143 protein-coding genes and 2 other RNA genes are annotated in these 168,156 nt (G+C 37.0%); 97 read left to right on the forward strand and 48 right to left on the reverse strand.

Annotated features, from left to right (window positions below; genetic code table 11):
- Positions 1 to 24 precede the first annotated feature (24 nt).
- From D0817_RS12620 to D0817_RS12655, 8 genes are all read left to right on the forward strand, one after another.
- Complete coding sequence (locus tag D0817_RS12620; protein WP_127338730.1) at positions 25 to 1,152, forward strand: N-acetylmuramoyl-L-alanine amidase family protein; 1,128 nt, start codon at positions 25 to 27, stop codon at positions 1,150 to 1,152.
- A gap of 51 nt (positions 1,153 to 1,203) precedes the next feature.
- Entirely contained in the window at positions 1,204 to 2,169 is a 966-nt protein-coding gene (locus D0817_RS12625; protein ID WP_127338731.1) for an MlaD family protein, read from the forward strand.
- 5 nt (positions 2,170 to 2,174) lie between these two features.
- Positions 2,175 to 3,512, forward strand: a complete 1,338-nt coding sequence (locus D0817_RS12630) for a 4Fe-4S dicluster domain-containing protein (RefSeq protein WP_127338732.1) — start codon at positions 2,175 to 2,177, stop codon at positions 3,510 to 3,512.
- A 133-nt stretch (positions 3,513 to 3,645) separates the two neighbouring features.
- Entirely contained in the window at positions 3,646 to 4,437 is a 792-nt protein-coding gene (locus D0817_RS12635) for a (Fe-S)-binding protein (protein WP_127338733.1), read from the forward strand.
- Position 4,438: 1 nt separating this feature from the next.
- Entirely contained in the window at positions 4,439 to 5,035 is a 597-nt protein-coding gene (locus D0817_RS12640; RefSeq protein ID WP_127338734.1) for a hypothetical protein, read from the forward strand.
- 66 nt (positions 5,036 to 5,101) lie between these two features.
- A complete protein-coding gene (locus D0817_RS12645) occupies positions 5,102 to 5,584 on the forward strand; it encodes an ABC transporter ATPase (RefSeq protein WP_127338735.1) in 483 nt (160 codons plus the stop codon).
- Between the two features lie 326 nt (positions 5,585 to 5,910).
- The gene (gene bshA / locus D0817_RS12650; protein WP_127338736.1) at positions 5,911 to 7,047 is read left to right on the forward strand and encodes an N-acetyl-alpha-D-glucosaminyl L-malate synthase BshA; all 1,137 of its coding nucleotides are present in this window, start codon (positions 5,911 to 5,913) and stop codon (positions 7,045 to 7,047) included.
- Positions 7,048 to 7,070: 23 nt separating this feature from the next.
- Positions 7,071 to 7,493 (forward strand): protease complex subunit PrcB family protein, encoded by a 423-nt coding sequence (locus D0817_RS12655; protein WP_127338737.1) that lies wholly within the window; start codon positions 7,071 to 7,073, stop codon positions 7,491 to 7,493.
- 81 nt (positions 7,494 to 7,574) lie between these two features.
- Here the strand turns inward: D0817_RS12655 and D0817_RS12660 are convergent, their stop codons facing one another.
- Together D0817_RS12660 and D0817_RS12665 are read right to left on the reverse strand one after the other, a co-directional pair.
- Positions 7,575 to 8,072: a hypothetical protein gene (locus D0817_RS12660; RefSeq protein WP_127338738.1), complete on the reverse strand. Its 498-nt coding sequence runs from the start codon at positions 8,070 to 8,072 to the stop codon at positions 7,575 to 7,577.
- A gap of 118 nt (positions 8,073 to 8,190) precedes the next feature.
- Positions 8,191 to 9,015 (reverse strand): UDP-2,3-diacylglucosamine diphosphatase, encoded by an 825-nt coding sequence (locus tag D0817_RS12665; protein ID WP_127338739.1) that lies wholly within the window; start codon positions 9,013 to 9,015, stop codon positions 8,191 to 8,193.
- A 188-nt stretch (positions 9,016 to 9,203) separates the two neighbouring features.
- On the opposite strand from D0817_RS12665, the gene aroC reads away from it, so the two are divergent.
- From aroC to D0817_RS12680, 3 genes are all read left to right on the forward strand, one after another.
- Positions 9,204 to 10,262 carry a chorismate synthase gene (gene aroC / locus D0817_RS12670; protein WP_127338740.1) on the forward strand — a complete coding sequence of 353 codons (1,059 nt, stop codon included), beginning with the start codon at positions 9,204 to 9,206 and terminating at the stop codon, positions 10,260 to 10,262.
- Positions 10,263 to 10,317: 55 nt separating this feature from the next.
- Positions 10,318 to 11,598, forward strand: coding sequence for a dicarboxylate/amino acid:cation symporter (locus D0817_RS12675; protein WP_127338741.1), 1,281 nt, complete (start codon positions 10,318 to 10,320; stop codon positions 11,596 to 11,598).
- 210 nt (positions 11,599 to 11,808) lie between these two features.
- The gene (locus tag D0817_RS12680; RefSeq protein ID WP_238160867.1) at positions 11,809 to 13,917 is read left to right on the forward strand and encodes a response regulator; all 2,109 of its coding nucleotides are present in this window, start codon (positions 11,809 to 11,811) and stop codon (positions 13,915 to 13,917) included.
- On the opposite strand, the gene D0817_RS12685 is transcribed toward D0817_RS12680, so the two are convergent.
- Both D0817_RS12685 and D0817_RS12690 read right to left on the reverse strand, forming a co-directional pair.
- Positions 13,914 to 15,164 (reverse strand): DEAD/DEAH box helicase, encoded by a 1,251-nt coding sequence (locus D0817_RS12685; RefSeq protein ID WP_127338743.1) that lies wholly within the window; start codon positions 15,162 to 15,164, stop codon positions 13,914 to 13,916. The two genes, D0817_RS12680 and D0817_RS12685, sit on opposite strands and share 4 nt — an antisense overlap.
- A 133-nt stretch (positions 15,165 to 15,297) precedes the next feature.
- Positions 15,298 to 16,335 (reverse strand): formimidoylglutamase, encoded by a 1,038-nt coding sequence (locus tag D0817_RS12690; RefSeq protein WP_127338744.1) that lies wholly within the window; start codon positions 16,333 to 16,335, stop codon positions 15,298 to 15,300.
- Positions 16,336 to 16,432: 97 nt separating this feature from the next.
- Between D0817_RS12690 and D0817_RS12695 the strand changes: the two genes are divergently transcribed.
- Positions 16,433 to 17,311 (forward strand): DUF8428 domain-containing protein, encoded by an 879-nt coding sequence (locus tag D0817_RS12695; protein ID WP_127338745.1) that lies wholly within the window; start codon positions 16,433 to 16,435, stop codon positions 17,309 to 17,311.
- A 52-nt stretch (positions 17,312 to 17,363) separates the two neighbouring features.
- Here D0817_RS12695 and hutI read toward each other — a convergent pair whose 3' ends face one another.
- Together hutI and D0817_RS12705 are read right to left on the reverse strand one after the other, a co-directional pair.
- Positions 17,364 to 18,602: an imidazolonepropionase gene (hutI, locus tag D0817_RS12700; protein ID WP_127338746.1), complete on the reverse strand. Its 1,239-nt coding sequence runs from the start codon at positions 18,600 to 18,602 to the stop codon at positions 17,364 to 17,366.
- 155 nt (positions 18,603 to 18,757) lie between these two features.
- Positions 18,758 to 19,807 (reverse strand): glutaminyl-peptide cyclotransferase, encoded by a 1,050-nt coding sequence (locus D0817_RS12705; RefSeq protein ID WP_127338747.1) that lies wholly within the window; start codon positions 19,805 to 19,807, stop codon positions 18,758 to 18,760.
- An 88-nt stretch (positions 19,808 to 19,895) separates the two neighbouring features.
- Here D0817_RS12705 and ffs point away from each other — a divergent pair.
- The 3 genes from ffs to D0817_RS12720 all read left to right on the forward strand — a co-directional run bounded on the left by ffs (position 19,896) and on the right by D0817_RS12720 (position 22,283).
- Positions 19,896 to 19,993, forward strand: an RNA gene (gene ffs, locus D0817_RS12710) — signal recognition particle sRNA small type.
- Between the two features lie 402 nt (positions 19,994 to 20,395).
- Positions 20,396 to 21,199 (forward strand): SDR family oxidoreductase, encoded by an 804-nt coding sequence (locus D0817_RS12715; RefSeq protein ID WP_127338748.1) that lies wholly within the window; start codon positions 20,396 to 20,398, stop codon positions 21,197 to 21,199.
- A 7-nt stretch (positions 21,200 to 21,206) separates the two neighbouring features.
- Positions 21,207 to 22,283 carry a hypothetical protein gene (locus tag D0817_RS12720; RefSeq protein ID WP_127338749.1) on the forward strand — a complete coding sequence of 359 codons (1,077 nt, stop codon included), beginning with the start codon at positions 21,207 to 21,209 and terminating at the stop codon, positions 22,281 to 22,283.
- A gap of 399 nt (positions 22,284 to 22,682) precedes the next feature.
- On the opposite strand, the gene D0817_RS12725 is transcribed toward D0817_RS12720, so the two are convergent.
- The 3 genes from D0817_RS12725 to D0817_RS12735 form a co-directional block, all read right to left on the reverse strand.
- A complete protein-coding gene (locus tag D0817_RS12725; RefSeq protein ID WP_127338750.1) occupies positions 22,683 to 23,384 on the reverse strand; it encodes a hypothetical protein in 702 nt (233 codons plus the stop codon).
- Between the two features lie 275 nt (positions 23,385 to 23,659).
- Positions 23,660 to 24,142 carry a hypothetical protein gene (locus tag D0817_RS12730; protein ID WP_127338751.1) on the reverse strand — a complete coding sequence of 161 codons (483 nt, stop codon included), beginning with the start codon at positions 24,140 to 24,142 and terminating at the stop codon, positions 23,660 to 23,662.
- A 22-nt stretch (positions 24,143 to 24,164) separates the two neighbouring features.
- Positions 24,165 to 25,430 (reverse strand): GAF domain-containing sensor histidine kinase, encoded by a 1,266-nt coding sequence (locus tag D0817_RS12735; protein ID WP_153188213.1) that lies wholly within the window; start codon positions 25,428 to 25,430, stop codon positions 24,165 to 24,167.
- A gap of 321 nt (positions 25,431 to 25,751) precedes the next feature.
- Between D0817_RS12735 and fsa the strand changes: the two genes are divergently transcribed.
- Positions 25,752 to 26,408 (forward strand): fructose-6-phosphate aldolase, encoded by a 657-nt coding sequence (gene fsa / locus D0817_RS12740; protein WP_127338753.1) that lies wholly within the window; start codon positions 25,752 to 25,754, stop codon positions 26,406 to 26,408.
- A gap of 83 nt (positions 26,409 to 26,491) precedes the next feature.
- Here fsa and D0817_RS12745 read toward each other — a convergent pair whose 3' ends face one another.
- The 3 genes from D0817_RS12745 to D0817_RS12755 form a co-directional block, all read right to left on the reverse strand.
- A complete protein-coding gene (locus tag D0817_RS12745) occupies positions 26,492 to 27,967 on the reverse strand; it encodes an MFS transporter (RefSeq protein WP_127338754.1) in 1,476 nt (491 codons plus the stop codon).
- Positions 27,968 to 28,144: 177 nt separating this feature from the next.
- Positions 28,145 to 28,846: a LytR/AlgR family response regulator transcription factor gene (locus D0817_RS12750; protein WP_127338755.1), complete on the reverse strand. Its 702-nt coding sequence runs from the start codon at positions 28,844 to 28,846 to the stop codon at positions 28,145 to 28,147.
- A complete protein-coding gene (locus D0817_RS12755) occupies positions 28,836 to 29,888 on the reverse strand; it encodes a sensor histidine kinase (protein ID WP_127338756.1) in 1,053 nt (350 codons plus the stop codon). Before D0817_RS12755 ends, D0817_RS12750 begins: the two co-directional genes overlap by 11 nt.
- Positions 29,889 to 30,158: 270 nt before the next feature.
- On the opposite strand from D0817_RS12755, the gene D0817_RS12760 reads away from it, so the two are divergent.
- The 8 genes from D0817_RS12760 to chiA all read left to right on the forward strand — a co-directional run bounded on the left by D0817_RS12760 (position 30,159) and on the right by chiA (position 50,492).
- Positions 30,159 to 33,347 carry a SusC/RagA family TonB-linked outer membrane protein gene (locus tag D0817_RS12760; RefSeq protein WP_161568432.1) on the forward strand — a complete coding sequence of 1,063 codons (3,189 nt, stop codon included), beginning with the start codon at positions 30,159 to 30,161 and terminating at the stop codon, positions 33,345 to 33,347.
- An 11-nt stretch (positions 33,348 to 33,358) separates the two neighbouring features.
- Complete coding sequence (locus tag D0817_RS12765) at positions 33,359 to 34,876, forward strand: SusD/RagB family nutrient-binding outer membrane lipoprotein (protein WP_127338758.1); 1,518 nt, start codon at positions 33,359 to 33,361, stop codon at positions 34,874 to 34,876.
- Between the two features lie 96 nt (positions 34,877 to 34,972).
- A complete protein-coding gene (locus D0817_RS12770) occupies positions 34,973 to 35,998 on the forward strand; it encodes a glycosyl hydrolase family 18 protein (RefSeq protein WP_127338759.1) in 1,026 nt (341 codons plus the stop codon).
- 332 nt (positions 35,999 to 36,330) lie between these two features.
- Positions 36,331 to 39,366, forward strand: a complete 3,036-nt coding sequence (locus D0817_RS12775; protein ID WP_127338760.1) for a SusC/RagA family TonB-linked outer membrane protein — start codon at positions 36,331 to 36,333, stop codon at positions 39,364 to 39,366.
- Positions 39,367 to 39,376: 10 nt separating this feature from the next.
- Positions 39,377 to 40,966, forward strand: a complete 1,590-nt coding sequence (locus tag D0817_RS12780; protein WP_127338761.1) for a RagB/SusD family nutrient uptake outer membrane protein — start codon at positions 39,377 to 39,379, stop codon at positions 40,964 to 40,966.
- 113 nt (positions 40,967 to 41,079) lie between these two features.
- The gene (gene nagB / locus D0817_RS12785) at positions 41,080 to 43,017 is read left to right on the forward strand and encodes a glucosamine-6-phosphate deaminase (RefSeq protein WP_127338762.1); all 1,938 of its coding nucleotides are present in this window, start codon (positions 41,080 to 41,082) and stop codon (positions 43,015 to 43,017) included.
- A 159-nt stretch (positions 43,018 to 43,176) separates the two neighbouring features.
- Positions 43,177 to 45,243 carry a beta-N-acetylhexosaminidase gene (locus tag D0817_RS12790; protein ID WP_127338763.1) on the forward strand — a complete coding sequence of 689 codons (2,067 nt, stop codon included), beginning with the start codon at positions 43,177 to 43,179 and terminating at the stop codon, positions 45,241 to 45,243.
- 509 nt (positions 45,244 to 45,752) lie between these two features.
- Entirely contained in the window at positions 45,753 to 50,492 is a 4,740-nt protein-coding gene (gene chiA, locus D0817_RS12795; protein WP_127338764.1) for a T9SS-translocated chitinase ChiA, read from the forward strand.
- Between the two features lie 200 nt (positions 50,493 to 50,692).
- Here chiA and D0817_RS12800 read toward each other — a convergent pair whose 3' ends face one another.
- Both D0817_RS12800 and D0817_RS12805 read right to left on the reverse strand, forming a co-directional pair.
- Positions 50,693 to 51,259 carry a hypothetical protein gene (locus tag D0817_RS12800; protein WP_127338765.1) on the reverse strand — a complete coding sequence of 189 codons (567 nt, stop codon included), beginning with the start codon at positions 51,257 to 51,259 and terminating at the stop codon, positions 50,693 to 50,695.
- A gap of 11 nt (positions 51,260 to 51,270) precedes the next feature.
- A complete protein-coding gene (locus tag D0817_RS12805; protein WP_127338766.1) occupies positions 51,271 to 51,837 on the reverse strand; it encodes a hypothetical protein in 567 nt (188 codons plus the stop codon).
- A gap of 147 nt (positions 51,838 to 51,984) precedes the next feature.
- Here D0817_RS12805 and D0817_RS12810 point away from each other — a divergent pair, with 147 nt between their 5' ends.
- The 4 genes from D0817_RS12810 (at position 51,985) to D0817_RS12825 (ending at position 56,271) form a co-directional block, all read left to right on the forward strand.
- Positions 51,985 to 52,344, forward strand: a complete 360-nt coding sequence (locus D0817_RS12810; RefSeq protein ID WP_127338767.1) for a helix-turn-helix domain-containing protein — start codon at positions 51,985 to 51,987, stop codon at positions 52,342 to 52,344.
- Positions 52,345 to 52,445: 101 nt separating this feature from the next.
- The gene (locus D0817_RS12815; RefSeq protein ID WP_127338768.1) at positions 52,446 to 53,144 is read left to right on the forward strand and encodes a DUF3592 domain-containing protein; all 699 of its coding nucleotides are present in this window, start codon (positions 52,446 to 52,448) and stop codon (positions 53,142 to 53,144) included.
- Between the two features lie 161 nt (positions 53,145 to 53,305).
- Complete coding sequence (locus tag D0817_RS12820) at positions 53,306 to 54,142, forward strand: TlpA family protein disulfide reductase (RefSeq protein ID WP_238160868.1); 837 nt, start codon at positions 53,306 to 53,308, stop codon at positions 54,140 to 54,142.
- A 509-nt stretch (positions 54,143 to 54,651) separates the two neighbouring features.
- Entirely contained in the window at positions 54,652 to 56,271 is a 1,620-nt protein-coding gene (locus D0817_RS12825; protein WP_127338769.1) for an ABC-F family ATP-binding cassette domain-containing protein, read from the forward strand.
- Between the two features lie 154 nt (positions 56,272 to 56,425).
- Here the strand turns inward: D0817_RS12825 and D0817_RS12830 are convergent, their stop codons facing one another.
- The 6 genes from D0817_RS12830 to D0817_RS12850 form a co-directional block, all read right to left on the reverse strand.
- Positions 56,426 to 57,670: an amidohydrolase family protein gene (locus tag D0817_RS12830; RefSeq protein WP_127338770.1), complete on the reverse strand. Its 1,245-nt coding sequence runs from the start codon at positions 57,668 to 57,670 to the stop codon at positions 56,426 to 56,428.
- Positions 57,671 to 57,791: 121 nt separating this feature from the next.
- The gene (locus D0817_RS12835) at positions 57,792 to 59,192 is read right to left on the reverse strand and encodes a RagB/SusD family nutrient uptake outer membrane protein (protein ID WP_127338771.1); all 1,401 of its coding nucleotides are present in this window, start codon (positions 59,190 to 59,192) and stop codon (positions 57,792 to 57,794) included.
- Positions 59,193 to 59,203: 11 nt separating this feature from the next.
- Positions 59,204 to 62,290, reverse strand: coding sequence for a SusC/RagA family TonB-linked outer membrane protein (locus tag D0817_RS12840; protein WP_238160869.1), 3,087 nt, complete (start codon positions 62,288 to 62,290; stop codon positions 59,204 to 59,206).
- A gap of 341 nt (positions 62,291 to 62,631) precedes the next feature.
- A complete protein-coding gene (locus D0817_RS26015) occupies positions 62,632 to 62,805 on the reverse strand; it encodes a hypothetical protein (RefSeq protein ID WP_164502527.1) in 174 nt (57 codons plus the stop codon).
- Positions 62,806 to 63,025: 220 nt separating this feature from the next.
- Positions 63,026 to 63,619 carry a dihydrofolate reductase family protein gene (locus tag D0817_RS12845; protein WP_127338772.1) on the reverse strand — a complete coding sequence of 198 codons (594 nt, stop codon included), beginning with the start codon at positions 63,617 to 63,619 and terminating at the stop codon, positions 63,026 to 63,028.
- 141 nt (positions 63,620 to 63,760) lie between these two features.
- Positions 63,761 to 64,882, reverse strand: coding sequence for a hypothetical protein (locus D0817_RS12850; protein WP_127338773.1), 1,122 nt, complete (start codon positions 64,880 to 64,882; stop codon positions 63,761 to 63,763).
- A gap of 301 nt (positions 64,883 to 65,183) precedes the next feature.
- Here D0817_RS12850 and pyrR point away from each other — a divergent pair, with 301 nt between their 5' ends.
- The 15 genes from pyrR to D0817_RS12925 all read left to right on the forward strand — a co-directional run bounded on the left by pyrR (position 65,184) and on the right by D0817_RS12925 (position 78,093).
- Positions 65,184 to 65,723: a bifunctional pyr operon transcriptional regulator/uracil phosphoribosyltransferase PyrR gene (gene pyrR / locus D0817_RS12855; protein ID WP_127338774.1), complete on the forward strand. Its 540-nt coding sequence runs from the start codon at positions 65,184 to 65,186 to the stop codon at positions 65,721 to 65,723.
- A 104-nt stretch (positions 65,724 to 65,827) separates the two neighbouring features.
- Positions 65,828 to 66,469, forward strand: coding sequence for a DUF6891 domain-containing protein (locus D0817_RS12860; protein ID WP_127338775.1), 642 nt, complete (start codon positions 65,828 to 65,830; stop codon positions 66,467 to 66,469).
- 83 nt (positions 66,470 to 66,552) lie between these two features.
- Entirely contained in the window at positions 66,553 to 67,479 is a 927-nt protein-coding gene (locus tag D0817_RS12865) for an aspartate carbamoyltransferase catalytic subunit (protein WP_127338776.1), read from the forward strand.
- Positions 67,480 to 67,718: 239 nt separating this feature from the next.
- A complete protein-coding gene (locus tag D0817_RS12870) occupies positions 67,719 to 68,051 on the forward strand; it encodes a ribonuclease Z (RefSeq protein WP_127338777.1) in 333 nt (110 codons plus the stop codon).
- Positions 68,052 to 68,151: 100 nt separating this feature from the next.
- Positions 68,152 to 69,060: a ribonuclease Z gene (locus tag D0817_RS12875; RefSeq protein WP_127338778.1), complete on the forward strand. Its 909-nt coding sequence runs from the start codon at positions 68,152 to 68,154 to the stop codon at positions 69,058 to 69,060.
- 159 nt (positions 69,061 to 69,219) lie between these two features.
- A complete protein-coding gene (pdxH, locus tag D0817_RS12880; protein WP_127338779.1) occupies positions 69,220 to 69,864 on the forward strand; it encodes a pyridoxamine 5'-phosphate oxidase in 645 nt (214 codons plus the stop codon).
- A 174-nt stretch (positions 69,865 to 70,038) separates the two neighbouring features.
- Positions 70,039 to 70,542 (forward strand): CAP domain-containing protein, encoded by a 504-nt coding sequence (locus tag D0817_RS12885; protein WP_127338780.1) that lies wholly within the window; start codon positions 70,039 to 70,041, stop codon positions 70,540 to 70,542.
- 410 nt (positions 70,543 to 70,952) lie between these two features.
- A complete protein-coding gene (locus D0817_RS12890) occupies positions 70,953 to 71,438 on the forward strand; it encodes a SixA phosphatase family protein (RefSeq protein WP_127338781.1) in 486 nt (161 codons plus the stop codon).
- 5 nt (positions 71,439 to 71,443) lie between these two features.
- Positions 71,444 to 73,528 carry a polyphosphate kinase 1 gene (gene ppk1, locus D0817_RS12895; protein WP_127338782.1) on the forward strand — a complete coding sequence of 695 codons (2,085 nt, stop codon included), beginning with the start codon at positions 71,444 to 71,446 and terminating at the stop codon, positions 73,526 to 73,528.
- Positions 73,529 to 73,555: 27 nt separating this feature from the next.
- A complete protein-coding gene (locus tag D0817_RS12900) occupies positions 73,556 to 74,446 on the forward strand; it encodes a Ppx/GppA phosphatase family protein (RefSeq protein ID WP_127338783.1) in 891 nt (296 codons plus the stop codon).
- Positions 74,447 to 74,593: 147 nt separating this feature from the next.
- The gene (locus D0817_RS12905; protein ID WP_127338784.1) at positions 74,594 to 75,169 is read left to right on the forward strand and encodes a TMEM175 family protein; all 576 of its coding nucleotides are present in this window, start codon (positions 74,594 to 74,596) and stop codon (positions 75,167 to 75,169) included.
- A 94-nt stretch (positions 75,170 to 75,263) separates the two neighbouring features.
- Positions 75,264 to 75,821: a hypothetical protein gene (locus tag D0817_RS12910; protein ID WP_127338785.1), complete on the forward strand. Its 558-nt coding sequence runs from the start codon at positions 75,264 to 75,266 to the stop codon at positions 75,819 to 75,821.
- Between the two features lie 35 nt (positions 75,822 to 75,856).
- Entirely contained in the window at positions 75,857 to 76,417 is a 561-nt protein-coding gene (locus D0817_RS12915) for a Crp/Fnr family transcriptional regulator (RefSeq protein ID WP_127338786.1), read from the forward strand.
- Between the two features lie 62 nt (positions 76,418 to 76,479).
- Entirely contained in the window at positions 76,480 to 77,508 is a 1,029-nt protein-coding gene (locus D0817_RS12920; protein ID WP_127338787.1) for an NAD-dependent epimerase/dehydratase family protein, read from the forward strand.
- Between the two features lie 6 nt (positions 77,509 to 77,514).
- Positions 77,515 to 78,093 carry an NAD(P)H-dependent oxidoreductase gene (locus D0817_RS12925; RefSeq protein WP_127338788.1) on the forward strand — a complete coding sequence of 193 codons (579 nt, stop codon included), beginning with the start codon at positions 77,515 to 77,517 and terminating at the stop codon, positions 78,091 to 78,093.
- 161 nt (positions 78,094 to 78,254) lie between these two features.
- On the opposite strand, the gene D0817_RS26235 is transcribed toward D0817_RS12925, so the two are convergent.
- Positions 78,255 to 78,842 carry a DUF8439 domain-containing protein gene (locus tag D0817_RS26235; RefSeq protein WP_238160870.1) on the reverse strand — a complete coding sequence of 196 codons (588 nt, stop codon included), beginning with the start codon at positions 78,840 to 78,842 and terminating at the stop codon, positions 78,255 to 78,257.
- Positions 78,843 to 78,937: 95 nt separating this feature from the next.
- Positions 78,938 to 80,023, reverse strand: coding sequence for a DNA polymerase III subunit gamma/tau (gene dnaX / locus D0817_RS12935; protein ID WP_127338789.1), 1,086 nt, complete (start codon positions 80,021 to 80,023; stop codon positions 78,938 to 78,940).
- A 392-nt stretch (positions 80,024 to 80,415) separates the two neighbouring features.
- Between dnaX and D0817_RS12940 the strand changes: the two genes are divergently transcribed.
- The 5 genes from D0817_RS12940 (at position 80,416) to D0817_RS12960 (ending at position 83,145) form a co-directional block, all read left to right on the forward strand.
- Positions 80,416 to 80,865, forward strand: coding sequence for a nuclear transport factor 2 family protein (locus D0817_RS12940; RefSeq protein WP_127338790.1), 450 nt, complete (start codon positions 80,416 to 80,418; stop codon positions 80,863 to 80,865).
- Positions 80,866 to 80,936: 71 nt separating this feature from the next.
- Positions 80,937 to 81,380 carry a GNAT family N-acetyltransferase gene (locus D0817_RS12945; RefSeq protein ID WP_127338791.1) on the forward strand — a complete coding sequence of 148 codons (444 nt, stop codon included), beginning with the start codon at positions 80,937 to 80,939 and terminating at the stop codon, positions 81,378 to 81,380.
- On the forward strand, positions 81,377 to 82,090 hold the full coding sequence (locus D0817_RS12950) for an endonuclease/exonuclease/phosphatase family protein (RefSeq protein WP_127338792.1): 714 nt from the start codon (positions 81,377 to 81,379) through the stop codon (positions 82,088 to 82,090). Before D0817_RS12945 ends, D0817_RS12950 begins: the two co-directional genes overlap by 4 nt.
- 196 nt (positions 82,091 to 82,286) lie before the next feature.
- Complete coding sequence (locus D0817_RS12955) at positions 82,287 to 82,766, forward strand: BON domain-containing protein (protein WP_127338793.1); 480 nt, start codon at positions 82,287 to 82,289, stop codon at positions 82,764 to 82,766.
- A gap of 7 nt (positions 82,767 to 82,773) precedes the next feature.
- Positions 82,774 to 83,145 (forward strand): LysM peptidoglycan-binding domain-containing protein, encoded by a 372-nt coding sequence (locus tag D0817_RS12960; protein ID WP_127338794.1) that lies wholly within the window; start codon positions 82,774 to 82,776, stop codon positions 83,143 to 83,145.
- Between the two features lie 240 nt (positions 83,146 to 83,385).
- Here the strand turns inward: D0817_RS12960 and D0817_RS12965 are convergent, their stop codons facing one another.
- Positions 83,386 to 83,679 carry an SH3 domain-containing protein gene (locus tag D0817_RS12965; protein ID WP_127338795.1) on the reverse strand — a complete coding sequence of 98 codons (294 nt, stop codon included), beginning with the start codon at positions 83,677 to 83,679 and terminating at the stop codon, positions 83,386 to 83,388.
- A gap of 124 nt (positions 83,680 to 83,803) precedes the next feature.
- On the opposite strand from D0817_RS12965, the gene rnpB reads away from it, so the two are divergent.
- The 3 genes from rnpB to D0817_RS12980 all read left to right on the forward strand — a co-directional run bounded on the left by rnpB (position 83,804) and on the right by D0817_RS12980 (position 86,468).
- Positions 83,804 to 84,121, forward strand: an RNA gene (rnpB, locus tag D0817_RS12970) — RNase P RNA component class A.
- Positions 84,122 to 84,152: 31 nt separating this feature from the next.
- A complete protein-coding gene (locus tag D0817_RS12975) occupies positions 84,153 to 85,403 on the forward strand; it encodes a cation:dicarboxylate symporter family transporter (protein ID WP_127338796.1) in 1,251 nt (416 codons plus the stop codon).
- Positions 85,404 to 85,535: 132 nt separating this feature from the next.
- Complete coding sequence (locus tag D0817_RS12980; RefSeq protein ID WP_127338797.1) at positions 85,536 to 86,468, forward strand: ketopantoate reductase family protein; 933 nt, start codon at positions 85,536 to 85,538, stop codon at positions 86,466 to 86,468.
- A 2-nt stretch (positions 86,469 to 86,470) separates the two neighbouring features.
- On the opposite strand, the gene D0817_RS12985 is transcribed toward D0817_RS12980, so the two are convergent.
- Positions 86,471 to 86,665 carry a hypothetical protein gene (locus D0817_RS12985; protein ID WP_127338798.1) on the reverse strand — a complete coding sequence of 65 codons (195 nt, stop codon included), beginning with the start codon at positions 86,663 to 86,665 and terminating at the stop codon, positions 86,471 to 86,473.
- A 174-nt stretch (positions 86,666 to 86,839) separates the two neighbouring features.
- On the opposite strand from D0817_RS12985, the gene D0817_RS12990 reads away from it, so the two are divergent.
- Together D0817_RS12990 and D0817_RS12995 are read left to right on the forward strand one after the other, a co-directional pair.
- Positions 86,840 to 87,388, forward strand: coding sequence for a hypothetical protein (locus D0817_RS12990; protein WP_127338799.1), 549 nt, complete (start codon positions 86,840 to 86,842; stop codon positions 87,386 to 87,388).
- 3 nt (positions 87,389 to 87,391) lie between these two features.
- Entirely contained in the window at positions 87,392 to 88,051 is a 660-nt protein-coding gene (locus D0817_RS12995; RefSeq protein ID WP_127338800.1) for a hypothetical protein, read from the forward strand.
- 4 nt (positions 88,052 to 88,055) lie between these two features.
- Here the strand turns inward: D0817_RS12995 and D0817_RS13000 are convergent, their stop codons facing one another.
- Positions 88,056 to 88,736, reverse strand: a complete 681-nt coding sequence (locus D0817_RS13000) for a response regulator transcription factor (protein ID WP_127338801.1) — start codon at positions 88,734 to 88,736, stop codon at positions 88,056 to 88,058.
- Positions 88,737 to 88,746: 10 nt separating this feature from the next.
- Positions 88,747 to 90,105, reverse strand: a complete 1,359-nt coding sequence (locus D0817_RS13005; protein ID WP_127338802.1) for a sensor histidine kinase — start codon at positions 90,103 to 90,105, stop codon at positions 88,747 to 88,749.
- A gap of 150 nt (positions 90,106 to 90,255) precedes the next feature.
- Here D0817_RS13005 and D0817_RS13010 point away from each other — a divergent pair, with 150 nt between their 5' ends.
- Positions 90,256 to 92,358, forward strand: a complete 2,103-nt coding sequence (locus D0817_RS13010; RefSeq protein ID WP_238160871.1) for an outer membrane beta-barrel family protein — start codon at positions 90,256 to 90,258, stop codon at positions 92,356 to 92,358.
- A 56-nt stretch (positions 92,359 to 92,414) separates the two neighbouring features.
- Here D0817_RS13010 and D0817_RS13015 read toward each other — a convergent pair whose 3' ends face one another.
- Together D0817_RS13015 and D0817_RS13020 are read right to left on the reverse strand one after the other, a co-directional pair.
- Entirely contained in the window at positions 92,415 to 93,020 is a 606-nt protein-coding gene (locus D0817_RS13015; protein ID WP_127338804.1) for an RsmD family RNA methyltransferase, read from the reverse strand.
- Entirely contained in the window at positions 93,017 to 93,838 is an 822-nt protein-coding gene (locus D0817_RS13020) for a DUF3822 family protein (RefSeq protein WP_127338805.1), read from the reverse strand. The genes D0817_RS13015 and D0817_RS13020 overlap by 4 nt, the downstream gene beginning before the upstream one ends.
- Before the next feature lie 253 nt (positions 93,839 to 94,091).
- Between D0817_RS13020 and D0817_RS13025 the strand changes: the two genes are divergently transcribed.
- From D0817_RS13025 to kdsB, 3 genes are all read left to right on the forward strand, one after another.
- On the forward strand, positions 94,092 to 95,516 hold the full coding sequence (locus D0817_RS13025) for an ATP-dependent DNA helicase (protein WP_127338806.1): 1,425 nt from the start codon (positions 94,092 to 94,094) through the stop codon (positions 95,514 to 95,516).
- Positions 95,517 to 95,643: 127 nt separating this feature from the next.
- On the forward strand, positions 95,644 to 96,474 hold the full coding sequence (gene ygiD, locus D0817_RS13030; RefSeq protein WP_127338807.1) for a 4,5-DOPA-extradiol-dioxygenase: 831 nt from the start codon (positions 95,644 to 95,646) through the stop codon (positions 96,472 to 96,474).
- Between the two features lie 112 nt (positions 96,475 to 96,586).
- A complete protein-coding gene (gene kdsB / locus D0817_RS13035) occupies positions 96,587 to 97,321 on the forward strand; it encodes a 3-deoxy-manno-octulosonate cytidylyltransferase (protein ID WP_127338808.1) in 735 nt (244 codons plus the stop codon).
- 267 nt (positions 97,322 to 97,588) lie between these two features.
- Here kdsB and D0817_RS13040 read toward each other — a convergent pair whose 3' ends face one another.
- The 5 genes from D0817_RS13040 to D0817_RS13060 form a co-directional block, all read right to left on the reverse strand.
- On the reverse strand, positions 97,589 to 100,003 hold the full coding sequence (locus D0817_RS13040) for an alpha-ketoacid dehydrogenase subunit alpha/beta (protein ID WP_127338809.1): 2,415 nt from the start codon (positions 100,001 to 100,003) through the stop codon (positions 97,589 to 97,591).
- A gap of 187 nt (positions 100,004 to 100,190) precedes the next feature.
- The gene (locus D0817_RS13045; RefSeq protein WP_238160872.1) at positions 100,191 to 102,971 is read right to left on the reverse strand and encodes an aminopeptidase; all 2,781 of its coding nucleotides are present in this window, start codon (positions 102,969 to 102,971) and stop codon (positions 100,191 to 100,193) included.
- Between the two features lie 270 nt (positions 102,972 to 103,241).
- Entirely contained in the window at positions 103,242 to 103,970 is a 729-nt protein-coding gene (locus D0817_RS13050; protein WP_127338810.1) for an LOG family protein, read from the reverse strand.
- A gap of 215 nt (positions 103,971 to 104,185) precedes the next feature.
- Positions 104,186 to 104,545, reverse strand: coding sequence for a cupin domain-containing protein (locus D0817_RS13055; RefSeq protein ID WP_127338811.1), 360 nt, complete (start codon positions 104,543 to 104,545; stop codon positions 104,186 to 104,188).
- A 283-nt stretch (positions 104,546 to 104,828) separates the two neighbouring features.
- Positions 104,829 to 105,173, reverse strand: coding sequence for a helix-turn-helix transcriptional regulator (locus D0817_RS13060; protein WP_127338812.1), 345 nt, complete (start codon positions 105,171 to 105,173; stop codon positions 104,829 to 104,831).
- A gap of 194 nt (positions 105,174 to 105,367) precedes the next feature.
- On the opposite strand from D0817_RS13060, the gene D0817_RS13065 reads away from it, so the two are divergent.
- The 3 genes from D0817_RS13065 to D0817_RS13075 all read left to right on the forward strand — a co-directional run bounded on the left by D0817_RS13065 (position 105,368) and on the right by D0817_RS13075 (position 107,039).
- Complete coding sequence (locus tag D0817_RS13065; protein WP_127338813.1) at positions 105,368 to 105,616, forward strand: hypothetical protein; 249 nt, start codon at positions 105,368 to 105,370, stop codon at positions 105,614 to 105,616.
- Between the two features lie 71 nt (positions 105,617 to 105,687).
- Positions 105,688 to 106,098 (forward strand): hypothetical protein, encoded by a 411-nt coding sequence (locus D0817_RS13070; RefSeq protein ID WP_127338814.1) that lies wholly within the window; start codon positions 105,688 to 105,690, stop codon positions 106,096 to 106,098.
- Between the two features lie 278 nt (positions 106,099 to 106,376).
- Positions 106,377 to 107,039 carry an ATP-binding cassette domain-containing protein gene (locus tag D0817_RS13075; RefSeq protein WP_127338815.1) on the forward strand — a complete coding sequence of 221 codons (663 nt, stop codon included), beginning with the start codon at positions 106,377 to 106,379 and terminating at the stop codon, positions 107,037 to 107,039.
- A 23-nt stretch (positions 107,040 to 107,062) separates the two neighbouring features.
- Here D0817_RS13075 and uvrA read toward each other — a convergent pair whose 3' ends face one another.
- From uvrA to D0817_RS13100, 5 genes are all read right to left on the reverse strand, one after another.
- The gene (gene uvrA / locus D0817_RS13080; protein ID WP_127338816.1) at positions 107,063 to 109,894 is read right to left on the reverse strand and encodes an excinuclease ABC subunit UvrA; all 2,832 of its coding nucleotides are present in this window, start codon (positions 109,892 to 109,894) and stop codon (positions 107,063 to 107,065) included.
- A 101-nt stretch (positions 109,895 to 109,995) separates the two neighbouring features.
- Positions 109,996 to 110,949 carry a Fic family protein gene (locus tag D0817_RS13085; protein WP_127338817.1) on the reverse strand — a complete coding sequence of 318 codons (954 nt, stop codon included), beginning with the start codon at positions 110,947 to 110,949 and terminating at the stop codon, positions 109,996 to 109,998.
- 62 nt (positions 110,950 to 111,011) lie between these two features.
- Complete coding sequence (locus D0817_RS13090) at positions 111,012 to 112,796, reverse strand: chloride channel protein (protein ID WP_127338818.1); 1,785 nt, start codon at positions 112,794 to 112,796, stop codon at positions 111,012 to 111,014.
- A 74-nt stretch (positions 112,797 to 112,870) separates the two neighbouring features.
- Positions 112,871 to 114,556 (reverse strand): gamma-glutamyltransferase, encoded by a 1,686-nt coding sequence (gene ggt / locus D0817_RS13095; protein WP_127338819.1) that lies wholly within the window; start codon positions 114,554 to 114,556, stop codon positions 112,871 to 112,873.
- Positions 114,553 to 115,137, reverse strand: coding sequence for an acyl carrier protein phosphodiesterase (locus D0817_RS13100; RefSeq protein WP_127338820.1), 585 nt, complete (start codon positions 115,135 to 115,137; stop codon positions 114,553 to 114,555). Before D0817_RS13100 ends, ggt begins: the two co-directional genes overlap by 4 nt.
- A 250-nt stretch (positions 115,138 to 115,387) precedes the next feature.
- Between D0817_RS13100 and glmM (D0817_RS13105) the strand changes: the two genes are divergently transcribed.
- Positions 115,388 to 116,776 (forward strand): phosphoglucosamine mutase, encoded by a 1,389-nt coding sequence (gene glmM / locus D0817_RS13105; RefSeq protein WP_127338821.1) that lies wholly within the window; start codon positions 115,388 to 115,390, stop codon positions 116,774 to 116,776.
- A gap of 79 nt (positions 116,777 to 116,855) precedes the next feature.
- Here glmM (D0817_RS13105) and D0817_RS13110 read toward each other — a convergent pair whose 3' ends face one another.
- The gene (locus tag D0817_RS13110; protein WP_127338822.1) at positions 116,856 to 118,340 is read right to left on the reverse strand and encodes a glycosyl hydrolase; all 1,485 of its coding nucleotides are present in this window, start codon (positions 118,338 to 118,340) and stop codon (positions 116,856 to 116,858) included.
- Positions 118,341 to 118,536: 196 nt separating this feature from the next.
- Positions 118,537 to 119,412, reverse strand: coding sequence for a lysophospholipid acyltransferase family protein (locus tag D0817_RS13115; RefSeq protein WP_127338823.1), 876 nt, complete (start codon positions 119,410 to 119,412; stop codon positions 118,537 to 118,539).
- Between the two features lie 111 nt (positions 119,413 to 119,523).
- Here D0817_RS13115 and D0817_RS13120 point away from each other — a divergent pair, with 111 nt between their 5' ends.
- The 4 genes from D0817_RS13120 (at position 119,524) to D0817_RS13135 (ending at position 124,048) form a co-directional block, all read left to right on the forward strand.
- Positions 119,524 to 120,162: a rhomboid family intramembrane serine protease gene (locus tag D0817_RS13120; RefSeq protein WP_127338824.1), complete on the forward strand. Its 639-nt coding sequence runs from the start codon at positions 119,524 to 119,526 to the stop codon at positions 120,160 to 120,162.
- Positions 120,163 to 120,214: 52 nt separating this feature from the next.
- On the forward strand, positions 120,215 to 120,904 hold the full coding sequence (locus D0817_RS13125; protein ID WP_127338825.1) for an SIMPL domain-containing protein: 690 nt from the start codon (positions 120,215 to 120,217) through the stop codon (positions 120,902 to 120,904).
- Positions 120,905 to 121,475: 571 nt separating this feature from the next.
- Positions 121,476 to 123,335: a T9SS type A sorting domain-containing protein gene (locus D0817_RS13130; RefSeq protein ID WP_127338826.1), complete on the forward strand. Its 1,860-nt coding sequence runs from the start codon at positions 121,476 to 121,478 to the stop codon at positions 123,333 to 123,335.
- A gap of 77 nt (positions 123,336 to 123,412) precedes the next feature.
- The gene (locus D0817_RS13135) at positions 123,413 to 124,048 is read left to right on the forward strand and encodes a carbohydrate-binding family 9-like protein (protein ID WP_127338827.1); all 636 of its coding nucleotides are present in this window, start codon (positions 123,413 to 123,415) and stop codon (positions 124,046 to 124,048) included.
- A gap of 240 nt (positions 124,049 to 124,288) precedes the next feature.
- Here D0817_RS13135 and D0817_RS13140 read toward each other — a convergent pair whose 3' ends face one another.
- Positions 124,289 to 125,329, reverse strand: coding sequence for a LacI family DNA-binding transcriptional regulator (locus D0817_RS13140; RefSeq protein ID WP_127338828.1), 1,041 nt, complete (start codon positions 125,327 to 125,329; stop codon positions 124,289 to 124,291).
- Between the two features lie 319 nt (positions 125,330 to 125,648).
- Between D0817_RS13140 and D0817_RS13145 the strand changes: the two genes are divergently transcribed.
- The 13 genes from D0817_RS13145 to D0817_RS13205 all read left to right on the forward strand — a co-directional run bounded on the left by D0817_RS13145 (position 125,649) and on the right by D0817_RS13205 (position 146,309).
- Complete coding sequence (locus D0817_RS13145; RefSeq protein ID WP_127338829.1) at positions 125,649 to 126,557, forward strand: sugar phosphate nucleotidyltransferase; 909 nt, start codon at positions 125,649 to 125,651, stop codon at positions 126,555 to 126,557.
- Between the two features lies 1 nt (position 126,558).
- Positions 126,559 to 127,662, forward strand: coding sequence for a phosphotransferase enzyme family protein (locus D0817_RS13150; RefSeq protein ID WP_127338830.1), 1,104 nt, complete (start codon positions 126,559 to 126,561; stop codon positions 127,660 to 127,662).
- Positions 127,663 to 127,667: 5 nt separating this feature from the next.
- On the forward strand, positions 127,668 to 128,594 hold the full coding sequence (locus tag D0817_RS13155) for an NAD-dependent epimerase/dehydratase family protein (RefSeq protein WP_127338831.1): 927 nt from the start codon (positions 127,668 to 127,670) through the stop codon (positions 128,592 to 128,594).
- 34 nt (positions 128,595 to 128,628) lie between these two features.
- A complete protein-coding gene (locus D0817_RS13160) occupies positions 128,629 to 130,002 on the forward strand; it encodes a sugar MFS transporter (RefSeq protein ID WP_167470943.1) in 1,374 nt (457 codons plus the stop codon).
- Positions 130,003 to 130,423: 421 nt separating this feature from the next.
- Positions 130,424 to 132,352, forward strand: a complete 1,929-nt coding sequence (gene nagB, locus D0817_RS13165; RefSeq protein ID WP_127338832.1) for a glucosamine-6-phosphate deaminase — start codon at positions 130,424 to 130,426, stop codon at positions 132,350 to 132,352.
- Between the two features lie 577 nt (positions 132,353 to 132,929).
- Entirely contained in the window at positions 132,930 to 134,312 is a 1,383-nt protein-coding gene (gene glmM, locus D0817_RS13170; protein WP_127338833.1) for a phosphoglucosamine mutase, read from the forward strand.
- Positions 134,313 to 134,969: 657 nt separating this feature from the next.
- On the forward strand, positions 134,970 to 138,218 hold the full coding sequence (locus D0817_RS13175; protein ID WP_127338834.1) for a SusC/RagA family TonB-linked outer membrane protein: 3,249 nt from the start codon (positions 134,970 to 134,972) through the stop codon (positions 138,216 to 138,218).
- Positions 138,219 to 138,228: 10 nt separating this feature from the next.
- Complete coding sequence (locus D0817_RS13180; RefSeq protein ID WP_127338835.1) at positions 138,229 to 139,704, forward strand: RagB/SusD family nutrient uptake outer membrane protein; 1,476 nt, start codon at positions 138,229 to 138,231, stop codon at positions 139,702 to 139,704.
- 58 nt (positions 139,705 to 139,762) lie between these two features.
- Entirely contained in the window at positions 139,763 to 141,130 is a 1,368-nt protein-coding gene (locus tag D0817_RS13185; protein WP_127338836.1) for a DUF4832 domain-containing protein, read from the forward strand.
- Between the two features lie 28 nt (positions 141,131 to 141,158).
- Positions 141,159 to 142,031 (forward strand): PKD domain-containing protein, encoded by an 873-nt coding sequence (locus D0817_RS13190; protein ID WP_127338837.1) that lies wholly within the window; start codon positions 141,159 to 141,161, stop codon positions 142,029 to 142,031.
- Positions 142,032 to 142,206: 175 nt separating this feature from the next.
- Positions 142,207 to 143,304: an acyltransferase family protein gene (locus D0817_RS13195; RefSeq protein WP_161568433.1), complete on the forward strand. Its 1,098-nt coding sequence runs from the start codon at positions 142,207 to 142,209 to the stop codon at positions 143,302 to 143,304.
- A 56-nt stretch (positions 143,305 to 143,360) separates the two neighbouring features.
- Entirely contained in the window at positions 143,361 to 144,737 is a 1,377-nt protein-coding gene (locus D0817_RS13200) for a Gfo/Idh/MocA family protein (RefSeq protein ID WP_127338839.1), read from the forward strand.
- Positions 144,738 to 144,956: 219 nt separating this feature from the next.
- Positions 144,957 to 146,309 (forward strand): TlpA family protein disulfide reductase, encoded by a 1,353-nt coding sequence (locus tag D0817_RS13205; RefSeq protein ID WP_161568434.1) that lies wholly within the window; start codon positions 144,957 to 144,959, stop codon positions 146,307 to 146,309.
- Positions 146,310 to 146,405: 96 nt separating this feature from the next.
- Here D0817_RS13205 and D0817_RS13210 read toward each other — a convergent pair whose 3' ends face one another.
- Entirely contained in the window at positions 146,406 to 147,083 is a 678-nt protein-coding gene (locus D0817_RS13210) for a YceI family protein (protein ID WP_127338841.1), read from the reverse strand.
- Between the two features lie 388 nt (positions 147,084 to 147,471).
- Between D0817_RS13210 and D0817_RS13215 the strand changes: the two genes are divergently transcribed.
- The 16 genes from D0817_RS13215 to D0817_RS13285 all read left to right on the forward strand — a co-directional run bounded on the left by D0817_RS13215 (position 147,472) and on the right by D0817_RS13285 (position 161,134).
- Positions 147,472 to 148,308 (forward strand): STAS domain-containing protein, encoded by an 837-nt coding sequence (locus D0817_RS13215; RefSeq protein ID WP_127338842.1) that lies wholly within the window; start codon positions 147,472 to 147,474, stop codon positions 148,306 to 148,308.
- Positions 148,309 to 148,324: 16 nt separating this feature from the next.
- Complete coding sequence (locus D0817_RS13220; protein WP_127338843.1) at positions 148,325 to 148,723, forward strand: STAS domain-containing protein; 399 nt, start codon at positions 148,325 to 148,327, stop codon at positions 148,721 to 148,723.
- Positions 148,704 to 149,120: an anti-sigma regulatory factor gene (locus tag D0817_RS13225; RefSeq protein ID WP_127338844.1), complete on the forward strand. Its 417-nt coding sequence runs from the start codon at positions 148,704 to 148,706 to the stop codon at positions 149,118 to 149,120. The genes D0817_RS13220 and D0817_RS13225 overlap by 20 nt, the downstream gene beginning before the upstream one ends.
- Complete coding sequence (locus D0817_RS13230; RefSeq protein WP_127338845.1) at positions 149,113 to 150,126, forward strand: ATP-binding protein; 1,014 nt, start codon at positions 149,113 to 149,115, stop codon at positions 150,124 to 150,126. Before D0817_RS13225 ends, D0817_RS13230 begins: the two co-directional genes overlap by 8 nt.
- A gap of 5 nt (positions 150,127 to 150,131) precedes the next feature.
- A complete protein-coding gene (locus D0817_RS13235; RefSeq protein WP_127338846.1) occupies positions 150,132 to 151,754 on the forward strand; it encodes a sensor histidine kinase in 1,623 nt (540 codons plus the stop codon).
- A 424-nt stretch (positions 151,755 to 152,178) separates the two neighbouring features.
- The gene (locus tag D0817_RS13240) at positions 152,179 to 152,952 is read left to right on the forward strand and encodes an alpha/beta fold hydrolase (protein WP_127338847.1); all 774 of its coding nucleotides are present in this window, start codon (positions 152,179 to 152,181) and stop codon (positions 152,950 to 152,952) included.
- Between the two features lie 74 nt (positions 152,953 to 153,026).
- On the forward strand, positions 153,027 to 153,809 hold the full coding sequence (locus tag D0817_RS13245; RefSeq protein WP_202866477.1) for an alpha/beta fold hydrolase: 783 nt from the start codon (positions 153,027 to 153,029) through the stop codon (positions 153,807 to 153,809).
- Between the two features lie 26 nt (positions 153,810 to 153,835).
- A complete protein-coding gene (locus tag D0817_RS13250) occupies positions 153,836 to 154,633 on the forward strand; it encodes an alpha/beta fold hydrolase (protein WP_127338849.1) in 798 nt (265 codons plus the stop codon).
- A gap of 128 nt (positions 154,634 to 154,761) precedes the next feature.
- On the forward strand, positions 154,762 to 155,628 hold the full coding sequence (locus tag D0817_RS13255) for an alpha/beta fold hydrolase (RefSeq protein ID WP_127338850.1): 867 nt from the start codon (positions 154,762 to 154,764) through the stop codon (positions 155,626 to 155,628).
- Between the two features lie 256 nt (positions 155,629 to 155,884).
- On the forward strand, positions 155,885 to 156,466 hold the full coding sequence (locus tag D0817_RS13260) for a Crp/Fnr family transcriptional regulator (RefSeq protein ID WP_127338851.1): 582 nt from the start codon (positions 155,885 to 155,887) through the stop codon (positions 156,464 to 156,466).
- A 40-nt stretch (positions 156,467 to 156,506) separates the two neighbouring features.
- Positions 156,507 to 158,021 (forward strand): S10 family peptidase, encoded by a 1,515-nt coding sequence (locus tag D0817_RS13265; protein WP_127338852.1) that lies wholly within the window; start codon positions 156,507 to 156,509, stop codon positions 158,019 to 158,021.
- A 209-nt stretch (positions 158,022 to 158,230) separates the two neighbouring features.
- Positions 158,231 to 159,046, forward strand: coding sequence for a helix-turn-helix transcriptional regulator (locus D0817_RS13270; protein ID WP_127338853.1), 816 nt, complete (start codon positions 158,231 to 158,233; stop codon positions 159,044 to 159,046).
- Positions 159,047 to 159,140: 94 nt separating this feature from the next.
- Positions 159,141 to 159,641: a YbhB/YbcL family Raf kinase inhibitor-like protein gene (locus D0817_RS13275; protein WP_127338854.1), complete on the forward strand. Its 501-nt coding sequence runs from the start codon at positions 159,141 to 159,143 to the stop codon at positions 159,639 to 159,641.
- 12 nt (positions 159,642 to 159,653) lie between these two features.
- A complete protein-coding gene (locus tag D0817_RS13280) occupies positions 159,654 to 160,178 on the forward strand; it encodes a DinB family protein (protein WP_127338855.1) in 525 nt (174 codons plus the stop codon).
- 189 nt (positions 160,179 to 160,367) lie between these two features.
- The gene (locus D0817_RS26020) at positions 160,368 to 160,532 is read left to right on the forward strand and encodes a hypothetical protein (protein WP_167470944.1); all 165 of its coding nucleotides are present in this window, start codon (positions 160,368 to 160,370) and stop codon (positions 160,530 to 160,532) included.
- A 98-nt stretch (positions 160,533 to 160,630) separates the two neighbouring features.
- A complete protein-coding gene (locus tag D0817_RS13285; RefSeq protein ID WP_127338856.1) occupies positions 160,631 to 161,134 on the forward strand; it encodes a PRC-barrel domain-containing protein in 504 nt (167 codons plus the stop codon).
- Positions 161,135 to 161,263: 129 nt separating this feature from the next.
- Here the strand turns inward: D0817_RS13285 and D0817_RS13290 are convergent, their stop codons facing one another.
- The 3 genes from D0817_RS13290 to D0817_RS13300 are packed head-to-tail and all read right to left on the reverse strand — an operon-like array spanning position 161,264 to position 163,492.
- Entirely contained in the window at positions 161,264 to 162,028 is a 765-nt protein-coding gene (locus D0817_RS13290) for a glucose 1-dehydrogenase (RefSeq protein WP_127338857.1), read from the reverse strand.
- 36 nt (positions 162,029 to 162,064) lie between these two features.
- Positions 162,065 to 162,823 carry an SDR family NAD(P)-dependent oxidoreductase gene (locus D0817_RS13295; protein WP_127338858.1) on the reverse strand — a complete coding sequence of 253 codons (759 nt, stop codon included), beginning with the start codon at positions 162,821 to 162,823 and terminating at the stop codon, positions 162,065 to 162,067.
- Positions 162,824 to 162,844: 21 nt separating this feature from the next.
- Positions 162,845 to 163,492 carry an NADPH-dependent F420 reductase gene (locus D0817_RS13300; RefSeq protein WP_127338859.1) on the reverse strand — a complete coding sequence of 216 codons (648 nt, stop codon included), beginning with the start codon at positions 163,490 to 163,492 and terminating at the stop codon, positions 162,845 to 162,847.
- Between the two features lie 71 nt (positions 163,493 to 163,563).
- Between D0817_RS13300 and D0817_RS13305 the strand changes: the two genes are divergently transcribed.
- From D0817_RS13305 to D0817_RS13315, 3 genes are all read left to right on the forward strand, one after another.
- Positions 163,564 to 163,905, forward strand: coding sequence for a winged helix-turn-helix transcriptional regulator (locus tag D0817_RS13305; RefSeq protein WP_127338860.1), 342 nt, complete (start codon positions 163,564 to 163,566; stop codon positions 163,903 to 163,905).
- Positions 163,906 to 164,008: 103 nt separating this feature from the next.
- Positions 164,009 to 164,623, forward strand: a complete 615-nt coding sequence (locus D0817_RS13310) for a Crp/Fnr family transcriptional regulator (RefSeq protein WP_127338861.1) — start codon at positions 164,009 to 164,011, stop codon at positions 164,621 to 164,623.
- Between the two features lie 223 nt (positions 164,624 to 164,846).
- Complete coding sequence (locus D0817_RS13315; RefSeq protein WP_127338862.1) at positions 164,847 to 165,335, forward strand: ester cyclase; 489 nt, start codon at positions 164,847 to 164,849, stop codon at positions 165,333 to 165,335.
- Between the two features lie 51 nt (positions 165,336 to 165,386).
- On the opposite strand, the gene D0817_RS13320 is transcribed toward D0817_RS13315, so the two are convergent.
- The 3 genes from D0817_RS13320 to D0817_RS13330 form a co-directional block, all read right to left on the reverse strand.
- On the reverse strand, positions 165,387 to 166,307 hold the full coding sequence (locus D0817_RS13320) for an AraC family transcriptional regulator (protein WP_127338863.1): 921 nt from the start codon (positions 166,305 to 166,307) through the stop codon (positions 165,387 to 165,389).
- A 30-nt stretch (positions 166,308 to 166,337) separates the two neighbouring features.
- Positions 166,338 to 167,033, reverse strand: coding sequence for a ferredoxin reductase domain-containing protein (locus D0817_RS13325; RefSeq protein ID WP_127338864.1), 696 nt, complete (start codon positions 167,031 to 167,033; stop codon positions 166,338 to 166,340).
- 66 nt (positions 167,034 to 167,099) lie between these two features.
- Positions 167,100 to 168,005 carry an NmrA family NAD(P)-binding protein gene (locus D0817_RS13330; protein ID WP_127338865.1) on the reverse strand — a complete coding sequence of 302 codons (906 nt, stop codon included), beginning with the start codon at positions 168,003 to 168,005 and terminating at the stop codon, positions 167,100 to 167,102.
- Positions 168,006 to 168,156: the final 151 nt, after the last annotated feature.

Raw genomic sequence — 168,156 nt, forward strand, 5'->3', positions numbered from 1 at the left:
TTATTAAAATTAACTTTTAGATTTATGAATATACTTAACAAAACTAGACTAATATTTAGTTTTTTTCTAATGATAACGACTTTTTGTTCTTACAGTCAATCGAATGTCTTTAAAGTGACACTAGATGCGGGACATGGTGATCACGATTTTGGGGCAGTTTACAGTGGGAGGATTGAAAAAAATATTGCACTGGCGATTGTGTTAAAAATTGGAAAGATCTTAGAACAAAGCCCCAACGTTGATGTTATTTATACTCGTAAGACAGACGTTTTTATTGATCTTGTTGAAAGAGCCAATATCGCTAATAGGGCCAATTCTAATATTTTTGTTTCCATTCACTGTAATGCAAACAAAAATACGGCGGCAGACGGAACCGAAACGTATGTGATGGGTTTGAGTAAAGTTGCCTCGAATCTGGAAGCGGCAAAGAAAGAGAACTCCGTTATTACTTTAGAAAAAGATTATAAGCGTAAATACGAAGGTTATGATCCAAATTCTCCCGAATCAATGATCGGAATGACGCTTATGCAAGAAGAATATATGGATAATAGTATTTCACTGGCCAGTAAAATTGAGGATAATTTTGACAGATTAGGTAAAAAACTGCGTCAGGGTGGTGTAAAACAGGCGCCTTTTATGGTACTTCATAAAGCCTATATGCCAAGAGTTTTAGTAGAAACCGGATTTGTTTCGAATCCAACAGAAGGAAATATTTTAAATTCTGAAGAAGGACAAAATGACATTGCCAAAGCCATCGCTGAAGCTATCATAAGCTATAAGCGGGAATACTTTGGTTCCGGAATACCTGAAATTGCAGACCAAAGGCCGGCAAAAGATACTTCAACACCGGCAAAACAAAAAGTAGTTGAAGCTCCTGCTGCAGTAAAAAATGCGCCTAAAGGAACATTCTTTAAAGTGCAGCTGATCGCCAGTATCAAAAAAACGCCTTTAGAACCAAAAAACTTCAAGGGACTTAAAAATGTGACCATGTTATTTGAAAACAATATATATAAGTATTTCTATCAGGAAACTTCAAGTTACGAAATGGCACAAAAATATCTGCAAGAAGCTAAAGGTAAAGGGTATGGGGCCGCTTTTTTAATTGCATATAAAGACGGAGAAAAAATCAGTATTCAGGACGCAATTAAATAATAGTCCACAAGTTCGAATATTTATATTAATTTTGTACAAACACTTAGAATTTTGAAAATAACAAGAGAAATTAAAACGGCTATTTTAGTCATCGCGTCAATTTTACTATTTATTTGGGGCTATAGTTTTTTAAAAGGCAAAGACCTTTTTACGAATTACAAAACATTATATGTTGAATATGATAATGTGGAGGAATTATCAGCATCAGCACCTGTTACCTTAAACGGACTTATAGTGGGTAAGGTAACTAAAATTACAATCAATGAAACAACAGGTAAATTATTAGTTGAACTTCAGCTAAAAACCGATTTTCCTATTTCTAAAACCAGTCACGCAGCTTTATATTCACCAAGTTTAATTGGCGGAAAACAAATTAAAATTGTTCCTAATTTTGCTGATAAGGAATTAGCAGAGGATGGACAGGCGCTTATTCCTGCTGTCGAGTTGGGTTTAACGGAGTCTTTAGGAGGCAAGATTGAACCAATTCAGCTTAAACTGGAAAAAATGCTGGTAAGTATTGATGTTCTGGTTTCAGGACTGAATAATGTGCTGGACAAAAAAGGACAGGAAGATATCAAAAAAACGTTGGCGGAATTAAGCCAGACTATGGAGCAATTCCACAGGGCTTCCGGAACGCTTAACACTATTCTGGATACGAACAAAGGTCAGATTAACGGAGTTGTAACCAACTTTAATAAAATGTCCAGTAACTTCAATAAAATATCAGATTCTTTAAACAAAGCTGATTTAGGAAAAACAGTTCGAAATTTAAACCAGACTTTAGCTAAAGTAGATGGCATAATGAGTAACTTAAATTCAGGAAAAGGTACGGCCGGTAAATTATTAAACGATGATGCATTGTATAATAACCTGGCGAAAACTTCGAAAGAATTAGAGCTATTACTACAGGATGTCCGCCTTTATCCGACACGCTATGTGAATGTTTCTCTTTTTGGAAAGAAAAACAAACCGTACGTGGCACCAGCTGAAGACGCTAATTCAAATAGTAAAAAATAATAAATATGAGTTATTTAGATAATATTTTATTCGCCATACTTTTGGTAGTTGGTTTCGGTTTTTTTGCAACGAGCGTAAAAAAAATCATCCGAAACATTAACCTGGGAGTAGATGTAAATCGAAAAGATAATTCTAAAGCACGCTGGAAAAACATGGCTATGATTGCTCTTGGGCAGTCTAAAATGGTGAGACGCCCTGTTGCCGGAATACTTCATATTTTTGTATATGTGGGTTTTATAATTATTAATATAGAATTACTCGAAATCATCATTGATGGTTTGTTTGGTACCCATAGAATTTTTGCTCCTTACTTAGGAGTGGTTTATGACGTTTTAATTGCTTCATTTGAAATTTTAGCCCTTTTGGTTTTAGTGGCTGTAGTTACGTTCTGGATCAGAAGAAATATCATCAGACTGAAACGTTTTATAAATCCCGACCTAAACGGTTTCCCTAAAAGTGATGCCAATTACATCCTGTATTTTGAGATGGTTCTGATGACGCTGTTTTTATTGATGAATGCCTCTGACCTGCATTTGCAAAATGTTCCGGGAGGATTTTCACATTTTCATAAAGCAGGAAGTTTTCCGGTAAGTCAGTTTATAGCGCCGCTTTTTAACGGAATGTCGAATGAATTGGTGATGCTGTTGTCTGAAGTATTCTGGTGGCTTCATATTACGGGTATTTTGGTTTTTATGAACTATCTGTATTTTTCAAAACATTTACATATTCTTTTAGCATTTCCAAATACTTACTTTGCGAACCTGCAACCGGAAGGGCAGTTTGACAATTTAGCATCCGTTACCAAAGAAGTGAAGTTAATGATGGATCCAAATGCAGATCCTTTTGCTGCGGCTCCTGTTGACGAAAATGCTGCTCCGGCTAAATTTGGAGCAAGTGATGTCCAGGATTTAAACTGGGTTCAGCTGTTGAATGCGTATACCTGTACAGAATGTGGTCGTTGTACGTCCGCATGCCCTGCGAATCAGACCGGTAAAAAATTGTCTCCGCGTAAAATTATGATGGATACAAGGGATCGTCTGCAGGAAGTAGGAAAAAATATAGATGCCAACAAAGGTGTTTTTGTTCCGGATAACAAAACATTGCTGAACGATTATATTACACCGGAAGAATTATGGGCTTGTACCTCATGTAACGCCTGTGTAGAAGAGTGTCCGGTGAATATCAGTCCATTGTCTATTATTATGGACATGCGCCGTTATTTGGTAATGGAGCAAAGTGCTGCCCCGATGTCATTAAATGCCATGATGACCAATATTGAGAATAACGGAGCACCTTGGCAATACAATCAGCAGGACAGGCTGAACTGGAAAAACGAGAATTAAAATTGTTTAACTGGTTATTTGTTTAACCGTTTAACCGATAAAAAATATTTTAGGTTTTTAGTGGGTAATCATAAAGAAAGAGTTTTTACCGATTAACCAAATTGACGATGAACCGATTTAACAAAAAAATAAGATGTCAGAAAGTTTAATAGTTCCAACAATGGCAGAAATGCTAGCCGAAGGAAAACAGCCGGAAGTTCTGTTTTGGGTAGGTTGTGCAGGAAGTTTTGATGATAGAGCAAAGAAAATTACAAAAGCGTTTGTGCGTATTTTAAACCGTACAAATGTTTCTTTTGCAGTACTTGGTACAGAAGAGAGTTGTACCGGAGATCCTGCAAAACGTGCCGGAAATGAGTTTTTGTTTCAAATGCAGGCCATGATGAATATTGAGGTCCTGAATGCTTATGAAGCCAAGAAAATAGTGACGGCTTGTCCGCATTGTTTTAACACCTTAAAAAATGAATATCCTGAATTGGGTGGGCACTATGAGGTCATTCATCACACAGAATTCCTGAAATCACTAATCGATGATGGAAGACTAACTGTTGAAGGCGGACAATTTAAAGGAAAGAAAATTACTTTTCACGATCCTTGTTATTTAGGAAGAGCCAATAAAGTATACGAAGCCCCAAGAGATTTAATTCAGAAATTAGACGTTGAATTAGTTGAAATGAAGCGTTCCAAATCAAATGGGTTATGTTGTGGAGCCGGTGGTGCACAAATGTTTAAAGATGCTGAACCGGGAAACAAGGAAGTAAACGTATTGCGTACCGAAGACGCGTTGGAAGTTCAGCCTGATATTATTGCAGCGGGTTGCCCGTTTTGTAATACAATGCTGACTGATGGAATTAAACATAAGGAAAAAGAAGGGCAGGTTAAAGTAATGGACATTGCAGAGTTAATTGCAAACGCGCAGGATTTATAATATGAAGAAAATATTTTTGTTAGTTGTTTTGTTTTGTAGTGTTGCAGCACATTCTCAGGATGTTTTAGAGACTATTGCAAAAGAAACGTGCAGCTGCTTAGAGGCAAAAAAAACAAAAGAGCCCAATTTATCTGATGCAGATTTTAAAACTGAAGTCGGGGTATGTATGATCAAAAGTTATTCCGATCATATGTCAGAATTTAAACCTTCAGAGAAAGTAAATTTTGATGATGAAGAAGGAATGGGCAAATTGGGAGAAGGTGTAGCTTTAAAAATGTTGCAATTTTGTCCTGACATAATTATGGAGTTCGGAAGAGCTGCTAAAGATGAAGATGTTAAGAAAGAAGATCCTTCTCTTTCCGGAGAAGTAACTGATATTAAATGGGACCAGTTTGTAACTTTACAACTAAAGGATCAAACAGGTAGAAATTATAATCTTCTTTTACTGGATTCTTTTGATACCGCTTCGTTGTTGACTAATAATGAAATAAAGAAAAAAGATAAACTTAAAGTAAGTTATACTGAAATAGAATTATTTGATGCGAAAGCTAAAGAATTTAGATATTTCAAGGTTCTGACTAAATTAGAAAGACAGTAATAGGTTTTAAATTAAACCTTAAGCTTTCAGAAATCTAAAATCCAATAATCTAAATCTAAAATTAATATGTATATCCCTTTTGAAAATTTACCTGGTGAATCCAGAATTTGGATTTATCAATCAAACAGAAAATTTTCTGATGAGGAATTTTCTGAAATAGAGTCCGACCTGAAAACTTTTGTGGAAGGCTGGGCCGCACACGGAACAAGTCTTGAGGCTTCCTATGAACTGAAATACAACCGATTTATAATTCTGGCTGTTAATCAGGAAGTACAGGCTGCTACGGGATGTTCTATCGATAGTTCTGTTGAATTTATTCAGGCATTAGAGAAAAAATATAATGTTGATCTGTTAGATAAAATGAACGTTACTTTTAAACTTGGTGAGCATATTGCACACAAGCCTTTAATCGATTTCAAGAAAATGGTGAAAGATAAATCAGTATCTGAAAATACCATTGTTTTCAATAACCTTGTAAACAACATCGAAGAGTACAACGAATCCTGGGAAGTTCCTGCTGCCGATAGCTGGCACAGTCGTTTTTTCTAAGAAATAATTATAATAAACAGAAAAGGCATGAAATCTAGATTTCGTGCTTTTTTTTTGTTTTAATTTGTTTCAGGTTTCATGTTTTGGAAAACTGAAACCTGACGGGTTTTTAAAACCCGTCAGGTTTTAACAAAATCCAAAATCCAAAATCCAAAATCCAAAATCCAAAATCCAAAATCCAAAATCCAAAATCCAAAATCCAAAATCCAAAATCCAAAATCCAAAAATCTAATAATCTGACAAAACCATTATTCACAAAAATCTAACAATTGAAAACTCCAATTAAACGCTATTTTTAAGTACTTTCGTAGTATTAAATTTAATACATGAAAATAGCAATAGTTTGTTATCCGACTTTTGGCGGTAGTGGGGTAGTAGCCACTGAGTTAGGTCTTGAATTAGCCAGACGCGGACACGAAATACACTTTATTACATACAGTCAGCCCGTTAGGCTGGCACTTCTGAATCCAAATGTACATTATCACGAAGTAAACGTTCCTGAATATCCTCTTTTTCACTATCAGCCTTATGAGCTGGCTTTGTCAAGCAAATTGGTTGATATGGTGAAATTATACAAGATTGAAGTGCTTCACGTTCATTATGCGATTCCACACGCTTATGCAGGTTATATGGCAAAGCAAATGCTGAAAAATGAAGGCATTAATCTGCCCATGATTACAACGCTTCACGGAACAGATATTACTTTAGTAGGGAATCATCCTTTCTATAAACCGGCTGTAACTTTCAGTATCAATAAATCAGATTATGTGACTTCGGTTTCGCAGAGCCTGAAAGACGATACTTTGAAATTATTCAAAATAAAGAATAAAATCAGGGTAATTCCGAATTTTATTGAACTTGATAAAATGGTAAAAGACCCGCTGGCAACTTGTCACCGTTATGTGATGGCAAAGGAAAATGAGCGCATTATCACTCACATCAGTAACTTCAGAAAGGTGAAGCGTATTCCGGATATCATCAAGATTTTTTATAATATCCAGAAAGAAATACCGGCAAAATTAATGATGGTTGGTGACGGTCCCGAAAAAGAAAAAGCAGAGATCCTATGTCAGGAATTAGGTATTCTTGATAAAGTGATTTTCTTTGGAAACAGTAATGAGATTGACAAAATCTTATGCATGACCGACTTGTTTTTACTTCCGTCGGAAACGGAGAGTTTTGGTCTGGCAGCTTTGGAAGCAATGTCCTGTGGTGTTCCGGTAATATCAAGTAATTCAGGTGGTTTGCCAGAGGTGAATTTCGATGGTTTTTCAGGTTATTTGAGTAATGTGGGAAATGTAGAGGAAATGGCTGCAAATGCGCTGAAAATCTTAAAAGAAGATGCCGTTTTAAATCAGTTTAAAGCTAATGCACTGGAAGTAGCCAGAAAATTCGATATCAAAAATATATTACCGAAATATGAAGCTTTGTACCAAAGAGCGATAGACGATTATAAAAATTAACATTCATCTTAAAATAAGCGTAAATGAAAAAAGTAATTTCAGTTTTAGCCGTTTTTGCACTGGTTTCGTGTGGAGTACAGAAAACATCGGACTCAAAAGCTCTTTATGAGATTTTAACGGAACAGTCTGACGGAGGTGGAAATATCAGGTTCTTTGAAATTCTGACCGAGCCAAATGAAATCAAAATGCTGGAAAATGATCCGCTTCTAAAAGATAAAATGAAACAGGATGATATCACCAATTCAAATTATGTGATCCTGAATATGGGTGAAAAGAATACCGGTGGTTATTCGATAGGAATTGAAAAAGTTGAAGAAACCGATAAAAACATCATCATTACGGTAAAAGAGGTTAATCCTGCTCCGGATTCGATGACTATGCAGGTGATTACTTATCCTTACACAGTAGTGAAAATCCGCTCCAAAAAGGAGATAATTATCAAATAGATTTCACTTACTTTTCATCATAAAAAAAACCTGTCGCTATAAACGACAGGTTTCTTTTTACAATTATTTTTTAGTTTTTATTTAGAATCTGAATTTAACTCCTAAACCAACGTCAAATCCAAAATTGTCATCATCATAGTATCCGGAACCAATTTCAGGTCTTGCATCTAGTGACAGGGTAATAGGCACCTCTTTAAATCTATATTCAATACCGATATCTCCTGCAGCAAAAACATAAGTTCCGCTATCATTGTATCGTTCATTGTTGAAACGGTAATCGTAATCCCAGGCAGCTATACCTCCACCGACACCAGCGTACCAGTTGAAACCACCATCGATATTCCATACCCATTGGTAAAGTGCAACACCTTTAATAGCGTCTACGTCATGGCTGTTTCTCCATCCTAAATCAAACTCTAACCTGTTTTTTTGATTTAATCCTAGTTGATATGATACTTCACCTCCAAATCCGTTATTGTCTCCAAAACGTATTCCTAAAGCATTTTTAGAAATTTCTTGTGATTGTGCCGTAAAAGCTAAACCTAATAGCATAATGGCAGATAAAATAATTTTTTTCATAATGTGGTATTAATTTTTTTCAAACTTACAATTACTGTAAAAACCAAAACGTATAAAATTATTTTAAATTGTTACATAATTCACATTTGGTGAATTTCTGCCACTACCGGAGGATCTGCTATTTGTTCTTCAGGATAGAAGTTATAAGATGATTGCTTAAGATATCTTCCATTTCGAAGAGGTTTTCTTCTTCCGTAAAATTCGACTGCGAATAAGAAAATAGTTTCCAGCGTTTTTTGTGATACTCTAAAGCTGTTAAGTTTTCCACCCAGTCCCCCGAGTTAAGATATAGGGTAGATCCGTACTTGTTTTCTTTTTGAATGATTTTTGGCTCGTGAATATGACCACAAATTACATAATCGTATTTTTTTTCTATCGCCAGATCAGTTGCAGTAGTTTCGAAATCAGAAATAAACTTTACCGCCTTTTTTACACTTGCTTTTATTCTTTTGGAGAAAGAGTAAGGTTCTCTTCCCAACTTGGATAAAAACCAGTTCATCAGACGGTTCAGGAGAATCAGATAATCATATCCTAAACCTCCCAGTTTGGCAATCCATTTTGAATGTTGTACGGAAGCATCAAAAACATCCCCGTGAAAAATCCAGGCCTTTTTATCATCAAGTTCCAGAATTAATTTATCGACTAAAGCAAAATTCCCCATGTTCATGTCGCTGAACTTTCTGAGAATTTCGTCATGGTTTCCGGTGATATAATACACTTTTGTTCCCTTGGAAGCCATTCCGATTATTTTCTGAATGACCCTTAAGTGATTTTTCGGGAAATAGGATTTTCTAAATTGCCAGGCGTCTATAATGTCACCATTTAAGACTAATGTTTTTGGTTTTATACTTGATAAATAGTTGTTTAGTTCTTTGGCGTGACTGCCATATGTCCCTAAATGGACATCTGAAATAATGACCAGTTCAACATTTCTTTTTTTCAATTTTTCCTGATTTGAAGTTTAGCAAATAAAAGAATCTTAATCGTATTATATTTTATGAAAAGGTTATCAAATCGGCCACAATTTTAATAAATTGTGATTTTTAGGCAATTTAATCTTTACTTAATATTACCAATTTTAAATTTTTTAATTTAATTCATAAAACTTACATTTGCTCAAAACAATTTACAATGGCAGGAAATAGCTACGGCACCTTATATAAAGTTACAACATTTGGAGAATCCCACGGTGAAGCTTTGGGCGGAATTATTGACGGTTGCCCATCCGGAATAGAACTTGATCTGGAAGCAATTGAAGTGGAAATGTCCCGCAGAAAACCAGGACAGTCCGCAATTGTAACCCAAAGAAAAGAACCGGACAGCGTTCAGTTTTTATCGGGAATATTTGAAGGTAAAACCACCGGAACACCAATTGGTTTTATTATCCCGAATACGAATCAGAAATCAGATGATTACTCCCATATAAAAGACAACTACAGACCAAGCCACGCTGATTATGTATACGATCAGAAATACGGTTTTCGCGATTACCGCGGAGGCGGAAGAAGTTCTGCGCGTGAAACTGCCAGCAGGGTAGTGGCAGGTGCTATTGCGAAACAAATGCTGCCTGAAATCAAGATTAATGCCTATGTTTCTTCTGTAGGGCCAATCCATTTAGATACACCCTATCAGGAACTGGATTTTTCTAAAACAGAAAGTAATCCGGTACGCTGTCCTGATGAAAAGTCGGCAGCAATAATGGAAGAATATATTCGTGATATCCGCAAACAGGGAGATACCGTTGGAGGAATCGTTTCCTGTGTGATTCAGAATGTTCCGGTAGGTCTTGGAGAGCCTGTCTTCGATAAATTGCATGCCGAGTTAGGAAAAGCGATGCTTTCTATCAATGCCGTAAAAGGTTTTGAATACGGCAGCGGTTTTGCAGGGTCTGAAATGAAAGGAAGTCAGCATAACGATTTGTACAATCCTGACGGAACGACCAAAACAAATCTCTCCGGAGGAATTCAGGGTGGCATAAGCAATGGTATGGATATCTATTTCAGGGTAGCCTTTAAACCTGTTGCAACGATCATGCAGACCCAGGATTCATTAGATAATAAAGGAAATATTACACCAATGACCGGAAAAGGACGTCATGATCCGTGTGTAGTACCTCGCGCAGTGCCAATTGTTGAAGCAATGGCAGCGATTGTTCTGGCTGATTTTTATTTAATCAACAAAACATATTAATAAATTGTAAGGCAGTGAGGGTCTTATATTTTAATTATAAACAAAAAACAAATTAATGCAAATTACAGAAACCAAAAAAAAATCATTTCTTTCAGGATTAACAGGGCAGATTTTAATTGCCATGGTTCTTGGGGCAATTTTAGGAATTATATTGCACAATTCGATTTCGCCTGAGGCTGCGCAATCTTTCAGCAATAAAATAAAAATGCTGGCCACCATTTTTATCAGACTGGTACAAATGATTATTTCTCCTTTAGTTTTTACTACGCTTGTCGTAGGAATTGCTAAGCTGGGAGATATAAAAGCGGTGGGAAGAATTGGAGGAAAAGCTTTAGGCTGGTTTTTTACAGCTTCTTTTATTTCATTGTTGATCGGATTATTCTATGTTAATCTTTTAGAGCCGGGAGTGGGTTTGAAATTAGCACATGTTGATATTGCTACAGCCTCAGAAGTAACGGCTAAAACAAAATCAATTTCTTTTGAAAACTTTGTGGAACATATTGTTCCTAAAAGTATTATTGAGGCTATGGCAACCAACGAAATTTTGCAGATTGTAATATTCTCCATCTTTTTCGGACTGGCCGCTGCATCCCTGGGAAGTACGGTAAAACCGGTTATCAATGCGCTGGATAAGACTTCTCATATTGTTTTAAAAATGGTAAATTATGTAATGAAATTTGCTCCGATCGGGGTTTTTGGTGCCATTGCAGGTGTATTTGCTATCCGGGACTTCCAGGAACTGGCGATTACATATTTTAAATTTTTCGGATCATTCCTGATTGGTATAAGCACTTTATGGGTTGTTTTGATCGTAGTAGGTTTTATTTTCCTGAAAGGAAGAATGACAGAATTGTTAAGACGTATTATTGGACCATTGGTGATTGCCTTCGGGACAACAAGCAGTGAAGCGGTTTTTCCTAAACTGACAGAGGAATTAGAAGATTTTGGTGTACAAAACAGAATTGTATCCTTTATGCTGCCACTGGGCTATTCGTTTAATCTTGACGGAAGTATGATGTACATGACTTTTGCCAGTATTTTTATTGCACAGGCATATGGTGTGCATCTGGATTTAGGGACACAAATGGTAATGCTTCTGGTTTTAATGCTTACCAGTAAAGGAATCGCCGGAGTACCCAGAGCCAGTCTGGTAGTAGTTGCGGCAACCTGTGGGATGTTTGATATTCCTGTTGAAGGAATTGCACTGATATTGCCAATTGATCATTTTTGTGATATGTTCAGGAGTGCGACCAATGTTTTAGGAAATGCTTTGGCAACATCTGTTGTGGGACAATGGGAAAATGATAAAGGAGCGGATATTGTTTTAGAAGAATAAAAAGATTTTTTTTTCCGAAAGAAAAATCTTTACAATTATAAAGGCCAGAAATAAAGAAAAGCTGTATTTTTATGTGAAATACAGCTTTTCTTTATTTTTAGATGTATATTTGATCAAATTAGCCGATTCATGCCCCCAATGCGGATTTTTTTATTTCTTTTCCTGTTTCTGAATTGTTTAGATAATTCAGTATACGCGCAATCTGAACATTTGTCAGAACATAAAATCAATAAACTTGTTTTGGAAGCACTTTCGAACTTCCGCGAGTCCAACTTCGAAAAATCATTAATTATTTCCAGAGTTGCCCTAAATCATGCCACTCATAATAAAAATAATTATTTAATTGCCCGTTCTTATAATATCATTGCTGCCAATTACAGCGAACTGGTGGAATTTGACAAAGCCGTTTTCTTCTATAAAAGAAGTTTGTTTTATGCCAACAAAGCAAACAATGACAGTATTAAGAATATGCTGTACAATAACTTAGGTAATATTTATTGTTTCGAAAAAAAACAGTACAGGGTAGGAATTGATTTTTATAAAAAATCAATCGAACTCAGTTCTAAGATAAAAGACTCCACCCAGATTTATTTTACGAATGTCAATATAGCATGGTCTTATTTTGATATTGGGCAGTTTACTAAAGGATATCCTTACCTGAAATTCATTAACGCCCATCAGGCAAAATTCCAGGATGATAATACGGTTGTAATTGCCAATATGCTCAATGGTATGTATTGCAGTTATAAAGGGGATAACCTTAAAGCGGATTACTATTTTAAAAAAGCAGTAAGGCTGGGGAAAACCTATATTGAAAAATCGGATCTGGCCTATGCGCATCTTGAGTATTCAAAATTTCTGAATAGAATTAAAAAGGATAATGAGGCTTACCTCAATTTAAAGGATTATAATAAAATTACGGAACAAATTTACAATGACGAAAAACTTAAGAAAGCCTCTATTGCAGGCTTTAACCTTGAGTTAGATGAATATAAAAGACAAATCGATAAAATTGAGGATGAAAAGGATTCACAGTATCAAAGTCTTAAAAAGTCCCGGATCATTGTTATTTTATTTGTAGTAATTTCATTTATACTTTTGTTATTAATAATCACTTTGATCGCCAACATCCGATTTAAAAAGAAACACAATTTAGAGCTGGTAAAAGCCAAAGAAATAGCAGAAGAAGCCTCATTGCTCAAAACCCAGTTTATTTCGACTATAAGCCATGAATTGCGTACTCCTTTGTACGGTGTGGTCGGAATTACGAATATGCTGCTTGAAGAACATAAGGAATTGTCCAGCAGCCAGCATCTGAGTTCTCTAAAATTTTCTGCAAGATATTTACTGTCGCTGGTAAATGATATTCTTCAAATTAATAAAATTGAAGAAAATAAAGTCGTATTGGAAAGTCTGACCTTCAATATTTCAGATGAAATTTCGATGATCAAAAATTCACTTTCTTTCCTGTCGCAGAAAAACAACAATAAAATTTCAATAGATATAGATCCTGAAATCCCCGAATATTTAATCGGTGACAAACTCAGGCTCGCGCAAATCCTGATGAACTTGGTCAGCAATGCGCTGAAATTCACCAAAGATGGCGAGGTTGAAATTATTATCGATCTTGTTAAAGTAGAAGGAAAACTACACTTTTTGGAATTTCAGATCCAGGATAACGGAGTTGGAATTGCAGCAGTAGATCAGACTAAAATTTTCGAAAAATTTGTTCAGGTCGGCAGGAAAGATGAAGATTATCAGGGTACGGGACTAGGCTTGAGTATTGTAAAAAGGTTATTAGGGCTTTTCAATACCACGATTAATCTGAAAAGTGATCTCGGGCAGGGAACGCTGTTTACGTTTACCATTCCTTTTGAGCACGATCCGGAAAAAACAAAACGAATCATTGATGAGATTCAGGTAGACCTGACCTCAAATGAAGTGTTTAAGATTTTGATTGTGGAGGATAATGTTATAAATCAGCTGGTGACCAAGAAAATAATTGAAAAAAACAATTACATCTGCAAAGTGGTTGATGATGGTTTTAGTGCTATAGAATTACTCGAGAATGAGTTTTTTGATCTTATTCTGATGGATATTAATATGCCGCTGATGAACGGATTTGAAACCACGAAAAGAATACGTCAGCTGGGTATAAAAACGCCAATTGTTGCCCTGACGGCTTTTGATAAAGATGAAATTACGGATGAAGCTATTTCATCAGGAATGAATGATATTATTATTAAGCCGTTTGAACCGGTTACACTGTTTAAAATAATCAATTACTTAATATGTGAAACAAAAAACGTTGGTTGTTAATACCAACGTTTTTTATTTTGCTTAGAAGCATTTGATTTTCTGGATTTATGGGCACCACCGCTTCGGTTTGAATTTTTAGGTTTTTCCTCCGTTGCGTCCGGAGCTCCGGAATGCCACTGATACGGATGATCGGTGATGATTTTTACATCTACTTTTATTAGCTTCTGAATATCTTTCCAGTACGGTTCCTCATCTTTACTGCAAAATGAAATCGCTATTCCGCCATTTCCTGCACGTCCCGTTCTTCCAATTCGGTGTACATAGGTCTCAGGGATATTAGGAAGATCAAAGTTGATTACAAAAGGCAGCTGGTCGATGTCAATTCCTCTCGCTGCAATATCTGTTGCCACAAGAACACCAACTTCTTTATTTTTGAACGCATCCAGCACACGCTGTCTTGCATTTTGGGATTTATCGCCGTGAATGGCTTCCGCGGGAATCTCTTTTTTGCGTAACGCTTTTACCACATTATCAGCACCGTGTTTGGTTCTTGAAAAAACCAGCACGTTAGATAAGTCTTCATTTTTTATTAAATGATACAGTAAATTTCTTTTTTCTGTCTTCTCTACGAAGTAAACACGCTGTTCTACATTTTCAGCAGTTGACGAAACAGGCGAAACTTCTACTTTTGCAGGATCCTGCAAAAACATTTCTGCCAGTTCGCGAATGGCAATAGGCATAGTAGCGGAGAACAATAAAGTCTGACGGTTTTTTGGCGTAAGCTTTACGATCTTCTTTACGTCGTTTATAAACCCCATGTCCAGCATCTGGTCTGCCTCATCCAAAACCAAAGTATGAAGATGATCCAGGTCGAGAAATCCCTGCTTTTGCAAATCAAGTAATCTTCCCGGAGTGGCCACCAGAATATCGATTCCCTGTTTTAAGGTATCCACCTGTGGATTTTGTGAAACCCCTCCAAAAATGGTTAATTGTGTCAGGTTGGTATATTTGGCATACGTCTCAAAACTTTGCCCAATCTGAACCGCCAGTTCACGTGTCGGAGTAACTATAAGGGCACGAATTACTTTGGCTTTTTTAGAAGAGCCAACAATTCGGTGCAACTGATGTATGATAGGAATAGCAAATGCAGCTGTTTTTCCCGTACCTGTCTGCGCACAGCCAATTAAATCCCTGCCCGCCAAAACAATCGGAATAGATTGTTCCTGAATAGGAGTAGGGTTTAGGTAGCCTTCTTCAAATACGGCTTTTTGTATACTTTTTGAAAGTGATAAATCTTCGAATAACATATCTTAGGTATTAATATTTTAGTTTTAAGTACTAAAATTCTGTGCAAAGATAGCTTTATTCAGTCAATCGTCTGTTTGAATCCGGTTTTATTTGGCAAATGGACTAATTTTCAGCAGCTGTAATTTCTCTGGACTAAATTTTTTCGTTGTTGGCTTTAATGAAATCTGTTATTAAATAGCCAATTAATTTCCCAATTAAATGATTGTTTGGCGATTGGTCCAAGTCCGGTGCTCCTTCACAAATATGCAGATAAGTAGCGTTTTTATGCTCTCCGAAAAAGGAAACAAACTGGCGCAATTCTTCTATCGAAAACCCGCTGATCGTCATCGCGCTGCTGGCGATATTAGGTATGGCATCCAGATCAATTTCAATTCCAAATGAATCTGATTTTATAAAATCTAATGCATAAATCATCTCTTTATAAAATTCTTTTTCTTTTCGAATGTTTACGCTGTCGTAGGTATTATAGCGAACGCGGTCTTCGATTTTTTTTATGATGTCCAGTACGCTTTTTGAAGTATAATTTTCGTGTAAACCAAAAATGAAATATTTTTTCAGGAAACCTTGTTCGTACGCGTACGAGAATCCGTTACCACTATGACGGCCTTCAAGGATTCTGAAGTCAGAGTGCGCATCAAAATTAATGGCGTTGACCGGTTTTCCTTTGGCAAGCGCAGAACCTTTTATATTTCCGTAGGCATTGTTATGGCCTCCTCCAATGATGATAGGTGTTTTTCCGGCTTTGACAATATTAAAGATGATATGCGAAACTTCTTTATCGATTTTTTCAACCAGCTGACTTAATTTCGAACGGTCATCAATATCATTAAAGTCAAGATTTTCTACTTCACGCATTTCTTCAGAAACATTGATCTGTCCGAGAACAATGATCTGACTTCCTTTTGCAAAGCGGTTGTGCTGAATGTTAGCAATGCTTTTTATGGCACTTTCCCAGGCTGATGCTGTACCGGGTCTTCCGTAATTAGCACGCACACCAATATCTTCCGGAATTCCCAAAAGAACATATTTAGCTTCACTTTCTTTCAGGAATTCGATTTTATCCACTCCTTTAGGAACGATAATCATCTTTTCTCCGAACTTTATTTCACCACTTCGGTGATTTGTGACTTTTGCTAAATCATTAATAGTAAAAGGAATTAATTTATCCATAAAAAAAAATTATTGTCCAAAAATAATATAATTGTATTAACTTACGTTATTAGCTTATATTAATTCTTAAATTTGTTATTAAAGAAAATTATTAAATATGGAAAACCCAAAGAACAACAACTCAAGTCTAAAAGCGGTAATCGCAGTTTTAGCAGTCCTACTTATTGGTAGCTTAGTGTATATTTTTAAATTATCATCTGATACAGATGGTGTTAAAACAGAACTTACCACAACTCTGACAGAGAAAGAATCTGTTATGAAAGATTTACAGGAATTAAAAGCAACTTATGATGCTGCCATTGCAGAAAATACTTCTATGTCTGATGAATTAATTCAGGAAAGAGATAAAGTAGTTGCTTTAATGGATGACTTAAATAAATCTAAAGGTGATGTTTCTAAATACAGAAATCAGGTACAGGGAATGCAGGCTAAAATGAAAACTTTAGTTGCTGAAAATGATGAATTGAAAAAACAAAATGGTGTTTTGACAGTTCAGAGAGACAGTACTATTGTGGTTTTAGGAGAATCTAAAAAATTCAACGAAGTTTTAGTAGGTCAAAACGAAGAATTGGCTAAAACAGTTGAAAAAGGTTCTAAATTATCTGTTTTGAATACAAAAACTGCTGCTTACAAATTAAGAAGTTCAGGAAAACAAGTTGAAACTGATAAAGCAAGCCGTGCAGACGTTCTGAAAATAAGTTTTACTATTGCCGAAAACCAAATTGCTAAATCCGGAGATAAAACGTACTATGTACAGGTTATCGATGCTAAAAACAATGTTTTAGGAGATAAGAAAACAGAAAGCTTTGGTGACAACACTTTAACGTACAGTTTTAAAACTACAGTACAGTACGAAAACAAAAGCGTAAATGTGGTGGAAGATTTACCAGGTAAAGATTTCGTTAAAGGAACTTATTTCATCAATGTTTTTGATAATGATGAGTTAGTTTCTAAAACTAGTTTCTCTTTAAGATAAGAAAGACAGTTATAAAAATAAGAAAAGAGGAGTTTTTAAGCTCCTCTTTTTTTTATGCTAAAATTTCTCCTTCGAGAAAAATACTTTCAATCAGGTTGCTTCCAAAAGCATATGGAATCTGATAGTACGATGAAACAGGTTTTGTCAGGATTAAGTTGGCTTTCTTTCCCTTTGTAATACTTCCATGCGTTTCCGAAAGTCCCATTGCATAAGCCCCGTTTATCGTGGCGGCATTTATGGCTTCTTCGGGGGTCATTTTCATTTTGATACAGGCCGTGGCTACCACAAAATTCATATTTCCGGATGGAGTAGAACCGGGGTTAAAGTCGGTTGCCAGAGCCAAAGGCAATCCCGCTTTTATGATTTCGCGCGCAGGCGTGTATGGAATACTCAAAAAGTAAGAACAGGATGGTAAAGCAACGGGCATCGTTTCCGTGCCCTTTAAAGCTTCGATGTCTTCCGGGTTCATAACTTCGAGATGATCGACAGAAAGGGCTTTAAATTTAATTCCCGCCTGTATTCCTCCAATAGAATTAAACTGGTTCACATGAATCTTCGGAATCAGTCCGTATTGTATTCCTGCTTCCATGATTTTTTCGGTTTCTTCTACAGAAAAATAACCTGTCTCACAAAAAACATCAATATAATCAGCGAGTTTATGCTTTGTAATTTCCGGAAGCATTTTGGTAATAATCTCATCAATATAACCTGCTTTGTTTTCTTTGTAGTGCAACGGAAAAGCGTGAGCACCCAAAAAAGTCGCTTTTATGGCAATGGGATAATTTTCTGCGAGTTTTTTTATCACGCGAAGCATCTTTAATTCGCCTTCGGTTGTTAAGCCGTAGCCCGATTTTATTTCAACGGCTCCGGTTCCTAAATGCATTACTTCTTCTAAGCGAAGTTTGGACTGCTCGTAAATTTCCTCTTCGGAAGCTGTATTTAATTTAAGGGCTGAATTTAGGATTCCGCCGCCACGGTTGGCAATTTCTTCGTAGGAAAGTCCGTTAATCCGGTCTACAAATTCCTGCTCGCGGTTCCCGGCGTATACGATATGGGTGTGACTGTCGCACCAGGCAGGTAAAACAATTCGCCCCGTAGCATCAATAACTTTATCGGCCTTAATTTCAGGAAGGTTTTTCATCTCGCCGAAATCAGCTATTAGATTGCCTTTTAAAATTAAAAAAGCATTTTTGATGGATGGAAGCACTGCCATTTCGGATCCTGAAACTTTAGAAATTGAAGTTTCCCGAACCTGCAGCAATTCTTTTATATTGGTTAGTAAAGTTATCATGATGTTGATTTAATATATATACAATGCTGTTTTTAAGTGATACAGAAGAAAAATAAAAACACAAATTTCACAAACTATCACTAATCATTCGTGAAATCTGTGAAATTTGTGTTTTACTATTTGGAATTTAAAAATTGAAAATTAATTTTTCCCTTTTATTCTGAAACGCTTATTTCAAACATTTTCTCCCAGTATTTTCCGGTAACAAAAATCGTTTTGGTTTGCGGATTGTAAGCAATTCCGTTTAGAACTTCAGCTTGCGGATGTTTGATGAATTTACGCAATTCAGACATGTTCAAAATGCCTTCCACCGCTCCGGAATTTGGGTTCACTACTGCAATAGCATCTTTTTGCCACACATTCACATAGAATTTCCCGTTGATATATTCTAATTCATTAATCGCTTTAATCTTTGAAGTTCCCGAATAAACGTTGATATAATCAATTAATTTCTGATTCGCCGGATCCATTTTCCAGATTTTCTCCGTTCCGTCAGAATGATAAATGTATTTTCCGTCATTCGTCATTCCCCAGCCTTCAAGATCTTTGTCGTATTTGAACTTTTTTTCAAGCTTGAAAGTCTTGGCATCATAGATAAAACCTGTTTTTTCTTCCCAGGACAACTGAAATATTTTTCCGTTGATAAAAGTAATTCCTTCTCCGAAATATTCACCAGGAAGATCAACCTGCGTAATCACTTTACCGGTTTTATAATCCACTTCCCTGAAATAAGAATCCCCTTTTTGCCCGGTGCTTTCAAATAGAACACCGTCATGAAATTCCAGACCTTCGGTGAAAGCTTTTGTATCGTGAGGATACGTATTTAAGATTTTATATTTCATTAATTTTGGTTCGATATCGGAAACCACTTCGATTCTCTTGGTTGCATCAGACCATTCAGAACCGTAATATGCGGTTGCTTTTAGGTATTGGTATCCTAATTTTTGATCTTTTAATTCAAATTTGAATTTCTCAGCACCTTTTGTGCTTCCCACTTTTTTATCGTTTACCAAATAAACAATACTGTCAATTTCTTTCGAATTTGGATTTAAAATAGCGATAGAAACGGATTCTTTTGAGGTAAAATGTGCCGGAAAAGCCGAATCATCGATTGTAAATAAAGAATTTTCACCTTTTTTTGCACCGTTGCATCCGATTAATGTGATTCCTAATAAAATGACAGCTAGGAAGTTATATTTTTTCATAGTTAAAAATTTGAATAAGCCAATATACGACGATATTTTTATAGCAACAAAGCTCTTGCAAAAATATAAAAAGATTGTATATTTGCACCGGCAAGTCCTACACGACCAGCTCCTGCAGACTCCCCCAGGATGGGAACATAGCAAGGGTACGTGGTTGAGCGGTGCGATGTAGGTCGCTTGCCATTTTTTATTTTATCGAATTTCTTTTTTAGAATTAATACAAAAGCGGTCTTCCTTATGGAGGATTTTTTTATTTTTGGGACTTTCTAAAGTTAAAAGTTATTTTTTAGGGGTTTTCAGGGATCAATCCCCAAAACCTTTAGAGAGAAAAAAATTACCGCAAAGAACGCTAAGTTTTTTACTTTTAGCTTTTGTAAAATGCAAGGTTCGCAAAGCTTTGTATTGATTTAGCTTTGCGAACTTTTTGCTTTCTAATAGATTAGTAGATAAAAATCGTTGCGTTCTTTGCGGTAAAAATAAATAGTACGTATATTTTTATGTTTTCCACAACATTTAGAATTTATCCTTATAAGTTTGCCTCAACGAACCAAATCATAACTCATAACTCATAATTCATAACTTTTCAAAATGAATAAAGTCGTTTTAATTACCGGAGGATCATCAGGGATCGGAAAATCTATTGGAGAATTTTTACATCAAAAAGGATTCACCGTTTACGGAACCAGCCGAAATCCCGAAAAAGTATTAAATTCTGTTTTTCCTCTTGTAGCTTTAGATGTTCGAAATGCAGATTCCATACAAACGGCTGTCGCAAAAATTATTGCGACGACCGGACGTTTAGATGTCGTGATCAATAATGCCGGAGTGGGTATTACCGGACCCCTGGAAGAAATTCCGATGGAAGAAATCAAGAATAATTTCGAAACGAACTTCTTTGGTCCGATTGAGGTTATGAAAGCCGTTTTGCCTCAAATGCGCGAACAAAAATCAGGTCTGATTATCAATATTACCTCTATTGCGGGCTATATGGGATTGCCCTACAGAAGCGTTTATTCGGCTTCGAAAGGGGCACTGGAACTCATTACCGAAGCCTTGCGTATGGAAGTTAAATCTTTCGGAATCGATATCACCAACGTGGCACCGGGTGATTTTGCGACTAATATTGCTGCGGGACGTTATCATGCCCCTGTAATTTCAGGTTCTGCCTACGAAAAAGTGTACGGAGACGTACTTTCTACCATGAACGAACACGTAGATGCCGGAAGTGACCCGAACGAAATGGCTGCAGCAATCTATAAAATCATGGAAGCTAAAAAGCCAAATGTACATTACAAAGTCGGTGTTTTTATGCAGAAATTTTCAATTGTATTAAAGCGTATTCTTCCGGATACTGTTTATGAAAAGATGTTGATGAATCATTATAAATTATAAAACTCAAATGAAGTATTTTTTATTCCTTATTACTATTGCTTTTTGTTCCTGTTCTCCAAAAATAAGAACTTCTGTTTCAGAGAAACATGAAAAACTGGATAGTAAGGCCAATGTTGTTGTCTTTACTACTAAAGCTGAATTACCTTCTAATTTTAGTACAATTGGAACTGTCAAAGTCGGAGATACCGGTTTTACTACCAATTGTGATTTTACTACTGTTCTCGAGGCAGCAAAAACAGAAGCAAGAAAAAATGGTGCTAATGCGTTCTTAATTACTGAACATTTGTATCCAAGTATATTTGGGAGTTCGTGTCATAGAATTAGTGCCGATTTATTGAGGATTGAAAACACTACCGATTACGGTACACCTAAAATCGTTAAACATTCTATTCAATCGGTAGATAGTTTAAAAGTAGTTGAAAGTGCAGCGATAAAGTATGGGCCGACATACTATCAGACCTCAAAATCAGGTTTTCTGTTGCTGGCAAATGTGGCGCAAAGTTTCAGAGTTGCTTCGTCGCCTGACGGATTAAATTCGGAGCAAAAAAAATATATGAAAAAATTAAAATCGGGACTTAGTTACGATATAAGTGCTTATTATCTTAAAGATGACAGGACGGGTTTCGGTTTGAAGTATAATGTTTATAAATCATCCGGAACAATCAGAAATCAGCAAATTACCCTGGAAGACGGCATAAATTATCAAGGGGATTTTAGTGATGATATAACAATTTCATTTATAGGACCTTCTTTTATACTTACAGAAGGTAAAAATGCAAGAGTTGGTGAGGCTAATTTAGAGCTTGCGATTGGATACATGGCGTATCGGAATAATTCTACCATTATTGCCAGTCCGTTAAAAATAACAGGTTCTAATTTGGGTATGATTGCCGGAATGGGATATCATTTTAGGATAACGCCACATTTTTTATTAGGTGCACAAGCTAATTTTGTTGGAGGTGTTTTGCGAAAACTAAAATATGAATACCCAAATGGCAGCACAGAAACGATTAAACTTGAGGATGAAGAACTTGAAAATCTGTGGAGAATTGATTTGGCCGTCGGCGCTAAATTTAGATTTTAAGCTGTTTTTACTAATATAGCTGAATACATTAATGTAGCAATTCTAAAAAGTGAAACCTCGCCTGCATGGCGAGGTTTCACTTTTTTATTTCCTGCTCTGCTAAGTGTTCTTAAATTACATAAATACGCTCCGCAAATGTCACTGATTTTGTGCTACTCCAAATATATTTAACAACCACAGACATCTCAAAGTCCCCGACTTTAAAACAATAAGATTAACTTAATCTTATCAAGAAGTCTATTCAAAAAGTCGGAGACTTTTGAGACGTTTATAATTTCTAAGAACAAAAAATTGCGCACAGTCTAGAGAGATTTGCGTAGTTTTTCATGAGAATTCTTCGGGGAGCGGGGATGTGCAATTTTTTATGAGAACTCTTCAAGGAGCGTGGCCTGCTAAATATTACGCAATTTCATGAAAATCTAATTTAATTGAATTTTTATAGCCTATTTTTAATCCAGTGATTTTACAGTCTAATAAAAAATCAACTACTCTTTCAGAATAAAATGGTAATGAGCTTACTTCAGTTTGAATAATATCTTTGCCGAAATACTTTTTTGGAATACTGAGTTTCTCAAAACCTCCTGTTGGAAATTGGGAATTAAATTCTATGTACTCTTTAGGCGTTTTAATATCATGATATTTTATATTATCTGTTATAGCATGACCAGAAATCACAGTCGATTTTTCATAATTTATTTCATCAAGCACAACAGATTTTAAAAAAAACAGATAGTATATTTCATTAATATCCTGAATATTAAATTCGAAAGTTTTATAATCTCCAATATTAAATGCTTTTATGATATCAATAAATTTTTTACTGTAAATTTTATACAAGTATTGATAAACCGGACCATATCTCATAATATCAGTAACTTTTGCTCCTTTTCGTAATTCACCTGTGATTAAAGGAGGGGTTAGGTCAAAAACTGCATTTTGGTTATTCCAAAAGTCTTTATTATATCCGCTAAACCAATTTTCGAAAGCAATATAATTTTTATTTTTTTCAATACCTTTTTCTTCAAGTTTTACTTGAGATGTTCCATTTTTTATTCCAATAATTTTTGCATCCCCTGTCCTGTCTATCTGATAATATGTCATAATTAGTCTATATTAAATTGTCTAAGATATTCATTTAAGTTTCTCCGCTATTCTAAGTGTTCTTTAAAATACATACACACGCTGTCTAAATGTCTCTGACATTGTGCTACTCCAAATATATTTAAAAACCGTGGACATCTCAGTCTCCGACTTTAAAACAAATATGCTTAACTTAATCTTATCAAGAAGTCTATTAAAAAAGTCACAGACTTTTGAGACGTTTATAATTTCTAAGAACAAAAAAATTGTGCAAAGTCAGAGAGATTTGCGCAGCTTTAAAACTTATTGTTTTTACACAACATTATCACTTCCTCAATTTGCTGCTGAGGCATTTTAACGGCGCATTCAATGATTTCTTTTCCATTGTCCAGAATCAGGATACCTTCATTGTCTTCTTCGTAGCCAATTGGTGAAGCGAAATAAGTAAGGCTTTCGTTTTTGATTATTTTTTTGGCATCGCGAGACCAGCCATAGTTTGCTTCGTACACGATTTCATTTTTTGAAAATGCTATAATTTCTTCGCCATACGTATTCCATAATGCCACTCGCAATAAATAGAATCCTAAAAGGGAAAAAATCCCGATTCCGATTATAAATCCAAAATGTAAACCTTCTCCTAAAGCGATGGAAGCGATTGTTCCGGCGGTTGGAAAAGTAAAAAAAGCAAAGGCAAAAAAATATAACACCAGTCGAATGATAAAAGGTGACTTTCGGACACTGAGTTTTACTTGATTGTTTTCAAGAACAAATTGTGGCATAGTTTAAGAGAATTGCGGGCGGTTACGCCACAGGAATATAAATATTAAAAACAGCCCCTTTGTTTATGGCGCCTTCAGCTTTGATGAATCCTTTGTGGTTTTCTACAATTCGTTTTACGATGGTAAGTCCGATTCCGGTGCTTTTTGTGGGTTTGGTATGCAAGGCCTGAAAGAGACCGAATATTTTTTCGGTATATGCCGGATCAAAGCCTATCCCATTATCTTCTATTGTAATGTTGCAGTATTTGGTATCCGGAAGCAGTTTTTCGTAATCCGAATCTAAGCTGCTAATGTTTTTTGCGGTTATTTTAATAGTAAGTGCCCTGTCCGGATCGGAGAATTTTATCGAATTGCTGATCAGGTTGTATAACAGCTGCCTGAATTGAAATTCGATTACAGGCAGTCGGCCTAAATTTCCTATTTCAAAGTGTATGTTTTTGTTTTGTACCTCTTCCGAAAGGTCTTCAATAACGTCGTTTGCGATGCTGTTCAGCTCTTTTGATTCAAATTTTCGATCGTCAAATTTGGTTTTGGAATAGAGGAGCAGGTCATTTATCAGGTTTTGCATCCTGAAGGCGGAAATCCTGATTTTGTTAAAGGCGTGTTTGCCTTTTTCGGAAAGGTTTTCGACTTCCCCTTTTTCGATAATATCCGTAAAAAGCTGAATTTTCCTGAGAGGCTCCTGAAGATCATGGCTCGAGATATAGTTGAACGCTTCGAGTTCGCTGTTCATTTTTTCCAGGGAAATATTTTTTTCAATCAGCTTTTTCTCTACATCTGATTTTAGTTTTTCGGCTTGTTTTTTCTGGCCTTCTGTTTTTTCCAGCAGACTGCTTTTTTCTTTTAGTTTGGTTTTACTGGCAACTTCCTGTTCTACGGCTGCTATATGAAAAGAAATCAGCTCCGCAAACAGATGGAACATTTCACGTACTTTGAATGTTTTCAGGCTGTTTGGCTTAGGATCTATCGCGCATAATGTTCCGAAAAAAGTGCCGTCCTGACGTATAATGGGAATCGAAATATAACTTTGCAATTTATACATGGCAGGCGTATGATGGTCATGAAAATCCGGATCTTCGCTTACGTTATCTATAATTACAGGCTGTATGTTTTGTCGGATGTCGTTGCAGATTGTTGTTTTTACTTCGAGTTCGTCTCCGGGTTTTAAGCCAAATTCCAGATGATCCTCAGCAGCGCAGGTAATCCATCTGTCTTCGGTAACTCTGGCCACTGCTGCAAAGCCCATTCCTGTTGTCTGGCAAATTACACTGAGTAATTTAGGGACCATTGGTATACTCTGAATATTGAGAATGTCTTGTTTGAAATTTTCTTCTAGCACTTTCTAACTTAAATTTTTTTTAAAAATACGAAATATTTCCCTTTTAGGGGTAAAGGGCTTTTAATTTCAGAATTATTTTTGGAGAGTTTAATTTTTGAAATTATTAGTTGTAATTTTACGGCGATTTGCGTGAGGGATAGGAGTGAACTACCAAAGTAGTACGGATAGCCCGACCGCATTTACGAAAGGCGCCAATACCCGGTTTGTGGAGCGCGCCTTTTGAAAATGGGGTCACGCCCCGATTATGAACACAATTAAATATAAATAAATATGAAATTTTTTATTGACACAGCTAATTTAGCTCAGATTAAAGAAGCACAGGCTTTGGGTGTTTTGGATGGTGTAACGACAAATCCGTCATTGATGGCAAAAGAAGGCATCACCGGAAAAAATAATATTCTGAAGCATTACGTTGATATTTGTAATCTTGTTGAAGGTGATGTGAGTGCTGAAGTGAATGCACTTGATTTTGACGGAATGATCAGAGAAGGTGAAGAACTGGCTGAATTACACGAGCAGATCGTGGTAAAACTGCCAATGACAAAAGAAGGTGTTATGGCTGCTAAATATTTCTCTGATAAAGGCATTAAAACCAATGTAACGTTGGTGTTTTCTGCAGGTCAGGCTTTATTGGCTGCAAAAGCAGGTGCCACTTATGTTTCTCCTTTTATTGGCCGCTTGGATGATGTTTCTACAGATGGTCTGAACCTGATTGAGGAAATTAGAGAAATCTATGATAACTACGGTTATGAGACTCAGATTCTGGCTGCTTCCGTACGTCATACGATGCATATCGTAAACTGCGCTAAAATTGGTGCTGATGTAATGACGGGACCTCTTTCTGCTATTTACGGTTTGTTGAAACACCCTTTAACTGATATCGGACTGGCTCAGTTTGTAGCTGATTTTGAGAAAGGAAACAAATAGTTTTTTCAGGATTTAAATATAAAAAAGACCCGTTTTACAATTGTAAAACGGGTCTTTTTGTATGTTGTTGTTTTCAGGAAGTTTTAGTGTCCTCCGCCTTCGCTCTGAACGTGACTAACGCCCTGGCTTTTTAATATTTTAGGGCAATAGAAACCGTAAAACGCTAAATAAGCAAAACCAAGTAACGGTACGATATAAGAGAAGTGCGTATAAGTAATGCCTAATATTCCGTTTGGATGTGTTGCGTCTAAATCACAGATACTTCCCTGAACTAATGGAATAACACCACCACCAAGAATCATCATGATTAGGAAAGACGAAGCTTTTCCGGTGTTTCTTCCTAATCCTGCAATCGCTAAATCGAAGATAGAAGGCCACATGATCGATAAGAACAATCCTCCTGAAATAAAGAAGAATTTTGCAATTTCCGTATCCGGGCAAACTAATCCGGCAACCATCATTAATAAACCTGAGATTCCGAAAAGCATTAATGTTTTTCCGGCATTTTTTCCGCCTACGAAACTTACCGCAATAAATAGTAAGATCCAGATTGGATAAATATAGAAAGACGAAACATCATGCGCAGCAAAAACGTTTGCTCCGATAATCACACCAAAAGCCAAAGCAGGTACGATAAATTTAAGCGCTGTGTTTACTAAGTTTGAGGTATTGAAAACATTCACACCGCCATTCCAGCGGCCAATCATTAAACTTCCCCAATACAGTGCAATAAAAGGAGAGATAGCATCTTCTAAAATGTTACCGAATTCGTTTGTTTTTAATAAAGCCGGTAAATTACTGATGATCGTTACCTCAGTTCCCACATAAATAAAGATTCCCAACATTCCCAAATACAATTGCGGGTAGTCTAAAATGCTGAATTTAGCATGTTTTTGTTCTAGTTTAGCTTCTTCTTCATCTATTTTAGCCGGATCTTCGATTTTAGAAAAATACATGAAAATCGCTACAAGGATAAAGGCAAGTCCTAAAATGATAAAAGGCAATTTGATATCTTCTAAAGAAAGGTTTGTTTTTTTGTTGTCTCCCATTCCAAAAAGGGCAATTCCCAACAGGATGGCACCAATAGTGGTTCCGAAAGAGTTTACACCTCCTGCCAACGTTAAACGGTGTGCTCCGGTAGTCGGGCTTCCCATTTTAATAGCCAGCGGATTTGCTACAATTTGCTGAATCGAAAATCCTAAACCAACCGTAAACAAAGCCGTTAAGAAGAAAGGGAAACTTTCCATAGTGGCAGCCGGAACGAATAAAAAAGAACCCACTGCAGAAAGAATTAATCCGGCAGAAAGGGTTTTTTTGTATCCGAATTTTTGTAAAACATCTGATTTTAGGGATACTAAAAAGAAGATGATTGATCCTACAAAATATGCAGCGTAAAAAGCCCAGGCCACCAATTGTGACTGCACCTGAGATAAGGTAAATACTTTTTTGAATACTGGGATAAGGATGTCATTGGCCGATCCGACAAAACCCCAAAAGAAGAAGACGATTATCAAAGAGATAAATTGCCCCCATTTGGTTTGTACATTTTCTGAACTCATAGTAGTAGTAAAGGTTAATTTTATTATTTATGTTTTTTGAAGACCGTAAATATATTTGTTAAGTATATCAAAAAAAAATAAAAAGACACAAATAATGTTAAATTTAAACCAACAACAGTATTTTTTCAACAAAGTGTTAATTATAAACCTATTGAAAAGCAAAATTACAGAGGAGTTTTATTCCAGAATCTTATTTTTGACCTCTTTACTGTAGTTACGGCCAATAGGAATGGTGTAGGATTGGATCTGAATACGGTTTCCTTCAATGGATTTTACCTTATTCAGGGCAATAACATACGATTTATGGATGCGCAGGAACCGGTCGGCAGGCAATTCTTCCGATAGAGAAGTCAGTGATTTATGGGTAATATAAGTTTTGTCAGGGGTCACGACTTTAATGTATTCTTTCATCCCTTCGACAAACAGGATTTCCTCAATATTAATTTTCATCATCTTTTTATCTACCTTGATGAAAATATGAGAGTCGCCTTTGGTGGTTTCTACTTTAATATTATTCTTAACATTAAATTCGGTTGTGATTTTGTTAATGCATTTTATAAATCGGGGCAGCGGAATGGGTTTGACCAGATAATCCAGAACATCAAGATCATAACTTTCGGCGGCAAATTCACGGAAGGCTGTTGTGATGATTACTTTGGTTTTGGTTTCAATCAGGCTGATTAGTTCAAAACCTGTCATCATAGGCATGTTAATGTCTAAAAAAACAGCATCAACAGCCGTACTGTTTATAAAATCGAGTGCTTCCAAAGAATTATTAAAGGTACCTATAACTTCAAAGTCGGTAAAATTGCTGAAATAATTTTGCAGGACTTTGATTGCCAGTGGCTCATCATCAATCAACACGCATTTAATTTTCATTACGAATAGGTATTTGCAAACGGATTATATAGTAATTGAGTTTCGTTTTATGCTTTAAGCTGAAATTATTTTTGTAAATTAATTTTAATCTCTTTTTAGTATTGGCTAGTCCGATACCGCCTTTTGAGTTAAGATTTGGTGAAATTACAAAATTATTTAGGATTTCAAAATCTAACATTTTAGTATCGATAACTTTACAATTGATTTTAATTTTTAAGTTTTTATTGTTTAAGCCACCATGTTTAAAAGCATTTTCGACCAGGGAAATGAAGATGAGCGGAGGTACTACTACCTCTTCAATATCCGATTCGAGGTTTATGGTAACTTCCACATTTTCAAAACGCAACTTTTCGATTTCGATATAATTCTGAATGTAGTCGATTTCTTTGATCAGCGGCACAAACTTGGTTCCTTTAACATCATATAAAACATATTCCATCAGGTTGGACAATTTGATAATGACGTCCGGAACCTTGTTGGAAGATTCTAAAGAAAGTGCATACAAATTATTCAGGGTATTAAAGAAAAAATGAGGCTGAATCTGGTTTTCAAGATATTTGAGCTTGATCTTGAATTGATTTTCCCGAAGGGACCTGTTCCGTTCTCTCTCCCTCAGCCAGGTTAAGGTAAGATACACCGATGATGCCATCGCCAGAACATATAATTCCCCAATACAAACCGCCACGATATGGTTGATCTCAAAAGGATGGTATTCGCGATTGGCTTCCGGCCAGATATTTTCGGATATAATATAATAGGTAAGGGCAGTTTTTAATAAATAGATTCCAAACAGGCTTACAATTAAGGCAAAGGTGTACTGGATGTATTTCTGCTTTAAAACAAATTTCGGGACTAACACAAAAAGATTAAAATAGACTAAAGGAATGTGCAGCGAAAACTCAATAAGATTCGATTTGAATGAATAAGGGTAATCATTGAAGTAAGCCCCCCATCTTAAAAAATTAAGAGTGAAATAACTTCCCCAAAACCAAATGTGGTTCTGCAGCTTTATGTCAAATTTTAATTTCTGAAGTTCGTTCAACTTTTTTTTTACGGAATTAGAAGTGTTTGTCTTTTTGAATAAAGATTTTGCAACTTTAAACAATTACAGGTTAAAACGCAATTCTTTTGAATAAAATTTTGAAAAAAAATGGAAATGATGGTATATTTTTCGGATAGAACGTTTTCGTAAAACATAATGTTGATTGTTTTGTGTCGTTTGTTTAAGGTTTTGGGTTGTTTGTTTAAAATATTTTATTTATGTTAATTTTAACAATATTTTTATCGCTTAACCAACAAAACCATGACAAAAATGAAACAAATTGTGTTAATCTTTATGATTTTCTTTACTACGCAAGTCATGCTTGCCCAAGTAAAAACAATCAAAGGTTTAGTAAGTGATCAAAACGGATTGCCATTACCGGGAGTAACTGTTCTTATCCAGGGAACAGCCACAGCAAGTCAATCTGATTATGATGGAATCTATACGATACAGGCATCAACAGGTGATGTTCTTGTTTTTTCGTATTTGGGAATTAAAACTAAGACAGTAACTGTAGCGGGTTCCACTACTGTAAATGTTGTGCTCACAGAAGATGCACAAAATTTAAATGAAGTTGTAGTTACGGCATTAGGGATTAAAAGACAGAAGAAAGAACTGGGTTATGCCGTTCAGGATGTAAAAGGAGACCAGTTGAGTAAAGTTATTACGACCAACGTAGCGACTGCACTTTCCGGAAAAATTGCCGGTGTAGATGTTTCTATTCCTGCAACAGGTGTAGGGGGAAGTACCAGGGTGATTATAAGGGGTATTTCGAGTATAGGTGAAAATAACCAGCCGCTTTATATTGTGGATGGAGTTCCTATTGACAATACAGGTTTGTCTAACGATAGTGCCGCTACCAGCAAATGGTTTGACGGACGAGACAGCGGAGATGGAATTTCAAGCATTAATCCAAATAACATTGAGAGTTTAACAGTACTAAAAGGAGCAGCTGCTGCAGCATTGTACGGTTCCAGAGCGTTAAATGGAGTTATTTTAATTACGACCAAAAAAGGAACTAAAGGAAAATTACAGGTCGAATTAACAAGTGGTGTAAGTTTTGACCGTGTAAATGCAAAATACAGTGATTACCAGAGCGATTACGGTACAGGATCTAACGGAATTTTGCCGGACCCGACAAAAGCACCTTCCGAAATATACGGTTATACAACGAATGCCTGGGGGCCTAAGTTCTCACAATCAGTAGGACAGCAAGTCAAAATATTTGACGGTTCTATGAGACCTTACGCTAAAGTGGAGAATAATATTCAGGATTTCTTCAGAACCGGATTTACTACTACAAACGGAGTCGCGTTATCCGGCGGAAGTGAAAATGCATTTGTTCGTTTTGGATTCAATAATCTTAAAAATGCAGATGTTATTCCAAATACAGGTCTGGAAAGAAATGATGCCAGCTTAAATGCAACGATAAAATCAGATAAATTTACTTTGGATGCCAATGTTAATTACATGGTTGAAAACACCAATAACAGACCAGGTTTAGGAGATTCACCAAACAATGTGGGCTATTCTTTAAGTGGTCTGGCGCCGAATATCGATCAGGCATGGCTTAAAAATTATGAAAATCCGGCAAACGGATCCATGTACCAATGGAATAACAATGTGTATTCGCTAAATCCTTATTTCGTTGTAAATGAAAACCATAACTCCTCTACTAAAAACCGTTTTATGGGGAATGTTACCGGAACGTACCAGCTTAAAAAATGGATGGGATTAACATTCAGAACCGGTTTGGATACTTATGTTTTTGGTGCCAAGGATTTTATGGCTGCCGGAAGTACCTGGCCGGGAAGAGACAATGGTTATCTTGGACTGGATAATATTACGGTTTCTGAAATGAATACAGACATCATCGCGACTTTTAGCGATATTAAATTAGCAACCGATCTTACTTTTTCAGGAATTTTAGGAACCAGCAGAAGAGATTTCAGAAGACAGCAGAATTCAAGATTCGGTACCAATATCATCGAAAAGGGAACAGAATACATCAGTAATTTCTCGAATCAGACAGAAAATGCACCTTTGGAAACCAGAACCAGAACAAATTCAGTTTACGGTGCTGCAAAATTGGATTATAAAGGCTATTTATATGCTGAGTTTACCGGTAGAAATGACTGGTTCAGTGTAATCAATAAAGATGCTTTTTATCCTGCAGCTTCGTTAGGTTTTATCTTCTCTGATGCTTTTGGTATTCAAAGTGATACCTTTTCTTATGGTAAATTAAGAGCTTCATGGGCACAGGTTTCCAACGCACCGGGAGCGTATAAAAATGCGCTAAACTATACTACTTATTCTTCTTATAGCGGCGGTAGCGTGGTGAATATTAAAAATACTTCGGCACCAAATCCTGATTTAACGTATCAGTCTAAAACCGGCGTTGAATTCGGACTTGAAACTTCATTTTTTAAAAACAGGCTGAAAGCGGATATTACGGTATATCGTGAAGACACTTCAGATCAGACTATTGATTTGCCATCCTCTGCTACTTCAGGATATGAATATATCTCTGTAAATGCGGGTGAATTGCGTAACGAAGGTATTGAGTTGTTTTTGTCCGGTACGCCAGTGAAAACAAAGAATTTTGAATGGGGAATAGATTTAAACTTTTCTAAGAATAAAAACTCGATTCTTTCCTTGCACCCGGATATTGACACCTATACGATTTCTGAAGCCCGTTGGGCCGGTGCTGCAATCGTAGCGCAGGTGGGGGGACAATACGGAACCATTATTGGAAAAGATTTTCTTAAAACTCCATCCGGAGAAAAGATTGTCGGAGCCAACGGAATGCCTATGTTCACAGATAGTAAAGTTGCCTTAGGAAAAGGACTTCCGGACTGGGCAGCGGGTTTAACGAATCGTTTCTCTTATAAAGGAATTACACTTCAGTTTTTAATTGACATGAAATTTGGCATGGATGTATATTCTATGACCAACTCTCTTGCCGCTCAGAAAGGACTTTTAGATGTAACTACAGAAGGCAGGGATGCTTATAATGCAGCAAGAGCACAAGCTGTTGCAAACGATCCTAACTTTAGCCAGTCTACCTGGGTTCCTACTGCGGGATATGTAGTGGAGGGTGTTGTAAATACAGGAACGGCCGATAATCCGAATTATGTAAAAAACACTACTCCTGTAAATCCTCAGGATTACTGGAACAGCGTTTTTAACAATACACCTGCACCATTTATTTATGATGCTTCTTATGTAAAATTAAGAGAGGTAAGTTTAGGGTATACCATACCTAAAAGTGTTTTCAACGGAGCAAAAATCAACAGTATCTATTTTTCTGTATTCGCAAGAAATTTATTGACTTTTAATAAAGATTTGCCAAACGTTGATCCGGAGTCTATGTATACTTCAGGAAACGGACAAGGTTTTGAGTACGGTTCGTTACCGTTTAGAAGATCATACGGTTTTAATCTTAAAGTTACATTCTAAAAAAAGAAATTATGAAATTTAAACAAATACTAATAGCCGTACTCTCCATATTTACGATGGTTGGCTGTACTGAAAACTTTGACGAACTGGAAAAAGATCCGGTGGCGTTATCTGCAAATCCTGCTGGCCAGCTGAGATTTACCCAACTTTGTATGTCCGGTGACGGGTATTACCAATGGAGAGCAAACCTAATCTATTCCGGAGGTTTTGTACAGCATTATGCCGGTGCCTGGAACGTAACGGAATTTGGAAGCAAATTCAAAAAAAATGATGATTATGCAACCGCTTTGTGGAGAAATGGTTATTCTAATGAATTAAAGAGTATTGTAGATGTACTGGAAAAAACCAGTGGTGATCCTGCAGCTGTTAATATGAACGCCGTTGCCAAAATTATGAAGGTAATGATTGCACAACGTCTGACGGACATTTATGGTGATGTACCCTATTCAGAAGCAGGTTTAGGATTTTCTAAAGGAATCGTAACCCCTAAATACGATAAACAACAAGATATTTACAATGCCTTTTTTAAAGAACTGGAAGAAGCTTTTACACAGCTGAATGCTAATGGTGGTGCTGTAAAAGGAGATTTGTTTTATGATGGCGATATTGCTAAATGGAAAAAATTAGCCAATACCATGCGTTTGCGTCTGGCACTGAGAATCTCTGAAGTAAGCCCTGCTGAAGCTGAAAAACAGGCAAAAGCTGCTTTTCAGAATGGTGTTTTCGAAAGTAATGCTGATAACTGCGTGATGCGTCATTTGGATTTTCCTTTCAATGATACTCCGGGAGCACTAGATTTCAGAGGTAACGGGCTGTCTTATGCTTTTATCGGAAACGAACATGCAGATCACTTTAGTTCTCTGATGATTGACTATTTAAGAAATAACGGGGATCCAAGATTAACGATGCTTGCTACGGCTAAAACCGGAAGTGCAAACTGGGGACCTCCGGCACCGGGAGAAGAATTATATGTGGGTAATGTTCCCGGAGTTTTTCAATGGGATATGCCGGGTGGTTCGAATGCCATTTCGGGTATTCAGCCTTATTTAAAGCTTAAAACTACTCCTTTCCTGCATGTAAGTTATTCAGAATCACAATTGCTGTTGGCCGAAGCTGCGTTCAGGGGCTGGGTTACCGGTGCAGCAGCCGATTATTATAAAAAAGGGGTTGAAGCAGGTATCAAACAATTAGAAGTGTATGGTGCTCCTGCGGCAAGCCAGACGGCTATCAATACGTTTTTGTCAGCTAAGCCTTTAGTGGCCGGAACCGAAAAAGAACAAATTGCCACGCAGCTTTGGGTGACTTATTTATTTAATAGCATCGAAGCTTATTCTAACTGGAGAAGAACAGGATATCCGCATTTATTACCGATAACAAATCCGGATTCTGAAACGCAGGGTGTAACGCCTACACGTTTGTACTATCCGAACGATGAGATGCAGAAAAACTCCAAAAATTATCTGGATGCCCTTTCCAGAATGGGAGGCACAAATGACTGGCTGAATAAAGTCTGGTGGGATGTAAACTAAAAATCCTAAAAAAATACAAAGAATAAAGTTATGCCTGATAAGGTGTTATTTCAGTCTAATTAAAATTAAAAACAACAAGTTTAAAATTTCAAAATTATGATAAAAAATAAAGCCTTATTAGGCATCCTTTTTTTTATAAGTTCGCTTATTTCTGTTTATAGCTGTACCACTCAGAAAGAATCAGATCCCGAGGAAACCAAAACAAAAACAGCAAGGGTAGTGGGGTATTTATCTTCGGATAATATCAGTAAAATGACTTCGATACAGTTTTGTAAACTGACCCATCTGAATGTTGCTTTTGCTAATCCCAATAAAGACGGGAGCCTGAATTTTAACGGAGATATCGATGCGCTTATACAATATGCCAAATCGGTTAATCCTACTATTGTAATCAGCATTTCACTGGCAGGCGGAGTATTATCGGAAGAACAGGCAGCCAATTGGTCTTTTTTAATTGATAAGGCCGAAAACAGGCCGGCTTTAATTCAAAGTATCTTAAATTTTGTGGAGCTTCATCATCTTGACGGAGTCGATGTGGATCTTGAATGGGAAGCCGTAACTACAGGTTATAGCGGATTTGTTTTAGAATTAAGAAAAAGCCTTACAGAGCGTAAAAAACTTTTAACAGCCGCATTGCCGAATAATTCCCGTTTCGAAAATATAAATTCGGCAGCCTTAAATGCATTCGACTTTATCAATATAATGTCTTATGACAGTACAGGGCCATGGACGCCCAATAATCCCGGTCAGCACAGCTCGATGAGCAATGCCAGGGACGGAATTGATTTTTGGCATAAACTTCAAAATGTGCCAGGTGAAAAGATAACCCTCGGAGTACCTTTTTACGGTTATAATTTTACCTATGCAACGGTGACCAGCTCAACATACGGCCAGATTGTAGAAGTCGGACCTCAATTTGCAGATCAGGATGAATTAGGAAAAATTTATTATAACGGAAGGCCTACCATTTCACAAAAAGTAGAATATGCTTCGCAATATACAGGAGGAATTATGATTTGGGAATTGGCACAGGATTCTTTTGGCGACTATTCCTTATTAGAGGTAATTCATAAAAAATATACCAGTTTAAAATTTAAAACTACCGGATTGTGCGGTAATTAAATTGAATAAGATTATAGCATAAAAATAAATAATTGCTATTCTGTGGACATGCGATAATTTTTATTAAAAAAATCTTAATTTCTTCTCTAAACCGCACATTTTTAAAGACTTATTTAAAATTGCAGCATAAGAAAGAAATAGTTAAATTGATGTATATAATATTGAAAAATACAAAGAAATGGCAGAATTTGGTAAGGAGAAAACGTTTTCGCAAAACGTATTATTGATTGTTTTATGTCGTTGGTTTAAAAAAAATAACCGTTTGTATAATTTATTTTTTTTAACAATACGTTAAGAATAAATTTACATCATAACTAACAAAATAAATAAACATGAAAAACATTTTCTTAATCTTTATGATTGTTTTTACGGCGCAGGTTTCTCTTGCCCAGGTAAAAAATGTCAAAGGTATTATTACAGATTCTGACGGGATGCCGTTACCAGGAGCATCTGTTGCTGTACAAGGAGGTCAAAAAGGTGCTACAACCGATTTTGACGGATTGTACTCAATTGAAGCGCAAAAAGGGCAAACATTGGTTTTTACTTATGTAGGTCTTGAAACACAATCGATAGTGGTAGGAGATGCCGCTACAATTAATGTTAAATTAGTTCCGGCAGCTTCAAATGCTCTTAACGAAGTTGTGGTAACTTCTTTAGGTATCAAGAAAACCAGAAAATCTTTGACCTATGCCGCTCAGGAGCTAAAAGGAGAAGAGTTGACTCGTGTAAAAGATGCGAATTTAATTAATACCATAGCTGGTAAAATTGCTGGTGTTGCCGTAACAAAAAGTTCTGGTGGTACAGGTGGATCTACAAAAGTAGTAATTCGTGGTAATTCATCTTTGGCGAATAGCCAGCCATTATACGTTATTGATGGTATTCCAATGTTGAACTCAGGTTCAGGACAGCCAAATGATACTTTTGGTAGTTTATCCGGAGGTAACCGTGACGGGGGAGATGTTGTTTCCTTAATTAACCCGGATGATTACGAAGGAATGACAGTTCTTAAAGGTGCTGCAGCTTCTGTATTATATGGATCTCAGGGAGCTAATGGTGTTATTTTGCTTTCTTCTAAAAAAGCGAAAGCAGGTAAATCTAATATTTCAGCATCATCTGTAACTACTTTTGAAACAGCAGCATACCTGCCAAAATTTCAAACAGATTATATTGCTGCTGCAGGAGCTGATGAAAGTTGGGGAGCGAAACAAAAAACAAATGACCATGTTAAAGATTTCTTTAATACAGGTACAACGCAAATTACTTCTCTTGGTTATTCAGCCGGATCTGAAAATTCATCTACTTCGCTTACATATGCTAATACTTCAGGCACTGGAATTATGCCGGGTAATGGTATTAAGAAAAATAACTTTGGTATGCGTCAGACGGCTAAGTTTTTTGATAATAAATTAAGTGTCGCTGCAACTGCAAATTATACAAGTCAGAATATTGTGAATAAACCGGTAAATGGTCTTTATTTTAACCCTTTAACAGGTGTGTATTTGATGCCAAGAGGAAATGACTTTAATTTTTACAAAGATAATTATGAGGTTTTTGATTCTTCAAGGAACTTAATGGCTCAAAACTGGATGACGAACAGAGATATTATGCAAAACCCGTACTGGGCAATTAACAGAAATAAATCTGAAGATAAAAATGATTATTTTACTGGTGCTTTAGCAGTAACTTATAAAGCCAATAATTGGTTAAGTATTGCTTCAAGATATAGCTACAACAGAGTTGAAAGCAATTTTGATAAAAAAATATATGCTACAACACAAGGTACCCTGTCTCACGAAAATGGTAGATACATAAATGAAAATACCTTAAGTACACAGCGTTATGGAGATTTAATAGCTACAATCACTACCAATATCAGTAATGATTTTACTTTTAATGCTAACATTGGTACAAGTATCACTAATACATTAAGTAATCAAAAAACAATTCTGGATTCAGGAATTGGTACTGGTCTGCAATATGCAAACTGGTTTACATTGCATAACTTCAATTCTAATTCAGGTAATTATCAAACTGTAGATTCTCAAAAAGAAGTACAATCTGTATTTGCCGCCACTACATTTGGATATAAAGATATGCTGTTTTTAGATCTTGCTGCCAGAAATGACTGGTCTTCTACATTGGTTAATACTGATAAATCAGGATATTTTTATCCATCTGTGGGTATAACAGCTCTTATCAGTGAAATGACAACATTGCCAGAGTGGATTAACTTCGGTAAAGTAAGAGCAACTTATGCTCAGGTGGGTAATGATATTTATCCTTTTATAACTTCTCCTACATATTACTACAGACCGGGATTTGAAGATCCAAAACCATTTGTTGGACCAAAACCGGGAGAAACACTAAAACCAGAATTAAAAAGTGAAATTGAATTCGGTACAGAGTGGAGAATGTTTAATAACAGATTAGGTTTTGAAGTGTCTTATTACAGCTCTGAAACTAAAAACCAATACATACAGGTAAAAGCGCTTGATGGAAATGTAAATGGATATGCTTTCTATGGTATTAATGCAGGAAGTATTGAGAATAAAGGTTTTGAACTTGTTTTAAATGCCGGTATTGTTAGAGGAGATAAATTTTCCTGGGATTCGGCAATTAACTTTTCACAAAATAAAAACAAGGTAAAAGAAATTCCGGAAGAATTAGGAGGAAGAATCAATCTTACTGATCCTGGTGTAAACAGTTATCAGTATGCTGTTATTGAAGGAAGACCTTTTGGAGTAATTGAAGGTAAAAATATATTAAGAGATGACCAGGGCAGAATTTTATTAGATGCTGCTGGTAAAATTCAAAAAACAGGTTTTCAGGAAATTGGAAATGCCAATCCTGATTTTATGTTAGGTTTCTCCAACTCATTCAAAATAGGATCTTTCTTTGCAAATGTATTAATTGACGGGCGTTTTGGCGGAGATGTAATGAGTATGACAGAATCTCAAAATGATTTCTTCGGAGTTTCTAAAGCAACAGGAGATGCAAGAAATGCAGGTGGCGTTAAAGTAAATGCGGTTATGCCTGACGGTACTGCTGTAACAACAATAGACGCTAAATCATATTATTTTACTCAAGGTGTAGCGGGTAGAGAAGGTGCAACGGGAGAATACATGTATGACGCAACAAATGTAAGTGTAAGAGAGATTTCTGTAGGTTATAATTTTAGTCCGAAAAATTTACCTTTTATACAAACAGCTTCAATTTCGTTAATCGCTAGAAATTTATTCTTTATTTATAAAGATGCTCCGTTTGATCCGAATATTGCATTAAGTACAGGTCAGGGTCTACAAGGGGTAGATATTTATGGTTTACCATCTACTAGAAGTATTGGTCTTAATTTAAATGTAACTTTCTAAAATTAAAAACATGAAACTAAATAATATAACAAAAGTAGCTGTCTGCATGTCATTACTTGCAACAGTAGGTTGTACAGATAATTTTGAAGACATTAATACTAATAATAATGGTATTACACCTGAATTATTTCAACAGGATTTTAATCACATCAAAGGTGGTTTCGCTCCAATATTTAATAATATTCAAACAATAACAAGTCAATTAGAGTGGCAATATCAGTTACAGCAAGGTTTAAATAGTGATATTTGGTCTGGATACATGGCTACACCTACTGCTTTTGGAGGGTCAAACAATACAACTTATAATTTAAATGATAACTGGAATGGTTTTATTTGGAGTATAGCCTATTCAAATGTTATGTATAATGCATACAATATTGAACAGTTATCAAAAGGCAAATATGATCAGTTTTATGCGCTGGCTTTGATATTGAAAGTTGAAGGGATGCACAGAATAACGGATACTTTCGGACCAATTATATATTCAAAGTACGGAACCACAGATGCTACCATTGAATATGATTCCCAACAAGATGTTTATAACAAGATGTTTACTGAATTAGATATTGCAGTTGCTGAATTGACAAAAAGAGTTGATTCTGGTGATGATGGTACAGCATCTTTTGGTAAAACAGATTTATCAGGTTATGGTGGAAAATTTGAACAATGGATTAAGTTTGCCAATACATTACGTTTAAGATTGGCAATGCGCGTTGTAAAAGTAGATCCGGCATTGGCTAAAATTCAGGCTGAAAAAGCGATTGCTCAAAAATTTGGAGTAATGAAAACAAATGCTGATCTATTTCAAATTAAATCTCCTGTAAATACAAACCCAATTGCCACCATTAGTGGTTCCTGGTTAGATATTCGTATGGGAGCTGATATGGAATCTATTTTAGGCGGTTATAACGATCCAAGAATTGGAACTTATTTTGATACATCAACTCAATTTCCAGGGCAATATAAAGGTGTTCGTACAGGAATTGAAATTACAGCTAAAGGAGATCATCAGGATTTTTCAGGTATCGGAGCTGTTGTCAGATCTAAAAATATTGTCTTGATGACAACCGCAGAAGCTTATTTTCTAAGAGCAGAAGGAGCATTGAGAGGATGGAATATGGATGGCGATGCTAAATCATTGTATGAATTAGGAATTACCACTTCATTTGATCAAAGAGGAGCTTCAGGAGCAGCTGTATACATTACAGACAATGTAAAATTGCCAAAAGCATATGTTGATCCAAATTTCCCTGTAAATAATTACGCTCCGGTAAACAATGTGACTATTGCCTGGGATGCTGCAGCAACTAATGAAGTAAAATTGCAAAAAATTATTACTCAAAAATGGATTGCCGGTTTTCCAGAAGGTCAGGAAGCCTGGTCGGATTACAGAAGAACCGGGTATCCTAAATTATTCCCGGTAATTAAAAACACAAGCGGGGGCAAAATTACTACTGAATTTGGTGTAAGAAGAATCAATTTTGTGCAATCTGAGATATCTCTTAATAAAGGAGGGGTAGATTCAGGTATTGCTAAACTTAATGGTCCTGATACCGGAGGCACAAGACTTTGGTGGGATACTACAGCTCCAAATTTCTAAAAAATAATATCAAAAGTTAAAGAATATAAGTTTGGTTGGAAAATGGTATAAGTGATGAGAGTTACTTATACCATTTCATAAACCAAAAGGGTAATTACTATAAAAAGAAAAAAATGAAAAGTGCTTTAGAAATTAAACCTGATATCAGCTATAAAAGCGCGGGAAAATTTGAAGAAACCAGATTTGAAAAAATCCATAATGAAATCTTCAAAAATTCTGCGGAAGCTTCCCTAATTGTAGCACATGAAATCGCTCAGTTAATCAGATCTAAACAAGAGAAAGGCAAATCTTGCGTATTAGGTTTAGCAACAGGTTCTTCTCCTATAAAAGTATATGAAGAATTGGTGCGAATGCACAGAGAAGAAGGCCTGAGTTTTAGCAACGTGATCACTTTTAACCTGGATGAATATTATCCGATGACAAAAGAGAACAATCAGAGCTATCACTATTTCATGCACCAGCATCTTTTTAATCATATTGATATTAAACCAGAAAATGTTAATATTCCGGATGGTACCGTTGCAATCGAAGAACTCAATCAGTATTGTATCGATTACGAAATGAATATTAAAAACGCAGGCGGTCTTGATTTTCAATTATTAGGTATTGGACGTACGGGTCACGTAGGGTTCAATGAGCCGGGATCACATATCAACTCCGGAACACGTATCATAACACTGGATCACATTACAAGAGTAGATGCCTCGTCTGATTTTAATGGTATAGACAACGTTCCGAAAAGGGCGATTACCATGGGAGTTTCTACCATCATGAGATCAAAAAGAATTGTATTAATGGCCTGGGGACAAAATAAGGCCGATATCATCAAAAGAACTGTTCAGGGTGATATCAGTTCAGAAGTTCCTGCCACTTTTTTACAAAACCATCCCAATGCCACTTTCGTACTGGATCAGTCGGCAGCAGTAGAATTAACCCGTTTTAAAACACCCTGGTTAGTAGGAGAATGTATCTGGACACAAGAATTAAAAAGCAAAGCGATTGTTTGGTTATGCCAAAAAACGAAACAATCTATTTTAAAATTAACAGACCGTGATTACAACAATAACGGAATGTCTGATCTTTTGGCACAAGAAGGTTCTGCTTATGATCTGAACATCAATATGTTCAACGTTTTGCAGCATACCATTACCGGATGGCCAGGCGGAAAACCAAATACCGACGATTCACATCGTCCGGAAAGAGCCGATCCGGCCAAAAAAAGAGTGATTCTTTTTAGTCCACACCCTGATGATGATGTCATTTCTATGGGAGGAACTTTTTCAAAATTGATAAAACAAGGGCATGATGTACACGTAGTATATCAAACCTCCGGAAATATAGCCGTTACAGACGACGAAGCCTTAAAATTTGCTGAAGTTGCCAAAGATTTTGTTGGTGACGCAACCAGTGCAATAAACTTTAAAGCTGTAATTGAATTTTTGAACAGTAAATCAGAGAACGAGATTGATTCATTGGAGGTTCGAAAATTAAAAGGACTGATCAGAAGAAGAGAATCGTATGCAGCTACGCGATATATTGGCTTAAAAGACGAAAATACACACTTTCTGGATCTGCCTTTTTACGAAACAGGACAAGTTAAAAAGAACCCGTTAGGCTCTGAAGATATTGCCATTGTAAAGGATATCATTGCCAGGATAAAACCACATCAGGTATTTGCAGCAGGCGATCTTGCTGATCCGCACGGAACACATGAAGTCTGCCTGAACGCAATCTTTGCAGCAATGGCAGCACTGAAGCCGGAAAAATACATGGATGACTGCTGGTTGTGGTTATACAGAGGAGCATGGCACGAATGGGACATTCACGAAATTGATATGGCCGTTCCGCTTTCTCCATCAGAAGTATTATTGAAACGTCACGCTATTTTATACCACCAGTCCCAAAAAGACAGAGTAATGTTTCAGGGAAATGACTCCAGGGAATTTTGGGTGAGGGCAGAAGACCGTAATAAAAATACAGCCATCTTATACGATGAATTAGGTTTGGCTGAATATGAAGCAATTGAAGCCTTTAAACGTTTTGATTACTAAAGTTGTTTTTTAAACCGATTCGGGTGAGAGCGAATCAAATTACAAAAATCAGATGGATCTCATAAGGAAAGTGAGGTTCACCAGAGATCCTTCTGAGTTTTGTTTCTTTTATCTATTTATTAATGTTATCTCCGGATAACATCTTTCAAAAACATTAAAATGAAATATTTATTAGTCCTACTATTAGCGGGTTTCACCTCCGGCGCTCAGATTCAGAAAGAGCAGCTCAACCTTATGCCCTGGCCTCAGAGTATTGTATTAAATGACGGTAGTTTTACTTTAACCAGAAATTTTAAGGTAAACATCACCGGAAATCCAAATCCAAGAATCTTTGGCGGTGTAACACGTTTTTTACGTCGCTTAGATGGTAGAACCGGTATTTTTTTCGAACAGGGTTTTATTGCAAAATTAAATGAAGTTCCCACAGCGGAGTTACAGATCAACTGTACCAAAAGCGGAAAGATTGCCTTATATGAAGATGAAAGTTACCATTTAGATATCAGTCAGAACAAAATTACAATAAATGCAACCAGCGATTTAGGAGCATTACACGGCCTTGAAACGTTGTTGCAATTGGTACAGAATAATGGTACCTCATTTTATTTCCCAAATTCCCAAATTTCAGATTTTCCAAGATTTACCTGGAGAGGCCTGATGATCGATGCGGCAAGGCATTTCCAGCCGGTTGATGTGATCAAAAGAAATATTGACGCGCTCGCAGCTATGAAGATGAACGTTTTTCACTGGCACTTAGTAGACGATCAGGGATGGAGAATTGAAACAAAAAAACATCCAAAACTAATAGAACTGGCTTCGGATGGATTGTATTATACACAAGAGGAAATTAAAAATATCGTAAAATATGCTGATGAGCGCGGTATTTTAATAGTTCCGGAAATAGATGTTCCCGGCCACGGATCAGCCATATTAACCGCTTACCCGGAAATTGGCAGTAAAGTGATTACGCTGACTGGAGGAACTTCAGAAAAAAATATTCAGGGAACCGCTATTGCGACCTATGGAATTGAAAGAAATGCCGGTATTTTTTCGCCAACATTAGATCCTTCAAATCCTAAAACATATCAATTACTTAGTGAATTATTTGACGAAGTGTGCCCTCTATTTCCCGGGTCTTATTTTCATATCGGGGGAGATGAAAACGAAGGGAAAGATTGGGACGCAAATCCAAAAATTCAGGAGTTTAAAAAGAAAAATAAGTTAGCTAACAATCACGAATTGCAAACGTATTTCACGATGCAGTTGGTACCCATGCTTAAAAAACATGGCAAACAACTGATGGGATGGGAAGAAATTTTGACAAAAAACATGTCAAAAGAAGCGATCATACATTCGTGGAGAGGACCAAATGAAGGAGTTATTGCAGGACAGTCATTAGTTGACGCCGTAAAAAAAGGATACAAAACAGTTTTGTCGAACGGATATTATATCGATTTGATGTATCCGGTAGAAAGTCATTATATGAATGACCCGATGCCAAAAGGAGCCGATTTATCTGCCGAGGAAAAAGCAAGGATTTTAGGAGGAGAAGCCACCATGTGGACCGAGCTTGCAACGCCGACAACCATAGATTCAAGAGTTTGGCCAAGAACAGCAGCAATTGCCGAAAGACTCTGGTCTGCCGAAACGGTTACCGACGTCGCAAACATGCGCAAGCGTCTGGATGTAGTTTCTTTCAGGCTTGAAGAACTTGGATTGACACACATTCGCAATAAAGCAGTTATCTTAAGAAATATCGCTAACAATCAGAGCATAAAACCGCTAAGCGAATTTTCGAATGTTTGTGAGCCGTTAAAAGGATACAAACGCAATAAAGGCGGAACTGAGTATCAGATGTACTCTCCGTTTACCCTTTTTGCAGATGCCTGTACACCGGATGCTAAGGATGCTTTGGCCTTCGATGATGCAGTGAATCAATATCTAACCAATAAATCGACAGAGAATAAAGCAAAAGTAGCGGCCTATTTAAACAAATGGATTGCCGTCAACAAAAGTTTAAAGGAATTGAGTGCCAATGCGCCTTTAGTGCAGCCTATATTGCCTTTAGCTAAAAAGCTCAATGATGTATCAGAACAATTATTGCTTGTTTTGGATAATAAGTCAGCGTTAAAAGCAGATGACCTGAAAAAACTCGTAGAAGAATGTGACTCCAAAGACCATGCAGATGTGGAGCTGGCCGTTTACAAAAGTTTAAAGAAATTAATATAAAAGTTTGGTTTGAATTAGTAGTTAGTAAGTTTAAGATACCAGATTGTTTAGTTATCTCTATCAGAACGTTTCTGGTAGAGATAATTATAGTAACGAATTTATAACGGCTCTTTTAAACTTCAGAAATAAATTCAGAATCAATAATAGAAATAACCATTAAAATATTTATTAACCTTTAAAAACCAAATAAGAGAATACCCAAAAACATGACAATAAAGTAGAATTTTAGAAAGTAGAATTGCCCCCCAAATTTATCTTTTTTTTATTTATTACTAATTTTTTAAAAAAGAAGTATACATAAATATCAATCAATACTATTTGCTAATGATTATGGTAGAATCAGTAATAGTAATATTTATTTATAGAAGTAAATCGAATTAATTTCCAATGATTGCAAAGTTTCCATTTGCAGTCAGTTGAATCCCGATTATCGTTTTTATGTGCTGAATTTCAGTATGTAAGTGATTGTAATTGGAATATTTTTTTCTATTAACCAATATTTATTAATTATGAAACATTATTACAGATTGCTTTTATTGTTATTGTTTCCCTTACTAGCGTCAGCCCAACCAGCTCACGGTAAGAAAGTAGTGGGATATTATGCGCAATGGTCTATTTATGCCCGGGATTTCAACGTTCCGAAAATTGATGGAAGTAAATTGACGCATTTGAATTATTCTTTTTATGGGACAACTTTTGACCCTGCCCATCCGGAGAATACAAAACTTCATTGTTTGGATACCTATGCTGATTTTGAGCATATGGAAGGCGGAATTCCGTGGGATGCCCCTGTAAAAGGGAACTTTTATGACTTGAAAAAGTTAAAAGAAAAGTATCCGCATTTAAAAATTTTAATTTCTGTCGGAGGATGGACCAAAGGTCAGGATCTTTCTCCAATTGCCGCCAGCCCGGTAGCAAGAGCCGCTTTAGCTGCAGATATGGCGAACTTCATTATTACTTATCCCTTTATTGACGGATTCGATATTGACTGGGAATATCCTCTTTCCGGAGGAACAGACGGTACCGAAGTGATTAACGGAGCGCCAATTCCTCCACAAAAGTACAGCCCGGACGACAACAAAAATCTGGTTTATTTGTTGAAAGCAATGCGTCAGGCAATGCCCAATAAATTGGTTACGATTGCAGCCGGAAACAATGTCAGAAAAGTGGCGCAGCAATATTTAGGCCCATCGAACAGAGCACAATACGGAATGACAGAAGACATTTCGACATATTGTGATTACATTACTTATTTTGGCTATGATTTTGGTGGAAACTGGTATGATAAGACCTGCTACAATGCACCATTATATGCCAGCGGAAACACAAACGATCCACTCTACGGAGCGACACAATCCGAATCACTGGATGAACTGACCAGTCAATACTTAAATGTGGTAGGATTTCCGGCGAATAAACTGATCATGGGATTGCCTTTTTACGGTAAAAAATTTGATCATGTAGCCACCAATTCAACCAACGGATTATTCGTTTCGGCACCAAGAGATATAGTCTCAGGATGTACCAACCCACAAAATCCGACAGGAACATGGGACGGTCCCGCAGCCTGTGAAAAATCAGGAAGTATCGAAATTTGCGATTTAGTCGGAAATCCGGTAACCAATTCACACGCTTACTTAGATCCGACTACCATGTTGGTTACGCCAACGGCTGCAGCTGCAGGATGGGTACGTTATTTTGACAATACAACCAAAGTGCCTTATTTATACAATGCCACTTTAAAACAGTTTATCAGCTATGAAGATAAACAATCAATGGATTTAAAAGTGCAGTATATCAAATCAAGAAATCTTGCCGGAGGTATGGTTTGGGAATTATCCCAGGACACCAGAGGTTCGGTTCCAAACTCCTTATTAACTCAGGTAGATACTTCATTTGGAAGCGTTGTTCCGGGAACGGTAAGCATTTCAGGTGCTGTAAAAAACGGAGCAGCTTTAGTTCCGAATGTTACAGTTGAATTGCGTAACGCCAGTAATGTAGTATTGCAAACCGTAGTTGCTACAGGAGGTAATTTTACATTCAGCAATTTAACTTCAGGACAAAATTATATCCTTACAGCCTTAAAAGCGACTTATACTTTTACGCCTGTAACTTTGACAAACGTGACCGTTAATCAGACTGCTGTTGTCATCAACGGAAGCCAGCCTTTGTATACCGTGAGCGGAACTGTACTGAACGGCGCAACTCCTGTATCAGGTGTTACCGTGACAGCTGCGTCAGGAGCGACCGTTTTAACGGCGGTTTCCAATGCAAGCGGAGTTTATAGCGTTGCGGGTTTAACAGCCGGACTTAACTTTACGGTTACAGCTGCAAAAACAGGATTCTCCTACACGCCAACTTCAACCGTTTATACTGCAATCGATGCGAACAAAACGTTGAATTTTGCCCAAGGCGCACCAGTTGTTTATTATACCGTAAGCGGAACTGTTTTGAACGGATCAGCTCCAGTTGCCGGTGTAACAGTTACGGCAACTTCAACAGCCGGAACTTTTACGGCAACTTCAAATTCAAGCGGCGTTTATTCAATAGCGAATTTACCGTCAGGCGGAAATTATACTGTAACAGCAGCTTTGGCAGGACAAACCTACACGCCGGCTTCCACAGTTTATACAAATTTAACAGCCAGCAAAACATTAAACTTTACACAAAACGTAATTGTAGTTCCTACCAGTAAAATTAGCGGAACAGTTAAAAACGGATCAACACCGGTTGCTGGTGCAAAAGTAGAAATCGTTTTGCCGTGGACAGACAATACACACAACTGGAAAAGTGTTATTGCCATAACAGATGCACAAGGAAAATACAGCTTTGACAATTCGGTTGTAGCGGGTTATAATACCGTTACAAGTCTTAAATTAAACAGCTGGGAAAATGGTGAAGTAAGCTATTTCCCTAATAACCTGGCGAACTTTGCTGTTCCTGCAAACCCAACGGTTTACAACTTTAATACAAGTTCTACCGCAAAATCAGCTTTGGCTGCCGCTGTAAATTTAATCAGCGGATCGGTTAAAAACGGAACAACTCCCGTTGCTGGTGCAAAAGTAGAAATTGTTTTACCGTGGACAGACAATACACATAACTGGAAAAGTGTTTTGGCCACAACAGATGCATCAGGAAATTATACTTTTGATAATTCAGTTGTAGCAGGGTATACACAGGTTTTAAGTTTGAAATTGAATTCATGGGAAAATGGTGAAGTGACGTATTATCCAAATAACTTAGCCAACTTTGCAGTTCCAACAACTCCAACGGTTTATAATTTTAACAGACAAGCGGTAGTTGCAACTAAGCCAGTGGTTACCATAACAGCACCAACAGCTTCGGCGATTGCTATTAATTTAGGATCAGCAATTAATTTTGTTGCAAGTGTTGGATTAAGTGCTGCTGATGCCACTACAATCTCCTCTGTTGTATTTAGTTTAGATGGACAAAGCCTGAGTGCTGCCAATTCTTCGGGAACTTATACAGCGATCTGGACACCGGCAGCAAATCAGTTTTCGCTTGCTCATACGTTAACCGTTACGGCTACTGCTTCAAACGGAACAACAGATTCAAAAACATATAGTTTTACATTAAATTGTTCAGGTGCAAACTGCCCGAATGCAGTACCTGTTATTACCTGGAATTCACCATCGAATACTACTGTAAACCAAAGTTCTTTCCAGGTGGTACCAATTTCAGTTAAAGCTGTTGATAGTGACGGATCGGTTTCAGGTGTTACCATTACAATAAATGGTGGCACATTTAACATGACGGCAGGTGCAAATAATACCTATACGTACAATTTTACACCAGCTGCTTATCAGGATTATCCGGTTGTAATCAAAGCGACCGATAACAGAGCTGCTGTAACTACCTTAAACAATACAATTAAAATTGCTCCGGTGAGCACTAATAGATTTATCCCGCTTCCATCTAAAATTATTTTAGGATATGCACATTCGTGGGAAAATGCAGGTGCTCCATTTTTATATTTTTCTCAAATGGTTGGAAGTAAGTTCAACGTAGTGGATTACTCTTTCGTAGAAACAGTGAATCGTGATGGTTATACACCAGTATTAACTACAAATGACACCAGATACCTGACTAATGGAGTTTTCAATAAGCAATTGTTGAAAAATGATATAAAATCCTTAAGAGATAGCGGCGTTCCTGTTATTGTCTCTATCGGAGGTCAAAATGGTCATGTTGTCCTGGACAATGTAGCTCAAAAAAATATTTTTGTTAATGGTCTGAAAGCCATTATTGATGAGTATCAATTTGACGGAGTTGATATTGATTTTGAAGGCGGATCGATGAATTTTAATGCAGGAGGTTTAAGAGATATTTCCTATGCCGGTATTTCTGCTTATCCAAGATTAAAAAACGTAGTAGATGCTTTCAAAGAGTTAAAAACGTACTATGGCCCTGGATTTTTATTAACCGCAGCTCCGGAAACACAATACGTACAAGGAGGTTATTCTACCTATACGGATACTTTTGGATCCTTCCTGCCAATCATTCAAAACTTGCGTAATGAATTGGATTTGTTAGCGGTACAATTGTATAATACAGGAGGAGAAAACGGATTAGATGGTCAATATTATGGTTCAGCTAAGAAAGCAAACATGGTAACAGCCCTGACTGATATGATAATAAAAGGATATAACATTGGTACAACCGGAATGCATTTTGATGGTTTAACGCCCTCAAAAGTTCTTATTGCATTACCAGCTTGTCCAAGTGCAGCAGGAAGCGGTTATTTAACGCCGACAGAGGGAATTAATGCTATGCATTATTTAAGAACCGGAACCACTTTTTCAGGAAGAACGTACACGATGCAGCCAGGCGGACCCTATCCTTCTTTAAGAGGTTTAATGACATGGTCTGTAAACTGGGATGCCTCTTCTTGTGGTAATTCATCTGAATTGTCTAAAGCGTATGCTGCTTATTTTGCTTCGCAGTCGGCAGCAAAAACATTGTCTCTTGACAAAATTGAAGTGAAGAGTAACACGATAGCTTATTTTAAAAATGATGCCTTATCAGTTACAAATGAAACAGAAGATATTGCTCAGGTGGATGTGTTTAATACGATCGGACAATCAATTGTAAGTCATAAAAACATTCAGAACAATAAAGAAGTACTGCTTCAAAACCAAAGTTTCTCCACTAAACAATTATTTATAGTGATAGTGACTGACAAAGCAGGAAATAAAAAATCATTCAAAGTCATGAACTTTTTAAACTAAGGTTTACGACGAAGAATGGAAAATTTAGAAATAAAAAAATTGGGACGTTTAAAATTGAGTTTGGTTATTTATTTTTTAATCTGGTTTTTATATTTCGAATAAATGCAGTGAATTGGGGTGATTTGTTATTTGGTTTTCACCTTAAGGAGCGCATTATGAACCCGACAATTTTATTGTCGGGTTTTTTTATAGTTTAAATTTTAAAAATTATATCCTATTCTTACATGTAAATCAACTGTTACTTCACCTTTTTCGCTATTTATCTTTTCTAGAAAATGTCGGTAACCAACACCAAAACCAGTTTCATAATGAAAATTATTTCCCAAGTTTCGACGGATACTCCATTTTGGAATAATAGAAATAGTACTTATGACATCAACATTGTTGTTGGAAATAACAAATACATCTACATCGGATTGGTATTTTAAATTTAGCGCAATAAAATTTGCACTGTTGTTAGCTGTAACTTTACTAGTAACAGCTCTTTTTTGAATGTTATAATAGTATCTGGGTTCTAAAGTAAGAACAGGAACTGCTACACTGCCAATTTTGTCATTTGAATTCCCTCCAAATAGTCCTGCGTCTAAACCTAATTCGCTTTTTAATGAAAGATTAGATAATAATCTGCTTTCATTGTTAACCCAAAAACCTAAAAAGCCGGTTTGTATGCCGAAAATTGATTTTTCCACGGTCTCTTTTTGTTGTGAAAAAACTCTTCCCCCAAATAGCAACATAAGGATAAGTGTCATTATTTTTGATACTTTCATAGTCTTAATTATTAATAAATTTCTATTCCCACTTTAAATCCGGCACTTTCAATATTATGATAATCGACCTTTTGATTGGATTGATTAATAAATGTTTTATATAAATTCTGATGGGAATAACACAATTCAAAACTGCCGAGAACCTTTTTGAAAATTACGAATCTGTACCCGACTCCTATTCGCATCAGGACACCGAATTTTTCAACATGTCCCAAATGCCCCCCTAAATCAAAAGAGGTTGATAAACTTTCTTTTGTATCGTTTAAGACCCATTTAATCCCACCAGTAACCGGGATATAATCAATTTTTGGCTGATTTATAAATTCGTAGCCAGTTCCTGCCCTAAAAGCAAAATGTTTAGAAATATAGTAATCTAAATGTATACCAGTTCCCAGTATTTTAGATTTAGTACTAGTTTCGGAGATCTCATTATGTTCTGAAGGGATCTTAAAATCGTAAGGGAACAGGAGTAGGGCTGAAGCCTCAATACTAGGACCCCGATCCTTAAATTCTCTATTTTGAGAATGAACTATTATTGGGATTAATAGTAAAATCTTAAAAAACCATTTTAAATCCATGCCATGTTCCATTTTTTTAGCAATTCCGTACAGACTAGTATTTATGTAGTGCCAAAAATAAAATAACAAACACTTATTTTATATAAGTTTTACTTTACATTTATAATTTTAATAAGTAAATTATTTCTTATTTTTGTAAGAAAAAAAATGCTTTTAGAAAATTTACGAAAGATTAGAATTATCAAGGGATTTTCTCAGGACTACGTAGCTGATCTATTAAACATATCTCAGGCGGCGTATTCGGATATAGAAAGAGGTAAGACGAAGATTAATTTTGAAAAATTAAAAAAAATAGCTTCCATTTTTGATCTTGAAATTAGCAGTATAATTGACTTTCACGAAACAAAGAAGCTTGATAAATTAGTTTCTGATCATGTTAGTACAACTCCGGATGAGATGAAAACGATAATGGATCTTTTTGATAAGGAAAGACAATTATATCAGGAACAAATAGATAATTTAAAAAGCGAAATAATTTATCTGAGAAATAGATTAGATAAAAAATAAAAAGATTAATTCAGAACATTATGAGGATATGTTTTTAAGTACTTTTGGGGTGCAAAAATTCTAGTAAAAAAAAAGTTCATGCCAAAATCAAACAACTAAATATGAAAACCTTTTCTATTCTTAAATACGTATTTCTTGTCGTTGGTCTGGGATTGCTGACCGGGGCTTTTTTTCTTTATCAGAATAAAAAAGCTTTTTTAGTAAAAGCAGTCAGCGCTCAGGGAACAGTTATCGAATTACTGGAGTCCAGATCGGATAATTCTACAACCTATAAACCCGTAGTCTCCTTTACAACCAAAGAAGGCAGGCAGATTGAATTTACCTCTTCAGTGAGCAGTAATCCGCCAAGTTATGACGAAGGTGAAACGGTTGAGGTTTTGTATGATCCTGGTGATCCTAAAGAGGCTACTATTAATGGTTTTATGTCGATATGGTTTGGTCCGTTAATTGTAGGTTTTTTGGGAACCGTTTTCTCTTTAGTGGGTTTCTTCATTATTTTATTTAAAAATTTAAAACAAAGGAGATCACAATACCTGCTTGATAATGGCAAGCGTATTGCAACAAAATTTGACAGCGTACAATTTAATAACAGCTATAAAGTAAATGGCAGAAGTCCCTTCCAGATTTACAGTCAGTGGCTGGATACGCATACGAATGAATTATATATCTTTAAAAGTGATAATATATGGTTCGATCCGACAGATTTTATAAAAACGGAAGAAATCAAAGTGATGATTGATCCAAAAAATCCAAAGAAGTATTTTATGGATATTTCCTTTCTACCTAAAGTGAATAATTAACTAAAAATACGTTTTGCCATTTTCCTAACTACACAAAAAAAAGAAAAACGGTGTAAACCAGTTTAATCTGTAAAATCTGTGTACTATTAAAATCAAAGAGCATATCAAAATTTGCGAACCTTGCGCAAATTCCCCATCGATCTTTGCGGTTAAAATTCAGCATGTACGAACATTTCAAATTAAATTTAAGTACTTTTGAACTTCAATTATTCCATCCAGATTTCATGCAAAGATCAATCAGCATACTAATAATATTTTTATTATTTAACTTTTCAACAGCCCAGACAAAATTTGGAAATCCGGAAGTTGATCCAGCTCAGATTCAAAAGAATTTCAGCGGATGGTCAGCCTATCAGAACAAAAATATCATGCTTTCCAGAGATTTTGTGGCACTTCATGTTCTTTCAAATGAAATTTCAAAAGAATCTTTTTTAGATCAGTTGGCGAATGGTAATTTTATTCCCATCCGGTTAAAATCAGACGATTCTATTTACTATTATAAACTGTTTAAAATCCAGACCAATTCAGATACCAGTATAAAAGCCACCATCAATCAAATAGGTTTTGATGCGCTTAAAAACTATAAAATGGAAGGCACAGCTTTCCCCAAATTTTCATTTAAAGACTTAAACGGAACTGAAGTTTCAAACGAAACGATGAAAGGGAAAATTATTGTAATAAAATGCTGGTACATTCACTGCACGCCCTGCATAAAAGAATTTCCGCAGGTAAATCGTCTGGTGGAGGAATACAAAGACCGGAAAGATATTCTCTTTGTCAGTCTAGCTGAAGATTCGCCAGAGCAATTAAAAGTATTTTTAGCGAGAAAACCATTATTATACGCTGTAATTCCCGATATGAAAATTTACATGAATGAAACACTTGATTTAAATGCTTTTCCAACGCATTTTATTCTCAATAAGGAAGGTTTCATTTCTAAGGTTTTGCCCAATTTCGAAAGTCTGGAAGTGGCATTGGCGAAGGAGAGTAAACTTTAGTTTTTTTTAACCATATAAGTTATTTAAGTTAATATAAGTTTATGTTGCAAAATAAAGTTGCGACTCATTAATCCTGGAAAGGGTAAAGTTTTTCCCTATTGGCATTTTTAAGTTTAAATGAACTTACATCACCTATATGTTAGAAAATTTACAGACAAAATTTTCTGTGCTTCACTGTTGTTTTGACCAATGTGATCTTTATTTGAAATAATCCCACAAAGACGCAAAGGAGCAAGTTTTTTTCAAGTTACCAAGTTCAGTCTTAAATGAACTGATATAACTTACATGGTAAATATTTTACGCAAAGATTTTTCCTTTCAAATGTCCTTGAAATTAATAGCATTTTAAATGAACTTATCGCGGAAAATTTCCTCCAAATGATTGTTTTCTTTGCGTCTCTGCGTCTTTGCCTGAAAAATATTTTTTGTAGAAAAACTTAGCACCCTGGCACCTTTGCAACTTAGAACCTTTTTCCGTACTTTTGCACCAAATTAATTAAAAAGACATTCATGTTAACAGTCAATAATTTATCAGTTCAATTTGGCAAACGAATTTTGTTTGACGAAGTAAATACTACATTCACACACGGAAATATTTACGGCGTTATTGGAGCCAATGGTGCTGGAAAATCTACTTTTCTAAAAATCATTTCAGGTGATATTGATCCAACATCTGGCCACATTCATTTAGAGCCCGGAAAACGTATGTCGGTTTTAAACCAGAATCACAACATGTTCGACGAGCATACTGTCCTGGAAACCGTTTTGATGGGGAATAAAGTTTTGTACGCTGTTAAAAAAGAAATGGATGAACTTTATCTGGATTACAACGATAAAAACGCAGACAGAATAGGGGAACTTCAGGTACAGTTTGAAGAAATGAACGGATGGAATGCCGATTCTGATGCGGCTGCAATGTTGTCTAACCTTGGAATCAACGAAGAGCACCATTATACTTTAATGGGCGATCTTGAGGGAAAAATTAAAGTACGTGTGCTTTTGGCACAGGCCCTTTTTGGAAACCCGGATTTGCTTATTATGGATGAGCCTACCAACGATCTGGATTTCGAGACAATCGCCTGGTTAGAAAATTTCCTGGCAAATTACGAAAATACTGTAATTGTAGTATCTCACGACCGTCACTTTTTAGATTCAGTTTGTACCCATATTTCTGATATTGATTTCGGAAAAATAAATCACTATTCAGGAAACTATACTTTCTGGTACGAGTCCAGCCAGTTAGCAGCAAAACAACGTGCGCAGCAAAACAAAAAAGCAGAAGAAAAGAAACAGGAATTAGAAGAATTTATTCGTCGTTTTAGTGCGAACGTTGCCAAATCGAAACAGGCAACTTCCCGTAAAAAAATGATCTCTAAATTGAATATTTCAGACATCAAACCATCCAGCCGTCGTTATCCGGCGATCATTTTTGATCAGGACCGTGAAGCAGGAGATCAAATCCTGAATGTGGAAAATTTAAGCGCTTCTGTAGATGGAGAAGTTTTATTTAAAGATGTGCATCTGAATATGGCAAAAGGCGACAAAATCGTTCTTTTTTCGAAAGATTCACGTGCTACAACAGCTTTCTACCAGATTTTAAATAATGAGCAAAAAGCAGATTCCGGGAATTTTGACTGGGGAATTACCACCAATCAGGCCTACTTGCCGGCGGAGAACCATTCGTTTTTTGAAAATGATTTGAGTTTAGTAGACTGGTTACGTCAATATGCAAAAACAGAAGAGGAACGTGATGAGGTATTTATCAGAGGGTTTTTAGGAAAAATGATTTTCTCCGGAGAAGAAGCCTTAAAAACAAGCCGTGTATTATCAGGAGGAGAAAAAGTACGTTGTATGTTATCCAGAATGATGATGGAGCGCGCTAATATCCTGATGCTTGACGAACCTACGAATCACCTGGATCTGGAATCGATCACGGCTTTTAACAACTCCCTAAAAAACTTTAAAGGATCTGTAATTTTTACCACACATGACCACGAGTTTGCACAAACGGTTGGTAACAGGGTAGTGGAGTTAACACCAAACGGAGTTATAGACCGTTACATGACTTTTGACGAGTATCTGGAAGATGAAAAAATTCAGGAGCAAAGAAAGAAAATGTACAACCTGTAATTCGTGTTGTCGTAAAGAATCAATACTAATTAAGGATTAGAAATATTTAGTAAACACTTGCAAAAATCGTTTTGCAAGTGTTTTTTCTTTTTACAGGTTTTCGAGGTTAAACCAGTTCGTTTTAGTATCGCAACTCTCAGCACTTATTCAGTATTTATTTTTTGGTATAGATAATCCCTGACTTAATAGTCATAAAACCATCTTTTAAGTTTTCAATGTTTTGTACGGGATCTGAATTGGTGATATAAATATCTGCACGTTTACCCGCTTCCAGAACACCTCTGTCTTTCAGCCCAATGCTTTCGGCTCCGATTTTAGTAGCACTTATCAATGCATCCCTATTGCTGAAATTACAATCAGTAGTCAGTATTTTTATTTCTTTGAATAACGGAGTAGTGCCGGCTTCTTCAAATAAGTAAGGCCAGTCTGTTCCTGTTGATACTCTTACTCCAAGTTCATGAGCTCTTTTAGTTACTTTCATACCATCAAAAAAATTGTTGTTTGTACCCATATAGTTGGTTGCATCAAGTATAACAGCGTTGGCTTTCATTAGACGTAAAAGTTTATTCATTTTTAGGGTATCGATAGCAGGTGGTTTTTTGTGATGATCCATTTTTCCTTCCGAAAAATCATAGGGAATGTCAAACGCATGCGACATGGAATTTACTTTTGCCCCGGCAACAGCGGTTGGTGTAGCAGGAAATACTGCTGCATGGCTCCAGCATTGTAATTTTTGTCTGTTGGCCTCTTTTACAATTTTTTTAACGATACGGGGACTCAGGTCATTATATATTTTGATCCCGGTTACACCTGCACCTTTAGCTTCTGCCACGGCCATTTTAATATCTGTTGTGTCGGTAATAGTGCGTTCCCAGGGCGTATCTTTATCTTCTTTAGAATGTTTTCTCATTAAAGTAAAATAGGCTGGTCCTGCAAATTGCGCGGCATAAAAAATAGAGGGAGCGGGTATTTGGTTCAGGTTAGACGCTCGTTTGTAATCGGCCAGGATAATAGCATTACCAGTCATATCCCGGACAGTTGTGATACCGGCATCAATCATCCTGGAAAGCTGGTCGTTCATATATTTAGCATTCTTTTCCCTGTCGGGATCAGGTGCTGTGGCCAAATGTACATGTGTATCTGTTAATCCGGGAAGTACATATTTTCCGGTAATGTCAATTATAATTGCTCCGATATAATCGGTTAGATTATCATCATATAAAATTGCTGTAATTGTAGCGTCAGTAATTACGATGCTGCCTTTGTGTAATTCAAATTTATCATCAAATATAAAACCATTCTTTAGTATGGTGACCTTAGCGATTTCCTTACGTTGTGCGTGTACTGTTAGTACGGTACAGATAAAAACTAAAAAAAACAGAACTATTTCTTTTTTCATTTAAAGGATTTATAGTGTTGGAAATTATTCTTTGGGAAAACTTACAGCATTCCGGGAACCAGCGTTATGGTTATAAGCTCTGGCTCCCGAAATAACTGGCAATTCGAATGAATGAGTTGTTTTAATATCCGGGATTTGGTTTAAGGCCAGAACGGTCAATTTCTGTTTGGGGAATGGGCAAAGCAAACCGATCAGCATGAGCAGGTAAACCCGTGCCATCTGTTCTTGTAAAGCCCAATCCAAGTCTTTTAAGGTCTGTAAATCTAAAACCTTCAAAGGCTAACTCTCTTCTTCTTTCGTTTAAAATTTCGGTGCTTAGATTATTTCCTGAATAATCACCTAATCCACGTGCATTTCTAAGTTTATTCAGATTTGTCAATGCGGCACTGTTGCTGTTTTCATGTAAATACGATTCTGCCAGTATCAGATATAATTCAGGGACTCTGATTAGTTTTAAATCGATGTTTCCGGGGTCAAATGCAGCTGCGTTGGTGGTTCTGGTCCCGGCTTGTTTTTTAGGATAATAACTGCCTTTTATAAAGGGATGATTTTTAAAATAGACTGTAAATCGGATATCTTTATTTTTATCGTAAAGGTTTAGTAAATCATCGGATACCGAATACGGATAACTCGAATAAACCGGTATGGCCAGAAGTGCTGCTGTCTGTGCGGTCTCGGTTTTTTCAAAACGGATCCTGAAAATAATTTCGTTAGATTCATCCTTATCCCATTCTTTTTCTAAAGCACTTAACGTATTGTCTAATTTATATCTGCTGTCTGCTAATGCCAGATTAGCATTCAGGACAGCATTTTTATAATCTGCGGTTTCATGATAGACTCTGGCCATTAAGGCGTAAATAGCGGTTTTGGATATTCGGTAGGAATTAACGGTATTGTTTGCTAATGCGGCGGCTTCCTTTAAATCAGCTAAAACATAACCAATAACTTCCTGTGTCGTGCTTCTGGGCTTGATTGTCAGTAAGGCATCAGTTTCAAATCGGTAAGGAACTGCCAGTGCGGTTTTGTTTGTGTTGTAAGCAGGAGCATAGAACCGATAGAGATTATAGTATAATAAAGCACGCAAACCCAATGCTTCTCCTAAAAAGACATCTTTGTTTTTTAACGAACTTGATCTCGCCTGTTTTATAATGGTATTGACATTATAAATTGCCTGGTAGGAAATCCTCCAGAATCCTTCGATCGCGCCTGTAGCACTGTTGTAGGTTAGCGGATATAAGCTTTCAACGCTATTGTCGAAAGAATAATCATTGGGATCTGAAGAGGCTAAAAGGTCATCACTAATGGCCTCTGGAATTGTATAAATGCTAAACGAATACCCATTAAAGTCTTGTTTCATAAGGCCATAAACGCCATCTAAAGCACTTCTGAAACCACTTTCCGTCTGAAGCAGCGTAGCGGGAGCTAATTCGTCCAGAGGCTGTTTGTGTATAATATCATCAGAACAGCCGGAATATAAAGCCAGTAGTGCTGCTGCAAAAAGTAATTTTATATTTGTTTTCATAATCTTGTTTATTAAAAATTAGCATTAAGACCAAACGAGTACCCTCTTAGAAGTGAAGAGGAAAGTCCGATACCGCCACTGGCAGTCGCATATTCCGGATCTATGTAAGACACGGCTGTTTTTGTGAGCAGGTTTTGTCCCTGAACGTAAATTCGTAAACGCTGAATCCCTATTTTATCGGAGACAATTTTGTTGAGCGTATAGCCCAGGGTAATATTCTTCCATTTAATGTAGGACGCATCCTGAAGAAACTGAGAAGAAGCTTTGTAGTCGGATACCATGGCCGATGTTGGCCGGGCCAGATAGACCTGCCGTACGGCTAAATCTGCCTGATCGCCCGGATTTTTCCACGCAGCTGCTACAGTAACATGTTGGTTAAAAGCAGGGTTGTTGTATAAGTTATAAATGCCTTTATTTAAAACGTAATGGCCTCCGGCATAAGAGATCAGGAACGACATATCAAGGTTTCTAAATTGAAACGTATTGGTCAGACCACCATGATATTTAGGTATAGAGGTTTTATTGACAACTTGCCTCAGACCGTTAATCTCGTTGGTATTAGAGCCTGTTCTGTTCGTGTTGTAGTCTGTCAGCTTCCCGTCTTTTGACCGATATTGATTAAAACCTGTTTTCGGATTTACGCCTGCCCAGTCCGTGATATAAAAAGACCGTATGGCACTGCCTTCTTTAAATACCGTAGATCCTGAATTTATCAGCAGATCTTTTTCATTCGACAAGGATAAAACGGTTCCCTTATTAAAGGCAATATTAAAATCGCTGGTCCATGAAAAATGTTTGTTTCTAAAATTTAAAAGGTGAAGGCTTATTTCAATACCCTCATTTCTGAAATCTCCAACATTCGAAATCAATTCGGTAAAACCGGAAGTTAAAGGAAGTGGTTTACTGTTCAATAAATCTTTGGTGTCTCTGATATAATAATCAATTGTTCCGGAAATACGATTTCTAAACAAGCCATAATCCAGACCAATGTTCTTGTTGTTATTCTTTTCCCAGGTTAAGTCTGCGTTTTCTCCTCTTGTTAAGTAAGGTACAGCGCTGCCGGCATAATTTATCTGGCTTCTGTAACCATATAAAGACTGAGAAGCAAAATCTCCAATGAAATCATTGCCCGAAGTACCAATACTGGCTCTTAATTTTAAAGAGCTTACATGCATACTCTCTTTGAAGAAATCATCATGGATATTCCAGGAAGTTCCGACAGACCAGAAGTTTGCATATTTATGATTGTCCCCAAAACGGGAAGATCCGTCTCTCCTGCAGGATAAGGATAGATTATAAGTATTGTCAAATGAATAATTTAATCTGGAAAAATAAGATAAGGAACCGGCATGGGATTTTCTTTCACTAAGGGTAGATACGGTTTTTGCAGCACTGATGGTTTGTATCGCATCAGAATTGAAATCTCTGGCAAAAACAGAAAGGCTGTTCGTTTCGTATTCGTTAAATTCATTACCCATTACGATGTCAAAATTGTGTTTTTTAAACTTTTTGGCTATCGTTGCTGTCAGCGTTCCGGTATAGTTGTTATTATCACCGTTGGCGTAGCTTAATACGCCTCCGTTGACTATGACTTTTTCGAAACTGCTGCTTTTTGTACTATTGTAATTCGCTCCTAAAACGCCATTCAAACTTAACCATCTAAAAGGTGTATAGGTAAGGTTGACACTTCCTCCAATGTTTTTTCGGTTGGCACTTACATTGGTATTATCGCGAACATACAATGGGTTATAAGGAATTCCGGAAGAATTACCAACATCCAGAAGTCTCAGGGGATCTCCATTCTCATCAAAAACAGTTAGCCACGGATTTAATAAAAAGGCATTCGAAAAAGGAGAGCCAATCGTTCGTTTATCTTCTTCGTTTACATTTCCGAAATTTCCTGAAAATCCGACTTTGAACCGGGTACCCCAATCAAAATCAACCCGCGTCGTTGCCGTGTATCTTTTGTAGTGGCTGCCAAAGATATTTTCCACATTATTATATGTAACAGAGGTATAATAATTGATTTTGTCTGAACCTCCGGAAAAAGAAATGTCGTTTTCTCTGTTGATTTCATTCTTTAAAAGAAGATCTGCCCAATTTACATCAGTATTGGAGTTTCTTCTTTTCTGAAGTAATGCCGGATTAGATTTATAAAAACCTAATGATTCCTCATAATCTAATTTTTGGGAACCATTCATTAAATCATTTGTAAAGGATTCATCTGCTTTTTTTAACCCCAATCTGGTATTAAAACTAACCTGTAACCCTGCATTTCTGTTACCTCTTTTTGTAGTGACGATGATAACGCCGTTAGTTCCCTTAGATCCATAGATGGAAGTTGAAGCAGCATCTTTCAGAATACTGATTTCTTTTATGTCTGCCGCATTTAACGAAAAGGCTCCGAGTCCCGACCTCGGCATTTGAACACCATCTACCACTATCATCGGTTCTGTACTCGCACTTATAGAACCAACACCTCTTAATAAGATGGAGGGCGGTGCATCAGGAGAGGCAAAGTTTTCCTGGACAAATAAACCCGGCACTACACCAATTAAAGCATCAGCAAAAGATACATTTTGTGTGTTTTGCAATACTTTGGTATCGACTTTTGTGACAGCACCGGTTATTTTGTTACGGGAAGTCTTTCCGTAGCCCACCAAAATAAGTTCATCCAGTTCTTTGGTACTGGGTTCCAGGGTAACATGGAGTAAAACCTGATCGGTAATTTTAATTTTTTTAGTCTTAAAACCTAAAAAACTAAAACTCAATACATCGCCGTTAGTAACCGTTATTTCGAATTTACCATCAAAATCAGTAGTTGTCGCTTGTTGTTTATCGTTTACTACAATGGTGACTCCAATTAAGGGAAGACCTGTGTGGTCTTTGACTATGCCATGAATTTTCTGCTGATTTGAAATTTCATGTGTGATAGTTACAACCTGCTTATTCGCTGTTTTTAGCTTCTTACTATCATTTCCGGATTGTACATCCAATACTGAAGCAATAAGAAAAAGAGCGGCTAGTTTTTTCTTTAACGATGTTTTCAAAGAAAATAAAAGTGCCGTACGGACTTTTTTTGACGTCATTTTTTTCATACTTTCTACAATTATTTTAGTTTCGTTAGTAAATTTGTGGTTTGAATTTAAGAACGATAAATAAAAAAACCATAACCGATTTATAAGTGGTTGGTTTTAATTGATAACTGTAGAAAAAAACAGAAATTTGAGGTTTTTAAGTGCTAAATAGTGAGTAGTAAAAAGTAAAACGGACGAGGAAAAGCGCTTTAATACGACAAGGCTTTTGACGCCTGTTTTGGCAATGAAAAATAAAAATGAAGAGGGAAGAAGAAGTACCTTTCAGTGGAGGGGTATTCTTTGTGAAAAATTATTGAGGTAAAAAAAATCCCGTTACAGGAGCAACGGGATTTTGTTATGTTTTATTTTCTGCCGAAAAGCTTAGCGAAAATGAAAATGATGATCGCAACAATAAAGATTACGATAAAAATTCCGAATCCCATTCCGGCTTTAAAAATGTCTCCAATAACTTCGCAACTTGTAAATGAAAATAGTATTACGAATACCATTAACAAACGTGTAATGTTCTTTTGCATGATTTTGCTGTTTTAATTGTTTTAAAAAGAATTTAGTATTCTGATTATCGTAATATAAAATTACTTCAAACAACGAAAAAAGGTCTTATATAATTTGTTTGAAAAGTTCTATGATTTTGGGATTAAAAAAATATAGTTTTATTTCAGTCGTTCTAATTGCGCAGCTTCTGCTATTTGATCATATCCAATAGTAATTGATGAATCATCGTTTGTAAAAGTCTTATTCTCCGATGGTCCCAGTCTTAACGTCTCCCGCCCGCTCATAACTCACCGCCATTACACCCCTCGGAGTAACGGTATTTTCAATTAATGAAAATCCTGCAGGAGTGGAGCTATCATCGAACATTTTTTTGCCCTTACCAAGAATTACAGGATAAATTAAGAGTCCAAGTTCATCCACTAAATCATGTCGAAGCAATAGCTGAACAAGTGTTGCACTTCCCCAGACTTTAATGTCACCGCCTTCTGAATTTTTGAGTTTTTTGATGTCTTCTATGGTGGAAAGGAATTCAGAGTTTTCCCAATCAGAGTTTTTTCTGGTGGAAGACAAAACGTATTTGGTCACGTCATTAATGCCCGGCCAGCCTTCCGCATGTTTGGGCCAATAGTCTTCAAAAATATCAAATGTTTTTCTTCCTAAAAGAATATCTGCAGGTTCCATTTGCTTTTGCATGACCTTGCCATATTCTTCATCACCAAATGGAGCTACCCAGCCTCCGTATTCAAATCCGCCCGATGGATCTTCTTCAGGTCCGCCCGGAGCCTGCATTACGCCATCGATTGTAATCATAGTTATGACGATTATTTTTCTCATGATGTTTGGTGTTTATATTATAAAAATAAGGAATTTTGAGAAAATTTCTTCACACTATGTAATATGCTTTTCGGGGACGTGAAGAATTTCCGCGCTATAGTTGTGCATATCCTAGCGATTTGGTTTTAAAAAAATAGAATATTAGACCTTTTGATTGTTTGATTGTAATTTTTTTAGTTTGCTATAAAAATCAGATAAATCATTTCTATCAACGATATTAATTCTTGAAATTTTCCAAAAGCCTTCAATATCTCGTAATTTTTGTGCAACATAATTAATTAGATCCTTATTTATTTCTTCTAATAATTTACTTTTTTCTACAGATTTCCCTTGAAATTCAAAAATTTTTTTATCCATCAAATTTAATTCTATAAGTGCAGTTTCAAGTTCAGAAGTTTTTTTATCTGTTTCTAAAATCATTGAATCTAAAAGATTTGTATTATAAATAATCCAATCGGCTAAATGGTAACCTAAATAATTATTTTGTAGTCTTTCACGAATATCATCATCTTTAAGATCTTTAATGTTTATTTCATATTCTAATTGTTCTAGGGCTTCAGTAAAGCTATCCTGTTTGTGTAATTGAATTAATTTTTCAAGTACAAAATGAAAACAATATAAATAGATACTAAATAACAGTATTCTTTGCTTATTCGGAAAATCGGTTGTAAATATGTAGTAGCTAGAGGAGACTAAAAGCAATAATCCAGTAATATATAATATTATAGATACTGGGTTTTTATCTGTTAGGTTTTTATTAGATCCTTCGAGTATCTTGTATGTATAGTTTATAGTTCTATTTCTAAAAGACGAAATTAACGTTGACAGCGTTAATAATCCATAAAATAGTGTTATTATCATAAAGTAAGTATGATTTCCGTATATAGAATCATTACAAGTTGATATCCAGGCTAAAGAGTTGATAAGTAATGTTAGTGTCATTCCACAAAAATCAAATGCTTGATCGAACAGCATTTTCTTGTGATGATTTGAGATGATTCGTGGTGAAGAATAAGAACTTGTATATTCATAATATGAAGAAAATATAAATCGCGCACCAGAAAGCAAATTCAATGTGTAAGCTATAAAAACTATATTGTGCCAAAAGTATGGTTTGAAATTAATATTTGGATATATATTAATTATTTGATAAAGAATTAATATTGTTATAGAATAAAATACATATGTAGTAATTCCTGATTCACGCTTGCGTTGAAGGTTCCGATCATTCAGTTTGCTGATGTAACTTTTAATATCGGTCATAAAATTGTAAATAATAATGTTAAGATGGAAAAATTTTATACAAATGATTTTAATTATAGTCCATAGATATTATAATAAAATCATACTAAGCAAATTGTTATCTAGCTAAAATATGTTTTTTTTTGTAATCTTTTTATTTAAAAAAAAAAAAGATTTTATTTTTAAAAATAGTAATATGGTTGATTATTCGATTTTACCTACTGCATCCCCGAAAATCAATAAAAAAATATTTCCCCACCCAACACCCCAACAAATAAATTCTGATTTCGTATATTTGCCCAACTAAATATGTCACTGCATTATGAGCCAAAAAGTATTGCTTAATTCAAAAGAAGTTACTATCATACTCCATCGTTTGGCTTGTCAGTTGATTGAAAAACACTTGGATTTTTCGGATACTATTTTAGTTGGAATTCAGCCGAGGGGTGTTTTCCTGGCAGAACGCCTGAAACAAATATTAGAAAACGAATACCAGACACCGGAAATCTCTTTGGGTTATTTAGATATCACTTTCTTCAGGGATGACTTTCGCCGAACTGATAAACCGCTTGAAGCCAATAAAACACAAATAAATTTTATAGTCGAAAACAAAAAAGTCATTTTTATCGATGACGTTTTGTTTACCGGACGCAGCATTCGTTCTGCCTTAACCGCCATTCAGTCTTTCGGAAGACCTTCGGAAATTGAACTGTTAGTGCTAATCGACAGACGTTTTAGCCGCAATTTACCGATTCAGCCCGATTATCGCGGCCGTCAGGTAGATGCCATTAATGATGAAAAAGTAAAAGTAAGCTGGAAAGAAAATGAAGGTGAAGACGCCGTGTATCTTATAACGAATTAGTTGAATCGGTTAATCGGTTATTTGTTTAATCGTTTAATCACAAAAACAGACGATTAAAGGATCACACAAATAAACGGTTAAACAAATCAACGATTAAACAACAAATGACAGAGAACGAAGCGTTTATTTATGAATCAATTTTCAATCAGGTTAGAATGGGATTTCTTTCCCTTGATGAGATTCAGGAAAACATCAGAGAAGAAATTGAAGATAACGAATTTGAAGATGAAATCTCAGAAGAGTGGGCTTTTGACAAAATAAGAGAAGAATACCAAAAGTTGCTTGCCGAAAGTAAACAATGGAAAAGCCCCACAGATACTGAAAAGCTAATAAAAGCGTTTGATGCCTTATGTGATGAAAATATAATCGCACTTCACAATGCAGGTTATACCACCAGTGAAGGTGAATATGAAGTAGTGGAAGTCGAAAGAGAACTTCAGGAAAACGAAGTCGAATCTGATGGTTATTGTTTTTACCACGGACAAGATTTAGAAAGGGCTGTTGCAATTGAAAACCCGGGTTTGTTTATCGCTTTCCAGAAAGTAGATAATGCTGATGATCAAACGACAATTGAAGTGGGGAAACGAGTTGCCGAAGTTTTAATAAATAACGATTTTGCAATAAAATGGAATGGTTCGGCCACAACAAAAATAGAGATTCCGGGCTTCAGATGGCAGAAAATTTTTGATGAAGATGCGAGAGATTTGCAGGATTATAGTGAGGTTGTAGACAGAATGGTGCAATAGGGCAGCTGCTCCTTAAAGAACCGTTGAAAGACTGAATAATTTCAGTAATTCAGGAATTAGACAAATAATATTAAACAAACACAATGAAAGAATTAAGCGTAAATCATTTATTAGGAATTAAATACATCAACGAAAATGATATTAACCTGATTTTTGAAACTGCCGATCATTTTAAGGAAGTCATTAACCGACCGATTAAAAAAGTTCCTTCATTACGAGATATTACGATTGCCAACATTTTCTTCGAAAACAGTACCCGGACAAAACTTTCGTTCGAGTTGGCCCAAAAAAGATTATCGGCTGATGTCATTAGTTTTTCGGCAGCCCAGTCGTCGGTTAAAAAAGGGGAAACCCTGATTGATACGGTAAACAATATCCTTTCCATGAAAGTTGACATGGTAGTAATGCGCCACTCCAATCCAGGAGCGGCTTATTTTTTATCTAAAAATGTCAAAGCCAGTATCGTAAATGCCGGTGACGGAGCGCACGAACACCCAACGCAGGCTTTACTGGACAGTTATTCGATCAGAGAAAAATTAGGAGATGTTGCCGGAAAAAAAGTGGTCATTGTAGGTGATGTTTTACACTCAAGAGTTGCATTATCTAACATTTATGCGTTGCAAATGCAAGGCGCCGAGGTAAAAGTCTGCGGACCCAAGACACTAATCCCCAGATATATCGAATCGCTTGGTGTTACGGTAGAACCGAATTTGCGTAAAGCATTGGAATGGTGTGACGTTGCCAATATGTTACGTGTTCAGAACGAACGTATGGATGTGAACTTTTTCCCTTCAACACGGGAATACGCACAACAATACGGAGTAGACAAACCCTTATTGGATTCGCTTGGTAAAGAAATTATAATCATGCACCCGGGACCAATCAACAGAGGAGTCGAGATCACCAGCGAAGTAGCCGATTCGAATCAGTCGGTGATTTTAAATCAGGTTGAGAATGGTGTTGCCATCAGAATGGCTGTTATTTATCTTTTAGCATCGAAGATTCAGTAGTTTTTTAGTCGCGGTTTTCAGTCTCAGTTTTCAGTCTCATTGGCATTCAGTTGTCTCCCTGAGCGAAGTCGAAGGGCTTTTAGGTAAAAAAGAAAGGCTTCGACTCCGCTCAGCCTGACAAACCTGAAACCTGAAACTTGAAACTTGAAACTTGAAACTTGAAACATGAAACTTCAAAAACTAACACTAAAAAAAACTTCGTACCATAGTACTCATATTAAAGCGCTATACATTATAAAATGAAAGTAGATCAAAAAGGACATACCGTTACTATTAAAGACACACAGGGAGATTTTAATTCTTTTCTGGAAAAAGTAACGCAGCAATTTAAAACCTTTGAAAAACAAAATATTATAATAGATTTATTATCGCATACTGCCTTATCTGAAAAAGATATAAAGCTGTTTTTGCCACTTTCGAAGCAACAGAAAAAAGCCAAAAAATCATTTGTGATTGTAGTTGCCGACCTTGACTTTAATGCTGTTTCTGATAAGTTAACTGTTGTTCCTTCTCTTTTGGAAGCCCACGATATTATCGAAATGGAAGAAATTGAAAGAGACCTCGGATTTTAATTTTAGCGTTCAGATTTTAGCGTTCAGATTTTTTGAAATCAGGAAGAATCTCTTAATAGTACTCAATCAGCAATCTAAAATCTAAAATCAACAATCTGAAATGAAGCTTACCATACTCGGCTGTTATGCAGCAACTCCAAGAACAATTACCAATCCAACTTCGCAGGTTTTAGAAATTAAGAACAGGATGTTTTTGATTGATTGCGGAGAAGGAACTCAGGTGCAGCTGCGTAAAAACAAGATTAAATTCTCTAAAATTAATCACATTTTTATTTCGCATTTGCATGGCGATCACTTCTTTGGACTGATCGGTACGATCTCCACTTTTGCGCTCTTAGGCCGAACTACCGATTTGCACATCTATGGGCCGAAAGGGGTGAAGGAAATTATCACTTTACAGCTGAGGTTATCCAATTCCTGGACCACTTATGATTTGTTCTTTCACGAACTGGAATCGACAGAAAGCGAAGTGATTTTTGAAGATAACCGCGTTATTGTAAAAACCATTCCGTTAAAGCACCGCGTTTATACGAACGGATTTTTATTTCAGGAAAAACCAGGAGACAGGAAACTAAATGTGGAGGCTGTGCAGCACTACAATATCCACACGGCCTATTATCAAAAAATAAAAGGCGGAGGAAACGTGACACTTGATGACGGAACCGTAATCGAAAACGAAAAATTATCTTTCGATCCGATTCCTGCAGTGAGTTATGCTTTTTGCTCTGACACCGTTTACAATGAAAATATAATTTCAATTATAAAAAACGTTGACGTTTTATATCATGAATCCACCTTTTTAGAATCAGAAGCTCCACTGGCTTTAAAAACATTACATTCTACGGCAAAAGAAGCGGCAAAAATTGCACTAAAAGCAAATGTAAAACAATTGGTTTTAGGACATTATTCTACACGATATGACGGCATTGAGCGTTTTAGAGAAGAAGCAGCAGAAATTTTTCCGAATGTACTTTTAGGAGACGACGGAAGAAGTTTTGAGTTTGACTAAGTGGCTGAGATTCTAAGTTGCTAAGGCTCTGAGTTACTAAGTTTCTAAGGTACTAAGTTTGAAATTTAATATTCCGGTAAATCCAAAATCTAAAATCTAAGAAGTCCAACAATCTAAGAAGTCCAACAATCTAAGTCCAACAATCTAAAAATCTAAAAAATGAATGATCTGAGCAACTATAGAAAATCGTATGAAAAAAGCGAATTGCTTGAAAGTACGATTCCCGAAGATCCAATTAATCTTTTCAACAGATGGTTTCACGAGGTAGAAGATTTTGGAGCCAGCGGAGAAGTAAATGCCATGACGGTGTCTACAATTGGCCTTGACGGTTTTCCGAAATCAAGAGTCGTTTTGCTAAAGAAATTTTCAGAAGAAGGATTTATCTTTTACACCAATTATAATTCGGAAAAAGGAAAAGCCATAGCGGCCAATCCACACGTTTGTTTGTCTTTTTTCTGGCAGGAGATGGAACGTCAGGTGATTATAAAAGGAATTGCACAAAGAACATCTGAAAATATCTCAGACGGCTATTTTGATTCCCGTCCGGACGGAAGCAAGTTAGGTGCTATCGTCTCCAATCAGAGCGAAGTGATTCCGTCACGGACATTTTTAGAAGAAAACCTGAAAAAACTGGAGGAAGAATTTGAAGGAAAAACCATTCCGAGACCTGAAAATTGGGGCGGATTTCTTGTGACGCCTTTAGAGGTTGAATTTTGGCAGGGAAGGCCTAACAGGTTGCACGACAGAATCCGATACAGCAGCCAATCTGATTTTTCATGGAAAATTGAAAGATTGTCTTCTTAGTTGTAAGAAATTTATTTGGCATAAAAGCTTTGTGATGTATTTCGTCGATTATGTTTGCAGTTTAAGTACAGATTAGATAAGTTTGCCCCGGAAAATTAGAATAAATATACTGAAAATAATATTTAAAGGATTTGCCCCAACATTTACTTTAAACGCTTAAGTATGCTAGTGATTATGAAAAAGATTTTGCGCACCATGATGTTCGTTGTGATGCTTATCACAATGAACTCATGTTTTGCAAAAACAGAGAAAGTACCGCACGACAAGGTTATAATTGGAACGCCCGATGAAAATTATAGCTATAATGATGCGGAGTTAGAATTGATGCAGCTTATTAACAATTACCGCGTTAGTATCGGTCTGAATGCATTAGAAAAAGTAAATCATATTTCGAACAGATGCGAAGAGCATAATAAGTATATGATTGCAAATAATGTGTTGAACCATAAAGATTTTGCTTCGCGATCGGAGGATATTGTAAAAGTTCTTTCAGCCAAAAATGTCGCCGAAAATGTAGCTTATAACTATAAAACTTCAGAAGCTGTCCTGAAAGCATGGCTGTCGTCTCCGGGACACAAAAAAAATATCGAAGGAAAATATACGCATTTTGGAATCTCTGTCAGTACAGATCCTGCGACAGGAAAGAAATATTATACCAATATTTTTGCGAGAATATAAATAAAAGACACGCATACTGTTTTTTAGTGAGTCGTTGTAATTCTATGAGTTACAACGTTTTTTTTTGATGTAAAAGAAAGGAAGGGATCAATTCCATAACCTGTGAATAGAGAAAAAATTACGGTACTAATTTTTTTTTTACCGCAAAGAACGCAATGATTTTTATCTGGGAATGTTTTATAAAACGCAAAGTTCGCAAAGCTGTGCGAACTTTGCGGTTATAAAAGCGAAGAAGCAAAACTTAGCGTTCTTTGCGGTAAAAAAATAATTTCGGTCAGGTCAGTTTCTGTTAAAAACTTCATTAAATGTTAACACAATTAAAAAAAAGGGAAGTATTAGATTTTCTTTTGTAAATTAGAACTTCAATAAAAAAGAACTTCTTTCTACGATGTTTCTAAATCCTTTTGCTTATGAAAAATTTAATTTTAATACGACATGCGAAATCCAGTTGGGAAGCTCCTTTAAAAGATTTTGACCGGCCTTTGATGAAAAGAGGGATTCTGGATGCCCATGAAGTATCCACAAATATTTCAAAATTTCTGCCAAAAACATATATAGTGTGGAGCAGTACTGCCGCACGTGCTTCTGAAACCGCACTTATTTTTGCGCAAAATATTTCGTATCCCATAGAAAGCATCATATACAAAGACGATCTTTATACTTTTGATGACAAACAGCTTGAAAAAGTTATCAAATCATGTGATAATAGTTTCGAAAGCGTTATTCTTTTCGGACATAACGAGGCTATTACAAATTTTGTTAATAAATTTGGGGATGTTTTTATTGAAAATGTACCTACCTCCGGATTTGTGTCTCTGAAATTTGATTCAGAAAGCTGGGACAACATCAATAAAGGCAAGACACACAAAACAATTTTCCCCAAAGATTTAAAATAAATAAAGTGTACGAACAGAAATATATCGATAGAGAAAAAAGTTGGTTAGCGTTTAATGCAAGAGTGCTTCAGGAAGCAGCAGATAACACGGTTCCGCTTTTAGACAGGTTGCGTTTTGTTGGAATTTTTTCGAACAACTTAGATGAATTTTTCAGAGTTCGCTATGCCGCAATCCGCAGATTAAGTCTGTCCGGAATTTCAGGAGAAAAATACCTGGGAGGGGTTTCTGCACATCAGCTGATTAAGGATATTACCGAAATCGTAATTCAGCAGCAATCCGAGAGTTTACGTATTTTAGGGAATATCGAAGCCGAACTGGAAGCCGAAAATATCTTTATCATCAATGAAGATCAGATTACAGAACTGCAGGAGCGTTTTCTGAAAGACTTTTTTATTCAAAAATTAAGTCCGGAATTAGTGACTATTATTTTGAATGATCTGGCAGAGTTTCCGGTGCTGAAAGATACCTTAGGCTATTTGGCTGTTCGTCTGGAAATGAATACGAATGATGAGATTCGTTACGCTGTCATAGAAATCCCGAAAACAATAAACAGGTTTGTGGTACTGCCATCCGATGATGATAAGCAATATGTGATCTTAATTGATGACGTGATTCGCCATAACCTTAAAAACATTTTTAATATTTTCGATTATAAAAGCGTCTCAGCCCATATGATCAAAATTACACGTGATGCACAATTGGATATCGACAGCGATCTGAGCAAAAGTATGCTGGAGAAAATTGCGACATCAGTAAAAGACAGAAGAATAGGGGAGCCGGTTCGTTTTATTTACGATAGCTTGATAGAAGAGGATACACTGCGTTTCTTTTTAGATAAAATGAAAATCGTTGAGACAGACAGTATTATTCCCGGAGGAAGATATCACAACCGCCGTGATTATATGAGTTTCCCCAATTTAGGAAGATACGATTTACTTTATAAAACCAATGATCCACTGCCAATTCCCGGCCTGAGTATGGGAGGAAGTATCCTGGAGAAAATCAGTAAAAAAGATTATTTATTACACGCACCCTATCAGTCGTTTTCCTATTTGACGAAGTTTTTGCGTGAAGCCGCTTTAGATCCGAAAGTAACCAGTATCAAAATTACCTTATACCGTCTGGCCAAGAACTCGCAAATTATCAGTTCGTTGATCAATGCGGCCAAAAATGGCAAAAAAGTAGTCGTTCAGATCGAACTTCAGGCGCGTTTCGATGAAGCAACAAATATCTCCTACGCAGAGCAAATGCAAACGGAAGGAATTGAACTTATTTTTGGAATAAAAGGACTAAAGGTTCACAGTAAGATTTGTGTGATTGAAAGAGTAGAAGATGATAAAACGCGTCGTTACGGGTTTATTTCTACCGGAAATTTCAATGAATCAACCGCTAAAATTTATACCGATGTAACTCTGTTTACCTGCCATCAGCAGATTCTGAAGGACATCTCTAAAATATTTGAATTTTTTGATATTAATTACAGGGTGCACAGGTACAAACATTTAATTGTATCGCCTCATTATACAAGAACGAAATTTGTAAAATTGATAGACCGTGAAATTTTGCACGCCTTAGCAGGCAGAAAAACACATATCAAATTAAAAATGAACAGTTTGTCTGATTTTAAAATGATCGATAAACTATACGAAGCCAGTAATGCCGGAGTGAAAATTCAGCTTCAGGTAAGAGGAATCTGTTGCTTAATTCCGGGAATTCCGGGAATGAGTGAGAACATTGAAGCCATCAGTATTGTCGATAATTACCTGGAACACACCAGAGTTTATATTTTCGGAAATGCAGGTCTGACAGAAGTCTATATTTCGTCTGCCGATTTTATGACCAGAAACCTGGACGGAAGGGTAGAAGTTACCTGCCCGATTTATGATCTTGAAATTAAGAAAGAACTAATCGATAATTTTAATATTGCCTGGAAAGGGAATGTTAAAGTGAGATACCATTCCTATAAACTAGATAACAAATACAAGCCACGAAATCATCATGCCCCGTTTAGAGCCCAGCTCGAAACCTATAAATATTACCAGAATAAAATTGAGGCACTGGAAAATTTGCCACAAAAAATAAATCAATAACAAACCGAATTCAAATCATAAGGGAGCATGATTAATATAAAGAAACTTGCAGCAATAGATATCGGTTCAAATGCCATGAGGCTTCTGATATCGAATGTTGTAGAACAAGACGGCAAAGAACCGCAATTTAATAAGAGTTCGCTTGTTCGTGTGCCAATTCGTTTGGGACAAGATGCCTTTACAGTGGGAGAAATTTCAGAAGAAAATATTGATCGAATGGTAGATGCGATGAAAGCATTTAACCTTTTGATGAAAGTACATAAAGTAGAACGTTATATGGCATTTGCTACTTCAGCCATGCGTGAAGCCTATAATGCCAAAGAAGTAGTGGCTTTAATTAAGAAAAAAGCCGATATAAAAATCGAAATTATTGATGGTAAAAAAGAAGCCGCTATCATCGCTTCTACAGATTTACATCATTTACTAAAAACAGACGAGACTTATTTATTTGTAGATGTCGGCGGTGGAAGCACTGAATTTACTTTGTTCTCTGACGGTAAAATGATCAATTCAAGATCTTTCAAGGCCGGAACTGTTCGCTTGCTAAATAATATGGTACATGATATTGTCTGGGATGAAATCGAAAAATGGATCAAAACCAATACGCAGGGATATGAAGAAGTGACACTGATTGGTTCCGGAGGAAACATCAATAAATTGTTTAAAATGTCCGGAAAGCAACAGGAAAAACCGCTTTCTTATATTTATATCAATTCACAATATGCCTATTTAAATTCATTGACGTACGAACAAAGGATTACAGAATTAGGGCTGAATTCCGATCGTGCCGACGTAATCATTCATGCGACACGTATTTACCTGAATGCCATGAAATGGAGTGGGGCACGCCAGATTTACGTTCCAAAAATCGGACTTTCCGATGGAATTGTAAAAGCAATGTATTACGGTAAAATTTAGTATTTAAACCTTAAGCAATATATTTTTTGCCACGAATTACACGAATTTCCACGAATTAGTATTTTACATTAAACATAAAAATTCGCGAAAATTCGTGTAATTCGCGGCAAACTTTTTTTAACACAGAACACCATAATTCGTAAATAAATGAATAAAACAAGACTTGAAGCCTTTAGTGATGGTGTGTTGGCGATTATCATAACGATCATGATTTTAGAAATCAAAGTGCCACATGGAGTCGAGTTTGCCGATTTAAAACCGCTTATCCCGAAGTTTTTAAGTTATGTGCTAAGTTTTATTTATGTTGGAATTTACTGGAACAACCACCACTATTTAATTCACAGTCTCACCAAAATCAACGGAAAAATCCTTTGGGCCAATCTGCATCTGCTTTTCTGGCTATCCTTAATTCCTGTAGCAACAGGCTGGATGGGAGAACATAACTTCGCAAAAGCTGCTATGACTTTGTATGGCGTAGTTTTATTGCTGTCTTCTGTAGCCTATTTTATTTTGCAAAGGACTATAATTCTCAGCGAGGGAAAAAAGTCAGTAATAGCAAAAGCAATAGGAAAAGATGTCAAAGGAAATGTTTCCTCTGTTTTATACATAATTGGAATCGTCTTTTCGTTTTACAATGAATGGATTTCAGGTGCTGCGTACTTTATAGTGGCAATGTCCTGGCTTATTCCGGATAAAAGAATCGAAAGAGTTTTTTCAAAATAACTATATGACAGTTTACATTTCCTTAAAATTAATAGAAGATGAATTGTAAAAATATAGTTGTAAGTTCGTTTCTGTAAAACCATTTTGACAAAGGATGAAAAAAAGAATACTTACTATATTTTTAACTTTTAATATTTTAGGATTGTTGAGCGCCTGCTTTCCGGATTGTCCTGAAGAAAAATATTATGATTATCATACAATAATAGCTAGTGTAGGTTATCCTAAAGTTTTAGCAAGTGAAAAATTAGTCTTTGGCTATAAGATAGATTGGGATAATCGTGAATATTTGGCTGAAAAAAAGATAAATTTCAACTTTTTGAATGCAATATATGCGACAACTAAATGTCAAAAAGGATATGAAGGTGAAAAATATCCCTTGATTAGAATTTCAATTAAAAGCGATGCAGCTTTTAATACCAATTTTCCAGCCGGTTCTGAATTAAATAGTATTGTTACCACACATGGTTATGATGTTAATGATAAGCTTATTGAAGGTTTTCTGGCTGATTTAAATCCAGCTACATTGAATACTTATGCCATGAAAATAGCTTTAAAACCTGAAATTTTTAAAAAACACAGGTTTACAATAGAAATTGAAAAATCAAATCATGAGATTTTAAAAGCGACAACTGAAGAAGTAACATTTGAATAAAATCGATTTTTTACTACTAAATTATAATGTTAAAAATGAAATCTGTTTTTCAATCCCTCCAAATAATTCCACAGCAGGAATTAGAGCAATTAGACACTTTAATTACTTTTCGAAAACTCAAAAAAGGAGAACTTTTACTGAAGGAAAATCAGGTTTGCAATGAAATTGTATTTATTAAAAAAGGCATTTTGAGATCTTATTTTTTCAATCATCAGGGCGATGAAATAACAAATTGTTTTGCTTTTGAAAATGAATTTATGGCTTCCTTTTCAAGCTTCATAACCCAAAATATTGCTGAAGAAAACATTCAGGCACTCGTTGATACAGAATTGCAGGTCATCAGCCGTGAAAGTTTGGAGAAGCTTTATAAATCAGGCATTCACTGGCAGGAAATAGGCCGTAAACTGACTGAAATGGAATACGTAATACTTCAAAAAAGGATGATTTCTTTTCAGAAATTATCCGGAACCCAGCGATATGAAGAGCTTTATAAAAATCACCAAAAATACATTCAGTTGATTCCGCTTCAATATTTAGCTTCTTATCTCGGTGTTACACCGAGACATTTAAGCCGTATCCGGAAAGCGATTTTTTAGGACATTTGTCCGGTAATCGGGAGATATTCCATTATTATTTTTGCTAAAAACAATATATAATAATGAGAAAAAATATTTTAGTGATAGGAGGAACAGGATTAGTGGGGAAAGTCATCTTACGTTTGCTTCAAGGCAGAAATCCTGACTATACTTTGTTTATTGGAAGTCGCCATCCGGGAAAAGCAAGCAGTAATTTAGTTATTGATGTTACTAATCCCAAAACTTTCGATTGTATTATACACCATAGAATCGATTTGATTGTAATGTGTACCAAGGATAGTAATGATAAGATCTTACAGTTTGCGATAAAAAATAAACTGGATTATATTGATATTACAAAACCAACTCCGGATTTAACTTTAGCGTACAATTTAGCACAGGAAAATAAGCAAAAAGTAGAGAGTAGGATTGTTTTTAGTTCCGGCTGGATGGGCGGTATCGTAGGCAGTTTGGTTGATTTAATGGAGCCGGATAAAGATCAAATTCAGGAAGCTAGTGTGTATATTTATTATTCTGTTAAAGATCAGGCAGGGAAAAGCTCTGCTAATTTTTTAGCCGAAAATGTATGTAAATCATTTATTGTCTATGTCAATAATAAGCCGGAAAAAGTCAGGCATTTTTTAAATTCGGAAAGATTTAATTTCTCATTCGGAATAGGAAAACGTCAGGTTTATAATCTCGATGTTCCGGATTTATTTATTTTAAACCAGATAGAAAAGATACCAACCGTTTTGGTAAAAATGACTTACAATTCTAAGTTTGTTACTAGTTTAATGGGATATTTTCAAAGATTTAAAGTTTTCAACATCATGTCTTTAAGAGAAAGACAGTTTCTCTTTGGCTCCAGCGGAAAAGGAGATCAAACTGTTTTTGAAGTGATTGTAAAAACTAAGATTAAAATAAAGAAGTTGAGCTTGCAAAGTGTTAATGGACAGGCTGAGCTGACTGCATTTTCAACGGTCTTGCATATCGAGAAGATGCTAAAAGAGGTCTTATCGGGCGGAATCTATTTTAGTCATCAAATACATTCTTCTCAGGAACTATATGAAGCATTAGCAGGTCACCATAGTATTAATATTAAAGTAGGCTAATTAAAGATGAAAAAAATACTGATTATAAATGGACACCCGAATGCGGCAAGTTTCAATTTTGGAATTGCGGACTCTTATTCAAAAGGCGCAATCGCGTCCGGAGCACAGGTCGAAACCATCACGATTGCCGAACTACAATTTAATCCGAATCTGCAATTTGGGTATCAAAAACGAACAGAATTAGAGCCGGACTTACTGGATTCCTGGGAGAAAATTAAAAAGGCAGATCATTTGGTTTGGATTCACCCTGTCTGGTGGGGCGGCTTGCCTGCGATTACAAAAGGCTTTATTGATCGGTTGTTTTTGCCCGGAATGGCTTTTCAATACAAAGAAAACTCAGTTTGGTGGGATAAATTGCTAAAAGGAAAAACGGCCCATATTATCACGACCTTAGATCAGCCAGGGTGGTATTACCGCTTGTTTTATGGAAGACCAAGCGTCAATCAGCTTAAGAAATCCACTTTGGAATTCTGTGGTGTAAAACCGGTAAAAGTCAGTTATATAGGAATCATAAAAGGCTCTGGTGATTTTCAAAGAGAAAAATGGCTCCAAAAAGTCTATGATTTCGGGCTTCGGAATAAATAAGGGGGTAAGGTTTTTTTTGCCACGAATTACACGAATCTGCACGAATTTTTGATGCAAAGTGTGTAAAATAATTCGCGCTAATTTGTGTAATTCGTAGCCAAAAAACCTTTGCGAACTTTGCGAAAATCCCTCGCGCCCTTGCGGTTAATTGCGGCAGAATATTAAGTATGCAAATCCAATCCAAAAGTAGAACGTAAAAGTTCAATGTTTGGATTGATTTCCAGTAAGCGGTTGTAGCGGTCCTGGTCGTTAAAGCTGCGTTTGCTTTCGATAGTTTCGTTTACGTTAACCTCAATTGTAATGTCATGATTGTGCAGATGACCCTTTAGATGTCCCAAAAGCCCGTGAATCTGGCTTTCAAAATCCAGTTTGGAACCTTCATTAGGTAATTCAAGGGTAATTACCGTTCCCTCTAAAGTTGGGTCGTTAATCAATAACAGCGACTGCATGATTTTTAAACCTTTATCCCCCAGACGCTGTGCGTATTTATTCCATTGCACCAACATTTCTGTCTCAGTAAATTCTTCAGTTGGCAGTACAGAGGAAGGCTTTACATACGATTTAGTACTGGCTTCCAGTTCTTTTTTCTTGCGGATACTCGATAACGAAAAAGCAGAAATTTTAGGCTCAACACCTGATTCGGGTTTTGTTACAGGGGTTTCCTCTTTTGTAGCTTCGACGATTGTTTCCGATTTCACTTCAACAGTCGAATGGCTATTCTGTCCCTCATTTGGAATTTGTGATTTCAAATTTGGATCTTCTCCTGAAGTATTTGGAATTTGGGTTTTTGTATTTGGAATTTCAACAATAGAATATCCCCCATCTTTAAAGTAAACAGGTGGAATTATGAATTGCTCAGCTTTTTTTTTTCTCCATCAAAATTGATAGAGGCTAATTGCATCAGGCATAATTCGACTAAAAGACGCTGGTTCTGACTTAGTTTGTATTTTAAATCACAGTCATTTGCAATGTCAATTCCTTTTAATAAAAAGTCCTGTGAGCATTTTTGCGCTTGTACGCCATACATTTGCTGGGCCTGTTCACCCACTTCAAGCAAAGCGATAGTAGCGGGAGTTTTACTTACCAGTAAATCCCTGAAATGTGAAGCCAGTCCGGCAATAAAATGATGTCCGTCAAAACCTTTGGCAAGAATATCATTGTACGCCAGTAAAAGGTCCGGAATTTTATTTTCTAAAAGTAAATCGGTAATGTTAATGTACGTTTCGTAATCTAAGACGTTTAGGTTTTCGGTAACGGCCTGACGGGTTAAGTTGGTTCCGCAAAAAGAAACGACACGGTCAAAAATCGATAAAGCATCACGCATGGCACCATCTGCTTTTTGGGCAATAATGTGCAAAGCATCGTCTTCAAAATTAATTCCCTGACTTGCAGCAACTTCAGCTAAATGTTCCTTAGCATCTTTTACTGTAATTCTTTTGAAATCAAAAATCTGGCAACGGGATAAAATCGTTGGAATAATTTTGTGTTTCTCCGTTGTTGCTAAGATGAAAATAGCATGTTTCGGCGGTTCTTCCAGTGTTTTCAGAAAAGCATTAAAAGCTGCCGAAGACAACATGTGGACCTCGTCAATAATATAGACCTTGTATTGCCCGGTTTGTGGCGGGATCCGAACCTGATCGATCAGGCTTCGAATATCATCAACCGAGTTGTTAGATGCAGCATCTAACTCAAAAACGTTAAAAGCAAAATCTTCGTTGGGATCATCATATCCGGGCTGATTTATTTTTCGGGCCAGAATACGGGCACAGGTGGTTTTTCCAACTCCACGCGGTCCGGTGAATAAAAGGGCAGAAGCAAGGTGATTGCTGTCAATGGCGTTCAACAAAGTGTTGGTAATAGCTTTCTGGCCTACAACATCCTTAAAGGTCTGTGGGCGATACTTACGGGCTGATACTACAAATTGTTCCATAATCTTTTAATTCGATAGCAAATATAGGCTGAAAATTGCCAAATCACAAATCTGAAATTGATAAATATTGGAGTGTATTTGGAGTGATTTGAATAGCAACAGGTAACATTTAATTTTAATAGACGCTTTACGAAATGAAGACCTGAGAAAACGGATTTACTAAGCGAAAAAGACAAATTTATATCAGATCTGTCTTCCTGAGCGGACTCGGAGGAACACAACGAATCAACAATCAAAGTCCTTGCCGGGAACGAAGCAATCTCATTACAATGATAAAATAACATTCCTGTTTTGTACTAAAAAATGTAGTATTTTAGCAGTAGCAATACCTGAAAAACTACGTAAATCGTTTAAAAAGTGTTGATTGGCGCGTTTTTTAAATCCAAATTTTTATGAAAAAATACCTGTTACTCATTACAATTGCTTTTTGTTCTTTTCAGATTCAGGGGCAAACGGCTCAGGATACTATTGAGATCAAACGTGTTGCCCTGGCTTATATTGAGGCACAGCACCATCCGAATCCGAAATTGATGGAAAGTGCTTTGCATCCGAGACTGGTCAAAAGATCCGTTTTTAGAAATAAGGAAACCCAAAAAGATTATGTGTCTGAATATTTCGCAGAAAACATGGTTATTCTGGCTGATACCTACAATGTAAAAGGAGATAAATTCCCCAAAAATCCACGAAAAGAAGTGAAGCTGTTAGATGTTTCTGCCAAGACAGCATCTGTAAAATTACTCGCCGATACCTGGATCGATTATATGCATATTGTAAAAACGAACGGGGAATGGAAAATAATAAATGTACTCTGGCAATACAATGATGTTTCAGAACATGAATAGAAGTGCTATTTTTGTAAATGTTTTATTCAGACACCTATCTTCAAAAATATTTATTCTCTTAATGAGCGGACATGAATGATAAACTGGAAATTATCGAATTCAGAGAAAGCGATTTAGATGCGTTGCGCGAACTATTCCTAAAAGTGCGTCAAAATACTTTTGTATGGGCGGATCGTAGTGCCTTTGATTTGCTGGATTTTGATGTTCAGACAAAAGGAGAATATATCCTGACGGCACTGTACAACAAAAAAGTTATCGGATTTATTTCAGTATGGATGCGGGATAATTTTATTCACCATTTGTATATTGACGAAGCATTTCATAAACGCGGAATTGGAAAAATACTTTTAAAAGCAGCTTTAGAGCAAACAAAGTTTCCGGTTATGCTGAAATGCCTGGAGCGGAATACCCAAGCCGTTGCATTTTATAAAAAGACCGGATTTACAGAGAAAGCGCACGGTGATAATGAAAACGGACCCTATATTTTGTTTGAACTGAATCAGAAAATAGAATGAAAATCATCACCTGGAATTGTAATATGGCTTTCAGGAAAAAAGCCCGGTTTATTCTGGCGCATCAGCCGGATATTCTGATTATTCCGGAATGTGAAAATATCGAAAAACTGAAATTTCCGCCCGATGTGCCGCTGCCAACAGCTGCCCTTTGGTACGGTACAAACCAGCACAAAGGACTTGGGGTCTTTTCGTACAGTGATTACCGGCTCGAACTTATGGATTGCCATAATCCGGACTTTAAAAACGTCCTGCCCATTACAGTTACCAAAGGAAAAACAGATTTTATCTTATTCGCTGTATGGGCCAACAACCCTCAGGACAAGGACGGACAATATGTAACTCAGGTCTGGAAAGCAATTCATTACTACGAAAAACTGCTTTCTGAAACAAAGACGATTTTAATTGGCGATTTCAACAGCAATACCATTTGGGACAAACCCAGAAGAGCAGGAAACCATTCGACTGTAGTGAGCAAATTGGCAGAAAAGGGAATATATAGTGTTTACCATAAATTTTTCAATCAGGAGCAGGGAAAAGAACTGCATCCGACTTTGTTTTTGTACCGTCACGAAAACAGACCCTATCATCTTGATTATTGTTTTGCCTCGAACGATTTTATGCAGGCCTTAGAAAGCGTTGAAGTCGGAAACTATGAAGACTGGAAAATGTACAGCGATCATAAACCTTTGATCGTGGAATTTTCGATATGAATTAAGCTATTACAATCCTACAAAATGGATTAGATCCCAGTGAAATTTTGTTTTTGATTCTGATTGTTCGTTTTTACAGATTTCATTTTAAAACTAACCCTTACTGGAAAAAATATAAAACAAGAGGAGGTATCATATAATTTTTTAGTTCTTAATAGCTTTAATTTTAGCTTGTTAATTATTAAAAAATAGCATTATGAAAATGAAATCAATTTTATTGGGAATGGGACTTGCTTGTGCTCTATTCGCATGTACTCCAAAAGACACCGATATACAAAAAGAAATTGCCTTAAAATTAGGAGACAAACCTGAAGTACAGGTTTTGGTACAGGATGGTGTTGCCACAATTACTGGTATCTGTAACGATGAGGCTTTTAAGCAAAATACAGAAAACATAGTAAAAGGAGTTAAAGGAGTAAAATCGGTAGTGAACAACTGCGAAATTCCGGCCGTGCAAACAGAACCACCTGCAGCAGCTGTTATCATTAATTCGGACACTACATTAGATAAATCGGTAAGTGATGTCGTAAAAGCTTACGATGGGGTAAGTGCTACCGTTGTAGGCGGTGTCGTAACGCTTTCCGGAGAAATTAAAAGAAACCAGTTGCAGCCTTTAATGCAAAGTGTGCAGGAGTTGAAGCCTAAGAAAGTGGAAAACAAACTAACCATAAAATAAAGAAGTGATGAGTTTACAGGAAAAATACAGACAAGTAACCAATCTGGCTGCTGACTTAGGAATAACAAATTTGCAGGTCAGAGAACAGGATAATGTACTCTATATTGATGGTACGGCCAATTCTGCTTCAGACAAAGACAAACTTTGGGACACTTACAACAAAATAGATCCGGATTACAGATCGGCTGATGTAGTGATGAACATTGAAGTGACTGAAAAAGTTTCAAGAGAATATACAGTCGAGAACGGGGATTCACTATCTAAAATAGGAAAAGCATACGGTGTTTCCTGGCAGGACATATACGAAGCCAATAAAGATATCATCAAAAATCCGGACCTGATTCAGGCAGGCTGGAAACTGAAAATACCAACAGTGTAATTTAATGTTGCTGTTTAGAAAAGTCCGTCGTCTGATGGACTTTTTTTTATTTTGCTTTAACTGCAAGGCGCCAAGATTTAGCAAGGTTTCACAACCAATTTGCGTAGAATTTGTATCATTCTGAGGAACGAAGCATCTCCACGACATCAAGAAAGAAATCCCCCGTTCCCCAAAACGACAATTTTCTCCGTCCCATTATTGGAATTTGGAATTTAAAAAAATTGGAATTTAAGTTTAACTTCACCTTCCCTTTATACTCAAATCCAACAAAATCTGTGCGGTTTCGGAATCGGAATCCGCCGAAAACCCTGATACATACACTCCTTTTTTGCCGGAGTTTGATTTAATTCCGTATACAACTGCCTCATCGCCCGGGTCAGATTCCCCTTCGTATCGATACACATGTACAATTTCAAATTTTTCGGGATTTTTTTTAATTGCGTCAGAGTTTAAATTAAAATCGCAGGTAAATCCTTTTTCATGTAATTGGTCTAAAGCTTTTGAAACAGTTGCGTAATGATACATTCTAGTCATAATAATCGTATTTTAAAATTATGGATTTTAAAGATAACTATTTTAAAATTAAATCATTACGAAAAACGTGACTAAATCTGAAATTTAAAATCATTATTCTTAGTAGATAAATCGCTACTTTTGCCGCGCAGACCGCCTTATCGTCGTTCCGATTTATCGGGAGGGAGGAAAGTCCGGACACCACAGAGAAGCATAGCGGGTAACACCCGTCGGTCTTAGCAATAAGACAAGGACAAGTGCAACAGAAAGTATGTACAGGTAATGCTGTAGTGAAACCAGGTAAACTCTATGCGGTGAAATACCAAGTATATCAGCATTTAAGGGCTTCTCGTCCGTTGCTGAAGGGTAGGTAGCTCGAGCTTATGAGTAATTGTAAGCCTAGATAAATGATAAGGCTCTGATTTATCAGAGACAGAATCCGGCTTACAGGTCTGCATTTTTTATATATTTGTGAATCCATCTAACTAATTTTCATGAATATTCCTACCCCCAATTCTTCAGATAAACCTAAAAAAAGTACTTTTAAAGTCATTATAACCAATGTTACTTTCTGGGTGCTGATTGCGATTATTGCAGGTATTCTGCTCGGTCATTTTTCGCCCGAAAATGGAATGAAAATGGAAATTGTCGGCAAGACCTTTGTTGATATTATCAAGCTTTTTATTGGACCGATTATCTTTCTTACGATTGTTCTGGGAATTTCCGGAATGGGAAACCTTAAAAAGGTAGGCCGTATCGGCGTAAAAGCATTGGGATATTTTGAAATTGTTTCGACGATTGCTCTTGCCATTGGTGTTACGATTGCCTATGTTTTCAAACCCGGCAAAATCGACAAAACAGGCCTGGCGCTGCAAGATGCCAGTCAGTATACCAATCATGCTGCAGAAAACTTTTCCTGGTTACAATTTTTTCTTTCTAATTTTACGCTTCAGGTTTTACTGGCTGCAATTGTGTGTGGTATCGCCTTAAATTTTTACCGGAAAAGAGAACAGACTATTCTGGTTTTGGAACGTTTCTCAAAAGTAGTTTTTACAGGTTTGAAATATGTCATGTATCTCGCTCCGATTGGTGCTTTTGGAGGCATGGCTTATACTATTGGTAAGTTTGGCCTGCAGACCCTGATTCCGCTGGGGAAACTGATGCTTTGCGTGTACCTGACCATGATTTTGTTTGTATTTTTGATTTTGGGAAGTATCCTGAAATATTATAAAATAAGTATCGTTTCGATTTTAAAATATATCAAAGAAGAACTCTTACTGGTGCTCGGAACTTCATCCTCTGAAGCGGCTTTACCCAGTATAATGGTGAAACTGGAGCGAATGGGCTGTAGTAAATCGGTGGTTGGACTGGTAATCCCAACCGGATATTCGTTTAATCTCGACGGGACTTCGATTTACTTATCGATGTCGGTAATTTTTCTGGCGCAGTTGTATGACGTTCATTTGAGTTTCTTTGAAATCCTGAGCGTTATCGGGATCCTGATGATTACTTCAAAAGGAGCGGCCGGTGTGACCGGAAGCGGTTTTATTGTTTTGGCGTCTACGTTGACAGCGATTCATAAAATTCCCGTTGAAGGCCTGGCTTTTTTATTGGGCGTAGATAAATTTATGAGTGAAGCCCGTGCCATCACAAACCTGATCGGAAATACGGTAGCTACAATAGTGATTTCTAAAAGTGAACATGACTTTACGGAGCTGAATCTGGAACCTGTTGTGGAGGGATAATTTTTTAGTAAGGACGATAGCACACGGATTATACAGATTATACGGATTTAGACCGATTTTTATTTGCAATTATATTTGAAATCGACAAACATCTAACTTCTAACTTCTAACATTTAACATTTAGCATTTATAATGAAAACAAGGATAGGAATTTTAGGTCTAGGTGGAGTAGGCGGTTATTTTGGCGGACTTTTAGCAAAAGCGTATCACGAATCGGAAGACATCGAAATTGTATTTATTGCACGTGGCGAAACGTTTAAAGTAGTTTCAGAAGCAGGATTGAAAATTGTTACGAAGGATTCAGAAATGGTAGTTTTTCCGAAAGTAGTTTCAAATGATCCAATAGTTATTGGTAAACTCGATTACTTAATTTGTGCCACGAAGACCTATGATATCGAAGAAAGTCTTCTCGCTTTAAGTAAATGCATTACCAAAAACACAGTAATTCTTCCTTTATATAATGGCGTTGATGCTACCGAACGTATCAGTACCCTTTATCCGGATAATGAAGTGCTTCAAGGTTGTGTTTATATTTTTTCGATGATTGAATCACCTGGCGTTATTCATAACGTAGGTGCTCTGCAAAGATTGTTTTTTGGATCTGAAAGCGCTTCTGTCTATAAAATGAAAGCCCTGCAGACAATTTTCAAAAACGCATCGATTGATAGTCATCTGGTGGACAATATTGAAGATACCGTTTGGGAGAAATTTGTTTTTATTTCGGTATTAGCGTCAGCAACCTGTTACCTGGATTTTAACATCGGACAAATTCTGGAAAGCCGGACGGGCAGAAATGTATACGTTGCGCTCATGAATGAAATTACAATGATTGCGGCCGTAAAAGGACTCAATCTTCCTGAGGATATTATTATGCAGACGATTTTAAAACTTGAAAAAACTCCTCCGGATACAACATCATCGATGCATCGTGATTTGTTGGCCGGAAGAAATATAGAATTGGCTTCATTAACCGAATTTGTAATTAATGAAGGCCATAAATATGAAGTTGAGACCCCAACCTATCAATTGGTTTTTGATAAATTATCAAACCCAAAAGAAGCGTAAGTCTAAGATTCGTCTTTTGTGGCACGAACCAGACTGATTCCCGACATAAAGAAAACGATTCCAAGTATTCCATAAATAATTAAGGATTTAATATCCCTTGTTTCGCCGGAAGTACCTGCGAAAATAACTGCTGTGTAAATTAGGCCGATAATACCAAGGAGTGTAAGTAATCCTCCAAATAATCTTTTTAGGTTCATGATTTTTGTTTTTAATTGTTACTAGCAAATTTATTTGAATTAATAATCAATTAGTTATACAATTATCGATATGGATTATAAGATTTACATTGAATGAACTGTAAGAAAATAATTCATTTTCTATATTATGGCCTTGTTTTAATGCTATATTTGCGCCATCAACCTGAAAAAAAAATGAGAAAAAACTACCTGTTTTTATTTTTATCGCTTCTTTCAATGAATCATCTCCTGGCGCAGGAAGACGCTCCGACTACTGTGGTAAAAAATCAATTTAAAATTAATATGTTATATCCGGGCTTTGTTTATGAGCATGGTTTTTCAGATAAAAACACACTTTATTCGGAGGTTAATTTTGGTTTTGGATACCGTCATAATAGCTTTTATGACGAATCAACGGTGTATTTTTTCCCTTCTGTCAATGAGCAGTTTCGCCATTACTATAATTTTGAAAAGAGAGCTGCCAAAGGAAAAAGAACAGCCTATAACTCCGCTAATTTTGTCGCTTTAGGGGCTTACTATAATTTTAAATCTATTGCGACCAATAAAAAATACGGAGAATATTCCCCGTCTTTCACTATAGCTCCACTTTGGGGATTTCAGCGTACCTATAAAAGAAAATTTAATTTAGAAGTACATCTGGGAGCCGGAATCAATGTAGATAAATTCGATACTGAATTTACTGTCATCGGTAATCTTACTTTAGGTTGGGTAATTGGAAAATAAGCTATGATAAAAAAAACACTTTTCTTTTTGTTGGTTTTGCTCTGTGCGAAATCAAATGCACAGCATGCCAGAGTATTTGCAAATTTTTCGGCATATGCACATTCGGACTTTGAAAATAATTCCTTTGCAGAATTGGGAGCCGGATTAGAGGTAAAAGTCCATCGCTTTCTGAAACCCGAAATAGGAGTCAGTTATTTTATAGGAAGCCTGGAGGATTACAGTAAAAAGGATGCGCTGGGGAATACGCTCGATCTGAGAACCAGTAAGGCGTATGCCCTTAATTTTAACCTGACGCCCAAGATTTCGTTATACAGTAAAGAAGTAAATTCGGGTGATGTGTTTATTCAGATCTTACCGAGATTTAATGTTTCAAAAATTAGCGCAGATCGTAATTACACTGTGATTAATCAGACTAAACCATCGGCCTCTGTTACTACAAAAGAAACAATCACCGAATGGCAGCAATCGTTCGGAATAGGAGTAGGAATCGATATTGTACTTTCGGATAAAAGTTATGACTCGTTTTCTGTCAATGTGTATTACAACGGAGTGAATATGGGCAAAGCTTTAACAGAAGTAAACCACTCCGGCTCAAGGGTTAATACGGAAACAATCGGGGCGGGAATCAGCTATTATTTGGGATTTGAAAAGAAAAAGAATTAGATTCTTAAATTTTAAATTCAATACCAATATTCCGGATACTTTCGATACTGATTGTGGCATCTTCCCTAAAGTATTTCCGGATTTTACTGATGTAAACATCCATACTTCTGCCGGAGAAAAAATCATCATTGCCCCAAATGGCTTTTAGTATTTCTTCTCTTTTCACTAATTTGTTTTTATGCGAATAAAAATACTGAATCAAAGCAGCTTCCTTTTCCGTAAGCTGCTGATTGTTATCGTTTAGTTTTAAAGTCAGGCGTTGGGTGTCAAACAGATATAGTCCAATCTGAATTTCTGCTGTTTGCGTCGAAAGATCTTTTTGACGGCTTCTTTTTAAGATATTTTGCAAGCGTAAAATCAGTTCTTCAGCTTCAAAAGGTTTTACGATATAATCGTCTGCACCAAGTTTGAGTCCAATGATTTTGTCTTCTCTTAGTTTTTTGGCGGTCAGAAAAATAAAAGGAATTTCCGGATTTATTCTGATGATTTTTTCCGCTAATGAAAAGCCGTCCAGTTTAGGCATCATCACATCAAAAACACAAATGTCAAAATGCTGGTTTTTAAAAAGATCCAGTGCCATTTCGCCATCTTCTGCCCAGATTACTTCGAAATGATAAAGCTCGAGGTATTGCCTGAGCACGTTGGCAAAATCAAAATCATCTTCGGCTAAAAGGATTCTTTTCAATGGAAATGATTTAAACTTTAAACATAATCGTAAACACGGCTCCTTTTCCCAAATCGCTCATCACCGCAATTGAACCCTGATGCGCTTTTATAATCTGATTGACGTAGTACAAACCTAATCCGAGACCTTTTGCATTGTGTATATTGCCTTGTTCAACCCTGTAGAACTTCTCAAAAAGCAGGGCTTGTTTGTTTTTGGAAATCCCGATTCCGTCATCTTCAATACTGAGTGCAAACTGATCCTGATGCTTTCTTGTTTTTACAGAAATGCTGCTGGAACCATATTTTACGGCATTTTCGAGCACATTTAAAATAGCCGTTGTCAAATGAAATTTATCCAGAACCAAAACGGTTTTTTGCGTTTGAAAATCGGTTTCAATTGTAATTTTCGGATACCCAATTTTAAAATCTTCTACAATCGAAAGCAGGAAAGTTTCGGTATTTATTTTTTCTTTTTGTAATTCGATTTCGTTTTCTGCCAGTGAGTTGGCCAGAACCTGATCGATTAAGCTTTGCAAACGATTATTCTGGCGTGAGATGGTATTCAGAATCGCATTGAATGTTTCGTCGTTATCACGAATATTCTTCTGTTCTAATATTTTTGTTGAAATACCTAATGTTGCCAAAGGCGTCTTGAGTTCGTGTGTAATATTATTGATAAAATCAGTCTTGACGTCGCTCACTTTTTTTTGTTTGATTAAGGCTTTGATCGCAATTATAAAAAGCGTTATCAAAGTGAAAACAGAAAGCAAAGACAAAGTCAGAACAAAGGCCATACGCCTCAAAATAATCATTTCCCAGTCGATCACCGAAATGTACATCGAATCTTCCGTCAGTAATTTGTACTCCTGATTTTCAAATGTTCCATTGGTAGTGCCGACATAATTCCGAACTAGAAAAGCATGATTTAACGAAGCCAGATTCCCGTACAGTTTATTTTGGATAAAAGGTTTCTGAGAGAAAATAGTATCTGCTTTTTTGTTGTTTTGATACAGCACGAATTTATTCAGGACAATGGCAAAATCAATTCGGAGATTCGGCATTTCCCTTTCAAACTTACGCTGTATTTTCAATGTTAAGGCATCTCTGGATTCATTGGAAAGAATACGCGCTGTAATCGCAGCCTTAGATTTTTTTCCCTGAACGTAATTCTCGGTTAATTGTTTATAAAGCGCTTCTTTTTTAGCAACAATAACAGCATCGATATCACTGTAATTGTTTGAGATTTGCGCTATTTCATTTTTGATTTCGGTATGAAACTGCGCCACTTTATAATCATAAGTGGTTTTTACCAGATAGCATTGTACCGCCGATAAAATAATCAGGGCGATGACAGAAAAGGCTATTAATAAATTGATTCTTTGTTTCATACAGATCGAAAATTCATTCCAAAAATAATGTTTTTAGGATACAATTGGAGCATTAACTCCGCATTAACCTCCAATTAACTTTCGTGGCAATTTTTTAGAAGCATTTTTGCAGCATCTCAATCTGAAAATTATTGTTAAATGAAAATTTATATGTTTTTAAAAATTATTCTCGCGCTGTTAGTATTCTGTTTTTCAATTGTCGGAAATGCTCAAAATGAAACACCAAATGATAGTATTCCAAAGAAATTAGAAGAAGTTGTCATCACTCAGAACAAAAAAACGTTCACCAATACCAACGGAAATATAAAAATTGACGTTGTAAATTCGATTTATAATTCAATTCCGAATGCCGTTGATTTGCTGGCAAAATTACCAACCGTTCAGATCAGTTCGGATAAAGAAATTATTACCGTTATCGGAAAAGGAAGTCCGTTGATTTATATCGATAATCAAAAGGTGGGAATAAACGATCTGAATGCTTTGGCAGTGGCCGATATCAAAACGATCGAAATGATTCAGAATCCGTCTTCCAAATACGAAGCCGAAGGCCGCAGCGTAATTTTAATTACAAGGAAATTTAGTAAAAAAGACAGTTTCAGAACGGAAATTTCGGAAGTTGCTTCTTTCAAAAAACAGTATAACAATTACCTCGGATTCAATTCAAATTTCAAAAAAAATAAGCTCGAATGGAAAGCAAATTTCAATTACAATAAACTGCAGCCCTGGGAAAGTCACAGTATTAAATATCAGATTCCGGAAGCGAATATTGCATCCGATTATGATGTAGCGGCGCTTACCAAAAGAAACCAGTTTGTTTTTGGCGGAGGCTTGTTCTACAAAATAAATGACGATGATTATTTTTCAATTAGCGTGAACAGCAAACTGCAAAAAGATTCTTTTGATATCAATACGACAACCTATAATAAAAACAAGACCGAAATAAATAATGTGATCACATGGACGGGAAATGAAAGCAAAAAGAATTTTGTCAACTCCTTTTTGAATTATCAGAAAAAGATAAAGTCAATTGATGCACAGTTTTTTACAGGCCTGCAATATTCTAATTTTGATCAGGGTTTGTTTACCGAAGTAAGTGACAATTATAATGATACGCAATTCGAACAAGCGCAAATCAGGGATCAGAAATTTGAAATTAATTATTTTTCAGGAAGAATGGATATCGAGAAAAAATTTAAAAATGAACTGAAACTTGAATTTGGCGGCTTGTATTCGGCAGCAAATTCCAAGTCGGATGTTGCTGTTTTTTATACCGTAACCAATGACAACGAATTGAGTTTTTACGATTTCAAAGAGGCAAATGGATCCGGATACACACAATTGTCCGGTAAAATTAAAAAAATCGATTTTTCAGTCGGGTTCAGGGTGGAACACTCAAAAGTAACCGGAAAATTTAAAACAGACGAATTACCCTTACTGGATAAAAAGTACACGAATCTTTTTCCGAAAATGCAGTTTATAATTCCGATAGACTGTGTTAAAAGTATTTCGGTAAACTATGCCAAAAGTATTTCACGGCCTAATTATTCGTCTTTAAGTCAGGGATCTACCTATATTAATCCGTACTTTTTATATGCGCGAAATATTAATTTAGTGCCGACCATTACTGATGAGATTGCTGCGAATTTTCAGTACCATGACAAATCGGTTCGATTAAGTTTTACCAAAAGCAATAATCCCGTTCATAACAGTTTTTCTTTTGATGATCAAAAAAACATCATGACGTTTAAGGATATCAATTTTGATAAAAGTACTGCAGTGTCGCTTGATTTTACGTTGCCATTTACTTATAAATTCTGGACAACCACCAATTCTTTGGTTTTCATCTTAGAAAAGATTGAAGATGAATCTGCAGTAGTTCTGGCTTCAGAGCCTTATTTATATTATGTGTCAAATAACGAATTCAGGCTTCCGAAAGAATATGTTTTCACTTTGAATTTCTGGGGACTAACGAAGCAAAAAACTGGTGTTTTTGAAACAAATCCAAGGCTTATTGTAGACATGGCCGTTTCAAAAACCTTCTTTCAAAAGTGGAAATGTACACTGAGCTGTAATAATATTTTTAAAAATAATATTGAAACCGAAAAATTTACCATCAATACGATTCATTCTACAGCACGATACGTGGTGGATAATCATGAAATTTCAATCGCCGTAAAATATTCCTTCGGGAAGATAAAAGAAACGGAATTTAAAGAGCGAAATATCGACGAAAACCAAAACAGAATCCGTTAAAAAACAAAAGTCTCCTGAATTTCAGGAGACTTTTTTTATGAATTGAAAAGAAGAATTTATCCTTCGTCTTCTTCTGTAGCTTTGCTGGATGTTTCATCTGCCATTTCTTCGTCGTCATCCGTGGAATTCAATTCGAAGAAAGTAAAAAAGGAACCGCCATAACTTTTCTGAAAGGAGAAATTACTCAAATGTTCCATTTTGGTATATTTGGAATGTTCGATAATCATCATCCCGTCGTCGTGAAGCAAATCTCTTTCGAAAACCGTCAGGACTATTTTTTCAAAAGTAGCCTGGTCTAAGCCGTAAGGCGGATCGGCAAAAATAATATCGTAAGAAGTTTTGCAGTTTTCAAGGAATTTAAAAACATCGCTTTTTGTGGCTGCAATTTCAAAATCATACTCTGAGGCCACCTGTTTGATGAATTTTACGCATCCAAAATCACCATCAACCGAGGTAATAGGAGCACTTCCCCTTGAAGCGAATTCGAAACTGATATTTCCGGTACCTGAAAATAAATCCAGAACCTTTAAGCCTTCAAAACTAAAGTGATTGTTCAGCACATTAAACAATGCCTCTTTACTCATGTCAGTTGTTGGTCGTACAGGAAGGTTTTTGGGTGGAAAAATGCGGCGTCCTTTGAATTTTCCTGAAATGATTCTCATGATTGAAATAAGATATAATGTTTTTGATTCTGAGCGGTAGAGTAGCTGTTTTTTTCTTGTAACCTGCTTACATCCAAAAATGTAACGTTACGAATGTATTTATACGCAATGGCATAAAAAGGATCATTTTTGGTTATAGTTCCCAATAATTCAAGGTGAAAACTTTCGGGGTTTAAACTCAGTTGTTCAGCTGTGAAAAGCAGATAATATAAAAAGTCTTCCGGTGTCTGATATTCGAATGAGTTGAACAGCAACAGTTTTTGGTTCTGTACCACAATAAGCTCAAAATGGTCCGGATTAAAATTAACGACCATTTTTTTATCGTCGTTATTTTTAGAAGCTTCCAGTATTTTCTCAATTAAAATACTGTTGGCATGCTTGTAATCGAAGGAACCCACCTGATCAATCAGAAAATTATTGATATTCACATAGGGAATGTAAACCGTATTCATCTCGTAATTTGAAATCTGATCGTACGTAAAAAAATCAGTTTCAAAAACCTTGGTATTGTACTGCAGGTAACTGCCCAGATAATTTTCATCAAATAAGGCAACAGGCACAAAAGTCGAAAGATTGTTACTGTGAATGACGGTAATGTCATCATAAGTCTCTTTTAATTCCGGATGTTTTTTAAAAGCATCACTATACAATTCCTCTATTTTGGACCCTTTTTGCGTAGGTGTAAATTCTACTTCATTAAACGAAGTGATGGTATTATTAAGCGTGTCAAAACAACAAAATGAAAATCCGCTCAGCGAAACCTGAATCGAAAGTTTTTTGTATTTTTTTGATGTGATATTCGTATTTTGAAATGCCATAATCTGATTTACAATTCATTACCTGTTGTAGTATCAAGAAAGAATTTAGTTAAAAGACAAACTTACAAATTAAAAAGCAACAATAATAATTGCAATTTCAAAAACAACATTTTCTTAAAGTTACCGGCTTATTATATTTTTATTAATTCTGTAATTTTAATTAGCCTCTTTTTAAAAATATTATCATTAAAATCGATTTCCGAAATTGGCTTTGACGCCAAAAAGACCGTACTTTGCAATTCAAATTTATCCTATGAATTCATCACTGTTTTACAGCGTTTTACAAAGAAAATTCCCTTTTACCCCAACTTATAAACAGGATATATTTTTTCAGAAAATCGCTATTTTCCTGACAGAACCGGCCAATGATACCATTTTTGTATTAAAAGGATATGCCGGAACCGGAAAAACAACCGTGATCTCAACAATAGTAAATAATCTTGGTGATGTTAATAAGAAGTTTGTGTTGCTTGCACCAACCGGACGCGCTGCAAAAGTAATCGCCAACTATTCGAATACGCCCGCATTTACCATTCATAAAAAAATATATTTTCCTAAAAAATCTTCCGGAGGAGGAGTTGCTTTTACAAGACAAATCAACAAACATAAAAATACCATCTTTATCGTCGATGAGGCTTCGATGATTTCAGACACGACTTCAGATTCGAAATTGTACGATAACGGATCGCTGTTAGACGATTTGATTTCCTACGTGTATTCGGGGACCAATTGCAAGATGATTCTTTTGGGAGACACAGCACAGTTACCTCCTGTCAATCTGGATATTAGTCCGGCGCTTGATACGCAAACGCTGGGTATTCATTACAACAAAGAAATCGAACATATCGAGCTGGATGAAGTAATGCGTCAGGAAGAAAGTTCCGGAATTTTGTTTAATGCTACGGAATTACGCGAACTGCTGAAGGAATCTTTTATAACAGAATTTAAATTCAATGTAAAGAAATTCAAAGATATTGTCAGGCTTACCGATGGCTATGATATTCAGGACGCCATCAATACGGCATACAGCAATTATAGCATTGAAGACACGGCTTTTATAGTTCGTTCGAATAAAAGGGCCAATCAGTATAACGAGCAAATCAGGACCAGGATTCTGTTTAAAGAAAGTGAACTATCGGTTGGCGATTTCCTGATGGTGGTCAAGAATAATTATTTTTGGCTAAAGGAAACCGACGAAGCCGGATTTATTGCCAACGGGGATATTATTGAAGTGCTGGAACTTTTTGGAATCAAAGAACTATACGGATTCAATTTTGCAAAAGTAAAGATCAGAATGGTCGATTATCCGGATCAGAAACCTTTCGAAACAGTTCTGATTTTAGATACCATAAAAAGTGAATCTCCTTCTTTGACGTACGAAGAATCCAATCGTTTGTACGAAGAAGTCATGAAGGATTATGAAGATGAATCTACCAAATACAAAAAGTTTCAAAAGGTCAAAAACAACGAATATTTCAATGGCCTGCAGGTGAAATTCTCGTATGCCATTACCTGTCATAAATCGCAGGGAGGGCAATGGGACACGGTTTTTGTCGAACAGCCCTATCTGCCAAACGGAATTGACCGTGATTACATCAGATGGCTGTACACGGCGATGACACGTGCTAAAAATAAGTTATATTTGATAGGTTTTAAAGACGAGAGTTTTGCCGAATAGATTTTTGCCACTAATTTCACGAACTAGCATGAATTTTTTTTGAGATTTAATTTAATTAAAAAAATATTCAGCCTTGGTAATTAGTGTAAATTGGTGAAATTCGTGGCGAAAGAAAAACAACTTTACAATGACAACACTAAACGATTTACATTCGATTTCATCCACGTTTTCGAATACCGATAAAATGCCGGTTTTGTTTTTGGGACACGGCAGTCCGATGAATGCGATTGAAGAAAATCAGTTTGTAGCCGGTTTTCGTAATCTGGCGAAAACATTACCGCAGCCCAATGCTATTTTGTGTATTTCGGCACACTGGTTTACCAACGGAACCAAAGTGACCGCCATGCAGATGCCAAGAACAATTCATGATTTCGGAGGTTTTCCACAGGCACTTTTTGATGTGCAATATCCCGCGAAAGGCAGTCCGGAATTAGCGCAGGAAACAAAAAAAATACTGGAACCTGTCCAAGTAGATTTAGATGAACACTGGGGTTTAGATCATGGTGCGTGGAGTGTCATCAAGCATTTATACCCGGAAGCGAATGTTCCCGTGATTCAGTTGAGTATTGATTATACCAAATCAGGCCAATATCATTTTGAACTGGCTCAACAGTTACAATCCTTGCGTCATAAAGGCGCTCTGATTATCGGCAGCGGTAATATAGTGCACAATTTACGACTGGTAGATTTCAGGAATTTTGATAAGGACAATTATGGTTTTGACTGGGCGATTGAAGCCCGGGAAACCGTTAATAACTATTTATTGGATGGCAATTTTCAGCCTCTAATCAACTTCGAAAAAATGAACAAAGCCGTTCAGACAGCGATCCCGACTCCGGATCATTATTTGCCTTTGCTGTATACTTTAGGATTAAAGCAGGAATCAGAAGAATTAAGCTTATTTAATGATAAATTGCTGGCGGGCTCCCTAAGCATGACCTCCGTAAAAATTATGTAAAAAGAACTTCGTGAATCTCCGTGAAATCTTTGTGAAAGAATAATTACACAAAGCAGCACAAAGATTTCATGGAGATTCACAGAGAAAAATAGAAAAATAAAAAATAGTAAGAATGAAAATAATAGCTGTAATTCCGGCACGATACGCCTCCACACGTTTTCCTGCGAAATTAATGCAGGATTTAGGAGGGAAGACCGTAATTTTAAGAACTTATGAAGCTGCTGTAGCCACAAAATTATTTGACGATGTTTTTGTAGTAACCGACTCTGACCTGATTTTTAATGAAATTGTTGCTAAAGGTGGCAAAGCGATCATGAGTATTAAAGAACACGAATCCGGAAGTGACCGTATCGCGGAAGCTGTGGCGAATTTAGATGTTGATATCGTCGTGAACGTGCAGGGTGATGAACCATTCACGGAAGCTGGTCCGTTAGAGCAGGTTTTGACTGTTTTTAGGAACGATCCTGATCATAAAGTAGATTTGGCTTCACTGATGCGTGAAATTACAGATGAAGAAGAAATCAATAATCCGAACAATGTGAAAGTGGTGGTCGATCAGTCGAACTTCGCCTTGTATTTTTCGCGTTCTGTAATTCCGTATCCGAGAGATAAAGATGTTGGCGTGCGTTACTTTCAGCACATCGGAATTTATGCTTTCAGAAAGCAGGCGCTGCTGGATTTTCACAGCCTTCCAATGAAATCGCTGGAAGCTTCCGAAAAGTTAGAGCAGCTTCGTTATCTGGAATTTGGAAAACGAATCAAAATGGTTGAAACCACCCACGTGGGAATTGGAATCGATACCGCTGAGGATCTAGAGAAGGCAAGAGCTATTTTGAAAGATATATAAGCGTGAGATAGTACGCGGATTACACGGATTTATACGGATTTTTATACCATGTTTTTTGTGTTTCACAGCTGTCAGGCTGAGCGAAGTTATAGTATTGAGGCTGAGCGAAGTCAAACTTGTCAGGTTGACCGAAGTCAAATGTCAGGCTGAGCGAAGTCGAAGCCCCCCGCAAAGTATTTCGATTTTTGCATGACAAACTTCAGTTAAAACCATAAAAAAAGCTCCAAAAATAATTGGAGCTTTTTCTATATCGAAATCAAACTAAATTTATTGATATAAATTCGGAAATTTAGCAGGATTAACTTCATTCATCATGTTGTACACTTTCTCGAAAATATCTTCGGCAGAAGGTTTAGAGAAATAATCTCCATCTGTTCCGTAAGCAGGTCTGTGTGCTTTGGCAGCCAGAGTCTGCGGTTTGCTGTCCAGATATTTATAAGCGTCCTGTTCTTCGAGGATTTGTTGTAAAATAAAGGCTGAAGCTCCACCCGGAACATCTTCGTCGATTACCAAGAGACGATTTGTTTTGGCAACACTTTTTACGATATCGTGGTTAACATCAAACGGAAGTAAGGACTGGATGTCAATCACTTCGCAATCAATTCCTAGATCCAGTAATTCGGTTGCCGCCTGTTCTACCAGTCTTAAGGTAGATCCGTAAGAAACCAAAGTAATATCAGCTCCTTCTTTTAGTGTTTCCACAACTCCGATTGGTGTTTTGAACTCTCCAAAATTAAGCGGCGTTTTTTCTTTTAAACGATATCCGTTCAGACATTCAATGACCAGGGCAGGTTCGTCACACTCCAAAAGCGTGTTATAGAAACCGGCAGCCTGTGTCATGTTTCTCGGAACCAAAACGTGGATTCCACGAATAGCATTGATAATCATTCCCATTGGTGAACCCGAATGCCAGATCCCTTCTAAACGGTGTCCACGGGTTCTGATAATTAATGGGGCTTTTTGTTTCCCAACAGTTCTGTATTGTAAAGTAGCCAAATCATCACTCATGATCTGAATGGCGTACAGTAAATAATCTAAATATTGAATTTCAGCTATCGGACGTAAGCCTCTTAAAGCCATTCCGATTCCCTGTCCAAGAATAGTAGCTTCCCTGATGCCTACATCGGCAACACGGAGTTCACCGTACTTTTCCTGCATCCCTTCAAGTCCCTGATTAACATCGCCAATGTTTCCGACATCTTCACCGAAAATCAAAGTTTCCGGATATTTTGTAAAAAGTGCATCGAAGTTATCACGAAGAATCATTCTTCCGTCTAAATCAGGTTTGGCATTCTCTGCGTATTCAGGAAGAACTTTCTCTACTGAAAAAACATTTTGAGCGGAATCAGAATACAAATTACTGCTGAATTTTCCTTGAGTATCTGCGATATAACTGGTAATCCACTCCGACAATAAAGCTTTGCTGTTCGGAACTTCAATAAAACGCAATATTTTTCTGGAGATGACAAGCATTTCCTTTTTCAAAGGCGATTTTATAGCGCTAAGTTCCGAGATGTATTTCTGGATTTTATCTTTATGATTGATGCTGGCAGCTGAAATCTGCTCCAATAAAACCAAAAGGTTTTTCTGGTCTTCGATAATTGGATTGATAAACGAATTCCACGCCTCTTTTTTAGCTTCCAGAACTTCTTTTTTGATTTCAAAATCAATTTCGGATAATTCCTCCGGTGATGCAATATTGATGGCAATCATCCATAATCGCATCTGACGAATACAGTCATAATCTCTTTCCCAACCCAGTCTTTCGGCATTTTTGTAACGCTCGTGTGATCCTGAAGTCGAATGTCCCTGCGGCTGAGTCAATTCATTCACGTGGATTAAAACCGGTACATGCTCTTCACGTGCGATTGCTGCAGCTTTTTCGTAAGTTGAAACCAACTCGGCATAATCCCAGCCTTTCACCCTGAAAATTTCATAACCTTTTGAATCTTCATCACGCTGGTATCCTTTAAGGATTTCAGAGATATTTTCTTTGGTCGTCTGGTGTTTGGCGTGAACCGAAATTCCGTATTCATCATCCCAGACACTCATGACCATCGGAACCTGTAAAACTCCGGCAGCATTTATGGTTTCAAAAAATAAACCTTCAGAAGTACTGGCGTTTCCGATAGTTCCCCACGCAACTTCGTTTCCGTTTACAGAAAATTTGTCTTTGATTGTAATCCCGTCAACATTTCTGTAAATTTTAGAAGCCTGCGCTAATCCTAACAACCTTGGCATTTGCCCGGCTGTAGGAGATATATCTGCACTTGAATTTTTTTGTTTTGTTAAGTCTTTCCAGGAACCGTCCTCGTTTAAACTGTGTGTTACGAAGTGACCGCCCATTTGTCTTCCGGCAGACATCGGATCAAAATCTAAATCAGTATGACCGTACAAACCGGCGAAAAACTGTTTTGGAGTAAGTTCCCCTATAGCCATCATGAAAGTCTGATCGCGGTAATATCCCGAACGGAAATCCCCATTTTGAAAAGCTTTTGCCATAGCAAGCTGCGGCACTTCTTTCCCGTCACCAAATATTCCAAATTTGGCCTTTCCCGTCAACACTTCTTTACGTCCCAATAGACTACATTCACGGCTGGTTACAGCAATTTTGTAGTCGTTAAGTACCTCAGTTTTGAAATCTTCGAAAGTCAATGTAGTATTGTTTTTTTCTTTAATCATAATCTGGAATGGTCATGTTATGGGGCAAAATTACTTAAAAAGTATCAATAATCATAATTCATTAAAATAAATATAATTTAATTATTTACAAGTAAATTGCTAAAACTACGTATATTTTTTATTGAATATTCAGCTTATTTGTGATATAAGTGAATATAATTCATCTTTTTGTTTAAATTTTATTCAATTACAGCCACTTTCGGGTAAAAAGATTGACTAATGTTTTAGGAGAAAAAGTGACCACAAATCGTATTTTTTCATTGTATTTGTTTTGGGAAACTTCCCAGCCGTTATTGGAGTATACCGGAAAATAGAGTTCAAAGTAATCCGGAACAAGGTTCAGTCGGATTCCGGCATCATACGCAAAATCAGCGGTTTGCTGTTTGCTTTTCATAACACCTACATCTCCATAAGCCTCAACCCAGTTCCAGATCGAATAACTGGCATTCAGGGTCGCCATCCATCTGTTTGCGTATCGCGGTGCTATTTTAGATTTAAAACCACCTTCCGCCATGACAAATTGCTGACTGAATATTCCGGTGCTTTCCGATCTTCCCAGGAAATTATAATCAAATAAATAATCTGTTGGCCGGTCTAAACCAAAACTGAAATAATCTGAATTGGTATTGTTGTAGATGAAACTTCCCGCATACAATCTCAAATTCAGCCTTCTGTTGTTTTCAAATAACCTTCTGTATTCTATTTCCCCGGCCAGTTTTCCGAAATCACCCGAAAACTGAACATCAGTCATCAGATTAAAGTGATCGACCAATTCCGTTTTCGTATTCAGGTAACGCGCATTGAAAACAGAATAATTGGGTTTGGAGTTGTCTGTGATATATTTGCTGGCTTCGCGATTTACGATGACCTGGCGCAACAGGAAAAGCTGTTTTCTGTTGTCCCTGAAATTTTCTTCCCGAATCCTGAACTGAACCATCGGATTCAATCTGAAATAAGTCGCATCGGGCGCATAATGATAATAATTCTGACTAATCGAATATCTGACATTATAAAGTGTGCTGTTGCGATAAAAATGACTTAAAGAAAAGGCCGAAGAACCGGAAAGCGTGCCGGCATTAATAGAGTAGGCCGGATTAATATCGAATGTAAAGGGCTTGTCTAGTATCGTTTTATTGTGAAGACGTATTCCCGGAGTCAGTCCGTCATAGTAATTATAAGTAAGAGTCGGAACGTATAAGATCTGATTATAATACGGATCTTCAAGATCTTTTGCGAAATTAAATTTTATCGGACGATTTGTGATGACCAGGCTCTTCAATGATTTCCAGTTGTTTCTTAAATTGTATTCCGGAACTTCATTGTCATAATTCAAAACTATTTTATCTGCTTTTTTTCGGTCAAAAACGTAAATTGAATCATTGTTTCGGGGCTCAATCCATTTCTTGAAAACAACTTCGTTTTTTCTGATTCCGTACACAGGAATTGGCGTAAACACACTGGTTTTGTTTCGTATCGAAAATTGTATACTGTCTTTGGTTCTGGAAACATTCGAAAATTTATAATCGATAATATCACGGGAATCAATAATGGTGGTAAAAAACCATTGAATGTCTTTTTGACTGTTTTTGGTTAGTATTTTTTCGAAATCAGATCGGTCCGCTTGTTGGGCTTTATTTAAATCATAAAATTCCTGTACACTCTGTGGTACAATATCATGGTTTAAATAATCATCCAAATAGCTCAGGCTTAAACCGGCACGGTACTTACTGGCAATCTGTTCGTTAAATTTTATGAGGGTGTTTTTGGGATCTCCGAGAGGCTGATCAAGGTTTTTTCTGGCCATCAGCATATAATAGTAGCTGTATTGTTCGTTAAAAGTCAGATTGGTAATGTTGTAACTTTTAAAGAGTTTCATGTTCGAGAGGCTTCCCAGCATCTTCTGGTCCAGATGGTTTTCTTCCATGAATTTCATCATGGTATAAATCTGAATCCCGTCGTAAACCCAGTTATCTTTTCTGGGATCTAAGCGCAGGCTGTTCTTTAAATAATTATTGAGATAGGTTTTCAAAAACGTAATTTCAAATATAAAATCATCTGAAAACGGACTAATAAAAGACGGCAGTTGATTTAATCCGTAAAAAGGATTTCGATCGTAATCAACCTGTGAAACTGTAATTTTTTCATGCGGATATTTACCAATAAAAGCACTGGCAAAATTAACGACCTTATTGATGATAATGGCCTTTTCTATCTCGCTGAGTTTTTTGTTTTTTAGGTTAGAAAGTACTTCAATGGAGCCATTTTGATAGCTTTTGAAACTATTTTGTTTTTCGATAAATAAGTTAAAATCAGTTCTGTTATTTCCTGAAAAAGAATAAACAGCCGATTGTGGATTGGTCAGATCCGTTGCAACCGTATTTAAATCCGTCGTAATCGAATAACCACTTGGGACTTTTATCGCGATTTCATAATTGGTGACTGCATTTGCAATATCGTCAAGATTGAAATTATTGTATTTTATAAAATTGTGATTTTCGAAACGTGCCGGGCTTAGATACCAGTTTTTCAGATTCATTCCGCCATTCTGGTCAAAACCATACTCGGTAAATTTATTGCTCGGAATCTTGGCAACATAAGTCAGGTGCAGCTCGATTTTTTGATTCGGAAGAAGTTTCTGTTTTAGTTTTATAACGATATAATCCGGATTTTTCTCTGTTCTTTCCCAGTCAAGTGGGAGATCGTCAGAATCTGTCAGATTTACAATAGTGGTACTTCCTCTTTCCTCTGCGCCGGCCAAATGAAAACCGCGGTAAAACTCGTCCGAAAAACGTCTGGCTAACGGGGTATTTTTGCCTGAAAAAGCGTTGTTCCAGTCATTCAGCACAATCGAATCGAGAGAATCGTTAGAGATGTTGTAAAATATAAGGTCCTGTTTTACATTCAGTGTTTTCAACTCAAAATTTACCGCAGCTTCTATCTTAGACTGATGTTGCGCATATTGTTTCATTGAACTGAATAAAACGAAAACGAAGAAAATTATTTTATAAAATGATCTCAATAGATGCTTCTGTTTTTAAGATATATCTTTATTTACGTTCTCTGGGCGATGTTGGATTTTTGTAAAAATAGTATAAAAAAAGCTGTTAAAAAAAACAGCTTTAATTTTTTGCAATATGTTGATGTAATTTAACTATTTAAGTAGTTTAAGTTCATGTAAATTTTACTTTTACCGATGCGGCGTTGAATGAATTCAAATTATGTAAACAGCTAAAAATATTTAGAAATTCGGACTTAAATCGTATTTTTTATAGAATTTGTCCAAAGCCTCAACCACTTCATCTTCAGTATCTACGATCTTAAATAGGTTAAGGTCTTCCGGGCTTACCGTATGCATTTTTTCTACTAAAACTGTTTTTACCCATTCGATCAGTCCCGACCAAAATTCAACACCTACTAATATAATTGGGAATTTTCCAATCTTTTTCGTCTGAATCAAAGTAATGGCCTCAAACATTTCGTCTAAAGTTCCAAAACCACCCGGCATAACCACAAAACCTTGTGAATACTTAACGAACATTACTTTTCTCACAAAGAAATAATCGAAATTCAGGTTTTTATCGTGATCAATATAAGGGTTAAAATGTTGCTCAAAAGGCAATTCAATGTTCAGTCCAACCGAAGTTCCGCCTCCTAAATGCGCCCCTTTATTTCCGGCTTCCATAATTCCCGGCCCTCCGCCTGTAATTACACCGTAACCTGCTTTACTAATTTTATAGGCAATTTTTTCTGCCAGTAAATAATATTTATCGTCTGGTTTTGTTCTGGCTGATCCAAAAATTGATACACACGGACCAATACGCCCCATGCTTTCGTAACCGTTTACAAACTCAGCCATGATTTTAAAAATCGCCCAGCTGTCATTGGTTCTGATTTCATTCCACGTTTTTTGTTTCAAACGGTCCTGAATTACTTTATCCTCATCATTATCAAAATCTTCTAATCTCATTTTAGGTATTTTAATTATTTATATTTTTATTCTTAAGTTGTGTCTTTATTTTTGAATCAGGTCGCCACATTGAGTGTGTACAGAGTGATGAGCTATTTCCTGCTGTCCGCTGTATCTTTTGTGGCGAACCCCGCCACAAAAGGATGCCGCTACCATCAGGGCTAGGGCATTCGGCTTCAATTAAAGCATCGTTTTATAAAAAGAAGAACTCTTTACTAATACGTCTGTTCTTCAATTGACTTGGTGATGTTGCTTTTGACCTTTCCGGTATGTTCTGTGGTTTTCGATTCAATCAGCATTATAGAACATTCTTCAACCGATGAAACCCTGTGATTGATGCCTTTTTTCACAACGAATAAATCGCCTTTTTTCATCGTGAAAGAGGGCTCGTTTTCAATTTCCATTAAAAGTTCACCGTCGATGATGTAAAATAATTCATCTTCATTTTCGTGATTATGCCACGGCACTTCCTGACCTTTTATTTTGGCCACTTTAATATACTGATCGTTTACTTCATCAATTATTTTAGGTGAAAAATAGCGGTCAACGGTATTTAATTTTTCTTTTAGATTCATAGATTTTCTTTAAGTACCTGTCAAAATCAAAATAACGTTGACAAAATGGGCGTACTAAATTAATCCTTTTTTCGAGAATTGTTACAAAAATCTGGGTTTATTAATTGAATTGTAACATTTTCAAAGGTTTGATTTTGGTTGGGGTTTCAATATCAGTAGATTAAGTTGTTATAGGAAATACGAATTGATATCTGTTGACACGTCGCAGTATCTTCTGCCGGTTTACGGTTTTGTTTAAATAATTAAATATTAACCAGGATTTTTTTTGGTATAAATAGATCTTTTATAAAATCTTGTTTTTTAAAATAATTAATAGGTCGTCAAGTTTTTTGTATAATTCATTTATTTCGCTCTGTGGTATTATAATCTTTATTTTTATACCATTTTTGGATTTATCTTTTTCTCTTTGATTAGTGTTGATACTAAATAACGTATCATCGCTTTCAAAAATATCCTCAACTTTCACATTTAATATTTTGGCCATTTTTTTCCATTCTTGTGTTGAAATTTTTATCAGACCTTTTTCTCTTCTATTATATTGGGATTGATCCATAAATAGTAGTTCTGCAATCTGTTCCTGAGATAATTTTTTCTCCCTTCTTTCGGCTTTTAATCTATTTTTTATCATTTTACCCTAAAATTTTTAATTTAACAAAATTAATAAAAAAGTAGGATTATATTTATATTGTATGCTTTGATTCACATATTTTTTCGTATGTTCACATTTTTAATTAGAATTTAAAAAGTGAAATTTGTCTTACAAAATTTTTCGCGAGAATTTGTGTAATAATTTAAAATATTAATTTATACAATTTTTAAAAAATGAAAAAAATGATTTATGCAACTGTTGTTATGATGTTATTTATAACTGTTTCTATGGGAAACATTAAAAAAAATCATATTCAAATTCTAACTTTAAAAGAAAATAAAAATACTGAGATTATCAGATTAAAATATTCTGATAATATTGAAAATGTAGATTTAAAATTTAATAAAAAGTGTTATAGAGAAAAAAGTGATTTTGCCGGGTTTGTATGCTGGCTATTTAATATGCATTGTCAGCCGATCTAATTTATTTAAAAAGAATTATTTAAACAGCTATAATTCATTATAGCTGTTTTTTGTTAATAAAAATCATAGATATGAAAATTGAAACAAAAGGAATATTTTTTTTACTACTTTTAATTACTACATGTAATTATAATGTTTTTCCACAAGATAGCAGACTTATGGGGAAATGGGTAAATAACGAAGATTACTCAGATATAAATTATATAGAATTTAAAAATGAAAATATAGTACTATTATTTCAGGGCGAAAAGCAGTCTCCTCCGTTTGTATTTATTACAGATTTTACAAAAGAACCAGTCTGGATAAATATGAAGGTTGAAGAGAATGGGATTGAAGCTAAAATATTAGGATTGCTACATTTTATTAACCCGGATAAAATAAAAATAGAATTTTTTTATGGTGAATTTGAAGAACAGCCTACGGATTTTTCTTTAAATAAAAACTCTCAAAGCCAGTTATATATATTTAATCGTTTAAAATAGATGGTAAAAATTATATTTAAGTACTATTTTGATGTTAATTTTTTTAACCTTATCTATTCTTTTCTACTAAGTCTGTTGTTTTTTAATTTTTATTTAATGCCAATTATTTTTGCCAGCATTGGAACGATTTTCGGTATTTTCAGCTTTCAGTATTTTTATTGTAATGAATATTATTTTTATCATAATAAAGGATTTACTAAAAAGAGATTAAATTTGATTGTCCTGTTTTTGAATGTTTTTATTTCGACTATTGTCTTCATAACTTATCAGCTAATAAAATGAATGTTTTAGAAATTAAAAATGTAAATAAATCTTTTAAAGAAAAACAAATTTTAAAAAATTTATCATTTCAATTTTACACTGGTGAAATAAATGCAATTTTTGGACGAAATGGTAGTGGTAAATCGACTCTTTTAAAACTTATTTACGGAACTTTAAAATCAGATAGCATAGAAATTAGAATCAATGGAGAGTTCATAAAAGAGAGTAAAGTCATTTTGGACAATAGAATTGGTTATTTGCCACAAAAAGATTTCTTGCCTAAAAGATTAAAAGTTTCAGAAATAATTTTCATGTATTTTAATGATGAGGATAAACAAGATAAAATATTTTATGCTCCTCGGATTACTAATATACAAAATCGTAAAATTTGGGAATTATCTCTTGGAGAAAGAAGGTATTTGGAAATTATTTTACTAGGTAATTTAAATCATAATTTTTTATTATTAGATGAGCCGTTTTCTATGGTTGAACCTTTATTTATTGAAATAATTAAAGATTTTTTAAATAATATAAAAGAAACTAAAGGAATAATTTTGACGGATCATTATTATGAAGATGCTATGCAAATTGCAAACAAAATATTTTTAATAAAGGAAGGCGATAAGATAAATATTCATGATAAAAATGATTTAGTTTATCATGGATATTTATCTCATTAAAAATTTAGATTTTAAAGATCTCTTTATTCCAATTCCTTTTTCAAAAACTTAGCCGTATAACTTTTTTTATTTTTTGCCACTTCCTCAGGGGTTCCTTTGGCAATTAATTGTCCGCCGCCTTTTCCGCCTTCAGGGCCAATATCAATAATATAGTCGGCAAGTTTGATTACATCCATATTATGTTCGATCACCAGGATTGTATTTCCTTTATCGACCAGTTTGTTGATTACGTCCATTAAAACCCGAATGTCTTCGAAATGTAAACCTGTAGTAGGTTCGTCCAGAATATAAAACGTATTTCCGGTATCTTTTTTAGACAATTCTCCTGCCAGTTTGATACGCTGTGCCTCACCACCCGAAAGCGTTGTGCTTTGCTGGCCAAGCGTAATATAACCTAAACCAACGTCCTGAATCGTTTTTACTTTTCGGTAAATCTTTGGAATGTTCTCAAAAAACGGAACCGCTTCATCCACCGTCATATTCAATACATCCGAAATAGATTTTCCTTTATAACGGATTTCTAAAGTTTCCCTGTTGAAACGTTTTCCCTGACAAGTTTCACATTCGACGTAAACATCCGGTAAAAAGTTCATTTCAATGGTTCTCACACCCGAACCTTCGCAGGTTTCGCAGCGTCCGCCTTTCACATTAAAGCTAAAACGTCCTGCTTTGTAACCGCGAATCATACTTTCGGAAGTCATCGTAAACAGGTTTCTGATTTCGGTAAAAACCTCCGTATAAGTCGCCGGATTCGAACGTGGTGTTCTTCCAATCGGACTTTGGTCAATATCAATTACTTTGTCAATATGTTCTAATCCTTCTATTTTTTTATAGGGCTGCGGTTTTTTGACACCGTTAAAATAATAAGCGTTCAGAATAGGGTAGAGCGTCTCGTTGATCAAAGTCGATTTACCGCTTCCTGAAACTCCTGTAACACAAATCAATTGCCCCAATGGCAATTCGATTGAAACATTTTTAAGGTTGTTTCCGGTTGCTCCTGAAAGTTTTAAAAACTTGCCGTTTCCTTTACGTCTTTCTTTAGGAATCTCCAGTTTCATTGTACCATTCAGATATTGTGCGGTAATGGTATTCGATTGTAAAGTTTCTGCTGGTGTTCCGATACTGATGATTTCACCGCCGTATTTTCCGGCTTTCGGACCAATATCAATTACATAATCGGCACGTTCGATCATATCTTTGTCGTGTTCTACAACAATAACCGAGTTCCCGATATCACGCAGTTGTTCCAGCGAATGTATTAGTTTTTCGTTGTCTCTCTGGTGTAAACCGATACTTGGCTCATCGAGAATATATAAAACACCAACCAATTGTGAACCAATTTGCGTGGCCAGACGAATACGCTGTGCTTCACCGCCCGAAAGCGATTTTGAACTTCGGCTTAAAGCCAGGTAATCCAAACCAACATTCATTAGAAAGTTTAGACGGTCTTTGATTTCCTTCACTACCTCAGAAGCAATGAGAAGCTGTTTATCAGACAAATGATTGTTTAAATCCTGAAACCAGGCGGTTAAATCAGAAATATCCATATCACATAATTCGGTGATATTTTTCCCGTTAACCCTGAAAAATTGTGCTTCTTTTTTCAGACGGGATCCTTCACAAACCGGACAGTTTACTTCGTCCATAAAATCTTTTGCCCAGCGTTTTATAGTTGTAGAGGAAGTTTCGTCAAATTGATTTTTGATGAAATGTGATATTCCCTCAAAATCTATTTTGTAATCACGGGTTACACCTAAATCTTTTGAATTTACTACGAATTTATCTTTCCCGCCATGAAGAATCATTTGCATGGCTTCTTCGGGAATTTTCTCGATCGCATCGGTTATTTTGAAACCGAATTTTTCTCCAATAACTTCTAATTGTTTGAAAATCCACGATGATTTATATTCGCCAAGAGGCGCAAAACCACCACTTTTGATGGATAATTTAGGATTCGGTATAATCTTTTTGACATTGATTTCGTGTACGGTTCCCAATCCGTTACAATGCGGACAAGCTCCTTTTGGAGAATTGAACGAAAATAAATTCGGTTCCGGATTCTGGTAGGAAATTCCAGTGGAAGGGCACATTAAATTTCTACTGAAATAACGCACTTCATTAGTATCCTGATCCAAAATCATCAGTACATTTTCACCATGATGCATGGCAGTATTAATGCTTTCAGCCAGTCGTTTCTGATTGTCCGGAGTATCTTCGATCAGCATTCGGTCTACTACAATTTCGATATCATGGGTTTTATAACGGTCTAATTTCATTCCTGAAACCAAATCCTGCACTTCGCCATTAACGCGTACTTTCAAAAAACCCTGTTTGGTAATTTGCTGGAATAGTTCGGCATAATGCCCTTTTCTGGCTTTAATGACCGGAGCAAGAATATTGATGCGTTTTCCGCTAAAATCCTGAATAATCAAATCTTTAATCTGGTCGTCAGAATACGAAACCATTTTTTCGCCGGTGTTGTAACTGAAAGCATCAGCACCACGGGCGTAAAGAAGTCTTAGGAAATCGTATATTTCTGTAATCGTTCCAACGGTTGAACGCGGACTTTTACTGGTTGTTTTTTGTTCGATTGCAATTACGGGTGAAAGTCCGTCAATTTTATCAACATCCGGACGCTCTAAGCCGCCAAGAAACTGTCTGGCATAGGCTGAAAACGTTTCAACATAACGGCGTTGTCCTTCGGCATAGATAGTGTCAAATGCCAAAGAAGATTTTCCCGAACCCGATAAACCGGTAATAACCACCAATTTTTCACGCGGAATAGAAATGTCTATATTTTTTAGATTATGAACTCTTGCACCAAGAACTTCAATAGTATTGTCTTTTTCTAACATAATTTTGAGCAAAACGCAAAGTTACCACTTTGATTTGTTCTTTTAGTACTAGAGTACAAAACTTTATGTTACAATTAGTAACAAAAAAACGCTAACCTGAGTTAGCGTTTTCTTTTTCGGGTAAGCATATATTCTTCGATGGCTTCTTTGGTCGTATACCAGTTTCGGCCTTCTTTGTAAGCGTCTATTTTGCCTGTTCGGGCGAGTAAACTAATATATTCCTGACCATAATGTGCCTGCGGCTCACTGACAATATCTGATATTTTTTGAAAGTTGGTATCACTATCCGGCATAGCATTCAGGTAAATATTGAGCGTACGTTCTAAGGCCTGACACATCAAAAGGATTAACTTTTGATAATTGCCGTTATTGGCCTGATTAAGCGCTTCATAATATTTTTTCCGGTCATTTTTAAGAATAATGGCAGGCGGAAACCCACAGCGCATCAATAATAAATTCATGCTTAAACGCACCGTACGCCCATTTCCATCAAAAAAAGGATGTATCCAGACTAATTTGTGATGATAAATGGTAGCCAGTTCTATATCATTAAGCCCTAGTGGATTTGTATTTATAAAATCGATTAATTCGTCAAGATAGTCCGATACTTTATTCGCATTCGGAGGCATGAAATTGGCTCCTGAAATACGAACACCGCCATTTCTTAGATGCCCTGCAAAGTCATCTTCGATAGATCGCAATACTAAACCATGAATCGAAAGTATGTCTATACTTCTGAGTTTGTAATCGTCATTGACAATGGTATACAAATAATCAATGGCCTTATCGTGATTATGGGTTTCAAAATGTTCCCGTAATGATTTTCCTTTTATGGTGATGCCTTCCTGAATTACCATTTGTGTTTCACGCAGGCTCATGGTGTTTCCTTCTATGCTATTCGAATTGTAGGTCCATTCGAGCGAAAGGCTTTCACGGATTTTATGCAAAGCGATATTGGGCAATGGTCTGCTGGTTTGCAAATCCTGCCTTTTTTGATACAATCGTTCAAACGTTGATTGAAATTCTTCTCTGTATGTCAGGTCTATATTCCACATAATCCCACAAAGGTACTTCTTATTATCGGATACTCCAAATTTTACTCTATCCGATATTAAGCTTATTCAATGGTCATGGATCGCAATTTGGTTCTGTACGCTTCAAGTGCTATCGATTTGGAAATGAAGCCGTAGTATTTTTCATTTCGTAATACGGGAATGAATGCTGTTTTTGTATTTTCGAATTTACTCATTACGATTTCCATGCTGTCGTAGGAAGAAATGGTAGCAGGCGGAGTTTTCATGACGTCTTTGATCACCGTATATTTCACACGATATGAATTGAAAATAATCTCACGAATATCATTAAAGTGGACAACACCAACCAAGTCCCTGTCGTTATTGACAACTGCAAAAACGACCTGATTGGAATGGGAGATCAGATCAACAAGTTTGCCTAAATTTTCATCAGGATGAACGGTTAGATAGTCCGTCTGAATAATGGAGTCAATGTCCAGAGTTGAAAGAATATTGGAATCTTTATTGCTTGTAAAGGCATGACCTTTCTTAGCCAGTCCTTTTACATCAAGTGAATGTTTTTCGAATTTTTTAGAAATCGCAAAACTTATAGACGATATAATCATCAGCGGAATCATTAAACCGTAACCTCCCGTTATTTCGGCGATCAGGAAGATAGCTGTTAGCGGTGCATGAAACAAACCACTAAGGATACCGGCCATTCCAACCATTGTGAAATTGCTGACAGGCAGATTGGTGAGGCCTGTCATATTAATCAATTTAGAGAAAAAATAACCCAAATAAGAACCGATAAACAAGGCCGGAGCAAAATTCCCTCCGTTCCCACCGCTTCCTATGGTCAAACCTGTAGCCAGTACTTTTATCATCAAAGTACATCCTACAAAAATCAGTAAAACCCAATTATTGTTTCGGTAATCACTAAATAAAGTATTGTCTAATAATTTTCCGGGATCATTCTCAGATAAGGTTTTGATACTTTCGTAACCTTCACCAAAAAGAGTAGGGAAGATAAAAATCAAAATAGCCAGTATGGAAGATCCTATCAAAGCTTTTTTATAAGGTCCCATTTCCAGTTTGGAAAAATAATGTTCGACTTTCTGGAAATTTCGTGAATAATAAATCGCTACAAGCCCGGTTAGTACTCCTAAAATGGCATAAAACGGGGTATTGTGATAATTGAAAGTTTGTTGCTGTCTGAAAGACAATAAAATACTTTCATCTAATAAAATGGCAGATACAATAGCACCGGTAGCAGCAGAAATCATAATAGGGGTGAAAGCCGAAATGCTAACATCAACCAATAAAACTTCAATGGCAAAAAGAACGCCGGCAATGGGCGCATTAAATGCTGCTGATATTCCTGCGGCAACACCACAACCAATTAGTAGTGTTCTGTCTTTATAAGGTAACTTATAATTTTGGGCAAAATTAGATCCAAATGCAGCCCCTGTGATCACAATCGGGCTCTCTAAACCGGCAGAACCGCCCAAGCCAACGGTTAACGAACTGGTCACAATTTGCGCATACATTTGTTTCTTCGGAATGATACTTGCTTTTTTGGCAACCGCATACAGTATTTGGGAGGTTCCTTTCTGAATGGTTCCGCTTAATACTTTTTTGACTACCAGAACGGTAAGTAAAATTCCAATAATAGGAAGTAAGCTATTAATGAAACTTAATTTTAGAATACCATTGATATAAGTGGCAAATGAAAAAACGCTGTGTGCAAAAGTCTTTAGTATAATTACGGCAAGCGAACATGAAATGCCGATCAAAACACTTGATAAAAAAATAAATTGCTTTGGGGTCATTAAGGATTGCGCCAAAGCAATAATGCTTTCGAGTCTTCGGAAATATTTTTTTAGCATTCTGTTTTAAAAATTACGGATACTACAAATTTAAATTATAATCTTTAAAAAACTATTAAAAAAAGGGAACTAAATTAAAAGCCTACTGCTTTATCATCACCGCGGAAGTCTGCGCCGCCTTCCAGATTTTTATTCGGAAGAACCAAAATGGCATCCACCTTGCCAATAATCGGACTCGGTTTCTCGTTGATCAGATAGCTTTTGGATTTTAGTTTTTCGATCGTTGCGGGATCAAAAGTGTCCGGCTCAAAATTGATAAGATCAGGCAGCCACTGATGATGAAAACGAGGGGCATTTACCGCTTCCTGCATGCTTAGGTTGTATTCGTAAACATTTAGGATAGTCTGCAAAACAGAAGTAATAATAGTCGAACCGCCCGGCGTACCGACTACCATAAACAGGCTTCCGTTTTTTTCTACAATGGTTGGTGTCATGGAACTTAACATCCGTTTTTGCGGTGCGATGCTGTTGGCCTCATTTCCTACTAAACCAAACATATTCGGAGATCCGGGCTTGGCGCTAAAATCGTCCATTTCATTATTTAAAAAGAATCCTAATTCTTCACAATAATATTTAGAGCCATAACCGTCATTTAGGGTTGTAGTTGCCGCAACAGCATTCCCAAACTGATCCACGATAGAATAATGGGTAGTTTCTGTGCTTTCACTATACGTCACTTTCCCTTCTTTTATTTCTGAGGATAAGCTTGCTTTTTCGGGATTAAAAGTAGCCATTCGGTCTTTTAAATAAGCATCTTCCAGTAAGGCTTTGATCGGAATTTTCACAAAATCCGGATCACCTAAATACTGACTTCTGTCCGCGTAGGCTCGTCTTTCGGCCTCAACTATGATCTGAATGGATTCGGCTGTGTTGTGTCCTAATTGAGATAAATCGTACGGTTCGACCATTTTTAAAATTTGCGCCAGACAGATTCCGCCACTGCTTGGAGGAGACATGGAGGTTAATTTTAAATCTTTGTACGTAAACTGAAGCGGTGTTCTCCATTTGGCTTCATATTTCGCTAAATCTTCAAGGGTAATAATGCCTCCTTTTTTCTTAAGATAATCCACCAGGATTTTGGCCGTCGTTCCTTTGTAAAATTCATTTCTGCCGTTTTTCTGAATTCTCTTTAAAGTTTCAGCCAAAGCGGTATATTTAATCGTATCGTTTTCTTTGAAATCAGCTGCCAGGAGGGTTTTGTCTCCGTTTATTGTGACAATGCTTTCGCGGTAAGCATCCAGGCTTTTTTCCTGTTTTTTTGTTACAATTACGCCTCTTTCAGCCAGGGCAATTACCGGCTTTAAAATCTCGGACATGGGCAGTGATCCCAGTTTTTTATGAACAGCAAAAACACCGGCAATAGTACCGGGAACTCCAATTGCCAAAGCTGTTTCGGTGCTTTTTCCTTTAATAACATTTCCGTCTTTATCTAAAAACATGTCTTTGGTAGCGGCTAAAGGGGCTTTTTCACGATAATCTAACGCCCCAACTTCGCCATTTGCTTTTCGGTATACCATAAATCCGCCACCGCCAATGTTTCCTGCAAACGGAAAAGCAACGGCAAGCGCCAGTTCTGTACCCACCATCGCATCGTAAGCGTTACCGCCTTTTTTCATGATTTCAACCCCTATTTTTGAGGCTTCCTCACGTGCGGAAACGACCATCGCTTTTGTAACTACCAATCCTGTTGGTTTTGCCGGGGTCTGCTGCGCTGCGCAACTAATATAAATGAAGGTAAATAGAAGCGTAATCTTTCTCATAATAAGAGTAGTTTTTGTTTTGCGTGCTCTTTTATATCTTCAAAAAAGAGGGTGAATTCCTGTTCGAATTCGGTGTAAAATTCTTTTAATTCGGTACTGGCAAACTGCATTTTGGATTCGTTTTTGGATCTTCGGTCCATTTGGGTTAAGATCTGATGAATCCCTTCAACGGTCTGATAACTCAAAAGCCAGTTGCGCTGAATCATATAAGGCATTAGGTCCTGCGTTTTTTCGGTCAGGATATCGTAGTTTTCATGTAAGGATCTGTAAAACCTGTTAATGAAAGTTTCCAGTTTTTCGTCAGAGTATTTAGTCCAGTTTTTAGCTAAAAAATGATCATAAACAATGTCTACAATCACTCCGGAATAGTGGTGGTATTTTTCGTGTAACCGCTTGGTACTTTGCCTGAAAACATCATGCGAATCGGTGTACGTATCTATAGAGCGGTGTAAAATAATCCCTTTCTGGACATCCTCCGGAAAATGTTCAAATTGTTTTCCGCGAATTCCATCGGCCATAAAATTGCCAATTTTGATCAGATCATTGTCTCCTGACAAATAAATGTGTGCTAGAAAATTCATTTTTTTGAGGTGCTAAGTTTCTTAGGTACTAAGGTGCTAAGGCTCTTAGGTGGTAAGACGCTAAGTTTATTTTAGTAAATGTATGAAAACTTTTTTATATCATTTAAAGAATGATCCAATGCCCCATTAAAAACTCAGCACCTAAGTAACTTAACCCCTCAGCAACTTTTTAAGAAAATCTTAGCCTCCTGGCAACTTAGAACCTTACTAACTTTTCTATATTTGTAATTGGTAACCATAACTCAAAAAAATGACTTTAATAAAATCTATCTCAGGTATACGTGGAACTATTGGTGGAAAAGTAGGAGATAACCTGACTCCTGTTGATGCTGTGAAATTTGCATCGGCCTACGGAACTTTTCTTAAAAATAATACTTCTAAAGAAAAACTGACGGTTGTGATTGGTCGTGATGCCCGAATTTCAGGCCCGATGATTCATAATCTTGTAGTAAATACTTTAATTGGTTTAGGAATTAATGTAATTGATCTTGGACTTTCAACTACACCAACGGTAGAAATTGCAGTACCATTGGAAAAAGCAGATGGCGGAATTATACTGACGGCTTCTCACAATCCAAAGCAATGGAATGCCCTGAAATTGCTAAATGAAAAAGGGGAATTTCTAAGCGGTGCCGAAGGTGCCAAAATTCTTGAAATTGCCGAGGCAGAAGCTTTCGACTTTTCAGATGTAGACAATTTGGGAGAAATCACCATAAACGATGCGTATATGGATATCCATATTGACGAAGTGTTAAACTTAGCTTTGGTGGATGTTGAAGCAGTAAAAGCAGCAAAATTTAAAGTTGTTGTGGATGGGGTGAATTCATCAGGAGGAATTATCATTCCGAGGTTATTGGAGTTAATGGGCGTTGAAGTAGTAAAATTGTACTGCGAACCAAACGGACATTTTCCTCATAATCCGGAACCTTTAAAAGAACATCTGACGGATATTTCTGAATTGGTAGTAAAAGAAAAAGCACATCTTGGAGTGGTAGTAGATCCGGATGTTGATCGTCTGGCTTTTATCAGCGAAGACGGGGAGATGTTTGGCGAAGAATATACTTTGGTGGCTTGTGCCGATTATGTACTGAGTAAAACACCTGGAAATACCGTTTCTAATATGTCGTCTTCACGTGCTTTGCGTGACGTTACGGTTGGCCACAAAGGCAGCTACGAAGCCAGTGCGGTGGGTGAGGTGAATGTAGTGGAACTGATGAAAAAAAATAATGCCATTATTGGTGGTGAAGGAAACGGTGGAATTATCTACCCGGAATCGCATTACGGGCGTGATAGTCTGGTTGGAGTAGCGTTGTTTTTAACGCATCTGGCCAATAAGAAAATGTCTGTTTCGGCTTTGAGAACTTCGTATCCGGAGTATTACATGAGCAAAAATAAAATTGAACTGACACCTCAAATTGATGTGGACGCTATTTTGGTTGCCATGACCGAAAAATATAAAAACGAAGATATCACGACAATTGATGGTGTGAAAATTGATTTTGCTACTGAATGGGTGCACCTAAGAAAATCAAACACAGAACCAATCATCAGAATTTATACAGAAGCGCCTTCTCAGGAAAAAGCCGATGTTCTGGCACTTCGCATTATTGATGAAATAAAAGCGATTGCTGGAATTTAATTTTCAGTTGTTTCATAAAATAATAAATACCTCTTCCATGAATTTGAAAGAGGTGTTTTTTTTATTCTAAAACCAAAACTTATTTTTTGATAATTTTCAGTGATCTTTTGACTGTACCATAAGTTGCGGTTACGATATAAATCCCGCTCTGGAGTTTGTCTCCAATTTTAATATCTTCATTGGTAAAATAATCATCCGAAGAATAACAGGTACTTCCTTTTATATCGATAATTTTCAAATGTAAAGGTTCTGTTGTTTCTGATTTAATGTGAAGAGTAGACTGCTCCTTAACCGGATTAGGATAAACTGTAAAAGAATCTTTTTCAACTGCAGGATCATTTATGCCGAGTGTCGCAGTGGCAACATCAATAAAATTAAAATTCATATCATTTGATTTGAACCTGATTTTCAGGTAAACTTCTCCCTTTGGTAATGCAATTCCGTTTACAATTTTGTTGGCATAGGTCTGTACGCCTCCGGTTGCAGGAAAGGTTTCGTCTGTTTTAACAACCGTATTATTGACCAAAATGTCAAATTTTCCGGGAATTGTAGCCGATGCCACTCTAAAAGTAAAATTATAAGTACCGGCATTGTCAACATTCAGCATAAATTCATTCCAGTCTCCGTTGCTGATCGAAGTAACATTTTGACCTGTTCCGGAATCAGTTGTGTTTGATAAAGTGGTGCCCTTTCTGCGATAATGTTTATTGGCAGTGATTCTGCCCGGAACAGTCATCTTTTTAGCAGTGTAAGGCGTATTGATATATTCAGTTCCAATAGGTCTTAAAACACCACTTTGCGGAGCCAGTAAAGGACCTTCGGCCATATCCAGCCATTTAGGATCAACCCGGCCCGTAAACCAGGAATATCGGTAAATGTCGGGATCGTTTTCAAAACTGGTTACAATTTCTTTCATAAATTTCGTTTTCTCAGCGGCAGACTGAACGACTCTATTCGCAAATTCAGTGACCCAAACCGGACGATTGTATTTTTTCAAAAGTCCCGTAACGCCAATAACAGATCCTGCTGTGGCATCATACGTATGAAAAGAAATATAATCGACTTTGCAATTGGGACATAAAAGAAAAAACTGATCGTGCCAGGCAGTCGGACTGGTGTATCCGCCATAATTATCCGGGCCATTAAATGCAGGTGACGCACTTACGATTTCAAGATTTTTTGCGGCGGCTATTTTTTCAACATTTGCCCAGGCATTCACCGCTTCCTGAGGGGTAAGTCTGGCGCCGTCATTAAAATTCGGCTCATTAAAGGCTAATAGATATTTAGCACCGGGTTTTACTTTGGCAATGAAGCCCTGTACATCGGCATCTGAGATTTTACCCCACACCATGGGTACGAATTCCACACCGATTGCCGGGTAATTAGGTTCAATACCCTGATCTGGCAGGGAACTCCAGTTGTACCACCACGAAACGCCGGGTTTCAGTGCGAGTAAATCTTCCTGGGAATGATAGCCGTAAGCGATTCCGCGTTTTGGACTTTGGGCCGATAGGGCCATTGAAAAACAGAACAGCAATGCTGTAAAAGATAGGTTTTTTGTCATAAATAGATAAATTAGATTTTGGGAAATTTTTTATCAGCATCAAAGATATTATTGTTGGTTTAATTTGTCATTAATATCTTATCAAAAAAACAGTACAAAAACACATCAAATCTGTTTTGTGGTTTCTGAAAGGCTTTAAAACGAAAAAATCCAAAAAGCGGCAATTGCTTTTTGGATTTTTTATTTCGTTATGAAACTATTTATCAACTCTGTGTTTCCATCTTTTGTGTGTCCATAAATAATATTCCGGAGCTTCAAGGATTTGTTTTTCGACCTCTCTTAAATATTTCTCGGTAAGATCAAAATTGGCATAATCGTTTGGGTTTTCGGCAATAGGAAGGAAGGTAGCTTCATAATAACCTCTTGCTACTTTTTTTACTTTTACCATTATCACACTCAAATCGTATTTTTTGGCCAGCATTTCGGCACCGGTATGTACCGGAACTTCAACACCCATAAATTTCATCGAATGAAAAATCCTGTCCAGTTTTGGAGACTGATCACTAGCCAGACCGTACATACTTAAAATTCCTTCGCGCTGGTTTTGGGCCATCATCGGAATTGCCTTTCGGGTTTCAATTAATTCGGTATCATATTTAGAGCGAATTCTTCGAACCAATCTGTCAAAATAAGGATTGGCAAGTGTTTTATAAACAGCAATTCCTTTAAAATCAATTTTAGTGTTCATCGTTAAAAGCCATTCATAACTCGCATAATGTGAAGCGACCAGAATAACGCTCTTCCCTTTCTTTGCATATTCTTTTATAAGATCAAGATTGGTGATTTGAAATCTTTTATCCATTTCTTCCGGTGATATGCCCATGGTTTTGATCGTTTCCAGAAACATATCGCACATGTGCTGATAAAATTTCTTTTCGATCACTTTTCGTTCAGCCAAATTGAGATGCGGCAAAGCCAAAGCCAGATTTTCACGCACCACTTTTCTGCGGTAGCCTAAAACATAATACACCAGAAAAAATACAAAATCAGAAAACCAATAAAATATTCGGAAGGGAAGTATAGAGATAAGCCAGAGAATAGGGTAGGCCAAAATATAAACGAGAAATTGCATGTAATTTTTTTTGCAAATATAAAGTAAAAATGAATAACGACCGATATTTTGGTTTGTTACTGACTTATGTGGGAGAATGAGTATATTTACAATTCACATTAAATGTTTTTTATGAATACCATTTTGATTGGGATAATAGTGGCCAATGCACTTATAAGCTACAAAGGTTTTAATGATATTGCCTTTTTTAGAAAATACGAATTTCATGTCGGAAGTATTCGTTCCGGCGAGCAGATCAGAATGTTATCATCAGGATTTTTGCATGCCGATATGATGCATTTGATTTTTAATATGCTGACACTTTGGTTTTTTGCTCCCGTAGTTTTAAACTGGCTGGGGAATTTTTCTTTTGTCCTGGTTTATTTCGGAAGCCTGATTTTTGGAAGTTTACTTACCATGCTGTTCCATAAAAACGATTACAGCTATAGGGCTGTTGGTGCTTCAGGTGCAGTAACAGGTGTTTTGTACTCTGCCATTTTATTACAGCCCGATATGATGCTGGGTATCTTTTTTGTGATTCCTATGCCGGCCTATCTTTTCGGAATTTTGTATTTACTGTATTCTATTTACGGAATGAAAGCCAAAAATGATAACATTGGCCATACAGCGCATTTTGGAGGCGCCATAGGCGGTTATCTGATTACGCTGATCAAAGTGCCATCGTTATTTATGGACCATACCTTAATGGTAATTCTGCTGGCAATCCCAATCGTGATACTTTTCGGAATGGCGAAATTGGGCAAATTGTAATGCTGGCACAACTTTTGAAATGCAACTATCAAACAATTTAAATATAACAAAAATGAAAAAACTAGTATTATTTTTAACAATCATGTTTATGACTATGTCTTACGGCCAGGAAATCAAACAAATTCCACAAATCAATGTTAATGGAGAAGGAAAAGTAAAAGTAGCCCCTGATCAGGTTTGTATTTCAGCTACGGTTGAAACAAAAGGGAATAATGCTAAAGACGTCAAAAAGCAAAATGACGAAAAAATCGATGCGGTATTGAAATTCATCAAAAAAATGAATATTCCAACAGCAGATTTCAAAACGAAACAAGTAGCTCTTAATCCGGTATACGATTATGAGAAAAAGAAAACCAGCTACAATGCTACTCAGACAATAGAAATTGTATTGAAAGATTTAACTAAATACGATGAATTGATGGAAGGTTTGGTTCAGCAGGGAATTAACCGTTTGGACAAAGTTTCTTTTGAAACATCTAAATTGGTTCAGATTCAGACAGAAGCCCGAAAATTAGCGATAAAAGACGCTAAATCAAAAGCTGAGGATTATGTTTCGGTTCTTGGACAAAAAGTAGGTAAGGCTTATACAATTTCTGACAACTCGCAGGTATTTCACCCACAGCCAATGTACGCAGCAATGAAGTCAACAGCTATGGATTCAGCCGGTGCTGAAAATGAAACTTTAGCAATTGGAGAAATTGAAGTTACAGCAAACGTAACAGTTAGTTTTATTTTAGACTAAAGTTTTTTAGAAAATTCAATTTTATAAATCCCAAATTCCAAATCCGGAGTTTGGGATTTTTTCTTTTAACCGCAAGGGCGCAAGAGGTTTACGCGAAGTTCGCAAAGTTTATTATAAGCCTTGCAAACCTTGCGCTTTTTTCCTTGCGTGCGTTGCGGTTAAATCTTCACGCCTTGGTTAGTACTTTTTACCTTTCACTTTACACATTTCACTTCTCAATAACATAGTACTTTTCTTAATTGTGTTCAAACACATTCTGTTAAACTTCCAAAAACACTTATTTAGCTATAAGTAAAATAGTACATTTTTTCAGAATTTTGCCTTTTTTTGTGTTCGAACACATTTTTTTTTATTTTCATGTTGCCAATTAAATTACATTTTTTACATTCGTCTGAAATAAGCTACTTTACGTTTTTTCTAAATCTTCTTTTCAATCAAAAGTTAGTTTTAATTTTAGATTCTAACGTATTGATTTTTAAAGTTTAACTGAATAAACAGGCTTATTTATACTGTAGAAATATTGCAATATTTAATTATAGTTTTTTAATTGTTTAATCCAAAATATCAAATTATGAAAATCAGAAAAATTACATTTATTATTTTATTGTGTTTTGTGCAGGGCTTTGCCCAGACGTATGTCGCTACAACCGGAAATGATGTTACAGGAACAGGAACGGCTGCCTTACCATTCAAGACGATTGCCAAAGGAGTTCAGGTGGCTCCGTCCGGCGGAACCGTATTGGTTTTATCGGGAACGTATCCTGTTACAGGACCTATTTTTGTCGGGAAACCATTGACGATTCAAAAAAGCGGTTCGTCTGCTGTGGTTATTAATGCTTCCGGCTGGACAAGCTCAGATACTTATGTATTGGGAATTGTGAATACAAGCAGTGTGACTGTTGATGGTTTGACGATTTCGAACAAAATCGCCAACGGAAGCAAGGGAATATGGATTTTAGCCAATTCCGGCGCAACGGCTAATCTGAACAACATCACGATCAAAAACTGTATTGTCAAAAATATCGGATGGATCAGCAACAATCTTTCGTCAATTCCTGCCAATAGCGGAATTGTAGCCAACGCGATCAAAGTAGACGGAGGGAATGCCACGTACGCAATTACCAATGTTAAAATTGAAAATAACGAAGTAGCGAATTGTGCCACTGGTTGGGGAGAAGCCGTGACTGTAACCGGAAACGTAAATGGTTTCTCGGTTTCAGGAAATACGGTTTATGATATTGCCAACATCGGAATTGTTGCTGCCGGAAATTATACATCGACCGGGGCGACAAGCAATAACCAGGCAAGAAATGGTGTGATTGCTTCGAATGAAGTTTTTAATTGTATGAGTGCCGTTGCCAATAGTGCCGGAATTTATATTGATGGTGCGTTAAATTGTACGGTACAAAGAAATGAAGTGTACCGATGCGGTGTCGGAATTGCTGTGGGTGCTGAACAGAATACAGCCACAGGAAACGGTGGCCAGTCTACCGGACATATTGTAAACAATAATTCGGTTTATAATAATGTAGTGACCGGAGCTATTTTTGGCGGTGTTATCGGAAGCGGTTACACAACAAGTGTCGGGAATACTAAAATTTTCAACAATACTTTTTACAAAAACAGAACCGGAGCCGTTATCAATGGCGTTACGACTATTGCCGGTGTTGCCGTGGGGACTATTGCAGATATTTACGGCGGCGAAGTTCATCTTCAGAACAGCTCGGGAATTACCTTCAAAAATAATATTTTGTATGCTACAACGGGTAAAAAACTGCTTCTGGCTTCTTCAGGGTATACCGTATCTGGCTTTGTATCGAACTATAATTTATTTTACAGAGAAACCAATACGGATTTCACTATTGATTTAACGGGAGTAAGTTTCAACGGAAGTTCAACAACAGGCTCTTACAATCCAACGACTTTTGCGACAGCCACAGGTCTGGATGTTAATTCAGTTACAGGGTTGCCAGGATTTGTAAATGCGGCGGCTTTTAATTTTACTTTAGCCAGCGGAGCTTTCGCTACAGATAAAGGGGACCCGACTTACAATAGCACGTATTCCGGTACCTTAGATTTTGATGATGATATTCGCAAGAGAAATGGAAGAATCGATATTGGCTGTTCTGAATTGCAGACAGGATCGACCGCTAAAAAATCGGCAGCTGTGGAAGTAACCAAAGAAATCAACCCTGATTTTGCGGTTTTCCCTAATCCGGCATCCGATGTAATCACCGTTAATTTTGGAAAAGAAATCAAGACAGCAACAATTTCTGTGCTGGATTTAAACGGAAGGGTACTTCTAAAAGAAACCTATAGTGGAGTTAATACAGCAACCATTACTGTTTCTGATTTAAAGAAATCGCAACTGGTTATTCTTCAGATTAATGCTGATAATAAGTTAAGTAATACTAAAGTATACCTGAAATAATAGTAATTTCTAAGGGGCAAAAGAGATTTTTCTTTTTTGCCCCTTTTTTTGTTTTTAAAATTTCGTACCTTTTTAAAATGAAAAATTATACTGTAAATCGTATCGAAGAAAACATTCTGCAAATAAATGGATTAGCAGATAACCCGCTTTGGCAGCAGGCAGAATTACTGACTGATTTTAGTTCTCCGTGGGATAATGCAGAACCTGAAAAAATTGAATTCAGGGCCTTATGGGATCTTAAAAATATTTATTTTTCATATACTGTTCATGATACCAACATTCATATCGACAGAAAAGATGATTCGGTTGACAGCATTGGGGAATCAGACAGGGTAGAGATTTTTTTCAGAACAGATGAAACCCTAAATCCCTATTATTGTTTAGAAATTGATCCAACGCCCAGAATCATGGATTTTAAGGCATCTCCCGCCAAAAAATTTGATTTTGACTGGAACTGGCCCAAAAATGATATTGTAATTAAATCTTATATCAAAGAAGAGTATTTTGTTGTTGAGATAGCGATCAGTATTCAGTCTTTAATGAACTTTAACTTAATTAAGGGCCATACTATTGAAGCCGGACTTTTCAGGGCTAAATACAAAAAACAGCAAAATAACCTGTTTGAACCTACCTGGATTTCATGGGTAGATCCGGATACGGAAACTCCCAATTTTCATATTGCCAGCTCTTTTGGTACTTTGACTTTAGGGTAAAATTAGCTGATTTAACCGCAAAGCGCGCTAAGGTTTACGCAGGGTTCGCAAGCTTTTTTTTAATCACGCAAAGACGCAAAGTCGCAAAGTTTTTCTTTTTTAGTTTTTCTTTGCGACTTTGCGTCTTTGCGTGAAATAATTTAGCATTCTTTGCGTAAAACTTATCACGCTTCATGAGAATATTTAGCGTGCCTTGCGTAAACCTTAGCGAACCTTGCGGTTAAGCTACGTTCATTAGGTTTATAAAAAATAATCTTTAGCGTTTTCGGTATTGATAATGTCAATAGGCAGCAGCTTTTCGGCACTAATTTCTTTTTCAAAGATAAAGTGTTCAATCAAACTCGTGGTTCCTAAATATGCCTGTCTTTTTGGGTTTTGGTGAATCAAAAAGTCGATGGTTTTGTTGTTTAAATATTCCAGGTTGTTTTCCAGTAAATCATAACCCACAAGAGCAATTTTCTTTTCGGGATTTTTAGCGATAATTTTTGCCACCTGATACGCTTTGGAAGTCGTAACAAAAAGACCTTCAATAGTGGGGTTGGCTTCTAAATACTCTTTAAGCGTCGTTTTAAACTGAGGATGTTTGACCTTAAAAGTTTTAATATCAAATTTTCCTTTACCAGACTGGTCAAAATAATCCCGGAATCCTTTTTCCTTTTCCTGCATGTGAATGGCATTCTCATAATCTTCATCGATATGGACGATGGCGATAGTGCCTTTCTGAAGCAGCAATTCCAGTAATCGGGCAGCAATTCTTCCGCTTTGAAATAAATCCTGGCCCACAAAACTTTTTATAGAACTGGATTTAAGCTGGTTATTAAAAATACTCGTAATAATGCCTTTGGAATTATATGTTTCAATAGCCTCATTCGCTTCTTTATGAAAGAGGGGAACTAACAAAACAGCATCCGGAGAAGCCGCTAAAACTGCTTTATTCGTTTCTACAAAAGATACGGTGCTTGTCGCATCAAACAGGAAAATTTCAACTTTTACATTAAAAGACTTAAATTCTTTTTTGGCTTCATTAATACCGTCAATACAAGACTGCCAGTACGGATCGTTTTTAGAATCCGGCAATAAAACACATATGGAATAGATTTGTGTCTTCTTTAAACTTCGTGCCATCAAGTTGGGCTGATAATCAATCTTATCCAGCACTTCATTTACCCTGTCAAGGGCGTCCTGAGAGACTTTTCCCCTTTTATGCAAAACGCGGTCAACAGTGCCTTTAGAAACACCCGCAAGTTCTGCGATATCCTTAATCGTATAAATTTTTTCCATATAGAAACAAATATATATAAAAATCAAATATGAGAAAATATTAAATTTAATGTGTTCGAAAACATTTTTATTGTGTTCGAGCACATTTTAACACAAATTCTTTTTTTTATAGAATATTAATATATATTTTAGCCGAATATTAATCATATAGTTTATGATATTAACGTAAATATTGTCAGATTAATATTTATTTTTCGATTTATAAGAGAAGTTTTCAATATCGGATAATATTTTTTCAGGATGCTTTTTTGAAATGAATTTGAAAATAAAATCCAACCAGAAACAATTAAAAATAATAAACCATTAATATACTATTTAAATGAGCAAAAGTAAACCTACTCTCGTAATCTTGGCGGCAGGTATTGGAAGTCGATATGGAGGATTAAAACAGTTAGATACATTTACTCCTGAAGGAGATACCATTATGGATTTTTCGATATATGACGCATTGCAGGCAGGCTTTGGGAAATTTGTATTTATTATAAGTAAGAATATAGAAGAAGAATGCAAAGAAATATTTAATAAAAAACTGGAAGGGAAAGCCGAAGTAGGATATGTTTTTCAGGAAATTGACAATGTTCCGAAGCAATATCAAAATCCGGAAAGAAAAAAGCCATGGGGAACCGGACATGCCCTGCTAATGGCAAAGGATGAGGTAACCGAAAATTTTGCGATTATTAATGCCGATGATTTTTACGGAAAAGAAGCTTTTGAGATCATGGCAAAAGCCTTAACCGAAATGGACAAGGAATCCTATCATTTCAACATGATGGCTTATCTCCTGAAAAATACGGTTTCTGATCATGGTTTTGTGTCAAGAGGCGAATGTCAGGTAGATGAAAATAATTTTCTGACCGATGTTACCGAACGTACCCATATCGAAAAAATAAACGGTACACTCATGCGTAAAGATGATAACGGTGATTTTATTCCGATTGATGAAAACACAATCGTTTCTATGAATTTCTGGGGTTTTACGCCAAAATGTTTTGAATTTGGCGGTGCTCTTTTTGAAGAATTCCTGAAAGAAAACGAACACGATTTAAAAGCCGAATTTTTTATTACCTCTGTTGTAAACGAGATTTTAAAATCAGAGAATGCGTCGCTTGAAGTACTTCAGTCGAATGCAAAATGGTTTGGAGTGACCTACAAGGAAGATAAGGAAATTGTAAAAAAAGAAATCGAAAAACTGAGAGCCCAAAAATTTTATCCAACTAATCTGTGGTAATATGGAAGCGGAACATTTAAAATTTATATTCGACCAGTTTGACCACACAGAGGTTTTCAAAAATTTTGAAGAACTGGCCTCCGGTCATATCAATGATACCTATTTGGTAACGACTGATAGTCGTAAACAGTTTATTTTGCAGCGCATTAACGATGGCGTTTTTAAAGACGTTCCGGGCCTTATTGCCAATAAGGTCAGCGTAAGCAAACATTTGTTGAAGAAACTGAAACATTTATCGGAAAACGAACTAAAACGTCGTGTTTTAACTTTCATCGGCACGCGGAAAGGTGTTTTTTATTATCACGATGCGGCAGGAAATTTCTGGAATATGATGGTGTATATAGAAGGAAGCCTGACTTTTGAAACCGTTAATAATGAAGAAATTGCCTATGAAGGCGGAAAGTTATTTGGCGAATTCCTGAATCTGACAAGTGATTTTGATGCCAGAAAACTAACAGAAGTCATTCCGAACTTTCATAATATGGCGTTTCGTTATGCCCAGTTTGATATTGCCTTAAAAGAAGCTTCGGTACAACGAATCGAACAAGCCAAAACCTGCATTAACCTGGTTCACGAACTTAAAGAAGAAATGCATGTTTTGCAAAAATTAAAAGATACCGAAAAAATTAAATTAAGAGTGACGCACAATGATACCAAAATATCAAACGCACTTTTTGATGCGGACAAAAAAGGGCTTTGCGTCATCGATACCGATACGGTGATGCCCGGAATTATCCATTATGATTTTGGGGATGCCATACGAACCATTTGCAATACGGCTGCCGAAGATGAAAAAGACCTCGAACGGGTGAATTTCAACTTACAGTATTATAAAGCCTATGTGAAAGGTTTTCTGGAAAAAACAAATTCGTCCCTTTCGCTGTTAGAAATAAAATACCTGCCGCTTGGTGCCAAAACAATGGTATTTATCATGGCATTGCGCTTTCTGACAGACTTCTTAAATGACGATGTGTATTATAAAACGGAATATCCGGAACACAATCTGAATCGCTCCAAAAATCAATTTAAACTGATTGAAAGTCTTTCGGAACAATTTAAGGAGATGGAAGATTACAATCTGAATTTCATCGGATCATTAAAATAATACAAATGAAAAAATATGTCATTACCGGAGGTGCCGGTTTTATAGGAAGCCACATCGCCGAGCATTTATCCAAAGAAGGCCATCAGGTTACGATACTTGATAGCTTAAGAACGGGATTCGAACACAACCTAAACGGCCTTAATGTCGATTTTGTACAAGGAAACATCCGCGATGAAAATTTAGTAAATGAAGTGGTAAGCGGAGCAAGCGGAATTTTTCATCTGGCTGCATTGGTCAGCGTTCCGGAGTCTTTGTTGAAAATTAAAGAATGTATCGAAATCAATACCGTCGGTACCATCAATATTCTGGAGGCTGCGAGAAATAATGCAGGCTGTAAAGTGGTGTTATCGACATCAGCAGCGAATTATGGCAACAATCCGGTTTTGCCAAAGGTAGAAACGATGTTTCCCGAACCCATGACACCTTATGCAGTTACAAAACTAGACGGGGAATATTATTTGAAAATGTATCTCGACCAGTATCAGGTGCCAACAGCATCGTTGCGCTATTTTAATGTTTTTGGTCCGCGCCAGAACCCCGAATCGGCTTATGCGGCGGCAGTGCCTATTTTTATTAATAAAGCACTTCAGAACGAACCCATCACTATTTATGGCGACGGCTCGCAAACCAGAGATTTTATTTATGTGAAAGACGTCGTAAAAGCGAATATCCTTGCTTCCCAAAAAGGAACTGAAACCTACAATGTAGCACTAGGACACAGCACTTCGGTTTTAGAATTGGCCGAAAAAATCATAAAAATTACCAATTCAAAGTCGCAGCTAAAGTTTCTTGAAGAAAGACCCGGAGACATCAAACATTCGAAAGCCAATCCTGAAAAATTCAATCAATTGGGCTTCAAACCGGAATATACCATTGATAAAGCCTTAGAAGAAACCATTCTTTTTTACCATCAGGAATTGGTCCGTAAATAAGCAGCAGAAGATCACTAACCCAAAAACCAATACTATGTCAGAAATCGATATTACTTTAAAAAAAGAACAAAGCAGTACTTTGATTCCCATGGTTATTTTAACCTCCTTATTTTTTATTTTCGGATTCGTAACCTGGCTCAACGGACCGCTGATTCCATTTTTTAAATTAGCTTGTGAGTTAACCGAATCACAATCGTATTTCGTGACCTTTGCGTTTTATATTGCTTATTTCGTCATGGCAATTCCATCTTCTTTCTTAATCGAAAAAGTAGGCTACAAAAACGGAATCTCATTAGGATTACTGGTGATTGCCGTTGGAGCATTATTGTTTTATCCGGCAGCCGAAGCCCGCACTTTTGGGCTGTTCTTAATCGCCTTATTTGTAATGGGAACCGGTCTGGCCGTTTTGCAGACAGCAGCCAATCCGTATGTCGTTGTCATTGGCCCGCGCGAAAGTGCTGCCGCAAGAATCAGCGTATTGGGAATCGCCAATAAACTGGCAGGTTTTCTGGCTCCCTTACTATTGACGTCTTTGGTTTTGTCTAATATTGGAGATTATTCGGCAGATAAAATTGCCGTAATGACTTCAGTTCAAAAAGAAAGCGCGCTCGATTTACTGGCTTTGCAACTGCAGACACCTTATATGTACATGGCCGGAATTATGCTGGTTCTGGCAGTTTTGGTAAAGTTTTCCCCGCTTCCTGAAATCAATTTGGACGATGAGGGACAAGTAGCACATCTGAGTATTTTCAAACAAATAAAAGAAGCCTTCAGACATCCGCAACTGGTTTTTGGTGTGATTACGCTAATGGTGTACATTGCTGCCGAAGTTCTGGCCGGAGATTCCATTGGAGGTTTCGGAAAACAATTGGGCGTTTACGGGGACAATGGTTCTTTTTACCTAAAACTGACGTCATTTACCATGACAGCAATGGTGGTTGGTTATATTTTAGGAATTACACTTATTCCCAAATATGTTTCGCAGGTTTTTGCCTTAAAAGCATCCGGGTTTTTAGGTCTTGTTTTAGTGGCCTTAATCGTAATACTTTCTCCAAAAATAATGATTCAGTTACCTGGACTTCCGCAATTGCCCCTCATCATTATTTTGGTGGCACTTTTAGGATTGGCCAATGCGCTTTGCTGGCCGGCCATCTGGCCAATGGCACTTCAGGATTTGGGCGGGTTTACTAAAATTGGAGGTGCAATACTGATTATGGGAATCATCGGCGGTGCGGTTTTTCCTTTATTCTATGGTTTGCTGGCAGATAATATCAATACGGCAAATATAGCGGCAGGTACTGTAGCAACAGCAAAAAGCGGAAATCAACTGGCCTATTTAATATTAATACCTGCCTATCTTATGATCGTATTTTTTGCCTTCAAAGGGCATAAGTACAGGAAATGGTAGAGGGAAGTTTTTAGTCTCAGTTTTCAGTTTTGGGTTTTGGGTTTCCAGAAGTTTGCCAAAGCTTGCCTCCTGAGCGAAGTCGAAGGATCATACTAGAAAATCGACAAAGGAATTCAATTAATTTTTTTGAATAGCCGTTGGTTTTAACCAACGGATTACATTTGATCAACCTTGGCTTTAGCCGAACATGTAATTCGGCTAAAGCTAATTTGACAACCTTTTTTAAAACTCCGGCTAAAACGGGAGGCTATTCAAAAATGACAAAGTTCAGATAAACACAACATTTTATTCATCGATCTGATTTTCAGATCACCACTAAGTACTCAAATTAATATTTGTGTGCTCCGGGGCAGCTTATGCCTTTTTTTAGTTCAAAGGGCAGTTTTAAAATAAAGAAAAACACAATAAAATATAGTTCAAAATGATAAAAAGTAATATAGACAAAGCAACAGGTTTCGAAAAACGATTTGAAAATATTAATACCGTTGTTTTCGAAAATTCAAATGAAGCTTCAAAAGCAGTTGCCACAGAAATTGCAGTCTTAATTAAGGCAAAACAAAAAGAAAATAAACCTTGTATTTTAGGTCTTGCCACAGGATCTTCCCCAAAAGGATTGTATGCAGAACTGGTTCGTCTGCATAAGGAAGAAGGATTGAGTTTCAAAAACGTGATCAGTTTCAATCTGGACGAATACTATCCGATGGAACCAAATTCGATCAACAGTTATGTTCGTTTTATGAAAGAATTGTTGTTTGACCATGTCGATATTTTACCTGAAAATGCCCATGTTCCGGACGGGCTTCTAACCAAAGAACAAATTGCGGATTACTGCCATGATTACGAAGCTAAAATTGAAGCACTCGGCGGAATCGATTTGCAGATTCTGGGAATTGGAGGAAACGGACATATTGGTTTTAACGAATCCGGTTCATTACAAAACTCTAAAACACGTCTGGTAGCCTTAGATCATATTACAAGAGTTGCCGCCAGCAAGGATTTTTCAGGTTTGAGCAATACCCCCCGAACAGCGATTACACTCGGAGTAAAAAAAATCATGGAAGCCAAACAGGTGATCTTAATGGCCTGGGGAGAAGGAAAAGCGAATATCATTAAAAAATCGGTAGAGGATGAGGTGACGAACCAGATTCCGGCTTCGTTTTTACAGGAACATAACAATGCCGTTTTTGTGCTGGATAAAGAAGCTTCTTCCAAACTCACCAGAATCAACCGGCCATGGCTGGTCGAAAAAGTAATCTGGACAGACAAACTAATTCGTAAAGCCGTTTTAGGATTGGCATTAGACCTTAAAAAACCAATTCTAATGCTTACCGATGCCGATTACATTGAACACGGAATGAGTGATTTACTGGCTGATTCAGGTCCGGCATATGACATCAACATCAAAATATTCAATAAATTACAAAATACCATCACAGGCTGGCCAGGCGGAAAACCAAATGCCGATGATTCCAATCGTCCGGAAAGAGCGGAACCAACCAGAAAAAAAGTACTGATTTTCAGTCCACATCCCGATGATGACATTATTAGTATGGGAGGAACTTTTATGCGTCTGCAGGAGCAGGGACATGAAGTACATGTGGCTTACCAGACCTCTGGAAATATAGCAGTTGCTGACGATGAAGCCTTGCGTTTTGCTAGATTCGTAATTGACTACAATGAGAAATTCGGAATCAAAAGTGCCGAAGCAGAGGATATTTATCAAAAGGCAGTTGCTTTTTTAACCAACAAAAAGAACAGTGAAATTGATATTCCGGAAGTACGTTACATTAAAGGATTAATCCGAAAAGGAGAAGCAAGGGCAACGAGTCATTTTGTGGGTTTGACAGACGATCAGATTCATTTTATGGAACTGCCGTTTTACGAAACCGGAACAATCGAGAAAAAACCGATAGGCAAGGAAGATATTCAATTGACGATGGATTTAATTGAAAAAATCAAACCTCAGCAAATCTACGCGGCCGGCGATTTAGCCGATCCGCACGGAACCCATAAAGTCTGTCTGGATGCTATTTTTGAAGCTGTCAAAGCCTTAAAACCAAAACCTTTTATGAACGACTGCTGGTTATGGCTGTACCGCGGCGCCTGGCAGGAATGGGGCATTGACGAAGTCGAAATGGCAGTACCCATGAGCCCCGATCAGGTGCTGGCCAAACGCCACGGAATCTTCAAACACCAGTCACAAAAAGACGGGGTTGTTTTCCAGGGCACCGACGCCAGGGAATTCTGGCAAAGAGCCGAAGACCGAAACAGGGAAACAGCACAAGTATACCAACAAATGGGTCTGGCAAGTTACGCCGCTATGGAGGCTTTTGTCAGATGGATTTTTTAGAAGTTTCTAAGATGCTAAGTTTCTAAGGCGCTAAGCTCTTTAGCCACAGATTAAAACATTAAATAGATTTTTATATACTGCTTGATTCACACAACACAAGCCATAGCGAAATCTACACAAATTAAATTCGTGATCATTCGTGTAATTCGCGGCAAAAAATCACTCTAATCCCTTAATCTGTGGCAAAATACACACAACTTACTTTAATCAAGAAGCTTTGCGTTTTAGTTTTTAGTCTCAGTCTCGGTTTAAGCGACTGTTAAGTGCAAAACGGGAAGTTATTCTACGATAGAGAGTTTGCCACGAATTACACGAATTCACACAAATTATTCGTGATCATTCGTGCAATTCGCGGCAAAAAATCATTCTAATCCTTTAATCTGTGGCAAAAAAAATCACAACTTTAATCACAAAGCTTTGCAACCCTTGCTACTCAAACTTCAGCACAAAACCTTTGCGGACTTTGCGGTTGAATTAAGCACAAAGCTTTGCGATCCTTGCCACTCAAACTTCAGCATAAAAAACCTTGCGAACTTTGCGGTTAAATTTTTAAGCATAAATAATAATCAACATAAAAATGGCTTTAATAAAATCAATTTCAGGAATACGTGGCACAATCGGCGGAGTTGTAAATGAAAACTTAACGCCCGTGAACGCCGTCAAATTCGCTGCTGCCTACGGCATGTGGCTAAAAGGGCAAAATCAAAAAAAAGAATTAAGTATCGTTTTAGGGCGGGATGCGCGGATTTCGGGAGAAATGATCAGCAATCTGGTTGCCAATACGCTGACAGGTTTAGGAATTAATGTCACAGATATTGGCCTGTCGACCACACCAACGGTTGAGGTTGCCGTGACCTTAGATCAGGCAGATGGCGGAATCATCATCACCGCAAGCCACAATCCAAAAGAATGGAATGCCTTAAAATTACTGAACGAAAAAGGCGAATTTCTGAATGCTGCTGAAGGAGAAAAAATCCTGAAAATAGCGGAAGAAGAAACTTTTGTCTTTTCAGAAGTAGACGATCTCGGGAAATACGAAAAGAAAGAAGGTTATATAAAACGACACATTGAAGAAGTCTTAAAATTAGAGGTAGTAGAGGTTGACGCAATTAAAAAAGCAAATTTCAAAGTAGTGGTAGACGCGGTAAATTCAACAGGCGGAATTGCGATTCCGGCTTTGCTGGAGCAACTAGGTGTAGCCTGTGTCAAATTGTACTGCGAGCCCAACGGTCATTTTCCGCACAATCCCGAACCTCTGAAAGAACATCTTACCGATATTTCGGAATTGGTGGTAAAAGAAAAAGCCGATTTTGGAATTGTGGTAGATCCTGATGTGGACCGGTTGGCCATTATTTGCGAAGACGGGTCTATGTTTGGCGAGGAATATACGCTGGTAGCCTGCGCTGATTACGTTTTAGGAAGAACCAAAGGCAATACGGTTTCCAATTTATCTTCTTCAAGGGCGTTACGCGACATCACTTTAAAACATGGCGGAAAGTATCAGGCCAGTGCCGTGGGAGAAGTTAATGTCGTGGAATTAATGAAAGCTTCTGATGCCATTATCGGAGGAGAAGGAAACGGAGGAATTATTTATCCCGAATCCCACTATGGCAGAGATTCGCTGGTAGGTGTTGCTTTGTTTTTATCACATTTGGCGCAGCTTAAAATTTCGTGTAAAACACTTCGTGAAAGTTATCCGGATTATTATATGAGCAAAAGCAAAATTGAACTGACCCCGCAAATTAATGTGGATGAAATCCTGGAAAAAATAGCGCAGAAATTCAGTACCGAAAAGCCAAATTGCATCGACGGAATCAAAATTGATTTCGAGACGGAATGGGTGCATCTGAGAAAATCAAATACGGAACCCATTATCCGAATTTACACCGAGAGCATTTCACAAAAAAAAGCAGACGAATTAGCTCAAAAATTCATTGCTGAAATCGAAGAGTTACTATAATTGTTATGGCACTAAATTTCCTTTTTTAAAATTAGGATTATCATTTCAAAATTCAATTAAATGCCTGATTTAGATATAGAAATGTTAATTTCTATTGCGTTTTTTAATTAAATGAATTTCAAATTAAAAGACATATTTTTTAAAGTAAAATTAATTTTTTCTGGTAATTATTTAAATTCCTTCATGGTGAAATTTAAAAATAAGTAGGAATTTAATAATACTTTTTCTAAAAAATGTGTTCGAAAACACTTTTTTTATGTGCACGAACACATTTTCTCGATTTTACCATTGTTTATTAAAAAATATTATTTAGTTTAGCCAATAATAAGTTAAAAAAGAACTTTTTTTTCCTCTTTTCGAAAGTTGAATTTGACTTTAAATACTAAATAAAAAAGAACAGAAAATTTTAGAAATATATCATCTCGGAAGGAGTCAGAGAACTGATAATTGAGAAGAAAGAAAACGCACAATAAAGAATAGATTAAAAAAAAATAACCAAACGAAAACAAGACAAAAAACAAAAACCGAAAAAATTATGAAACCAAAAGAAACATAACCTGAACCTCTTCGCTTTGTGTCTGCTAAAATTCCTAACCAAATTTTTTTACCCACACAAAGTATGCTTTTCACATTAACCATTAAACTAACCAGAATAATATGAAAAAAAGTAACAAGTTACTGTACGGTAACTATCAGGAATTAAAATTTAATTTAAAAGCAATAATTACAGTTTTAGTTCTGATAGTCACTGTTGTTAAAGTAAATGCTGCATCGTCCACGGATAGCAGTAAAAAATCAGAAATTACAAATAAAAAATCAGAAGCCGATATTACCATTAAAGGTGTTGTTCTCGATGAGTTGGGACAGCCAATGATTGGAGTAACGATTGTCCCGAAAGGATCACCAAGAGGCACAACAACTGATTTTGACGGAACATTTACAATCATCGTTCCTTCCAATACAGAAGCTTTAGTATTTTCTTATGTAGGCTATGAGAACAAAGAAGTTTTGATCGCCAACCAGACGAATATCAAAGTTTCTATGGCACCTTCATCAAAAACCTTAAATGAGGTTGTTATTGTCGGATACGGAACCCAGAAAAAGAAAAATGTATTAGGAGCAATGTCTTCCGTAAAAGGAGAATCACTGATTTTATCTTCGGCACCTTCTGTTTTAACGGCACTTCAGGGAAAAGTAGCCGGTTTGCAGATCATGCAGAACAGTGCACAGCCAGGAGGTGGATTTAATATTCAGATTCGTGGTGCAGGTTCTATTAATGCCAGTAATGATCCTTTGGTTGTTATTGACGGATTTCCGGTAACAAATTTACAGCAGCCCGGAACAGGAAACCGTTACGACGGGGGTACACAGAGTATTCTAAATTCATTTAACCCAAATGATATTGAATCGATTGAGGTTTTAAAAGATGCCAGTGCTTCTGCCATATACGGTGCAAGAGCCGCAAACGGAGTCATTATGATTACGACTAAAAAAGGAAAAGAAGGCGATGTAAGAGTCGATTATTCCGGTTCTTATTCCTTCCAGAAATACAACGATAGCTATGACGTTTTAAACTTACAGGAATGGATGCAGCTGCGAAACGATGCTTCCAAAGAAAACTGGGAGTTTATCAACAGGGTATATCCGTATTCATCCAAAACTCTGGAGGAAGCAAATGCGGCTCCGGTAAACGGAATTCCTTACAAAAGAGTGTATTCTGACGAGCAGATCAGAAATGCTGGAGCGGGTACAGACTGGTTGTCACTGGTTACAAGAGACGGAATGGTGAAACAGCATAATTTATCCTTACGAGGCGGAACCAAATCTACCAAATACTTTTTATCAGGAAATTTATTCGATCAGGAAGGTATTGTAAAAAACTCCGGATTAAAAAGAAGCACGGTTCATTTTAGTATCGATCAGAAACTAACGGACTATATTAATTTTGGTATGAACATGACCAAAAGCCGTATTAAAAACCAAAATTCACAATTAGGAGGAGATCAGTTCGAAAATTCCGGAATTATCAGGTCAGCGATTCAGCAGGGACCAAACATTGTGGCGATTGATGAGCTTGGCAATTATCCAATTAATCCGGATAATGCTTTAGAACCAAACCCTTATTCCTTATTAACTATTTCTGACGAAGGTGTGATTGACAGAACCATGACCAATTTTTATGCGGAGATAAAACCGTTGAAAGGTCTTACAGCCAGATTTCAGGCCGGTTTTGATCAGGGAAATACCAGCAGAAATACCTATTTACCAAGAACGACCTTATACGGTGCATTGGAAAACGGTAAAGCATCTATCAATTCACAAAAGAAAGATGATGATTTACTGGATATCATCTTAACCTACAATACAAAAATAGGGGACAACAATTCCTTTACTTTTATGGCGGGTTATTCTCAATCTACCTTTAGAAATGAAAGAAGCACATTAGGAAACAGTAATTTTATTACCGATTCTTTTTTATGGAACAATATGAATGCAGGAGCGGGAACAAAATTAACGACATCCTCTAAAAACGAAGATAGTTATCGCTCGTATTTTTCAAGAATCAACTATTCGTATAAAGACAAATACCTGTTGACGTCTACGATACGTCGTGATGGGGTAAGTTTTTTTGCTGCCAATAAAAAATACGCTTTGTTTCCTTCTATTTCAGTAGGATGGGATGCTGCGCAGGAGTCTTTTATGACTCGAATCTCAGATTATGTTTCACAGCTTAAATTTAGATTTGGTTACGGGTCGGTTGGAAATTCTGCCGGACTTTCTAAAGGTGCCTTTTATGCGCAGCCGGCTTATCTAAATGCCGATGAATCTATCTGGACCGGAGTATTTGCAAGCCGTTTGGAAAATCCTGATTTGAAATGGGAAACCACGACAGAAAAGAATTTTGGTGTTGATTTCGAATTATTAAACCAAAGAATTTCAGGTTCGGTAGAGGTATATGACAGGGTAATCTCAGATCTGTTGATGGAAAAACCAATCAATAGCTACCATGAAATAAATACGGTTTGGGCTAACATTGGAAGTACACAAACCAAAGGGGTTGAGGTTACCATAAGTACCGTAAATGTCCGTACCCCTGATTTTAAATGGAATACAACTTTTACCTACTCCCAATTTAAAACCAACTGGAAAGAAAGAGCGCCGGACTGGAAACCATCGGTTTACATGAGTTATAACGATCCGTTACGTGCACAATACAGTCAGTTATCTGACGGAATCATGCAGATTGGCGAAGTAGTGCCGGCGCAGCCTGATTTATTTCCGGGACAAATCAAAATCAAAGATATCAATGGTTTTGTAAGAGACGGAGCCGGAAATCCGGTAACAGATGCCAACGGTGTATTTTTAAGAACCGGTGAAGCGGATGGAAGAATTGACGAAGCCGATACGGTTTTACTGGGCTCGGCAGATCCTGATTTTTCAGCAGGTTTAAGCAACACGATTACCTGGAGAGACTTTCAGCTGAATTTTGTTTTCAATGGAATGTTCGGTAGAAAAATAGTAGACCAGACCGATTTTGCCTACGGTGTAACCGCAGTAGGAGTAGCGCAAAACGGAAGAAATGCGCTTCGCAGCGTATATGACAGATGGACACCTGATAATCCGACCAATACACGCCCAGCGTCACATTTTGGATACACACAATACGGTTCAGGAGATTTCTTCCTGCAGGACGCTTCCTTTGTTCGTCTGCAAAGCGTATCATTAAGTTATAATCTTCCAAAAAGATGGTTTGGAAAATACATGCAGGGGGCAGCTGTCAGAGTAGACGGGCAAAACCTTTTCATCATTACCAAATATGATGGTATAGATCCTGAAACAGATGGTTATGCAGCAGCATATCCAAATGTAAAAACATACACAGTAGGAATTGATCTTAAGTTTTAATAAAAAAGAGATGAAAAATTTAAAAAATTATACAATAGTTTTACTATTACTGGTTTTCTCAGGATGTAGCGAAGATATAGAGTCTGTTAATTACGATGAGATTAACCCAAGTATTTTCCCCAGTTCAGAAGCAGATATTCAGGCTATAGTAGCGTCAGCATATTATCCGCTCAGAGGATCTTACGGAAACGGAATTCATTCGACTTCAGAAAACGGACTTATGTTTATACTCGATGCCACAACCGAAATCCTACAGGGACCTTACGGTGTACAGCAGGAAGCCTCTTTGCACAGTTACAAAGCCAGTTCTACCGCTTTTACCCGATTTTATGATGTGTTCTACAACAAGATCAGCAGCATGACTTTGAGTATTGACAGAATCGAGAACTCAAAAGTAAACGAGCTGATTAAAAAACAGGCCATAGCCGAAATCAGATGCGCCAGAGGATTGTTGGCCTATGAACTTTTTGATTTGTACGGACCGCTTGTGGTGGCACCGCTTGAAGTACTTAAAAATCCATTGAAAGAAGAGCCTTTGGCAAGATTGTCAAATGCCGAAATGGTAAATTTTATTGAAAATGATTTAAAAGCGGCCGCTGAAAATTTAAAATCTCCTGCCGAAACACCTTACGGAAGATTAAGCAGCGGAATGGCAAGAATGGTGCTGGTACGTTTGTACTTACACGAAAAAAGATGGGCTGAGGTAGAAGCTCAAACCAATGCGATCATTGGTATGAATTACTACGGATTAGAAGACGATTATGTGGGGCTTTGGGATGTGAAAGCACCGGTAGAAAGCAGGGAAGTAATCTGGGCAGTTCCGGCAGATTATGCAGGAACCAGCGAAAACCAATGGCAGTTGATGTGTTTGCCGGCTAATTTTCCCGGAAGAGGAGGTTACGGTACCATTCAGAGTTCCTGGAAATTTTACGATTCTTTTGAAGCAACAGATATTCGAAAAAATGCACTTATTGCCGAATATACAGGTACAGATGGTGTTACATACAACAGGGCAAATCCTGCCAATTATATGCAGTTGGGACCAATTCCGTTAAAAATTGATCCGGATGCAGCGCGAACAACCGCTTTAACAACAGTAGACATTATCGTATACCGTTATCCGGATGTGCTGTTATCTAAAGCAGAAGCACTGGTAAATAAAACCGGAACGCCTACACAGGAAGCCATAGATTTGGTCAATGTGGTACGAAAAAGAGCCAAGATCAGCGAATTGCAATTGGTAAATTATGCTACGATAGATAAGTTTAACGATATGATCCTGTTGGAAAGATCTCATGAATACTGGTGTGAAAACGGGCAATACCGTTCCGATTTGATCAGACACGGGAAATTTACAGAACATGCCAAAGCCTTAAACGGAGCAGCAAGCCAAAGTGAACCTTACAAAGCATTGTTCCCTTTTTCATTAGCCAGAATAAGTGAAGGTAAAGGTAAATTTATACAGAACACCGGATATATAAACTAAGACGGTCATCACGCTTTGTGAATAAAATAAAGTAATCAGATAATTTAATTCTATAAAAATGAAACATTTACTAATCGTAATTGCTCTTTTCTTAAATATTGCCTCGGGCTGTCAGAGTGATGGAGGCGGCAATACGGAAGAACAAGCCGTAAGCGGAACTGAAAAGGTTACCTATACAGTTTCTAATGAAGTGTTTACAAATCCGGAACGCGGGTTCATGCACACGTGGCAGGTAAACGCCGAAGGAGCAGCCATAACAGCGGCATCTTTAAACAATCTTAAAAAAGAAAATGTAAGCCTGATTCTGCGTTTGTATTATCTGGAGAAATTTAAAACCACTCCGCTAAGCCAGGCACAATTAGATCTTATCAAAACCGATTTTACCCGTTTGAGGGAATCGGGTTTAAAATGTGTGCTGCGTTTTGCCTACACTGATGCGCAGGATGGTACAGATGCTTCGGTTGCCGTTATTTCTGGACATTTGGATCAGTTAAAACCAATTCTGGAAGAGAATAAAGATGTGATTGCCTTTGTTCAGGCTGGTTTTGTCGGAGCCTGGGGAGAATGGTATTATACCACGAACCAGCTGACTACGCCGGCGAATAAAAAGATAATCCTCGATAAACTGTTGGAGACTTTTCCAAAAGAAGTAAAAATCCAGGTACGGACTCCAAAAATCAAACAGGACTTCGTGGCCACTACAACCGCTATGGATGCGACAGTTGGTTACGGAACCACCAATACGGCCCGTTTAGGTTTTCATAACGATTGTTTTATGGCAAGTGTAGACGATTATGGTACGTATGTTAATGTTACGGCAGAGAAAACCTACATCAGTAATGAAGCCCTTTTTGTCCCAACAGGAGGTGAAACCTGTCCGCCAACCGACGTTCCGGTAGCGAGCTGCAGTATTGCTGAAAAAGAAATGACCATGTTAAAATGGACGTATTTAAATCTTGATTATTACGGTCCCGTTTTGCAGGAATGGAGAAACAACAACTGTTTTACCGATTTCGAAAGAAAGCTGGGTTACAGACTTGCCCTGGCGTCATCGAGCATCAAAAAAGAAGCAGCCTTAAACGGAACTTTAGAGTTTAATGCACTGTTTAACAATTCAGGTTTTGCCCCGGTTTACAATTCAAAAAATACATTCTTAATCCTGAGAGCCACTTCCGGCGGTACGGTCTATAAGAAAAAACTAAACTTTGATGTTCGAAAAGTGGCGCCAAGAGTGACTTTCGACCTGAAAGAATCGGTATCCTTATCCGGAATTCCGGCGGGAACTTACGAACTGCTTTTAAAGATTGAGGACAACTCTTCAAAACTGGCAGACAGACCGGATTATTCGGTTCGCCTGGCGAATACAGGAGTATGGGAAGCTTCAACAGGTTTCAATAAATTATCACAAACGGTTATCATTAAATAGTTATTAAAAACATTTAAATTAAAAAACCATGAAAAAAATAAAACTAACCCAATACATCACAATGCTCGCTGCATTGTTACTACTGGCAGCGTGTTCCAGTGATAATGCATCGTCCGATTCGGCATCAAAACCCGTAGCAGATTTTTCATTTACGAACGACGGGAGCACTTTTACCTTTACCAACCTTTCTACAAATGGTACCAAATACAGATGGGATTTTGGAGATCTTTATTATACATCAGGAGAAAAAGATCCGGTGTACACCTATAAAATTGGAGGTGAAATAAGGGTTTCGCTAACCGTTACAAACGAAGCCGGAGAAGAATCATTTATTACAAAAGTTATCACTGCACCGAGAATTATAATCATCGACATTAAAATCGACGGAAAATTTAAAGACTGGGATGATGTGGCCGTAACAGATCAGAATGCCTCCGGAAACGGCTCTATCCAAAAAATTAAAATCTGGGCAGGTGGTCCAAATGTGAATGTGTATTTAGAAGGAAACAAAAAAATGCTGATGGAATTGGTTGATATGTTTATCAATACCGACGGCAATACGCAAACAGGATTTTTACATGGTTCATGGCCGGGAGGTTCCGGAGCAGAATTTTTATTTGAAGGTCCGGTAGTAACCAACGGCTGGGGTGCATTCTACAATCACACCGATCCGAACGGAGGATGGGGCTGGAGTGCCATTGCAGGTTCCGGTGCCAATTTAACGGCATCTTCTCTGGTAAGCCTTTCCGATACTACGAATGCAATTGAATTTAGTATTCCAAAATCACAATTAGGAACTTTAGGAAGTTCAATAGGTATTGCAATTACCGAAATGACCTCAGGATGGGCAGCAGTTGCCAACTTCCCGGAAGGACCTAAATTTTCAACATTAGAACTTTAGTTTGTCATCGATAGCCGGTCAAATGTGCCATTAGAAGAAGGGTTTTTTGAAGATTTAATTTTTGAATCTAATGGCATATGCTATCGAGTAAAAATAATTTTAAAAGTAATCCCTGATGTTTTGCTATTGGGGATTGCTTTATAAAAAGCCAGTTATACAGCAATTAAGATATAGCATGAATAAAACCATACCCCATAACCGACTGATGTCTGTAGATGTGCTGCGTGGATTTGATCTTTTGATGATCATCGTGGCAGACCGTTTTTTTTACAACCTAAATACAGCGGCCAAAACTAATTTCACAAAGAACCTGGCAGACCAGTTTGAGCATCCGGAATGGATCGGTTTTCATTTATACGATGTTATTATGCCGCTGTTTCTGTTTGTGGTCGGTGTTGTTATTCCGTTTTCATTGGGAAAAAGAAACACGGAATCCGGATCGGACAGCAGATTGTACCGCCATATTTTAAGGCGATTTGTGATTCTGTTTATTTTAGGGTGGATTGTTCAGGGTAATTTATTATTTCTGGATCTTTCCAAATTTCAAATATTCAGCAATACACTTCAGGCCATTGCGGTCGGGTATTTACTTTCGTGCATTGCGTATCTGAATTTATCCAAAAAAGGAAGGTATGTCTTCTTTATCAGCTGTCTGGTTTTATATGCGCTATTATTGTCAATTCCAAGCTTTTTCGGGCACGCTTTTGAATTACTGCCCAATAAAAACCTTCCTATTTATATTGATCAGCAGGTGTTCGGTCGTTTTTACGATCAGACCCAATATTCATGGTTATTAACGGGTTTGGGATTTACGGCCACCACCATGTCAGGATTGTTTGCAGGCGAATTGCTTTTGTCTTCGTTGTCAAGGCAAAAAATAGCCGGATATCTTTTTATGATCGGTATCGCGGGAATCGCGCTGTCCTTAATCATAGGGATATGGCATCCCATTATTAAAAAAATATGGACGAGTTCCTTTGTTATATTTTCCTCCGGAATAAGTTTTGTTTTGCTGGCTTTATTCTACTGGCTTGTTGATGTAAAAGGCTATACAAAATGGGCCTATCCGTTTCGGGTTATTGGCCTTAATGCCATCGCCGCTTATGTGGGTTCGCATGTTTTAAATTTTTCCCTGATAGCCAAACAGGTTTTTTACGGCTTCGAACAATTCACAGGAGCTTATTACGATGCATTTTGCGATTTGGCAGGTTTTGGAATCCTTTATTTCATACTTTGGTACATGCATAAAAATAAGACCTACATAAAAGTATAAGCAAACAAATAATAACGAGTAACTCACCTCAATATAGTATCAAAAAAACAAAAAAAATGAAAAGTTCAAGTTTAAAAATTTTATTGATAGCCTTTTTACTATTGAAAATTGGCGATGTATCTGCACAACTCATCAAAACAAAAGCACCCAAAAGAGACAAAGGCCAGACCGATGTGTTGCGTTTGGCTACGCCGGCAATTCCTGTTGTTCACGTAGCTGTTGTTGGTTTAGGAATGCGTGGCACAGGAGCTGTCGAGCGTATTACCCATATTCCGGGAGTAGAAATTGTGGCACTTTGCGATATGGTTGAAGCAAGGGCAAATGCAGCCAACGACACTTTGGTAAAACACGGAAAGCCAAAAGCAGAAGTGTTTTTCGGAGAAGATTCATGGAAAAAAGTAACCGCACTTAAAAACGTGGATCTGGTCTATATTGTAACCGATTGGAAACATCATGCCGGCATTGCCGTTCAGGCCATGAAAGACGGTAAACATGTAGCGGTAGAAGTACCGGGCGCTTTAACCATGAAAGAAATATGGGACATCATCGATACTTCAGAAAAAACACGTAAGCATTGTATGATGCTTGAAAATTGTGTCTATGATTTCTTTGAACTGACCACCTTAAATATGGCACAGCAAGGTTTGTTCGGAGAGATTCTTCATGCGGAAGGTTCATACATTCACGGTTTACAGCCGTACTGGAATGAATACTGGAACAACTGGCGTATGGATTACAACCGCAAACACAGAGGCGATGTTTACCCGACACACGGAATGGGACCGGCCTGTCTGGCGCTAAATATTCACAGAGGGGATAAAATGAATTTTCTGGTTTCGATGGATACCAAAGCAGTGGGAAATCCTGCGTTCATCAAAGAAAAAACAGGGGAAGTGGTAACCGATTTCAGAAACGGGGATCACACCATGACCATGATTCGTACCGAAAAAGGAAAAACAATCCAGATTCAGCATGATGTGACCAGTCCGAGACCGTACAGCAGAATGTATCAGTTATCAGGAACGAAAGGATTTGCCAATAAATATCCGGTTGAAGGCTATGCTATCGATGCAAAGGAAGCAGGAGGGGAGATTTCTAAAAATTACCAAAATCTGAATGCAGAAGAATTTGTATCGGAAGATGTCAAAAAGATATTAATGGAAAAATACAAAAATCCAATTGTGAAAGATATCGAAGAAATGGCCAAAAAAGTAGGAGGCCACGGCGGAATGGATTTTATAATGGATTACCGTATGTTTCACTGTCTGCAGCAGGGACTTCCTTTAGATATGGATGTGTATGATCTGGCCGAATGGTCTTGTCTGAGCCCGTTGACCGAAATTTCGCTGGACCATAATTCAGCCCCGGTTGAAATTCCGGACTTCACTCGTGGAGGCTGGCAAAAATTGAATACGGTTGAGTTTTCAAAATAAGAAAACGTAGTAATTGAATAATTTGGTTTTTATTTGTAGTTAGATTTAAAGCTTCTGTTGGTAACAGAAGCTTTTTGTATGATATTATAGTGTATTTTTGATATTTCATTTTAGAGCTGAGGTTCAGCATTTATAGTTGGAATGATATGCAGCGGCACATATCATTGTGATTTTTTGGAGTTGCCTGAATTTAATTTTAATCCTTTTAATTCGTATGAAATGCTAAAGAAAATCGTTCTGTTATCTGGTTTGTTTTTATTGTTTGGTTATCAGTATGAACCGGACACCAACTTTGTAATTGATATGAAACAGGTCACTAACGATACCTTAAATCTCAATTTTTCGTATGTAAGCACCGAACTGATTTCATTAGACAGAACGCCTATTTTTAAAGAAAAAGTAATAAAAAATTATATTGGGGTTCCCGCGCATGATTCCATACAATATTATGGTAATTTTCAGGAAACACTCCAATTTTTCTACGATTTATATAAGGCAAAGGAATATGATAAAAAAGATTTTCTGGAATTAGTAAACAAAATTCATTTAGATACATTGCGATTCTCGAATAAACCTGTAAAACAAGGATTTATTTCGATTGTTGGATTTTACAAAAACAGACAATTTATAATGGCAGATTTCAATAGAAATCAGGATTTTAGTGATGATATTAAATATGAATTTGACATCAATTTCAGAAATAAATCGATTGCAGAGAACTTAGAAAGTATCAATAAATTACCTAAAAGTGACTACTATTATGAATCCCATTCCAAAGGAAGGATTCAGACGTACAAAAGAAAAATTGTCTTATTTCCTTGTGCCAACAGCTATGACCGCAAAATAATAATAACTGATAAGGAAGCAAAATATCTTTCCGGTTTTAGATTTAAGGATTATTGGCAGGGCGAACAAATTTTAAACCAGACCGTTTACGATTTTTCTTATCAGGCACTTGATAATACATTTGGCGCGATCTACATTAAGCCAAAAAACGTTTCCTTCAGAAAAGATGAAATTTTTAATTCGCAATTCATGCACTTCACAGAAGATACTATTGCGCTTGGTGACGGTTATTACAAAATAGACAGCATCAACAGAAAGATATCTAAATTATATCTTAGAAAAATAAAGAGCAAAGAAGAAAAATACGGTCAATGGGTCGGGAAGTATTTTGAAAACAGGATCATTGAAGATTTGGATAACGGAACTTTTAGTACCGATGTCGTCATTAAAGAAAAGAAGTATACCCTAATTGATTTTTGGGGCACCTGGTGTGGACCTTGTCTGGATATGACTCCGCGTTTAGTGGCCCTGCACAATAAATATCCTGAAAAATTGAGTATCATTAGTATCGCCAACGATCAGGATAAAAATGTGGTGAAACAATATGCTAAGAAAAGTAAAATGAACTGGACACATGGCTTTGTGGATGGCAGAAAGAACAACAGAATTTATACGGACCTGGCCTTGCAGAGATATCCAACATTTATTTTAGTGGATTCAGAAGGGAAAATTTTATTGAGAGGCGGTCAGGAAGAATTTAATAAAATTGAACATCTGATAAAGTAAGATATAAATAACAATACAAAACAAAAAATCCACTTTTAGTAAAGTGGATTTTTGATTCGATATACGGAAATTATTATGTAATGAACCGTGAGTCTTTTATTTTTTTCCTGCGGTTACATCGATACCAATCTCGATATCCTTACTGATCATCCATTCTGCCGGATCAGCTTCAGAAGCACCAAACTTAATATCCCAGTCGGTACGGTTAACCGTAAATTTAGCCTTTAGCGTGGCGGTGCCGTCTGCTACAGTAACATTTGCAGGGAAAGTAACATTCACTACTTTACCTTTAAGAGTAAGGTTACCGCTTACCGTTTTATTAGCACCTTCTACAGCATCTTTTGCAGGAGTAGCTAAGTTTGTAACGCTTGTAATTTTAAAGTCAGCTGTTGGATTTTTCGTCACGTCAAAAAAGTCAGCGTTTTTTAAGTGTGCTTCCAGTTCTGAATATTTTTTATCTTTTTCAGTAACCGATGCGGGATCCACTTTAATAGACGTCATATCAATTACAAAATCGCCTGCTGTCAGTTCATTGGCTTCCACAGAAACTTCACCTGATTTAATGGCAAGTGTTCCCCAGCGAGGTGCAAAACCTCCTTTGTGAAAGGCTTTCCAGTCTACTTTTGATGTTTCCAGGTTTACGGCCAGTACTTCTCCTTTTTTTTCGGCAACCTTTTGTTCTTCGCCTGTTGTGGTTTCGTCAGCGGTTTTTTTACCACATGCCGTTAAAAATAAAGTAACAGCGAACAAGGTTAATACACTCGTTTTTTTCATTTGTTTACGTTTAAAGATTTGTTAATGACTGCGTCTTTATTTAATACAAAGTTCAGGGATTAAAGAAAGACAGGTTATAGTAATCGGAAATTTAGTGATAATTTCAGAATTATCACCGAACGTAAATAGATAAATTTTCAAAACCGGATACCCGGATCGCTTTTTACTCAGGCATTAGTCCGGATCCCCTAGGGAAAATCAGGAAAAAATAGTGCCGGCCCGAAATTTTTATGCTCCCCAGCAGGAATAATAATTATTTCTAACAATTAGATGCCTGATTATCAGTATTTTTTTTATAATTCACAAATTTGTCTTTTTAGTAAATCTTTTCTCATTTTACTATTTTTAAAACCCTATATTTGTTAGTAAAATTACAAAATCAGAACAAATGCAAAATAACTTTTTAGGAGGCTTAAAAGAGCACGAAAATAGATTACTAACAGTATGGTCACAACTTCTTATCGAAAGCGGATCTGATGATGGTGCAGTTGAAGAAGAAGAATCTAAGGAATTTGCTTCCCTCTTTTTAAGTGCACTGGCAACATTAAACGGCAGATTTCAGGATTCTCAGGAATTTGAAAAGGTAGAAGATCTTATTGTCGGAATTTCGACTTCAAGAGGAAAACGCGGTTTTTCACCAAGGGAAAACGCACAATACCTTACGACTTTCAAACAGGCATCGTCGCAAATTCTTTCGGAACTGATCACAGATTCTGAAAATTTGTATCAGGCTAATTTAGAGCTGAATGCCATAATAGATAATATGACTATTATGACTTTCGAAGCTTTCATGAGAGGAAGAGAAGATATTATATCAAGACAGGTAGATGAAATTAGCGAAATCTCGACTCCGGTGATCACCGTGTGGGAGGGTATCGTTGCATTGCCAATTATCGGGACACTTGATAGTTCCAGAACACAGATTGTAATGGAGAACCTGCTTCAGCAGATTGTTGATACGGGAAGTTCAATTGCGATTCTCGATATTTCGGGTGTTCCTGCAGTAGACTCGCTTGTGGCGCAGCATCTTATAAAAACGGTTAGTGCAACACGTTTAATGGGGGCTGAATGTATCATTAGCGGTATTCGTCCGGAAATTGCACAGACAGTAGTGCACTTAGGAATAGATCTTACCGGTATTATTACGAAAGCATCCCTGGCAAGTGCACTTAAAACTGCATTTGATATGTTGCAGCTTACTGTTGTTAAAAGAAAATTAGTTTAAGATTTTAAATAATGATATGGAGAGAATTCCTATACTAAAAATGGGCGATTTTCTGCTTGTTACCATACAAGTAGATTTGTACGACCAACTGGCAGAAAATCTTGAATCGGATTTAATTAACACCATAAGTAAACATAGTTCCAAAGGTGTTTTAATTGATATATCGGCGGTTTCTATAATCGATTCTTTCATGGGGCGGATTTTAGGAAATATTGCGGTCATGTCAAAAATAATGGATGCGCAAACCGTCGTTGTAGGAATGCAGCCGGCTGTAGCGATTACACTTGTTGAACTTGGATTGTCCCTAAACGGAGTTATAAGTGCCCTGAATGTTGAAAAAGGCATGGATCTACTGCGCTCAAAAATGCATACTAGCGATAATGAAGAGCAGGATTATGACGACGATAACGAATAGTAAAGAAGAAGCCTTAATTATAAGAGAACAAGATGTGGTGCCTTTACGCAACCGTGTAAAAGAGTATGGTGTAAAAATTGGCATGAGCATCCTGAACCAGACCAAATTAATTACGGCTACCAGCGAACTTGTTCGTAATCTGCTTAAATACGGCGGAGGCGGAAAAGTCATCATTGAATCGGTTAGTAATGGCCGTGACAATGGTGTACGGGTCACTTTTATCGATAATGGTCCCGGAATAGCCGATTTGTCATTGGCTATGAAAGACGGGTACAGCACCGGGAAAAGCTTAGGTTTAGGACTACCCGGTACCAAAAGACTCGTCAATGAATTTGATATCAAAACAGAACTGGGTAACGGTACCACCGTTACTATAACAAAATGGAAAAATGGATAATACGTTTTCCAGTTATAAAATTGACGATCGCAGCCTGATTGCTTTTATAAAGAGAGAAATACATAACCTTGCACTTCACATAGGATTTACACCCCACCGCGCTGCTGAAACTGACATCATAGTTGCAGAATTAACCTCCAATCTCATTAAATATGCGAAGGGAGGAGAACTCCTGTACAGAGCGAACCTGGAAGAAAAACATAATGTAATCGAAATATACTGCCTGGATAAAGGTGTTGGGTTCGAAAATCTTGCCAAAATAATGAATGACGGCTATTCGTCATCCAATACACTGGGACACGGATTGGGCTCTATCAAAAGACTGAGTACTGATTTTCAGATTTATTCCATGAAAAACTGGGGATGTGTGCAGTACATCAAAATTGCCGAAAGATCTGATTTGCCTTTGCCTCCTTTACAAAACGGTTTAAATTATGCCGCAATTGCGGTCAACTACCCGGGAGAAAAGTTCTGTGGCGACGGCTATCATATTAAGTCATCCAAAAAAGGTTTCCAAATATTTTTAGGGGACGGTTTAGGGCATGGTGAAAATGCAAATGAAGCCGTACAATTAGCCATTAAAGCCTTTAAGCAGTCCATAGAAACAGAACCTTCTGAAATTCTAAGGGATATCCATACAGCAGTAAAAAAGAGCAGGGGGCTTGTGGGAACGATCGCCACTGTTGATTATAAATCAGATGTATGGAGTATATGCGGAATTGGCAATATCAGTACCCGTATTTATGACGGACTGGAAAATAAAACCTATACACCTTACAACGGAATTATCGGACATAATATTCCCCGTACCCTCAACAACACTATTGTACCTTACAAAAAACATCAGATTATTGTGATGCACAGTGATGGATTGCGTACCAGATGGAACATGAACGAAATGACGTCAATAGTAAAACAACATTCGGGTGTAATTGCATCCGCTATTTTTAAGGAAAATATCAGAGGAACTGATGATGCCTCTATTCTTGTAGGTAAAATAATCTAAGCACCATGAAAGAGATCATAAAAATAAATCTTGATAACGAGATGGACCTGATTCTTGCCCACAAGCGCTGTATGAAAATTGCCGAAATGTGCGGGATGCCCTCTTCTTTTCAGACAAGGTTTTCTACAGCGGTATCCGAAATTGCCAGATGTTCGATTGCTAAGGGGAAAGATTCAGTGCTGGTGATTGGCATTCATATTACAAAAGCAACCCAAAAGGAAATCCTGGCGATCATTACAGACAGTATTGACTTGAAAAGTTGTAATCCGGAAGCATTTAACTACGCTTCAAAAATTTCCGGCAATATTGAATACAGTTTCAAAGGAAATCAGTCGACTACCCGAATAAGCCAGCAGGTACTGTCGCCCGGACTGCTGTCGGAAACGAAAATAAAATCCCTCATTGATTATTTTAAGTTTGAGCCGCCTTTATCTCCGTATGATGAGATTAGAAAGAAAAATATTGAACTAATCGCGCTTTCAGAAAAATTAATTGAAAGCGAAAACAGGTACCGAAAATTAGCCAACACAATTCCGATTTTGATTTGTGAGGTCAATGATCGCAATAAGGTATTGCTGTATAACGAATCATTACTGCATTATTTAAAAGTACCGCTGCAGACATTTGAAAGAAAAAGCCTGACGGTTTTTATTCATCCTGAAGACATGGAAGTAATTTTAGAGGGCTGGGAAAAAGCAAAAGCAAACCAATCTTCCTTTTCAGGTGAAATCAGAATTAATAATAGCGGGACTTACATCTGGCACCTGGTGACCATGATTCCGAATAAATCAGAAGATGGCTCCTTTAACAGCTGGCTGGTTTATTTTGTAGATATTAACGCGCAAAAACTGGTGGTGGAGACCCTCAAGGATAATACGCAGCTAAAAATGACCCAGCGTGAATTAGAAAGCGCCAACTCCAAATTGGTTTTTAAAAATAAGGAGTTAGAGCAGTTTGCCTATATTGCCAGTCATGACCTTCAGGAACCGCTGCGCAAAATTATGATTATGATTTCCCGTGCCAGCGAGAATTTATCCGAAGAACAGAAAAAGGATTATTATTTTGACCGGATTGCCTTGTCGGCAACGCGGTTATCAGATTTGATTACTGACGTTCTTAATTATTCAAGAATCGACAATAACAAACATTTTTTTGGCGAAGTAGACCTTAATGATATCATTGCCGAAATTTTAGGCGATTTAAGCATGATCATCGAAGAGAAAAGCGCGCTCATCACTATTGAACCTTTACCGCAGGTTTTGGGGCTAAATACGCAGCTGCGCCAGTTGTTTTATAATCTGGTAAACAATTCGCTTAAATTTAATACTACTGTACCATCAGTAACCATTTCGGCTACACTTGTGCCGGAAGACAACAATCCATTGGTTTTGTCAGGCGATTACGATATCATCTCTATTGCCGATAATGGTATTGGTATTGAAAGCCAATATTCAAACCGCATCTTTAATATGTTCCAGCGCCTGCATGAAAGAGACCAGTATGGCGGCAACGGAATAGGTCTCGCCCTGTGCCAGCGTATTATCGAAAACCATAACGGGATTATTAATTTTACCAGCACACCCGGCGAAGGCACTATTTTTTGGATATATCTGCCAAAACAGCAGTAGTGATATTCAGCGGTAGTAAACCGTTTATAAAGTTCCGGAATGTACAGCCTGAATTTTATCCACCCATAAAAAAAAGCATTTTTTGATGCAATTCCGTTTTCCTGCAGCTCCTATAGTTGCTAAGCCTGTTTTACTTTAGTAAATTCAGGCCTTTCTGCCTATTCTAAAGTTAGGGTTTCCAATAGGGGAGCTCTACCATTGCAATCCAAAAAAATCTTTTTAAAATAGTATTTCTCTGGTTGTTTTATCAAACAGCTCTTCCTGCTATTGAGATAAACGGAGTATAACAGCCCGGTTTATTTTTTCTTAATTTTTGAAATTGAATTATAAATAAAAAATGAAACGGATTTTCATTACTTGCCGCAAGACAAGTTTTGCAGGTTTTATTCGCACTTTCTTTGCATAGTATTAAACAAATCATATTATGCAAAACGAAAAAAACAACACGCAGGAGGAATTAAATTCCTCATTATCTAAGAGTAAAAATACTATTGTCATTGTCCATGGAGCATGGTCCTCTGCAAATGACTGGCATCATGTTGCCGGCTATCTTACAGCTGAAAACATTAACCTTATCACTGTAAATCTTCCGGGTCATGGTACTGATCAGACCCCTGTATCGAATATTACATTACAGCTTTATGTATATGAAGTTTTAAAAGCGATTGGCGATGCAACTGATGTTACCCTTGTTGGTCACAGTTTCGGTGGGATAGTAGTAAGTGAAGTGGCAGAGTTAATTGCCCCGCAGATAAAAAAACTAATTTACATTGCCGCCTTTGTTCCTAAAAATGGAGACAGCTTATTATCACTTGCACAAACGGACTCAGAGAGTCACATTGGTAAAAATCTTATTGTAGATGAGCTGGCGGGAGTAGCCCGTATAACAAAAGAGGCAATTACAGACGTTTTTTTAGCAGATGCCCCAAAACCGGTGGCAGAATATGTAACCAATAATCTGAGACCAGAACCTTCAGCCCCGTTATCTACTCCGGTCACCTTATCTGATACTAATTTCGGTACCGTTAATAAGGTATATGTTCACAGTCTTAATGACCATACAATAGGCTATTCACTTCAGCAAAAAATGGTAAAAGAGGCAGGAATTTTAAGAACTTATTCGCTTCCTTCCAGCCACACACCATTTATAGTATTTCCTCAAATACTATCCGCAATTATAACGCTGGAAGCTAAATAAAACACATCTCAAAATATAAATAACACTTAATTATTACAATCATGAAAAAATTAAAATTAATTCAACTTCTCGTTGTGGCCTGTATCTTCATCTCAGCATCCTGTTCAAATGACGATAAACAGCCAGAAAACCCAAAAAATTATGTCCTTGTTCACGGAGCATGGCAGGCTCCTTATGCATGGCAGGCCGTAAAAGGTAACCTTGAAAAACAGGGTAATAAAGTAATTGTTGTGGAGTTGCCGGGTCATGGCAATGATAATACTTCTCCAGCTGCAATAACGCTCGATGTTTATAAACAGAAGGTAATGGATGCACTCTCCACAATAGATGGAAAAGTGATCTTAGTAGGCCATAGCCTGGGCGGCATGATCATTTCATCGGTGGCGGAAGCGGTGCCTGCGAAAATTGAAAAACTGGTTTACGTGGCTGCTTATTTACCAGAGTCAGGTCAGAATTTAGATCAGTTATCACATATGGATCCAGATTCTCAGCTTGGAATCAAGGGTAATCTAATTTTTAATGATAATGGTACTATAGATGTAAAAGCAGATCAGATCGTTAATCTGTTTATTCAGGACGGCAGTCCGGAAATTCAAAACCTCGTAGTAAAGAATTATCGAACAGAGCCATTAACTCCGTTTATTAACCCTGTAGTACTAACGGAGCAAAATTTTGGATCAGTTAAAAAAGCATACATCAAAACGTTACAGGATCATGTTGTATCGCCTTATCTGCAAAATAAAATGATTGAAACCGGTAAAGTCAAATCTGTATACGAGATCAATACAGGACATAGTCCATTCCTTTCACAGCCCGACGAGTTGTCATCGATATTGACAAAAATAGCAAACAACTAAATAGTAACAAGTAACAAATATACATCATGAAAAATTCAATTTTAACACTGGCAATACTATTACTTACCACGCTTACAGCTTTATCCCAAACAAACAAAGCGCAAAATACAAATACAATTGTAATCATCCACGGAGCATGGTCATCGTCAAACGATTGGCAGCACGTTTCAGAAGACCTGACTGCTGGTGGCAATTCGGTTATTTCCGTTAACCTTCCCGGGCACGGAAGCGATAATACCCCAATCCCAGTGATTAGCTTAAAGCTGTATGTGGACGAAGTTAAAAAAGCCATTGGAGACAAACAAAATATTATACTGGTTGGGCACAGCTTTGGCGGAATTGTAGCAAGCCAGGTTGCAGAAGAGATTGCGCCTCAGATAAAAAAGATTATTTACATTGCGGCATACGTTCCGAAAAATGGAGAAAGCCTGTTGTCTCTTGCAAAAACGGATGCAGAGAGCCATGTTGGTAAAAACCTTATTGTAGAAGAAAAAGCTGGGATTGCAACTATAAAAAAAGAAGGTATTGCCGATGTTTTTCTGGCCGATGCTCCTGCCAGGGTAGCCGAATATGTAAGCAATAATTTAAAACCGGAACCCTTAGCTCCCTTAGCTGCTCCGGTAACTTTGACTGAAGGCAAATTTGGAAAAATAAATAAAGTGTTTGTTTACAGCCTAAATGACCATACAATAGGCTATTCACTTCAGCAAAAAATGGCGAAAGATGCCGGTATAAAAAGACTATATGCGCTTCCGTCAAGCCATACACCTTTTATCATGTTCCCGCATGTTTTGGCTCAAATCATAGCTTTGGAAGCAAAATAAGTAGAGTTTAGTACTAAATAAAAAAACAACAGAGGTAAGGATCATTGTAATGAGTACTAATACTGCATTGAATTTTCACAGCAATACAATGGTTCTTACTTTAAATCATTAAATAAAAATTAAAAGAAATGGAAACGAAAGAAAATATTTTCGCATCAGAAGAATTTACCCATAAGACAGCACCAACAAAAAAGATAAACGTAAACGGAAGCGATTTTACCTACCGCTCTTTCGGCAAAAAGGAAGGTATACCGGTTATATTTTTACAACATTTTACGGGCAACATGGATAATTGGGATCCTGAAGTTACAAATGCAATTGCCAGTAAATATCCTGTAATACTGTTTAACAATAAAGGAGTGGGCAGTTCTGAAGGGGCTACTCCGGATAATGTACTGGCAATGGCACAAGATGCTGTCGATTTTATCCGCACATTAGGATACAATAAAGTTAACCTTTTAGGTTTCTCACTTGGCGGTTTCATCGGACAACAAATAGCCGCAGACTATCCGGAACTTGTACATAAGCTTATACTGGCCGGTACAGGATCTATAGGCGGAAAAGCGATCGCACAATTAGAATCACATTTGGAAAAAGCTTTTGTTGACGGACCTGACAGAGTATTGATCAATCTTTTTTTCAGCAAAACGCCAGGCAGTATCAAAGCTGGTGAAGCTTTTTTAGAAAGATTGGGAGAAAGAAAACTAGACAGGGATTTACCAACCAGTCAGGATACAATTGAAAGTCAGGCCAGAGCCATAATAGGCTACGGTTTAGCGACAGATGAAGGCAACAAACAGCTAAAGTCTATTAAGCAGCCTGTACTTATTGTGAATGGGAGTGACGATACTATGGTCGATTCGATCAATTCATACATAATGCTTCAGCACATTCCAGACGCAAAACTGGTACTTTGGAGTGATTCAGGCCATGGGGGAATTTTTCAGTATGCAGGAGATTTTGCTCAGGAAGCAAACGCATTTTTACTGAATTAAGATCAAATTGCAATGCTGTAATTATACGAATTTATCAATTGAAAAACCGATTGTCGACTGTTGGCAGAAGTAATTTTTTTTCTATTTGAATAACAAAAAAATTACAAATGTTTTAGATGATAATACACCAATGGCCGGTAATCGTTTTTTTTTAACTGATTTAGAATTGTGTTTTACCTAATTATTACGAATTGATTAATTTTGACATATAACGGTCTTAAAGAAACTATTGCTTATACTATTAATAACAAAATAAATGGACAAACAGGGACTAAAAAATTACATTATAAAAAATTTGCCATTTCCAGATCAGACTTTAGATCATGTGGTAGAATATTTTGAAGAGATTACGATTTCAAAAGACGAGTTTTTTCTTAAGGAAGGAAAAATAAATGAGCACTATTTCTTTTTGCAGAGTGGTTTTATGAGAGCGTTTACCTATGACAACAACGGAAATGAAATAACGACCAATTTTTATCAAAAAGACAGTGTGGTATTCGAAGTTTCATCATTTTATTTAAAAACCAAATCAACTGAGAATATTCAGGCGGTTACAGATTGCAGGGGGTATGCCATCAGCTACGAACAATTAAATTTATTGTTACATGATATTCCTGAATTTAGGGCATATGGGGTAAAAATGCTGGCGAGAGAATATGTATTGTATAAGAAAAGAACATTAGACCTGATTAATCTTAGTGGTGAAGCCCGGTATGAGAATCTTATCACGACCAATAAAGAAGTATTTCAGTTTGCCCAGCTCAAACAAATCGCTTCTTATCTAAATGTTACGGACACTTCATTAAGCCGGATTAGACGGGAGTTTTTAAAAAAATAAACCTGATTTTTAGTACTCACTTCAAATAAATAATTGTCAAATGCCGAATGCCGCCAGATTCTTTTTAGTTACGGTCTTTTCTTTCTTTTCCATATTCCTTTTTAGTCAGGAAAATACAGTAAAGGCTAGCGAACAGCTTTTCTTCAATACAAAACACACCATTGCTATTAATGGAAAACCTATACGTTTCACTGCAATTGCAGATGAAATATACCTTAAAAACGATGACAATAAAATTATAGCCAGTGTATTTAGTTTTTCCTATATCAGGAAAAGTAAAAGTAACGAAGTCAGACCTGTTGTTTTTGTATTTAATGGTGGTCCTGGATCATCATCCATCTGGCTGCATCTGAGCAGTATTGCACCGTGGAAAGTAAAACTGACTCCGGAAATTAATTCATCTAACATACCTCCGTTTGGGTTAGAAGATAATACCAACTGTTTGCTCGATGTAGCAGATCTGGTATTTATTGATCCTGTGGGTACAGGTTTCAGTCGTGTCATTTCTCCGGGTACTCCGCAGGATTTTTACGGAGTAGATCAGGATGCTGAATCGATGGCGCAATTTATAGAAAAGTGGTTAATTAAAAACAATAGGTGGAATTCGCCCAAATTTCTTATCGGGGAAAGTTACGGAAGCCAACGCGTTTCAGTTCTTCCCAGAGCACTTATGGGCGGGGTAATGTATGCTGGTGTAATGAGGGGCATCACACTAAATGGAATTATTATGTTGGGAACCACTCTAGAATCGCCTTTAAAAAAGATTACAGTTGATGCCAAATTAGAAAGAGCAGCTTCATTACTGCCAACATTAGCAAAAACAGCCTGGTACTATAATAAAGTAGACAAAACCTTATATTCTTACGAGGAATTTCAAAAAGAAATTGCAGCATTTTCAGCAAAAGACTATTTCGATGCACTTGTATTGGAGCAGCAGCAAAAACTTTCGGTAATGGAAAGGAATGGTATCGTTGACAAACTTTGCAGATACACAGGACTCCCTGCAGATTTTTTTTCGTCGGCACTTGAAATAGCGCCAAAAATTTTCGCAGACCGCCTTCTGGCTAAGGAAAATCTGCAGATTGGACTATATGATACAAGATACACCCTTCCGCTTGAACATTCCGGGAATGATCCGGTTGCCGACGATCCGTCAATGGCGAGGTATGTTCCCGGATTTACTGCGGCATTTAGAGAGATGCTCGCTTCAAAATTAAAGATTGATATTCAGGATCCGTATAAAACAATTGACTGGAAAAATATTTCGTTCCAATGGCAGTGGTCGCGAAAAGAGACCAAAGAAGGCCCTGATTTTACAGACGACTTAAATGTGGTCTTACGCAGAACTCCAAATCTAAAAGTATTTATAGCGGCAGGAAGTTATGATTTGTCCACCCCGGCAGGCTATGCAAGAAATACGACCGAAAACGCGCATTTTTCTGCAGACAGAGTCATTTTTAAAGAGTATGAATCAGGTCATATGCTATATTTAGGCAGCACAGGAAAATTATTTAGTGACGATTTACGATCGTTTATCTTAAGTAGTTCTAAATGAAAATCTTAATTTTCAGCTGATGCCCTATTTTCGTTTAACTTTTTAAAGATATAATTCTAGCTATAAACGGTACCACAAACCACGTTTCAAAGGAACAATCATTCCATCCGAATTATTGTTACATTTGTGTTGCCCGAATCCTGTTGCCGGTTCATTTTTGAAAATACACAAACAATGGCTACAATATGCAATCTGCGAATTAAGATAATATGACAGATCCACTTTCTATCATTAGGTATAACACTGATATCATTAGTATTAATTCTAAGATCAGGTTAGATCAAAATTTATTTAGCTTTTTGCTGGAAGGCCGGAAAAGTGTGCAATATGCGGGAACAAAAGCAGAAATAAATTCAGATCAGTTTTTCCTGCTTTCAGCGGGGAACTGCCTGATGAGCGAAAAAATTGCTGCACCAAACGGACGCTACAGAAGCATTTTGTTGTTTTTTGACCAGCAGTTGCTGGCTGACTTTTTCATTCGCCACCCTCAGAAAAAGCATATTTTGGCAGATATAAAAAAGAAAGATCCTTTTTTAGTATTTGAAAAAGATGCCTTCCTGACCAATTTTACGGATTCTTTAAGCGTAATGCTAGCATCAGGCCAGCCATTATCGCTTCAAATGCAAAAACTCAAATTAGAAGAATTGCTTTTATACCTATCCGAGCACTATCCCCTGAAAATCGGGGAGCTTCGGAACTTTAGCGAGAGGGCAGACGATGAGGTGCTGATCCGTCAGGCAGTCACAGGGAATATTGATAATTTTATTACTGTTGAAGAACTGGCTTTCCTGTGCCATATGAGCCTGTCAACATTTAAACGGCGCTTCGCTAAAATTTTTAATACCACACCCAATAAGTGGCTCCTCGAAAAGAGGATGGAAAAAGCTGCCTATTTACTGCAACAGCGTGATTGCAAAGTAAGTGAGATTTATGTAGAATTAGGCTATGAAAATCTTTCCAGTTTCATTCAGTCTTTTAAGCAAATACACGGACTTACACCCAAGCAATACCAATTAGCACATTGAACGTTTAGCAATACTTTTTGAACGTCAAGCTCTATACTAATGCCATTCTTCGGAAGTACTTTTGAATAAAATTCAAATACTTATAAATACGATTATGGAAACAGTACAAAAAACATTTACTTTAAAAAGTACAGAGCTGGGAGGGCAATTGCTGATTAATCATTTTGCCAGTGGAATGGGATTTTCCGGTAAAAATCAATCGCCTCAACTTTATTGGGAAAATGTTCCCCGCGAAACAAAGAGCTTTGCCATAACGATGTATGATCTGGATGCCCCGACAGGCAGTGGCTTTTGGCACTGGGTAGTTTTTAATATTCCCTCTACTGTACAGGAAATTCCATCAGATGCAGGAAATCCGGAGAAAAACTTACTTCCTGATGGTGCTGTACAAAGTAATACAGACATGGGTTTTCCGGGTTATGCAGGCGCAGCTCCCCCCGAAGGTCCTGCACATCGTTATCTTATTACGGTTTATGCAGTAGACAAAATACTCGAACTCGATAAAAACGCAACTCCGGCTTTTGTTGGCTTCAATATGCATTTCGCAGCCCTTGCTAAAGCCTCACTGTTATTTTATGGAAAAAATAATAATTAATTTGATTTTCCAATGAATACAAACTATTTTAAAATACTAGCGGATTATACTATTTGGGCAGATACCATAGTCATAGGATGGTTAAACCAGTTGAATGAAGAGCAGTGGAATCAAAGCAGGACCAGCAGCTTTAGCAGTATTAAACAAACAGCCCTTCATATTGCCAGTGCTGAGAAAGTATGGATAGATTTCTGGAATAATGAGCCAACGCCTGTTTTTTTGGCAGCTCATTTTACAGGCACTACAAAAGAGCTGACAACGATATGGGAAGAAGCATCCGCAGGCATGAAAAAAATCATTGAGGAATGTCCGGAAGAGGAGTACACCAGAGACGTCATTTTTAGTTACCCGCGTGGGGGAAACGGAAAAATGGAATTTTGGCAGACAGTTTCCCATATTGTCAATCACTCTACCTATCATCGCGGGCAATTGGTAACCTTATTACGTCAGGCGGGATTTACAAATCTTTCCTCCATCGATCTGGCGACCTATTTTATTCTGAATCAGGGCGAAAAAAGCATGGTAAAAACGGATTGAAAAAGTAACCGTGATTGTATCGTAAAACTTATTTAACGGAAATTAATTTTTCATAAGTTCTTTCAAATTAGAATTTTAGCCTGCTGGGAATTGTATAACTTCTAACCGAAATTTAATACTTCATAATTTCTCCTCATTTGTACCTTTAATTTAAAGTTAAAACGTTTATTATTTAAAAAAAAATAAGTTATGGCAGAAATTAAAATTGAGAAAAAGAAGCCGGTATGGCCATGGATTGTTGTACTGCTGTTAATTGCGGCAATTGTATATTTCATCTTTTTCAGAGATAACACGACTCAGGTTGAAAACGGCGTAGAAATCGAAAACACTACAAGTACAGATACTGTAAATTAACGACGAAACTGCAAGAGCCGGGGGAGCAAACCTAGTCCGGTATTCCTGCAGTCAGACGCAGACAAAAAACTAAATTATAATATTAAAAAAAAGAAGGTATGGAAAATAAAGATAGAAACTTATACAGACTGGACGAACTTTCTGATTATAAAATCGCCTCAAACTATTCTGATGTAAGGGGATGGAAAATCGTTGATGCTGACAACCGTACAATAGGTACCATTGATAATCTTTGGGTAAATAAAGACATGCAGCGTGTGGTATACCTGGATGTAAATGTAGATAAAGGATTAATAGACGACAGCCGAAATGAAGTGCATGATGCAATAGCAAGCGACAGGAATGAGTTTATCTATAAAGACGGAGACAGCCATATTATTATACCAATCGGATCTGTAAGCATTAATAAAGACACCAAAATTGTCATGGCCAACAGCATAGGATACAATACCTTTAGAAGCACGAGCCGCTACAACACTCAGCACAATTTTGACAGAAATTACGAGAGAAGAGTAATGAAATCCTACTACCCTGAAAATAATTCAGGCGTTGATACGGATGATGATACGTTTTACAACCGCAGGGAATTTGACAATCACTAAATACTATAGTGCGCAATGAAATATTTTGCAGCAGTAAAGCAAAAAAGATCAAACGTTTAAAAATGTTTGATCTTTTTTATTTTAGGAAAATCCTACTGAAGAGGATAGGAACGAATAATAATCAATAATTTACTTCGCCAAATAGCTTAGGCCACCATCAACAAGAATCTCTGTACCAAGCAAAAACGAAGAATCGTCAGATGCCAGGAAAACTGCTGTTTTACCAATGTCAGAGGGTTGTCCAATCCTGCCAATGGGCATTACACCCGCCCAGTAATTTTTTACAGCCTCCAGTTGTTCGGCGGGAACAAACTTGTCAAATACAGGTGTATCTGTTGTGCCCGGTGAGATCACGTTGACTCTGATTCTCCTGTCTAAAAGATCATTTGAAAATCCTTTTGCAAAGTGAATCACAGCTGCCTTGGTAGCACCATACAATGAAAATGAAGCGTAGGCCCGATGTGCTGCATTCGACCCGATCAGAATAATAGAACCGCCATCATTCATATAAGGCAGGCCTTTATGCACCGTGAAGTATACACTTTTCAGGTTTAAATCTATCGTCTTGTCAAAATCGGCTTCGCCAATATCTGCCACCGTACCAAATGCTGCTCCTGTAACGGCACCTCCTGCGTTGGCTACAATTACGTCTATTTTGCCAAATTTTTCAGCTGTTATAGCAAACACTCTTTCTAAGTCAGCCAGGTTTGTGACATCAGCATTGATGGCTGTAAAATTTTCGCCAAGCAAAGCAACAGAACTGTCCAGGGTTTCCTGGTTTCTCCCGACGATTACCCCTTTGGCGCCTTCATTTTTAAATTCACTGGCAATACCAAAACCAATGCCGCTATTACCACCTGTAATTACGACTACTTTATTTTTTAATTTACTCATCTTATTTATTGAATTAAATCTGTTATTTATAAAAATTTAAAAACCATACAAACCGCCCGAAACGGAAATATTCTCTCCCGTAATCCAGGCTGCATCATCGGAAGCCAGAAATACGGCCGCTTTCGAAACATCTTCGGGCTGCCCTCTGCGGCCCAGCGGCGTATTGGTAATAAACATTTTCTCGGCATCACTGCCGGTAGTCACACCTGCATTGGTGGCACCTTCTGTTTCGGTAGCACCCGGCAAAATAGAATTGACACGAATGTTTTTTGCACCAAGTTCTTTCGACAATGAAATCGTGATGGCATTTATTGCTGCTTTGGTTGCAGAATACAACAAAACTCCGGCCATCGGCAGTTTACCGGCAACAGAACTGATGTTGATGATACTGCCGCCCTGATCACTAAACAGCGGCAGGGATTTTTGTATCGCCAGTGTAGTCCCCAAAACATTGGTATCGAAATGCTTGTGGAAATTTTCTACCGAAACCTCTTCAATCGGTAAATATTGCTGATGGGCGGCATTGTTCACCAAAATATCCACTTTGCCAAAAGCTTTCCTGGTTTCTTCGAATAATCGGATGACATCGGCTTCTTTTGAAATATCGCCCTGTACCGAAATAGCAATTCCTCCCTTGTCTGTGATTGTCTTCACTAATTTATCTGCCGCTTCTTTGCTGGAAGCATAATTTATGACAACGCTTGCGCCTTCTGCGGCAAAGTGTTTGGCGATAGCTGCCCCTATTCCTTTTGAACCACCTGTAATTACGGCTACTTTATTTTTTAACTTGCTCATTTTTTTAATTCTTTAATATTATTATTTTACTTTGATAAGATTTAATGTTGGTAATGGTCCACCCGGGAATCGTTGTAGTTTTCCGCCTTCATGAAGGCTGCCCAGATCAATACCGGCAAATCCGATGCGAGTAATAATGCCTGAAACAACAGCTTTTGCATCACCGTCATTTCCGGAATAGAAAATCACTCGGTTTCCGCCACCCACATTTGGATTTTCTGCTAATACATTGGCATATAAAGTGTTGAATGCTTTAACCACTTTGGCACCTTTTGCCCATTGGCCTACTATTTCGCTGGATGTTTTTGAACCCTCTGCTGCTAGCACAAATTCGGGCAGACTGGCATTGGTTACGTCAATCAGAATTTTGCCTTCCAGTGAAACGGCAGCTAGTGCTTCTTGTGCGTGTTCCCACCGAACGGCAAGAAAAACCACATCGGCTTTGGCTGCTTCCTGTGCTGAACCTGCGATTATGCTGCCACCCAGCTTTTCGACTTTTTCCTGAAGCGAATCGGCACCACGGCTGTTGCTGATCACGACTTCATAACCTGCTTCGGTTACATGTTTTGCGATTGTTGTGCCGATAGATCCGGCACCTATAATTCCTATTTTCATCTTTTTTAATTTAATTGTTGAACTTTTTTTACTTTTGTTACGCAAAGATACCATCAATAGTATATATTTGTAACTGTTATAGTTTATTCTGGTTACTAACAGGTAACTACAAAATTTTTAAAAATATGAGAGACGATAAATTTTGCAATTCAAATTGCCCGTTTACAAGAGCTATTGGTACAATTGGGAATAAATGGAAACCGATTATTATAAATGTAATGGGCACCCGTACCATTCGTTTTGGTCAGTTAGATGCCATCGTGCCGCACATTTCCAGAAAAGTATTAACCGAACAGCTGAAAGAGCTGGAGCAAGACGGAATACTGGAAAGACTGGCTTATAAGGAATTACCGCCAAGAGTAGAATACAGGTTGTCTGAAAGAGGACTGGCATTTCTTCCGATCTTAGAATCGATTAAAGAATGGCAGGCTAAATTTGAGATATTTTCACCGGTGGAGCATAATTAATCCGGCTCTACTTGATTTTTTTCCGGTAAAATCTGTAGCAGCCCGACTTTAAAATTTTCTGTGATAAAGCAAAATTTGATACATGACTGATCTTTAAAACCATATGTCCACTCAGAAACTTATAACGTACTTTAATAACTTGCTTCCTTTAAGCGACGAAGAAGGTGATGCTGTAGCCAGTGTTGCTATGGAAAGGAAAATTAAACGCAGGCAATTTATTTTACAGGAAGGCGATCGTTGCAGGCATTACACTTTTATTGTAAGCGGGTGTTTTAAAATGTATAGCGTTGACGCTGTCGGCAAAGAACACAATGTACAGTTTGGAACAGAAAATGAATGGCTAACCGATATGGCCAGCTTTCATTCTGTTAAACCCGCTGACTTTAAAAATCCCAACGCCGGAATTCCCAGCAAATTATTTATTGAGGCAATAGAGCCCTCGGTTATTATCCAGATCGAACGCACGGATTTGGTTTTTCTGTTTGAGCACTATCCCAAATTCAACAGGATTTTCAGGGTAATAACGGAAAATAATTTTATTGAACTACAAAACAGGGTACTGCAAAATATCAGTACTACAGCAGAACAGCGTTATTCTGCCTTTCTGATGCAGTATCCGGATCTTTCCCAAAGGCTTCCTAATACGCAAATCGCATCATTTCTTGGCATTACGCCGGAATTTCTGAGTACGATCAGGAAAACCATTGGCAGTAAATAGCCTCAGCCTTAAACTATCTTAAGCTCATTTCTTAAACTTCCTTATGGGCTGATTCCTAAAGTTAATCCAACCTTTGTGTTATCATTATGGATACATATTTGGACAAAATGAACGGAACAGCTCCACTCGCGCTACACTACAAAACCAATGATCTGCGAAAAGATTCCGGCTGAAAATCCGGAAAATCTAATGAAGAACTATTGCTGCACTAAATTAAAATACCATGAAAAATATAAGTATAACGCTATTGGCAGTAGTAATCCTTACGGGCTGTCAGGTACAAAATCAAAAACATAAAAAAGAAAATACGATGACTACAGAAGAAAACAAACAACTGGTGATCCGATTCAACAAAGAATTTTTTGAATCAGGAAACACCGCAATTACAAAAGAACTTTTGGCAGATTCCTTTACCAATCACACCGCACCACCCAATGCGCCAACAAATGCAGGTCCAATGATTCAATTCATAACCGGGTTTCACAAAGGTTTTTCGAATGTCTCCGTGCAGATTAACGAAGTCATAGCCGAAGGAGATAAAGTATCATTGCGCAAAACAATAACGGCGACCCATACCGGTGAATTTATGGGAAAATCGGCCACCGGAAAAAAAGTGGAAATGAATGTCATTGAAATTGATATCCTTAAGGACGGTAAGATAACAGACCACTGGAGCAAAAATGATTTTATGCAGGCTGTGCAGGGGCTTTAAAAAAGAAAACCCAATAGTTTGCCGGAAGCTATTGATTTTTTTTATAAAATATCAGTTCAGGCTTTGCCGAAATTCCTGCGGCGACTGTTTGGTCTTAACCTTAAATAGTTTGGTCAGCGACTGCGGATGTTCAAATCCTAATGCATAAGCAATCTCGCTTATGGATAAATCTGTGGTGGCCAATTTTTCCTTCGCTTTATCGATAACCTTATCCTGAATAAGCTGTTGTGTCGTTTGTCCGGTGACGTTTTTAAGCAAACGGCTTAAGTAATTGGGCGAAACATTCAATTTGGCTGCGATGTACTGTACCGTAGGTAATCCGGACAGCAGCAGGCTTTCATCATCATAATAATCCTGTAATAACTTTTCCAGTTTGTCGAGAATCTTGTGGTTTGCGATTTTTCTCGTGATAAACTGCCGTTCATAAAACCGTTCGCAATAGCTCAGCATGGTTTCGATATGCGAAAGAATAATGCTTTGGCTGAACTTATCAATATTCGCGTGGTATTCCTGACGGATATGATTGATAATTCCGGTGATGGTCGTTTCCTCTTTATCCGAAAGAAACAAGGCTTCACTAACCGAATAGTCAAAGAAATCGTATTGCCTGATGATTTTTGAGAGTCCGCCAGTCCATAAAAAATCGGGATGAATCAATAACATCCATCCTGATTTTTCAGTACTTATTCCTGCATCGGCCTCGATCCTGAAAACCTGGTTGGGCGAAATGAAAAACATAATGCCTTCATCAAAATCATATTGTTGCTGGCCGTATTTCAGTTTTCCATTGATTCCTCTCTTAAGCGAAATCTGGTAGAAATCCAATATCCAGTTGACGTCGCCGATATCGGCAGGCCTTACAATATCATTATAATTTACTACGCTAATCAACGGATGCTCCGGTTTGGGCAAACCGCGCAGGCGATGGAATTCGCTAATCGTTTTTATTCTTTGTGTCTGCCTTTGTTCCATGATGTACAAATTTAAAGATTGATTTTTGCTTTACTGCCAAAAACCTTTAGATTTTATGCGGCTGCCGCCAATACCGTGTGTGTGGAGTAATTTTCGCAGCGATACAATGAGTTTTGCATTGCCCACAAGGTAAAAGATGCAGTCTTCAATTTTATAACGATTATCAAGAATCCATTTGTCGGTTTGTGTGTGTATTTCTGTGTATGCTGTTGTGGGTTGTAAAGGCAGCCACGCACAATTTTCGCTAAAAGCGGCTGCTGTTATCGCGTCATTAAAATTGATAAAGCCACTGATTTCCGTATCCTGCTGTGCCAGCTGTTGTAAAGCGCAAAAGTGCCCAATAGCCGTCTGGTCGCCCAGAAAAACAAGGTGACTGCCCAGTGGGTAATGCTTTTCACTTTCAATTTTCATATAATGAAAAGCGTTTCCCTCCACTTGATCTTTTGCCCAGCTGCTGCCCGGCCCGGCATGGCCGGTGTCAATATATAAAGTGCAGATTTTTTCTGCTGCGTCCCAGATTGCCGGCGTGTAGTCTGTATAATGCAGGGGAGAAATCCGGCATTTTATAGCTTGTGCCGTATCCCATTTTTCAAAATTTACCTGGGGCAGCGAAACATCTATCTCATAAAACGGGCCGCCGTGCCATTGGCGAACCGCCATTATTTGTCCCGATTTAACGAAAAGCTTTTCTACCGGAGATAGTGCATTGCTGTAAGTTGTTTCCATATTCTGATTTTTTTTTAAAAGCCATGAGTACCCTATTTCATAGTAAGGTACTCACGGCTTTATTCATTATTCGCGGTGGTACGCAATAGCAAATTCCTTCGCGAAGTCCTCCAGTTTTACCTTACCGAGAACCGGTTTGTTGCGGTAAAAATCTTCATACAAGGCTCCGGTACCCTGGCTGGCCTGCAGTTCTGTAAAGCCTTTCGCCACCTGCGGATTAAAGCCAATGTTCAGCCAGTTCGTTAAAAGTTCCTCGTCCGGAATCACTTTCCATTCCAGATCGGGTTTTCCGATAGCTTGTCCGAGTGCTTTGGCAATTTGGTTTGGCGATACTTCGTCGCTCGCCACGTAGCGAACCGTCCTGTCCTGAAAAGGCTGGTCCATTTCTTCCGAAATAACACTCGCGATATCGAGTGGTGACACCCACGGTTCCGGTGTATCGCCGCCATAGTTGGAAATAATGGAACCCTTAAACCTGATGGTCGGAATAAAAGAAAACATGTTGATGTAAAAACCAACAGGGCGTATAAATTTGATCGCCACATCTTCCGGAAGCTGGCGCAGCAACTGTTCGATATTGTAGTGGAAAAGCAAAATTCCGATGCCTTTGTCGGTGTGGGCACCAATACTGCTTAAATGCACGACTTTCTTTACGCCCGATTTTTCAACGGCTTCCTTGTAGCTGCTTCCGATTTTCCCGATGGTTTCAATAAAATCGACCTCCTGATCAAACATATCACCTGCGGCTTCCATGGTTTCCATCAAAAAAACAATGTCCGCACCTGTAAATGTTGTGGTCAAAAACCCGGCATCAAACATACTGCCTAGGGCTGCGGTCGCGCCTAAAGCCTCTATAGCCTGTATTCTTTCAGCATTGCTGCTGATTACTGTTACCGCATGTCCTTTTTGGACAAGTTCTGTGGCCAGTGGTTTCCCGATATTCCCTAAAGATCCTGTTAAAACGATTTTCATTTTTTTTACTGTTTTTTGTTATACTGCAAATTCCGGTTATATTGATCACCCCATTCCGTTTTAAAGTGAGCACCTGATTCCAGTTCAAAATGACCACCTAATTCCGGTGCAAAGTGAGCACCTCCGTTTTGATTAAAAACTATATTTTTTC

It is taken from the genome of Flavobacterium cupreum (assembly GCF_003996965.1).
GTDB lineage: Bacteria > Bacteroidota > Bacteroidia > Flavobacteriales > Flavobacteriaceae > Flavobacterium > Flavobacterium cupreum.

Bases quoted from the DNA above. Each gene is read 5' to 3' on its own strand.
- D0817_RS12620 (WP_127338730.1), top strand. From the start codon at position 25: ATGAATATACTTAACAAAACTAGACTAATATTTAGTTTTTTTCTAATG.
- D0817_RS12630 (WP_127338732.1), top strand. From the start codon at position 2,175: ATGAGTTATTTAGATAATATTTTATTCGCCATACTTTTGGTAGTTGGT.
- D0817_RS12635 (WP_127338733.1), top strand. From the start codon at position 3,646: ATGTCAGAAAGTTTAATAGTTCCAACAATGGCAGAAATGCTAGCCGAA.
- D0817_RS12640 (WP_127338734.1), top strand. From the start codon at position 4,439: ATGAAGAAAATATTTTTGTTAGTTGTTTTGTTTTGTAGTGTTGCAGCA.
- D0817_RS12645 (WP_127338735.1), top strand. From the start codon at position 5,102: ATGTATATCCCTTTTGAAAATTTACCTGGTGAATCCAGAATTTGGATT.
- bshA (WP_127338736.1), top strand. From the start codon at position 5,911: ATGAAAATAGCAATAGTTTGTTATCCGACTTTTGGCGGTAGTGGGGTA.
- D0817_RS12655 (WP_127338737.1), top strand. From the start codon at position 7,071: ATGAAAAAAGTAATTTCAGTTTTAGCCGTTTTTGCACTGGTTTCGTGT.
- D0817_RS12660 (WP_127338738.1), bottom strand. From the start codon at position 8,072: ATGAAAAAAATTATTTTATCTGCCATTATGCTATTAGGTTTAGCTTTT.
- aroC (WP_127338740.1), top strand. From the start codon at position 9,204: ATGGCAGGAAATAGCTACGGCACCTTATATAAAGTTACAACATTTGGA.
- D0817_RS12675 (WP_127338741.1), top strand. From the start codon at position 10,318: ATGCAAATTACAGAAACCAAAAAAAAATCATTTCTTTCAGGATTAACA.
- D0817_RS12685 (WP_127338743.1), bottom strand. From the start codon at position 15,164: ATGTTATTCGAAGATTTATCACTTTCAAAAAGTATACAAAAAGCCGTA.
- D0817_RS12690 (WP_127338744.1), bottom strand. From the start codon at position 16,335: ATGGATAAATTAATTCCTTTTACTATTAATGATTTAGCAAAAGTCACA.
- D0817_RS12695 (WP_127338745.1), top strand. From the start codon at position 16,433: ATGGAAAACCCAAAGAACAACAACTCAAGTCTAAAAGCGGTAATCGCA.
- hutI (WP_127338746.1), bottom strand. From the start codon at position 18,602: ATGATAACTTTACTAACCAATATAAAAGAATTGCTGCAGGTTCGGGAA.
- D0817_RS12705 (WP_127338747.1), bottom strand. From the start codon at position 19,807: ATGAAAAAATATAACTTCCTAGCTGTCATTTTATTAGGAATCACATTA.
- D0817_RS12715 (WP_127338748.1), top strand. From the start codon at position 20,396: ATGAATAAAGTCGTTTTAATTACCGGAGGATCATCAGGGATCGGAAAA.
- D0817_RS12720 (WP_127338749.1), top strand. From the start codon at position 21,207: ATGAAGTATTTTTTATTCCTTATTACTATTGCTTTTTGTTCCTGTTCT.
- D0817_RS12725 (WP_127338750.1), bottom strand. From the start codon at position 23,384: ATGACATATTATCAGATAGACAGGACAGGGGATGCAAAAATTATTGGA.
- D0817_RS12730 (WP_127338751.1), bottom strand. From the start codon at position 24,142: ATGCCACAATTTGTTCTTGAAAACAATCAAGTAAAACTCAGTGTCCGA.
- D0817_RS12735 (WP_153188213.1), bottom strand. From the start codon at position 25,430: ATGGTCCCTAAATTACTCAGTGTAATTTGCCAGACAACAGGAATGGGC.
- fsa (WP_127338753.1), top strand. From the start codon at position 25,752: ATGAAATTTTTTATTGACACAGCTAATTTAGCTCAGATTAAAGAAGCA.
- D0817_RS12745 (WP_127338754.1), bottom strand. From the start codon at position 27,967: ATGAGTTCAGAAAATGTACAAACCAAATGGGGGCAATTTATCTCTTTG.
- D0817_RS12750 (WP_127338755.1), bottom strand. From the start codon at position 28,846: ATGAAAATTAAATGCGTGTTGATTGATGATGAGCCACTGGCAATCAAA.
- D0817_RS12760 (WP_161568432.1), top strand. From the start codon at position 30,159: ATGAAACAAATTGTGTTAATCTTTATGATTTTCTTTACTACGCAAGTC.
- D0817_RS12765 (WP_127338758.1), top strand. From the start codon at position 33,359: ATGAAATTTAAACAAATACTAATAGCCGTACTCTCCATATTTACGATG.
- D0817_RS12770 (WP_127338759.1), top strand. From the start codon at position 34,973: ATGATAAAAAATAAAGCCTTATTAGGCATCCTTTTTTTTATAAGTTCG.
- D0817_RS12775 (WP_127338760.1), top strand. From the start codon at position 36,331: ATGAAAAACATTTTCTTAATCTTTATGATTGTTTTTACGGCGCAGGTT.
- D0817_RS12780 (WP_127338761.1), top strand. From the start codon at position 39,377: ATGAAACTAAATAATATAACAAAAGTAGCTGTCTGCATGTCATTACTT.
- nagB (WP_127338762.1), top strand. From the start codon at position 41,080: ATGAAAAGTGCTTTAGAAATTAAACCTGATATCAGCTATAAAAGCGCG.
- D0817_RS12790 (WP_127338763.1), top strand. From the start codon at position 43,177: ATGAAATATTTATTAGTCCTACTATTAGCGGGTTTCACCTCCGGCGCT.
- chiA (WP_127338764.1), top strand. From the start codon at position 45,753: ATGAAACATTATTACAGATTGCTTTTATTGTTATTGTTTCCCTTACTA.
- D0817_RS12800 (WP_127338765.1), bottom strand. From the start codon at position 51,259: ATGAAAGTATCAAAAATAATGACACTTATCCTTATGTTGCTATTTGGG.
- D0817_RS12805 (WP_127338766.1), bottom strand. From the start codon at position 51,837: ATGGATTTAAAATGGTTTTTTAAGATTTTACTATTAATCCCAATAATA.
- D0817_RS12810 (WP_127338767.1), top strand. From the start codon at position 51,985: ATGCTTTTAGAAAATTTACGAAAGATTAGAATTATCAAGGGATTTTCT.
- D0817_RS12815 (WP_127338768.1), top strand. From the start codon at position 52,446: ATGAAAACCTTTTCTATTCTTAAATACGTATTTCTTGTCGTTGGTCTG.
- D0817_RS12820 (WP_238160868.1), top strand. From the start codon at position 53,306: ATGTACGAACATTTCAAATTAAATTTAAGTACTTTTGAACTTCAATTA.
- D0817_RS12825 (WP_127338769.1), top strand. From the start codon at position 54,652: ATGTTAACAGTCAATAATTTATCAGTTCAATTTGGCAAACGAATTTTG.
- D0817_RS12830 (WP_127338770.1), bottom strand. From the start codon at position 57,670: ATGAAAAAAGAAATAGTTCTGTTTTTTTTAGTTTTTATCTGTACCGTA.
- D0817_RS12835 (WP_127338771.1), bottom strand. From the start codon at position 59,192: ATGAAAACAAATATAAAATTACTTTTTGCAGCAGCACTACTGGCTTTA.
- D0817_RS12840 (WP_238160869.1), bottom strand. From the start codon at position 62,290: ATGAAAAAAATGACGTCAAAAAAAGTCCGTACGGCACTTTTATTTTCT.
- D0817_RS26015 (WP_164502527.1), bottom strand. From the start codon at position 62,805: ATGCAAAAGAACATTACACGTTTGTTAATGGTATTCGTAATACTATTT.
- D0817_RS12845 (WP_127338772.1), bottom strand. From the start codon at position 63,619: ATGAGAAAAATAATCGTCATAACTATGATTACAATCGATGGCGTAATG.
- D0817_RS12850 (WP_127338773.1), bottom strand. From the start codon at position 64,882: ATGACCGATATTAAAAGTTACATCAGCAAACTGAATGATCGGAACCTT.
- pyrR (WP_127338774.1), top strand. From the start codon at position 65,184: ATGAGCCAAAAAGTATTGCTTAATTCAAAAGAAGTTACTATCATACTC.
- D0817_RS12860 (WP_127338775.1), top strand. From the start codon at position 65,828: ATGACAGAGAACGAAGCGTTTATTTATGAATCAATTTTCAATCAGGTT.
- D0817_RS12865 (WP_127338776.1), top strand. From the start codon at position 66,553: ATGAAAGAATTAAGCGTAAATCATTTATTAGGAATTAAATACATCAAC.
- D0817_RS12870 (WP_127338777.1), top strand. From the start codon at position 67,719: ATGAAAGTAGATCAAAAAGGACATACCGTTACTATTAAAGACACACAG.
- D0817_RS12875 (WP_127338778.1), top strand. From the start codon at position 68,152: ATGAAGCTTACCATACTCGGCTGTTATGCAGCAACTCCAAGAACAATT.
- pdxH (WP_127338779.1), top strand. From the start codon at position 69,220: ATGAATGATCTGAGCAACTATAGAAAATCGTATGAAAAAAGCGAATTG.
- D0817_RS12885 (WP_127338780.1), top strand. From the start codon at position 70,039: ATGAAAAAGATTTTGCGCACCATGATGTTCGTTGTGATGCTTATCACA.
- D0817_RS12890 (WP_127338781.1), top strand. From the start codon at position 70,953: ATGAAAAATTTAATTTTAATACGACATGCGAAATCCAGTTGGGAAGCT.
- D0817_RS12900 (WP_127338783.1), top strand. From the start codon at position 73,556: ATGATTAATATAAAGAAACTTGCAGCAATAGATATCGGTTCAAATGCC.
- D0817_RS12905 (WP_127338784.1), top strand. From the start codon at position 74,594: ATGAATAAAACAAGACTTGAAGCCTTTAGTGATGGTGTGTTGGCGATT.
- D0817_RS12910 (WP_127338785.1), top strand. From the start codon at position 75,264: ATGAAAAAAAGAATACTTACTATATTTTTAACTTTTAATATTTTAGGA.
- D0817_RS12915 (WP_127338786.1), top strand. From the start codon at position 75,857: ATGAAATCTGTTTTTCAATCCCTCCAAATAATTCCACAGCAGGAATTA.
- D0817_RS12920 (WP_127338787.1), top strand. From the start codon at position 76,480: ATGAGAAAAAATATTTTAGTGATAGGAGGAACAGGATTAGTGGGGAAA.
- D0817_RS12925 (WP_127338788.1), top strand. From the start codon at position 77,515: ATGAAAAAAATACTGATTATAAATGGACACCCGAATGCGGCAAGTTTC.
- dnaX (WP_127338789.1), bottom strand. From the start codon at position 80,023: ATGGAACAATTTGTAGTATCAGCCCGTAAGTATCGCCCACAGACCTTT.
- D0817_RS12940 (WP_127338790.1), top strand. From the start codon at position 80,416: ATGAAAAAATACCTGTTACTCATTACAATTGCTTTTTGTTCTTTTCAG.
- D0817_RS12945 (WP_127338791.1), top strand. From the start codon at position 80,937: ATGAATGATAAACTGGAAATTATCGAATTCAGAGAAAGCGATTTAGAT.
- D0817_RS12950 (WP_127338792.1), top strand. From the start codon at position 81,377: ATGAAAATCATCACCTGGAATTGTAATATGGCTTTCAGGAAAAAAGCC.
- D0817_RS12955 (WP_127338793.1), top strand. From the start codon at position 82,287: ATGAAAATGAAATCAATTTTATTGGGAATGGGACTTGCTTGTGCTCTA.
- D0817_RS12960 (WP_127338794.1), top strand. From the start codon at position 82,774: ATGAGTTTACAGGAAAAATACAGACAAGTAACCAATCTGGCTGCTGAC.
- D0817_RS12965 (WP_127338795.1), bottom strand. From the start codon at position 83,679: ATGACTAGAATGTATCATTACGCAACTGTTTCAAAAGCTTTAGACCAA.
- D0817_RS12975 (WP_127338796.1), top strand. From the start codon at position 84,153: ATGAATATTCCTACCCCCAATTCTTCAGATAAACCTAAAAAAAGTACT.
- D0817_RS12980 (WP_127338797.1), top strand. From the start codon at position 85,536: ATGAAAACAAGGATAGGAATTTTAGGTCTAGGTGGAGTAGGCGGTTAT.
- D0817_RS12985 (WP_127338798.1), bottom strand. From the start codon at position 86,665: ATGAACCTAAAAAGATTATTTGGAGGATTACTTACACTCCTTGGTATT.
- D0817_RS12990 (WP_127338799.1), top strand. From the start codon at position 86,840: ATGAGAAAAAACTACCTGTTTTTATTTTTATCGCTTCTTTCAATGAAT.
- D0817_RS12995 (WP_127338800.1), top strand. From the start codon at position 87,392: ATGATAAAAAAAACACTTTTCTTTTTGTTGGTTTTGCTCTGTGCGAAA.
- D0817_RS13005 (WP_127338802.1), bottom strand. From the start codon at position 90,105: ATGAAACAAAGAATCAATTTATTAATAGCCTTTTCTGTCATCGCCCTG.
- D0817_RS13010 (WP_238160871.1), top strand. From the start codon at position 90,256: ATGTTTTTAAAAATTATTCTCGCGCTGTTAGTATTCTGTTTTTCAATT.
- D0817_RS13015 (WP_127338804.1), bottom strand. From the start codon at position 93,020: ATGAGAATCATTTCAGGAAAATTCAAAGGACGCCGCATTTTTCCACCC.
- D0817_RS13020 (WP_127338805.1), bottom strand. From the start codon at position 93,838: ATGGCATTTCAAAATACGAATATCACATCAAAAAAATACAAAAAACTT.
- D0817_RS13025 (WP_127338806.1), top strand. From the start codon at position 94,092: ATGAATTCATCACTGTTTTACAGCGTTTTACAAAGAAAATTCCCTTTT.
- ygiD (WP_127338807.1), top strand. From the start codon at position 95,644: ATGACAACACTAAACGATTTACATTCGATTTCATCCACGTTTTCGAAT.
- kdsB (WP_127338808.1), top strand. From the start codon at position 96,587: ATGAAAATAATAGCTGTAATTCCGGCACGATACGCCTCCACACGTTTT.
- D0817_RS13040 (WP_127338809.1), bottom strand. From the start codon at position 100,003: ATGATTAAAGAAAAAAACAATACTACATTGACTTTCGAAGATTTCAAA.
- D0817_RS13045 (WP_238160872.1), bottom strand. From the start codon at position 102,971: ATGAAACAATATGCGCAACATCAGTCTAAGATAGAAGCTGCGGTAAAT.
- D0817_RS13050 (WP_127338810.1), bottom strand. From the start codon at position 103,970: ATGAGATTAGAAGATTTTGATAATGATGAGGATAAAGTAATTCAGGAC.
- D0817_RS13055 (WP_127338811.1), bottom strand. From the start codon at position 104,545: ATGAATCTAAAAGAAAAATTAAATACCGTTGACCGCTATTTTTCACCT.
- D0817_RS13060 (WP_127338812.1), bottom strand. From the start codon at position 105,173: ATGATAAAAAATAGATTAAAAGCCGAAAGAAGGGAGAAAAAATTATCT.
- D0817_RS13065 (WP_127338813.1), top strand. From the start codon at position 105,368: ATGAAAAAAATGATTTATGCAACTGTTGTTATGATGTTATTTATAACT.
- D0817_RS13070 (WP_127338814.1), top strand. From the start codon at position 105,688: ATGAAAATTGAAACAAAAGGAATATTTTTTTTACTACTTTTAATTACT.
- D0817_RS13075 (WP_127338815.1), top strand. From the start codon at position 106,377: ATGAATGTTTTAGAAATTAAAAATGTAAATAAATCTTTTAAAGAAAAA.
- uvrA (WP_127338816.1), bottom strand. From the start codon at position 109,894: ATGTTAGAAAAAGACAATACTATTGAAGTTCTTGGTGCAAGAGTTCAT.
- D0817_RS13085 (WP_127338817.1), bottom strand. From the start codon at position 110,949: ATGTGGAATATAGACCTGACATACAGAGAAGAATTTCAATCAACGTTT.
- D0817_RS13090 (WP_127338818.1), bottom strand. From the start codon at position 112,796: ATGCTAAAAAAATATTTCCGAAGACTCGAAAGCATTATTGCTTTGGCG.
- ggt (WP_127338819.1), bottom strand. From the start codon at position 114,556: ATGAGAAAGATTACGCTTCTATTTACCTTCATTTATATTAGTTGCGCA.
- D0817_RS13100 (WP_127338820.1), bottom strand. From the start codon at position 115,137: ATGAATTTTCTAGCACACATTTATTTGTCAGGAGACAATGATCTGATC.
- glmM (WP_127338821.1), top strand. From the start codon at position 115,388: ATGACTTTAATAAAATCTATCTCAGGTATACGTGGAACTATTGGTGGA.
- D0817_RS13110 (WP_127338822.1), bottom strand. From the start codon at position 118,340: ATGACAAAAAACCTATCTTTTACAGCATTGCTGTTCTGTTTTTCAATG.
- D0817_RS13115 (WP_127338823.1), bottom strand. From the start codon at position 119,412: ATGCAATTTCTCGTTTATATTTTGGCCTACCCTATTCTCTGGCTTATC.
- D0817_RS13120 (WP_127338824.1), top strand. From the start codon at position 119,524: ATGAATACCATTTTGATTGGGATAATAGTGGCCAATGCACTTATAAGC.
- D0817_RS13125 (WP_127338825.1), top strand. From the start codon at position 120,215: ATGAAAAAACTAGTATTATTTTTAACAATCATGTTTATGACTATGTCT.
- D0817_RS13130 (WP_127338826.1), top strand. From the start codon at position 121,476: ATGAAAATCAGAAAAATTACATTTATTATTTTATTGTGTTTTGTGCAG.
- D0817_RS13135 (WP_127338827.1), top strand. From the start codon at position 123,413: ATGAAAAATTATACTGTAAATCGTATCGAAGAAAACATTCTGCAAATA.
- D0817_RS13140 (WP_127338828.1), bottom strand. From the start codon at position 125,329: ATGGAAAAAATTTATACGATTAAGGATATCGCAGAACTTGCGGGTGTT.
- D0817_RS13145 (WP_127338829.1), top strand. From the start codon at position 125,649: ATGAGCAAAAGTAAACCTACTCTCGTAATCTTGGCGGCAGGTATTGGA.
- D0817_RS13150 (WP_127338830.1), top strand. From the start codon at position 126,559: ATGGAAGCGGAACATTTAAAATTTATATTCGACCAGTTTGACCACACA.
- D0817_RS13155 (WP_127338831.1), top strand. From the start codon at position 127,668: ATGAAAAAATATGTCATTACCGGAGGTGCCGGTTTTATAGGAAGCCAC.
- D0817_RS13160 (WP_167470943.1), top strand. From the start codon at position 128,629: ATGTCAGAAATCGATATTACTTTAAAAAAAGAACAAAGCAGTACTTTG.
- nagB (WP_127338832.1), top strand. From the start codon at position 130,424: ATGATAAAAAGTAATATAGACAAAGCAACAGGTTTCGAAAAACGATTT.
- glmM (WP_127338833.1), top strand. From the start codon at position 132,930: ATGGCTTTAATAAAATCAATTTCAGGAATACGTGGCACAATCGGCGGA.
- D0817_RS13175 (WP_127338834.1), top strand. From the start codon at position 134,970: ATGAAAAAAAGTAACAAGTTACTGTACGGTAACTATCAGGAATTAAAA.
- D0817_RS13180 (WP_127338835.1), top strand. From the start codon at position 138,229: ATGAAAAATTTAAAAAATTATACAATAGTTTTACTATTACTGGTTTTC.
- D0817_RS13185 (WP_127338836.1), top strand. From the start codon at position 139,763: ATGAAACATTTACTAATCGTAATTGCTCTTTTCTTAAATATTGCCTCG.
- D0817_RS13190 (WP_127338837.1), top strand. From the start codon at position 141,159: ATGAAAAAAATAAAACTAACCCAATACATCACAATGCTCGCTGCATTG.
- D0817_RS13195 (WP_161568433.1), top strand. From the start codon at position 142,207: ATGAATAAAACCATACCCCATAACCGACTGATGTCTGTAGATGTGCTG.
- D0817_RS13200 (WP_127338839.1), top strand. From the start codon at position 143,361: ATGAAAAGTTCAAGTTTAAAAATTTTATTGATAGCCTTTTTACTATTG.
- D0817_RS13205 (WP_161568434.1), top strand. From the start codon at position 144,957: ATGCTAAAGAAAATCGTTCTGTTATCTGGTTTGTTTTTATTGTTTGGT.
- D0817_RS13210 (WP_127338841.1), bottom strand. From the start codon at position 147,083: ATGAAAAAAACGAGTGTATTAACCTTGTTCGCTGTTACTTTATTTTTA.
- D0817_RS13215 (WP_127338842.1), top strand. From the start codon at position 147,472: ATGCAAAATAACTTTTTAGGAGGCTTAAAAGAGCACGAAAATAGATTA.
- D0817_RS13220 (WP_127338843.1), top strand. From the start codon at position 148,325: ATGGAGAGAATTCCTATACTAAAAATGGGCGATTTTCTGCTTGTTACC.
- D0817_RS13225 (WP_127338844.1), top strand. From the start codon at position 148,704: ATGACGACGATAACGAATAGTAAAGAAGAAGCCTTAATTATAAGAGAA.
- D0817_RS13230 (WP_127338845.1), top strand. From the start codon at position 149,113: ATGGATAATACGTTTTCCAGTTATAAAATTGACGATCGCAGCCTGATT.
- D0817_RS13235 (WP_127338846.1), top strand. From the start codon at position 150,132: ATGAAAGAGATCATAAAAATAAATCTTGATAACGAGATGGACCTGATT.
- D0817_RS13240 (WP_127338847.1), top strand. From the start codon at position 152,179: ATGCAAAACGAAAAAAACAACACGCAGGAGGAATTAAATTCCTCATTA.
- D0817_RS13250 (WP_127338849.1), top strand. From the start codon at position 153,836: ATGAAAAATTCAATTTTAACACTGGCAATACTATTACTTACCACGCTT.
- D0817_RS13255 (WP_127338850.1), top strand. From the start codon at position 154,762: ATGGAAACGAAAGAAAATATTTTCGCATCAGAAGAATTTACCCATAAG.
- D0817_RS13260 (WP_127338851.1), top strand. From the start codon at position 155,885: ATGGACAAACAGGGACTAAAAAATTACATTATAAAAAATTTGCCATTT.
- D0817_RS13265 (WP_127338852.1), top strand. From the start codon at position 156,507: ATGCCGAATGCCGCCAGATTCTTTTTAGTTACGGTCTTTTCTTTCTTT.
- D0817_RS13270 (WP_127338853.1), top strand. From the start codon at position 158,231: ATGACAGATCCACTTTCTATCATTAGGTATAACACTGATATCATTAGT.
- D0817_RS13275 (WP_127338854.1), top strand. From the start codon at position 159,141: ATGGAAACAGTACAAAAAACATTTACTTTAAAAAGTACAGAGCTGGGA.
- D0817_RS13280 (WP_127338855.1), top strand. From the start codon at position 159,654: ATGAATACAAACTATTTTAAAATACTAGCGGATTATACTATTTGGGCA.
- D0817_RS26020 (WP_167470944.1), top strand. From the start codon at position 160,368: ATGGCAGAAATTAAAATTGAGAAAAAGAAGCCGGTATGGCCATGGATT.
- D0817_RS13285 (WP_127338856.1), top strand. From the start codon at position 160,631: ATGGAAAATAAAGATAGAAACTTATACAGACTGGACGAACTTTCTGAT.
- D0817_RS13290 (WP_127338857.1), bottom strand. From the start codon at position 162,028: ATGAGTAAATTAAAAAATAAAGTAGTCGTAATTACAGGTGGTAATAGC.
- D0817_RS13295 (WP_127338858.1), bottom strand. From the start codon at position 162,823: ATGAGCAAGTTAAAAAATAAAGTAGCCGTAATTACAGGTGGTTCAAAA.
- D0817_RS13300 (WP_127338859.1), bottom strand. From the start codon at position 163,492: ATGGTATCTTTGCGTAACAAAAGTAAAAAAAGTTCAACAATTAAATTA.
- D0817_RS13305 (WP_127338860.1), top strand. From the start codon at position 163,564: ATGAGAGACGATAAATTTTGCAATTCAAATTGCCCGTTTACAAGAGCT.
- D0817_RS13310 (WP_127338861.1), top strand. From the start codon at position 164,009: ATGTCCACTCAGAAACTTATAACGTACTTTAATAACTTGCTTCCTTTA.
- D0817_RS13315 (WP_127338862.1), top strand. From the start codon at position 164,847: ATGAAAAATATAAGTATAACGCTATTGGCAGTAGTAATCCTTACGGGC.
- D0817_RS13320 (WP_127338863.1), bottom strand. From the start codon at position 166,307: ATGGAACAAAGGCAGACACAAAGAATAAAAACGATTAGCGAATTCCAT.
- D0817_RS13325 (WP_127338864.1), bottom strand. From the start codon at position 167,033: ATGGAAACAACTTACAGCAATGCACTATCTCCGGTAGAAAAGCTTTTC.
- D0817_RS13330 (WP_127338865.1), bottom strand. From the start codon at position 168,005: ATGAAAATCGTTTTAACAGGATCTTTAGGGAATATCGGGAAACCACTG.